The 229796-nt window shown below is 61.6% G+C and carries 213 protein-coding genes, 2 tRNA genes, 3 rRNA genes, 1 other RNA gene and 2 pseudogenes (2 of these 221 running past the window's edge); 92 read left to right on the top strand and 129 right to left on the bottom strand.

Annotated elements, in window-relative coordinates; genetic code table 11:
• Positions 1–24: the final stretch of an alkene reductase gene (locus tag D8767_RS05805; protein ID WP_016713606.1), read on the top strand. 1026 nt of this gene lie to the left of the window's left edge; only the last 24 of its 1050 coding nucleotides appear in the window; its start codon lies off the left edge, out of view; its stop codon occupies positions 22–24.
• A gap of 67 nt (positions 25–91) precedes the next feature.
• Here D8767_RS05805 and D8767_RS05800 read toward each other — a convergent pair whose 3' ends face one another.
• The 3 genes from D8767_RS05800 to D8767_RS05790 all read right to left on the bottom strand — a co-directional run bounded on the left by D8767_RS05800 (position 92) and on the right by D8767_RS05790 (position 2984).
• Positions 92–961, bottom strand: a complete 870-nt coding sequence (locus D8767_RS05800) for a hypothetical protein (RefSeq protein WP_016713605.1) — start codon at positions 959–961, stop codon at positions 92–94.
• Positions 962–1048: 87 nt separating this feature from the next.
• On the bottom strand, positions 1049–2044 hold the full coding sequence (locus D8767_RS05795; RefSeq protein WP_016713604.1) for an NAD(P)-dependent oxidoreductase: 996 nt from the start codon (positions 2042–2044) through the stop codon (positions 1049–1051).
• Between the two features lie 49 nt (positions 2045–2093).
• On the bottom strand, positions 2094–2984 hold the full coding sequence (locus tag D8767_RS05790) for a LysR family transcriptional regulator ArgP (protein ID WP_016713603.1): 891 nt from the start codon (positions 2982–2984) through the stop codon (positions 2094–2096).
• Positions 2985–3084: 100 nt separating this feature from the next.
• Between D8767_RS05790 and D8767_RS05785 the strand changes: the two genes are divergently transcribed.
• The 12 genes from D8767_RS05785 (at position 3085) to D8767_RS05730 (ending at position 20501) form a co-directional block, all read left to right on the top strand.
• On the top strand, positions 3085–3684 hold the full coding sequence (locus D8767_RS05785) for a LysE/ArgO family amino acid transporter (RefSeq protein ID WP_016713602.1): 600 nt from the start codon (positions 3085–3087) through the stop codon (positions 3682–3684).
• Positions 3685–4190: 506 nt separating this feature from the next.
• On the top strand, positions 4191–4787 hold the full coding sequence (locus tag D8767_RS05780) for a superoxide dismutase (RefSeq protein ID WP_012274023.1): 597 nt from the start codon (positions 4191–4193) through the stop codon (positions 4785–4787).
• A 259-nt stretch (positions 4788–5046) separates the two neighbouring features.
• Positions 5047–7101 carry a bifunctional diguanylate cyclase/phosphodiesterase gene (locus D8767_RS05775; RefSeq protein ID WP_016713601.1) on the top strand — a complete coding sequence of 685 codons (2055 nt, stop codon included), beginning with the start codon at positions 5047–5049 and terminating at the stop codon, positions 7099–7101.
• A 157-nt stretch (positions 7102–7258) separates the two neighbouring features.
• The gene (locus tag D8767_RS05770) at positions 7259–8596 is read left to right on the top strand and encodes an imelysin family protein (protein WP_122048286.1); all 1338 of its coding nucleotides are present in this window, start codon (positions 7259–7261) and stop codon (positions 8594–8596) included.
• 162 nt (positions 8597–8758) lie between these two features.
• Positions 8759–10186, top strand: coding sequence for a di-heme oxidoredictase family protein (locus tag D8767_RS05765; RefSeq protein ID WP_016713599.1), 1428 nt, complete (start codon positions 8759–8761; stop codon positions 10184–10186).
• A gap of 20 nt (positions 10187–10206) precedes the next feature.
• On the top strand, positions 10207–11271 hold the full coding sequence (locus D8767_RS05760; protein ID WP_016713598.1) for an imelysin family protein: 1065 nt from the start codon (positions 10207–10209) through the stop codon (positions 11269–11271).
• Between the two features lie 2 nt (positions 11272–11273).
• A complete protein-coding gene (locus D8767_RS05755; RefSeq protein ID WP_016713597.1) occupies positions 11274–12371 on the top strand; it encodes a DUF1513 domain-containing protein in 1098 nt (365 codons plus the stop codon).
• 232 nt (positions 12372–12603) lie between these two features.
• Positions 12604–13752, top strand: a complete 1149-nt coding sequence (locus D8767_RS05750) for an efflux RND transporter periplasmic adaptor subunit (RefSeq protein WP_016713596.1) — start codon at positions 12604–12606, stop codon at positions 13750–13752.
• A gap of 10 nt (positions 13753–13762) precedes the next feature.
• A complete protein-coding gene (locus D8767_RS05745; protein ID WP_016713595.1) occupies positions 13763–16807 on the top strand; it encodes a multidrug efflux RND transporter permease subunit in 3045 nt (1014 codons plus the stop codon).
• A 520-nt stretch (positions 16808–17327) separates the two neighbouring features.
• Positions 17328–18371 (top strand): SagB family peptide dehydrogenase, encoded by a 1044-nt coding sequence (locus tag D8767_RS05740; RefSeq protein WP_016713594.1) that lies wholly within the window; start codon positions 17328–17330, stop codon positions 18369–18371.
• A gap of 22 nt (positions 18372–18393) precedes the next feature.
• Positions 18394–19320, top strand: coding sequence for a diiron oxygenase (locus tag D8767_RS05735; RefSeq protein WP_080578104.1), 927 nt, complete (start codon positions 18394–18396; stop codon positions 19318–19320).
• Positions 19317–20501, top strand: a complete 1185-nt coding sequence (locus D8767_RS05730) for a Bcr/CflA family efflux MFS transporter (RefSeq protein WP_016713592.1) — start codon at positions 19317–19319, stop codon at positions 20499–20501. Before D8767_RS05735 ends, D8767_RS05730 begins: the two co-directional genes overlap by 4 nt.
• Positions 20502–20581: 80 nt before the next feature.
• On the opposite strand, the gene D8767_RS05725 is transcribed toward D8767_RS05730, so the two are convergent.
• The 5 genes from D8767_RS05725 to colR form a co-directional block, all read right to left on the bottom strand.
• On the bottom strand, positions 20582–20812 hold the full coding sequence (locus tag D8767_RS05725; RefSeq protein ID WP_016713591.1) for a hypothetical protein: 231 nt from the start codon (positions 20810–20812) through the stop codon (positions 20582–20584).
• On the bottom strand, positions 20812–21510 hold the full coding sequence (locus D8767_RS05720; protein WP_016713590.1) for a lipopolysaccharide kinase InaA family protein: 699 nt from the start codon (positions 21508–21510) through the stop codon (positions 20812–20814). Before D8767_RS05720 ends, D8767_RS05725 begins: the two co-directional genes overlap by 1 nt.
• A gap of 6 nt (positions 21511–21516) precedes the next feature.
• Positions 21517–22197 (bottom strand): class I SAM-dependent methyltransferase, encoded by a 681-nt coding sequence (locus D8767_RS05715; protein WP_016713589.1) that lies wholly within the window; start codon positions 22195–22197, stop codon positions 21517–21519.
• Positions 22198–22305: 108 nt separating this feature from the next.
• Positions 22306–23616, bottom strand: coding sequence for a HAMP domain-containing sensor histidine kinase (locus D8767_RS05710; protein ID WP_016713588.1), 1311 nt, complete (start codon positions 23614–23616; stop codon positions 22306–22308).
• Positions 23606–24289: a two-component system response regulator ColR gene (gene colR, locus D8767_RS05705; protein ID WP_003255215.1), complete on the bottom strand. Its 684-nt coding sequence runs from the start codon at positions 24287–24289 to the stop codon at positions 23606–23608. Before colR ends, D8767_RS05710 begins: the two co-directional genes overlap by 11 nt.
• Positions 24290–24472: 183 nt before the next feature.
• Here colR and D8767_RS05700 point away from each other — a divergent pair, with 183 nt between their 5' ends.
• Positions 24473–25201 (top strand): phosphatase PAP2 family protein, encoded by a 729-nt coding sequence (locus D8767_RS05700; RefSeq protein WP_016713587.1) that lies wholly within the window; start codon positions 24473–24475, stop codon positions 25199–25201.
• 101 nt (positions 25202–25302) lie between these two features.
• Here the strand turns inward: D8767_RS05700 and groL are convergent, their stop codons facing one another.
• The 5 genes from groL to D8767_RS05675 all read right to left on the bottom strand — a co-directional run bounded on the left by groL (position 25303) and on the right by D8767_RS05675 (position 29891).
• A complete protein-coding gene (gene groL, locus D8767_RS05695) occupies positions 25303–26943 on the bottom strand; it encodes a chaperonin GroEL (protein WP_016713585.1) in 1641 nt (546 codons plus the stop codon).
• A 48-nt stretch (positions 26944–26991) separates the two neighbouring features.
• Positions 26992–27285, bottom strand: a complete 294-nt coding sequence (locus D8767_RS05690) for a co-chaperone GroES (RefSeq protein WP_003260750.1) — start codon at positions 27283–27285, stop codon at positions 26992–26994.
• A gap of 242 nt (positions 27286–27527) precedes the next feature.
• Entirely contained in the window at positions 27528–27989 is a 462-nt protein-coding gene (locus tag D8767_RS05685) for an FxsA family protein (protein ID WP_016713584.1), read from the bottom strand.
• A 67-nt stretch (positions 27990–28056) separates the two neighbouring features.
• On the bottom strand, positions 28057–28788 hold the full coding sequence (locus D8767_RS05680; protein ID WP_016713583.1) for a HugZ family protein: 732 nt from the start codon (positions 28786–28788) through the stop codon (positions 28057–28059).
• 92 nt (positions 28789–28880) lie between these two features.
• Positions 28881–29891, bottom strand: coding sequence for a DUF481 domain-containing protein (locus D8767_RS05675; RefSeq protein ID WP_016713582.1), 1011 nt, complete (start codon positions 29889–29891; stop codon positions 28881–28883).
• A 152-nt stretch (positions 29892–30043) separates the two neighbouring features.
• Between D8767_RS05675 and D8767_RS05670 the strand changes: the two genes are divergently transcribed.
• Positions 30044–30397 (top strand): MGMT family protein, encoded by a 354-nt coding sequence (locus tag D8767_RS05670; RefSeq protein WP_016713581.1) that lies wholly within the window; start codon positions 30044–30046, stop codon positions 30395–30397.
• A 43-nt stretch (positions 30398–30440) separates the two neighbouring features.
• On the top strand, positions 30441–31988 hold the full coding sequence (locus D8767_RS05665) for an AmpG family muropeptide MFS transporter (RefSeq protein ID WP_016713580.1): 1548 nt from the start codon (positions 30441–30443) through the stop codon (positions 31986–31988).
• Between the two features lie 114 nt (positions 31989–32102).
• Here D8767_RS05665 and D8767_RS05660 read toward each other — a convergent pair whose 3' ends face one another.
• The 3 genes from D8767_RS05660 to D8767_RS05650 all read right to left on the bottom strand — a co-directional run bounded on the left by D8767_RS05660 (position 32103) and on the right by D8767_RS05650 (position 34896).
• Entirely contained in the window at positions 32103–33347 is a 1245-nt protein-coding gene (locus tag D8767_RS05660) for an MFS transporter (protein WP_016713579.1), read from the bottom strand.
• A 111-nt stretch (positions 33348–33458) separates the two neighbouring features.
• Complete coding sequence (locus D8767_RS05655; RefSeq protein WP_016713578.1) at positions 33459–34298, bottom strand: mechanosensitive ion channel family protein; 840 nt, start codon at positions 34296–34298, stop codon at positions 33459–33461.
• Between the two features lie 112 nt (positions 34299–34410).
• Positions 34411–34896, bottom strand: a complete 486-nt coding sequence (locus tag D8767_RS05650) for a YajQ family cyclic di-GMP-binding protein (RefSeq protein WP_016713577.1) — start codon at positions 34894–34896, stop codon at positions 34411–34413.
• Between the two features lie 100 nt (positions 34897–34996).
• On the opposite strand from D8767_RS05650, the gene D8767_RS05645 reads away from it, so the two are divergent.
• The 3 genes from D8767_RS05645 to D8767_RS05635 are packed head-to-tail and all read left to right on the top strand — an operon-like array spanning position 34997 to position 38544.
• A complete protein-coding gene (locus D8767_RS05645; protein WP_016713576.1) occupies positions 34997–35914 on the top strand; it encodes a putative 2-dehydropantoate 2-reductase in 918 nt (305 codons plus the stop codon).
• A 37-nt stretch (positions 35915–35951) separates the two neighbouring features.
• Positions 35952–37976: an ATP-binding protein gene (locus tag D8767_RS05640; protein WP_016713575.1), complete on the top strand. Its 2025-nt coding sequence runs from the start codon at positions 35952–35954 to the stop codon at positions 37974–37976.
• Position 37977: 1 nt separating this feature from the next.
• Positions 37978–38544 (top strand): cob(I)yrinic acid a,c-diamide adenosyltransferase, encoded by a 567-nt coding sequence (locus tag D8767_RS05635; protein WP_028698607.1) that lies wholly within the window; start codon positions 37978–37980, stop codon positions 38542–38544.
• Between the two features lie 39 nt (positions 38545–38583).
• Here D8767_RS05635 and D8767_RS05630 read toward each other — a convergent pair whose 3' ends face one another.
• The 4 genes from D8767_RS05630 to secA form a co-directional block, all read right to left on the bottom strand.
• Complete coding sequence (locus D8767_RS05630; RefSeq protein ID WP_016713572.1) at positions 38584–39528, bottom strand: Nudix family hydrolase; 945 nt, start codon at positions 39526–39528, stop codon at positions 38584–38586.
• Positions 39525–40157, bottom strand: coding sequence for a glutathione S-transferase family protein (locus D8767_RS05625; protein ID WP_016713571.1), 633 nt, complete (start codon positions 40155–40157; stop codon positions 39525–39527). Before D8767_RS05625 ends, D8767_RS05630 begins: the two co-directional genes overlap by 4 nt.
• Positions 40158–40296: 139 nt before the next feature.
• Positions 40297–41514: a bifunctional glutamate N-acetyltransferase/amino-acid acetyltransferase ArgJ gene (gene argJ, locus D8767_RS05620; RefSeq protein WP_016713570.1), complete on the bottom strand. Its 1218-nt coding sequence runs from the start codon at positions 41512–41514 to the stop codon at positions 40297–40299.
• A gap of 87 nt (positions 41515–41601) precedes the next feature.
• A complete protein-coding gene (gene secA / locus D8767_RS05615; RefSeq protein WP_016713569.1) occupies positions 41602–44337 on the bottom strand; it encodes a preprotein translocase subunit SecA in 2736 nt (911 codons plus the stop codon).
• Positions 44338–44639: 302 nt separating this feature from the next.
• Here secA and D8767_RS05605 point away from each other — a divergent pair, with 302 nt between their 5' ends.
• Positions 44640–45095 (top strand): DUF721 domain-containing protein, encoded by a 456-nt coding sequence (locus D8767_RS05605; protein WP_016713568.1) that lies wholly within the window; start codon positions 44640–44642, stop codon positions 45093–45095.
• Between the two features lie 53 nt (positions 45096–45148).
• Here D8767_RS05605 and lpxC read toward each other — a convergent pair whose 3' ends face one another.
• The 18 genes from lpxC to rsmI form a co-directional block, all read right to left on the bottom strand.
• Positions 45149–46060, bottom strand: coding sequence for a UDP-3-O-acyl-N-acetylglucosamine deacetylase (gene lpxC / locus D8767_RS05600; RefSeq protein WP_016713567.1), 912 nt, complete (start codon positions 46058–46060; stop codon positions 45149–45151).
• Between the two features lie 112 nt (positions 46061–46172).
• On the bottom strand, positions 46173–47369 hold the full coding sequence (ftsZ, locus tag D8767_RS05595) for a cell division protein FtsZ (RefSeq protein ID WP_003251871.1): 1197 nt from the start codon (positions 47367–47369) through the stop codon (positions 46173–46175).
• 55 nt (positions 47370–47424) lie between these two features.
• Positions 47425–48687, bottom strand: a complete 1263-nt coding sequence (gene ftsA / locus D8767_RS05590) for a cell division protein FtsA (protein ID WP_016713566.1) — start codon at positions 48685–48687, stop codon at positions 47425–47427.
• A 14-nt stretch (positions 48688–48701) separates the two neighbouring features.
• Positions 48702–49571, bottom strand: coding sequence for a cell division protein FtsQ/DivIB (locus D8767_RS05585; RefSeq protein WP_012274056.1), 870 nt, complete (start codon positions 49569–49571; stop codon positions 48702–48704).
• Between the two features lie 5 nt (positions 49572–49576).
• Positions 49577–50533 (bottom strand): D-alanine--D-alanine ligase, encoded by a 957-nt coding sequence (locus D8767_RS05580; RefSeq protein WP_016713565.1) that lies wholly within the window; start codon positions 50531–50533, stop codon positions 49577–49579.
• Positions 50530–51978: a UDP-N-acetylmuramate--L-alanine ligase gene (murC, locus tag D8767_RS05575; RefSeq protein WP_016713564.1), complete on the bottom strand. Its 1449-nt coding sequence runs from the start codon at positions 51976–51978 to the stop codon at positions 50530–50532. Before murC ends, D8767_RS05580 begins: the two co-directional genes overlap by 4 nt.
• Entirely contained in the window at positions 51971–53050 is a 1080-nt protein-coding gene (gene murG / locus D8767_RS05570; protein WP_016713563.1) for an undecaprenyldiphospho-muramoylpentapeptide beta-N-acetylglucosaminyltransferase, read from the bottom strand. Before murG ends, murC begins: the two co-directional genes overlap by 8 nt.
• Positions 53040–54254, bottom strand: coding sequence for a putative lipid II flippase FtsW (gene ftsW / locus D8767_RS05565; RefSeq protein WP_016713562.1), 1215 nt, complete (start codon positions 54252–54254; stop codon positions 53040–53042). Before ftsW ends, murG begins: the two co-directional genes overlap by 11 nt.
• Positions 54251–55597 (bottom strand): UDP-N-acetylmuramoyl-L-alanine--D-glutamate ligase, encoded by a 1347-nt coding sequence (gene murD / locus D8767_RS05560; RefSeq protein WP_029380276.1) that lies wholly within the window; start codon positions 55595–55597, stop codon positions 54251–54253. The genes ftsW and murD overlap by 4 nt, the downstream gene beginning before the upstream one ends.
• 6 nt (positions 55598–55603) lie before the next feature.
• Positions 55604–56686, bottom strand: coding sequence for a phospho-N-acetylmuramoyl-pentapeptide-transferase (gene mraY / locus D8767_RS05555; RefSeq protein WP_016713560.1), 1083 nt, complete (start codon positions 56684–56686; stop codon positions 55604–55606).
• A complete protein-coding gene (gene murF / locus D8767_RS05550) occupies positions 56686–58053 on the bottom strand; it encodes a UDP-N-acetylmuramoyl-tripeptide--D-alanyl-D-alanine ligase (RefSeq protein ID WP_016713559.1) in 1368 nt (455 codons plus the stop codon). The genes mraY and murF overlap by 1 nt, the downstream gene beginning before the upstream one ends.
• Positions 58046–59536: a UDP-N-acetylmuramoyl-L-alanyl-D-glutamate--2,6-diaminopimelate ligase gene (locus D8767_RS05545; protein WP_016713558.1), complete on the bottom strand. Its 1491-nt coding sequence runs from the start codon at positions 59534–59536 to the stop codon at positions 58046–58048. Before D8767_RS05545 ends, murF begins: the two co-directional genes overlap by 8 nt.
• Positions 59533–61281 (bottom strand): penicillin-binding protein 2, encoded by a 1749-nt coding sequence (locus D8767_RS05540; protein ID WP_161775512.1) that lies wholly within the window; start codon positions 61279–61281, stop codon positions 59533–59535. Before D8767_RS05540 ends, D8767_RS05545 begins: the two co-directional genes overlap by 4 nt.
• Complete coding sequence (gene ftsL / locus D8767_RS05535) at positions 61281–61574, bottom strand: cell division protein FtsL (protein ID WP_016713556.1); 294 nt, start codon at positions 61572–61574, stop codon at positions 61281–61283. The genes D8767_RS05540 and ftsL overlap by 1 nt, the downstream gene beginning before the upstream one ends.
• The gene (rsmH, locus tag D8767_RS05530) at positions 61571–62518 is read right to left on the bottom strand and encodes a 16S rRNA (cytosine(1402)-N(4))-methyltransferase RsmH (protein ID WP_016713555.1); all 948 of its coding nucleotides are present in this window, start codon (positions 62516–62518) and stop codon (positions 61571–61573) included. Before rsmH ends, ftsL begins: the two co-directional genes overlap by 4 nt.
• Positions 62515–62970 (bottom strand): division/cell wall cluster transcriptional repressor MraZ, encoded by a 456-nt coding sequence (gene mraZ / locus D8767_RS05525; protein ID WP_004575120.1) that lies wholly within the window; start codon positions 62968–62970, stop codon positions 62515–62517. Before mraZ ends, rsmH begins: the two co-directional genes overlap by 4 nt.
• Positions 62971–63278: 308 nt before the next feature.
• An RNA gene (gene rnpB / locus D8767_RS05520) (RNase P RNA component class A) lies at positions 63279–63654 on the bottom strand.
• 67 nt (positions 63655–63721) lie between these two features.
• The gene (rsmI, locus tag D8767_RS05515) at positions 63722–64597 is read right to left on the bottom strand and encodes a 16S rRNA (cytidine(1402)-2'-O)-methyltransferase (RefSeq protein ID WP_016713554.1); all 876 of its coding nucleotides are present in this window, start codon (positions 64595–64597) and stop codon (positions 63722–63724) included.
• A gap of 186 nt (positions 64598–64783) precedes the next feature.
• On the opposite strand from rsmI, the gene D8767_RS05510 reads away from it, so the two are divergent.
• The 5 genes from D8767_RS05510 (at position 64784) to D8767_RS05490 (ending at position 68529) form a co-directional block, all read left to right on the top strand.
• Positions 64784–66601 (top strand): penicillin-binding protein activator, encoded by a 1818-nt coding sequence (locus tag D8767_RS05510; RefSeq protein ID WP_016713553.1) that lies wholly within the window; start codon positions 64784–64786, stop codon positions 66599–66601.
• Positions 66601–66972: a YraN family protein gene (locus D8767_RS05505; protein WP_019098045.1), complete on the top strand. Its 372-nt coding sequence runs from the start codon at positions 66601–66603 to the stop codon at positions 66970–66972. Before D8767_RS05510 ends, D8767_RS05505 begins: the two co-directional genes overlap by 1 nt.
• A gap of 86 nt (positions 66973–67058) precedes the next feature.
• Positions 67059–67652: a phosphoheptose isomerase gene (locus D8767_RS05500; protein ID WP_016713550.1), complete on the top strand. Its 594-nt coding sequence runs from the start codon at positions 67059–67061 to the stop codon at positions 67650–67652.
• Positions 67649–68227, top strand: a complete 579-nt coding sequence (locus D8767_RS05495) for a BON domain-containing protein (RefSeq protein ID WP_016713549.1) — start codon at positions 67649–67651, stop codon at positions 68225–68227. Before D8767_RS05500 ends, D8767_RS05495 begins: the two co-directional genes overlap by 4 nt.
• An 83-nt stretch (positions 68228–68310) precedes the next feature.
• On the top strand, positions 68311–68529 hold the full coding sequence (locus tag D8767_RS05490) for a YgdI/YgdR family lipoprotein (RefSeq protein WP_016713548.1): 219 nt from the start codon (positions 68311–68313) through the stop codon (positions 68527–68529).
• Positions 68530–68579: 50 nt separating this feature from the next.
• Here the strand turns inward: D8767_RS05490 and D8767_RS05485 are convergent, their stop codons facing one another.
• The 7 genes from D8767_RS05485 to rplM all read right to left on the bottom strand — a co-directional run bounded on the left by D8767_RS05485 (position 68580) and on the right by rplM (position 73444).
• Entirely contained in the window at positions 68580–69008 is a 429-nt protein-coding gene (locus tag D8767_RS05485; protein ID WP_016713547.1) for a ClpXP protease specificity-enhancing factor, read from the bottom strand.
• 10 nt (positions 69009–69018) lie between these two features.
• Entirely contained in the window at positions 69019–69642 is a 624-nt protein-coding gene (locus tag D8767_RS05480) for a glutathione S-transferase N-terminal domain-containing protein (protein ID WP_016713546.1), read from the bottom strand.
• A gap of 120 nt (positions 69643–69762) precedes the next feature.
• Entirely contained in the window at positions 69763–70542 is a 780-nt protein-coding gene (locus tag D8767_RS05475) for a cytochrome c1 (RefSeq protein WP_016713545.1), read from the bottom strand.
• Positions 70542–71753 carry a cytochrome bc complex cytochrome b subunit gene (locus D8767_RS05470; protein WP_003251825.1) on the bottom strand — a complete coding sequence of 404 codons (1212 nt, stop codon included), beginning with the start codon at positions 71751–71753 and terminating at the stop codon, positions 70542–70544. The genes D8767_RS05475 and D8767_RS05470 overlap by 1 nt, the downstream gene beginning before the upstream one ends.
• Positions 71753–72346 carry a ubiquinol-cytochrome c reductase iron-sulfur subunit gene (gene petA / locus D8767_RS05465; protein WP_003251823.1) on the bottom strand — a complete coding sequence of 198 codons (594 nt, stop codon included), beginning with the start codon at positions 72344–72346 and terminating at the stop codon, positions 71753–71755. Before petA ends, D8767_RS05470 begins: the two co-directional genes overlap by 1 nt.
• A gap of 262 nt (positions 72347–72608) precedes the next feature.
• On the bottom strand, positions 72609–73001 hold the full coding sequence (gene rpsI / locus D8767_RS05460; protein ID WP_003260797.1) for a 30S ribosomal protein S9: 393 nt from the start codon (positions 72999–73001) through the stop codon (positions 72609–72611).
• Positions 73002–73015: 14 nt separating this feature from the next.
• Positions 73016–73444 (bottom strand): 50S ribosomal protein L13, encoded by a 429-nt coding sequence (gene rplM, locus D8767_RS05455; protein WP_003251819.1) that lies wholly within the window; start codon positions 73442–73444, stop codon positions 73016–73018.
• Between the two features lie 257 nt (positions 73445–73701).
• Here rplM and D8767_RS05450 point away from each other — a divergent pair, with 257 nt between their 5' ends.
• Positions 73702–74742 (top strand): NADP(H)-dependent aldo-keto reductase, encoded by a 1041-nt coding sequence (locus D8767_RS05450; RefSeq protein ID WP_016713544.1) that lies wholly within the window; start codon positions 73702–73704, stop codon positions 74740–74742.
• A 210-nt stretch (positions 74743–74952) separates the two neighbouring features.
• Positions 74953–75873: a GlxA family transcriptional regulator gene (locus D8767_RS05445; RefSeq protein ID WP_174442268.1), complete on the top strand. Its 921-nt coding sequence runs from the start codon at positions 74953–74955 to the stop codon at positions 75871–75873.
• Positions 75874–75906: 33 nt separating this feature from the next.
• Here D8767_RS05445 and zapE read toward each other — a convergent pair whose 3' ends face one another.
• The 3 genes from zapE to D8767_RS05430 form a co-directional block, all read right to left on the bottom strand.
• Positions 75907–77001: a cell division protein ZapE gene (zapE, locus tag D8767_RS05440; protein WP_016713542.1), complete on the bottom strand. Its 1095-nt coding sequence runs from the start codon at positions 76999–77001 to the stop codon at positions 75907–75909.
• 164 nt (positions 77002–77165) lie between these two features.
• Positions 77166–78515 carry a tryptophan--tRNA ligase gene (locus D8767_RS05435; RefSeq protein WP_016713541.1) on the bottom strand — a complete coding sequence of 450 codons (1350 nt, stop codon included), beginning with the start codon at positions 78513–78515 and terminating at the stop codon, positions 77166–77168.
• 25 nt (positions 78516–78540) lie between these two features.
• On the bottom strand, positions 78541–79176 hold the full coding sequence (locus tag D8767_RS05430; protein ID WP_016713540.1) for an alpha/beta hydrolase: 636 nt from the start codon (positions 79174–79176) through the stop codon (positions 78541–78543).
• A 135-nt stretch (positions 79177–79311) separates the two neighbouring features.
• Here D8767_RS05430 and D8767_RS05425 point away from each other — a divergent pair, with 135 nt between their 5' ends.
• A complete protein-coding gene (locus tag D8767_RS05425) occupies positions 79312–79749 on the top strand; it encodes a YhcB family protein (RefSeq protein ID WP_016713539.1) in 438 nt (145 codons plus the stop codon).
• Between the two features lie 47 nt (positions 79750–79796).
• Here D8767_RS05425 and D8767_RS05420 read toward each other — a convergent pair whose 3' ends face one another.
• Positions 79797–80993 (bottom strand): methionine gamma-lyase, encoded by a 1197-nt coding sequence (locus D8767_RS05420; RefSeq protein WP_016713538.1) that lies wholly within the window; start codon positions 80991–80993, stop codon positions 79797–79799.
• 128 nt (positions 80994–81121) lie between these two features.
• Here D8767_RS05420 and D8767_RS05415 point away from each other — a divergent pair, with 128 nt between their 5' ends.
• The gene (locus D8767_RS05415) at positions 81122–81601 is read left to right on the top strand and encodes an Lrp/AsnC family transcriptional regulator (RefSeq protein ID WP_016498026.1); all 480 of its coding nucleotides are present in this window, start codon (positions 81122–81124) and stop codon (positions 81599–81601) included.
• A 579-nt stretch (positions 81602–82180) separates the two neighbouring features.
• On the opposite strand, the gene cysN is transcribed toward D8767_RS05415, so the two are convergent.
• The 3 genes from cysN to D8767_RS05395 all read right to left on the bottom strand — a co-directional run bounded on the left by cysN (position 82181) and on the right by D8767_RS05395 (position 85969).
• Entirely contained in the window at positions 82181–84082 is a 1902-nt protein-coding gene (cysN, locus tag D8767_RS05405) for a sulfate adenylyltransferase subunit CysN (protein ID WP_016713536.1), read from the bottom strand.
• Positions 84083–84097: 15 nt separating this feature from the next.
• The gene (cysD, locus tag D8767_RS05400) at positions 84098–85015 is read right to left on the bottom strand and encodes a sulfate adenylyltransferase subunit CysD (protein WP_013974136.1); all 918 of its coding nucleotides are present in this window, start codon (positions 85013–85015) and stop codon (positions 84098–84100) included.
• 195 nt (positions 85016–85210) lie between these two features.
• Positions 85211–85969, bottom strand: coding sequence for a Nif3-like dinuclear metal center hexameric protein (locus D8767_RS05395; protein ID WP_016713535.1), 759 nt, complete (start codon positions 85967–85969; stop codon positions 85211–85213).
• Between the two features lie 157 nt (positions 85970–86126).
• On the opposite strand from D8767_RS05395, the gene algW reads away from it, so the two are divergent.
• Positions 86127–87287, top strand: coding sequence for a Do family serine endopeptidase AlgW (gene algW / locus D8767_RS05390; RefSeq protein ID WP_016713534.1), 1161 nt, complete (start codon positions 86127–86129; stop codon positions 87285–87287).
• 31 nt (positions 87288–87318) lie between these two features.
• On the opposite strand, the gene D8767_RS05385 is transcribed toward algW, so the two are convergent.
• The 4 genes from D8767_RS05385 to D8767_RS05370 all read right to left on the bottom strand — a co-directional run bounded on the left by D8767_RS05385 (position 87319) and on the right by D8767_RS05370 (position 91476).
• Positions 87319–88083, bottom strand: a complete 765-nt coding sequence (locus tag D8767_RS05385) for an amino acid ABC transporter ATP-binding protein (protein WP_003251792.1) — start codon at positions 88081–88083, stop codon at positions 87319–87321.
• Positions 88084–88093: 10 nt separating this feature from the next.
• Positions 88094–89191, bottom strand: a complete 1098-nt coding sequence (locus tag D8767_RS05380; protein ID WP_016713533.1) for an amino acid ABC transporter permease — start codon at positions 89189–89191, stop codon at positions 88094–88096.
• Positions 89192–89201: 10 nt separating this feature from the next.
• Complete coding sequence (locus tag D8767_RS05375) at positions 89202–90380, bottom strand: amino acid ABC transporter permease (protein ID WP_016713532.1); 1179 nt, start codon at positions 90378–90380, stop codon at positions 89202–89204.
• Positions 90381–90447: 67 nt separating this feature from the next.
• Positions 90448–91476 carry an amino acid ABC transporter substrate-binding protein gene (locus D8767_RS05370; protein WP_016713531.1) on the bottom strand — a complete coding sequence of 343 codons (1029 nt, stop codon included), beginning with the start codon at positions 91474–91476 and terminating at the stop codon, positions 90448–90450.
• 332 nt (positions 91477–91808) lie between these two features.
• Between D8767_RS05370 and D8767_RS05365 the strand changes: the two genes are divergently transcribed.
• Both D8767_RS05365 and rhlB read left to right on the top strand, forming a co-directional pair.
• A complete protein-coding gene (locus D8767_RS05365; protein WP_016713530.1) occupies positions 91809–92465 on the top strand; it encodes an alpha/beta hydrolase in 657 nt (218 codons plus the stop codon).
• Positions 92466–92566: 101 nt separating this feature from the next.
• Complete coding sequence (gene rhlB, locus D8767_RS05360) at positions 92567–94030, top strand: ATP-dependent RNA helicase RhlB (protein WP_016713529.1); 1464 nt, start codon at positions 92567–92569, stop codon at positions 94028–94030.
• 128 nt (positions 94031–94158) lie between these two features.
• Here the strand turns inward: rhlB and moaE are convergent, their stop codons facing one another.
• From moaE to D8767_RS05330, 5 genes are all read right to left on the bottom strand, one after another.
• Positions 94159–94605 (bottom strand): molybdopterin synthase catalytic subunit MoaE, encoded by a 447-nt coding sequence (moaE, locus tag D8767_RS05350; RefSeq protein WP_016713528.1) that lies wholly within the window; start codon positions 94603–94605, stop codon positions 94159–94161.
• A 2-nt stretch (positions 94606–94607) separates the two neighbouring features.
• Positions 94608–94853, bottom strand: a complete 246-nt coding sequence (moaD, locus tag D8767_RS05345) for a molybdopterin converting factor subunit 1 (protein ID WP_016713527.1) — start codon at positions 94851–94853, stop codon at positions 94608–94610.
• Entirely contained in the window at positions 94853–95323 is a 471-nt protein-coding gene (moaC, locus tag D8767_RS05340) for a cyclic pyranopterin monophosphate synthase MoaC (RefSeq protein WP_003251775.1), read from the bottom strand. Before moaC ends, moaD begins: the two co-directional genes overlap by 1 nt.
• Positions 95324–95429: 106 nt before the next feature.
• Positions 95430–96824: a PhoH family protein gene (locus tag D8767_RS05335; protein ID WP_012274097.1), complete on the bottom strand. Its 1395-nt coding sequence runs from the start codon at positions 96822–96824 to the stop codon at positions 95430–95432.
• A gap of 272 nt (positions 96825–97096) precedes the next feature.
• Positions 97097–98233, bottom strand: a complete 1137-nt coding sequence (locus D8767_RS05330) for a polysaccharide deacetylase family protein (protein WP_016713526.1) — start codon at positions 98231–98233, stop codon at positions 97097–97099.
• 138 nt (positions 98234–98371) lie between these two features.
• On the opposite strand from D8767_RS05330, the gene yaaA reads away from it, so the two are divergent.
• The 13 genes from yaaA (at position 98372) to D8767_RS05265 (ending at position 116305) form a co-directional block, all read left to right on the top strand.
• Positions 98372–99151, top strand: a complete 780-nt coding sequence (gene yaaA, locus D8767_RS05325) for a peroxide stress protein YaaA (protein ID WP_016713525.1) — start codon at positions 98372–98374, stop codon at positions 99149–99151.
• 1045 nt (positions 99152–100196) lie between these two features.
• The gene (locus D8767_RS05320; RefSeq protein ID WP_016713524.1) at positions 100197–101513 is read left to right on the top strand and encodes a nucleotide sugar dehydrogenase; all 1317 of its coding nucleotides are present in this window, start codon (positions 100197–100199) and stop codon (positions 101511–101513) included.
• A 74-nt stretch (positions 101514–101587) separates the two neighbouring features.
• Entirely contained in the window at positions 101588–103069 is a 1482-nt protein-coding gene (locus D8767_RS05315) for a glycosyltransferase family 2 protein (protein ID WP_033724073.1), read from the top strand.
• A gap of 37 nt (positions 103070–103106) precedes the next feature.
• Positions 103107–104273, top strand: coding sequence for an alginate biosynthesis protein Alg44 (locus D8767_RS05310; RefSeq protein ID WP_016713522.1), 1167 nt, complete (start codon positions 103107–103109; stop codon positions 104271–104273).
• Between the two features lie 12 nt (positions 104274–104285).
• Entirely contained in the window at positions 104286–105713 is a 1428-nt protein-coding gene (gene algK, locus D8767_RS05305) for an alginate biosynthesis TPR repeat lipoprotein AlgK (RefSeq protein WP_016713521.1), read from the top strand.
• Positions 105710–107188, top strand: coding sequence for an alginate export family protein (locus D8767_RS05300; RefSeq protein WP_016713520.1), 1479 nt, complete (start codon positions 105710–105712; stop codon positions 107186–107188). Before algK ends, D8767_RS05300 begins: the two co-directional genes overlap by 4 nt.
• A 16-nt stretch (positions 107189–107204) precedes the next feature.
• On the top strand, positions 107205–108764 hold the full coding sequence (gene algG, locus D8767_RS05295; RefSeq protein ID WP_016713519.1) for a mannuronan 5-epimerase AlgG: 1560 nt from the start codon (positions 107205–107207) through the stop codon (positions 108762–108764).
• Positions 108765–108777: 13 nt separating this feature from the next.
• Complete coding sequence (locus D8767_RS05290) at positions 108778–110220, top strand: alginate O-acetyltransferase (RefSeq protein ID WP_016713518.1); 1443 nt, start codon at positions 108778–108780, stop codon at positions 110218–110220.
• An 8-nt stretch (positions 110221–110228) separates the two neighbouring features.
• The gene (locus tag D8767_RS05285) at positions 110229–111332 is read left to right on the top strand and encodes a mannuronate-specific alginate lyase (protein ID WP_016713517.1); all 1104 of its coding nucleotides are present in this window, start codon (positions 110229–110231) and stop codon (positions 111330–111332) included.
• 189 nt (positions 111333–111521) lie between these two features.
• Positions 111522–112979 (top strand): MBOAT family protein, encoded by a 1458-nt coding sequence (locus tag D8767_RS05280; RefSeq protein ID WP_016713516.1) that lies wholly within the window; start codon positions 111522–111524, stop codon positions 112977–112979.
• 10 nt (positions 112980–112989) lie between these two features.
• The gene (locus tag D8767_RS05275) at positions 112990–114147 is read left to right on the top strand and encodes an alginate O-acetyltransferase (protein ID WP_016713515.1); all 1158 of its coding nucleotides are present in this window, start codon (positions 112990–112992) and stop codon (positions 114145–114147) included.
• A gap of 20 nt (positions 114148–114167) precedes the next feature.
• A complete protein-coding gene (locus D8767_RS05270; protein WP_016713514.1) occupies positions 114168–114815 on the top strand; it encodes an alginate O-acetyltransferase AlgF in 648 nt (215 codons plus the stop codon).
• A 35-nt stretch (positions 114816–114850) separates the two neighbouring features.
• Complete coding sequence (locus tag D8767_RS05265) at positions 114851–116305, top strand: mannose-1-phosphate guanylyltransferase/mannose-6-phosphate isomerase (RefSeq protein ID WP_028698625.1); 1455 nt, start codon at positions 114851–114853, stop codon at positions 116303–116305.
• Positions 116306–116369: 64 nt separating this feature from the next.
• Here D8767_RS05265 and D8767_RS05260 read toward each other — a convergent pair whose 3' ends face one another.
• Positions 116370–117155, bottom strand: a complete 786-nt coding sequence (locus tag D8767_RS05260) for a hypothetical protein (RefSeq protein ID WP_016713512.1) — start codon at positions 117153–117155, stop codon at positions 116370–116372.
• A gap of 223 nt (positions 117156–117378) precedes the next feature.
• On the opposite strand from D8767_RS05260, the gene D8767_RS05255 reads away from it, so the two are divergent.
• A complete protein-coding gene (locus D8767_RS05255) occupies positions 117379–117843 on the top strand; it encodes a hypothetical protein (RefSeq protein WP_016713511.1) in 465 nt (154 codons plus the stop codon).
• Positions 117844–117858: 15 nt separating this feature from the next.
• Positions 117859–118683, top strand: a complete 825-nt coding sequence (locus D8767_RS05250; protein ID WP_016713510.1) for an SDR family oxidoreductase — start codon at positions 117859–117861, stop codon at positions 118681–118683.
• Positions 118684–118812: 129 nt separating this feature from the next.
• Here the strand turns inward: D8767_RS05250 and D8767_RS05245 are convergent, their stop codons facing one another.
• The 4 genes from D8767_RS05245 to D8767_RS05230 form a co-directional block, all read right to left on the bottom strand.
• The gene (locus D8767_RS05245; protein ID WP_016713509.1) at positions 118813–120264 is read right to left on the bottom strand and encodes an efflux transporter outer membrane subunit; all 1452 of its coding nucleotides are present in this window, start codon (positions 120262–120264) and stop codon (positions 118813–118815) included.
• Positions 120261–121322 carry an HlyD family secretion protein gene (locus D8767_RS05240; RefSeq protein WP_016713508.1) on the bottom strand — a complete coding sequence of 354 codons (1062 nt, stop codon included), beginning with the start codon at positions 121320–121322 and terminating at the stop codon, positions 120261–120263. Before D8767_RS05240 ends, D8767_RS05245 begins: the two co-directional genes overlap by 4 nt.
• Before the next feature lie 28 nt (positions 121323–121350).
• Positions 121351–122892, bottom strand: a complete 1542-nt coding sequence (locus D8767_RS05235; protein WP_016713507.1) for an MFS transporter — start codon at positions 122890–122892, stop codon at positions 121351–121353.
• Between the two features lie 116 nt (positions 122893–123008).
• Entirely contained in the window at positions 123009–123914 is a 906-nt protein-coding gene (locus tag D8767_RS05230; RefSeq protein WP_016713506.1) for a LysR family transcriptional regulator, read from the bottom strand.
• Positions 123915–124184: 270 nt separating this feature from the next.
• On the opposite strand from D8767_RS05230, the gene D8767_RS05225 reads away from it, so the two are divergent.
• The 3 genes from D8767_RS05225 to D8767_RS05215 all read left to right on the top strand — a co-directional run bounded on the left by D8767_RS05225 (position 124185) and on the right by D8767_RS05215 (position 125515).
• Positions 124185–124631 (top strand): universal stress protein, encoded by a 447-nt coding sequence (locus tag D8767_RS05225; RefSeq protein ID WP_016713505.1) that lies wholly within the window; start codon positions 124185–124187, stop codon positions 124629–124631.
• A gap of 93 nt (positions 124632–124724) precedes the next feature.
• Entirely contained in the window at positions 124725–125051 is a 327-nt protein-coding gene (locus D8767_RS05220) for a type II toxin-antitoxin system PrlF family antitoxin (RefSeq protein ID WP_016713504.1), read from the top strand.
• Positions 125048–125515 (top strand): type II toxin-antitoxin system YhaV family toxin, encoded by a 468-nt coding sequence (locus D8767_RS05215; RefSeq protein WP_016713503.1) that lies wholly within the window; start codon positions 125048–125050, stop codon positions 125513–125515. Before D8767_RS05220 ends, D8767_RS05215 begins: the two co-directional genes overlap by 4 nt.
• Before the next feature lie 45 nt (positions 125516–125560).
• Here D8767_RS05215 and D8767_RS05210 read toward each other — a convergent pair whose 3' ends face one another.
• The 4 genes from D8767_RS05210 to D8767_RS05195 are packed head-to-tail and all read right to left on the bottom strand — an operon-like array spanning position 125561 to position 130325.
• On the bottom strand, positions 125561–126421 hold the full coding sequence (locus tag D8767_RS05210) for an HlyD family secretion protein (protein WP_121757793.1): 861 nt from the start codon (positions 126419–126421) through the stop codon (positions 125561–125563).
• A gap of 10 nt (positions 126422–126431) precedes the next feature.
• Positions 126432–126632 carry a DUF1656 domain-containing protein gene (locus D8767_RS05205; RefSeq protein ID WP_009685040.1) on the bottom strand — a complete coding sequence of 67 codons (201 nt, stop codon included), beginning with the start codon at positions 126630–126632 and terminating at the stop codon, positions 126432–126434.
• On the bottom strand, positions 126622–128799 hold the full coding sequence (locus tag D8767_RS05200) for an FUSC family protein (protein WP_016713501.1): 2178 nt from the start codon (positions 128797–128799) through the stop codon (positions 126622–126624). The genes D8767_RS05205 and D8767_RS05200 overlap by 11 nt, the downstream gene beginning before the upstream one ends.
• Positions 128796–130325, bottom strand: a complete 1530-nt coding sequence (locus tag D8767_RS05195; RefSeq protein ID WP_016713500.1) for an efflux transporter outer membrane subunit — start codon at positions 130323–130325, stop codon at positions 128796–128798. The genes D8767_RS05200 and D8767_RS05195 overlap by 4 nt, the downstream gene beginning before the upstream one ends.
• A 191-nt stretch (positions 130326–130516) precedes the next feature.
• On the opposite strand from D8767_RS05195, the gene D8767_RS05190 reads away from it, so the two are divergent.
• Together D8767_RS05190 and D8767_RS05185 are read left to right on the top strand one after the other, a co-directional pair.
• Positions 130517–131464: a LysR family transcriptional regulator gene (locus tag D8767_RS05190; protein ID WP_016713499.1), complete on the top strand. Its 948-nt coding sequence runs from the start codon at positions 130517–130519 to the stop codon at positions 131462–131464.
• A 78-nt stretch (positions 131465–131542) separates the two neighbouring features.
• Entirely contained in the window at positions 131543–132517 is a 975-nt protein-coding gene (locus tag D8767_RS05185; protein ID WP_016713498.1) for a D-glycerate dehydrogenase, read from the top strand.
• Positions 132518–132589: 72 nt separating this feature from the next.
• Here D8767_RS05185 and D8767_RS05180 read toward each other — a convergent pair whose 3' ends face one another.
• The gene (locus D8767_RS05180; protein WP_016713497.1) at positions 132590–133492 is read right to left on the bottom strand and encodes a DMT family transporter; all 903 of its coding nucleotides are present in this window, start codon (positions 133490–133492) and stop codon (positions 132590–132592) included.
• A 185-nt stretch (positions 133493–133677) separates the two neighbouring features.
• On the opposite strand from D8767_RS05180, the gene D8767_RS05175 reads away from it, so the two are divergent.
• Entirely contained in the window at positions 133678–134553 is an 876-nt protein-coding gene (locus D8767_RS05175) for an AraC family transcriptional regulator (RefSeq protein WP_016713496.1), read from the top strand.
• A gap of 90 nt (positions 134554–134643) precedes the next feature.
• On the opposite strand, the gene D8767_RS05170 is transcribed toward D8767_RS05175, so the two are convergent.
• The 6 genes from D8767_RS05170 to D8767_RS05145 all read right to left on the bottom strand — a co-directional run bounded on the left by D8767_RS05170 (position 134644) and on the right by D8767_RS05145 (position 140930).
• On the bottom strand, positions 134644–137034 hold the full coding sequence (locus D8767_RS05170) for a TonB-dependent siderophore receptor (protein ID WP_028698632.1): 2391 nt from the start codon (positions 137032–137034) through the stop codon (positions 134644–134646).
• Positions 137035–137170: 136 nt separating this feature from the next.
• On the bottom strand, positions 137171–138151 hold the full coding sequence (locus D8767_RS05165; RefSeq protein ID WP_016713494.1) for a FecR family protein: 981 nt from the start codon (positions 138149–138151) through the stop codon (positions 137171–137173).
• Positions 138148–138723, bottom strand: coding sequence for an RNA polymerase sigma factor (locus tag D8767_RS05160; RefSeq protein ID WP_029380275.1), 576 nt, complete (start codon positions 138721–138723; stop codon positions 138148–138150). Before D8767_RS05160 ends, D8767_RS05165 begins: the two co-directional genes overlap by 4 nt.
• 4 nt (positions 138724–138727) lie before the next feature.
• Positions 138728–139054, bottom strand: a complete 327-nt coding sequence (locus D8767_RS05155) for a DUF3325 domain-containing protein (RefSeq protein WP_016713492.1) — start codon at positions 139052–139054, stop codon at positions 138728–138730.
• Positions 139054–140628 (bottom strand): PepSY domain-containing protein, encoded by a 1575-nt coding sequence (locus tag D8767_RS05150; protein WP_016713491.1) that lies wholly within the window; start codon positions 140626–140628, stop codon positions 139054–139056. Before D8767_RS05150 ends, D8767_RS05155 begins: the two co-directional genes overlap by 1 nt.
• Positions 140625–140930 (bottom strand): DUF3649 domain-containing protein, encoded by a 306-nt coding sequence (locus D8767_RS05145; protein WP_016713490.1) that lies wholly within the window; start codon positions 140928–140930, stop codon positions 140625–140627. Before D8767_RS05145 ends, D8767_RS05150 begins: the two co-directional genes overlap by 4 nt.
• Before the next feature lie 328 nt (positions 140931–141258).
• Here D8767_RS05145 and D8767_RS05140 point away from each other — a divergent pair, with 328 nt between their 5' ends.
• Together D8767_RS05140 and D8767_RS05135 are read left to right on the top strand one after the other, a co-directional pair.
• Entirely contained in the window at positions 141259–141606 is a 348-nt protein-coding gene (locus tag D8767_RS05140) for an HPF/RaiA family ribosome-associated protein (RefSeq protein WP_016713489.1), read from the top strand.
• Between the two features lie 121 nt (positions 141607–141727).
• Positions 141728–142018, top strand: a complete 291-nt coding sequence (locus tag D8767_RS05135; RefSeq protein WP_016713488.1) for a DUF3509 domain-containing protein — start codon at positions 141728–141730, stop codon at positions 142016–142018.
• A gap of 3 nt (positions 142019–142021) precedes the next feature.
• Here the strand turns inward: D8767_RS05135 and D8767_RS05130 are convergent, their stop codons facing one another.
• Positions 142022–142492, bottom strand: a complete 471-nt coding sequence (locus tag D8767_RS05130) for a phosphate-starvation-inducible protein PsiE (RefSeq protein ID WP_016713487.1) — start codon at positions 142490–142492, stop codon at positions 142022–142024.
• 222 nt (positions 142493–142714) lie between these two features.
• Here D8767_RS05130 and D8767_RS05125 point away from each other — a divergent pair, with 222 nt between their 5' ends.
• Positions 142715–142978: a YebG family protein gene (locus D8767_RS05125; protein WP_016713486.1), complete on the top strand. Its 264-nt coding sequence runs from the start codon at positions 142715–142717 to the stop codon at positions 142976–142978.
• A gap of 62 nt (positions 142979–143040) precedes the next feature.
• Here D8767_RS05125 and D8767_RS05120 read toward each other — a convergent pair whose 3' ends face one another.
• Positions 143041–144060 carry a Glu/Leu/Phe/Val dehydrogenase dimerization domain-containing protein gene (locus D8767_RS05120; protein WP_025753991.1) on the bottom strand — a complete coding sequence of 340 codons (1020 nt, stop codon included), beginning with the start codon at positions 144058–144060 and terminating at the stop codon, positions 143041–143043.
• Positions 144061–144183: 123 nt separating this feature from the next.
• Between D8767_RS05120 and D8767_RS05115 the strand changes: the two genes are divergently transcribed.
• Positions 144184–144990 (top strand): SirB1 family protein, encoded by an 807-nt coding sequence (locus D8767_RS05115; protein WP_016713484.1) that lies wholly within the window; start codon positions 144184–144186, stop codon positions 144988–144990.
• On the opposite strand, the gene maiA is transcribed toward D8767_RS05115, so the two are convergent.
• Genes maiA through hmgA form a run of 3 tightly spaced genes read right to left on the bottom strand, consistent with a single transcriptional unit; the run spans position 144984 to position 148226 of the window.
• The gene (gene maiA / locus D8767_RS05110; protein WP_016713483.1) at positions 144984–145616 is read right to left on the bottom strand and encodes a maleylacetoacetate isomerase; all 633 of its coding nucleotides are present in this window, start codon (positions 145614–145616) and stop codon (positions 144984–144986) included. The genes D8767_RS05115 and maiA overlap by 7 nt on opposite strands.
• 12 nt (positions 145617–145628) lie before the next feature.
• Positions 145629–146921 carry a fumarylacetoacetase gene (gene fahA, locus D8767_RS05105; protein ID WP_016713482.1) on the bottom strand — a complete coding sequence of 431 codons (1293 nt, stop codon included), beginning with the start codon at positions 146919–146921 and terminating at the stop codon, positions 145629–145631.
• A 3-nt stretch (positions 146922–146924) separates the two neighbouring features.
• Positions 146925–148226, bottom strand: a complete 1302-nt coding sequence (hmgA, locus tag D8767_RS05100) for a homogentisate 1,2-dioxygenase (RefSeq protein WP_016713481.1) — start codon at positions 148224–148226, stop codon at positions 146925–146927.
• A 174-nt stretch (positions 148227–148400) separates the two neighbouring features.
• On the opposite strand from hmgA, the gene D8767_RS05095 reads away from it, so the two are divergent.
• Positions 148401–149183, top strand: a complete 783-nt coding sequence (locus D8767_RS05095) for an IclR family transcriptional regulator (RefSeq protein ID WP_016713480.1) — start codon at positions 148401–148403, stop codon at positions 149181–149183.
• A gap of 272 nt (positions 149184–149455) precedes the next feature.
• On the opposite strand, the gene D8767_RS05090 is transcribed toward D8767_RS05095, so the two are convergent.
• From D8767_RS05090 to D8767_RS05075, 4 genes are all read right to left on the bottom strand, one after another.
• A complete protein-coding gene (locus D8767_RS05090) occupies positions 149456–150367 on the bottom strand; it encodes an SDR family oxidoreductase (RefSeq protein ID WP_016713479.1) in 912 nt (303 codons plus the stop codon).
• Between the two features lie 114 nt (positions 150368–150481).
• Entirely contained in the window at positions 150482–151387 is a 906-nt protein-coding gene (locus tag D8767_RS05085; RefSeq protein ID WP_016713478.1) for an alpha/beta fold hydrolase, read from the bottom strand.
• Positions 151388–151563: 176 nt separating this feature from the next.
• Entirely contained in the window at positions 151564–152250 is a 687-nt protein-coding gene (locus D8767_RS05080) for an LrgB family protein (RefSeq protein ID WP_016713477.1), read from the bottom strand.
• Complete coding sequence (locus D8767_RS05075) at positions 152240–152626, bottom strand: CidA/LrgA family protein (RefSeq protein ID WP_016713476.1); 387 nt, start codon at positions 152624–152626, stop codon at positions 152240–152242. Before D8767_RS05075 ends, D8767_RS05080 begins: the two co-directional genes overlap by 11 nt.
• Positions 152627–152724: 98 nt before the next feature.
• Between D8767_RS05075 and D8767_RS05070 the strand changes: the two genes are divergently transcribed.
• Positions 152725–153606: a LysR family transcriptional regulator gene (locus D8767_RS05070; RefSeq protein ID WP_016713475.1), complete on the top strand. Its 882-nt coding sequence runs from the start codon at positions 152725–152727 to the stop codon at positions 153604–153606.
• A 25-nt stretch (positions 153607–153631) separates the two neighbouring features.
• Here the strand turns inward: D8767_RS05070 and D8767_RS05065 are convergent, their stop codons facing one another.
• Positions 153632–154087: a flavodoxin gene (locus D8767_RS05065; RefSeq protein WP_016713474.1), complete on the bottom strand. Its 456-nt coding sequence runs from the start codon at positions 154085–154087 to the stop codon at positions 153632–153634.
• Between the two features lie 116 nt (positions 154088–154203).
• On the opposite strand from D8767_RS05065, the gene D8767_RS05060 reads away from it, so the two are divergent.
• Positions 154204–154632: a PAS domain S-box protein gene (locus tag D8767_RS05060; RefSeq protein WP_016713473.1), complete on the top strand. Its 429-nt coding sequence runs from the start codon at positions 154204–154206 to the stop codon at positions 154630–154632.
• Between the two features lie 59 nt (positions 154633–154691).
• On the top strand, positions 154692–155297 hold the full coding sequence (locus D8767_RS05055) for a hypothetical protein (protein WP_016713472.1): 606 nt from the start codon (positions 154692–154694) through the stop codon (positions 155295–155297).
• Here D8767_RS05055 and D8767_RS05050 read toward each other — a convergent pair.
• Positions 155282–156217: a MerR family transcriptional regulator gene (locus D8767_RS05050; RefSeq protein ID WP_016713471.1), complete on the bottom strand. Its 936-nt coding sequence runs from the start codon at positions 156215–156217 to the stop codon at positions 155282–155284. The two genes, D8767_RS05055 and D8767_RS05050, sit on opposite strands and share 16 nt — an antisense overlap.
• Positions 156218–156435: 218 nt before the next feature.
• Between D8767_RS05050 and D8767_RS05045 the strand changes: the two genes are divergently transcribed.
• The 4 genes from D8767_RS05045 (at position 156436) to D8767_RS05030 (ending at position 158406) form a co-directional block, all read left to right on the top strand.
• Positions 156436–156996, top strand: coding sequence for an antibiotic biosynthesis monooxygenase (locus tag D8767_RS05045; protein ID WP_016713470.1), 561 nt, complete (start codon positions 156436–156438; stop codon positions 156994–156996).
• Positions 156997–157073: 77 nt separating this feature from the next.
• Positions 157074–157766 (top strand): dihydromonapterin reductase, encoded by a 693-nt coding sequence (gene folM / locus D8767_RS05040; RefSeq protein ID WP_028698644.1) that lies wholly within the window; start codon positions 157074–157076, stop codon positions 157764–157766.
• A 9-nt stretch (positions 157767–157775) separates the two neighbouring features.
• Positions 157776–158072 carry a DUF1244 domain-containing protein gene (locus tag D8767_RS05035; protein WP_012274156.1) on the top strand — a complete coding sequence of 99 codons (297 nt, stop codon included), beginning with the start codon at positions 157776–157778 and terminating at the stop codon, positions 158070–158072.
• Positions 158065–158406, top strand: coding sequence for a HopJ type III effector protein (locus tag D8767_RS05030; protein ID WP_016713469.1), 342 nt, complete (start codon positions 158065–158067; stop codon positions 158404–158406). Before D8767_RS05035 ends, D8767_RS05030 begins: the two co-directional genes overlap by 8 nt.
• Before the next feature lie 46 nt (positions 158407–158452).
• Here D8767_RS05030 and D8767_RS05025 read toward each other — a convergent pair whose 3' ends face one another.
• The 4 genes from D8767_RS05025 to D8767_RS05010 all read right to left on the bottom strand — a co-directional run bounded on the left by D8767_RS05025 (position 158453) and on the right by D8767_RS05010 (position 161725).
• Complete coding sequence (locus D8767_RS05025; protein WP_016713468.1) at positions 158453–159361, bottom strand: alpha/beta fold hydrolase; 909 nt, start codon at positions 159359–159361, stop codon at positions 158453–158455.
• 105 nt (positions 159362–159466) lie between these two features.
• On the bottom strand, positions 159467–160678 hold the full coding sequence (gene fabV / locus D8767_RS05020; RefSeq protein WP_016713467.1) for an enoyl-ACP reductase FabV: 1212 nt from the start codon (positions 160676–160678) through the stop codon (positions 159467–159469).
• 250 nt (positions 160679–160928) lie between these two features.
• On the bottom strand, positions 160929–161462 hold the full coding sequence (locus tag D8767_RS05015) for a cytochrome b/b6 domain-containing protein (RefSeq protein WP_016713465.1): 534 nt from the start codon (positions 161460–161462) through the stop codon (positions 160929–160931).
• Positions 161459–161725, bottom strand: a complete 267-nt coding sequence (locus D8767_RS05010) for a PepSY domain-containing protein (RefSeq protein WP_016713464.1) — start codon at positions 161723–161725, stop codon at positions 161459–161461. Before D8767_RS05010 ends, D8767_RS05015 begins: the two co-directional genes overlap by 4 nt.
• Positions 161726–161900: 175 nt before the next feature.
• Here D8767_RS05010 and D8767_RS05005 point away from each other — a divergent pair, with 175 nt between their 5' ends.
• Complete coding sequence (locus D8767_RS05005) at positions 161901–163079, top strand: acetyl-CoA C-acetyltransferase (RefSeq protein ID WP_016713463.1); 1179 nt, start codon at positions 161901–161903, stop codon at positions 163077–163079.
• Positions 163080–163184: 105 nt separating this feature from the next.
• Here D8767_RS05005 and D8767_RS05000 read toward each other — a convergent pair whose 3' ends face one another.
• On the bottom strand, positions 163185–164009 hold the full coding sequence (locus D8767_RS05000; RefSeq protein WP_016713462.1) for a 5-methyltetrahydropteroyltriglutamate--homocysteine methyltransferase: 825 nt from the start codon (positions 164007–164009) through the stop codon (positions 163185–163187).
• A 208-nt stretch (positions 164010–164217) separates the two neighbouring features.
• Here D8767_RS05000 and D8767_RS04995 point away from each other — a divergent pair, with 208 nt between their 5' ends.
• Positions 164218–165705 carry a methylenetetrahydrofolate reductase C-terminal domain-containing protein gene (locus tag D8767_RS04995; protein WP_016713461.1) on the top strand — a complete coding sequence of 496 codons (1488 nt, stop codon included), beginning with the start codon at positions 164218–164220 and terminating at the stop codon, positions 165703–165705.
• On the opposite strand, the gene yjiA is transcribed toward D8767_RS04995, so the two are convergent.
• The 3 genes from yjiA to D8767_RS04980 all read right to left on the bottom strand — a co-directional run bounded on the left by yjiA (position 165665) and on the right by D8767_RS04980 (position 169001).
• Positions 165665–166642, bottom strand: a complete 978-nt coding sequence (gene yjiA / locus D8767_RS04990; protein ID WP_122048285.1) for a GTPase — start codon at positions 166640–166642, stop codon at positions 165665–165667. The two genes, D8767_RS04995 and yjiA, sit on opposite strands and share 41 nt — an antisense overlap.
• A gap of 77 nt (positions 166643–166719) precedes the next feature.
• On the bottom strand, positions 166720–166917 hold the full coding sequence (locus D8767_RS04985) for a YbdD/YjiX family protein (RefSeq protein WP_016713459.1): 198 nt from the start codon (positions 166915–166917) through the stop codon (positions 166720–166722).
• A 17-nt stretch (positions 166918–166934) separates the two neighbouring features.
• Positions 166935–169001: a carbon starvation CstA family protein gene (locus tag D8767_RS04980; protein ID WP_016713458.1), complete on the bottom strand. Its 2067-nt coding sequence runs from the start codon at positions 168999–169001 to the stop codon at positions 166935–166937.
• A 177-nt stretch (positions 169002–169178) separates the two neighbouring features.
• On the opposite strand from D8767_RS04980, the gene D8767_RS04975 reads away from it, so the two are divergent.
• Positions 169179–169544 (top strand): PilZ domain-containing protein, encoded by a 366-nt coding sequence (locus D8767_RS04975; RefSeq protein WP_016713457.1) that lies wholly within the window; start codon positions 169179–169181, stop codon positions 169542–169544.
• Between the two features lie 263 nt (positions 169545–169807).
• Positions 169808–171325, top strand: coding sequence for a nucleobase:cation symporter-2 family protein (locus D8767_RS04970; RefSeq protein WP_016713456.1), 1518 nt, complete (start codon positions 169808–169810; stop codon positions 171323–171325).
• Between the two features lie 95 nt (positions 171326–171420).
• Here D8767_RS04970 and radA read toward each other — a convergent pair whose 3' ends face one another.
• The gene (gene radA / locus D8767_RS04965) at positions 171421–172791 is read right to left on the bottom strand and encodes a DNA repair protein RadA (RefSeq protein ID WP_012274175.1); all 1371 of its coding nucleotides are present in this window, start codon (positions 172789–172791) and stop codon (positions 171421–171423) included.
• 176 nt (positions 172792–172967) lie between these two features.
• Here radA and mscL point away from each other — a divergent pair, with 176 nt between their 5' ends.
• A complete protein-coding gene (gene mscL / locus D8767_RS04960; protein ID WP_028699863.1) occupies positions 172968–173387 on the top strand; it encodes a large-conductance mechanosensitive channel protein MscL in 420 nt (139 codons plus the stop codon).
• 33 nt (positions 173388–173420) lie between these two features.
• Here mscL and D8767_RS04955 read toward each other — a convergent pair whose 3' ends face one another.
• Positions 173421–174197: a ferredoxin--NADP reductase gene (locus tag D8767_RS04955; protein ID WP_028699862.1), complete on the bottom strand. Its 777-nt coding sequence runs from the start codon at positions 174195–174197 to the stop codon at positions 173421–173423.
• A 214-nt stretch (positions 174198–174411) separates the two neighbouring features.
• On the opposite strand from D8767_RS04955, the gene D8767_RS04950 reads away from it, so the two are divergent.
• Together D8767_RS04950 and D8767_RS04945 are read left to right on the top strand one after the other, a co-directional pair.
• Positions 174412–175119: an autoinducer binding domain-containing protein gene (locus D8767_RS04950; protein WP_016713453.1), complete on the top strand. Its 708-nt coding sequence runs from the start codon at positions 174412–174414 to the stop codon at positions 175117–175119.
• An 84-nt stretch (positions 175120–175203) separates the two neighbouring features.
• Entirely contained in the window at positions 175204–176328 is a 1125-nt protein-coding gene (locus D8767_RS04945; protein ID WP_016713452.1) for a methyltransferase, read from the top strand.
• Positions 176329–176359: 31 nt separating this feature from the next.
• Here the strand turns inward: D8767_RS04945 and D8767_RS04940 are convergent, their stop codons facing one another.
• The 3 genes from D8767_RS04940 to D8767_RS04930 are packed head-to-tail and all read right to left on the bottom strand — an operon-like array spanning position 176360 to position 178972.
• On the bottom strand, positions 176360–176515 hold the full coding sequence (locus D8767_RS04940; protein ID WP_016713451.1) for a DUF2474 domain-containing protein: 156 nt from the start codon (positions 176513–176515) through the stop codon (positions 176360–176362).
• Between the two features lie 9 nt (positions 176516–176524).
• Positions 176525–177532, bottom strand: a complete 1008-nt coding sequence (gene cydB, locus D8767_RS04935) for a cytochrome d ubiquinol oxidase subunit II (RefSeq protein WP_016713450.1) — start codon at positions 177530–177532, stop codon at positions 176525–176527.
• Between the two features lie 3 nt (positions 177533–177535).
• Complete coding sequence (locus tag D8767_RS04930; protein ID WP_016713449.1) at positions 177536–178972, bottom strand: cytochrome ubiquinol oxidase subunit I; 1437 nt, start codon at positions 178970–178972, stop codon at positions 177536–177538.
• Positions 178973–179317: 345 nt separating this feature from the next.
• On the opposite strand from D8767_RS04930, the gene D8767_RS04925 reads away from it, so the two are divergent.
• The 5 genes from D8767_RS04925 to D8767_RS04905 all read left to right on the top strand — a co-directional run bounded on the left by D8767_RS04925 (position 179318) and on the right by D8767_RS04905 (position 184634).
• Positions 179318–180538, top strand: coding sequence for an MFS transporter (locus D8767_RS04925; protein WP_016713448.1), 1221 nt, complete (start codon positions 179318–179320; stop codon positions 180536–180538).
• Positions 180539–180755: 217 nt separating this feature from the next.
• A complete protein-coding gene (locus D8767_RS04920; protein ID WP_016713447.1) occupies positions 180756–182051 on the top strand; it encodes an NCS2 family permease in 1296 nt (431 codons plus the stop codon).
• Positions 182048–183133, top strand: coding sequence for a tRNA (uridine(54)-C5)-methyltransferase TrmA (trmA, locus tag D8767_RS04915; protein WP_016713446.1), 1086 nt, complete (start codon positions 182048–182050; stop codon positions 183131–183133). Before D8767_RS04920 ends, trmA begins: the two co-directional genes overlap by 4 nt.
• A gap of 57 nt (positions 183134–183190) precedes the next feature.
• Positions 183191–184096: a LysR family transcriptional regulator gene (locus D8767_RS04910; RefSeq protein ID WP_016713445.1), complete on the top strand. Its 906-nt coding sequence runs from the start codon at positions 183191–183193 to the stop codon at positions 184094–184096.
• A 103-nt stretch (positions 184097–184199) separates the two neighbouring features.
• A complete protein-coding gene (locus tag D8767_RS04905) occupies positions 184200–184634 on the top strand; it encodes a cupin domain-containing protein (protein ID WP_016713444.1) in 435 nt (144 codons plus the stop codon).
• A gap of 34 nt (positions 184635–184668) precedes the next feature.
• Here the strand turns inward: D8767_RS04905 and pcaG are convergent, their stop codons facing one another.
• Positions 184669–185274 carry a protocatechuate 3,4-dioxygenase subunit alpha gene (gene pcaG / locus D8767_RS04900; RefSeq protein ID WP_016713443.1) on the bottom strand — a complete coding sequence of 202 codons (606 nt, stop codon included), beginning with the start codon at positions 185272–185274 and terminating at the stop codon, positions 184669–184671.
• 10 nt (positions 185275–185284) lie between these two features.
• Positions 185285–186004, bottom strand: coding sequence for a protocatechuate 3,4-dioxygenase subunit beta (gene pcaH / locus D8767_RS04895; RefSeq protein ID WP_009682255.1), 720 nt, complete (start codon positions 186002–186004; stop codon positions 185285–185287).
• Between the two features lie 200 nt (positions 186005–186204).
• On the opposite strand from pcaH, the gene D8767_RS04890 reads away from it, so the two are divergent.
• Complete coding sequence (locus D8767_RS04890) at positions 186205–187098, top strand: neutral zinc metallopeptidase (protein WP_016713442.1); 894 nt, start codon at positions 186205–186207, stop codon at positions 187096–187098.
• 168 nt (positions 187099–187266) lie between these two features.
• Positions 187267–189192: pseudogene (locus D8767_RS04885) on the top strand (methyl-accepting chemotaxis protein); the annotation flags it as partial.
• Positions 189193–189310: 118 nt separating this feature from the next.
• Here D8767_RS04885 and ggt read toward each other — a convergent pair.
• The 3 genes from ggt to D8767_RS04870 form a co-directional block, all read right to left on the bottom strand.
• Positions 189311–190978 carry a gamma-glutamyltransferase gene (gene ggt / locus D8767_RS04880; protein WP_016713440.1) on the bottom strand — a complete coding sequence of 556 codons (1668 nt, stop codon included), beginning with the start codon at positions 190976–190978 and terminating at the stop codon, positions 189311–189313.
• A 117-nt stretch (positions 190979–191095) separates the two neighbouring features.
• Complete coding sequence (locus D8767_RS04875) at positions 191096–191992, bottom strand: LysR family transcriptional regulator (protein WP_028699858.1); 897 nt, start codon at positions 191990–191992, stop codon at positions 191096–191098.
• A gap of 30 nt (positions 191993–192022) precedes the next feature.
• Positions 192023–192613 (bottom strand): NAD(P)H-dependent oxidoreductase, encoded by a 591-nt coding sequence (locus D8767_RS04870; protein ID WP_029380273.1) that lies wholly within the window; start codon positions 192611–192613, stop codon positions 192023–192025.
• Positions 192614–192775: 162 nt separating this feature from the next.
• On the opposite strand from D8767_RS04870, the gene D8767_RS04865 reads away from it, so the two are divergent.
• Complete coding sequence (locus tag D8767_RS04865; RefSeq protein WP_016713437.1) at positions 192776–193090, top strand: putative quinol monooxygenase; 315 nt, start codon at positions 192776–192778, stop codon at positions 193088–193090.
• Here the strand turns inward: D8767_RS04865 and D8767_RS04860 are convergent.
• Positions 193080–193844, bottom strand: a complete 765-nt coding sequence (locus tag D8767_RS04860) for a sulfite exporter TauE/SafE family protein (RefSeq protein WP_063977313.1) — start codon at positions 193842–193844, stop codon at positions 193080–193082. The two genes, D8767_RS04865 and D8767_RS04860, sit on opposite strands and share 11 nt — an antisense overlap.
• Positions 193845–193982: 138 nt before the next feature.
• Between D8767_RS04860 and D8767_RS04855 the strand changes: the two genes are divergently transcribed.
• From D8767_RS04855 to D8767_RS04830, 6 genes are read left to right on the top strand one after another with little or no spacing between them, the layout of a single operon-like run.
• Positions 193983–194594, top strand: a complete 612-nt coding sequence (locus tag D8767_RS04855; RefSeq protein WP_016713435.1) for a CDP-alcohol phosphatidyltransferase family protein — start codon at positions 193983–193985, stop codon at positions 194592–194594.
• Positions 194595–194618: 24 nt separating this feature from the next.
• Complete coding sequence (locus D8767_RS04850) at positions 194619–196373, top strand: bifunctional alpha/beta hydrolase/class I SAM-dependent methyltransferase (RefSeq protein ID WP_016713434.1); 1755 nt, start codon at positions 194619–194621, stop codon at positions 196371–196373.
• Positions 196374–197687: a phosphatase PAP2/dual specificity phosphatase family protein gene (locus D8767_RS04845; RefSeq protein ID WP_016713433.1), complete on the top strand. Its 1314-nt coding sequence runs from the start codon at positions 196374–196376 to the stop codon at positions 197685–197687.
• Positions 197684–198115 (top strand): hypothetical protein, encoded by a 432-nt coding sequence (locus D8767_RS04840; RefSeq protein ID WP_016713432.1) that lies wholly within the window; start codon positions 197684–197686, stop codon positions 198113–198115. Before D8767_RS04845 ends, D8767_RS04840 begins: the two co-directional genes overlap by 4 nt.
• A gap of 10 nt (positions 198116–198125) precedes the next feature.
• Positions 198126–198749 carry a lysophospholipid acyltransferase family protein gene (locus D8767_RS04835; protein ID WP_016713431.1) on the top strand — a complete coding sequence of 208 codons (624 nt, stop codon included), beginning with the start codon at positions 198126–198128 and terminating at the stop codon, positions 198747–198749.
• 1 nt (position 198750) lies between these two features.
• Positions 198751–199683, top strand: coding sequence for a phosphatidate cytidylyltransferase (locus D8767_RS04830; RefSeq protein WP_016713430.1), 933 nt, complete (start codon positions 198751–198753; stop codon positions 199681–199683).
• A 92-nt stretch (positions 199684–199775) separates the two neighbouring features.
• Here D8767_RS04830 and D8767_RS04825 read toward each other — a convergent pair whose 3' ends face one another.
• Positions 199776–200051: a metal/formaldehyde-sensitive transcriptional repressor gene (locus tag D8767_RS04825; RefSeq protein WP_016713429.1), complete on the bottom strand. Its 276-nt coding sequence runs from the start codon at positions 200049–200051 to the stop codon at positions 199776–199778.
• A gap of 70 nt (positions 200052–200121) precedes the next feature.
• Between D8767_RS04825 and dmeF the strand changes: the two genes are divergently transcribed.
• Positions 200122–201057 carry a CDF family Co(II)/Ni(II) efflux transporter DmeF gene (dmeF, locus tag D8767_RS04820; protein ID WP_016713428.1) on the top strand — a complete coding sequence of 312 codons (936 nt, stop codon included), beginning with the start codon at positions 200122–200124 and terminating at the stop codon, positions 201055–201057.
• Between the two features lie 96 nt (positions 201058–201153).
• Entirely contained in the window at positions 201154–201498 is a 345-nt protein-coding gene (locus tag D8767_RS04815) for a cupin domain-containing protein (protein ID WP_003258412.1), read from the top strand.
• 89 nt (positions 201499–201587) lie between these two features.
• On the opposite strand, the gene mmsB is transcribed toward D8767_RS04815, so the two are convergent.
• The gene (gene mmsB / locus D8767_RS04810; protein WP_016713427.1) at positions 201588–202475 is read right to left on the bottom strand and encodes a 3-hydroxyisobutyrate dehydrogenase; all 888 of its coding nucleotides are present in this window, start codon (positions 202473–202475) and stop codon (positions 201588–201590) included.
• A 9-nt stretch (positions 202476–202484) separates the two neighbouring features.
• Positions 202485–204011 carry a CoA-acylating methylmalonate-semialdehyde dehydrogenase gene (locus D8767_RS04805; RefSeq protein ID WP_016713426.1) on the bottom strand — a complete coding sequence of 509 codons (1527 nt, stop codon included), beginning with the start codon at positions 204009–204011 and terminating at the stop codon, positions 202485–202487.
• A gap of 132 nt (positions 204012–204143) precedes the next feature.
• Here D8767_RS04805 and D8767_RS04800 point away from each other — a divergent pair, with 132 nt between their 5' ends.
• The 3 genes from D8767_RS04800 to D8767_RS04790 all read left to right on the top strand — a co-directional run bounded on the left by D8767_RS04800 (position 204144) and on the right by D8767_RS04790 (position 207204).
• Complete coding sequence (locus D8767_RS04800) at positions 204144–205088, top strand: LysR family transcriptional regulator (protein WP_105947044.1); 945 nt, start codon at positions 204144–204146, stop codon at positions 205086–205088.
• Between the two features lie 712 nt (positions 205089–205800).
• On the top strand, positions 205801–206982 hold the full coding sequence (locus tag D8767_RS04795) for a reverse transcriptase family protein (RefSeq protein WP_121757794.1): 1182 nt from the start codon (positions 205801–205803) through the stop codon (positions 206980–206982).
• 3 nt (positions 206983–206985) lie between these two features.
• Entirely contained in the window at positions 206986–207204 is a 219-nt protein-coding gene (locus tag D8767_RS04790; protein WP_103469457.1) for a retron Se72 family effector protein, read from the top strand.
• A 155-nt stretch (positions 207205–207359) separates the two neighbouring features.
• On the opposite strand, the gene D8767_RS04785 is transcribed toward D8767_RS04790, so the two are convergent.
• From D8767_RS04785 to D8767_RS04760, 8 genes are all read right to left on the bottom strand, one after another.
• The gene (locus D8767_RS04785; RefSeq protein WP_121757795.1) at positions 207360–207563 is read right to left on the bottom strand and encodes a hypothetical protein; all 204 of its coding nucleotides are present in this window, start codon (positions 207561–207563) and stop codon (positions 207360–207362) included.
• Positions 207564–207892: 329 nt separating this feature from the next.
• A complete protein-coding gene (locus D8767_RS04780; protein ID WP_103469459.1) occupies positions 207893–208621 on the bottom strand; it encodes a recombinase family protein in 729 nt (242 codons plus the stop codon).
• A gap of 781 nt (positions 208622–209402) precedes the next feature.
• Positions 209403–210254 carry a hypothetical protein gene (locus tag D8767_RS28640; RefSeq protein WP_162998286.1) on the bottom strand — a complete coding sequence of 284 codons (852 nt, stop codon included), beginning with the start codon at positions 210252–210254 and terminating at the stop codon, positions 209403–209405.
• A 568-nt stretch (positions 210255–210822) separates the two neighbouring features.
• Complete coding sequence (locus tag D8767_RS04770; RefSeq protein WP_121757797.1) at positions 210823–211299, bottom strand: hypothetical protein; 477 nt, start codon at positions 211297–211299, stop codon at positions 210823–210825.
• Positions 211300–211303: 4 nt separating this feature from the next.
• A complete protein-coding gene (locus tag D8767_RS28635) occupies positions 211304–211522 on the bottom strand; it encodes a hypothetical protein (protein ID WP_162998287.1) in 219 nt (72 codons plus the stop codon).
• Positions 211512–211667 (bottom strand): hypothetical protein, encoded by a 156-nt coding sequence (locus D8767_RS28630; RefSeq protein ID WP_162998288.1) that lies wholly within the window; start codon positions 211665–211667, stop codon positions 211512–211514. Before D8767_RS28630 ends, D8767_RS28635 begins: the two co-directional genes overlap by 11 nt.
• A 648-nt stretch (positions 211668–212315) precedes the next feature.
• Positions 212316–212690, bottom strand: a complete 375-nt coding sequence (locus D8767_RS04765) for a hypothetical protein (protein ID WP_121757798.1) — start codon at positions 212688–212690, stop codon at positions 212316–212318.
• 57 nt (positions 212691–212747) lie between these two features.
• Positions 212748–213803, bottom strand: coding sequence for a tyrosine-type recombinase/integrase (locus tag D8767_RS04760; protein ID WP_232859912.1), 1056 nt, complete (start codon positions 213801–213803; stop codon positions 212748–212750).
• A 343-nt stretch (positions 213804–214146) separates the two neighbouring features.
• Between D8767_RS04760 and D8767_RS04755 the strand changes: the two are divergent.
• Positions 214147–214284, top strand: a pseudogene (locus D8767_RS04755) (LysR family transcriptional regulator); the annotation flags it as partial.
• A gap of 30 nt (positions 214285–214314) precedes the next feature.
• Here the strand turns inward: D8767_RS04755 and D8767_RS04750 are convergent.
• The 11 genes from D8767_RS04750 to D8767_RS04700 form a co-directional block, all read right to left on the bottom strand.
• Positions 214315–214806, bottom strand: coding sequence for an OmpA family protein (locus tag D8767_RS04750; RefSeq protein WP_016713424.1), 492 nt, complete (start codon positions 214804–214806; stop codon positions 214315–214317).
• 4 nt (positions 214807–214810) lie between these two features.
• Positions 214811–216082, bottom strand: a complete 1272-nt coding sequence (locus D8767_RS04745) for a diguanylate cyclase domain-containing protein (protein WP_016713423.1) — start codon at positions 216080–216082, stop codon at positions 214811–214813.
• The gene (locus D8767_RS04740) at positions 216079–216645 is read right to left on the bottom strand and encodes a YfiR family protein (protein WP_016713422.1); all 567 of its coding nucleotides are present in this window, start codon (positions 216643–216645) and stop codon (positions 216079–216081) included. The genes D8767_RS04745 and D8767_RS04740 overlap by 4 nt, the downstream gene beginning before the upstream one ends.
• A gap of 100 nt (positions 216646–216745) precedes the next feature.
• Complete coding sequence (recD, locus tag D8767_RS04735) at positions 216746–218821, bottom strand: exodeoxyribonuclease V subunit alpha (protein ID WP_028699848.1); 2076 nt, start codon at positions 218819–218821, stop codon at positions 216746–216748.
• On the bottom strand, positions 218818–222492 hold the full coding sequence (gene recB / locus D8767_RS04730; RefSeq protein WP_121757801.1) for an exodeoxyribonuclease V subunit beta: 3675 nt from the start codon (positions 222490–222492) through the stop codon (positions 218818–218820). Before recB ends, recD begins: the two co-directional genes overlap by 4 nt.
• Positions 222489–225968: an exodeoxyribonuclease V subunit gamma gene (recC, locus tag D8767_RS04725; RefSeq protein WP_028699846.1), complete on the bottom strand. Its 3480-nt coding sequence runs from the start codon at positions 225966–225968 to the stop codon at positions 222489–222491. The genes recB and recC overlap by 4 nt, the downstream gene beginning before the upstream one ends.
• 150 nt (positions 225969–226118) lie before the next feature.
• Positions 226119–226234: ribosomal RNA gene (rrf, locus tag D8767_RS04720) — 5S ribosomal RNA — on the bottom strand.
• Between the two features lie 133 nt (positions 226235–226367).
• Positions 226368–229260 (bottom strand): 23S ribosomal RNA (locus tag D8767_RS04715).
• Between the two features lie 243 nt (positions 229261–229503).
• Positions 229504–229579: transfer RNA gene (locus D8767_RS04710), tRNA-Ala, on the bottom strand.
• 24 nt (positions 229580–229603) lie between these two features.
• Positions 229604–229680: transfer RNA gene (locus tag D8767_RS04705), tRNA-Ile, on the bottom strand.
• 85 nt (positions 229681–229765) lie between these two features.
• Positions 229766–229796: ribosomal RNA gene (locus tag D8767_RS04700) — 16S ribosomal RNA — on the bottom strand; it runs 1506 nt beyond the window's last position.
• The 16S, 23S and 5S rRNA genes sit together here with 2 tRNA genes alongside, the layout of an rRNA operon.

Genomic DNA, 229796 nt, shown 5'->3' with positions numbered 1-229796 from the left:
TACATCGATTACCCTCGGTTGTAATCGAGATTGCCGGGGCCGCTTTGCGGCCTTGTGCCGCGAATGGAGGGCAACGCCCTCCCCTGCGGTGTCACTGCCGGGCGTTGATCTGCTGTTGCAGGTTCTGAATCTGACTCTGCAAGGTATTCAGGTTCCGGGTCATCTGAGCTCGGAAGGCATCGAACTCCTGCACCGAAGCACCACCGGACGCCGCCGCAGCCGGGCGGTTGTCGATCTGGCTCTTGAGCACCAGCATGTCCTGCTCCAGGCCTTGAATGGCAGCGCTTGGGTTCCCCTGCTTCTTCAGCGCCGCTATATCGCTGCCCAGGCTCTTGAGCTGCCCGTCCAGCTTGCCGCCATCCACCTGCGCGGCCTTCAGCGCGGCAACCTGCTCGTTCAACCCCTTGAGCTGGGCATCCAGCTTGCCCCCATCCACCTGGCCCGAACGCAGCGCGGCCAGTTCGCCATTCACCAGCTTCAACTGCGCCTGCAACTGGCTTTGCAGCTCGGTCACAGCCTTCTGCTGTTCACGGGTATCGGCCAGCACCTGCTCCAGGCGTTTGCCCAGGTCACCGGTCTGCCCGGCCACACCTTTCTGCAACTGACGCAGTTGAAGCTTCAATGCCTCGCTGCTGGTGGTAGCGCCAGACTCGCTGGCATCCACCTTGCCGCTGATCGCCTGCAGGCGCCCGGCCGCTTCTTCACTGATGCGGGCAAAACTTTCCTGGGTCGCCACCAGTTGCTGCTCCATCAACGAGATCTGCTGGAAGCTCCACCAACCCAGGCCTACCAAGGCGATGAACGAAGCACCGAGCAACGCCCACAACGGCGCCGTGCTTGGCCCGCGCGCGGCCTTCTGGCGGCTGCGCACGACGTGCGCCGGCATCAGTTCGTCATCATCAACGGTGCCCGCCCGCAAGGTAGGCACGTCATCGTAGTCATCGTGAGCATGGTTACGCATGGATACATTCAACCGCGGTAGTCGCAAAGAGGCACGAGTATAAACCGCCAGCGCGGCGCATTGATGACCATTGTCAGCCCTGCGGCTTCACTGCCCCGGCGGCAGGTGCTTCCACCAGCCACAGAATTCATCCAGCGCTGTCCACAGGCTGACCTTGGGCTGGTAGTCCAGATACTGCCGGGCGCGGCTGATATCCAGGGTGAAATCGCGGCTCATCACCTGCATCCCCAGGCGCGACAAGGTCGGTTGCGGACGCCCTGGCCACAGCATGCAGGCCGCCTCGTTCAGCGCGGCCAGGCTGTAGGCCAGGCCGTAGGAACGGTAGCGGGTAACCTGCGGCAGCTGCATCTGGCGCATCACGTAGTTGACTACATCCCATAGCGGCAGCGGCTGGCCGTTGCTGATGTTATAGGCCTGGCCCAGCGCCCTATCGTCGGCGAACAAGGCGCTGAGCAGCGCCTCGTTAAGGTTGTGCACACTGGTGAAGTCAACTTTGTTCAGGCCATTGCCGATGATTGCCACGCGGCCTTTGCGCTGCATCTGCATCAGCTTCGGGAAAATGCTGGCATCACCGGCGCCCGTGACGAAGCGCGGGCGCAGCGCCAGCACTTCCAGGCCAAACTCCTGCGCGCCGAATACTTTCTGCTCGGCCAGGTGCTTGGTTTGCCCGTAGTGGTCGTGGAAGCGGCGCGGTACCTGGTCTTCACGGACATCCAGGCGCGAACGGCCATTGAAATAGATCGACGGCGACGACAGGTGCACCAGGCGCCTTACATGCTCCTTTAGGCAGCCCTCGACCACGTTCTCGGTAACCACCACGTTGCCTTGATAGAAGTCCTGGTAGCGCCCCCAGTTGCCCACCGCGCCAGCGCAGTGCACCACGGCCTCGACGCCCTGGCACAAGCGACGGGCCAGCTCGGCATCGCTCAGGTCGCCAGGGATGAACTGGGCGCCGCGCTTGACCAGGTGCTCGACCCCTTCGGCGCGGCGGCCGCTGACCCGCACGTCCAGGCCCTGCTCCAGGGCAAAGCGCGCAAAGCGCCCGCCGATGAAGCCGCTCGCGCCGGTGACCAGAATTCGCATGTAAGACTCCGTCTTGCCAGATTTCAGATGCAACTGACGCCAGCCGTGGCTACAAGGGCACCAGCCATTGCCGTGCGGTGTACCGCAGGTGGTCGGTCAGTTGCGCGAGCAATTGCCCGCCATTGCGCCAATGATGCCAGTACAGCGGCACATCGATAGGGGTATCGCGGCAGATTTCCACCAACTGCCCGCTGGCCAGTTGCTCCCGGGCCTGCAATTCGGGCACCAGCCCCCAGCCCAGGCCGGCCTCGGTCATGCGCAGGAAGCCTTCGGAGGACGGGCACAGGTGATGCAGAAAACCGTCCTCGATGCCCAGCGATGCCAGGTAGCGATGCTGCAGGAAGTCGTCCGGGCCGTACACGATCGCCGGGGTACGGGCCAGGCGGCTGGCGACAAAACCCTTGGGAAAATGCCGCACCATGAACCCGGGGCTAGCCAGTGCCCGGTAGCGCATGGCGCCCAGTGGCTGGCTGCGTGCCCCCGCTACCGGGCGCTCACTGCCACACAGGCAGGCCGCCACTTCGCCGGCACGCATACGTTTGAGGCCCACTTCCTGGTCTTCTACCACCAAGTCGGTCAAAACGTTCTGCTGTGCGCAGAAATCCCCCACCGCGCCGGCCCACCAAGTGGCCAGGCTGTCGGCGTTGAGGGCGATACGCAGGCGCTCCGGCATACCCTCTTCGTCCAGCGCCGGCACCTGGCGCTGCAAGTCACGTTCAAGCAGGCGCACCTGCTGCACATGGTTGAGCAACTGGCGGCCTACCTCGGTCGGGCCAGGCGGCGTGGCACGCACCAGCACTGGCTGGCCGACCCGTGCCTCCAGCAGCTTGATGCGCTGGGAAATGGCCGACTGCGACAAGCCCAGCACTTGCGCCCCACGCTCGAACCCCCCCTGTTCGATCACCGCCGCGAGGGCGGCCAGCAGCTTGTAGTCGAACATCGATTTCTCTAATGCCTTATCAGCTTTATTTGTTTTTCTTATACAGCGCCGGTCATCACAATAGCCAGCATCTTTTATGACCTTTCTGGAGAGCCCCACCATGTGGCAAAGCTATCTCAACGGCATGCTGGTGGCCTTCGGCCTGATCATGGCCATCGGCGCACAGAACGCCTTTGTCCTCGCCCAGAGCCTGCGCCGGGAACATCACTTGCCCGTGGCGGCGCTGTGCATCGTCTGTGACGCCATACTGGTGGCTGCCGGTGTGTTTGGCCTGGCCACGGTACTGGCGCACAACCCAACCTTGCTGGCGGTCGCGCGCTGGGGCGGCGCGGTGTTCCTGATCTGGTACGGCGCCAAGGCACTGCGCAGCGCCTGCTCCAGGCAGAGCCTGCAGCACCAGGAAGGCCAAGGCATGCGCTCACGCCGCGCAGTGCTGCTAAGCGCCCTGGCAGTGACGCTGCTGAACCCACACGTGTACCTCGACACGGTGTTGCTGATCGGCTCGCTGGGCGCCCAGCAGACCGCCCCCGGTGCCTACGTGGCGGGCGCGGCCAGTGCTTCGCTGCTGTGGTTCTCCACCCTGGCCATCGGCGCAGCCTGGCTGGCACCGTGGCTGGCCCGCCCGGCAACCTGGCGCATGCTCGACCTGATGGTGGCGGTGATGATGTTCGCGGTGGCGGCGCAGTTGATCTTCAACTGACCCTGGGCTTGTCACAACATTTCTAGCGCCTGGCAGATCGAGCGCCGCCCGCGCGGCGCTTCGCGGGGCAAGCCCGCTCCCACATTTGTTGCAACGTGGCCATGCCTGTGAGGCCATGGTTGGCAGCCTTGTTGGCATGACTGGATTTCGAGATGGGCATTGATGCCGCCCCACCTGCCTCAAGACCGGCACCAAGGCAGGCAACCATTGCCTGACAGGTTCGGCACGTTGCAACAAATGTGGGAGCGGGCTTGCCCCGCGAAGCGCCGCGCGGGCGGCGCTCAATCTGCCAGGCGCCACAAGGGGTAAGCCGAACACCACCGGTCGGCACACCCCAACCGCTCTGGAACCTCTATTCCCTATGTTTGTTGCGTGGTTATGCGCCGGGGCTGGTGCTATGATCGGGCCCTTGCGTCGCAAAGAGTACAAACTCGCCGACGTACATAGGGCCGCCCGTGATCGGCCCTGCGCAAACCGCGAACTAGACCTGAATCAGGAGATCCACCATGGCTTTTGAATTGCCGCCGCTGCCGTACGCCCACGATGCCCTGCAGCCGCACATCTCCAAGGAAACCCTGGAGTTTCACCACGACAAGCACCACAACACCTATGTCGTGAACCTGAACAACCTGGTCCCAGGCACCGAATTCGAAGGCAAGACCCTGGAAGAGATCGTCAAGACCTCTTCGGGCGGCATCTTCAACAACGCCGCTCAAGTCTGGAACCACACCTTCTACTGGAACTGCCTGGCGCCTAACGCCGGTGGCCAACCGACCGGTGCCCTGGCTGACGCCATCAACGCCGCTTTCGGTTCCTTCGACAAGTTCAAGGAAGAGTTCACCAAGACTTCGGTTGGCACCTTCGGTTCCGGCTGGGGCTGGCTGGTGAAGAAAGCTGACGGTTCCCTGGCCCTGGCCAGCACCATCGGCGCCGGTTGCCCGCTGACCAGCGGCGACACCCCGCTGCTGACCTGCGACGTCTGGGAACACGCCTACTACATCGACTACCGCAACCTGCGTCCGAAGTACGTCGAGGCGTTCTGGAACCTGGTCAACTGGGCCTTCGTTGCCGAACAGTTCGAAGGCAAGACCTTCAAGGCCTGAGTCATTCAGACCTGAACATGAAGACCCGGCCCTGTGCCGGGTTTTTTTATGCCAATACCGGCCTCCCGCGCCCACGAAAGCCAACACGGTTTTGCTTGCTCAGCCCGCATAGCGCGCTAACATCAAACCTCTGGAAGATTGACACAGCGCATTCAAGTTGCGGGGTCAGGCAACCGATAAACTGCTCATGATCGGCCGATAGTGTATCGTCATCGTTGATGGCAAAATGATGCCATGCGCATGGATTAAGGAAACCCCATTGAAGCTGGAATTGCGGAACAGCTTGTCGGTCAAGTTGCTCAGGGTCGTGCTGCTGTCGGCGCTGGCAGTCGGCGTGGTGCTCAGCTGTGCGCAAATCGTCTACGACACCTACAAGACCCGCCAGGCCGTTAACAACGATGCCCAGCGCATCCTCGACATGTTCCGTGACCCTTCCACCCAGGCGGTGTACAGCCTCGACCGCGAAATGGGCATGCAGGTGATGGAAGGCCTGTTCCAGGACGAATCGGTGCGTATGGCCTCCATTGGGCACCCCAACGAAACCATGCTAGCCGAAAAGTCGCGCCCGCTGCAGGACATGTCCATGCGCTGGCTGACCGATCTTATCCTCGGCCAGGAACGCACCTACACCACACAACTGGTCGGCCGTGGCCCTTACAGCGAATACTACGGCGACCTCAGCATCACCCTCGACACGTCGTCCTACGGCGAAGATTTCCTGATCAACGCGGTAATCATCTTCATTTCCGGCGTGTTGCGGGCCTTGGCCATGGGCCTGGTGCTGTACCTGGTATACCACTGGCTGCTGACCAAGCCGCTGTCCAAGATCATCGAGCACCTCACTCAGATCAACCCCGACCGCCCCAGTCAACACCAGATACCGCTGCTCAAGGGCCACGAGAAGAACGAACTGGGCCTGTGGGTCAACACCGCCAACCAGTTGCTGGCCTCGATCGAGCGCAACACCCACCTGCGTCACGAGGCCGAAAACAGCCTGCAACGCATGGCCCAGTACGATTTCCTCACCGGCCTGCCCAACCGCCAGCAACTGCAGCAGCAACTGGACAAGATCCTCGTCGACGGCGGTCGCCTGCAGCACCGTGTGGCAGTGTTGTGCGTGGGTCTCGACGACTTCAAGGGCATCAACGAGCAATTCAGCTACCAGGTGGGCGACCAGTTGCTGCTGGCCCTGGCTGACCGCCTGCGCGCCCACAGTGGCCGGCTGGGTGCCCTGGCGCGACTGGGCGGTGACCAGTTTGCCCTGGTGCAAGCCAATATCGAGCAGCCCTACGAGGCAGCCGAACTGGCGCAAAGCATCCTCGACGACCTGGAAGTGCCGTTCGACCTCGACCACCACCAGCAGATCCGCCTGCGCGCCACCATCGGCATTACCCTGTTCCCCGAAGACGGCGACAGCACCGAGAAACTGCTGCAAAAAGCCGAACAGACCATGACCTTGGCCAAGGCCCGTTCGCGCAACCGCTACCAGTTCTATATCGCCAGCGTCGACAGCGAGATGCGCCGCCGCCGCGAGCTGGAAAAAGACCTGCGCGAAGCCCTGCAACGCAACCAGCTGTACCTGGTTTATCAGCCACAAATCAGCTACCGCGACCACCGCGTGGTCGGCGTGGAGGCGCTGCTGCGCTGGCAGCACCCGGAGCTGGGGATGGTGCCGCCAGACCAGTTCATCCCGTTGGCCGAGCAAAACGGCAGCATCATCAGCATCGGCGAATGGGTACTGGACCAAGCCTGCCGGCAACTGCGCGAATGGCACGACCAGGGCTTCAGCGAGCTGCGCATGGCGGTCAACCTGTCGACCGTACAGCTGCACCACAGCGAGCTGCCACGGGTGGTCAACAACCTGCTGCAGGCTTATCGCCTGCCGCCGCGCAGCCTGGAGCTGGAAGTCACCGAAACCGGCCTGATGGAAGACATCAGCACCGCTGCCCAGCATCTGCTGAGCCTGCGCCGTTCCGGGGCACTGATTGCCATCGACGACTTCGGCACCGGCTATTCGTCGCTCAGTTACCTGAAATCGCTGCCGCTGGACAAGATCAAGATCGACAAGAGCTTCGTCCAGGACCTGCTCGACGACGATGACGACGCCACCATCGTTCGCGCCATCATCCAGCTGGGCAAGAGCCTGGGCATGCAGGTGATCGCCGAAGGCGTGGAAACCGCCGAGCAGGAAACCTACATCGTTGCCCAGGGCTGCCACGAGGGCCAGGGCTACCACTACAGCAAGCCGCTGTCGGCCCGCGAGCTGACCAGTTTCCTGAAGCAGGCGCAGCGTCACCAAGTTTCGATGTTCTGAGCACGCCTGCCCGGTTACACGCCTTTACCGCCATTTACATGAATTGCACGCCGCCTCTTTACAGCAAATGCAAATCTTTCGCATGATGTTGCGGTTTCGCGTGCCACGGCGCACGGTCCACCCCTTGGTCCAACCACACGACGCAGGAAAACCAACAATGATTCGAATGCCTCTGGCCTCCGCCAGTCTGCTGGCCATTGCCATCGCTCTCGCCGGCTGCGGTGAAGGCAAGGGCGACAAAGCCGCCGCGCCGCAAGCCCAGGCACCTGCTGTCGCCAGCACCACCGCTGCCGCGCCCGGGGCTGTCGACGAAGCCGCCGGCAAAGCCGTGGTCAAGCATTACGCCGAAATGGTTCATGCTGTGTACAGCGACTCGCTGAGCACCGCCAAAACCCTGCAGACCGCAGTGGACGCGTTCCTGGCCAAGCCCAACGACGAAACCCTGAAGGCTGCCAAGCAAGCCTGGTTCGCCGCGCGCGTTCCGTACCTGCAGTCCGAAGCCTTCCGCTTCGGCAACACCATCATCGACGACTGGGAAGGCCAGGTGAACGCCTGGCCCCTGGACGAAGGCCTGATCGACTATGTCGACAAGAGCTACGAGCATGCCCTGGGCAACCCGGCCGCCGGCGCCAACATCATCGCCAACACCGAGATCCAGGTGGGCGAGGAGAAGGTCGACGTCAAGGACATTACCCCAGAGAAACTGGCAAGCCTGAACGAACTGGCTGGCTCCGAGGCCAACGTTGCCACGGGCTATCACGCCATCGAATTCCTGCTCTGGGGCCAGGACCTGAACGGCACCGGCCCAGGCGCTGGCAACCGCCCGGCATCCGACTACCTGGAAGGCCAGGGCGCCACCGGTGGCCACAACGAGCGCCGCCGTGCCTACCTGAAAGCCGTTACCCAGCTGCTGGTTACCGACCTTGAAGAAATGGTCGGCAACTGGGCGCCGAACGTCGCCGACAACTACCGCGCCAAGCTGGAAGCGGAGCCTGTCAACGACGGCCTGCGCAAGATGCTGTTCGGCATGGGCAGCCTGTCGCTGGGCGAACTGGCGGGCGAGCGCATGAAGGTTTCGCTGGAAGCCAACTCGCCGGAAGACGAGCAGGACTGCTTCAGCGACAACACCCACTACTCGCACTTCTACGACGCCAAGGGTATCCGCAACGTCTACCTGGGCGAGTACATCCGCCCGGACGGTACCAAGGTGACCGGCCCAAGCCTGTCGTCGCTGGTAGCCAAGGTCGACCCGGCCGCCGACGCCACCCTCAAGGCCGACCTGGAAGCCACCGAAGCCAAGATCCAGGTAATGGTCGACCACGCCCTCAAAGGCGAGCACTACGACCAGCTGATCGCGGCCGACAACGCTGCCGGCAACCAGATCGTGCGTGACGCGATCGCCGCACTGGTCAAGCAGACCGGTGCAATCGAGCAGGCGGCTGGCAAGCTGGGTATTGCCAACCTGAACCCGGACACTGCAGATCACGAATTCTGATCTTGCGGTAGCGGTTCTGAAAAGAGGCGTCCTTCGGGTCGCCTTTTTTGCTTATGGCCCTCTGACACCGATTTCATCCAGCAATTGCAAATTGCTCTTATTCAAACACCCCCACTTTGCTAAGCTTGCACGCCGGTTTTTCGTCCACGCCCAGGATTTTGCATGTCCTCGTCGCTGTCCCGACTCTCCCCGCTGATGCTGGTCCTCGCCCTCTCTGCCTGTGACGACGCCCCGCGTTTCACCCAGGCCGAACCCGGCGAAGCATTGTCGGGCGGCAAGGCAACCGTGCAGCGGACTGACCGCAACGCCTACTCCCTGCCCTCGGCCAACCTCGCAGCCGAACGTCGCGTGGACTTCGCCGTGGGCAACAGTTTCTTCCGCAACCCCTGGGTGATCGCCCCTTCCACCACCACCGCCCGCGACGGCTTGGGCCCGCTGTTCAACACCAACGCCTGCCAGAACTGCCATGTGCGCGATGGCCGCGGCCACCCGCCAGAGCCGGGCAATAGCAACGCGGTGGGCATGTTGGTGCGCCTGTCGATCCCCGACCAGCCCTATCTGGCCAAGGTCATCGAGCGCCTGGGCGTGGTGCCTGAGCCGGTGTACGGCACTCAGCTGCAGGACATGGCCATCCCCGGTGTGGCGCCGGAAGGCAAGGTACGGGTGAGTTACACCCGCGAAACCGTGTCGTTCAAGGACGGCCATCAGGTCGAACTGCGCAAGCCGACCCTGCAGATCAGCCAGCTCGGCTACGGCGTCATGCACCCCGACACGCGCTTTTCGGCGCGGGTGGCGCCACCAATGATCGGCCTGGGCCTGCTCGAAGCCATCCCCGAAACCGACTTGCTGGCCAACGAAGACCCCGATGACCGCAACCACGACGGCATCCGCGGGCGAGCCAACCGCGTGTGGGACGACGCCCTGGGCAAGACCGTGGTCGGGCGCTTCGGCTGGAAAGCCGGGCAGCCCAACGTCAACCAGCAGAACGTGCACGCCTTTGCCGGCGACATGGGCCTGACCAGCACCCTGCAGCCCAAAGACGATTGCACCCCGGCACAAACCGACTGCCTCGCCGCGCCCAATGGCGACGGTGCCAATGGCGAAAAGGAAGTCAGCGACAACATCCTGCGCCTGGTCACCTTCTACACCCGCAACCTGGCGGTGCCGGCCCGCCGCGACGTCGGCTCGCCGCAGGTGCTGGCAGGCAAGAACCTGTTCTACCAGGCCGGCTGCCAGGGTTGCCATACACCGCAGTTCACCACCGCCGCCGATGCTGCCGAGCCAGAGTTGGCAAACCAGGTCATCCGCCCCTACAGCGACCTGCTGCTACACGACATGGGCCCAGGCCTGGCCGATGAGCGCACCGAGTTCGCCGCCAACGGCCAGGACTGGCGTACCCCGCCCCTGTGGGGCATCGGCCTGAGCGAAACGGTCAGCGGCCACAGCCAGTTCCTGCACGACGGTCGCGCCCGTAACCTGCTGGAAGCCGTGCTCTGGCACGGGGGCGAAGCCGAGGCGGCACGCAACTTCGTACTCACGTTCAATGCCGAGCAACGCACTGCGCTGCTGGCGTTCCTGAATTCACTTTAAAACGCGCTAAGGAGCCGGGCATGTTCCGACCCAAACTGTTGTTCACCAGCCTCGCTGCACTCGCCCTCGGCGCCTGCTCGCCGCAGGACCCGCAAGCCGTCACCTCCGCTGCCATCGCCAAGCAGGTCATCCTGCCCACTTACAGCCGCTGGGTCGAAGCCGACCGCACGCTGGCCGCCAGCGCCCTGGCCTACTGCGAAGGCAAGGAAGACCTGGAAAAGGCCCGTGCCGACTTCCTCAAGGCGCAAAAGGCCTGGGCCGAGCTGCAACCGCTGCTGGTCGGCCCACTGGCCGAAGGCAACCGCGCCTGGCAGGTACAGTTCTGGCCCGACAAGAAGAACCTGGTCGGCCGCCAGGTCGAGCAGCTGGTCAACGGCGACAAGCCGGTAGACGTCGCTTCCCTGGGCAAGGCCAGCGTGGTGGTACGCGGCCTGTCGGCCTACGAGTACATCCTGTTCGACAGCAAGCCGGACATTGCCACTGCCGAGCAGAAAGCCCGCTACTGCCCGCTGCTGGTGGCCATTGGTGAACACCAGAAGGTACTGGCCGAGGATATCCTCAAGAGCTGGAACAGCACCGACGGCATGCTGTCGCAGATGACCAAGTTCCCCAACCAGCGCTACGCCGACTCCCACGAGGCGATCGCCGACCTGCTGCGCTCCCAGGTCACCGCCCTGGATACTCTGAAGAAGAAGCTGGGTGCGCCGATGGGCCGCCAGAGCAAGGGCATCCCGCAGCCGTTGCAGGCCGAAGCCTGGCGCAGCCACTCCTCGCTCAAGAGCCTGGAAGCCACCCTCAAGGCGGCCGAGACCGTCTGGGTCGGGGTCGACAACCAGGGCCTGCGCGGCTTGCTGTCCAGCGATCAGAAAGCGCTGGCGGACAAGATCGACGCCGCCTACGCTACCTCGCTCAAACTGCTGGCCGACAACCAGAAGTCGCTGGGCGAGCTGCTGGCGGACGACGCTGGCCAGCAAACCCTGAACCAGATCTACGACAGCCTCAACGCTGTCCATCGCCTGCACGAAGGCGACCTGGCCAAGGCGTTGAACATTCAGCTGGGCTTCAATGCCAACGACGGTGACTGATCATGCTGCGACGCCAGGCCCTCAAACTCGGTAGCGTTTTGCTCAGTGCCCTGACCTTGGGCGGCTGGAGCCTGTTCCGCAACAAAGGCAGCGAACCCCTGCTGCTTTCGGCGCGTGACGATGGCGACGGCAAGCACTATGCCGTGGGTTTCCGCCTGGACGGCACCCAGGTGTTCAGCACCCAGGTCGCCCAGCGTTGCCACGCCATCATCCACCACCCCGAGCAGCCGATCGCCCTGTTCGTCGCCCGCCGCCCCGGTACCGAAAGCTACTTGGTCGACTTGCGCGACGGGCGCCTGCTGCAAACCGTGACCTCGCAGCCGAACCGGCACTTCTACGGCCACGCCGTGGTGCACAAAGGGGGTGAATGGCTGTATGCCACCGAGAACGATACTACCGACCCTGGGCGTGGCGTGCTGGGCGTGTACCGTTTTGAGGGCGAACGCCTGGTACACACCGGCGAGATCCCGACCCATGGCATCGGACCGCACGAGGTCGCCTGGTTGCCCGACGGCGAGACGCTGATCGTGGCCAACGGCGGCATTCGTACCGAAGCCGAAAGCCGGGTGGAGATGAACCTCAATGCCATGGAACCGAGCCTTGTGCTGATGCAGCGCGACGGCACATTGCTGAGTAAGGAAACCCTGGCCCAGCAGATGAACAGCGTGCGTCACCTGGCAGTGGGCAGCGATGGCACCATCGCCGCCTGCCAGCAGTTCATGGGTGATGCCGATGAAACGGCCGAGCTGTTGGCGATCAAGCGCCCGGGCGAGCCGTTCAAGGCCTTCCCGGTGCCGGAGCGGCAGTTGCAGGCCATGGCCCAGTACACCGCCAGTGTCGCGATCCACAGCGAGCTGCGGCTGGTGGCGCTGACTGCGCCACGGGCCAACCGGTTGTTTGTCTGGGACCTGGACACGGGTGCGGTGCGGTTGGATGCACCGATGCCCGATTGCGCTGGGGTTGGCGCGGTGAAGGATGGATTTGTCGTTACCTCCGGGCAGGGCCGTTGCCGGTTCTACGATTGCCGCAAGGCCGAACTGGTCGGGCAGCCGATGAACCTGCCGTCCGGTTTCTGGGACAACCACCTGCATCTCGTCTGATTTTTCTGCGGCCTTCACTGGCCTCTTCGCGGGCAAGCCCGCTCCCACAGGGACCGTACAATCCGCTGACTACGCGGTTTCTGTGAGAGAGGGCTTGCCCGCGAAGAGGCCAGTGAAGGCATTTCACGCCCCTCCCCCCAAAAACAGTCAATACTTCCCCCATCCACACGTGGGCAGGATCGCCCGTTGTCGTGTCTAAACGAATAACAACCGAATCCAAGGAACCGGACTTATGCTACGCCGCCGCATGCTCATCATGTTGGCCGTGGTTCTGCTGATGGTGCTGGCCCTGGGGGGCTACAAGGCGTTCTCGATCTACCAGCAGATCCAGGTGTTCACTGCCCCCAAGCCGCCCATCACCGTTGCGGCAGCCTTGGCCGAACAGCGCCAGTGGCAAGCGCGCCTACCCGCCGTGGGCAGCCTCAAGGCACTGCAGGGTGTGGAGCTGAGCCTGGAGGTGGAAGGCATCGTCAAAGCCCTGCACTTCGACTCGGGGCAGCAGGTCAAAGCCGGCCAGTTACTGCTGCAACTCAACGATGACCAGGAAACCGCCCTGCTTGGCACCGCCCAGGCCGACCTGGGCCTGGCCAAGGTCGATTTCGGCCGCGGCATCCAGCTGGTCGGCGACTCGGCCATCTCGCGCGGCGAGTTCGACCGCCTTACCACTCAGTACCGCCGCAACCAGGCGGTGGTCGAGCAACTCAAGGCGCAGAAGATCAAAAAAAGCATCAACGCCCCGTTCAGCGGCACCATCGGCATCCGCCAGGTGGACATCGGCCAGTACCTGGCCGCCGGCACGGTGATTGCCACCCTGCAGGACACATCCAGCCTGTACGTCGACTTCAACGTACCGGAACAGGCCCTGCCGCAGTTGAGCCTGGGCCAGCAGGTGCTGGTGCAGGTAGCCGCCTACCCCGGCCAGACCTTCACCGCCAGCCTCAGCGCCATCAACCCCAAGGTCGAGGAAACCACGCGCAACCTACTGGTGCGCGCCACCCTGGCCAACCCCGACGGCAAACTGCTGCCGGGCATGTTCGCCAGCCTGTTGGTGCTGCTGCCTAACCCACAGCCACAAGTGGTGGTGCCGGAAAGCGCCATTACCTACACCCTGTATGGCAACTCGGTTTACGTCGCCACGCCGAAGAAGGACAAGGACGGCAAGCAGGAAAACGACGACAAGGGCCAACCCCTGCTAGTCGCTGAACAACGCACCGTACAGACCGGCGAGCGCCGCGACGGCGTGGTGGTGGTCAGCAAGGGCCTGCAAGCCGGGGAGCAGGTGGTTACCGCCGGGCAACTCAAGCTCACCCCGGGCGCCGCGATCCGCATCGGCCAGGACAAAGCCCTCAAGCCCGAACAGGGCGCGCCGGGCAAGGACTGAGGAGGCAGGCATGGCGTTCACCGACCCGTTCATCCGCCGCCCGGTGCTGGCCAGTGTGGTCAGCCTGTTGATCCTGCTGCTGGGTTTCCAGGCCTGGAACAAGCTGCAGATCCGCCAGTACCCACAAATGGAAAACGCCCTGATCACGGTGACTACCGCCTACCCCGGGGCCAACGCCGAAACCATCCAGGGCTACATCACTCAGCCGTTGCAGCAGAGCCTGGCCAGTGCCGAAGGCATCGACTACATGACCTCGGTGAGCCGGCAGAACTTCTCGATCATTTCCATCTACGCGCGCATCGGCGCCGACAGCGACCGGTTGTTCACCGAGCTGCTGGCCAAGGCCAACGAAGTGCGCAACAAACTGCCACAGGACTCCGAAGACCCGGTACTCAGCAAGGAAGCCGCCGACGCATCGGCGCTGATGTACGTCAGTTTCTACAGCAAGGAGATGAGCAACCCGCAGATCACCGACTACCTGTCGCGGGTCATCCAGCCCAAGCTGGCCACCCTGCCGGGCATGGCCGAAGCGGAGATCCTCGGCAACCAGGTGTTTGCCATGCGCCTGTGGCTGGACCCGGTGAAACTGGCCGGTTTCGGCCTGTCGGCCACCGATGTGACCAACGCCGTGCGCCGCTACAACTTCCTCTCCGCTGCCGGCGAGGTAAAGGGCGAATACGTGGTCACCAGCATCAACGCCAGCACCGAGTTGAAGTCGGCCGAGGCGTTCGCCGCCCTGCCGGTCAAGACCAACGGTGATAGCCGCGTGCTCCTGGGCGATGTGGCGCGGGTCGAGATGGGTGCGGAAAACTACGACACGGTCAGCTCGTTCGACGGCACCCCGTCGGTGTACATCGGTATCAAGGCCACCCCCGCTGCCAACCCGCTGGACGTGATCAAGGAAGTGCGACGCATCATGCCCGAGCTGGAGAGCCAGTTACCTTCGGCGTTGAAGGTATCGATTGCCTACGACGCCACGCTGTTCATCCAGGCCTCGATCGACGAAGTGATCAAGACACTTGGCGAGGCGGTGCTGATCGTCATCGTGGTGGTGTTCCTGTTCCTCGGTGCCTTGCGGTCGGTGTTGATCCCGGTGGTGACCATTCCGCTTTCGATGATCGGCGTGCTGTTCTTCATGCAGATGATGGGTTACTCGCTCAACCTGCTGACCCTGCTGGCCATGGTGCTGGCCATCGGCCTGGTGGTGGACGACGCCATTGTCGTGGTGGAAAACATCCACCGGCACATGGACGAAGGCAAATCGCCATTCGATGCGGCCCTTGAGGGCGCCCGCGAAATCGCCCTGCCGGTGGTGTCGATGACCATCACCCTGGCTGCCGTGTATGCACCGATCGGCTTCCTCACAGGGCTTACCGGGGCCTTGTTCAAGGAGTTCGCCCTGACCTTGGCCGGGGCGGTCATCATCTCTGGCATCGTCGCTCTCACCCTGTCGCCGATGATGTGCGCCCTGCTGCTTCGCCAGGAGCAGAACCCCAGTGGCCTGGCCCACCGCCTGGACGTGCTGTTCGAACGCCTGAAGGTGCGCTACCAGCGCCTGCTGCATGCCACCCTCGACAGCCGCCCGGTGGTGCTGGTGTTTGCCGTGATCATCCTGTGCCTGATCCCGGTGCTGCTCACGTTCACCCAGAACGAACTCGCCCCCAACGAGGACCAGGGGGTGATTTTCATGATGAGCAGCTCGCCGCAGCCGGCCAACCTCGATTACCTCAACGCCTACACCGACGAATTTACCCCCTTGTTCAAGGCCTTCCCCGAGTACTACTCATCGTTCCAGATCAACGGGTTCAACGGCGTGCAAACCGGCATCGGCGGCTTCCTGCTCAAACCCTGGGACGAACGCGAGCGCACGCAGATGGAGCTGTTGCCGCTGGTGCAGGCCAAACTTGAGGAAATCGGCGGCTTGCAGATCTTCGGTTTCAACCTGCCCTCCCTGCCCGGCACCGGCGAGGGCCTGCCGTTCCAGTTCGTGATCAACACCGCTGGCGACTATCCGGCACTGTTGGACGTAGCGCAGCGCATCAAGGCCCGCGCGCAGGCATCCGGCAAGTTCGCGTTCCTCGACATCGACCTGGCCTTCGACAAGCCCGAAGTGGTGGTGGACATCGACAGGGCCAAGGCCGCGCAGATGGGGGTATCGATGGACACCCTCGGCGGCACCCTGGCCACCCTGCTGGGCGAGGCGGAAATCAACCGCTTCACCCTCGAAGGCCGCAGCTACAAGGTGATTGCCCAGGTCGAACGGCCGTACCGCGACAACCCCGGCTGGCTGAACAACTACTACGTGAAGAATGACCAGGGTCAGATGCTGCCGCTGTCGACCCTGATCACCCTCACCGACCGCGCCCGCCCGCGCCAGCTCAACCAGTTCCAGCAGCTGAACTCGGCGATCATCCAGGGCGTGCCCATGGTCAGCCTGGGCGAAGCGCTGAAAACCGTGCAGGACATCGCCCGCGAAGAGGCCCCGGAAGGCTTCGCCTTCGACTATGCCGGCGTGGCACGCCAGTACGTGCAGGAAGGCAGCGCACTGTGGGTCACCTTTGGCCTGGCGCTGGCAATTATCTTCCTGGTGTTGGCTGCACAGTTCGAGAGTTTCCGCGACCCGCTGGTGATTCTGGTAACGGTGCCGTTGTCGATCTGCGGGGCGCTGCTGCCGCTGTTCCTGGGTATTTCGAGCATGAACATCTACACCCAGGTCGGGCTGGTGACCTTGATCGGGCTGATCAGCAAGCACGGCATCCTGATCGTCGAATTCGCCAACCAGTTGCGTGCGGAGCGCGGCTTGAGCGTGCGTGAGGCCATCGAGGAAGCGGCGGCCATTCGACTGCGGCCAGTGCTGATGACCACGGCGGCGATGGTGTTCGGCATGGTGCCGCTGATTCTGGCGACCGGTGCGGGGGCGGTGAGCCGTTTTGACATCGGTACGGTGATTGCCACCGGGATGTCGATTGGCACGCTGTTTACCCTGTTTGTGCTGCCTTGTATCTACACCTTGTTGGCGCACAAGGCGGTGGCAAAGCAGCCTGCGGCAGCCTGATCCGTCCTCTTCGCGGGCTCGCCCGCGAAGAGGCCGAAAAGCCAGATACAAAATCCCCAATAGAAAAGCGCAGCTCCGCAACACAATCTAAAAATTACCGCTCCCAGGCTCTCACATCATCCATTCACGCCTGATCTTGCTGGTTATCAGTGATAAGACAGAGCAATTCCTGCATCTAATTCGCATGATAACAGCCAGCATGGAGATGCTAGAGCACCCGCATTCTAGACGCCTTACAGAGAAACAAATCCGCGCCTTAAAGTGGTCATGGTAAAAACTCCTACAACTCCATCAGAATTTTCGCCACCCTCTTCGACTTGTACATCTTGGACTTACCGCTATTATCAAAAACGTCGCAATGACGCGACACCAAAATGGAGAGAACAATATGAAAACAATTAAGATGGAATGCACCAAATTGGCGAACATGGCGCACTTGGTCAAAAAAACCAAATAAGCCTTAACCCATGAATACTGAAGAGCAGTGCCGGCCTGCCCTTCAGTTGTTAAAGGAGGGAGCATGATAAGTAAAAATTGCTTCTTTATCGCCATGAATAACTCCCTGATTTGCTGGGATTTCAAAAACCACAAGCAGTACGAGTTATCCAGAGACCACGCAGACCGGTTAATCCATCTCATTTACGAGAAAGATCACAAAGAGTTAAATGACGACCTAACCGCCGACCTGAAACGCTGCAAAGTTTTCATGGACGATGCTGACGACAATTCTGACTGGGGCTGGGATGTACTCTCAAGAATATTCCATTACGGAACTAAAGACATCCCTATAGAAAATCACCCTTCAAGCGAGGAGGAGTGGGCACTGCAGTACCTTGAACACTGCAACTCCGTACTAAACAAGAATATACAGCCTGACAATACCCGCACCAGCGAAAGCGGCATTTCACTGCCTATACCAAGAAGTACATTTGCAGTTGACGAGGCATTCAAAAACCGAGCAACCGTTAGAGACTTCCAGCGAATACCGATTTCCTTAGCTGATCTTGCCGAAATTCTACACCATACCTTAGGCTTTATTGGAAGCAGAACCATTAATTACGTCAAAGAGGAAGAAAATGAATACTCAAGACGCCGCGCCACCCCCTCAGTAGGCGGGCTGAACGCTACTGAAGGCTATGTATATGTAAACAACGTAGACAGCCTGGAAGCCGGAATTTATTACTACGACCCACGGCGACATGAGCTTCATTGGCGAAGCCCACTGCCTTGTGCCCTGGGTGATTTATTATCGGGCCAGCACTTCGCCAATGGCATACCCGCTGGATTGTTCTTGAGCTCCAGATTCGACAAATTGTGGTGGAAATACGAGCATTCGCGCGCCTATCGAATGGCACTAATTGAAGTTGGTCATGCCGCACAGACCTTCCAACTCGCCGCAACCGACAGGGGCATGAATACTTGGCTCACCGGTGCATTAAACGAAACGAGCATCGAGCCTCTACTCATGTTCGACAACCCAAGTGAACACGTCCTTTTTTTCGTCGCATGTGGCTATAGCAACGGAAATGCGACACCTCGTTCCTTAAGGGCTCTGATATCGTAAAGTACTGGCGCGAGACACACGCATGGAAAAAATTACAACCCGTAGCAGTACTGTATTTAAAAGCTGGCACATCACGAGTGCTGTACGCTCGCGCCCTTATGCCTACCATTTTTCCGTAGAAGATTTTACACAGTCCGAACCCGACCTGTGGTTTCCTAGGGCGTTAAGTCCAGCGTTGGCCCATGAATCAGCCAAACAGCTTTCAAAAAAAGATTTGCTAGTACTGCACGCCTACCACCTCATCCACTTCATGGACTACACGACACGACTTGAAATGGGTCACATCAATGAAACCGTGCAATGCATCATTACTGGCGACTTAAAACATTTCTTTGATAAAGACGTGCAACTTAATGCTTTAAAACTTTATGCTGACGAGGCGTATCACGCGCTTTTTTCTAGAGAAATTGCGGACCAAGTAGCGAACCACTTTTGCCTTGAGCGAATAAATTCTGCGCGCATTAATAGCCTTGATCAATTATTACAAAATAGCCCCCAAGCGCTCAACGGGATTACCCGCTTTTGCATCGCCTTTGTTTCTGAAACAATAATAACCAACGAACTGTACAATTTAACTCGCGATTCACTTGTCACGCCTGTAGCAAACATGCTGATTGATCACCTTCATGATGAAGGGCGCCATGCCATTTTTTTCTCAGACTGTTTCGCACAACTCTGGCATCAGCTATCAATCTCTCAGAAGGATTATCTAGTTCCTACTTTACTGAAAGCGCTCCTCGCTTTTTGCCAACCCGACGAGCCATTCTTACAGTCAATTTTCAAAAAGCACCCATCCATTGCGAAAGTCATTATCAACGACATAACATCCAACTGGAAGCTTCGAATACCCGCAATTTCCAAAATAACGCTTCAGGCAATTAAACGCACCAAGCTACTTAAAGATGAGCGCTATGCGATTCAATTCAGGGCAGCAGGACTGCCAGCATGAACCAGGCCAAAACCTTAAAAAGCACCATTCTTCGCCCATTGCTACTGATTCTTTTATGCCTGCTAGGCGTTTTCCCTCTGGACGTCATTCTCCCTTCATTCCCAGCGCTTGCAGAAGCCTTTCAAGTACAACCAAAGCAAATAGCTTACTCCGTAAGTTTCTTCGCCTTTGGCGTAGCGGTGGCGCAGTTGGTGATTGGCCCCCTGTCAGATCGAATTGGTCGTAATCGGTTGCTACTCGGTGGATTGGCTGTATCCATTGCCGGGGCTACCGGCTGCCTACTTTCATCTGACTATGAGACCTTTATGGCATTCCGGTTGCTACAGGCCGCCGGTTGTGGAAGTCTGGTTCTGGGCCAGGCGCTGATACAGGACCTCTATAGCGGCAAGCAGCGCAACACCATGCGCATCGTAATAACAAGTGCAAGTGGTTTATTCATATCAATTTCACCCATCGCGGGCGCTGCGCTCCAACAATTATTCGGCTGGGAAGGCAGCTTTACGGCTTTTATTTTAATCGCTACTTTTGTCATATTTCTTACCTGGGCACTATTGCATGAAACGCCTGCGTTATACAGCAGTAATGCGGGCATTCGAAGCTATCTTCCCATGCTGCGTGACACGCTCTATATAGCCTATTCCCTGCAGGCCACTTTCGCGTTCGCCTGCCATTTTGCCTTCATCGTCATTGCACCATTGGTACTGATGGATCAACTTGGCCTCACGCCGTATCAGTTTTCCGTTGTATTCATCGCCTATGGGCTGGCGTATGTCGTCGGTGGTGCAACCGCGACCTTCTTGAACAATCGCGTCAGTGTGCAGGGTCAAATCTGCACGGGATTCCTGCTTATAGGTACCGCAGGGGTCACTTTATTGATTTGGCAGTGGGCAGCAGGGCTATCGGTAGCAGGCCTCATGATACCGATGATTTTATGCACGGCAGGAACAACGATGGTACGACCCGCCTCGACTTCGCAGGCGTTGGCCCGTTATCCGCAGCAGGCAGGGGCAGCAGCGTCCTTCAGTACTACATTGCTATTTGCCGGCGGTGGACTTGCAGGCACTTTGGTCGCGTCAGCCGAACACCTGCTTCCAATGAGCTTAGGAATTCTCTTCTTGAGCAGCGCGCTTAGCGGTTACCTGCTGCTTATGCTCAAGGCCAATAGCATGCAGCATTGCTGACTTCTGCCGGAAAGGCAGACACAAAAAAGCCGGAGGCCCCGCAATCGCGAGGCCTCTGGCTTTTCTAGCTAACGCAGGGTTCAACCAAATGGCCGCAACCCTTGACGCAGGCCGAACAGGATCAGCAACAGGTCCTGATCCGGCGCGACCTGTGCCTGCTGCGGTTTCGCTTCCCGCGGCAGTGCACACTGGTCGGCCATCTCAGCCTTGCTGAACACAGTAGGCCTCGGCTCTTCCCAGGCAGCCACCGCCACGGTGGTCACCGCCAGGCCAGCTACCAGGAACAAAGCTCGAGCTATTTCTAGTTTCATTACTCTAACCCTTTGACAGCGCTGCCAAACGCCATCTTGTAAAAGTAGAGCAGCGTTTGCCATTCGGCGTCATTGATCGACGAATGGCGGCGCAGCTGGCGCAGGTCGTTACCTGCCGCACGCTGGCAGCTGATGCGCCGCCGGCACTTTTCCAGGTCCAGCAGTGCGACTTCGACCCGCGCTTGCTCGCCTTCGCCGATCACCTTGATGAATACGTGCTTGCCATATAGGCAGCCGTGCTGCCAGTGCCCCAGGTGCATGCGCGCCAGGTTGTCCGCCAGGTCCTTGAGCATGCGCTCATGCACCACCTGCGGGTAACGCTCGCGGGCACCTTCGGCATGCCAGGTGTCGAGTTCGACAAATCCGTCCAGCGCTTCGCTCACCAGCAGCGCACGCCATTGGTGGTCGGCATCGCGTTCGGCGCCGCAAAAGACGATGCGCGGGACGCGAACGCCCAGTTGCTCGAAGCTGTTCAGTGCATCGAGCTCACGCAATACGGTTGGTCGCCCAAAAGGGTGCATCAGGCTGCGGTAGATATGCCCGACCTGGCGCTTGGCATACAGCAGCTTGCCATTGGCATCGTTGAGGCGTTGCACGCCACTCTCGCCGCCGCGGCGCTGGTTAGGCTCCTCGACCCACTCGCCCTGCTGGCGCCAGTAAAAATCGAACCGCGACTCCCCTTTCTGGGCTACAGCCATCAAACACTACCCCTTACGCAATACGTAGACCCGCCACATGGCATAGAACGGCAGGAAGTCGAGGCGTTCCTGGATTCTGAAGCCGGCGGCCCTGAATTCTTCTTCGACCGTTTCGGCTGGTAACACGAAACGGTTCTGGTAATTGTCCTGCTCGGCCTTGGCACTACGGCGTTGCTCCAGTTTTTTCCGGCGCCAGGCCTTGAAGTTGCCATCGACCCACAACGACAGAATCACACTATCACGGCTAACCCTTTGAAATTCCGAAAGTATGGTCTTTCTGTGCGCCGATTCGCCAATGTGGTGGAACAGGCGCATGCAGAAGATGCTGTCCACCGAATTATCCGGCAGGTCAATGGCGAACGCTGAAGTTTGCAAGGGGCGTACCCGCGCTACCACGTCTGGCGGTTGCGCGGCACAGGCTGTCTCGATCATCGCTTCGGAGTTGTCGGCACCGATGATCACCCGGTTGGGCTTTTCTGCCAGCAGTGGCCAGAAACGGCCGGCACCGCACGGCAGGTCCAGTACCAGGCCGGGCTCGCCGGCCAATGCCAGGGCGCGACGCGCCAGCTGCTCATCTCGCTTGTGGGAGAGGCGACGCGCCAGGCCATCCTGGTGCTTGAGAAAGTACTCACGGGCGTGGTCTTTGTCGTACTTCTCGGAAAATTCAAGCTTGATGGGGCTACGCATTGGGCATCTCCTGACTCCAGTGCCACTCACCTTAGGTAAGCAAGCGTTGGAATCAGGTCATGCCAATGTGAAAAAAATGTTGCGCGCCCTTTAACCTGTTACAACAGATTACTCGGCCATGGCGTCCGGGCCGCCTTGGGCCTTGGTGTTGCTCAGGTCCACATGGAAGCGGCAACCATGCGGCAGGGTCGATGTGAGGGTGACATGCCAGCCTTGGTCGTCGCAAATTCGTTGCACCAGCGATAGACCCAGGCCCAAGCCTTCGCCACGCCGCTCGTCACCACGAACGAACGGCTTGAACATCGCCTCACGCTGCTCTTCGGGGATGCCCACGCCACTGTCCTCCACACTGAAACCGTTGGCCTCCAGGCTCAGCCGGATGTAGCCGCTGTCGGTGTAGTGGGCAGCATTGCGCAACAGGTTACCCATCACCGACTGCAGGAAGGTAGCGTTGTACAGCACCGGGCTGGCGCTGACGCGGCCATCGAAATACAGGGTCAGGCCCTTCTGCTCGATGGTATCGCGCCACACACCGATAAGTTCGTCGGCCACTTCGCGCAAGGTCGCCCGCGACGCCACCGCGCCTTCGTCTCGTTGGGCCCGGGCCAGCATGAGGAAGGTCTTGACCAGTTCGCGCATCTCTTCCGTGGCACGCGCCACGCGCTCTACCTGGCTACGCGCGCGGGCGTCGAGGTTGGGGTTCTCCATCAGCAGCTCGCAGGAGGTGGCCAGCACCATCAACGGTGTGCGCAACTCATGGCTGACGTCACTGGTGAACAGCCGTTCACGGGTCAGCGCATCGCGTAAACGGCCCAGGGTATCGTCGAAGGCCACTGCCAGCTGGCCGACCTCGTCCGCCGCGTAGTCCGGTGCCAGTGGCGGGGCCAGGCCCAGCAGTTGATCGCGATGACGCACCTGGCGCGCCAGGCGGATCACCGGTGCCATTACCCGGCGCGCCACCAGCCAGCCGAGGATCACCGCCAGTACCAGGCTGAGTACAAAGCCCACCACCACCACCGCGAACAGCACGCGCTCGCGTTCTTCGAAGTCGCTCTGGTCCTGCAACAGCACGTAACGGCGGCCATCGACGATCTCGACCATGGCGTGGTATGACAGCTGGTCGCGGAATACTTCGTGGAAACCACGGTCAAGGTGGCGCAAGTCCTTGGGCAGTTCGAAGTCGTCACGCCCGCCACTGAAGTAGAACAGCTGGTCGGGGCGCGGCCGGTGGCTCCAGTCGCTGACGCTGTCCATGCGCAGCAGGCGCTGCAGGTCGCCACCCAGCACAGAGGAAATCAGCCGTTCTTCAACCAGGTGCACGGTGGCGACGATACCGAAGGCGAAAGCCCCGGCCACCAGCGCGCTCATCAGGGCAAAGGCGATGATGATGCGCTGGGCAAGGCTTTGCTTAAACTCCATCGCGGCCCTCGGCGAGGCGATAGCCGACGCCATGGACGGTATGCAGCAAGGGTTTTTCGAACGGCTTGTCGATCACCTGGCGCAGCTGGTGTACATGGCTGCGCAGGCTGTCGCTGTCGGGGCAATCGTCGCCCCACAGGGCTTCTTCCAGTACTTCGCGGCGCAATACGTGCGGGCTTTTCTGCATCAGCACGGCCAACAGCTTGAGGCCCACCGGGTTGAGCTTGAGCAGGCGGCCCTGGCGGGTAACTTCCAGGGTGTCGAGGTCGTAACTGAGGTCGGCCACCTGCAAGGTGCGGCGTCCTCCGCCCTGGGCACGGCGCAGCACTGCTTCGATGCGCGCCGCCAGCTCAGACAGGGCGAACGGTTTGAGCAGGTAGTCGTCGGCCCCGGAGCGGAAGCCTTGCAAGCGGTCATCCAGCTGGTCGCGGGCGGTGAGCATGATCACCGGTGTATCGCGGCGGGCGTCTTCGCGCAGGCGCTTGCACAGGGTGTAGCCATCGATGCCGGGCAGCATGATGTCGAGCACGATCAGGTCGTAGTGTTCGGTGGCGGCCAGGTGCAGGCCGGACAGGCCATCCTGGGCGCAGTCGACGGTGTAGCCCTTCATGCCCAGGTAGTCGGCCAGATTGGCCAGAATATCGCGGTTGTCTTCAACCAAAAGAATGCGCATCGGTTTCTCCTGTGCGGCGCTTCTCGCAGTGGTGCGCGGCAGGCGCAGCTTAAGGCCTATGCTTGCACGGTGCCAGCCCCGAGGAAAATTCACCCCACTTGACGGTTTTTTCACTGATCCTTCACGGACACAGGATAGCGGGCAGCCGACAATGCCCGATCTTTTTCGTGCCCTGGAGCCACCATGCAGCAACGAACCCGCCCTCGCCCGATCAATTTCTGGCTGTATCTGGGCATCCCCCTGGCGACCGCGCTGGCCTTGATTCTGCTGGAGCTGACGTCAGTCGACATGGACGTGGCCAACCTGTTTTTCGACCCCGCTGCCGGGCAGTTCATCGGCCGCCACAGCTATTGGCTGGAAAACATCCTGCACGACCGGGTCAAGCAGGTGGTGATCTTGCTGGGGGTGATCTCGCTGCTCACCTTTGCTGCCAGTTTCTTCTGGAAGCGCCTGTTCGGCTGGCGCCGCGAGCTGGGCTGCCTGGTGCTGGCACTGGGCCTGTCCACGGCGTTTGTCACGCCGTTGAAGAAGGTGACCCAGGTACAGTGCCCGTGGAGCCTGACCCAGTTTGGCGGCACGGAAACCTACAGCAAGTTGCTGGAACCGCGGCCTGCTACCGACAAGCCTGGCCTGTGCTGGCCCGGTGGGCATGCGGCGACCGGGTTCTGCCTGTTCGGCCTGTTCTTCATGCTGCGTGATCGCAAACCACGGCTGGCGCGGGCGGCATTTGTGGTGGCTTTACTGGCTGGTTCGGTACTCGGCGTAGGGAGGATGATGCAGGGGGCGCACTTTCTGTCGCATAACGTGTGGACGGCGGTGTTTTGCTGGTTGATCGGGTTGGGATCGTATTACCTGGTTCTGTATCGGCGTGGGGCGGTGGAAGCGCCAGCTGTCGAACGTAGCGTCGCCTGACATTGGGGCCGCTTTGCGGCCCCAATGGGCCCAACAGGAAAAAGAAAAGCCCCGGTTCTCGCGAACCGGGGCTTTTTCATGGTGCAGGGGGTAAGGCTGGCTTACATCATGCCGCCCATGCCACCCATGCCGCCCATGTCAGGCATGCCAGCAGCTGGCTTGTCTTCTGGCAGGTCGGCAACCATGGCTTCGGTGGTGATCATCAGACCGCCGATCGAAGCAGCAGCTTGCAGGGCCGAACGGGTGACCTTGGCTGGGTCCAGGATACCCATCTCGATCATGTCGCCGTATTCGCCGGTAGCAGCGTTGTAGCCGAAGTTGCCCGAACCTTGCTTGACCTTGTCGGCCACAACGCTTGGCTCGTCGCCGGCGTTGGCAGTGATCTGGCGCAGCGGGGATTCAACAGCACGACGCAGCAGGGCGATACCGACGTTCTGGTCTTCGTTGTCGCCTTTCAGGTCGGCAATGGCCGCCAGGGCGCGAACCAGGGCAACACCACCGCCAGGCACCACGCCTTCTTCAACGGCTGCACGGGTAGCGTGCAGGGCGTCTTCAACGCGGGCTTTCTTCTCTTTCATTTCAACTTCGGTGCCAGCACCGACCTTGATCACGGCAACACCGCCAGCCAGCTTGGCCAGACGCTCTTGCAGCTTCTCACGGTCGTAGTCCGACGAGGTTTCTTCGATCTGGGCACGGATCTGCTTGACGCGTGCTTCGATCTCGGTGTCGGCGCCAGCGCCGTCGATGATGGTGGTGTTTTCCTTGGACAGGATCACGCGCTTGGCGTTACCCAGGTGCTCCAGGGTAGCGGTTTCCAGGGACAGGCCGATTTCTTCGGAGATGACCTGGCCGCCAGTCAGGACAGCGATGTCCTGCAGCATGGCCTTGCGACGGTCGCCAAAGCCTGGGGCCTTGACCGCAGCAACCTTGACGATGCCGCGCATGTTGTTGACTACCAGGGTAGCCAGCGCTTCGCCTTCAACGTCTTCGGCAACGATCAGCAGTGGGCGGCCGGCCTTGGCAACGGCTTCCAGAACTGGCAGCAGCTCACGGATGTTGGAGATCTTCTTGTCGACCAGCAGCAGCAGCGGGCCTTCCAGCTCGGCAACCATGGTGTCCGGCTTGTTGACGAAGTATGGCGACAGGTAGCCACGGTCGAACTGCATGCCTTCTACGACGGACAGTTCGTTTTCCAGGCCCGAGCCTTCTTCAACGGTGATCACGCCTTCTTTACCGACTTTTTCCATGGCTTCGGCGATGATTTCACCGATGGAGTTGTCGGAGTTGGCGGAGATGGTACCCACCTGGGCGATGGCCTTGGAGTCGGCGCATGGCTTGGACAGGTTCTTCAGCTCGGCAACGACGGCAGCAGTGGCCTTGTCGATACCGCGCTTCAGGTCCATCGGGTTCATGCCGGCAGCGACGGCTTTCAGGCCTTCGTTGACGATGGCCTGAGCCAGAACGGTAGCGGTGGTGGTGCCGTCACCGGCAGCATCGTTGGCCTTGGAAGCAACTTCCTTGACCAGCTGGGCGCCCATGTTTTCGAAGGCGTCTTTCAGCTCGATTTCTTTGGCGACGGAAACGCCGTCCTTGGTGATGGTTGGCGCGCCGAAGCTCTTGGCCAATACCACGTTACGGCCTTTCGGGCCCAGGGTCGCTTTTACCGCGTCAGCCAGAACGTTGACACCAACCAGCATTTTCTTACGAGCGGAATCGCCGAATTTTACGTCTTTAGCAGCCATGATCGTTTAATCCTTGGAATTCTTTGGAGTAACGGGAAGTCGGGGAAATCAGCCTTCGATAACGGCGAGGATTTCGTTCTCGGCCATGACCAGCAGGTCTTCGCCATCGACTTTCACGGTGTTGCTGCCCGAGTAAGGGCCGAAAACTACTTTGTCACCCACTTTCACGGCCAGCGCGCGAACTTCGCCGTTGTCCAGGATGCGACCGGTGCCGACGGCAACGACTTCGCCGCGGTTTGGTTTTTCAGCGGCCGAACCCGGCAGGACGATACCGCCAGCGGTTTTCGATTCTTCTTCGCTGCGACGGATAACGACGCGGTCATGCAGAGGACGAAGCTTCATTGTCGATCTCTCCCAATTTGTGGTTTTCATCGGCCGGTGTCGACACCGGCGGGTTGATGCTGTCCGGCGTTGCCGGGAGGTGGCCCGCATTGGGCGAACCACCTGAGTCATGTCTGGCGTTGCCACCAGAAACCTTGCGGTGACCACATACATGAGGCCGCCATAATCAATTACAAGGCTTGATAAACAAAAAATTTCTTGAGGCTGAAAAACACCGGGGCCGCGTGTGCGGCCCCGGGGGTTTACTTGTCTCGGCGCTCGTACTCGCCTTCAATCACGTTCGGGCGGTGCCCCCCCTCACGCGGCTGCGTCTGGAACGGGTCGTCCTGAAACGCACGCTGGCGCATCGCCTGGGCTTCGGCACGCTCGCGCATCTTGCGCGCGGCCAAATGGCGGGTGAACGGCAACAGGCACAGCAGGCCCAGCACGTCGCTGATGAAGCCTGGCAACAGCAGCAGGCCGCCACCGACGGCCAGCATCAGGCCCTGGAACATGTCCTCGGCGGGCAGCTCGCCACGCTGCAGGCTTTCACGGGCACGCAGTGCGGTGGCCAGGCCGGCCACGCGCATTACCAGCACACCCAGGGCGGAGCCGGCGATGATCAGCAGCAGCGCCGGGAAGAACCCGATGGCCGCGCTGACCTTCACGAAGATGAACAGCTCCAGCACGGGAAACAGCAGAAGCAACAGTAGAAAAGCACGCATCAAAGCAATCCTCGTTGGAAGACAACCTTCCTGTAAGACCTACAAATGGATGCGTGTGCTCGGTTTTTCAACCCTCAACCTCTGTCGCAACCGGCCAGTGGTCGGCGCGCGCCAGCAAAACAAGGGCCTCGCGGACTTGTGTCGGCGTGTTGCAAATACTGGGGAAAGGCAACCAGTGCACCGCCTGGCCAATGCGCAGGTGCATGCCTTCGCTGTCTACCCCCACCATTTGCGCCGGTGTATGACGCGGCAAGTCGGTCAGCTCCACGTAGTGGGCGATGGCATTGGCGTGATCGCTGTTCATGTGCTCGACCATGCTCGCCTCGGCCTTGCCGGCGAACGGGTTGGCCAAGGTTACCTGGTCGAGCCAGTGGATCGCGCCAAAACCGCCAATGTAGCGATGGCGCACTGGCTGCAAGACCCAGAAGTCGAAATCGTGAGCCTTGTGATAGTTGGCAGCGTCCGGGAAATAGCGGTAGTAGCGTTCGGCAGCCGCCTCGACAGCCGCTGCGTCGACCAGCTTGTGCGCCTCGGCCATCACGGTCAGGCGCCCCACGGCCTGCACATCTTCGGCCTCGCGCTCCCCCACCAGTAGCGAGCACTTGGGATCTTTCTGCAGGTTGTGGGTGTGTTGGGCGATGCGGCTGATGAGGATCAATGGATGGCCGTGGGCGTCCAGGCAGTACGGCACGACCGAGCCGAAAGGGAAACCGGGCATCGACTTGGAATGGGTCGAGAGCACGCCGCGGTATTCCTTGAGCAGCAGTTCCCGGGCGGGGCGGAGGGCGTTGGTACTCACTTGGGGATGGCTCCTGGCAGCGGACTGGATAGGGACAAGATAAGCATTATCAGTTCCAGTGCCAATGGGGCCGCTTTGCGGCCCCCAAAAACCTACCAGGTCACGCCGAAGCCCGCGGTATAGCGGGTCTTGTCCAGGTCACTGTCGCGCGTGCCGGTGATGATGTCCTTCTCCGCCTTGAGGTTGAGCGAGGCCCACTCGGTAACTTTGTAGCGCAAGCCAACCTCGGCATCCAGCGAGTAATCGGCCACGCCCCCCAGCGGCTTGGCAAACTCGCCGTTGGTGAACAGTTGCACGTTCTTGCCGATCAGGTAGCGGGTGTAGTCCCACTTCACCGCCGCTGAGTAGAAGTTGTCCTTGGCGCCGTCCTGGTATTCGAAGTCGGTGCGGTTGATCAACGAACCCAGCGAGAATGCGCCCAGCTCGTCGTCCCAGAACTGGTAACCCGGGCCGGTACCGACCGTGCGCTGGCGAGCCAGGTCTTCGATACGGTCTCGCTTGTATTCCGCTCGGCCCTGCCAGAACCACTTCTCGGTCATGAAGCGGTCCAGCGCGTACTCGGCGCTCCAGTTGTCGGTGGTGGTGACATCGTCCTTGGTTTCGCGGTTGTACTCACCTTCGGCGTTGTGCCGCCAGCGGCCATGGCGGGCGGTAGTCTTGAAGCCGACATCGTAATCGTCGGTGTCGTTCTCGGCGCGCTTGTAGTCCAGGGCCACGTCCACGTTGCCTTTCCACACGAAGTCTTCGACCAGCGGCCTGGGCTTCATGATCTGCTCGATGCTGGCCAGCTCCACGGTCTTGGGCGCTTCGCCATTGGCCAAAGTGACTTTGCCAGGCTCGGCCGCTTTCAGCGACTTGGCCTTTTCCCCCGTGTAGGCGTCCTGCTTGACCAGCATCTCCTGGTCACTCTCCAGGGTCTGGACCTCTTTCCAGTCCAGCGCGATGGACCCGCCATAGGGGGTTTCCAGCAGCAGCTTGCCGCCGTCGAACACTTTGATCTTGCCGCTGAGCCGGTCACCGTTCTTCATCCACACGGTGTCGGCGAACACCGGGGCGGCGCACAAGGAAGCAGCTAGCAAGCACAACAGGGATCTAGAATACATAAGCGGACTACGGGTTCGATTTGACGAAAAAAGCCGGGCATTATCCAGATACCGACAACCAGAGCAAGGACAGACCGAGCGTATGCCGTTGAGTTCAACTCTCATTTGCCGGACCACCTGTCCGGTTTCATCTACAGCCCAAGGGGGGCGTGATGTCTGATGGATATGAGGCTGCGCTCGAATCCGCCGAGGGCCGACGAACGGCGCTATATTCAGTACTGGGCCAGGTGCCTTCCGGCAAGGTGGTGAGCTATGGCCAACTGGCCGAGCTGGCGGGCCTTGGCCGTGCCGCGCGTTGGGTCGGGCGCACCCTCGGGCAGCTGCCTGCGGACACCCGCCTGCCCTGGCACCGGGTGCTCGGCGCAGGTGGCAGGCTGAGCCTGGCATTGGGTACCCCGTCGGGTGATGAACAGCGGGCGCGTTTACGCGCGGAAGGTGTGAATGTAACCAACAATCGGGTGGATATGACGCGCCATGGCTGGCGCCCAATGGAGCACAGCGGTTAGAGTGCGCGCTTTGTTTTCGCAAACTTGAGGCAGATGTTGGCCCATGCCCCGTAAAACCTGGCGCGCTGCGCTTGCTGCCTATGCCAGCCCGTCAACCTTGGTACTTTTGCTGCTCGGCTTTGCCGCCGGTCTGCCCTACATGCTGGTGTTCTCCACCCTGTCCGTGTGGTTGCGTGAAGCCGGTGTTGCCCGCGAGACCATCGGCTACGCCAGCCTGATCGGCCTGGCCTACGCCTTCAAGTGGGTGTGGTCGCCGCTGCTCGACCAATGGCGCCTGCCCCTGTTGGGTGGCCTGGGTCGGCGTCGTTCGTGGCTGCTGTTGTCGCAAGCGCTCGTGGTCATCGGCCTGGTCGGCATGAGCCTGTGCGACCCGCAACAGCACCTGTCGTGGCTGATCGCCATGGCCGTGCTGGTGGCCTTCGCATCGGCGACCCAGGACATTGCTGTCGACGCCTACCGCCTGGAAATCGCTGACGATCAACGCCAGGCCGCGCTGGCTGCCAGTTACATGGCTGGCTACCGGGTGGCCGCCCTGCTCGCCACGGCCGGCGCCCTGTTCTTTGCCGAGTGGTTCGGCTCCACCGGTTTCAGCTACCTGCACAAGGCCTGGGCCGGCACCTATGTGATGTTCGGGGTCATGATGCTGCCCGCCCTGTTCACGACCCTGGTGATGCGCGAACCGCCGGTGCCCTTGCGCACCCAGCTGTCGGCAGCGCGCTACGGCTTGGTGCACCAGATGGCCTCGGTGTTCGTGCTGATCATCCTGCTGGTGTCGGTACCGGCCAGCTTCACCCAGATGTTCAATACCGGCTGGTCCAGCGTCATTTCCGGTGATGCCACACCGCTTGACCTGCTGCTGGAAGACCGCGCGTTCCTGCGCCTGATCCTCTACGTACTGCTGACCTGGGCGTGCTTGTCGAGCCTTGGCCGTCGCGGCCTGGCCCCGGTGCTGACGCCAGTCAACGACTTCATCACACGCTACCGCTGGCAGGCGCTGCTGCTGCTCGGCCTGATCGCCACCTATCGCATGTCGGACACGGTCATGGGTGTGATGGCCAACGTGTTCTACATCGACATGGGCTTCACCAAGGACCAGATCGCCAGCGTCAGCAAGATCTTCGGCCTGATCATGACCTTGGTCGGCGCCGGGGTTGGCGGGCTGCTGATCGTGCGCTTTGGCATCATGCCGATCCTGTTCATCGGCGGCGTAGCTTCGGCCGGCACCAACATCCTGTTCCTGATGCTGGCCGACATGGGCCCGAACCTGGAAATGCTGGTGGTGACCATCTCGCTGGACAACTTCAGCTCCGGCATGGCCACTTCGGCCTTCGTTGCCTACCTGTCGAGCCTGACCAACCTGAAGTTCTCAGCGACCCAGTACGCGCTGCTTAGCTCGATCATGCTGTTGTTGCCAAGGTTGATCGGCGGGTATTCAGGGGTGATGGTGGAGAAGTTCGGCTACCACGACTTCTTCCTGATTACCGCTTTGCTGGGTGTGCCTACGCTGATCCTGATTGCCCTGCAGTGGCGGCAGGAGGCTGGACGGGGAACGCCGGTGGCAGAGGAAGGATCAGCGGCCGAGCGGCCCTGAGAGACTGCTACAACCTGTACTGGCCTCATCGCGAGCAAGCTCGCTCCTACAAGGCCTATGGTGATCCTGTAGGAGCGAGCTTGCTCGCGAAAAGGCCAGACCAGGCACTATGGATTACTGAGCCACAGCCCCTTCCCCAGGCCGCCCGCCTACGACAAACCAAAGCGGCCACAGCGCCAGTGCCCCCGCCACACCCGCCGCCAAGGCAAAGTGCAACAAGCTGGCTCCGGCGCCAATCATCGCCAGCACTGCCCCGCCCAAGCCCAGCAAGGCAATGGTGATCATCCCCAGCATGGCCGACACCAGGCCCTTGCTCTGTTCGCTGGAGAACAGCGTCATGCGGTACAGCACTGCGTTGGCTACACCCAACCCAAGTGCGTACAGCGACATGCCCGCCACCACGCTGGTCACGCTCGGCCAGTACCAGGTCGCCAGCACCATCAGGCTCAGGCCGGCCAGGTAGGGCCACAGTGCACCACGCACCAGGGCCGGCAGCGGGTAGCGGTCAGCGATGCGGTTGATGATCAGGTTGCCCAGGATCAGCCCGCCAAATACCGGCAGCTGCCACAAGGCGTATTCCATTGTGCTCAGCCCCTCATCGTGAATCAGCAGCACCGGCGACAGGCCGATCCAGCCGATCAGTGGCAAACCAACCAGGCCCAGGGCAGCGCTGCCGGCAACGAAGCGGCGATTGCTCAGTAACTGGCCGTAGCCTGCCAGCAGTGGCAACAGATGAATTGGTGTAAACGCCAGGCGTGAACCATCACGGCGCTCCACGCCCAGCGTTTCCGGCATCAACCGGTACAACAGCACCCAAGCCAGCACCGCGCCGATGGCAAAGGCCACGAACAGCCAGCGCCAATCCAGCCACTGCAGCAGCAAGGTGCCCACCAGCGGCCCGAGCAACGGCGACAGCAAGGCGATGTTGGCCAGCAGGGCCATCATGCGCACCGCATCAGCTTCGCTGAACGCTTCATTCAAGGCCGGGTAGCTGACCGTGACCACGAAGCCCAGGCCAATGCCCTGCAACAGGCGCAGCAGGTTGAACAGGCCAATGTCGTGGACCCAGAACGTGGCCAGGCAGGCCAGGCCGAAGAACGCGCAGCCAGCCAGCAACAGCGGGCGCCGGCCATAACGGTCGGCCAGCGGGCCGATCAGCCATTGCAGCACCACGCCCCCCAGCAGGTACAGGTTAAGGGCATGGGGGATGTATTCGGGGCTGGCGTTCAGGTCGCCCACCACCACCGGCATGGCCGGCATGACCGCGTCGCTGGCCAGGTAGGTCAGCAGCTCGAACAGGGCAAGGGTGAGGCCGAACAACAAGGCGCGCAGGGGGGTGATGTAAAGCAGTGGTTTCATGATGGCGTATCGGGTGTGGCAGGAGGGGTCAGGCTATATGCCAGAAATGGCGGGATATTGCTGTGAACAAGTGTAAAAACCGGGGCCTTGCGCCCCGGTTTCAATGCGGTGTTACTGCGTTGCAGTCTCCTGCACCACGCGAATCACCCGCTGCGGGAACGGAATATCGATCCCTTCAGCCTTCAACCGGTCACGCGCATGCTCGTTGAGCATGAACATCACATCCCAGTAATCGGCGGTCTTGACCCACAGGCGCAACGACACGGTGATCGAGCTGTCGCCCAGGGTGGAAATCACCGCCTGCGGTGCCGGGTCGGACAACACGCGGGGGTCCTGCGCCAGCTCCAGCAACACGTTGCGGGCCTTTTGCAGGTCGGCCTCGTAGTCCACGCCCACATCGAACACCACCTTGCGCGTCGGCTGGCGGTTGGTGTTGGTGATGATGCCGTTGGACAGGCTGCCGTTGGGCATGATCACTGTCTTGTTGTCACCGGTGCGCAGCACGGTGTGGAAGATCTGGATGCTGTCGACCGTACCGGCCACACCCTGCGCCTCGATCCAGTCACCGATGCGGAACGGGCGGAACATCAGGATCAACACCCCACCCGCGAAGTTTGCCAGGCTACCCTGCAGTGCCAGGCCGATCGCCAGGCCTGCGGCACCGATAGCCGCGACGAACGAGGTGGTCTCGATGCCGATCATCGACGCCACGCTGACGAACAGCAGCACCTTCAGCACAATGTTCGACAAAGTGCTGATAAACCCTTGCAGGGCCGCATCGGCGCGCAACCCGGCCAGCTTGCCCAGACGCGTGCTGACCCGGTTGATCAGCCACCAGCCAATGGCCAGTGTCAGCAGCGCCAACAGCAGGCGGCTGCCGTATTGCATGATCAACGGGATCCACGTCTGGGACTGGCGGACGAGCTGATCGACTTCAGCGTTCAAATCCATATTCATCTCCTGATGCCTGAAGGCATGTACACGGTAAAACCGGCCGAAACCGCAACACGGCCATGGAACCGATGGACATCATTTGGCCATCGGGGTTCCGGGCATTACCTGCTCAGTCGCGGAAGTTGTTGAACTGCAGCGGCATGTCGAATTCCTTGGTGCGCAGCAGGGCGATGGCTTCCTGCAGGTCATCACGCTTCTTGCCGGTCACGCGCACTTGCTCGCCCTGGATGGCGGCCTGCACTTTCAGCTTGCCATCCTTGATGGTGGCGACGATCTTCTTGGCCAGGTCCTTGTCGATGCCTTCGCGGAACTTGGCTTCCTGCTTCTTTTCCTTGCCGGAGGCGTACGGGTCTTTGGTTTCCAGGCATTTCACGTCGATCTTGCGCTTGACCAGTGCCAGGCGCAGGATTTCCAGCATGGCTTCGAGCTGGAACTCTTCTTCGGCGGTGAGCATCACGGTCTGCTCTTTGTCCTTGAACTCGAAGGTGCCCTTGCCCTTGAGGTCGTAGCGGCGATCCAGGTCCTTGATGGCGTTGTCGACCGCGTTCTGCACTTCGTGCTTGTCCAGTTCCGATACCACGTCGAACGAAGGCATGGTTGTTCTCCCAAAATAAAAGCGCGCTCAGGCTGACGATGGAGCGCGCTGGGTTTGACGGTTAAAATGCGGGCTCATTATAACGGGTTGCGAAACGCATATGAGCAGCACCTGGCATATTCTCGGCGCCGGCAGCCTAGGCAGCCTGTGGGCCTGCCGCCTGGCGCGCGCAGGCAAGGCTGTGCGCCTGATCCTGCGGGACGGTCAACGGCTGCAGGCCTACCAGCAAGCCGGCGGCCTGACCTTGGTCGAACAGGACCAGCCCCACCACTACGCCATTCCTGCCGAAACCGCGCAGGCGCAAGGCCCCATCCACCGCCTGCTGGTGGCTTGCAAGGCCTACGATGCCGCCCCGGCCATTGCCGGTGTGGCACACCGGCTGGCCGAGGGTGCCGAAGTGGTGTTGCTGCAGAACGGCCTGGGCAGCCAGGACGACGTGACCGACCTGGTGCCCCATGCACGCAGCATCTTCGCGTCCAGTACCGAAGGGGCGTTCCGCGAAGGCGACTGGCAGGTACGCTTTGCCGGCCACGGTTTCAACTGGCTGGGTGACCCGCGCAACCCGACCATCCCCGCCTGGTTCGATGACCTGCATGACGCAGGCATCCCCGCTGAATGGACCGTGGACATCCTCACCCGTCTGTGGCGCAAACTGGCGCTCAACTGCGCCATCAACCCGCTGACCGTGCTATACGACTGCCAGAACGGTGGGCTGCTGGGGCACCTGGGCGAAGTTGACGCGTTGTGTACCGAACTGGCCGAATTGCTGCGCCGCTGCGGCCAACCGCAAGCAGCAGTCGAGCTGGATGAAGAAGTGCAACGGGTGATCCTCGCCACCGCAGCCAACTACTCTTCCATGTACCAGGACGTACGCGCTGGCCGACGCACCGAGGTACATTACCTGCTCGGCCATGCCTGCCGCGCAGCCGGGCGCCATGGCCTGCAATTGCCGCAGCTTGAACACTTGCGGCAGCGCCTGGTCGATAACTTGCGCACACGTGGCTTGCCCTGCGACTGATGCGGCCCTTCAACCGGATACGGACATTGCCTAGCCCATGACCTTGCGCCAACGCCTGGAAAACCTCCCGGTCGGGCAGAAGCTGCTGGCGGCCCTGCTGGTATTGCTGGTGACCATCCTGCTGGTGGCCAACCTCACCTTCATCAGTGCCGCCTACTGGATCACCCAGGAGAGCATGGCCCCGCAGGCGCTGCAGACTATCGGGCGGCTGGTGGCCAACCCGCAGCTTGCCGCCCGCGCGGGTGACAGCGCAGAAACCGCCAACGCCCTGCTCAAGGAGCTGGACAGCTACACGCCATTGCGTGCGGCCGCCGTCTACGGTGGCGATGGCCGCATGCTGGCGCAATTGCAGCATGGCGATCCGCTAACCCTGCCCAAGCGCTTTCGCAACATCGACGGCTGGCGCCTGATGGAGTTTCGCAGCACCCAGCTGATCCGCATCCCGCGCGACGCCAACCCGCCGGCGCACCTGCTGCTGGTGGCCAGCAGCGAGCTGCCCACCGCCTTCTACACCGGCACCCTCAGCGCCAGCCTGGGCATTCTGGTGTTCAGTATCCTGCTGTGGATCGTCATCGCCCGGCAGATAAAACGCCTGATCACCCAGCCGATCAACCAGCTTGAAGAGCTCAGCCGCCAGGTCACCCGCGAAGAAAGCTACGCCCTGCGCGCCCGGCGCGGCAACGACGATGAAATCGGCAGCCTGGCTGATGCCTTCAACACCATGCTGTCACGCATCGAAGCCCGCGAGCAGCAGCTCAAGCGCGCCCGCGACGAGTTCCAGGATGCCTATGACCAGGCCCAGGGCCTGGCCGAGGAAACCCGCCACACCAACCGCAAGCTGGAGCTGGAAGTACAGGTACGCAGCAAGATCGAGAAAAAGCTCACGGGTTTCCAGAACTACCTCAACAGCATCATCGACTCGATGCCCTCGGCGCTGATCGCCCTTGACGAACAGCTTTACGTGACCCAGTGGAACCACGAAGCCACGGTACTCTCCGGCACACCACTGGACGAAGCGCTGAACCAACCGGTATTCATCGCTTTCGAGCCGCTCAAGCCATTCCTTCCGCAACTGAAGGAAACGGTCGAGAAGCACCGGGTGGCAAAGATCGAGCGGGTCACCTGGCCCAAGGGCGACGACCTTCGCCACTACGCCCTGACCTTCTACCCGCTGACCGGCGGCGGCGGGCGCGGCGTGGTGATCCGCATCGACGACATCACCCAGCGGCTGTCGCTGGAGGAGATGATGGTGCAGTCGGAGAAAATGCTTTCAGTCGGTGGCCTGGCTGCCGGCATGGCCCACGAAATCAACAACCCACTGGGTGCCATCCTGCACAACGTGCAGAACATCCGCCGGCGCCTTTCACCAGAGCTGCCGCGCAACCAGGAACAGGCCGAAGAGCTGGGTATCGACCTGTCAACGGTCAACCGTTACCTGGCCAGCCGCGAAGTGCCGCAATTGCTGGACGGTATTCAGCAGGCCGGCGCGCGGGCTGCCAAGATCGTCACGCACATGCTCAGTTTCAGCCGCCGCAGCAACCGCCAGCTGGTGCCGTGCGAGCTGCCGGCCCTGATCGACCAGGCGGTGGAAATTGCCAGCAACGACTTCGACCTCACCATCGGTTTCGACTTCAAGGGCCAAGCCATCGTGCGCCAGTTCGACCCCACACTGGGCCCGGTGCCCTGCACGGCCAACGAACTGGAGCAGGTACTGCTCAACCTGCTGAAAAACGCAGCCCAGGCCATCCACCTGCGCCCTCAGCCGAGTGAACCCGGGCGTATAACCCTGCGCACGCGGCTGAACCCACCCTGGGCGGAAATTCAAGTCGAGGACAACGGCGTCGGTATGCCCGAAGCAGTGCGCAAGCGCACCTTCGAGCCGTTTTTCACCACCAAGGAAATTGGCCAGGGCACCGGGTTGGGCCTGTCGGTCTCGTACTTCATCATCACCAATAACCACAAGGGGCAGATGGAAGTGCAGTCCACGCCCGGCCAGGGCACCTGCTTTACCCTGCGCCTGCCCCTCGGCCAGCCGGCGGCGCCGGCCAATACGGAGAAGTGACATGGGCTACCGCCTGTCGAAGATCTACACCCGCACCGGCGACAAGGGCGAAACCGGCCTGGGCGACGGTCGCCGGGTACCCAAGGACCACCCGCGGATCGAGGCGATTGGCGAGGTGGACAGCCTGAACAGCCAGTTGGGCGTGCTACTGGCGGGGTTGGCCGAGCAAGGGCTGGATGAGGTGAGCACCGTGCTCGCGCCGTGTCAGCACCGCTTGTTCGACCTTGGGGGGGAGCTGGCAATGCCGAGTTACCAGGCGCTGAACCTGGCGGAGGTTGAGCGGCTGGAGGCGGCTATCGATGTGTGGAATGAAGAGCTGGGGCCGTTGAAGAACTTCATACTGCCCAGTGGTTCGGCGCTGGTGGCACAGGCGCATGTGTGCCGCTGTTTGGCGCGTAGCGCTGAACGGCGCTGTCAGCAGTTGAATGCAGTTGAGCCGTTGGAGGGGGTTGGGCTGGCGTATATCAACCGGCTTTCGGATCTGCTGTTTGTGGCGGCGCGGATCATTGGCCGGCGGCAGGGCATTGCAGAGGTGCTGTGGCAGCCTGCTGATAAGCCTCAAGGCTGATATTGCCGGGGCTGCTTTGCAGCCCCTCTCAAAGGCGACTCAGATTTCAGGCCAGAACGCTCGGATGCCGGCCACACCTTGTGCCCCGACATCCCAGGCCTGCTCGCGCTCACCCGGCCCTACCCCACCCAGCAGGTAGACCGGCTTGTTGAACCCGGCAATCAACCGCTGCGCATCATCCCACCCCAGCGGTACCGCCTCAGGGTGAGTCTGGGTCGCCTGCACCGGAGACAAGGTGACAAAGTCCACGCCCATCTGCTCCGCCAGCGCCAGTTCCTCAGCGCTGTGGCACGACGCTGCCAGCCAACGCTCCTTGGGGAACGGCCGGCCCTTGGCCGCGTACTTGCGCAACTGCGCCGCCGTCAGGTGCCAACCCGCCGAGGGGAAGTCACCCAGCCACTCCAGCGGCCCCTTGAGCATCAGCTGTGCCTTGCCCGCACACAGCCCGACCGCATCCACCGCCACATCGCGGTATTTGGGGTCGTACATGTCCGGGGCACGCAGCTGGATCAGCCGAATACCACTGGCCACCGCCTTCTGGATGCCCTTGAGCATCTGCGGCACTTCCAGGCCATCCGGGGTAATCAGGTATTGGTCCGGCAGGCGCGCAGCGGCAACGATCGGCTTGTTGGCCTCCGGGAATTCGTACTGCGGCAAGTCGCGCGGGGCCACCCATTCCAACGGCTGCCCCTCGGCGCCATGGGGTTCGCCGGTGAACGCGTCGACCTCGCGCACGTCCAGCAGCACCTGTTTGTCCGGGTAATCATGGCTGACCTTGATCAGCGCACGCGAACGGGTGACCTCGATGCCCAGTTCCTCGCGCAGCTCACGGGCCAGCGCCACTTCCACGCTTTCGCCCGCTTCTACCTTGCCACCGGGAAACTCCCACAGGCCGCCCTGGTGCTGGGTATCCGCCCGGCGTGCGATCAGAATACGGCCGTCATCGCCACGAATGACAGCAGCTACTACATGAATCCGTTTCACCCTTCACGCTCCGCCAGGCCAGCCTGCTGCCAAGCCTTGAAGGCTGGCCACTGATAAATGGTCTCGATGTAGGCGGCCGCCTCTGCTGGCACTGCCACGCGGTAGGTGCGCAGACGCACGGCCACCGGGGCGAAGAAGGCATCGGCCAGGCTCGGCTTGCCGAACAGGAACGGGCCGTTGTCCTTGGCCACCACGCGGCATTCGGACCACAGCGCGACGATACGGTCGATGTCGACTTGCACGTCCAGTGGCACTTCGTCCAAGGCACTGTCACACGACAAGTCGAACGGCATGGCGCCGCGCAGGGCAAAGAAGCCGCTGTGCATCTGCGCGCAGGCAGAACGGGCCTGGGCACGGGCAGCGACATCGGCAGGCCAAAGCTGCGCGTCAGGGTGCTGTTCGTTGAGGTATTCGCCAATCGCCAGGGAGTCGGCGATCACACCGTGCTCGGTCTTGAGCAGCGGTACCTTGCCAGTGGCGGAGAATGCGAGGATGCGCTGACGGGTGTCAGGCTGGTTGAGTTTGATCAGGGTTTCTTCGTAGGGCACGCCAGCCAACTCGAGGGCCAGGGCGCCACGCAGCGACCAGGAGGAATACAGCTTGTCGCCGATGATCAGGTGATAGCTCATGGTTCGGCTCCATTGTTATGGAATTTTGGGGCTGCTTTTCAGCCCTTTCGCGGCACGAGGCCGCTCCTACAAAAGCGCGCGCGGTCCCTGTAGGGGCGGCCTCGTGCCGCGAAAGGGCCGCAACGCGGCCCCAATTGCATCAAGTACGGTATTCGGCGTTGATCTTCACGTATTCGTGGGACAGGTCGGTGGTCCAGATGGTTTCGCTGCACGCACCACGGCCCAGCTCGATACGAATGGTGATCTCTTCCTGGGCCATCACTGCCGAACCTTGCGCTTCGGTGTAGCTTGGGCTGCGGCCGCCTTGGCTGGCGATGCACACGCTGTCCAGGTACACGTCGATCAGGCTTACATCCAGCTCCGGCACGCCCGCACGGCCAACAGCCGCGAGGATACGGCCCCAGTTCGGGTCGGAGGCGAACAGTGCAGTCTTGATCAGCGGCGAGTGGGCCACGGCGTAGCCGACGTCCAGGCATTCCTGGTGATTGCCACCGCCGTTAACCTGTACGGTCACGAACTTGGTGGCACCTTCGCCGTCACGAACGATGGCCTGGGCCACTTCCATGCACACTTCGAACACCGCTTTTTTCAGCGCTTCGAACAGCGCGCCGCTGGCTTCGGTGACTTCCGGCAGGTTGGCCTTGCCGGTGGCGATCAGCATGCAGCAATCGTTGGTCGAGGTGTCGCCGTCGATGGTGATGCGGTTGAACGACTTGTTGGCGCCGTCCAGCATCAGGTCCTTGAGCACCGCCGGGGCAACCTTGGCGTCGGTGGCGATGTAGCCGAGCATGGTGGCCATGTTCGGGCGGATCATGCCTGCGCCTTTGCTGATGCCGGTGACGGTTACGGTTACGCCGTCGTGCTGGAACTGGCGGCTGGCGCCCTTGGGCAGGGTGTCGGTGGTCATGATGCCGGTAGCGGCTTCAGCCCAGTGGTTTTCCGACAGGTTGTCGAGGGCGGCCTGCAGTGCACCTTCGATCTTCTCGACCGGCAGTGGCTCACCGATCACGCCGGTGGAGAACGGCAGTACCGACTCGGCCGGCACGCCAGCCAATTCGGCCAGCTTGGCGCATGTACGCTCGGCAGCCACCAGGCCTGGCGCGCCGGTACCGGCGTTGGCATTACCGGTATTGGTCAGCAGGTAACGCACGGTGCCCTGTACACGCTGCTTGGACAGGATCACCGGCGCTGCGCAGAAGGCGTTGAGGGTGAACACGCCGGCCACGCTGGAGCCTTCGGCACAGCGCATCACTACCACGTCCTTGCGCCCAGGGCGCTTGATGCCGGCAGAAGCGATGCCGAGTTCAAAACCCGGAACCGGGTGCAGGGTGGGCAAAGGACCAAGACCAACAGCCATTAGAGCGCTCCTAGAAAACGGTGAATATGGAAAAAGGGGGCCGCAATGCGGCCCCCAGGGTTGTCACGATACAGCAATCAGGTCAGATCACTCGATCTGGCCATGGCAATGCTTGAACTTCTTGCCCGAACCACACCAGCACGGCTCGTTGCGGCCCAGCTTTTGGTCGTTGCGCACCGGCGCCGAGGCTACCGCCACTTCGGCACCTTCTTCGCTCAGTTGTTCGCTTTCCAGGCCCGGCGCAGCGGCATGCTGGAACTGCATGCGGCTGGCCAGTTCCTCGGCCTCGCGGCGCAGACGGGCTTCTTCCTCGGCCGGGTCTTCGCGGCGAACCTGAACGTGCGACAGCACGCGGATGGTGTCGCGCTTGATCGACTCGAGCAGCTCCTGGAACAGGGTGAACGACTCGCGCTTGTATTCCTGCTTCGGGTTCTTCTGCGCATAGCCACGCAGGTGAATACCGTGACGCAGGTGGTCCATGGTCGACAGGTGGTCTTTCCACAGGTCGTCCAGCACGCGCAGCAGGATCTGCTTCTCGAAGGTACGCAGGGCGTCGATACCGGCCTGGTCTTCCTTCTCGGTGTAGGCCGTGGTGATTTCGTTAAGCAGCTTCTCGCGCAGGGTCTCTTCGTAGAGGTGATCGTCCTCGTCGAGCCACTGCTGGATCGGCAACTTCATGGCGAAATCGCTGGCCAGCGACGCTTCCAGGCCGGCCACGTCCCACTGCTCGGGCAGCGACTGCGGCGGGATGTGCTGGCTGATGGTAGCGTCCAGCACTTCCTTGCGGAATTCGACGATGGTGTCGCCGATGTTTTCGGCGGCCAGCAGGCTGTTGCGCATGTGGTAGATCACCTTGCGCTGCTCGTTGGCCACGTCATCGTATTCGAGCAATTGCTTACGGATGTCGAAGTTGCGGCCTTCGACCTTGCGCTGGGCCTTCTCGATGGCATTGGTAACCATGCGGTGCTCGATGGCCTCGCCCGACTGCATGCCCAGTGCCTTCATGAAGTTCTTCACCCGGTCAGAGGCGAAGATACGCATCAGGCTGTCTTCCAGCGACAGGTAGAAGCGGCTGGAACCCGGGTCGCCCTGACGGCCGGAACGGCCCCGCAGCTGGTTGTCGATACGGCGCGATTCGTGGCGTTCGGAGGCGATCACATGCAAGCCACCGGCTTCGATCACCTGCTGGTGACGCTTCTGCCAGTCGGCCTTGATCTGCGCGATCTGCTCAGCGGTCGGGTTTTCCAGGGCGGCCACTTCGGCTTCCCAGTTACCACCCAACAGGATGTCGGTACCACGGCCGGCCATGTTGGTGGCGATGGTCAGCGCACCCGGGGCACCGGCTTGCGCGATGATCTCGGCTTCCTTCTCGTGGTACTTGGCGTTCAGTACCTTGTGGTCGATGCCTTCTTTCTTGAGCAGGTTCGACATGTGCTCGGAGGTTTCGATGGTCGCGGTACCCACCAGGATCGGCCGGCCCTGCTTCATGCTTTCCTTGATGTCAGCGATGATCGCAGCGTATTTCTCGTCGGCGGTCAGGTACACCAGGTCGTTGAAGTCCTTACGCGCCAGTGGTTTGTTCGGCGGAATGACCATCACGTTGAGGGCGTAGATCGACTGGAACTCGAACGCTTCGGTGTCAGCGGTACCGGTCATGCCGGACAGCTTGGTGTACAGGCGGAAGTAGTTCTGGAACGTGGTCGAAGCCAGGGTCTGGCTCTCGGCCTGGATATTCAGGTTCTCTTTGGCTTCGATGGCCTGGTGCAGGCCTTCGGACAGGCGACGACCCGGCATGGTACGACCGGTGTGTTCGTCGATCAGCAGTACCTGGCCGTCCTGGACGATGTACTCGACGTTGCGGTGGAACAGCTTGTGCGCGCGCAGGCCAGCGTAGACGTGGGTCAGCAGACCCAGGTTGTGCGCGGAGTACAGGCTCTCGCCCTCGGCCAGCAGGCCGGCCTGGGTGAGCATTTCCTCGATGTACTGGTGACCGGCTTCGTTCAGCTCGACCTGACGGCTCTTCTCGTCGATGGTGAAGTGGCCTTCCTGGGTAACCTGGCCTTCCACTTCCTCGATGTGCTGGGTCAGGCGCGGGATCAGGCGGTTGATCTCGATGTACAGCTTGGAGCTGTCTTCGGCCTGGCCGGAGATGATCAACGGGGTGCGCGCTTCGTCGATGAGGATGGAGTCGACTTCGTCGATCACGGCGAAGTTCAGTTCACGCTGGAACTTCTCGTCCTGGCTGAACGCCATGTTGTCGCGCAGGTAGTCGAAACCGAATTCGTTGTTGGTGCCGTAGGTGATGTCGGACGCATAGGCCGCGCGCTTTTCTTCCGGCGGCTGGAACGCCGAGACGATTCCGACCGACAGGCCGAGGAATTCGTACAGCGGGCGCATCCAGTTGGCGTCACGGCGGGCCAAGTAGTCGTTGACGGTGACCACGTGCACGCCCTTGCCGGACAGTGCGTTGAGGTACACGGCCAGGGTACCGACCAAGGTCTTGCCTTCACCGGTGCGCATTTCTGCGATCATACCCTCGTGCAGGGTCATGCCGCCGATCAGCTGCACGTCGAAGTGGCGCATGCCCATCACGCGTTTGCCGGCCTCACGGGCTACGGCGAAGGCTTCAGGCAGCAATTGGTCCAATGTCTCGCCTTTGGCCAAACGCTCCTTGAACTCTGCGGTCTTGCCCCGCAGCTGTTCGTCGGAGAGGGCCACCATCTTCTCTTCGAAGGCATTGACGATACTCACCGTCTTGAGCATGCGTTTCACTTCACGCTCGTTCTTGCTTCCAAAAAGTTTCTTTAACAAAGGCGCAAACATATCGGCAGGATCTTCCACACGTAGGGATGGAGGGCGGCCCCATGAGTCGCCCGTGCAGCCCTGAGGCCGCATGCGAACGAGCATTCTACCCGGAAACGATGGTGAGGAAAGTGGTGGATTTCCACGATGCTATTACAGCGTTTTGGCAGGGGCTTGTCTTAGATAGGGGCATTTTCCCTGAGTTCAAGGCTTGGCAACATGAAAGGTATCGAGAATTAGTCTTATCTTCTGCTGCCCGAGAAGAGGCCGGTTAAGGCTTTAGAGGTGTTAAACTGCTGACCACGTAACCTCATGCATACCCCATGGCCTACAAACCCTCCCCCGCCCAGCCACCTTCCGCCCTGCTCCGCCAGGTGCGCCCGCTGCGCCTGCTGCTGAACCAGGCCGAGCGCCTGGAGCACCTGCAGCGCCTGCTGGAAAGCCAGCTGCAACCGGCCGCCCGAGAACACTGCCATGTCGCGTCCTGGCGCGATGGCACCTTGCTGTTGGTGGTTACCGACGGCCATTGGGCAACCCGCCTGCGCTACCAGCAGAAGCGCCTGCTGGCGGCATTGCAGGCCATGGAAGCCTTCGGCAACCTGCGGCGCATCCTGTACAAGGTGCAGCCGCCGCTGGTGCCGGCCAAGCGCGGCGGGCATGCTGCCGAACTCTCGAACAGCGCCGCCGAGAGCCTGCGCGACACAGCCGAGGGCATCACCGACCCCAAGCTACGTGCAGCACTGGAACGGTTGGCCGCCCACGCCAACGGCAAGGCATAAAAAAGGCCACCCGAAGGTGGCCTTGATTACAACACTAGAGAGAGTGTTCGAACTTACACGGCCGCAACAGGGCGCATGTACGAGATCGGTGCCGTGCTGGCATCTTCGAACGTAACCACTTCCCAGGCATCGGTTTCGGCAATCAGTTTGCGCAGCAGCTGGTTGTTCAGCGCGTGGCCGGACTTGTAGCCCTTGAACTCGCCGATCAGGCTGTTGCCCAGCAGATAGAGGTCGCCAATGGCGTCGAGGATCTTGTGCTTGACGAATTCGTCATCGGAACGAAGGCCGTCTTCGTTAAGCACACCCGTTTCGTCGACGACGATGGCGTTCTCGACACTGCCGCCCAGCGCAAGGTTGTGCTTGCGCAGGTACTCGATGTCACGCATGAAACCGAAAGTGCGGGCGCGGCTGACTTCCTTCACGAACGAGGTGCTGGAAAAGTCGACGACTGCACTCTGGGTCTGGCCCTTGAGGACCGGGTGATCGAAGTCGATCTCGAAGCTCACTTTGAACCCTTCGAAAGGCAGGAACGTGGCGCGCTTGTCGCCCTCTTCCACGGTTACCTCACGCAGGATACGGATGAACTTCTTGGCTGCGTCCTGTTCTTCCAGGCCGGCAGACTGAATCAGGAATACAAAAGGACCGGCGCTGCCATCCATGATCGGCACTTCCGAGGCGGAGAGCTCGACGTAGGCGTTATCGATGCCCAGGCCCGCCATGGCGGAGAGCAGGTGCTCGACCGTATCGACCTTGACGTCACCGTTGACCAGCGTCGTCGACATGGTTGTCTCGCCGACGTTGGCCGCACGCGCAGGGATTTCGACCACAGGGTCGAGGTCGGCGCGGCGGAAGACGATGCCGGTGTCAACAGGTGCAGGCTTGAGGGTCAGGTAAACCTTCTCCCCGGAGTGCAGACCGACACCTGTGGCACGGATGGTATTCTTCAGGGTGCGTTGTTTAATCATGGCATTGGCCGCTTCAGCGCAAATTGCGAACAGGTATCAACAAAGGCTGGGGATGATAACAGACCCAACCTTTGATGAATACCAATCACCTTTATACCCCTGATAAATTCCATTAATCAGCCTGACGACGCAGGAAAGCCGGGATATCGAGGTAGTCCAGGTCGTCCTGAGGGTTCAGTTTAGCGGCTGCGGCAGCACCTGCATGGGCCTGGTTGCGCATCACGGTCGGGCGCTCCAGGTCACGGTAGTTGACCGCTGGCTGCTCCTGACGAACCGGTGCAGGGTTGGATGCTTCGTACGCCTGCTGAGCGGTCTGCAGGGTGTTGTCCACCACTTTGACCGGCTTCTCGATGCGCGCGCCCAGGCCAGTGGCCACAACGGTCACGTGCAGTTCGTCGCGCATGTCCGGGTCGATCACGGTGCCAACCTTGACCATGGCGTGGTCAGAGGCGAAGGCTTCGATGATGCTACCCACGTCGGAGTACTCACCCAGCGACAGATCCGGGCCTGCGGTGATGTTCACCAGGATGCCGCGGGCGCCCTGCAGGTTGACGTCTTCCAGCAGCGGGTTGCGGATGGCAGCCTCGGTGGCTTCACGCGCACGGTTCGGGCCGCTGGCGCAGCCAGTACCCATCATGGCCATGCCCATTTCGCCCATCACGGTGCGCACGTCAGCGAAGTCGACGTTGATCATGCCCGGACGCTTGATGATATCGGAGATACCGCGCACGGCACCGGCCAGAACATCGTCAGCCTTGGCGAAGGCCGACAGCAGGCTGGCATCCTTGCCCAGGATGGTCAGCAGCTTCTCGTTGGGGATGGTGATCAACGAGTCGACGCTTTCGGCCAGCATGCGGATGCCTTCATCGGCGATCTGCATACGTTTGCGGCCCTCGAACGGGAACGGACGGGTCACCACGGCTACCGTGAGGATGCCCATTTCCTTGGCCACTTCGGCAATGATCGGCGCTGCACCGGTACCGGTACCGCCACCCATGCCAGTGGTGATGAACACCATGTTGGTGCCCTGCAGCACTTCAGCGATGCGCTCACGGTCTTCCAGCGCGGCCTGACGGCCGACTTCCGGATTGGCACCGGCACCCAGGCCCTTGGTCACGCCAGTGCCCAATTGCAGGATGGTACGCGCACCGATGTTTTTCAGCGCTTGAGCATCGGTGTTGGCGCAAATGAATTCCACGCCTTCGATGCTGCTCTTGACCATGTGGTTGACGGCGTTGCCGCCACCACCACCAACGCCGATCACCTTGATGACCGGGCTTTGCGGGACGTTGTCTACGAGCTCGAACATTTTCCCTCTCCTTACAGTTCTCTAGTTGTTGCGCCTACCACTACTGCTTTGAAACTTAGAAGTTGCCCTGGACCCACTTCTTGAAGCGCTCAAGTACTGGGGCCTTCGGTTCATCGCCATAGCTGTTGTTGCTGCTGTTGCTGTTACCGGTCAGGACCATGTCCTCGGACTGCTTCAGCAGACCGTAGGTGAGCAGGCCCACGCCGGTGGAATAGATCGGGTTGCGCACCACGTCGCTCAGCCCCCGAACGCTGTGCGGTACGCCCAGGCGTACCGGCATGTGGAAGATTTCCTCGGCCAGTTCCACGGCACCTTCCATCTTCGCGGTGCCGCCGGTGAGGACGATGCCGGCCGGCACCAGGTCCTCGTAGCCGCTGCGGCGCAGCTCGGCCTGAATCAGGGTGAAGAGCTCGTCGTAACGTGGCTCCACCACCTCGGCCAGGGCCTGGCGCGACAGCTCGCGCGGTGGGCGGTCGCCCACGCTCGGCACCTTGATGGTCTCGCCGGCACCGGCCAGTTTGGCCAGGGCGCAGGCGTAGCGGATCTTGATTTCTTCGGCGTACTGGGTCGGGGTACGCAGGGCCATGGCGATGTCGTTGGTCACCTGGTCACCGGCAATCGGGATGACTGCGGTGTGACGGATGGCGCCTTCGGTGAAGATGGCGATGTCGGTGGTGCCACCACCGATGTCCACCAGGCACACGCCCAGCTCTTTTTCATCGTCGGTCAGCACCGAGTACGCCGAGGCCAGCTGCTCGAGGATGATGTCGTCGATTTCCAGACCACAGCGGCGTACGCACTTCTCGATGTTCTGCGCCGCATTCACTGCGCAGGTGACCACGTGAACCTTGGCTTCCAGACGCACGCCCGACATACCCAGTGGCTCGCGCACGCCTTCCTGGTTATCGATCACGTAGTCCTGCGGCAGGGTGTGCAGCACACGCTGGTCGGCCGGAATGGCCACGGCCTGGGCGGCGTCGAGTACACGCTCCAGGTCGGCCAGACTGACCTCGCGGTCGCGGATGGCGACGATGCCGTGGGAGTTCAGGCTGCGGATGTGGTTGCCGGCCACGCCAACGAAGGCCGAGTGGATACGGCAGCCGGCCATCAGCTGCGCTTCTTCCACCGCGCGCTGGATCGACTGCACGGTGGACTCGATATTCACCACCACGCCTTTCTTCAGGCCACGGGACGGATGGGTACCGATCCCGACGATTTCCAGGGTGCCGTCTTCGCCCACTTCGCCCACCAGCGCCACCACCTTGGAGGTGCCAATGTCCAGCCCGACGATCATTTTGCCGCTATGCGCGTTTGCCATGGTCCTGCCTCTCTCTAATTCTTCGCAACGGCGGGTTGGGCCGTCGTCGGTGCAATCGGTTCCCGCCAGCCAACGGCAAGTCCGTTGGAGTAACGCAGATCAATGCGGGCGATAGTGGTGATCTGGTCTTTGAGTGTCTTGTCGTAAATGGCAATGAAACGGCGCATCTTCTCCACCAAATGGTCGCGCCCCAGCAGCAGCTCGATGCCTGGCCCCGCGCTGCTCGCGCCAGTGGTCAGGAACCAGCTGCCTCGCTCGCGCAGCTCCAGGCGAGCGATGGAAAAGCCCAGGGGGCGCAGCATCTGGCTCAATACCTGATACTGCTGCATGACTTGTTGCTGAGCACGTTGCGGCCCGGCCAGTTGCGGCAGGTGCTCGTAGTTGGCCAGTTCACGCGGGGTAAAGGCCTGGCCCTGGTTGTTGAGCAAGGCTTCGTCCCCCCAGCGTGCCACCGGCAGCTGCTCTTCCAGGCGGATCACCACCTCGTCGGGCCACACCCGGCGCACTTCGGCGTGGGCGATCCATGGCATCTGTTCGAGTTCCGCACGCATCGCCGGCAGGTCGACGCTGAAGAAACTCGCCGCCACGTAGGGCGCGATACGCTGCTGCACCGATTGCTGGCTGATGTAGCTGAGGTCACCCTGCACATCGATCTTGGTGATCGGCCGGTCGGCATAGGGCATCAGGCGAATGGCACCCTCATAAGCCCCAAAGCCGGCCGCCACCAGCAGCACCGGCCACAGCAGGCGTTTGAGGCCGCCCAGGCTTGGACGCGGCAGGCGCGCCGATACGGGCTCGTCGGCCACCAGCCGGCTGGCACCACGCGGCACCGGCTTACTACGGCCGGTAACGGGTTGCTGCTGACGTATCATCGCGCCTTGCATGGTTATTAACCTCGCGTCGCCACGCTTTCAGCCAGGATTGCCAGCACCAGTTGCTGGAAGTCCAGGCCAGCCGCGCGGGCCGCCATGGGCACCAGGCTATGATCAGTCATGCCGGGTGCGGTGTTGACTTCGAGCAGCCAGAACCGGCCCTGCTCGTCCTGCATCACGTCCAGACGCCCCCAGCCTTCGATGCCGATGGCATCGCAGGCGCGTGCGGTCAGGTCGATCAGTTCCTGTTCCTTGACACTGTCCAGGCCGCACGGGATGCGGTACTGGGTATCGTTGGCGATGTACTTGGCTTCGTAGTCGTAGAACACATGCGGCGTACCCAGGGCGATCGGCGGCAGCACCTGACCGCGCAAGACTGCGATGGTGAACTCCGGGCCGTGGATCCACTGCTCCACCAATACCTGGGAATCGTATTTGGCGGCGTCCTGCCAGGCAGCGACCAGTTCCTGGGCGCTGTTCACCTTGGCCATGCCGATGCTAGAGCCTTCATGGGCGGGTTTGACGATAAGCGGGAAGCCCAGTTCCGTACTGGCCTGCAAACAATCGCTTTCACTCGCCAACACGGCGTGGCGCGGGGTGGGAATACCCAGGCTCTGCCACACCTGCTTGGTGCGCAGTTTGTCCATGGCCAACGCAGAAGCAAGGATACCGCTGCCGGTGTAGGGAATACCCAGGCATTCCAGCAGCCCTTGCATGCTGCCGTCTTCACCGCCACGGCCGTGGAGGATGATGAAGGCGCGGTCGATCTTCTCGCTTTGCAGGCGGTCGAGCAGGTCGTCACCCACATCGATGGCGACCACGTCGACACCGGCAGTGGTCAGGGCATCGATCACCGCAGCGCCGGACTTCAGCGAGACTTCACGCTCGGCGCTCTTGCCACCGTACAGCACGGCGACACGGCCGAACGCCTTGACGTCCAGGGTCGAGTGCAGCTTTTCGTAGGCGCTGGTCATTTCGACTTCTCCTGCTTGGCGCCAGCGAACAGCGGGCTTTTCATCAATTGCGGGGCCAGGCCGCCGACATCACCGGCACCCTGGCAGATCAGGATGTCACCAGCACGCAGCAGTGGTTTCACCAACGGTGCCAGCTCGGCGCCACGTTCGATGTAGATCGGGTCCAGCTTGCCGCGCTGGCGGATGCTGTGGCACAGCTGGCGGCTGTCGGCACCAGGGATCGGCTCTTCGCCGGCCGGGTAGACCTCCATCAGCAGTAGCACGTTGGCATCGCCCAGCACCTGGACGAAATCGTCGTACAGGTCGCGGGTGCGGCTGTAGCGGTGCGGCTGGTAGACGATCACCAGGCGGCGGCTTGGCCAGCCCCCCCGCACGGCCTTGATCACCGCCGCCACTTCGGTCGGGTGGTGGCCGTAGTCGTCGACCAGCATCACGCTGCCGCCTTCGACCGGCAGTTCGCCATACACCTGGAAGCGTCGGCCGACACCCTGGAAGCCGGACAGCCCCTGGATGATGGCCTCGTCGGTGATGCCTTCGTCAGTGGCGATGGCAATGGTGGCCAGGGCATTGAGCACGTTGTGGTTGCCGGGCATGTTCACCGACACCTCAAGTGGCTCGCGGTCGCGACGCAGCACGGTGAAGTGCGTTTGCATGCCCTGCTGGCGCACGTTGATGGCGCGGATGTCGGCCTCTTCGCTGAAGCCATAGGTCACGGTCGGGCGCTTCACCTGCGGCAGGATCTCGCGCACCACCGGGTCGTCCAGGCACATCACGGCCAAGCCGTAGAACGGCAGGTTGTGCAGGAACTCGACGAAGGTTTTCTTCAGCTTGTTGAAGTCACCCTCATAGGTCGCCATGTGGTCGGCGTCGATGTTGGTGACCACGGCCACCATGGGCTGCAGGTGCAAGAAGCTGGCATCGCTTTCATCCGCTTCGGCGATCAGGTAGCGGCTGGTGCCCAACTGGGCATTGGTACCGGCAGCGGTCAGGCGGCCACCGATGACGAAGGTCGGGTCCAGGCCGCCGGCCGCGAAAACCGAGGCCAGCAGGCTGGTGGTGGTGGTCTTGCCATGGGTACCGGCCACGGCCACGCCATGGCGATAGCGCATCAGCTCGGCGAGCATCTCGGCGCGCGGCACTACCGGAATGCGGCGCTCCAGGGCAGTGGCCACTTCCGGGTTGGCCGGGTTGATGGCGCTGGACACCACCAGCACATCGGCGGTGGCAGCGTTTTCGGCGCGGTGGCCGACGAAGATCTCGGCACCGAACGATTCCAGGCGCTCAGTCACCGGCGAGGCTTTCAGGTCGGAACCGGACACTTCATAGCCCAGGTTCAGCAACACTTCGGCAATACCGCACATGCCCACGCCGCCGATACCGACGAAGTGGATACGGCGGATACGGCCCATCTTCGGCTGGGGCATGGCTTTCTGGCTCTCAACCATGGGCCACCTCCAGGCAGATATCGACCACGGTGCTGGTTGCAGCAGGTTTGGCCAGGCGCCGTGCGGTGCCTGCCATGACGTTGAGTTTTTCGGGTTGCATCAGCACCTCGTTCAGGCGTTCAGCGAGCTGCGCTGCGCCAGTTGTCGCTTGTGGCATCAGGAAGGCAGCGCCTTCTCGGGCCAGATATTGGGCGTTGTGGGTCTGGTGATCGTCGATGGCGTGGGGCAAAGGCACCAGCATCGAGGGCAGGCCTGCTGCCGCCAGCTCGCTGACGGTCAGGGCACCGGCCCGGCACACCACCATGTCGGCCCAGCCATAGGCTTGGGCCATGTCCTTGATAAAGGGCTCTACCTGAGCCTCGACGCCCGCCTCGTGATAACGCTCGGCGGTAATCGGCGCGTGTTGCTTGCCGGCCTGGTGGAACACCTCTGGCCGCAGGGTGGCGGGCACTTCGGACAGGGCCTTAGGCAACAATTTGTTCAATGGTTCCGCACCCAGGCTGCCACCGAGCACCAACAGGCGTGCACGGCGCTCGGCCAAGGGGGCGCGTTGCGCATCCATGAACAACTCCGGGCGCACCGGGTTGCCGGTGGTACGACGCTTGTCGCTGGCCTCGAAGGTATTCGGGAAAGCTTCGCAGACCCGCGCCGAGAGCGGCACCAGCAGCCGATTGGCGGTACCTGCACGCGCGTTCTGTTCGTGGATCACCAGCGGCACGCCACACAACCGCGCGGCCACACCGCCGGGGCCGGTCACGTAGCCACCAAAGCCCAGTACGCATACCGGCTTGATCTGGCGAATGATGCGCCGAGCCTGCAGCACGGCCTTGACCAGGGTGAACGGCGCCTTGAGCAGCGACAGTTTGCTTTTGCCGCGCAGGCCGCTGACCTGAATCAGGTGCAGTGGCAAGCCAGCCTGTGGCACCAGCTCGTTTTCAATGCCACGCGGGGTGCCCAGCCAGTGCACGCTGTAACCGCGCGCCTGGAACTCCCGCGCACAGGCCAGGGCCGGGAACACGTGGCCCCCGGTGCCGCCAGCCATGATCAGTACGTTCTTGCCGTCAGCGGCCATGACTGGTCTCCTCGGCAAAATCGCTTTCGCTGAATTCGTGTTCCTCGCTGCCCAGGTGCGTACGGCTTTCCCACTCGATGCGCAGCAACAAGCCCACGCAGGCGCAGCAGATCACCAGCGAGCTGCCCCCGTAACTGAGGAACGGCAGGGTCAGGCCTTTGGTCGGCAGCAGGCCGACGTTAACGCCGATGTTGATCAGGAACTGGCCAATCCACAGGAACGCCAGGCCAAAGGCCACATACGCAGCAAAGAACTGCTTGGCTTTTTCGGCCCACAGGCCGATGTACAGGGCTCGCACGGTCACGAACACGAACAGTGCGATAGTGACCAGCGAACCGACAACGCCCAGTTCCTCGGCCAATACCGAGAACACGAAGTCGGTGTGCGCTTCGGGCAGGTAAAACTGCTTCTGCACGCTGTTGCCCAGGCCAACGCCCAGCCACTCGCCACGGCCGAAGGCAATCAGCGCCTGGGTCAACTGGTAGCCCGAGCCGAACTGGTCGGACCACGGGTCGGTAAAGGTGATAAGCCGCGCCATCCGGTACGGCTGTGCCTGTACCAGTACGAACACCGCCAGCACCGCCAACACCACCATCAGACTGAAACGGAACAGCCCCACCCCGCCCAGGAACAGCATGGCCGCTGCGGCGCCCATCATTACCACGGTGGCGCCGAAGTCCGGCTCCATCAGCAGCAAGGCAGCCATGGGCAGCAGCACGATGAACGGTTTGAAGAAGCCCATCCAGGTCTCGCGTACCTCGGTTTGCCGACGTACCAGGTAACCGGCCAGGTAGACGACCACGAACACCTTGGCGATTTCCGAAGGCTGCACGTTGAAAAAGCTGAAACCGATCCAGCGCATCGAACCGTTCACCTCACGGCCGATACCCGGCACCAGCACCAGCACCAGCAGGCCGAAGGCGCCCAGCAGCATCAAAAAGCCCATGCGCTGCCAGGTGGCGATCGGCACCAGCATGGTCGCGCCACAGGCCACCAGGCCCAGGAACACGTACACCAGGTGACGGAACATGTGATAAAGCGGGTTGCCCGACTGCACCGCAGCCACTTCCGACGACGCCGAGGTGATCATCACCAGGCCCAGGCCCAGCAAGGCCAGGCAACCGGCCAGCATCGGGAAGTCCAGGTCGATGCCGCGGCCGCTGATCAGCGGTGACGGGTAGGGCTTGAAGATGCCGAAGATCATGCAAGGCCTCCCGCTGCCTGGGCGAACAGGCGCCCGCGTTCTTCGAAGTTCTTGAACATGTCGAGGCTGGCACATGCGGGCGACAGCAGCACGGCATCGCCGGCCTGAGCCAGTTCGGCACACTGTTGCACGGCGTCATCGAGGGTCTTGACCCGTACCAGTGGCACGTCATCACCCAGGGCCTCGGCCAGGCGCTCGGCATCACGGCCAAGCAGTACCACGGCCCGGCAGAAGCGCTTGACCGGCTCACGCAAGGCCGTGAACTCGGCACCTTTGCCGTCGCCACCGGCGATCAGGACCAGTTTGCCTTCGATATCGGCACCCAGGCCTTCGATGGCGGCCAAGGCTGCACCGACGTTGGTGGCCTTGGAATCGTCGTACCAGTTCACGCCATTGCGCTCACGCACCCACTGGCAGCGATGGGCCAGGCCACCGAACTCGCGCAGCGCTTCTAGCATGGGTTCGAAGGGCAGGCCTGCAGCATGCCCCAAGGCCAACGCCGCCAAGGCATTGCTTTGGTTGTGCGCACCACGAATCTTCAGTTCACGCGCTGGCATCAGCGCCTGGAACTCGAATGCCAGGTATTTCTCGCCATCCACTTCGCGCAGGCCGAAGGCCTTGAAGTCCGGCGGGTTGAGACCGAAGGTCCAGCACGGGCGGCCTTCCACCGGCAGCGGCCGGCTCAGGGCGTCCTGGCGGTTGACCACAACCTGCTTCGCGCCGCGGAAAATCCGGTGCTTGGCCAGGTGGTAGGCCGGCAGGCCGCTGTAGCGGTCCATATGGTCTTCGCTGATGTTCAGCACGGTGGCCACTTCGGCGTTGAGCTGGTCGGTGGTTTCCAACTGGAAGCTGGACAGTTCCAGCACGTACAGCTCGACGTCATCGGCCAGCAGGTCCAGCGCCGGGGTACCGAGGTTGCCACCCACCGCTACACGCTTGCCCGCCTTGGCGGCCATTTCGCCGACCAGGGTAGTGACAGTGCTCTTGGCGTTGGAGCCACTGATGGCAATGATCGGCGCTTTGGCGTTGCGGGCGAACAGTTCGATGTCACCGGACAGTTTCACACCACGCGCAGCAGCCTGCTGCAGGGCTGGCGTGGCCAGGGCCAGGCCAGGGCTTACGTACAGTTCGTTGGCGCGGCACAGGAAGTCCACGTCCAGCTCACCACAGCGCACTTCCACCTGCGGGTAATCACGGCGCAGGGTGTCCAGTTCCGGCGGTTGCTCGCGGGTGTCGGCGACCGCAAAGGCAATGCCCCGGTTCGCCAGGAAGCGAACCAGGGACATGCCGCTCTTGCCGAGGCCGACAACGATGCGGAATTGGTCGGAAGCGATCAAAGACACGCTCATCTACCTCAGCTTCAGGGTTGCAAGGCCAATCAGCACCAGAATCACGGTGATGATCCAGAAGCGGACGATCACCCGTGGCTCTGGCCAGCCCTTGAGTTCAAAGTGGTGGTGGATCGGCGCCATGCGGAACACGCGCTTGCCGGTCAGCTTGAAGGAGGCGACCTGGATCACCACCGACAAGGTTTCCATGACGAAGATGCCGCCCATGATGAACAAGACGATTTCCTGGCGAACGATGACCGCGATAGTGCCCAGCGCCGCGCCCAGTGCCAGCGCACCGACGTCACCCATGAACACTTGCGCCGGGTAGGTGTTGAACCACAGGAAGCCCAGGCCCGCACCGATCAGCGCGCCGCAGAACACGATGAGTTCACCCGAGCCCGGCACGTAAGGGATCAGCAGGTATTCGGCGAACTTCACGTTACCCGACAGGTAGCAGAAGATGCCCAGGGCGCCGCCGACCATCACCGTCGGCATGATTGCCAGGCCGTCGAGGCCGTCGGTGAGGTTGACCGCGTTGCTGGAGCCGACGATGACGAAGTAGGTCAGCACCACGAAGCCGATGCCCAGCGGGATGGTGACGTCCTTGATGAACGGCAGGATCAACGTCGTCTCGACGCTGGTCGGCGCGGTCTTGTACAGGAACACGGCCGCAGCCAGACCGAACACCGACTGCCAGAAGTACTTCCAGCGGCTTGGCAGGCCACGCGAGTTCTTTTCGATCACCTTGCGGTAGTCGTCGACCCAACCGATGGCACCGAACGCCAGGGTCACGATCAGCACCACCCACACGTAGCGGTTGGACAGATCAGCCCACAGCAGCGTGCTGATGGCGATGGCCGACAGGATCAATGCGCCACCCATGGTCGGGGTGCCGGACTTGGACAGGTGCGATTGCGGGCCGTCGTTACGCACGGCCTGGCCGATCTGACGAATTTGCAGGGTACGGATCATCCACGGCCCCAGCCACAGCGCCAGGGACAACGCGGTCAGTACACCAAGAATCCCGCGCAGGGACAGGTACTGGAAGACCGCGAAGCCTTTGTGGAACTGTTGCAGATACTCGGCCAACAGCAGCAGCATTAATGTTTCTCCCCGCTGGCACCGCACAATGCCGCCACGACGTTTTCCATCGCAGCGCTGCGCGAGCCCTTGATCAAGATAGTGGTGTCGCTGGCACTTTCGGCGCTAACGGCGTCGATCAGCTCAGCTTGAGTAGCGAAATGACGACCATTGGCGCCGAACGCCTTGACCGCATATGTCATGTTGGAACCCACTGCGTATAGGGCATCGACCTTGCCACGCGCGTAGTCCCCCACCTGACGGTGGCCTTCTTCCGCCCATTGCCCCAGTTCGCCGATATCTCCAAGCACCAGGACGGTGCGCCCGGAAAAGCCGGCGAGTATATCAATGGCCGCGCACATGGAGGTGGGATTTGCGTTGTAACTGTCGTCAATTACCCGCACACCGTTCGGCGCGATCTGCGCGACGGTGCGGCCCTTGACCGGTTGTACCGCAGCCAGGCCGGCGGCGATGCCGCTAAGGCTCAGACCAACGGCATGGGCGGCAGCCGCAGCGGCCAAGGCATTGCTGACGTTGTGGGTACCCAGCAGGTTCAGCTGCACCGGCACGCTGCCATCAGGCCCATGCAGGGTGAACGACGGGCAGCCCCGGGCATCACGACCAATATGACTGGCATGGAAGTCTGCCTGCGGGTTATCCAGTGCAAAGGTGAAAATGCGGTGCTTGCCGGCACGCTTGCGCCAGATGTCGAACGCCTTGTCAGACAGGTTGAGGATGGCAGTACCGCCCTCGCCCAGGCCTTCGAGAATCTCGCCCTTGGCTTCAACGATCTTTTCCGGCCCGCCGAACTCGCCAACGTGGGCGGTACCGGCATTGTTGATGATGACCACCTGAGGCTTCGTCAGGCCGACGGTGTAGCGGATTTCACCAATGCGCGAGGCGCCCAGCTCGATCACCGCCGCGCTGTGCTCAGGGGCGATCTCCAGCAGGGTCAGCGGCGCGCCGAGGTCGTTGTTCAGGTTGCCACGGGTGGCGTGTACAAGGCCACGGGTACGCAGGATGCTGGCGAGCATCTCCTTGACGGTGGTCTTGCCGCTGGAACCGGTAATGGCAACAACAGGCTTGTCGAAAGCGGCACGGTTCAAGGCACCGAGTTGACCGAGCGCTACCCGGCAATCCTTGACCAGCAATTGCGGCAGATCGACACCGGCCACTTCACGCTCGACCAGGGCAGCGACCGCGCCTTTGGCCTTCACATCGGCCAGGTAGTCATGACCATCGAAACGCGGACCTGCCAAGGCGACGAACAGTTGCCCGGCGCTGACGCTGCGGCTGTCGATGCTGACACCGTTGAAGGTGGCGTCGCCACCGATTTGTTGACCACTCAGTGCTGTGGTCAGCTGGCTGAGTGACAGCGGCTTAAGCATGTGGAGCCTCCCAGGCTGCAAGTGCCTTCTCGGCTTCGGTCAGGTCGGAGAAGTCATGGCGCTGGCCATTGATCTCCTGATAATCCTCGTGCCCTTTGCCGGCCAGCACGATCACGTCGTTGGCAGCAGCGGTGGCAATCAGGTGCGCGATGGCTTCACCACGGCCTGCGACGAACTCGACCTCGGCAGGCTTGGCGAAACCGGGGCGGATGTCGTCGAAAATGCGCAGCGGGTCTTCGGTACGCGGGTTGTCATCGGTGACCAGTACGCGGTCGGCCAGGCGCTCGGCCACTTCGGCCATCAGCGGGCGCTTGCCGCGATCACGGTCGCCACCGCAGCCGAACAGGCACAGCAGCTTGCCGTGGGCGTGCGGGCGCAGGGCTTCGAGCACTTTCTCGAGGGCGTCCGGGGTGTGCGCGTAGTCGACCACCACCAGCGGCTTGTCGCCGCCACCCAGGCGCTGCATGCGGCCTACCGGCCCTTGCAGTTGCGGGGTGACCTTGAGGATTTCGTCCAGCGCATAGTCCAGCGCCAACAGGGTCGCCACGGCGGCGAGCATGTTGCTCAGGTTGAAGCGGCCCAGCAACTGGCTGCGCAGGGTACGTTCGCCCTGGGCGGTGACCAGGGTGGCGCGCACGCCATCGTCATTGAACACGGCTTCGCGGCAGAACAGCGAAGCCTCCGGGTTCTCCAGGCTGTAGCTGAGCAACCGGGTCTCGATATGGTCGAGACTCGGGCGACGGGCAAAATCGGCGGCCAGGCGACGGCCGAAATTGTCATCCAGGTTGACCACCTGGCAGCGCAGGCTCGGCCAGGCGAACAGTTTGGCCTTGGCGGCCTCATAGGCCTCCATGCTGCCGTGGTAGTCCAGGTGGTCGCGGGACAGGTTGGTCATGACCGCGATGTCGAATTCCAGCGCGGCGACCCGGCCCTGCTCCAGAGCATGGGAGGAAACCTCCATGGCCACGGCCTTTGCGCCACCTTTCTTGAGGTCGTTGAGGGTCGACTGTACGGCGATCGGGTCGGGCGTGGTCAGGCGGCCGCTCTGCAGCTCACCGTAGAACCCGGTCCCCAGGGTGCCAATCAGGCCACAGCGCTGGCCGAGCAGGTCGAGCGCCTGGGCCACCAGTTGGGTAACGCTGGTCTTTCCGTTGGTGCCGGTCACCCCCACCAGGTTCAACTGGCGGCTGGGCTCGCCATAGAAGCGCCCGGCAATATCCGACAACTGAGCGATCAGGCCTTTGACCGGAATCAGCGGCACATCGGTCAGCGGCAGCACGTTGGCGCCCTGCTCTTCGTAGGCCACGGCAGCGGCGCCACGGGCCAGGGCATCGGCAATATGCTCACGACCATCTACCTTGGCGCCCGGCACGGCCAGGAACAGGTCACCCGGGCGTACATTGCGGCTGTCCAGGGTCAGCTCACGAATCAGCGGGTCACGGCTGGCGTGGGCGAAAAGTTTGCTCAATGGCATTGTCATCATCCACGCCCTCCCTTGGCGGCTGCTGCGTTGACTTGCGATTGCACGGCGGGTGCCGCTGGCGCTGGTGGCGGCAGGTTATCCGGCGGCACGTTCATCAGGCGCAGGGTGCCGGACATGACCTTGCTGAATACCGGCGCAGAAACCAGGCCACCGAAGTAGCCGCCTTTACCCGGCTCGTCGATGACTACAACGATGGCGTAGCGCGGGTCGCTCATCGGACCGAAGCCGGCGAACAGCGAGCGGTAGGCGTTTTCGGTGTAGCCCTTGGAACCCACGGTGGCCTTACGCGCGGTACCGGACTTGCCGGCCACGTGATAGAACGGCACCTGGGCGCGGAACACGCCACGCGGCGCTTCGATCACCTGCTGCAGCATGCCCTGAACGGTTTCGGCGGTTTCCTTTGGAATGGCCTGCACAGCGTCCGGCGCCTTATCGACCTTGAGGATCGACAGCGGCACCATCTTGCCGTCGTTGGCCAGCGCCGCGTAGGCATGCACCAGTTGCAGGGCGGTCACCGACACGCCATAGCCATAGGACAAGGTTGCGGTCTCGGCCTTGCGCCACTCGCGGTGGTTAGGCAGGTTACCGACGCGCTCACCCGGGAAGCCAAGGCCGGTGTACTGACCCAGGCCGACCTGGGACATGACGCGGTAGATAGCCTCACCGCCAATATCGAAGGCGATCTTGCTCATGCCGACGTTACTGGAGTTGATCAGGATGCCGGTCAGGTCGAGGATCGGGCCTTCACTGCGCGACACGTCCTTGATGGTGTAGCGGCCGATCTGCAGGCTGCCCGGGTACACCTCGACCTTGTCGGTCGGTTTCCAGCGGCCGCTCTGCAGCGCCGCACTCATGGAGATCGGCTTGACCGTGGAGCCCGGCTCGAACACGTCGATGATCGCCCGGTTACGCATGGCGGCCGGGAACATGCTGCGGCGGTTGTTGGGGTTGTAGGTCGGCTGGTTGACCATGGCCAGGACCTCACCGGTCTTGACGTCCATGATCACCAGGCTGCCGGCCTTGGCGTCCTGTTCGGCAATGGCGTTGCGCAGTTCGCGGGTGGCCAGGTACTGCAGGCGCAGGTCTATCGACAACGCCAAGGTCTTACCGGCCTTGGCGTTCTTGGTTACCTGGATGTCTTTGATCAGCCTGCCGCGCCGGTCCTTGATCACCTGGCGCTTGCCGGGCACGCCGGCCAGCCACTCGTCGTAGGCCAACTCGACACCTTCGCGACCATGGTCGTCGAGGTCGGTGAAGCCGACCATGTGCGCAGTGACATCACCGGCCGGGTAGAAGCGACGGAATTCTTCCAGGCCGTACACACCGGGCACTTTCAGGTCGAGCACATGTTGGCCCTGCTCAGGGGTCAGGCCGCGGACCAGGTAGATGAATTCCTTGTTGGCTTGCTGGGTCAGGCGCTCGGTCAACTGCTGCGGGTTTTGCCCAAGCGCTGCGGCCAACTGCGGCCAGCGGTCTTTGGACGCCTGCATTTCCTTGGGGTTTGCCCACAGGGTGGTAACCGGGGTGCTCACGGCCAGCGGTTCACCGTTGCGGTCAGTAATCAGGCCACGGTGCGCCGGAATAGGGATATGACGCAGGCTACGCGCGTCGCCCTGCCCCTTGAGGAAGTCACGGTCAACGACCTGCAAATCGATGATGCGCCAGCAAATGGCACCGACCATGATGGCCAGCAGGCCGATCACCACGCGGAAGCGCCACGGGTAGAGTGCGCCTTCGAGTTTCATCATGGCGCCACCATCCGTACTTCGTCAGCCGAAGGTACGCGCATATTCAACTGCTCGGAAGCCAGGTTCTCGATACGGCTGGCAGCAGTCCAGGTGCTCTGTTCAAGAATCAGACGCCCCCACTCGGCCTGGGCCTTGTCACGCTCGTTCAGCTCACCGTACAAGGTGTTGAGCAACTGACGGTTCCAGTGCGCGCTGTAGGACACGGCGATAGCCGAAACCAGCACGGCAACGAACAGCAGAAGCATCAGGAAGCTTCCGCCTGGCAAGGGTTTGGCAAACAGCCTGCTCACCGCAGCTTCTCCGCCACGCGCATCACGGCGCTACGCGACCGTGGGTTGGCCTTGAGCTCGGCTTCGGAGGCGAACTGGGCCTTGCCGATAAGCTTGATTTTCGGCTCGAAGGCCTTGTGCTGTACCGGCAGGTTGCGCGGCAGGTTGTCGGCCTCGCCCTTGACCAGCTTGCGCATGAACAGCTTGACGATACGGTCTTCCAGCGAGTGGAAGCTGATCACCGCCAGGCGGCCACCGACTTCGAGGGCATCGAGCGCGGCCTCAAGACCGGCTTCCAGATCACCCAGTTCGTTGTTGACGTGAATGCGAAGGCCCTGGAAGGCACGGGTAGCCGGGTTCTTGCCTTTTTCCCAGGCAGGGTTGGCCACCTTGAGTACTTCCGCCAGGTCGGCGGTACGGGTGAAAGGCTCCTTTTCACGGCGCTCGACCACGGCACGCGCCATGCGGCCGGCGAAGCGCTCTTCACCGTACTCCTTGAAGACGCGGGCAATTTCTTCCATCGGCGCGGTGGCGATGAACTCGGCGGCGCTGATGCCCTGGGCCGGGTTCATGCGCATGTCCAGCGGGCCGTCATTGAGGAAGCTGAAACCACGCTCGGGGTCATCCAGTTGCGGCGACGACACACCAAGGTCCAGCAACACGCCGCTGACCTTGCCGTGCAGGCCGCGCTCGGCCACTTCCGCGCCCAGCTCGGCAAAGCTGCGCTGCACAATGACAAAGCGGCCGTCTTCGGCCGCCAGCGCTTGCCCTGTGGCAATCGCCTGTGGATCTTTATCGAAGCCCAGCAGCCGCCCTTGCGGCCCGAGCTTGCTGAGAATCAGCCGGCTGTGTCCGCCACGGCCAAAGGTGCCGTCCAGATAGCAACCGTCGGCGCGCAGGGCCAATGCCTCGACAGCTTCGTCGAGCAGGACGGTAATGTGGTTGAAGCCGCTATCTATGGTCACAGGATCAGGTCACGCAATTCGTCGGGCATGGCGCCCGGTTGTTGAATAGCTGCAAGGTCGGCTGCCGAAACCGCGTTCCAGGCATCTTCATCCCACAGCTGGAATTTGTTCAGCTGCCCCACCAGCATCGCCTTCTTGTCGAGCTTGGCGTACTCACGCAGGCGGGGCGGCACCAGGAAACGGCCACTGCCATCGAGCTCCAGGTCAACCGCATTACCGATCAGCAAACGCTGCAGGCGACGGTTTTCCTCACGCAACGACGGCAAGGCACGCAACTTGGCTTCTATCTGTTCCCACTCATCGAGGGGATAAACACACAAGCAGGGGTCCACGGCGTCGATGGTCACGATCAGTTGACCATTGCAACGCGAATCGAGCTCGTCACGGTACCGGCTCGGCATGGCGAGACGACCCTTGGCATCGAGGCTGACGGCGTTGGCTCCGCGGAACACGGCTGCGATTCCCCACAATGTTAGCTTTTTTGTGTCAGAAAACCCACTTCATCCCACTTTCTGCCACTTGCGCACACTATAGGAATCCGCCCGCAGCACCGTCAAGGCACGTTCATAAGGAAAAGCCTTACAGGACCGAGATTTAGCGCGTTAAGAGAAGGTGGAAGCACTACCAAGGAGAAAAAAAGACGAGAAAAATCAAACCCACGCAAGCGAATGGAGTTCGAAGTTAAAGTGATTTATCAAGAGTAAGATTTTTTCGGTATTACCAGAGAGGATCTGCTATCGAATGAAGCAGAGAAGGAAAGGTGGAGAGTCGATCTGTAAGCCGGGTTTTGTCGAGGACAGTCATTCCTCTACGACGGCCATCACTGGACGCCTCTAGCAACCTACCCGGTTCCGACGCGGGCCACGCCTGATGGAACCCTATTTGGTCTTGCTCCGAGTGGGGTTTACCTAGCCACGCACTGTTGCCAGCCGTGCGGTGCGCTCTTACCGCACCTTTTCACCCTTACCGGCACCGAAGTGCTTAGGCGGTTATTTTCTGTGGCACTTTCCGTAGGCTCACGCCTCCCAGGCGTTACCTGGCACTCTGCCCTATGGAGCCCGGACTTTCCTCCCCCTGCTGCTCACACAACAAAAAGTTGCGGAACAAAAACAGGCAGCGACTGTCCGATCGACTCTCCGCCGACAAGGTTACCGGCACGCGCGATCAAGAACAAGCAATACCGGCATTTATATCAATTTGCCACTATTCAGCTTTCTGTTTTTCAAGGGCAAGTTGATACAACAGGTTCTTGCGCACCCCGGTAATTTCAGCCGCAAGTGCAGCCGCCCGCTTTAGCGGCAACTCGGCCAACAACAGGTCGAGCACCCGCTGGGCCTCGGCACTGATGGCCTGCTCGCCCTCCGGCGCACTCCAGCCACCCACCAATACCACGCACTCACCGCGCTGCTGGTTGCTGTCGCCGGCCACGAAGGCACGCAACTCAGCCAGCGGCAGGCCCTTGAGGGTCTCGAACGTCTTGGTCAGTTCGCGCGCCAGCAATGCCGGGCGGTCACCACCAAAAACCGCCTCCATGTCTTCAAGGCACTCCAGGATTCGGTGCGGGGCTTCATAGAAGATCAGCGTGCGCGGCTCTTCCTTTACCTGCTCCAGGCGTGCCCGGCGCCCCGCCTGCTTGGCTGGTAGGAACCCCTCGAAGATGAAGCGATCCGACGGCAAGCCGGCCGCCGACAGCGCAGCGATCAAAGCACAGGCACCCGGCACCGGCACCACATTCACCCCAGCGGCCCGCGCCTGGCGCACCAAGTGGTAGCCGGGGTCGGAAATCAGCGGGGTGCCGGCATCAGAGACCAATGCCACGTTCTCGCCAGCCAGCAGCTTGGTGAGGAAACGCCCGCCTTCGTCGCGCTCGTTGTGCTCATGACAGGCCGCCAGTGGCGTGTCGATGCCAAAGTGCTGCAACAGCCGGACCGAATGGCGGGTGTCCTCGGCGGCGATCAGCGCCACGTCCGCCAGCACCTTCAACGCCCGGGCGCTCATGTCATCGAGGTTGCCGATAGGGGTTGCCACCACATACAGCGTCCCCACCGTGGATTTCGAAGCCCCTGCCACATCAGTCACTGCGCACACCTGTCATTCGGATCAAAGGCGCCATTGTAGCCCGAGCGCCTGCAACAGGGCGCAAAGAACTTCACCAGCGACCGGCGGCAAGCCACCTATAGTGAAGGATCGACACGGCGACATCGCGCCCCGGCCAGTGCTTGGGTACAATTGCCGGCCAACTTGATCGAGTAACAGGACCTTTACATGATCGCTTGCCTGCGGCTGCTCACAGCCCTCTGCCTCGCTGCCCTGCTGGCAGCCTGCGCCAGCTCGCCCTCATCCAGCCTGGGCGAACTGCCACGCACCCCGGATGCCAGCATCGAGCAACTGCTCGAAAAGGCCGCTTCCAGCAAGTCTGCGGAAGACGCCGCCCTGCTGCGCCTGAGCGCAGCCGACCTGGCCTACAAGCAGAAGGATTTCCCACGCGCCGCACGCATCCTCGAGCAAGTGCCGCTGGACACGCTCAAGCCGGCCCAGCAAGTGTTCGCCAGCACCCTCGCTGCCGAACTGGCCATGAGCCGCAACCAACCCAAGGCCGCCCTGACAGCACTGGCTCACCCTAGCCTGCAGCGCGTCACCGAGCTTCCGGCAGAGCAGCAAGCACGCACCTACAGCGTGCACGCCGCCGCCCTCGAAGCCGACGGCCAGGCCCTGGCTGCTGCGCAACAGCGTGTACTGCTGACCCCGCTGCTCAGCGGCCAGGCCGCCAGTGCCAACAACGATGCCATCTGGGCACTGGTCGCCTCGCTGCCGGCAGAGCAACTGCAGCAGCCAGCCAACGACCAGACGCTGAGCGGCTGGACCAGCCTGGCCTTCGCCGTGAAAAGCGCCGGCACCCTGGAGCAGCAGCAAGCGGCTATCGAAGCCTGGGTCAAACAGCACCCGGACCACCCGGCAGCCCTGCAACTGCCGCAGGCACTGACCAAGCTCAAGGAACTGGCCAGCCAGCCGCTGACCAAAATTGCCCTACTGCTGCCGCAGGAAGGCCCGCTGGCCGGTGTTGCCCGCGCGTTGCGCGACGGCTTCATGGCCGCCCACTTCCAGGCCCAGCAGGCCGGCCAGCCAGCGCCTGCAGTGCAGGTGTTCGACAGCTCGCGCATCGGCTCGCTCGATGATTTCTATCGCCAGGCCCAGGCCGCTGGCGTGCAACTGGTCATCGGCCCGCTGGAAAAACCGCTGGTGAAGCAACTGGCCGCCAAACCTCAGCTGCCCATTACCACTCTGGCCCTGAACTACGCTGACGCCGGTCAGAAGGCGCCGCCGCAGCTGTTCCAGTTCGGCCTGGCTGCCGAAGACGAGGCCCGCGAAGTTGCCCGCCGCGCACGCGCAGACGGCATGGTTCGCGCCGTGGCCCTGGTACCGAGTGGCGAATGGGGTGACCGCGTACTGGCCGCCTTCCGCCAGGACTGGGAAGGCAATGGCGGCACCCTGCTCGCCGCCGAGCGCATCGCCCAACCCGTCGCCCTGGCCCAGCAAATTGCCGACCTGTTCCAGCTGCGCCAGAGCGAGGGCCGCGCCAAGAGCCTGCAAAGCACGGTAGGCGGTAGCATCGCAGCACAACCGTCGCGCCGTCAGGACATCGACTTCATCTTCCTCGCCTCGACCCCACAGCAGGCACAGCAGATCAAGCCGACCCTGAACTTCCAGTACGCCGGTGACGTGCCTGTCTACGCTACCTCGAACCTGTACAGCGCCAGCGGCGACGTCAACCAGTACAATGACATGAACGGCATTCGCTTCTGCGAAACGCCATGGTTGCTCGACACCAGCAACAGCCTGCGCCAGCAAGTCGTGCAACAGTGGCCGCAAGCCGCTGGCAGCCTGGGCCGCCTGTATGCCATGGGCGTTGATGCCTACAGCCTGGCGCCGCGCCTGGGCCAGCTGAAAGCACTGCCGGACAACCGCGTCATGGGCCTTTCGGGCAGCCTGAGCATCAACGCCAACCAACGCGTCGAGCGCCAGCTGCCATGGGCCGAATTTGCCGGCGGCCAGATCAAGCGCCTGCCTGACACCCCGCGCTGATGGCCGCAGCATCACCAACCCGCGCCGGGCAAGCGGCAGAAAACCAGGCCCTTGAGTACCTTCAGGGGCAAGGTCTGCAACTGCTGGCGCGCAACTGGCGGTGCAAAGGCGGTGAGCTTGATCTGGTCATGCTTGACGCCGATACAGTAGTATTCGTCGAAGTCCGCTACCGGTTGCACGCGGGCTTCGGAGGCGCCCTCGACAGTATCGACGGGCGCAAGCAGAAACGGCTGGTGCTTGCCGCCACCCTGTTCCTGCAGAAGGAGCCCCATTGGGGCAACCACCCCTGCCGCTTCGACGTAGTCGCCCTGCAGGGCAGCCACCATGCAGGCAGACCGCTTCAATGGCTGAAAAACGCCTTCGAATGCTGAACCCACTTCGTTTTTTTTGCTCTATGTATCGCGGGCCGGTCGTTGTTGCGCGTAGCAAAGGCCACCGCCCTACTTAAGGTCACCCGATGGACATGCAATCCCGAATTCGCCGGCTGTTCCAGGCCAGCATCGATACCAAGCAACAGGCAATGGACATCCTGGCACCGCACATCGAGCAGGCCAGCCTGGTCATGGTCAATGCGCTGCTCAACGAGGGCAAGATGCTCGCCTGCGGCAACGGCGGATCGGCTGGCGATGCCCAGCACTTTTCCTCCGAGCTGCTCAACCGCTTCGAACGTGAACGCCCGAGCCTGCCTGCCATCGCGCTGACCACCGACAGCTCGACCCTGACCTCGATCGCCAACGACTACAGCTACAACGAAGTCTTTTCCAAGCAGATCCGCGCCTTGGGCCAGCCCGGCGACGTTCTGCTGGCGATCTCCACCAGCGGCAACTCGGCCAACGTGATCCAGGCGATCCAGGCCGCACATGACCGCGAAATGATTGTCGTAGCATTGACTGGCCGCGACGGCGGCGGCATGGCTTCGCTGCTGCTGCCCGAGGACGTGGAAATCCGCGTACCTTCCGCCGTTACCGCGCGCATCCAGGAAGTCCACCTGCTGGCGATCCACTGCCTGTGCGACCTGATCGACAGCCAACTGTTCGGGAGTGAAGAATGACCCCAATGCGCCTCGGCCTGATGGCCCTGACCCTGTGCCTGAGCGTCACCGGTTGCAGCTCGGTACTTACCTCTACACGCAATTCGCCGATCGAGGACGATCGCGGCACGCGCACCATCGGCAGTAAGATCGACGACTCGCTGATCGAGACCAAGGCCGCCGTGAACATTTCCAAGGCCAGCCCTGACCTGGACAAAGGCTCGCACATCGTTGTCAGCAGCTACAACGGCATCGTCCTGCTGGCCGGACAAACCCCGCGCGCCGACCTCAAGAGCCTTGCCGAGCAAACCGCCGGCCAGGTGCAGCGGGTCAAGAAAGTGCACAACGAACTGCAGGTGATGCAGCCCTCCTCCATCCTGGCACGCAACAACGACGCCTGGCTGACCACCAAGATCAAGACCCAGATGCTGACTGACAATGCCGTGCCCAGCTCGCGCATCAAGGTGATTACCGAAAACGGTATCGTCTACTTGCTCGGCCTGGTAACCCAGCAGGAGGCCAACTCGGCCACTGCCGTGGTACAGGGCGTGTCGGGCGTGCAGAAGATCGTCAAGCTGTTCGAATACATCGACTGATTCACGGTTTGCCGGAGCCGGCCCGTTACCGCCGGCTCGGGCAGACACAACACTTGTCTTTTCAGATACCCAGGAAACACCGCATGAAAACGTTTCTGCTGCCTGCCCTGTTGATCGGCACCTTCGCCACCCTGGCCGGCTGCTCCACCCCAAGCCTGATTACCCTCAACGATGGCCGTGAAATCCAGGCTGTCGATGCACCGAAGTTCGACCGCGACGCCGGTTTCTACGAATTCCAGCAACTCGATGGCAAGCGCACCCGCATCAACAAGGACCAGGTACGCACCATCAGCGACCTGTAATCCCGCGTTGCAACAAAGAAAAAGGCGATCCGGTTGGATCGCCTTTTTTGTTACTTGACCACTTTCAGGCTCGGTCGGCCACTTGGGCGTGGCGGCTGCCCACCCCCCTCTGGCGGCCCGTCGTCGTCCGGCTGCACGTCATCGTCTTCCAGCTCGTCGCCATCCATTGGCGACTCCAGCTCGAAGACCATGCCCTGGCCATTTTCGCGGGCATAGATACCCAGAATGGCGCCAACCGGCACGAACAGCGAGTGGGCCACTCCACTGAAACGGCCCTCGAAGCTGACCGCTTCGTTGTCCATGTGCAGGTGGCGCACGGCACTTGGCGAGATATTCAGGACAATCTGGCCATCACTGGCGAAACCATCCGGCACCTGAACTTTCGGGAATTCGGCATTGACCAGCATATGGGGCGTGCAATCGTTGTCGACGATCCACTCGTACAGTGCTCGAACCAGATAGGGGCGACTGGAGTTCATCAACGGCTCCTTAAAGCTTGCGCATTTCACGTTCTACGGAGGACAGGCTCGCCTGGAAAGGCTCGCGGGCGAACTGACGCTCCATGTAATCCAGCAGCGGCTTGGCTTGCCGCGGCAACTCGATACCCAACACCGGCAAACGCCAGAGTATGGGCAGTAGACAGCAATCGACCAGGCTTTGCTCATCGCTCATGAAACAGGCGAATTCATTGAACAGCGGCGAAACGCCGGTCAGGCTTTCGCGCAAGGCCTTGCGCGCTTCGGTTCTGGCAGCCTCACTGCTGCGTGAATCGAGCACGGTATCGGCCAGGGCACACCAGTCGCGCTGAATGCGGTGCATCAGCAAGCGGCTGTTGCCGCGCGCAACCGGGTATACCGGCATCAGCGGCGGGTGCGGGTAACGCTCCTCCAGGTATTCCATCACCACGGTCGACTCATACAACGCCAGGTCACGGTCGACCAGGGTCGGCACGCTGCCGTAAGGGTTCACCTCGACCAGCTTGGGCGGCAGGCGGGCGGGGTCGACATCGATGACCTGTACGGTGACGCCCTTCTCGGCTAGCACCAGGCGTACCCGATGAGAATAGTGATCAGCGGGGTCGGAATAGCAGGCTAACCTGTTGGTTGCGCCCATGTAGCGGCTCCTCGCACGGGATGCTTATGCAACTGTAAATGAAAACGCGCCCGGGGCTCCCCCCGGCATTTCTGCTAGGGGCGCCCCGGGCGCGTTCAACAACCAGAAACTACTGCGTGATCAGTGCACGTCCTTCCAGTATTCACGCTTGAGCAAGTAGGCGAATACGAAGAAGAAAGCCAGGTACAGCAACACATAGGTACCGATGCGCTGGCTTTCCAGTTTGACCGGGTTGGCCGAATAGGCCAGGAAGGTCACCAGGTTCTTGACCTTCTCGTCGAACTGCTCAGTCGTCAGGGTACCGGATTTCGGCGTAATGGTCAGCTGGTCGCAGGCTTCATGGGTGATCGGGCTACCGGTCAATGGGTCGAACTGCTTCTTGCCATCGGTTACGGTCTGCACCTGCTTGCAACCAATCACCTGATTGCCTTGCAGGCCGACCAGCACGTTGGGCATGCCAACGTTCGGGAACACCTTGTTGTTCACCCCGTAAGGCCGCGACGGGTCCTCATAGAAGCTACGCAGGTAGGTGTACAGCCAGTCGGTACCGCGCACCCGAGCCACCAGCGTCAGGTCGGGCGGCGCGGCGCCAAACCAGGTCTTGGCGTCACTGGGCTTCATGCCGATCTGCATGTGGTCACCAATCTTGGCACCGGTGAACACCAGCTTCTCCAGCATCAGTTCGTGAGGGATGCCGAGGTCATCGGCCACACGCTCGTAACGCTGGAACTTGGCACTGTGGCAACCCATGCAATAGTTGGCAAAGGTGCGCGCACCGTCCTGCATGGCGGCCTTGTCGGTCAGGTCGATATCGACCTTGTCCAGCTCCAGGCCGGGTTCGGCAGCGAACGAAAAGGCAGGCATCACTGCCAGCAAAAATACTGCAATCAACTTTTTCATCAGCCAGTCACCCTTTCCGGAACCGGTTTGGTCTTCTCGAGCCTTGTGTAGAACGGCATCAGCAGGAAGTAGGCGAAGTACAACACCGTGCATACCTGCGACAGCAAGGTGCGCCCAGGTGTCGGCGCCAGTACGCCCAGCACGCCGAGAATGACGAAGGCCACGCAGAACACCAGCAGGAAGACCTTGCTGATCCAGCCCTTGTAACGCATGGAACGCACCGGGCTGCGGTCGAGCCAGGGCAGCACGAACAGCACGGCGATGGCCGCACCCATGGCGATGACGCCCATCAGCTTGTCAGGTACCGCACGCAAAATGGCGTAGAACGGTGTGAAGTACCACACAGGCGCAATGTGCTCAGGCGTCTTGAAGGCGTTGGCCTGCTCGAAGTTCGGTTTCTCCAGGAAGTAACCGCCCATTTCAGGGAAGAAGAACACCACCGCGCAGAACACGAACAGGAACACCACCACGCCAACAATGTCCTTGACGGTGTAGTACGGGTGGAACGGGATGCCGTCCAGCGGAATGCCGTTTTCGTCCTTTTTCTTCTTGATGTCGACGCCATCGGGGTTGTTCGAACCCACTTCGTGCAGGGCAAGGATGTGCAGCACCACCAGGCCGAGGATGACGATGGGCAGTGCGACCACATGCAGGGCGAAGAAGCGGTTCAGGGTGATACCCGAGATGAGGTAGTCGCCACGGATCCACTGAGTGAGGTCGTCGCCAATCACCGGAATGGCGCCAAACAGCGAGATGATCACCTGGGCACCCCAGTACGACATCTGCCCCCACGGCAGCAGGTAGCCCATGAAGGCTTCAGCCATCAGCGCCAGATAGATCAGCATACCGAACAGCCAGACCAGTTCGCGTGGCTTCTGGTAGGAGCCGTACAGCAGGCCACGGAACATGTGCAGGTAGACCACGATGAAGAACGCCGACGCACCGGTGGAGTGCAAATAGCGCAGGATCCAGCCGTATTCCACGTCACGCATGATGTACTCGACCGAGGCGAATGCCTCTTCCGCCGAGGGCGTAAAGCTCATGGTCAGCCATACGCCGGTGACGATCTGGTTGACCAGCACCAGCAGCGCCAGGGAGCCGAAGAAGTACAGGAAGTTGAAGTTCTTGGGCGCGTAATACTTGCTCAGATGGTCTTCCCACATCTTGGTGGCGGGGAAGCGAGCATCAATCCAGTCCATGAACTTGCTCATCATGCGTTCTCCTGGTCGACGCCGATGACGATGATCTCGTCCGACTCGTAAGAGTGCGGTGGCACTGGCAGGTTGAGAGGTGCCGGCTGCGACTTGTAGACGCGACCAGCGAGGTCGTAGTGAGAGCCGTGGCACGGGCAGAAGTAGCCCCCTACCCACTTTGGACCGAGATCAGCAGGCGCCACTTCCGGGCGGAAGGTGGGCGAACAACCCAGGTGCGTGCACAGGCCGACGAGAATGAGGATTTCCGGCTTGATCGAGCGAACCTCAGGGTCGACGTAGGCCGGCTGCACCGAGGCCTTGGACTCTGGATCAGAAAGGTCGCCGGTGATTTTTTTCAGGTTACCGAGGATTTCCTCCGTTCGCCGCACAATGAACACCGGCTGGCCACGCCACTCGGCCACCATCTGCTGCCCGGCCTCGACCTTGGCGATATTGACCTTCACCGGTGCACCCGCGGCTTTCGCCTTGGCACTGGGAAACCATGACCCCACGAACGGTACCGCAGCCCCCACTGCTCCCGCTGCCCCGACCACGGATGTCGCGGCTACGAGGAAGCGGCGCCGGCCTGCGTTGACGCCGTCATTGCTCATTCAGTCCTCTCCCATCAGCTTGCTTGGCCTGTTGAACCAGGCTTGTACTTAGGTTGTGTCAATGGCACTAAAAATTGGCCGCCATGGTAAGAAACAAATCCACACACTGACAAGGTGATTACCCCGCAAGAGGCGACAACCCGCGTTTTGCTTGATCTGCGTCTATGCGACAAGCGGCCACTGACATGCTGACAGGTTAGTTCAAGCCAAAAAAAAAGCCCGGTTCCAAGGAACCGGGCTTTTCTCGACTGCCGAAGCGGTATTAACGCTTGGAGTACTGAGGACGCTTACGCGCTTTACGCAGACCCACTTTCTTACGCTCGACTTCACGAGCATCGCGGGTGACGTAGCCAGCACGACGCAGAGCGCCACGCAGGGTTTCGTCGTATTCCATCAGAGCGCGGGTGATACCGTGACGGATCGCACCGGCCTGACCGCTGACACCACCACCGGAAACGGTGACGTAGATGTCGAACTTCTCAACGGTTTCGGTCAGCTCGAGTGGCTGGCGAACAACCATGCGAGCGGTTTCGCGACCGAAGAACACGTCCAGAGAACGGTTGTTGATGGAAATGTTACCAGTACCCGGACGCAGGAATACGCGAGCGGTTGCGGTCTTGCGACGGCCAGTGCCGTAGTTTTGAGTCGCCGACATAATGAACCTTCCCGTTAGATCTTCAGTTCTTGAGGCTGCTGAGCAGTGTGTGGGTGAGCAGCACCCGCGTACACTTTCAGCTTGCGGTACATGTCGCGACCCAGCGGGTTCTTAGGCAGCATGCCTTTGACCGCGGTTTCGATAACACGCTCTGGGGCCTTGGCGATCAACTTCTCGAAGTTGATTTCCTTGATACCGCCCGGGAAACCGGAGTGGGAGTAGTACATTTTGTCGGAAGACTTGGCACCAGTCACACGAACCTGCTCGGCGTTGATAACGACGATGTAGTCGCCGGTGTCAACGTGAGGGGTGTATTCTGGTTTGTGTTTGCCACGCAGACGGGTAGCGATTTCGGTAGCCAGACGACCCAGGGTCTGGCCAGCGGCGTCAACTACGAACCACTCGCGCTTTACTGTTTCCGGTTTAGCAGTAAAAGTTTTCATTCTCTAAAGCCTCAGAGGCCGCCCAGCGAAAAATAGACGGCGAATCTTACTGGATAGTGCACAGCTTGCCAAGGGCAAGCGCGCAGCCGAACGCTGACGCTTTTGGGGGCTCGGGTCGGGCACGCCAATGTTCGACGGGGTTCTTCCTGCGTGGTGGTGCATCACTTCCGCCACACGGAGAGGGGCCGAATTATCCAGATTGCGCGAAAAATTTCAACCTGCTTTGATGGGCTTCTTTGCCAAGGAGTGTCTACCTGATGGAATACCGCCAGCTCGGCCGTACCGACCTCAACGTCAGCGCCCTGTGCCTGGGCACCATGACCTGGGGCGAACAGAACGTTCAGGCCGAAGCCTTCGAACAGATCGCCCGGGCCAAGGCCGCCGGGGTCAACTTCATCGACACCGCCGAGATGTACCCGGTGCCGCCCCGCCCGGAAACCTACGCAGCCACCGAGCGCATCATCGGCAACTGGTTCCGTGAGCAAGGCGACCGTGACGACTGGGTGCTGGCCAGCAAGGTCGCAGGCCCCGGCAACGGCATCAGCCACATTCGCGACGGCCAGCTCAAACACAACCGTCAGCACATCGTCGCAGCACTGGACGAGAGCCTGAAGCGCCTGCAGACCGACCGCATCGACTTGTACCAGTTGCACTGGCCGGAGCGCAGCACCAACTTCTTCGGCAAGCTGGGCTACCAGCACCTGCCACAGGACCACTTCACCCCGCTGGAAGAAACCCTCGAAGTACTCGACGAACAGGTGCGTGCGGGCAAGATCCGCCACGTCGGCCTGTCCAACGAAACACCGTGGGGCACCATGAAGTTTCTGCAACTGGCCGAAAGCCGTGGCTGGCCACGGGCGGTATCGATCCAGAACCCTTACAACCTGCTCAACCGCAGTTTCGAGGTGGGCCTGGCGGAAGTGGCCATCCGTGAGCAGTGCGGCCTGCTGGCCTACTCGCCGCTGGCCTTCGGCATGCTCTCGGGCAAATACGAGAACGGTGCACGGCCGGAGAATGCCCGCCTGACCCTCTTCAGCCGCTTTGCCCGCTATTCCAACCCGCAGACCGTGGCGGCCTGCAGCCGCTACGTGCAACTGGCCCGCGAGCATGGCCTGGACCCGGCGCAGATGGCCCTGGCATTCGTGACCCGGCAGCCTTTCGTGACCAGCAACATCATTGGCGCGACCAGCCTCGCGCAACTGGAGAGCAACCTGGCCAGCATTGAGTTGAACCTGAGCGACGAGCTGCTGGCAGGGATCGAGGCGATTCACCAGGAGCAGCCCAACCCTGCGCCTTGAGCAATCCTGTAACGCTCTCTTCGCGGGTAACCCCGCGAAGAGGCCGCGCGCTGTACCGGGGTAGACACCATCGCCAAAAAATAAGACGATCCAGCCGGTGATTGACCACTCTACCCTATAAGAACAATGACAATGATGTTTACCCAACCCTCCGCGTCGCTGCGGCGCGTCAGCATCCTGGCCATTGACAAGGTGTTCGCTTCGACCTTGATGCAAGCCAAGGATTTCTTCCACCTCGCCAGCCTGCGCTACAGCAAGCAGCTGGGCCTGGGCCTGCAGCCCATGTTCGAAATCCGCCTGGTGAGCCCCGACGGCCAGCCTGTGGACAGTTTCAGCAATGTGCAGCTACCGGTCGACGGTGGCCTGGACGATGCCGACGTGATCATCCTCCCGGCCTACTGGGACGACTTCGACAACCTGCTGCAACGCTACCCACAGGTACTACCGTGGCTGCGCGACCAGCATGCGCGCGGCGCGGTGCTGTGCGCCGAGGCCAGTGGTGTGTTCTGGCTGGCCGAGTCCGGCCTGCTCGATGGCAAGGAGGCGACCACCTACTGGCGCTTCTTCAACAGCTTTGCCGAGCGCTTTCCGAAGATCCGGCTGAACCAGGACAAGCACCTGACCGACGCCGACAATATCTATTGCGCGGGCGGCGCTACCTCGGCCTGCGACCTGTACATCTACCTGATCGAACGCTTCTGCGGCGCCAACGTGGCCCGCGCCGTGGCCCGCGACATCCTCTACGAAGTCCAGCGCAACTACACCCCGGGGCGTATGGGCTTTGGCGGGCAGAAGCTGCACCAGGACCTGATCATCCTGCAGATCCAGCACTGGCTGGAAGAGCACTTCGCCGACAAGTTCCGCTTCGAGGATGTGGCCCGCAACCACGGCATGAGCATCCGCAACTTCATGCGCCGCTTCCAGGGTGCGACGGGCGACAAGCCGCTGCACTACCTGCAACGGCTACGGATCGAGACAGCCAAGGGGTTGTTGTCGAGTACACGCAAGAGCATCAAGACCATCAGCTATGAGGTCGGTTATGACGATGCCAGTTTCTTTGCGCGGCTGTTCCGTCAGCACACCGAGTTGTCGCCGAACCAATACCGGCAGCAGTTCATGCAAGAGGCTTGAGACCAATGGGGCCGCGTTGCGGCCCCAGCAATCTTATGGCTTGTGTGCGCGCGACAGGAATTCGTGCGACTGCATCTCCAGCAACCGGCTCAGGGTGCGCTGGAACTCGAAGCTCAGACGCCCACCGGTATACAGGTCCTTCAGCTCGACCTCGGCCGAAATGATCAGCTTGACGTTACGGTCGTAGAACTCGTCCACCATGTTGATGAAACGGCGGGCGATGTCGTCGGTGGTAACGCCCATCTGCTCCACGTTGCTCAGCAGTACGGCATGGAAAATCTTGCCCAGCTCGATGTAGTCGTTCTGGCTACGCGGCCCGTCGCACAGGGCGCGGAAGTCGAACCAGGCAACGTCATCGCAAGTACGCAGCGCATTGATCGGGCGGTTCTCGATCATCAACACGTCGTTCTCGACCGCCTGGGTGCATTCAGGGGTCAGTGCCTTGAAGCTGGCGCGCATGCTCTGGTGCGCCGCATCGTTGAGCGGGAAGTGGAACAGCTCGGCCTGCTCCAGGTGACGCAGGCGGTAGTCGACGCCGCTGTCGACGTTCACCACGTCGGTGTACTGCTTGATCATGGCGATGGCCGGCAGGAAGCGCGCACGTTGCAGGCCGTCCTTGTACAGGCCGTCCGGCACGATGTTGGAGGTAGCCACCAGCGACACGCCGTTCTTGAACAGCTCTTCCATCAAGGTGCCGAGGATCATGGCGTCGGTAATGTCCGACACGAAGAATTCGTCGAAGCAAATTACCTTGGCTTCTTCGCTGAAACGCTTGGCAATGATGGTCAGCGGGTTCTTCTCGCCCTTGAGGGTTTTCATTTCCTCGTGCACACGCTTCATGAAGCGGTGGAAGTGCGTACGCATCTTCTGCTTGAACGGCAGCGCTTCGTAGAAGGTATCGACCAGATAGGTCTTGCCTCGCCCTACCCCACCCCAGAAGTACAGGCCCTTGACCGGGGCCTGCTCCTTCTTGCCGAACAGCTTGCCGAACACGCCCGGCTTGTTGTTCTGCGCGTGCACCAGGTCGTCGTACAGGCGCTGCAGGTGACGCACCGCAGTTTCCTGCGCCGCGTCATGGAAGAAGTCGGGACGTTTCAGATCTGCTTGATAGCGTTCTAAGGGAGTCATGATTCGTTAGCGAGGCAACAAAAAACGGGCCGTCACTGTAGCGACAGGCCCGCTTAATGGCAATGAGACTTGCGTCAATATGCCTCATCCAGTACAGCTTTGCGCTGGATGGCACCGGCGTTGCCGGTGTTCGCGAGTAAACTCGCTCCTACAAGTGAAATGCCTCAGTCCTGCTGGGGGGCCAGGGCATCACGCAGGCTTTGAATGGCCGCATCACGGGCCTCGGCGCTGTCGAACTGCGGCCCGTCGGCAACTTGCTCACCGTTCAGCCACAACCCGAAGCCCAGGCCTTCGACACGCACATCGGCCTCGCCACCTTGCTGCAGTTGCTTGCTCACGGCACCAGCGCTCTTGCCATCGGCGAAGCTGCGCGACAGCAGCAGTTGCTCACCGTCGGCGGCCAGCAGGCGGAAGCGGAAGCTGCCATCTTCATCACGGAAGCTGACGAAACGCGCGCTCTTGGCGGCTTTCTTCTTCACTTCGGTATTGGCCTGCACGCCACTGCGGAACGAACGCAGGCCTACGGACTCGCGCAGTTGTTCGAGGAATGGCGTGGCGATCTTGCGGGCCTTGGCAGCGCCGGCCAGCAGGATGTCTTCCAGGTCCGCCGGGCGGGCGATCAACTGGTGATAGTACTCGCGTTTTTCGGCCAACTGGCCGTCGAGCAGCTGGAACAGGCGTTGCTTGGCCTCGCCCCAGCCCAGGCCCTGCAACAGCTCTTCGCGGAACTCGGCGCATTGCGCTGGCGTCGAGAAGGCCTGGAACAGGGTGAACAGGTGCGAATTGTCCGGGTCTTTCGCTTCGCCTGGGGCGCGCGAGTCGGTGACGATGCGCGAGATGGCGTCTTTCATATCCTTGGCGCTAGTGAACAACGGGATGGTGTTGTCATAGCTCTTGGACATCTTGCGCCCATCCAGGCCCGGCAGGGTTGCCACGCTTTCCTCGATCACCGCTTCCGGCAGGGCGAAGAAGTCCTTGCCCTGGCCGAACAGGTGGTTGAAGCGCTGGCCGATGTCACGGGCCATTTCCACGTGCTGGATCTGGTCGCGACCGACCGGCACCTTGTTGGCGTTGAACATCAGGATGTCGGCAGCCATCAGCACCGGGTAGCTGAACAGGCCCATGGTGACGCCAGCGTCCGGGTCTTCGCCGGCCTCGACGTTCTTGTCCACCGAGGCCTTGTAGGCATGGGCACGGTTCAGCAGGCCCTTGGCAGCAACGCAGGTCAACAGCCAGGTCAGCTCGGGGATTTCCGGGATGTCGGACTGGCGGTAGAAGGTCACTTTGTCCGGGTCCAGGCCACCGGCCAGCCAGGTCGCGGCGATTTCCAGGCGCGAACGCTGGATGCGCAGCGGGTCGTCGCACTTGATCAGGGCATGGTAGTCGGCCAGGAAGTAGAACGAGTCGACACCGGGCTGCTGGCTGGCACGGATCGCCGGGCGGATGGCGCCGGCGTAGTTGCCCAGGTGCGGAGTGCCGGTGGTGGTGATACCGGTAAGAATGCGCGTGGTCATGGGTGTTCGCTTATTCAGGCTTGGCTCAGTTCGAAAGGCGCGGCAGCAGCAGATCCTTCAGATCGGTCAGCTTGCCATGGAAGAAGTGTCCGCATTCTGCCACTTTCAGCAGCTCATGGGGGCGCGACAGGCTGTCGGACCATTCGTAAACCAGCTGCGGCGCAACGACTTCGTCGGCATCCGGCTGCACCACGGTGATCGGGCAGCGCTGCGGCAGCGGGAATTCGGCCGTCAGGCGCATGACTGCCGGGGCGATCATGAACAGGTGCTGCAACTCGGTGCCTGCAGCCTCCAGGCGGCCGGCCAGGCTGGTGGCGACAAAGCCGCCGAACGAGAAACCCATCAGCACCAGCGGCAGGCCCAGGTGCTTTTCGCGCAGCCAGGCCGCAGCAGCCTCGGCATCGGCCACTTCGCCTGCGCCCATGTCATGGCTGCCGGCGCTTTGGCCAACGCCACGGTAATTGAAACGCAGAGTGACGTAACCGGCATCGCGGGCGGTGCGCTGCAGGGTCGAGACCACCTTGTTGAGCATGGTGCCGCCCTGGACCGGGTTGGGGTGGCAGATCAGCACCGCGCCACGGGCATCGGCCACATCGAGGTACAAGGCTTCCAGCTGGCCGCTGGGGCCATCGATGAACAAGGGGGTTTCGCGGACAAGCAAGGCACTACTCCGTGACCTCGGGAGGGGTCGATTCGTCTAGGTGAGGAATTCTGTTCTGATTTGCGATCGCTCGCGGTATACAGCGCAGGTCTGAGCCGTTAACGTAAAGCAAAGCCGTTTATAGAGGAAGGACTCGTGGAACTCTCGCTCCTTGTTTGGTTGTTGCCAACCCTGGCCCTGGTCATCGGCGTGGTAGTCGGTTTCGTCGTCGCTCGCCTGCTGCCCAATGCCGCGCCGAGCAGCACCCAGCGTCAGCTGGATGACATCCAGAAGCGTTTCGACAGCTACCAGAACGAAGTGGTCACCCACTTCAACAGCACCGCCGTGCTGGTCAAGAAACTGACCCAAAGCTACCAGGACGTGCAGGATCACCTGGCCGAAGGCGCCAACAGCCTGGCCCTGGATGAAGTCACTCGCCAACGCCTGCTGGCTGCACTGCACTCCGAAGCGCCGCAAGGCCCACGTGACCGCCTGACCCCGCCGAAAGACACCGCCGAAGTGCCACGCGACTATGCGCCGAAAGCGCCGAACTCGCCGGGAATGCTGGATGAGAGCTACGGGCTCAAGCGTTAATCCGCTGAGCATGAAAAAGGCCTCGCAAGAGGCCTTTTTCGGTTTACCTATTTGCAAGCCTGCAATGCCTGCTCGACATCCGCCAATAGATCCTCCACATCCTCCAGACCCACCGACAACCTCACCAACCCCTCCGATATCCCGTGATGTGCCCGCTCTTGCGGCGTGTAACTGGAGTGCGTCATGCTCGCCGGGTGCTGTGCCAACGACTCGGCATCCCCCAGGCTCACCGCCCGTGCAAACAGCTGTAGCGCATTCATGAAGCGCCGCCCTGCCTCGATACCGCCCTTGAGCTCGAAAGCGATCATGCCGCCCGGCAAACGCATCTGGCGTTGCGCCAGCTCGTACTGGGCAAACGTCGGCAACCCCGGGTAGTGAATCAGCTCCACCTGCGGCTGCCGAGCCAGAAACTCCGCCACCTGCTGGGCATTGGCGCAATGTCGGTCCATGCGCAGAGCCAAGGTCTTGATCCCGCGCATCAGCAGCGCTGCGTCGTGGGGTGACAGGACCGCCCCGGTCATATCCTTCAACCCTTCCAGGCGGATACGGTCAATCAGCGCCTTGCGTCCCACCACCAGGCCGGCAGTGATATCACCGTGGCCACTGAGGTACTTGGTCGCCGAATGCACCACCAGGTCCGCTCCCAGCTCCAGCGGCCGCTGCAGGTAGGGCGTGCAGTAGGTGTTGTCGACCACCACATGTACATCATGCCCGCGCACCGCCTCGGCCACCACGGCGATATCCACCAGTTGCATGTTGGGGTTGGCCGGCGTTTCGAAGTAGATCATTCGTGTTTTGCTGTTGATCGCCGACTTCAGGGCCTTGGCATCGTTCAGGTCGACATGGCGGATTTTCACGCCGAATTCGCCAATGCCATGGTGCAGGAAGGCGAAGGTGCAGCCGTACAGCGTGCGCCCGACGATCAGCTCGTCACCAGGCCGCAGCAGGGTCCAGATCGTCGAGGTAATGGCCCCCATGCCCGACGCCAATGCCAACCCCGCCTCACCGCCCTCCAGTGAAGCCATGCGTTGTTCCAGCAGTGCCAGGGTGGGGTTGGAGATGCGGCTGTAGAAATGCCCCGCCTCCTCCCCAGCGAAGCACGCAGCGCCGTATTCGACCGTGGGGAAGGCATAGGTAGCGGTCTGGTACACCGGCGGCACCAACGCACCACCATGGGAAAGCGGGTCGTAGCCATGGTGAATGGCCCGCGTGGAAAAACCGGTGTTGTTATGGGAGTCGCGCATGGCAACATGCCTCTTGTGGTTTGCTATAAGCTTATGCCACCGAGCTGCCCGATTTTTTCCAAAGTAGCCCACGCATCTGCGTGCATGCTGGAACAAAAACAATAAATAACGGACCAGGAGGGCAAAACATGCCTTCAAGCCTCGACCGCACCGACCGCGCCCTGCTTGCCGCCCTGCAGGACAACGCCCGCCTAACCGTCGCCGAACTTGCCGACCAGGTGGCACTGACCACCTCACCCTGCTGGCGACGGGTCAAGCTGCTGGAAGACAACGGCTACATCACCGGCTACCAGGCCATCCTCTCGCCCAAGTCGCTGGGGTTTGGCGTGACTGCGTTCGTCAGCATCATGATGGACTCGCACACCAAGGACATGGCGCTGGCGTTCGAGCAGCGGCTGATGGAAATTCCCGAAATCGTGGCCTGCCACAACATCTCCGGGCGCTATGACTTTTTGCTGGAAATCCTGGCAAGGGACCTGGAGTCGTTCGGGGAATTTACTCGGGAAGTGCTGCAGCGGTTGCCGGGGGTGAAGGAGATCTATTCGAGTTTTTCCTACAAGGCGGTGAAGGAAAGACGGGTGATACCTGTGTCGGAAAAACATATCTGAGACAGATTTTTCCGAATACCGAGAAGCTTCCTGCCGATTGACAGGCCGCAGCTGACATGCAGCGAATTCGGCATACGTAAAGCTGGCCCATGTAGTGACTTGGAGAACCTACATGGCACGGGACAACACGTATTATCTCGATGAGGCGCTATATATAAGCGCACAAGCGCCCACAGCGGCAGAACTGAGGCTGATTGGTGGAGGGGGCGGCGGGCCTGGTGCAGGCGGCTGGGGGCTGAGCGATGGTCCTCCTCGCGGCACCAGCCCAACCAAACAAGATGTTGCTCGGGTTATTTCCACACGCAGGGTACTGACTGAGGAATATCAGATAGTCGAGAAAGACAGAAAGCTCGTCCCCAGGGACGACTCCATGGCCAGCCTTGAGGCTAGCGAAGAACCTTTGTGAACAGCGGTGCATGGCACCGGCTTTGCCGGTGTTCGCGGCTAAAGCCGCTCCTACACTGATTGTGAAAACTTTCAGATTGTCAGCATGGCAGTTGCTCTTACAGGCACCGCACAAACCAGGATTACGCGCATAAAAAAACCCGCCGAAGCGGGTTTTTTATTGCAGGCCAGCGCTTAGATCGCGCCACGCTGACGCAGCACGTCCAGCACCAGCTTCACGCCTTCATCCACGCTGGTGGACTGGGTGTCGATCACCAGGTCAGCATCCAGCGGCACATCGAACGGGAAGCTTTCACCCGGGATGTTGTCGCCACCGGCCGCGTACAGGCCTTGCGGGTCACGCTCGCGGCAAGCCAGCGGCGAAGCCTGAACGTAGACGGTTACCAGACGGTCTTTGCCGATCAAGGCCTTGGCCTGTTCACGGCCTTCGGCGTCCGGGGCCACGAACGCGGCCAGGGTCAATAGGCCGGCTTCGTTGAACTGGCGCGCCACATGGGCGGCGCGGCGCCAGTTCTCGGTGCGGCCGGCGCGGTCTTGCGGCAGGCCCTTGTTCAGGTCGTGGCGCAGGTTCTGGCCGTCGAGCACGTACACCGCACGGCCCATGTCGAACAGCTTGCGCTCCACGGCATAGGCCAGGGTGCTCTTGCCAGCGCCGGACAGGCCGCTGAACAGCACGGTGGCTGGCTGCTGACCGAAGCGCAGTGCACGCTCTTCAGTCGACACGTGAGCCTGCTTGCCATGCTGGCCGGTGCTGCCGTGTGGCAGTACTGGCGGGGCGATGATCATGCCGGCGCCAACGGTGCCGTTGGTCAGGCGGTCGATGACGATGAACGCACCGGTTGTGCGGTTGCTGTCGTAACCGTCCAGGGCGATCGAAGCGTCCAGGGCCACCTTGACGCGGCCGATCTCGTTCAGTTGCAGTGCGCTGGCAGCGCCCTGCTCAAGGGTATTCACATCGACCTTGTGGGTGATGCTGGCAATCGAGCCCGGCACGTAGCTGGTGGCGCGCTTGATGTCGTACTTCTTGCCCGGCAGCATTGGCTCTTCAGCCATCCACACCAGCATGGCGTCGAACTGGTCGGTCACCGGCGGTACGTTGTCGGCGTGTACCAGCAGGTCGCCACGGGAGATGTCGATCTCGTCTTCCATGGTGAGCGTAACGGCCTGGCCTGGGCCAGCGTTTTCCAGTTCACCCTCATAGGTGACGATGGACTTGACGCGGCTGCTCTTGCCCGACGGCAGCACGACGATTTCGTCGCCCTTGTGTACCACGCCGCTGGCGATGGTACCGGCGAAGCCGCGGAAGTTCAGGTTCGGGCGGTTCACGTACTGCACCGGGAAGCGCAGGTCGGTGAAGTTGCGGTCGGCCGACACTTCGACGGTTTCGAGGATTTCCATCAGCGTAGGGCCGGCGTACCACGGCGAACGCTCGCTGTGGTTGACCACGTTGTCGCCCTTGAGCGCCGACATCGGCACGAAGTGCAGGCTGCTCGGGGTCAGGTTGATGGCGTCGGCAAACTTCAGGTAATCCGCCTTGATCGACTCGAAGACGTCCTGATCGAAGCCTTTGAGGTCCATCTTGTTGACCGCGACCACGATGTGCTTGATGCCCAGCAACGAAGCAATGTAGCTGTGGCGGCGGGTCTGGGTCTGCACGCCGTAGCGGGCATCGACCAGGATGATCGCCAGGTCGCAGGTGGACGCACCGGTGGCCATGTTGCGGGTGTACTGCTCGTGGCCCGGGGTGTCGGCGATGATGAACTTGCGCTTGGCGGTGGAGAAGTAGCGGTAGGCGACATCGATGGTGATGCCCTGCTCGCGCTCGGCCTGCAGGCCGTCTACCAGCAGTGCCAGGTCGACTTCTTCGCCGGTGGTGCCGACTTTCTTCGAATCACGGGTGATGGCCTCGAGGTGGTCCTCGTAGATCATCTTCGAGTCGTGCAGCAGGCGCCCGATCAGGGTGCTCTTGCCGTCGTCAACGTTGCCGCAGGTCAGGAAGCGCAGCAGTTCCTTGCGCTCGTGCTGGGCCAGGTAGGCGAGGATGTCCTCGCTGATCAGATCAGATTGGTGCGACATGGAGTAACCCTGAAATTAGAAGTAGCCTTGGCGTTTCTTGTCTTCCATGGAACCGGCGCCATCGTGGTCGATGACACGGCCCTGGCGCTCGGACGTACGGGTCAGGAGCATTTCCTGAATGATGTCCGTCAGGGTCTCGGCTTCCGACTCGACAGCACCCGTCAACGGGTAGCAACCGAGGGTACGGAAACGCACCTTCTTCTTGACGATGCGCGCTTTCTCTTCATCGGTGAGATGCTCAAGGATGCGCTCGTCGTCGATCATGATCAGGGTGCCGTTCTTCTCGATCACTTCGCGCTCAGCGGCGAAGTACAGCGGCACGATCGGGATGCCTTCGAGGTAGATGTACTGCCAGATGTCCAGCTCGGTCCAGTTCGACAGCGGGAAGACGCGGATCGACTCGCCCTTGTTGACCTTGCCGTTGTACACGTTCCACAGCTCGGGGCGCTGGTTTTTCGGGTCCCAGCGGTGCTTGCTGTCCCGGAACGAATATACACGCTCCTTGGCCCGCGACTTCTCTTCGTCGCGGCGCGCGCCACCGAAGGCGGCGTCGAAACCATGCTTGTCCAGTGCCTGCTTCAGGCCCTGGGTTTTCATGATGTCGGTGTGCTTGGAGCTGCCATGGGTGAACGGGTTGATGCCCTGCGCCACACCTTCGGGGTTGACGTGGGTGATCAGCTCCAGGCCCATTTCCTCGACCATTTTGTCGCGGAAGCTGTACATCTCCTGGAATTTCCACTGGGTGTCGACGTGCATCACCGGGAACGGCAGCTTGCCTGGGAAGAAGGCCTTGCGCGCCAGGTGCAGCATCACGGCGGAATCCTTGCCGATCGAGTACAGCATCACCGGGTTATCGAACTCGGCGGCCACCTCGCGGATAATGTGGATGCTCTCCGCCTCCAGCTGTTTCAAGTGCGTCAGTTTGTCGACCATGGCTACTCACGAAAAACGATCTTATGGACGGCCTGCGGGCCGTGTTCGAGCGAGCCACTTTATCACAGCGGCTTCTTCTATTTAGGAGCCGGGCTAGATCGAAAAGGTCTAACGATATGACTGGGGGTTTGGGCTGAAACGGGGGCCGCCCTGCGGCCCTTCGCGGGCATGCCCGCGAAGAAGGCAACACCGATCTCAGATGGGGTTCGGGCAGTCGATGAACAGGTGCTCCACGGCAAACCGCCGCGCCAGGTAATCACCCAACGCCTGCACGCCATATCGCTCGGTGGCATGGTGCCCGGCCGCGATGAAGCTGACGCCGTTCTCGCGTGCACTGTGGTAGGTCTGCTCGGATGCCTCACCCGTCAGGTACAGGTCCACTCCGGCCGCAATCGCCGTTTCGATGTAACCCTGCCCGCCACCGGTGCACCAGCCGACCCGACGGATCATCTGCTCCCCTTCCACCAACAACGGCTCACGCCCCAGCACTTCCTGCACCCGTCGGGCAAAATCGCGCGCGGTCATCGGCTCGACCAGCGAGCCGACCAGTCCCACCACCTTGGGGTTTTCCGGGTCCAGCGGCCCTTCGACGGTGATGTCCAGTTGCCGTGCCAGCTGCACGTTGTTGCCGACGTCCGGGTGCACATCCAGCGGCAGGTGAAAGGCCAGCAGGCTGATATCGTTGTTCAGCAGGGTCTTCAGCCGACGCTGACGAATGCCTGTGATGCACGGGTTCTCACCCTTCCAGAAGTAACCATGGTGCACCAGTACCAGGTCGGCCTCGGCCTCGACTGCGGCATCCAGCAACGCCTGGCTGGCGGTAACACCGCTGACGATGCGGCTGACCTGTGGCCGGCCTTCGACCTGCAGGCCATTGGGGCAATAATCCTGGATCTTCGCGCTGCCCAAGTAGCGTTCGGCTTCCTCGACCAGGGTGTTGAGAGCGACGGCCATGAAAATCTCCTCGAAAACTGCGCTTTTCTCGGGCGCAACGCCCGTATAATGCCGGCCATTATGGGCCGTCGCCGGCACTGGGGGAACCGGTGTATGATCGCGCGCGCTCATGCCCCACTGCGCGGCCAATGGCCCCTGCTCTTTCCAGGATTCGTTCATGTTCAAGGCGTTTCGTTACTTTGGCTGGCCCCTGCTCACCGGCGTGCTGATCGCCATGCTGATCATCCAGCGCTTCCCGGAATGGGTCGGCCTGCCCAGCCAGGACGTCAACCTGCAACAGGCGCCGCAAACCACTCGCATCATGCAGGGCCCGGTGTCTTACGCCGACGCGGTGACGCTGGCCGCGCCTGCGGTGGTCAACCTGTACACCACCAAAGTGGTGAACAAAAGCGCCCACCCATTGTTCGAAGACCCACAGTTCCGCCGCTTCTTCGGCGACAACCTGCCCAAGCAGCGCCGCTGGGAGTCGAGCCTGGGCTCGGCAGTGATCATGAGCCCCGAGGGCTACCTGCTGACCAATAACCATGTCACCAGCGGGGCCGACCAGATCGTCGTGGCCTTGAAGGATGGCCGCGAAACCCTGGCCCGAGTGATCGGCAGCGACCCGGAAACCGACCTGGCAGTGCTGAAGATCGACCTGAAGAACCTGCCGGCCATCACCATCGGCCGCTCCGACACCATTCACATCGGCGATGTGTCGCTGGCCATCGGTAACCCGTTCGGCGTCGGCCAAACCGTCACCATGGGTATCATCAGTGCCACCGGCCGCAACCAGCTGGGCCTGAACAACTACGAAGACTTCATCCAGACCGACGCCGCAATCAACCCGGGTAACTCGGGGGGCGCCTTGGTCGATGCCAATGGCAACCTGATCGGCATCAATACCGCGATTTTCTCGAAGTCGGGCGGTTCGCAGGGCATCGGCTTCGCCATCCCGGTGAAACTGGCGCTGGAGGTGATGAAGTCGATCGTCGAGCATGGCCAGGTGATCCGTGGCTGGCTGGGCATCGAAGTACAGCCGCTGAGCCAGGAGCTGGCCGAGTCGTTCGGCATGAAGGACCGCCCGGGTATCGTGGTGGCGGGCATCTTCCGCGAAGGGCCGGCGGCCAAGGCCGGGCTGCAACTGGGTGATGTGATTCTGAGCATCAACGGCGAACCGGCCGGCGACGGGCGCAAGTCGATGAACCAGGTGGCGCGGATCAAGCCTAACGAGAAGATCACCATCGAGGTGATGCGCAATGGGCATCAGTTGAAGCTGATTGCCGAGGTGGGGCTGCGGCCGCCGCCGGCACCGGCTGCCACGCAAGAAGAGAAGTAAAAAATGGGGCCGCTTAGCGGCCCCATTTGCATCAGTGCAGGATCTGGCTGAGGAACAACTTGGTCCGGTCACTGCGCGGCCGGTCGAAGAAGTCATCCGGCGCCGCCTGCTCCACGATCTCCCCCTTGTCCATGAAGATCACCCGGTTCGCCACGGTGCGGGCAAAGCCCATTTCGTGGGTTACACAGAGCATGGTCATGCCATCCTCGGCCAGGCCCACCATGGTATCGAGCACTTCCTTGACCATTTCCGGGTCCAGCGCCGAGGTCGGTTCGTCGAACAGCATGATCTTCGGCTTCATGCACAGCGCACGGGCAATCGCCACACGCTGCTGCTGGCCACCGGACAACTGCCCCGGGTACTTGTGCGCCTGCTCTGGAATGCGCACGCGCTCCAGGTAGTGCATGGCAATTTCCTCAGCCTTGCGCCGGGGCATCTTGCGCACCCACATTGGCGCCAGGGTGCAGTTTTCCAGAATGCTCAGGTGCGGGAACAGGTTGAAGTGCTGGAACACCATGCCCACCTCGCGGCGGATGGCCTCGATCTGCTTGAGGTCGTTGGTCAGTTCCACGCCATCCACCACGATGCGCCCCTGCTGGTGTTCTTCCAGGCGGTTGAGGCAACGGATGGTGGTGGACTTGCCCGAGCCGGACGGCCCGCACAGTACGATACGCTCGCCCTGGCGCACGTTCAGGTTGATGTCCTTGAGCACATGGAACTGGCCATACCACTTGTTCACACCCTGCATCTGGATGATGCCTTCGGGGCCAGCAGGCTGCTTGATCGCTTCACTCATTTCGAAACTCCTAACGCTTGTGGCCAGTGTCCAGCTTGCGCTCCAGGTGCATGGAGTAGCGGGACATACCGAAACAGAAAATCCAGAACACCAGGGCGGCAAACACATAGCCCTCGGTGGCCATGCCCAGCCAGGCCGGGTCGGCGGCGGCTTGCTTGACGCTGTTCAGCAGGTCGAACAGACCGATGATGATCACCAGGCTGGTGTCCTTGAACAGGGCAATGAAGGTGTTGACGATGCCGGGAATAACCAGCTTGAGCGCCTGCGGCAGAATCACCAGGCCCATCGCGCGCCAGTAGCCCAGGCCCATGGCCGCAGCGGCTTCGTACTGGCCCTTGGGAATGGCTTGCAGGCCCCCGCGTACCACTTCGGCGATGTACGCCGACTGGAACAGGATCACGCCGATCATCGCCCGCAGCAGCTTGTCGAAGCTCATGCCTTCAGGCAGAAACAGCGGCAGCATCACCGACGACATGAACAGCACGGTGATCAACGGCACCCCGCGCCAGAACTCGATGAAGGTCACGCACACCACCTTCACGGCCGGCATCCGCGAACGCCGGCCCAGGGCCAGCAGGATGCCCAGCGGCAAGGCGCCAACGATACCCACGGTGGCGATCACCAAGGTCAGCATCAGCCCGCCCCACTGGCTTGTAGCCACGGTTTCCAGCCCAAGCACGCCGCCATGCAGCAGGGTGTAGGCCAGGATCGGGTACAGCACCAGGAACCCCAAGCCATAGAAGGCCTTGCGCGGGAAGCGCTTGATGAACAGCGGTGCAGCGCCGAGCACGGCAAGCCACACGGTCAGGTCCACGCGCCAGCGCAACTCAGCCGGGTAATAGCCGTACATGAACTGGCCGAAGCGCTGCTGCACGAACACCCAGCAGGCGCCTTCCTTGGTGCAGTCGGCGCGGGTGGTGCCGACCCAGTTGGCGTCGATCAACGCCCACTGGATAAGCGGCGGCACGATCAACCACACCAGGTAGATGGCAAACAGGGTCAGCAGCGTGTTGAGCCAGCTGGAAAACAGATTGGCACGCATCCATGCGAGCACGCCGACGGTTTTCACCGGTGGCGGCATGTCGGGTTTGAAAACATGGGCATTCACGGGCGTATCCTCACCGCTCGATCAGCGCAATGCGCTTGTTGTACCAGTTCATCAGCAGCGAAATGCTGATGCTGATGGCGAGATAGACACTCATGGTGATCGCAATCACCTCGATGGCCTGGCCGGTCTGGTTGAGCACGGTACCGGCGAACAGCGAGACCATCTCCGGGTAGCCGATACCGGCCGCCAGCGACGAGTTCTTCGCCAGGTTCAGGTATTGGCTGGTCAGCGGCGGAATGATCACCCGCAGTGCCTGGGGGATGATCACCTTGCGCAGGGTCGGCCCCTCGCGCAGGCCCAACGAGCGTGAGGCTTCGGTCTGGCCGTGGCTGACCGAACGGATGCCGGAACGCACGATTTCGGCGATGAAGGCGGCCGTATAGATCGTCAGGGCCAGGGTCAGCGCCAGCAGCTCGGGGATCAATACCCAGCCACCGACGAAGTTGAAGCCTTTCAGTTGCGGCACTTCCCAGGTCACCGGGCTGCCGAACAGCAGCACGCTCAGGCCCGGAATGGCGACGAACAACGCCAGCCCCACCCAGAACTTGTGAAACGGCACGCCGGTCTCGTCGAAGCGCTTGTTGGCGTAACGCACCATCACCACGATCGCCACCACCGCCACGGTCAAGGCAACGACGAACGGCCAGAAGCCGTCGGCCATCGAAGCGCCGGGCATGTTCAGGCCACGGTTACTGATAAAGAAGGTGTCGTCGATGTTGATGCTGCCCCGCGGTCCCGGCAGGGTCAGAAACACGGCGAAGTACCAGAACAGGATCTGCAACAACGGCGGAATGTTGCGGAAGGTTTCCACATACACGGTCGCCAGCTTGTTGATCATCCAGTTAGGCGACAACCGCGCCACACCGATGATGAAGCCCAGGATCGTCGCCAGAATGACACCGATGAAGGTCACCAGCAGGGTATTGAGCAGGCCGATGACGAACACCCGCGCATAGCTGTCGGATTCCACATAGGGAATCAGGTGCTGGGCGATGCCGAAGCCGGCACTGCGGTCGAGAAAGTCGAAGCCCGAGGTAATCCCCCGGTGTTGCAGGTTGGTTTGCGTGTTGTGGAACAGGTACCAGCCCAGGCCGACCACGAAAACGATCGTGAGGATCTGGAACAGCCACGCGCGCACACGCGGATCGTTAAGGGACAAGCCCTTGGGTGCGCCGATTTGATTTTGCATGAAATGCCCCGGACAGTAGGGATTCGAACAGCCTGCGGCGGCGGGATGCCGCCGCAGGGTGCAGCCATCAGCGCACAGGTGGCGCGTACTGGATGCCGCCGTTGTTCCACAGGGCGTTCATGCCACGGTCGATCTTCAGGTCGGTGCTCTGGCCCAGGTTCTTCTCGAACACTTCGCCGTAGTTGCCGACTTGCTTCACGATTTGCACTACCCAGTCTTTGGGCAGCTTGAGGTCCTTGCCGTACTCACCGTCCGCGCCCAGCAGGCGGGCGACGTCCGGGTTCTTGGTGGCCTTGGCTTCGGCCTCGACATTCTTCGAGGTGATGCCCGCCTCTTCGGCGTTGAGCATGGCGAACAGGGTCCACTTGACGATGCTGAACCACTCCTCGTCGCCTTTACGCACCACCGGGCCCAGCGGTTCCTTGGAGATGGTCTCCGGCAGCACCACGTACTCGGTCGGCGCGGCCAGCTTGGAGCGCTGGGCGAACAGCTGCGACTTGTCCGAGGTCAGCACGTCGCAACGGCCCGACTCCAGCGACTTGGCGCTTTCGTCCGAGGTGTCGAAGGTGATCGGCGTGTACTTGAGGTTATTGGCGCGGAAGAAGTCCGACACGTTCAGCTCGGTGGTGGTACCGGCCTGGATACAGATGGTCGCGCCATCGAGCTCCTTGGCGCTGGAAACACCCAGCTTCTTGTTGACCAAAAAGCCTACGCCGTCATAGTAGGTAACACCGGCAAACACCAGGCCCATGCCGGCATCGCGCGAGCTGGTCCAGGTGGTGTTGCGCGACAGCACGTCCACTTCGCCCGACTGCAGGGCGGTGAAGCGTTCCTTGGCGTTGAGCTGGCTGAACTTGACCTTGGTCGCATCGCCGAACACGGCGGCGGCCACGGCGCGGCACACATCGGCGTCGATACCGACGATCTTGCCCTGCGCATCAGGGACCGAGAAGCCCGGAAGACCGTCGCTCACGCCACACTGGACGAAGCCCTTCTTCTTTACCGCATCGAGGGTGGCGCCAGCCTGGGCGTTGCTCACGGCGCCCAGCGCGGCGGCAGCGGTCAGGACTGCCAGGGTGGTTTTCAACATCTTCATTCACAACCTCCAAATCGCTCTTGTTGTATCGAGCCGGAATTGCACCGCACCCTTTTGAGGCGTATCCGACCCGTATTGGCTTGTTATTGGGTCAATTGGCGCAATGGGCTGTTCTATGACAGCCTTCGCGTGCAAAGGGTGTTACCGTCACGGCCTGCCCTTTGCATCACAGGTTGAATTGCAAAGCGCGTACCAAAATTCGCGGCTGTAGCGTTTAAGCGCTCGTCAAGTAGGGAAAGTTGTATCGTTGCGACATTCTTTTTCCGACAATCATTTCTAGTGCCTTCTTTTCACGCACGCCATAACAAGACCCGCACACTTTCGGAGCAGTCATGACCAACCCGCTGATTCTCGAACCGCAGAAAACCGCTGATGCCTGTGTGATCTGGTTGCACGGTCTGGGTGCAGACCGTTACGACTTCCTACCTGTGGCCGAATTCATGCAGGAGCGCCTGCTCAGCACCCGCTTCATCATGCCCCAGGCCCCAACCCGCCCGGTGACCATCAATGGCGGCTACGCCATGCCCAGCTGGTACGACATCAAGGCCATGACCCCGGCCCGCGCCATTGACGAAGCGCAGCTGGAGGAATCGGCCGAACAGGTGATTGCCCTGATCAAGGCCGAGCGGGCCAAAGGCATCAACCTGTCGCGTATCTTCCTGGCCGGTTTCTCCCAGGGTGGCGCGGTGGTGCTGCACACTGCCTATATAAAGTGGCAAGAAGCACTGGGCGGGGTGATTGCCCTGTCCACCTATGCCCCCACCTTCAACGACCAGCACCAGTTGAGTGCGTGCCAGCAACGCACCCCTGCTCTGTGCCTGCACGGCGTGCACGACCCAGTGGTGATCCCGTCCATGGGCCGCACCGCCTTCGAGTACCTGAATACCTGGGGCGTGGCCGCCCGCTGGCACGAGTACCCGATGGAGCACGAGGTGGTGGTCGAGGAGCTGAACGACATCCACGAATGGCTGGCCAAGCAACTGCAATAAGCCAGCACCGCCTGTAGTTGTAGGGCTATTCCACTACGCCGCGCCCGGTTCTTGCTTTACACTGCCCGGCGTACATTCCTTAACCAGTTGATGAGACGATCGTGCTCAAGGCACTCAAGAAAATATTCGGCAAGGGAGACGCCGCGCCACAGGCCGCCGCTCCTGCTGCCAGTGTGACGCCGCCTGCGCCCGCCCCTGCTGCAGAGGCCCGGCCCGCGCCCAAACCGGCCGCTCCACGCGCCAAACCTGCCCCAAAGGCCGAACAGCCCACCGCCGCTACGCCAGCCGCCGACACCTCGGCCAAGGAAAAACCGCGTCGCGAGCGCAAGCCCAAGCCGCAGGCCAGCCTGTGGAAACCGGAAGACTTCGTGGTCGAGCCGCAGGAAGGCAAAACCCGCTTCCACGACTTCAAGCTGTCCAACGAGCTGATGCACGCCATCCACGACCTGGGCTTCCCGTACTGCACGCCGATCCAGGCGCAGGTGCTGGGTTACACCCTGCGTGGCCAGGACGCCATTGGCCGGGCGCAGACCGGTACCGGCAAAACCGCTGCGTTCCTGATTTCGATCATTTCCCAGCTGCAGCAGACGCCGCCGCCCAAAGAGCGTTACATGGGTGAACCGCGCGCGCTGATCATCGCGCCCACCCGCGAGCTGGTGGTGCAAATCGCCAAGGACGCCATCGCCCTGACCAAGTACACCGGTCTGAACGTGATGAGCTTCGTCGGCGGTATGGACTTCGACAAGCAGCTCAAGGCCCTGGAAGCGCGCCACTGCGACATCCTGGTCGCCACCCCGGGTCGCCTGCTGGACTTCAACCAGCGCGGCGAAGTGCACCTGGACATGGTCGAGGTGATGGTGCTGGACGAAGCCGACCGCATGCTCGACATGGGCTTCATCCCGCAGGTACGCCAGATCATTCGCCAGACGCCGCCGAAAAGCGAGCGCCAGACCCTGCTGTTCTCGGCCACCTTCACCGACGACGTGATGAACCTGGCCAAGCAGTGGACCACCAATCCGGCCATCGTCGAGATCGAGCCGGAGAACGTGGCCAGCGAAACGGTCGAGCAGCACGTGTATGCCGTGGCCGGCAGCGACAAGTACAAGCTGCTGTACAACCTGGTGACCCAGAACAAATGGGAACGGGTGATGGTGTTTGCCAACCGCAAGGACGAAGTGCGGCGCATCGAGGAAAAACTGGTGCGCGACGGCATCAATGCCGCCCAGCTGTCGGGCGACGTGCCGCAGCACAAGCGCATTCGTACCCTGGAAAACTTCCGCGAAGGGCGCATTACCGTGCTGGTGGCGACTGATGTGGCGGGGCGCGGCATTCACATCGATGGCATCAGCCACGTGATCAACTTCACCCTGCCGGAAGACCCGGATGACTACGTGCACCGCATTGGCCGCACAGGCCGCGCGGGGACCAGCGGCGTGTCTATCAGCTTTGCCGGGGAGGATGACTCCTACCAGCTGCCGGCGATCGAAGAACTGCTGGGGCGCAAGATCAAGTGTGAGATGCCGCCGGATGAGCTGCTGAAGCCGGTGCCGCGCAAGCACCATTAACCTGTGCCGGCCTCTTCGCGGGTAAACCCGCTCCCACAGGTACTGCGCTGTCCTCAGGTCATGCGCAGTCCCGGTAGGAGCGGGTTTACCCGCGAACCGGGGCAAAGCCCCGGCCATCAATATCCTATCTACCAGCGCCCCGCCGCATCCTGGTCACTCTGCTTCCCTTCCACCCACCTTGGCCCTTCCTGGGTATTCTCCTTCTTCCAGAACGGCGCCCGGGTCTTCAGGTAGTCCATGATGAAGTTGCAGGCATCGAACGCCGCCTGCCGATGGGCACTGGCCACCCCCACGAACACAATCGGCTCGCCCGGCTCCAGCGCCCCTATGCGGTGCAGCACCTCCACCTTGAGCAACGGCCAGCGCTGCTCGGCCTCCACCACGATCTTGGCCAAGGCCTTTTCGGTCATCCCGGGATAGTGCTCCAGGAACATCCCTGCCACTTCGCGACCGTCGTTGAAATCCCGCACGTAGCCGACAAACCCGACCACCGCACCCACGCCGACATTGGCCGCATGCATGGCATTGACCTCGGCCCCGGGGTCGAACGCACCGTCCTGCACTCGCACCGCCATGCTCAGCCTCCGGTCACCGGCGGGAAGAACGCCACTTCATCGCCCTCTTCCAGCGGCTCATCGAGCCTGCACAGCTCTTCGTTGCGCGCACACATCACGTTTTGCTCAGCCAGCAGCGCATACTTCCCACCCTTGGCCACCAACGCCTTACGCACATCGTCGAGCACATTGAACGCACCTTCCACGCGCTCGGCATCCACGCCCAGCTGTTCGCGGTAACGGGCGAAGTACATCACCTTGACCTTCATCATGCCTCCACCTTGTAGTGCCCGCTCTTGCCACCGAGCTTTTCCAGCAGACGCACCTGCTCGATGACCATGCCCTTGTCCACCGCCTTGCACATGTCATAGATCGTCAGCGCGGCAACGCTGGCAGCAGTCAACGCTTCCATCTCCACGCCGGTCTGCCCGGCCAGCTTGCAGCGGGCGACGATACGCACCGCGTCCTGCCCTTCGGCACTGAGTTCGACCTTGACGCTGGTCAGCATCAGCGGGTGGCACAGCGGAATGAGGTCGCTGGTCTTCTTCGCCGCCTGGATACCGGCAATACGCGCCACGGCGAACACATCACCCTTGGGGTGTTCACCATCGACGATCATCTGCAAGGTCTGCGGCAACATGCGCACCCGCGCCTCGGCGGTAGCCTCGCGCTCGGTCACGGCCTTTTCAGTGACGTCGACCATGTTGGCCCGCCCCTGGGAATCAAGATGTGTCAGCACTGCTCTGCTCCTGTGAAGGGAACAGCCAGTGTAAACCTGTGGGTCAGGTTTGAGCAGTGGGTTCAAGCGCGAAGAGGCCGGGCGGCGAACCGCCCGGCGGTGAGGGTTACAGATGCGACTCGGCGTACTCGGCCAGCACCGAACGTGGCACACCCTGCAGGGTGATGTGCACGCCATGGGGGAAGTCCTTGAAGCGCTCGGTCAGGTAGGTCAGGCCCGAGCTGGTCGCGGACAGGTAGGGGGTGTCGATCTGCGCCAGGTTGCCCAGGCAGACCACTTTGGAACCGGACCCTGCACGGGTGATGATGGTTTTCATCTGGTGCGGCGTGAGGTTCTGGCACTCATCGATCAAGATCAGGCTCTGCTGGAAACTACGGCCACGAATGTAATTCAGCGACTTGAACTGCAGCGGCACGCGTTCGAGGATGTACTCCACACTGCCATGGGTACTTTCGTCATCCATGTGCAAGGCTTCGAGGTTGTCGGTGATGGCACCCAGCCAAGGCTCCATCTTCTCGGCCTCGGTGCCCGGCAGGAAGCCGATTTCCTGGTCCAGCCCCTGCACGCTGCGGGTGGCGATGATGCGCCGATAGCGCTTGCTGACCATGGTCTGCTCGATGGCCGCGGCCAGGGCCAGAATGGTCTTGCCGGAACCGGCGGCACCGGTGAGGTTGACCAGGTGGATGTCCGGGTCAAGCAGGGCGAACAGCGCCAGGCTCTGATGGATATCGCGAGGCTTCAGGCCCCAGGCTTCCTGGTGCAGCAGCGGCTCCTGGTGCAGGTCGAGCAATAGCAGCTCGTCGTTGCGGATACCCTTGATCCAGCCGACGAAGCCCTGCTCATCGATGATGAACTCGTTGATGTGCACCGCCGGCAGGTTGTCGATCATCTGCACCCGATGCCAGGTGCGGCCGCGCTCCTGTCGGGTGTCGACTTTGCTGACGCGGTCCCAGAACGAGCCGGTAACCGAATGGTAGCCCTTGGACAGCAAGGACACGTCATCGACCAGCTGGTCCGTGCTGTAGTCCTCGGCCGCAATGCCACAAGCGCGCGCCTTCAGGCGCATGTTGATGTCTTTGGTGACCAGCACCACGTCCAGGTCGGTGCGCCGGCTGCGTACGTCGAGCAGGGTGTTGATGATGATGTTGTCGTTGAGGTTTTCCGGCAGCAACTTGCTCGGTTCGTTGCGCGGGCTCATCAGGATCGACAGGAAGCCCTTGGGCCCACTCTTGTTACGCTGGATCGGTACGCCCTGCTCGACATCGCTGGGCGAAGCGTCACCAAGGGTCTGGTCGATCAGGCGGATGGCCTGGCGGCATTCCGCGGCGATGGTCTGTTTGCCAGTCTTGAGTTTGTCGAGTTCCTCCAGCACCGTCATCGGGATGGCGACGTGGTGCTCCTCGAAGTTGAGTAACGCGTTGGGGTCGTGAATCAGGACGTTGGTATCGAGCACATAGAGGATTGGCTTGCTGGAGGAAGGGTTGCGTCCTTGGTCATCCATACTCGGTCACCTTATGTCGAAGCCATACGGCGCGGTCTGTTGCGCCGCAAAGTGACTGCCGCTCTCCCCGTATCCGCGTTGTTACGGGCGGGAAGCGAACCTGCCTAGGTGGGCCTGGATGACGCCACCTGTGCTGCAGGAATCGGCTGTCTGGTTTCTTCATACCGCAAAAACCATGACCGAAAAAAGCATTTTTACGTCTTTTTGAAGTTTATTTTTCCGATTGACGAAGAGGCCTTGGCGGCGAGGCCAGAGGGGGCTACGCTCAGAAGTCATACCCCTTGTTCGCTATATCCATATTCCCGGCAATCTTCCCAGCCAATCCCGCTTTGGGCGGTATTGCGCAGCAACCATTCCACCGCCGGCTGGGCCTTGGGCAGGCTGTCGTGGAACTGGATCACCCCTTTGCGCCACAACAGCATCAAGGTCAGCACCCGCTGCGCCGAGGCCTCGGCGCTCAAAGCGCCATCGTCCTGGGCATCGATATCCCACAGCGATACCCGCAACTGCTGGCTAGCCATGAAGGCCTCGCCATCGGCACGACGTTGACCATAAGGCGGGCGGAACAGCGGTACATACTGGCCCGGCAGGTCGGCCTGAATCCGCGCCTGGCTGCGGCGCAGCGAATCCTGCCAGCCTGTCCATTGCGCGTGTGAGCGGTATTCCCAACCCTGGAGGCCCACGCACTGCCCGCTATAGAGCTGGCGCAAGGCATTCGCCGGTCCGGCATCGCGGCGCTGTTGCAGGCGGTTTCCGAGCACGAAGAACGTGCCCTTCAGCTTTTGCCGGCGCAGATAATCCGCCAGTAAGTCGGTACTACCACCGTCAGGTCCGGGCCCACCGACAAAGGTCAGCAGGAACATGCGGTCGTTCAGCTCATCACCATTGCGCTCGCGCGAAGACAGCCGCTCGACCTCACTGCTGGTCTGCGGCAGCAATGCTGCCTTGCGCAGCTGTTCGTCCAGGTAGCGCACATGGAACTGATGGCTCGGTTCGATCCAACCGGCATAGAACGTGCCGACATCAGCAGCGAACGTTGCCGCCTGAGTACGTAAATCCGCCATGGAAGTTACCGGATAGCAAAACGATGCATCCTGCTCGCAACTGCGCTGAGCCTGTTGATAACCTTCCGATAACCGCTGCCACATGCGCGCCCGCACCTGGCGCACCTTCTGCAGATTGATCTGCCGCAACCCCAGCCGTGCCGCCAGCGCCGCATCGTCCAGCAATTCGCTCTCATGCAGCACCTGGGCGAACGAAAGAATCTCGGCCCGCGAGGCCACATCGAACAGCGCGGGGCTATCCAGCTGTTCGGGCCACAGGCTGCGGTCCAGGCTGACCTGGGGTGAAGGGGCGGCTTGCACGGCATAGCTCAACAGAGCAGCCAGCAAGGCAAAGGCGATGCGCACGGTGGAAGGCTCCGCAACGGCAAAACGCGAACTATAGCGCCTGCACCGCCCCATGGTCTGTGACTATCGTCGCCATAGTTTGGACTTGCACCGCCCACCCCGTAGAATCCACGGCCAACGATGCCAGGAGCCGACCCGATGCTGACGGTGATTTCCCCCGCCAAGACCCTCGATTACGACACCAAGCCTGTGACCGAGCGTTTCACCCTGCCCCAGTACCTGGACGACTCTCAGGAACTGATCCAGCAGCTGCGCGAACTGTCGCCAGCGCAGATCAGCGAACTGATGCACCTGTCCGACAAGCTGGCCGGCCTTAACGCCGCCCGCTTCGGCAGCTGGACCCCGGACTTCACCCCGGCCAATGCCAAGCAGGCGCTGCTGGCGTTCAAGGGTGACGTATACACCGGCCTCGACGCCGAGGGCCTGGGTGAAGACGACTTCAGCTATGCGCAAAACCACCTGCGCATGCTCTCGGGCCTCTACGGCCTGCTGCGCCCGCTCGACCTGATGCAGCCCTACCGCCTGGAAATGGGCACCAAGCTGGCCAACGCCCGCGGCAAGGACCTGTACGCCTTCTGGGGCACACGCATCAGCGAATGGCTGAACCAGGCCCTGGCCGAGCAGGGTGATGACGTGCTGCTGAACCTGGCCAGCAACGAGTACTTCAGTGCGGTGAAACGCAGCGCATTGAAGGCCCGGGTGATCAACGTCGACTTCAAGGACCTGAAGAACGGCCAGTACAAGATCATCAGCTTCTACGCCAAGAAAGCCCGCGGCATGATGAGCCGCTTTGTTATCCAGCAACGCATCAGCGACCCGGAGCAGCTCAAGCAGTTTGATGTGCAGGGGTACTACTACAGTGCCGAGCAGTCCAAGGCTGATCATCTGGTGTTTTTGCGCGATCACCCGGGCGATTGATCCGGCATTTGCGCAGCTCTTGAGATCGAGCGCCGCCCGCGCGGCGCTTCGCGGGGCAAGCCCGCTCCCACATTTGTTGCAACGTGCCGAACCTGACAGGCCATGGTTGTCCGCCTTGTTCGGCTGGCTGGATTTCTGAGTTGGCATTGCTGCAGCCCCACTTGTCTCAAACCTTGCGCCAAGGCCGGCAACGCCTCTTCCACAGGCGTGGCCACGTTGCAACAAATGTGGGAGCGGGCTTGCCCCGCGAAGCGCCGCGCGGGCGGCGCTCGATCTCATAGGCGAAGCCCCTCTCAAGACATGCCCCTGCGCTCCCCTCGAATGCTCTACCAACCACCCTCAATAAACATATTTTTGACGCCAAAAAACCACCACACCTGCCCTTATCGCAAAACGCCATAAGACCACTCATAGCTTTTTTGACGTTTTTTGAAAAAATTTTTCGATGCTGGCATAAAAACATCTAGCAACAGTTTCGTCCTTTATACACGGGGACCAAACACTTGTGTGCTATCAAATTGAAACTGTCCGCCACTGAAAAAATATTTAGAAATCTTTCATTCGGGCGAAACCCACTCCGGAACTTCTCCTGCGACCTGCCGCTCATAGTGCCGTAACGCATTTCCTGCCTCCGGGTTGTGAGAGATGACTTACAGATGAAACGGGCAGGTATCCACTACCTGCCTTGATAACTTCGACAGGTATCACGGAAACCCCGGAACCCTGTCCATGCAGGAGAGAAGCGTCCCTTAAAAATCGTCCTAGTGGTTGATTTCAAAGGATTTTTCCACTTGAAAAAACAAGCACAGCAAGGCGCCAAGTAGCGCATTGCAATAAAGACGGCTGCATTTCAGGGCACGTTTTTTAATTGATGGCTTTTTACTGCCAACTTTGAGTGCATAACTTTTTGCGCTCCGGATTTATTTTGCCTGCGCTCGGCGAAGTGTGCATTCGCCATGGATCCGTGCGCCCGAAAACTGTTGTTAATCAACCCGGCCGGCACTTCTGGTAAGCGTCGGCGTGATAAACACATGAGGTGATAGCGATGCGTATCAGCATCTTTGGTTTGGGTTATGTGGGTGCAGTCTGTGCAGGCTGCCTGACGGCGCGAGGCCATGAAGTGATCGGTGTGGACGTGTCCAGCACCAAGATCGACCTGATCAACCAGGGCAAGTCGCCCATCGTCGAACCTGGCCTGGAAGCACTGCTGCAACAGGGCATCGCCAATGGCCGCCTGCGCGGTACCACTGACTTCGCCGAAGCCATCCGTGCCAGCGACGTGTCGATGATTTGCGTGGGTACCCCCAGCAAGAAAAACGGCGACCTGGGCCTGGAGTACATCGAGTCGGTGTGCCGCGAAATCGGCTACGTGCTGCGTGACACCACCCGCCGCCATACCATCGTGGTGCGCAGCACCGTGCTGCCAGGCACCGTCAAGAATGTGGTCATTCCGATTCTCGAAGACTGCTCGGGCAAAAAGGCCGGCGTCGACTTCGGCGTGGCGGTCAACCCGGAATTCCTGCGTGAAAGCACCGCGATCAAGGACTACGACCAGCCACCAATGACCGTCATCGGCGAACTGGACAGCGCCAGCGGCGACATCCTGCAGGCCCTGTACGAAGAACTCGACGCCCCGGTGATCCGCAAGCCGATCGAAGTGGCCGAGATGATCAAGTACACCTGCAACGTGTGGCACGCCACCAAGGTCACCTTCGCCAACGAAATCGGCAACATCGCCAAGGCCGTCGGTGTGGATGGCCGTGAAGTGATGGACGTGGTCTGCCAGGACACCGTACTGAACCTCTCCCAGTACTACATGCGCCCTGGCTTCGCCTTCGGCGGCTCGTGCCTGCCCAAGGACGTGCGCGCCCTCACCTACCGTGCCGCCAGCCTCGACGTACGCGCACCGCTGCTCGACTCGCTGATGCGCAGCAACGAATCGCAGGTGCAGAACGCCTTCGAACTGATCGAAGCCCACGACAAGCGCAAGGTCGCCCTGCTGGGCCTGAGCTTCAAAGCCGGCACCGACGACCTGCGCGAAAGCCCGCTGGTAGAGCTGGCCGAGCGCCTGATCGGCAAGGGCTACCAGCTGGACATCTACGACGAGAACGTCCAGTACGCCCGCGTACACGGTGCCAACAAGGACTACATCGAGTCGAAGATCCCGCACGTGTCGTCGCTGCTCAACGCCGACTTCCAGCAGGTGATCGACAACGCCGACATCATCGTGCTCGGGAACCGTGACGAGCAGTTCCGTGCGCTGGCCCAACAAGCGCCAGCCGGCAAGCAGGTGATCGATCTGGTCGGCTTCATGAGCAAGCCGACCTGCACCACCAGCCGCACTGAAGGCATCTGCTGGTAAGTGCCTGGCCGGGCAGCGGAAGCCTCCCCACTTCCGCTGCCCACTCTCCCCCGAATTTTCGACGGATGCTGAACATGCAAAGGCTCCAGACCGTGCTGTTGCAGTGCGCCGGGTGGCTGCTCTACATGAGCCTGCTCATGCTGATCGCCCTGGCCCTGCCAGCCGATATCTTCGACTCGCAGTCGAAGCACTTCATCTTCCTGGTCGGCGCAGTCGGCATCTGGCGCTATTCCATGGGCGCCACCCATTTCATCCGCGGCATGATCTTCCTCTACGGCGTGTACCCGTACCTGCGCCGCAAAGTGCAGAAGATGGGCGATGCCACCGACCCGTCGCATGTGTACCTGATGGTGACCAGCTTTCGCATCGAAGCCCTGACCACCGCCCAGGTGTACAGCTCGGTGATCCGCGAGGCGATCAACTGCGGCTTCCCCACCACCGTGGTTTGCTCGCTGGTGGAAATGTCGGATGAACTGCTGGTGAAAAGCCTGTGGGCCAAATACAACCCGCCAGCCCATGTGAAGCTGGACATCGTGCGCATTGCCGGCACCGGCAAGCGCGATGGCCTGGCCTACGGCTTCCGCGCCATCTCGCGCATGCTGCCGGACGAAAACGCCGTGGTGGCGGTGATCGACGGCGACACCGTGCTGGCCGATGGCGTGGTCCGCAAGACCGTGCCGTGGTTCAAGCTGTTCCCCAACGTCGGCGGCCTGACCACCAACGAGTTCTGCGAAGTACGCGGCGGCTACATCATGAGCGAGTGGCACAAGCTGCGCTTCGCCCAGCGCCACATCAACATGTGCTCCATGGCGCTGAGCAAGCGCGTGCTGACCATGACCGGGCGCATGTCGATGTTCCGCGCCAGCGTGGTGACCAACCCTGAGTTCATTGCCGACGTCGAAAGCGACTCGCTGATGCACTGGCGCCTGGGCCGCTTCAAGTTCCTCACCGGTGACGACAAGTCCAGCTGGTTCAGCCTCATGCGTCTGGGCTACGACACCTTCTACGTGCCGGACGCCGCCATCAACACGGTCGAGCACCCGCCGGAGAAAAGTTTCTTCAAGGCGAGCCGCAAGCTGATGTACCGCTGGTACGGCAATAACCTGCGGCAGAACTCCCGTGCGCTGGGCCTGGGCCTTGGCCGCCTCGGGCTGTTCACCAGCATCGTGCTGTTCGACCAGCGCGTGTCGATGTGGACCAGCCTGCTGGGGCTGACCGTGGCGGTGATCGCCAGCCTCAAGTTCGGCCTGGCCTTCCTGCTGGTGTACCTGCTGTGGATCGGCATCACCCGCCTGATCCTCACCGTCATGCTGCTGTGCTCCGGCCACAACGTGGGCCCGGCCTACCCGCTGATTCTCTATTACAACCAGATCATCGGCGCGCTGATGAAGATCTACGTGTTCTTCCGCCTCGACAAGCAGTCGTGGACGCGTCAGCCCACTGCCCTCAAGCGTGACCTCGCCAGCTTTCAACAATGGTTCAACACCTGGTCCTCGCGGACCATGACCTTCTCGGCGGCCAGCATCTTCGTTGCTGTGCTGTTCATGGTCGTGTGAGCCCAACCCGGATCGGATCTAACAGGAACAAACCACCATGAATACCGCCGTGAACGTCAATGTCGTGCATGAGTCCGAAGCCCAGCGCCAACACGCCCGGGTGCGCATTCCCGCCAAGCTGCGTTTCCTGGACGCCCAGCGCCAAACCCACGAAGTGAAGGTCGACGACCTTTCTGCCGGCGGCCTGAGCTTCCACACCAAGCAGCCACTGTCGGTGGGCGATGTACTGCGCGGGCGCCTGCAGTTCGTGGTCGACAACCTGGGCCTGTCGATCGACATCGAGTTCCAGGTGCGCTCGTACAACCCGAGCAGCGGCCGTACCGGTGCCCAGTTCCAGAACCTTGAACCCCGCGACATCGCCACGCTGCGGCACATCATCACCAGCCACCTGTCCGGTGAGCTGATCAGCATCGGCGACGTGCTCAGCACCCTGCAACGTGACAACTTCACCAAGGCGCGTAAGCAAAAAGACGGCGGCTCCGGCCTGAGCGCATTCGGCCGGTTCAAGGCAGTCACCGTCACCCTCGGGGTATTCGTGGTCGGCGTCGCGGCTTTCGGCTTTGTCGCCAAGTCGTTGTACGGCATGTATTTCGTCAGCCATGCCGAAGCCGGTGTGGTCGCGGTACCGACCACCACCATCACCATGCCACGCGACGGCACCGTGAGCAGCCTGGTCGAGGGCGGTGGGCAGATCGCCAAGGGCGCGCCATTGGCCAGCTTCACCACGAGCATGCTGGACATGCTCAAGGGCAATCTGGACGACTCGCAGCTGGAGCCGGCGAAGATCGAAGAGCTGTTCGGCAAGCAGCTGTCCGGCACCCTAACCAGCCCCTGCGATTGCGTGGTCGCCCGCCAACTGGTGGACGACGGCCAGTATGCCGCCAAAGGCCAGCCGATTTTCCAGCTGATCCCGCGCACCACCACGCCCATGGTCGAAGCCCGCTTCAGCTACCGCCAGTTCGACGAGGTCAAGCCAGGCACCCGGGTCAACTTCCAGGTGGCCGGAGAAGACGAAGTGCGCACCGGCCAGATCGTCAGCAGCGCCAGCCTCAACAGCGACGACCTCGCCTCCGACATTCGCGTGCAGATCAAGCCTGACAGCGGCCTGCCCGCCGAACTGGCCGGCCGCCCGGCTGCGGTCAACAGCGACCGTGGCCCATCGCTGAACTGGCTGATCGACAAAGCCGTGGCCCGTGGGCTGTAAGAGGATCACAGCATGATTCCCTACAAGAAGAGCGCAAGCCTGGGCCTGTGTGCCCTGGCTGCCGCCATCACCTTGGCCGGCTGTGCCGGCCTGCCCGACCAGCGCCTGGCCAACGAAGCCATGAAACGCGGTGACACCGCCTTGGCCGAGCGCAACTACAAGGCCCTGGCCGACCTGGGCTACAGCGAAGCGCAAGTGGGCCTGGCCGACATCAAGGTGGCCACCCGCGACCCGTCGCAAATCAAGGAAGCCGAGGCCACCTACCGCGCCGCAGCTGCCACGTCGCCCCGTGCCCAGGCACGCCTTGGTCGCCTGCTGGTGGCCAAGCCCGACAGCACCCAGGCCGAACGCGAAGAAGCCGAAACCCTGCTCAAGCAAGCGGCCCGTCAAGGCGAAAGCAATACCCTGATCCCGCTGGCGATGCTCTACCTCAGCTACCCGCAGAGCTTCCCCAAGGTCAACGCACAACAGCAGATCGACCAATGGCGCGCCGCCGGCAACCCGGAAGCAGGCTTGGCCCAGGTGCTGCTGTACCGCACCCAGGGCACCTACGACCAGCACCTGGGCGAGGTGGAGAACATCTGCAAGGCCGCCCTGAACACCACCGACATCTGCTACGTCGAATTGGCCACCGTATACCAGAAGCGTGGCCAGGCCGACCAGCAGGCCGACCTGCTCGCGCAGCTCAAAGCCGCCTACGCCCGTGGCGCAGTGCCGGCCACCCGGGTCGACAGCGTTGCCCGTGTGCTGGCTGACCGCAGCCTGGGCCAGACCGACGAGAAAACCGCCAAGGACCTGCTTGAGCAGGTGGCCCCGACGAACCCGGCGTCCTGGGTCAGCCTGGCGCAACTGGTGTACGACTTCCCCGAACTGGGCGACACCGACCAGTTGCTGGCCTACATCGACAAGGGCCGCGAAGCCGAACAGCCTCGCGCCGAACTGCTGCTGGGCCGCCTGTACTACGAAGGCAAGACCCTGCCAGCCGACGCCAAAAAGGCCGAGCAGCACCTGCAGGCTGCCGCCGACGCAGGCGAGATCAGCGCCCATTACTACCTGGGCCAGCTGTACCGCCGTGGCTACTTGGGCAACGTCGAGCCGCAGAAAGCCGTCGACCACCTGCTGACCGCCGCCCGTGGCGGGCAGAACAGCGCCGACTATGCCCTGGCCCAGCTGTTCAGCGAAGGCCACGGCATCCGCCCGCAACCGGGCAACGCCTGGGTGTTCGCCCAGCTGTCGCAGGTCAACCCGACGCCGCAATCGAGCGAACTCTTGCAGCAACTCGACCAGCAACTCACGCCTGACCAACGTAGCCAGGCCCAGCAACTGCTGGCGCAAGAGAAGCAGGCACGCGGCAGCATGGCCCAGGGCGCGAACAGCACCCTGGCACTCGAAGCCCTGCAAGACGACGAAAAAGAAGTAGACGGTGAGGACTCGCTATGACGCTCAATCCCTTCGTGAAAGCTGGCATCGGCCTGAGCTTCGCCCTGCTGTGGTCCTGCCCGACCCTGGCGGAAATGACCGCTGAGAAAAACTTTGGCCTGGACGTGAAAATCACCGGCCAGTCGGAAGACGACCGCGACCTGGGCACCCGCCCTGGCGGCGACGTCAACGGCCTGGGCCTGGACCTGCGCCCGTGGGTATACGGCGAGCGCGGCAACTGGAGCGCCTACGCCATGGGCCAGGCTGTCGCCGCCACCGACACCATCGAAACCGACACCCTGCGCCAGAACGACGACGGCACCACCACCGACACCGGTGACGACAGCCGCCAGCCAGACAAAAGCTACCTGGCCATGCGCGAGTTCTGGGTGGGCTACAGCGGCCTCACCGCTTACCCCGGCGAGCAACTGCGCCTCGGTCGCCAGCGCCTGCGCAGCGACGATGGCATGTGGCGCGACACCAACATCGAAGCACTGAACTGGACCTTCGACACCACCCTGCTCAAGGCCGACCTGGGCGTGGCCCAGCGCTTCAGCGAATACCGCACCGACCTCACCGAGCTGGCCCCGGAAGACAAGGACCGCACCCACATCTACGGCAACGTTGCCACACAGTGGACCCCTGGCCACTGGGTAGGCGTGCGCGCCCATCACACCCACGACAGCGGCAGCCTGAAAAAACCGGGTGAAACCGTCGACGCACTGGACAAGACCCGCACCGGCGACCTGACCTGGCTGGGCCTGGAAGCCAACAGCGACGCCTACAACTGGCGCAACGACCACACCGTCAACTACTGGGGCAGCGTCACCTGGCTGACCGGTGACCGCGACACTCTCAGCAGCCAGGCCGTCGGCGACGAGCAGGTTGCCACTGGCAAGCAGAGCGGCGACGTCAACGCCTGGGCCACCGACCTCGGCATCCGCCTGCGCCTGGACCCGCAATGGCAGGTCGGTGCGGCCTATGCCCGTGGCAGCGGCGGCGGTGGCGACGACGGTTCGAACAACTTCGAGCAAACCGGCCTTGAGAGCAACCGCTCCAACTTCACCGGCACCCGCTCGCGCGTGCACCGCTTCGGTGAGGCATTCCGTGGCGAGCTGGGCAACCTGCAGGCCGCCACCCTGTTCGCCTCCTGGCAGCTGCGCGACGACTACGACGCCAGCCTGATCTACCACAAGTTCTGGCGTGTCGACGGCAACCAGAACATCGGCTCCAGCGGCATCAATGCCGCCGTCGACGACAACGGCGTCAGCCGCCAGCTGGTCGACGGTGAAAAAGACCTTGGCCAGGAAATGGACGTGGTTGTGACCAAGTACTTCAAGCAAGGCCTGCTGCCAGCCTCCATGAGCCAGGCCATCGACGAACCGTCCGCCCTGGTGCGCCTGCGCGCCGGTGTGTTCAAGCCGGGCGACGCCTATGGCAAGGAAGCGGACTCGTACATGCACCGCGCCTTCGTCGACGTGATCTGGCGATTCTGAGGCCGGGAGAAACCTGATGAACCTTCACCCGCACTTACGTCACAGCCTGTTGGCCAGCGCCTTGCTGCTGGCCAGCGGCCTGGTCGCCGCCGCAGAACCCCAGGTGATTGCCAAGGAACTGCAGCAGGCCAAGACCTATACCGTGGCCAGCGCGCCAATCGAGCCGCTGCAGATGGACCCGCCAAAGCTGCCCGACCTGACCGGCTTCACCGCCGAGGCGGTGCAGAAGAAGATCGACCGCAGCCACAAGGGCAAGGTCAGCCTGCGCCGCATGTTCCAGGAGGACACCCTCAAGGAGTTCGTCGGCGGCGACAACAAGGCGGCCGAGTGGGTGCAACGCCAGCACGGTATACCCCAGGCGATTTTCGTCGATGACGGCCATGTCGATCTGGTGGAGCTGAGCAAGAAGGTGCCCAAGCAGTACCTCAGCGAAGTCGAGCCGGGCGTGTACCTGGCGCGCCTGCCAATTGTGGTCGGGCAAAAGGGCATCCTCGAGATCGACGGCAAGGTCAAGCAGTTGCGCCTGTCCCAGGAGGGCGGTTCGTTCCTGGTCAACGACGGCAAGCTGTTCGTCACCGACACCCAGGTGACCGGCTGGCGCGAGAAGGACAACGGCCCGGCGACCTTCCGCTCGCCCAAGGAATTCCGCCCGTTCCTGCTGTCGTGGGGCGGTACCGAGACCTACATCGTCAATACGAAGATGGCCAGCTTCGGCTACGCCAAGTCCAAATCGTACGGTGTGAGCATCTCGCAGTACACGCCGAACATGGCCAAGCGCATGGGCCGACCGGAACCCACCGGCTGGATCATCGGCTCTGAGTTCAGCGACATGTGGTACGGCTTCTATTGCTACGAAACCCAGGACTTCGTGGTGAAGGACAGCACCTACCGCGACAACATCGTCTACGGCATCGACCCGCACGACCGCTCGCACCGCCTGATCATCGCCGGCAACACGGTGTACGGCACCAAGAAGAAGCACGGCATCATCGTTTCGCGTGAGGTGAACGACAGCTGGATCATCAACAACAAGAGCTACGACAACAAGCTCTCGGGTGTGGTGATCGACCGTAACAGCGTCAACAACCTGATCGCCTACAACGAGATCTACCGCAACCACACCGACGGCATCACCCTGTACGAAAGCGGCGACAACCTGATCTGGGGCAACAAGCTGATCAACAACCGCCGCCACGGCATCCGCGTGCGTAACAGCGTGAACATCCGCCTGTACGAAAACATCGCCATGGCCAACGGCCTGGTGGGCGTGTACGGCCACATCAAAGACCTGTCCGACACCGACCGCGATATCGCCCTGGACCCGTTCGACACCAAGGTGTCGCTGATCCTGGTGGGCGGTGAGCTGACGGCCAACGGCTCCGGCCCGCTGTCGATCGACTCGCCGCTGTCGGTCGAGCTGTACAAGGTTTCGATGCTCGCCCCGCGCAAGGCCAGCGGTATCAGCCTCAACGGCATCCTGGGCGAACGCCAGGACGAAATCCTCGACCTGCTGGTACGCCAGCAAAAGGCTGTGCTGATCGACCCGGTCGAACGCCAGACCGAAATGATCGATTAAGGAAGCCCAGACCATGACCCCACACCTGATGAAACTGCTGGGCCTGTCCGCCGCCCTTCTGGCGATCAGCCAGGGCGTGCGCGCCGACGACGTGAAGGCCCCCACCTTCACCGCCGAGCCGTGCTGCCAGCTGTGCCCTGAAGCGCATGACGCCAGCCGCTACACCACCCGTTACCAGCAAAACTTCACCACGCTGGTGCAGGCCAAAGGGGACTGGCTTTTCCGTACCCGCGAAGACCTGCGCACCGAGTTCAACACCACCCCGGCCGGCTACAAACGCCTGCAGCAGGTGCACGACGCGTTCAAGAAGCGCGGCGTGGAACTGGTGGTGGTCTACCAGCCGACCCGTGGCCTGGTGAACCGCAACATGCTCAACCCGGCCGAGAAAGCTGCCTTCGATTACCAGAAGGCGCTGGGCAACTACCAGGCCATGCTCAAGCGCTTTGCAAGCATGGGCTACAACGTGCCCGACCTGTCGCCGCTGACCAACGAACAGCTGGCCGCCGCCGACCAGGGCAAGGACTTCTACTTCCGTGGCGACCAGCACTGGACACCTTACGGCGCCGAGCGCGCGGCCAAGATCGTGGCCGACACCGTGCACCACATGCCGGCCTTCGAAGGCATCCCGCGCAAGGAATTCGAAACGAAAAAATCCGGGCGCATGGGCAAGACCGGCACCCTGCACAACGTCGCCGGCCAGCTCTGCGGCACCAGCTATGCAGTGCAGTACATGGACCAGTTCGCTACCGAGCCGAAAGGCTCCAGCGGCGGTGGCGACGACCTGTTCGGTGACAGTGGCAACGCGCAGATCACCCTGGTCGGCACCAGCCACAGTGGCAAGAACTACAACTTCTCGGGCTTCCTCGAACAGTACATCGGTGCCGACGTGCTCAACGTCGCCTTCCCCGGCGGAGGCCTGGAAGGTTCGATGATCCAGTACCTGGGCAGCGAGGAATTCCAGAAGAACCCGCCGAAGATCCTGATCTGGGAGTTCTCCCCGCTGTACCGCCTGGACCAGGAAACCATCTGGCGGCAAATCCTCGGCCTGCTCGACAACGGCTGCGACGACCGCCCGGCGCTAATGAGCGCCAGCACCACCCTCAAGCCCGGCAAGAACGAGCTGATGGTCAACGGCAAGGGCGGCGTGATCAAAGACCTGATCAACCGCAACCTGCAGATGGACGTGAAGTTCGAAGACCCGTCGGTGAAGGTATTGCAGGCCACCCTGTGGTACCTCAACGGCCGCCACGAAGACATCAAGCTGGAAAAACCGGAAACCTCCGACACCGACGGCCGCTTTGTCTTCCAGATGCGTGAAGACGAGGACTGGGCCAGCCAGAGCCTGCTGGCCTTCGAGGTGCAAGGCCCGGAAAGCGGCACCCAGAAAGTCGAAGCCAAGCTCTGCAAACGCAACAACTTCGCCGTGCCCGCGCAAACCGCGCAGGCCGGCCAGTGAGGCGACCCATGACCACCTTCAAGCGAATCTTCCGCCCCGCCCTGCTCGCGCTGGCCCTGTTCGGGGGGGCCGCGCACGCCGCGCTGGTACCCCCCCAGGGGTACTACGAGGGGATCGAAAAGCTCAAGACCGGCGACGGTAACTTCCGCTGCGAAGCAACGCCCAAGCCGTACACCGGTGCGCTGCAGTTCCGCAGCAAGTACGAAGGTTCGGACAGTGCCCGGGCAACCCTCAACGAGGATTCAGAGCAGGCCTTCCGCGATTCCACCAAGGACATCACCACCCTGGAGCGTGGCGTGGCCAAGATGGTCAACCAGTACATGCGCGACGGACGCCCGGCACAACTCGACTGCGCCCTGACCTGGTTGGGCACCTGGGCGCGTGCCGATGCGCTGATGTCCACCGACTACAACCACACCGGCAAATCCATGCGCAAATGGGCGTTGGGCAGCATGAGTGGTTCTTGGCTGCGCCTGAAGTTCTCCAACTCGCAGCCGCTGGCCGCGCACCAGGCCGAGGCCGAGCTGATCGAAAAATGGTTCGCCCGCCTTGCAGAGCAAACCGTGCGCGATTGGAGCAACCTGCCGCTGGCGAAGATCAACAACCACAGCTACTGGGCCGCCTGGTCAGTCATGGCCACCTCGGTGGCGACCAACCGCCGCGACCTGTTCGACTGGGCCGTGAAGGAATACAAGATCGGCGCCAACCAGGTCGACGAGCAGGGCTTCTTGCCCAACGAGATCAAGCGCAAGCAGCGCGCCCTGGCCTACCACAACTACGCCCTGCCACCGCTGGCGATGATCGCCAGCTTTGCCAAGGCCAACGGTGTGGACCTGCGCAGCGAAAACAACTTTGCCCTGCAGCGCCTGGGGGAAGGCGTGCTGTACGGCGCTCGCGATCCTAAGCACTTCGCGGAACGCGCAGGCGAAAAGCAAGACATGAAAGACCTCAAGGTCGACAGCAAGTACGCCTGGCTCGAACCGTGGTGCGCGCTGTACCAGTGCGTGGGTGACACGCTCGAACGCAAGCACGGCATGCAGCCATTCGACAGTTTCAGGCTCGGCGGCAACCTGACCCGGGTCTATGACCCGAGCGCAGACACCAAGAAGTAACGCAAAACCCTGTAGGAGCTGGCTTGCCTGCGATGGGCCGCGAAGCGGACCCGACAATGGCTGGGCAAGACTTCGCCTTGCATCGCAGGCAAGCCAGCTCCTACAGGGATCTAGGTAGCCCCCCACATTTGTGTGGGGGGTTTGGGGGGCGCTGTGCCCCGGATGCTGTGAACAAAAAGGAGAACCGGGATGGTCTTCTCGTCCAACGTGTTCCTGTTCCTGTTCTTGCCGATCTTCCTCGGCCTGTACTACTTGAGCGGGCAACGCTATCGCAACCTGCTACTGCTGGTCGCCAGCTACATCTTCTATGCCTGGTGGCGGGTGGACTTCCTGGCCCTATTCGCCGGGGTCACCCTGTGGAACTACTGGATCGGCCTTAAAGTCGGAGCCGCCGGCGTGCGCACCAAGCCGGCCCAGCGCTGGCTGCTGCTGGGCGTGGGCGTCGACCTGGCAATCCTTGGCTACTTCAAGTACGCCAACTTCGGTGTCGAAAGCCTGAACGCGATCATCAGCTCGTTCGGCCTGGAGCCGTTCATCCTCACCCACGTGCTGCTGCCGATCGGTATCTCGTTCTACATCTTCGAGTCGATCAGCTACATCATCGACGTGTACCGTGGCGACACCCCGGCTACCCGCAACCTCATCGACTTTGCAGCGTTCGTGGCGATCTTCCCGCACCTGATCGCCGGCCCCGTGTTGCGCTTCAAGGACCTGGTCGACCAGTTCAACAACCGCACCCACACCCTGGACAAGTTCTCCGAAGGTTGCACCCGCTTCATGCAGGGCTTCATCAAGAAAGTGTTCATTGCCGACACCCTGGCGGTGGTGGCCGACCACTGCTTCGCCCTGCAAAACCCGACCACGGGCGACGCCTGGCTGGGCGCGCTGGCCTACACCGCGCAGCTGTACTTCGACTTCAGCGGCTACAGCGACATGGCCATCGGCCTGGGCCTGATGATGGGCTTCCGCTTCATGGAGAACTTCAAGCAGCCCTACATCAGCCAGTCGATCACGGAGTTCTGGCGGCGCTGGCACATCAGCCTGTCGACCTGGCTGCGCGACTACCTGTACATCACCTTGGGCGGTAACCGCAAAGGCACCTTCAACACTTACCGCAACCTGTTCCTGACCATGCTGTTGGGCGGCCTGTGGCACGGCGCCAACTTCACCTACATCATCTGGGGTGCCTGGCACGGCATGTGGCTGGCCATTGAGCGTGCGCTGGGCATCGACACCAACCCGCAGCGCTTCAACCCGGTGAAATGGGCCTTCACCTTCCTGCTGGTGGTGGTCGGCTGGGTGATCTTCCGCGCCGAAAACCTGCACGTGGCCGGCCGCATGTACGGCGCCATGTTCAGCTTTGGCGACTGGCAGCTGTCGGAACTCAACCGTGCCCAACTGACCGGCCTGCAAGTGGCCACCCTGGTGATCGCCTACCTCACCCTGGCGTTCTTCGGCCTGCGCGACTTCTACCGCAATGCCAAGCCTTCGCCCAAGGCGACCCCGGTGCAGGTCAACACTGACGGCTCGATCGGCCTGGACTGGACCCGGGTGATGACCCGCGCCCTGGTGCTGCTGCTGTTCGTGGCCTCGATCCTCAAGCTCTCGGCGCAAAGCTACTCGCCGTTCCTGTACTTCCAGTTCTGAGGCCGATGACATGAACCGTACTTTACGCATCACGTATTCACTGTCGTTCCTCGGCTTGCTGGTGGGCATGGGCGTGTGGTCCACCGGTGGCCTGCAAAGCTTCCAGCGTACCGAGCAGATGACCGTGCTCAACGGCAAGCTGGCCAAGGCCGCCGAAACCCACTACGACGAGCAGTTCCCGATCAAGCGCCTTGGCACCAACCTCTGGGCCGCGCTGGACTTCAAGCTGTTCAACGAAGGCCGCCCCGGTGTGGTGCTGGGCCGCGACCAGTGGCTGTTCAGCGACGAAGAGTTCAAGCCCACCGCCGGTGCCGAGCAACTGATGCAGGAAAACCTGGCGCTGATCCGCGGCGTACGCGACACCTTGCAGCAGCACGGCAGCCAGCTGGTGCTGGCCATCGTGCCAGCCAAGGCGCGTATCTATTCGGAATACCTGGGCAAGGAGCAACCGGCCAGCCTGCACGACGACCTGTACAACCAGTTCCATGCTCAGGTGCGCCAGGCCAACGTGTTCGCCCCCGACCTGCAAGCGGCCATGGAACAAGCCAAGGCCCGTGGCCAGGTTTTCCTGCGCACCGACACCCACTGGACGCCGATGGGCGCCGAAGTGGCAGCGCAGGCGCTGGCTGAAGCCGTAAGCCGACAGAACCTGCTCAACGGCGACCCGCAAACCTTCGTGACCGAAGCCGGCAGCACTGCGCCCTACAAAGGCGACCTGACCAACTTCCTGCCGCTCGACCCGCTGTTCAGCAACCTGCTGCCAACCCCGGACAACCTGCAACAACGCACCACCCGCCCGGCAGAAGCAGCGGCTGACGGCGACGACGCGCTATTTGCCAACAACGAGATCCCGGTAGCGCTGGTGGGCACCAGCTACAGCGCCAACCCGCACTGGAACTTCCTTGGTGCGCTGCAACAAGCGCTGCGCAGCGACGTGGCCAACTACGCCGAAGACGGCCATGGCCCGCTGCTGCCAATGCTCAAGTACCTGCAAAGCGACGCCTTCAAGAACGCCGCACCCCAGGTGGTGGTGTGGGAGTTCCCCGAACGTTATCTGCCCATGAAAAACGACTTGAGCAGCTTCGACCCGCAGTGGATCGCGCAGCTGAAGAACACCCGTAAATCCGAAGAAAACCTGGCCTTGTCGTCCACCCGGACGAACCACTGAACGATAGAGAGGAAATGCACATGACTACCAAGACTTCCATTGCCAAAGCCCTCACCCTCGCGGCCGGCCTTTCCCTTGCTTCGATGCAGGCCTTCGCCGGTGCCGACGCCGCCCTGTATGGCCCAAGCGCGCCGAAAGGTTCGACCTTCGTGCGCCTGTACAACGCCGCCAGCGCACCCGCTGCCGCTTCGGTCGGCAACACCCAGATCAAACAGGTAGGCGCTCAGGCCAGCAGCGACTTCAGCTTCCTGCCAGGCGGCGACTACACCGCCCAGGTCGGCGGCAAGAGCGTGCCGGTGAAGCTGGCCTCGGACAAGTACTACACCCTGGTCAACAGCAGCAGCGGCAACCCGCAACTGATCGAAGAACCGCCGTTCAAGAACAAGCAGAAAGCCCTGGTGCGCGTGCAGAACCTGAGCGACCAGCAGCTGACCCTGAAAACCGCCGATGGCAAGACCGAAGTGGTCAAGCCGGTGGCCGCCAACGGCCGTGGCGAACGTGAAATCAACCCGGTGAAGGTCAACCTGGCGTTGTTCCAAGGCGACAAGAAAGTGGGCGACGTGAAACCCGTCGCCCTGGAGCGCGGCGAAGCCGCAGTGCTGTACGTAACGGGTTCCGGCAACGCCTTGTCGCCGGTGTGGGTAACTCGCCCCGTGGCTAGCAACTGATCCCTCTGCCTATTAACGACTATTGGAGAAACATGATGATCCCGGTAATTCTTTCTGGTGGTAGCGGTTCGCGTCTGTGGCCTCTGTCGCGCAAGCAGTTCCCTAAACAGTTCCTGGCCCTGACCGGTGAACACACCCTGTTCCAGCAAACCATCGAGCGCCTGGTGTTCGAAGGCATGGACACACCGATCGTGGTCTGCAACAAGGACCACAAGTTCATCGTCCAGGAGCAACTGGCTGCCCTGAAGCTGGAAACCCAAGGCATCCTGATGGAGCCGTTCGGCCGCAACACCGCGCCGGCCGTGGCCATGGCCGCCATGAAGCTGGTCAACGAAGGCCGTGACGAGCTGATGCTGGTACTGCCTGCCGACCATGTGATCGATGACCAGAAAGCCCTGCAACGCGCACTGGCGCTGGCCACCGTGGCCGCCGAGCGTGGCGAGATGGTGCTGTTCGGCGTGCCGGCGACCAAGCCGGAAACCGGCTACGGCTACATCCGCTCCAGCCAGGACGCCCTGCTGCCCGAAGGTGTGGCGCGGGTTGCCCAGTTTGTTGAAAAGCCCGACGAGAAACGCGCCGCCGAGTTCGTCCAGGCCGGTGGCTACTTCTGGAACAGCGGCATGTTCCTGTTCCGCGCCAGCCGCTTCCTCGAAGAGCTGAAAAAGCACGACGGCGACATCTATGACACCTGCGTGCTGGCCCTGGAGCGCAGCCAGGAGGACGGCGATGTGCTGAGCATCGACGAAGCCACCTTCGCCTGCTGCCCGGACAACTCCATCGACTACGCGGTGATGGAAAAAACCCAACGCGCCTGCGTGGTGCCGATGTCGGCCGGCTGGAGCGACGTGGGCTGCTGGTCGTCACTGTGGGAAGTGCATGAAAAGGACGAGGATGGCAACGTCACCAAAGGCGACGTGGTGGTGCAGGACAGCCGCAACTGCATGATCCATGGCAACGGCAAGCTGGTGTCGGTGATCGGCCTGGAAAACATCGTGGTGGTCGAGACCAAGGACGCCATGATGATTGCCCACAAGGACAAGGTCCAGGGCGTGAAGCAGATGGTCAAGACCCTTGACGAACAGGGCCGCACGGAAACCCAGAACCACCTGGAAGTGTATCGCCCGTGGGGCTCGTACGACTCGGTGGACATGGGCGGCCGCTTCCAGGTCAAGCACATCACCGTCAAGCCGGGCGCCAGCCTGTCGCTGCAGATGCACCACCACCGTGCCGAGCACTGGATCGTGGTGTCGGGTACTGCCGAGGTGACGTGTGACGAGAACGTGTTCCTGCTGACCGAGAACCAGTCGACGTACATTCCGATTGCCTCGATCCACCGCCTGCGCAACCCGGGCAAGATCCCGCTGGAGATCATCGAGGTGCAGTCCGGTAGCTACCTGGGCGAGGATGACATCGAGCGCTTTGAGGATGTTTATGGGCGGACATCGACGCCGGTCGAGCGTGGGGTTTCGGTGAAGACCATCGCCCAGTAAAGAAACAGGCTTGAGACAAAAGCCCCGTTACCTTTTCAGGTACGGGGCTTTTCACTGCCCATGATTACTTGGGGCGCCAATCGATTTCGAGATGCCCATCACTCACCTTGTAATCAGTCCCGTTATGCGTGAAGGAATAACTGAAATCGAAGGACAGTCGGGCATTCTCTTCAGACCTGAAATCCGTGATGATCATGTCTCGGGTCGCAATCAAGCCTTGATTGACCGCCGCGAAAGCGTACCCGTGCCCTTGACTATCGATATTCAAGTAAGTGCCTAGCGATGACAGTCCTCCCTTCAGGTCTTTTTGCTGGGTAACCAAAATACTGCGCCGCCCTGCATTACTGGCTCGCACATTGAAGTTATCGGCGACAAAACCGGCGTTATCCGAAAGCGCAGGGCTGATACATGCCGACGCAGCGACTACCGGGTGGTTATTCTGTAGCGCAACGCAGGGGCTAATGGTGAAAGCACCCTCAGTTACCTCAAACGCTTGGCCATTTTCATCCTCCCCCTTGAACGTGAACTTCGCCGAGATCGCACCAGTTGCTTGCACTTCAGTGATGACAAGCTTTCCGCTCTTTGCAGGCCCTTTACCTTGGATGCCAAGAAACGCCCTTATCTTGCCCTGACCTTCAGGCTCGATGGGGAAACTGCCCACACCGATTGCTTCAGGAAAACCGATATAGATAAAGGGTTCGTCATTCAATGCCCTGTCGTCGATCGCGAGAATGCCAAAGCCTGGTTGATAATCAATGGCGCTGGCTTCGAATGTTGTGCCCGATGACAATGTAGCCTGCATCGTTCCAGTGAAGGCCCATTGTTTGGCATCCGTGTGTATCGCGTTCATTTCCCTATCTCCAGTAAAGATTGAAGTATTGTCAAACTACCCAGGCAGTGGGCAGCTGACTGCTGCAAACAAGGCTACTGCGAGAACAGGCACGTCGGTACTGACAGAAATACCAGGTAGATAGCATGTAAAGCCCTGCAGCAACCCGGGCCATTACTGTCCTTCAAGCGCGGTCCATTTACCGCTACGATGGCTGAACCTGCATACTTGAGGTCACCGACTCATGTTGATCGGCGCTGCTCTGATCCTTACCTGGCTGGTATTGCTTCTGCGCTATCCAGCCAAGGCCCTGCCCGTCTCCATGGCCGCCGTCTGCGGCCTGGGCCTGGTGGCCCTGATGGTGTTTTGGCAGGACAGCCGCGAAGCCTTGCAGCTGGCGCGCCTGGACCTGCGCCTGAGCTATGCCCCCGAACACTGCCCCGCCGACCGTGCCCTGCAGGTGCGCATGAAGAACGGCAACGATGCCCCGCTGACCGAACTGCGGTGGCGAGTGGCAGCGTACGCGCCGGGCGATACCGTCAATCTGGCGGAGAACAGCTACAACGCTCCGCGCTATCGTGGCCCGGGTGAACTGCAGCCAGGTGCCGAGTGGAAGGACTGCTTGCCGTTGCCGCCGCTGCGCTCCGGTTACCGGCCACAGACCCTGGAGTTTCGCGCTGAACATCTGCAAGGCAACTTTGCCAATTAATCGAAGGCTATCTACATGCCCACCGTCCTGATCACTGGTTGTTCCAGCGGCATCGGCCGCGCCCTGGCCGACGCCTTCCGCGATGCCGGCCATGAAGTCTGGGCCACGGCCCGCAAGCCCGAGGATGTCGAACAGCTGGCCGCCGCCGGCTTCACTGCACGACAACTGGACGTCAACGATGGCGAAGCGCTCAAGCGCCTGGCCGATGAGCTGGAGGCGCAGCACGGGCGCCTTGACATGCTGGTCAACAACGCCGGCTACGGCGCCATGGGCCCGCTGCTCGACGGCGGCGTCGATGCCCTGAGCCAGCAGTTCGAGACCAACGTGTTCGCCGTGGTCGGCGTCACCCGCGCACTGTTCCCGCTGTTGCGTCGCGCACGCGGGCTGGTGGTGAACATCGGCAGTGTCTCGGGCGTGCTGGTCACGCCATTCGCTGGCGCGTACTGCGCGTCCAAGGCCGCCGTACATGCCCTGAGCGATGCCCTGCGCCTGGAGCTGGCCCCCTTCGGTATCCAGGTGATGGAAGTGCAACCCGGGGCGATTGCCTCGCAATTCGCCAGCAATGCCCAGCGCCAGGCCGACCAGGTGCTGGCGGCGGACTCTGCGTGGTGGCCGTTGCGTGAGCATGTACAGGCACGGGCGCGGGCTTCGCAGGACAAGCCGACTTCGGCGGCGGTGTTTGCCCAAGGCGTACTGGCGGCCGTTGGCAAGTCACCCGTACCCGCAGTGGTGCGGTTGGGGAATGGCAGTACGGCGCTGCCGTTGATGGCCCGGTTGCTGCCGCGGCGGGTGCTGGATTGGGCGTTGCGCAAGCGGTTTGGGCTGCTGCGCCCGCTTTGATTTTTCTGTTGCCAGTACCGGCCCTATCGCCGGCAAGCCAGCTCCCACAGGATCCCATCAGGCCCTAGGCCTGCGCTGTACCTGTGGGAGCTGGCTTGCCGGCGATGGGCCGCACAGAGGCCCCGCTTTTTATGCTTTCTTCACCGGCTGCTCATCAAACGCCTGCCAGCCACCCCCCAGGGCCTTGTACAATCCCACCAGCGCCTGGGACACCGCCGCCGAGCTGTCGATCCACTGCTCCTCACTGGCCAGCAATGCCCCCTGCACCGTCAGCACATTGAGAAAGTCCACCGCCCCTTCCACATACTGGCGCTGGGCGGTTTCCAGGGCGATGCGGTTCTGCCTCACAGCCTCGGCCAAGTGGTCACGGCGCAACTGGCTGGCGTTGTACAGGCGAAGCACATCGTCGATCTCATGCCAGGCACCCAGCACCACCTTGCGGTAGTTCAGCGCCGCTTCCTGCTGCTGCGCCTCGCGCAGTTCCAGGGTGCCCTTGAGCCGGCCACCCTCGAAGATCGGCAACGACAACTGTGGCCCGAAGGCAAAGCGGCGCGAATCCCAGCCGCCGAAATCAGACAACTGCATGGCCTGGAAACCGACGCTGCCCGACAAGCGGATGCTCGGATAGAAATCAGCCTTGGCCACGCCAATGCTGGCCGTAGCGGCATGCAGGCGTGATTCGGCCTGGCGGATGTCCGGGCGACGCTCGGCCAATTCGGATGGCAGGCCGATGGCAAACTTCTGCTGCGGCGCGGGTAATTCGCCGCCTTGCAGCAACTCGGCCTGCAGGCTACGCGGTGGTTCTGCGGCAAGCAGGCTGAGGGCGTTGATCAGGTCATCACGCCGGGCTTCGAGGCTTGGCAGGCGAGCCTCGATCGACGCCACCTGGGCACTGGCCTGAGCCACGTCGAGCCGAGTGGCAACCCCTTCGGCCTGACGGTCTTCGGACAATTTCAGGCTGTGTCGGGCAACCTTGAGGTTGTCCTGTGTCACATCAATCGTGTGCTGCACCGCTCGCAGCTGGATGTAGTTACCGGCGGTTTCCGACAGCAGGGCCAGCAGCACCCCGCGGCGGTCGTTCTCGGCCACTTCGACCGTGGCATCGGCAGCCTCGACCTGGCGCCGCACGCGCCCCCACAAGTCCAGCTCCCAACCGGCCACCAGGTCGCCTTGCCAAAGGTTGTACGCCTCTTTACCCGCTTTACCGGAAGGGTCGCTCAAGCCTTCGGCGCTGTTACGAGCGCGGCTGTAACCGGCGTTGGTGTCTACTGATGGCACCTCATCGGCGGCCACGGTGCGGCGCAAGGCACGGCTTTGCAGCAAGCGGGCGCTGGCCATCTGTAAGTCGAGGTTGCGCTCGGCAACGCGCTGGATCAACGCGCTGAGCTGTCCGTCATGAAAGGTTTCCCACCAGCGCAGCTCCAGCGGTTCGGCTTGCGGCTGGCTGGATGCTGCCTGGCCTTGAAGTGGCGCCCACTGTTGCGGTGCCTGGCTGTCGGGGCGCAGGAAGTCCGGGCCCATCGTGCAACCGGCCATCAACACGGCCAGCACCAAGGGGCTCAAGCGTAATGCAGGTTTCATCGTGCACTTACCTCTTTGCCATCCAGCTTGTCGCCACGGGTATCGATGGTCGCCTCCACCGACATGCCCACCCGCAAGCGGGCGAGCAACGGCTGCCCGTCATCGAACACGATCTTCACCGGGATGCGCTGCACAACCTTGGTGAAGTTGCCGGTGGCGTTGTCTGGCTTGACCGCAGCGAAGGTCAAGCCGGTAGCCGGCGCGATACTCTCTACGTGGCCTTGCAGCTTTTCACCGGAGAAGGTGTCAACGCTGATACTCACCGGCTGCCCCGGCTGCACATGGGTCAGCTGGGTTTCCTGGAAGTTGCCGACCACATAGGCCTGCTGCAACGGCACCACCGATAACAGGCGTGCGCCGGGATTGACGTAGGCGCCCACGCGCAGGGCGCGCTCGCCGACCATGCCGTCCACCGGCGCCGTGATGCGCGTGTAGGACAGGTCGAGCTGTGCCTTTTCCACGCCTGCTTCAGCGCGCTTGAGCTGGCCATCGGCGCTGGCCACCTGGGCAGTAAGGATATCCACCTGCTTGCGCGCCGCCACCAGCGCCGCCTGGGCATTGGCCAGGCGAGCGCGGGCCTGGTCGACGCCGCTGCGTGCCTGCTGGGCATTCTGCACGGTACCGGCGCCCTGCTCGGCCAGGCGGCTATAACGGTTGACTTCATGGTCGGCGAACGCTGTTTCGGCCTGGGCCGCTTTCACCGCCGCCTCGGCCTGGGCAATCAATGCTGCCTGGCGCTCGAGCGTGGCGCGGGCATCGGCACTTTGCGCCTGAGCCACCAGCAACTGGGCCTGAGCGGCATCCAGGGCGGCCTGGTAGTCACGGGCGTCGATGGTCGCCAGCAACTGGCCTGCCGTGACCTGCTGGTTATCTTCTACCAGCACGTCCTTGATGAAGCCTGCAACCTTGGGCGCAACTACGGTGTAGTCGGCAATGACGTAGGCATCGTTGGTGCTCTGGCGGTGGTCGCTGCCGAACATCCAGGGGCCGACAATGCCAGCCAGAACGGCCACGGCCAGTGCCGAGCCAATGAACAGGGTTTTGCGGTTGTTAGTCATTTCAGCGGTTCTCGAATTCATCCAGGGTTCAGGCCACCGCACGCGGCGGGTAGACCCGGGTAGGCACGAAAGGAATCAGGCAGATCAGGGCCACGGCGATGCCAGCCATGACCAGGTAGAGGTCGGCAGAGGTCAGCACCAGCGCCTGGTCGTGAATACGCCGGGCCAGGCCCGCAGCGCTGTCGTCGACCAGCGGGGCGTTGCCCAGGCTGTCCACCAGGTGATTGGAATGGAAGTGTCGGCGCAGGGTGCCAAGTGCATCCAGCAGGCCACCCGCGATGACTGCAGCCAGGCCTTTGACAGTGTTGAACCAACTGGAGGCGAACGGGCCTTCCTGTGGGGTCATCCCGTTGGTGGACAGCATCAGCAGTGGCAGCACCGCCATGGGCTGGCCAAACACCTGCAACAGGTAGAACGGGTAGAAGTCGCCACGGATCCACTCGCTGGTCAGCAGGCTGCTGCCGACGCACGACACCGCCAGCATCGCCAGGCCGATGCCCAGCACCCAGCGGCAGTCCACTGCGCGGATGTTGCACAGGGCTGCCGTCAGCGGGAGAGCGACCAGTTGCGGCATCGCCACCAGCATCATCAGCGGGCTGGTCTGTGCCGGGCGGTAGCCCTGGATCTGCGCCAGGTAGGCCGACGGGATACTGCCCACGCCCGACAGCACGATCAGCACGCCGGCCAAGGTCACCAAGGCGAAACTCAGGTTGCGCCGCTGCAGCATGCGCAACTGGAAAAACGGCAGCGGCTCGGACCACTCGTTGAACATGAACAGCACCAATAGCAGCAGGCCACCACCCAGCAGCCAGCAGATCAGCGGCGAATCGAACCAGCCCCAACGGTCACCCAGCGACAGGCCTAGCACGATGCAACTGATGGCGGGCAGGCCCAGCAACACACCGCGCCAGTCGAACTGCTTGAAACGCTCCAGACGCAGCGGGTCTTGCGGCAGGCCCCAACCCACGCAGACGATGGCCAGCGCCGACGGCAGGATGATCTGCCAGAAGGCCCATTGCCAACCGACGTACTCGGTCCACAGCCCCGCGAGCGGCGTGCCAAGGTTGGGGCCGAACGTGGCAGTCAGTGCATAGCAGGCCAGGCCATAGACCTTGATGCCCGGCGGCAGAAAGCGCAGTGCCACGCTCATCAGCATCGGCGGCAAGGCACCCGAGGCAAAGCCCTGGAGTATACGCAGCAGCATCAGGCTATGCAGGTTGGGGGCGAACGGTTGCAGCAAGCCAAGCACGGCGAACAGGCCAATGGCGCTCATGGTGAAGCGCCGCAGTGAGAAGGTGGTGGCCAGCCACGGCGCAAAGGCCATGGCCGAGACCGACGCGGCGCTGTACACCGCCAGCAGCCAGGCGCCTTCATCGGCACCTATGCCCATGGCACCGCGGATATCGGCCAGGGAAATCTTGGTGACTGACTCGTTCAGGCCCGCGCACAGCACGGCCAGCAATACACCAAACAGCCCCACCACCACCTGCACGCCGAACGCCGTCTGCGCAGGTGCAGCCGGCGCGGGGGCGGCTGCCAACGCCGCAGAGGGTGCGGTCAGGGAACTCATGAAATTACATCTCCAGCAACAATTTCGAGGCTGGAGCAAGTTTAAGAAGGTCGAATGCTGACGAAAACTGACTTGTTGGCAGCTTTATATTGCGTCAGGCGCAATCGTCAGCAGCATCACGGATCAATACTGCCGCATGCTTTCAACGTCTGTCGTAGCCAACGATGCGCGGGATCGTTGTCGAACCGCGGGTGCCATGCCTGCTTCACATTGACCTTTTCCAACGGCACCGGGATCTCGAACGAGCGCAGTGGCAACTTCAGGCGCTGCACGCTGTTGAGGATATTGGCCGGTATCGGCAGTATCAGGTCTGAATCGGGCAACGAAAACATGGCCGAGTGGAAGCTGGTGGTGATCAGCGCTACCCGCCGCTCCACCTTGTGGTTGGCCAGCGCCACATCGATTGGCCCATTGGCGCGACCACGCCGGGATACGCTGATCTGCGGGTAGGCGGCGAAGCGCTCAGGAGTGATAGGGGCGTCGAAGATCGGATGCCCTACGCGCGCCAGGCCCACGAAATAGGTGTTGAACAGGCTCTGCACCTTGATTTCCGGGCCCAGTTCGACGGCCGAGCTGATGATCAGGTCGATGTGCCCATTGCGCAGCACCGCATCATCGTCGCCACTGCCCTCCGGGACGAACCGCAACACCGTACGCGGTGCCTGGGCCAGCATCATGCGCAGCAGTTGGGCGCCGTACAGGGCGATGAACAAATCGTTGGTGCGGATATTGAAGGCACGGTCCAGGTTAACCAGATCGACACCGTCTCGGCTGCGGAACACCTGCCCGGCCTGCTCCACCAGCCCATGCACCTGCTCGCGCAGGGCCAGCGCCCGTGGCGTCGGTACCAGGCCACGGCCGGCACGCACCAGGATCGGGTCGCCCAGGGCATCACGGATACGCCCAAGGGTCCGGCTCATCGCTGCCGGGCTCAGGTTCATGCGCTGTGCTGCCCCGACCACGCTGCCCTCGTCGAGCAGGGCATCGAGGGCGACAAGCAGGTTCATGTCCGGGAGTTGCATGGCCGTTTTCCGTGGCAGCTGTGGGGATGGCGATGGTAGCAGGTTGGTGGATTGCACCAGACGCAATGCGCTCGTGCGTGGAGGGGCATTTATTCCGGAAGTGGATTGGGCCAAAAATATTGCATGGCAGGTTCGGCCCATTCGCGGGTAAACCCGCTCCCACAGAGACTGCGCGGATTTCGAAAACTGTGGTGTACCTGTGGGAGCGGGTTTACCCGCGAAAGGGCCCGGACAGGCAACCGTTCAGCCAGCCTTGTACAAGGATCCCCAATGCCCACCCCCGTCCTGATCGCCATCGACGCCTCCCCCGCTTCCAGCGCCCTGCTCACCCTCGCCCGCCGCTACTGCCGCCCCGGCGAACACGAACTGCACGTATTGCTGGCCATCGACTCCACCTTCGCCGTCCACGAACAACCCGCCCCCTATACAACCGAAGAGCTGGAGGAATACCCCGCCGCCTGCGAGGAACAGCAACATGCCGACCACGCCGTCGCCCAGGCCGTGCGCGAGTTGCAGCAAGCCGGCTTCGCCAGCCAGGGCTGCATGGTGGCCGGGCAACCGGTCGAAGTGATCGTGGCCAAGGCGCAGGAGCTGAACTGCGAGCTGATCATCATGGGCCACCGTCACCTGTCGCGGCTGGGGCGGATGCTGGATCCGTCGATCAGCGCGAAGGTGATTGACCGGGTGAAGGTTCCGGTGTTGGTGGGAGTAGCCTGACCGCCCATCAGAGGGGTAATGCACTTGCATTGACCAAGCAATGCATTCGCATTACCTTGGAATGCATAGCTTCCCCTCAAAAGGACATTGCCCATGGCAACCACTCTCGACGTCGAGTCCACACTGACCGATCGCTATCAGACCACTGTTCCCGAAACAGTACGGCGCGCCTTGGGCTTGAAAAAACGTGACAAGATCCATTACTCGATTCGCCCTGACGGTGAGGTGATACTCACCCGTGCAGAAGCAACCGAGAGCGATCCAGTACTGGGCAAATTTCTGGATTTCCTGGCACACGATATCGCCACCAACCCTCAACGGCTGCAGGTTGTCGATGCTGACCTCATCGCGCGTCTCGACAAGCTTGTCGGCGACGCAGAGGTCGACCTGGATCAATCTCTGTCGGCGGATGATGAATGAGTGATGCGAGCAGGAAGCCTCTGGTTATTCATGGATGGACTGTAATTGCCCACCCGCTGTTCCTGGCCAAACTGGAGGCACTCAGCGCTCAAGTGCAGGCTCAGATGCACAAGGACCCAACGGGTTACACGCGCAGAAATGCCTATAAAAGGCTGGCGGCCATCAAGCGACTGGCCTTCGATGTAATCCCTCAAGACCCGACCAAACCTGAGTACCGGCAGGGGGCCACACTGGGTGGTGACCACAAGCACTGGTTCAGGGCAAAGTTCTTCCAGCAGTACCGGTTGTTCTTCCGCTATCACACCCCCAGCAGGATCATTGTGCTGGCCTGGGTCAATGACGAGTCGAGCAAGCGGGCCTACGAAAGTAGCGACGATGCTTACAAGGTCTTTCAGAAGATGCTGCATACCGGCCACCCGCCGGACGATTGGGAGCAGCTACTGCGAGAAGCTGCAGCCGAATGAGCCGACTGGCTCCCATGATGCGTGAGACCGGTATGGTTCCGAGGGTCACCCCTCGCTCGGCTTCACCACCACCGTACAGGTCGTCCCCGCCGCCAGCAAAAACCCTTCCGGCACTTCATCAATGTGAATCCGCACCGGCACGCGCTGCGCCAATCGCACCCAGTTGAAGGTCGGGTTCACGTCGGCGATCAGCTCGCGGCTTTGCGGGTTGTCGCGGTCGTAGATGCCGCGGGCGATGCTCTCTACATGGCCCTTGATGCGCTCGCCGCTCATCATCTGCAGCTCGGCCTGGTCGCCCACTTTCACGTGTGGCAACTTGGTCTCCTCGAAGAACCCGTACACCCAGAACGAGTTCTCGTCGACCACCGCCATCACCGCTTCACCGATACGCGCATAGTCGCCCTTGTGGATATTCAGGTTGGTCACATAACCGTCCACCGTGGCCACGATGTGGGTGCGCTTGAGGTTCAGTTCGGCGGCAGCCAGTTCAGCCAGAGCCTGCTGGTAATCGGCCTGGGCGGAGTTGGCGATGTTGCTGGCGTCGTCGCGGTTTTCCTTGGAGATCACCAGGTTGTCCATGTCGGCCCGACGCTTGGCATTGACCTTGCGCATTTCCCAGGTCGCCTTGCGCGAGGCGACCAGAGCCTTGGCCTGGTCGACTGCCAATTGGTAGTGCTCGGGGTCGATCTGGATCAGCAGGTCGCCCTTCTTCACCCGCTGGTTGTCCTTGACCGGGACGTCCACCACGTAGCCGGGCACGTCGGCGGCGACGTTGATGATGTCGGCACGTACGCGGCCGTCGCGGGTCCAGGGCGTGGTCATGTAGTGCAGCCACAACTGGCGACCGATGGCCACGGCAGCGACCAGCACCAGCAGGGTGGCGATCAGGCTGAAGAACTTTTTCATTGAAGGATTCTCACCAGTAGACAGTAAGCGCCATGGCGCCGAACAGGCAGACGAACAGGCTCAGACGCAGCAGCGCCGGGTGCCAGAAAAAGCGGTAGCCATCATGGCTGGCGATGAACCGGTCCAGGCCCCAGGCCAGGCCCAGGGCGAACAGGAACATCAAGGTCATGGTGGGCATGTACACGCCATGGAAGGCGATTTCACGGGGCATGGTGCAGTCCTTTCGCCGGTGCCAGTGGCGATTGTGGGTCAAGCAGGGAAGAACGGATGAAATGCAGATAGCTTTGCGCACGGCGCAGCACCGAGGTATCGAAGTGCCGGGCGAATGGCTCGTCGGTGGCTTGCACGCGAGCGATGGCGTGGTCCACCGCCACCAGTGCGCGTTCGTGGTTGCTGGCGCTGGGCTGCAAGAACAGCCTTGCCAGTGCGCGGCCCATCACGCGGATGGCCTGGCGCCACGGTTGTGACTCGGCGTAGGCCGGGTGCACCGGCGCACGGGCCTGCTCTTTGCGCAGCTCGATGACGGCGTGACCGATTTCCAGCACGGTGAACATCCACCCCATCAGCTGGCTTTGCACCTGCGGCTTGCCGGCCGCCAGACCGTAGGCCTGGTGCAACAGGTCGCGGGTGCGGCTTTCAAAGGCCGACCCAAGGCCGCGCAGGCGGCCGCTGATGGCGAACAGCACTTGCTCACGCAGTTCCTGCTCCAGCCGGCTCCACAGCCAGCGGCTGTTGGGCGGCAGGATGATCGCGCCAGCAGCAGCGCAGACGAACATGCCGATGACCATGCCGATGTAGTCGTTGATGAACGTGTAAGGGTCATACACCGTCAGGTTGTTCGGCACCGAACCGATGGCGAAGAACACCAGCAGGCCCAGGCCATAACCGGCGTAAGCCGGGCGCGAGGCAAGGAACGCGCCGAGTACGAACACCGGCGCCAGCACCATGCACAGCAGCGGGAAACCGTCGATCCAGGGGAACACGAAGAAGGTTTCGAAGAAGCCGACAAACGCGCCGATAGCCGTGCCGCAAGCCATCTGGAACGACATGCGTTTGGGGTTGGGCGAAGCCGCCGAAAGGCCCACGGTGACGGTGGCGATCAAGGTCATCATGGCGCCGCTGGGCCAGTCGCTGAGCAGCCAGTAACTGCCCAGCAGCAACAGCACCGCCGAGGCACGCACACCGGCGGCCAGCGACACCAGCCAGCTGGTCTGCGCCACATAGGGCTCATCCCACTGTTCACGCTCGTGCCTGTGCGCCGCCAACGAAGCGTGGGTTTCGGCATAACTGAACATTTCGTCGACAAAGCGGTACAGCAGCTCGAACGCCGTATGGAAGTCGAGCAGGTCGGCCTCGCTGGGTTCGGTCGCCAGGTACTCGGCTCGCAGCCCGCGCACCTGGGCTTGCAGGCCTTCTTTGTAGGCGGCCAGCTCCAGGGTCAGGCGCAGTGCATCGGCATCGGTCAACGCCCGGCCCACGTAGGGCTGTAACAGCTCCACCAAGGTGTTCAGGCCCGGTTCGATGGCACTGACGATCTGCAGGGGGCCACGAGCACGCAGGCGTTCGAGCAAACGGTGCAGGGCATTGAAACGTGTGGTGATGGCCATGAATTCGCTGTTCATGCGCACCAGCCGGCCACTGCGGCGGCGCATGTGCGGGTCTTCGAAGGCAGTGACGTTGCGCAGGCTCTCAAGGCCCACGGCCTCGGCGACGAAGCGCACGTTGCTGCTTTCGAAACGGTCTTTCTGGCTGTCACCGCGCAGGGCTTCCACCACCACCCCGGCGAATACGCCAAAGCGCTGATACAGGGCGTTGCGCATGGCGGCACTGGCCGACTGCGGCAGGATCGCGGCACTGACGAAGGTCGATACCAGAATGCCCAAGGCAATTTCCAGCACCCGCCATACCGCTGCCATGAACGCCTGATCGGGGTGCTGCAGCACCGGCAGGCCGATCATCGCTGCCGTGTAGCCGGCCAGCACGAAGCCATAGGCGCGGAAGGTGCGGTAGCGCATGGCGCCGGCCGAGCACAGGCCCACCCACAAGGCCAGGCTGGGCAGGAACAGCTCGGTGTTCTGCGGGAAGATGGCGATCAGCGCCACCATCATCGCCGAGCCGGCCAGGGTGCCGAGCACTCGGTAGAAGCTCTTGGCGAACACATGCCCGCTTTGCGGCTGCATGACGATGAACACGGTGATCATGGCCGTGCGCGGTTGCGGCAGCTCCAGGCGCATGGCCAGCCACAGGGTGATGAAGGCGGCAGCCAGCACCTTGAAGATGTACACCCAGGTCACACCGTCGGTGCGCGCCCAGGCAAAGAAGCCCCGGCGCCATTCCAGGCTTTGCAGCCAGCGCACGGGCAAACTGGAAGTGCTCATTCGGCGTTATCCGGCTTCTTGTCGAAAATGGCCAGGGTAGCCGGGGTTTTCGGCGCAGCCTGGCGTTCCTCCTTCGGCACATCCTGACCGGCCTGCAGGCCACCGCCCAACGCGGTGACCAGCTCGGCATGGGCGATCAGGCGGGCGGCCTGCACCTGCTGTTGCACTTGCTGCTGGCGGAACAGCAAAGTCTGCGCATTGAGCACGTTCAGGTAATCGGTAAGACCCCGCTGGAAGGCGACCATGGCGATGTCGTAGGTTTTCTGCGCAGCAGCAACGGATTCGGCAGCGAAATGCGACTGTTCTTTCATCGACTCGCGGCGGATCAGCTGGTCGGAGATGTTCTTGAGCGCGCCAACCACGGTCTGGTTGTAACGCGCCACGGCCACGTCATACCCCGCCGAGGCCACGCCCAGTTGCGAGCGCAGGCGGCCACCGTCGAAGATCGGCAGGCTGATGGCCGGGCCGACGTTGTAGTTGAACTTGCGCCCGGTGAGGAACTCCAGCGGGCCACCGCCGGTGGCCATGAAGCCCAGGCTGCCGACCAGGTCGACGTTGGGGAAGAAGCCGGCATGAGCAACGTCGATGCCACGCGCCTGCGCGGCCACCTGCCAGCGGCTGGCAACCACGTCAGGGCGCTGGCCGACCAGTTGGGCAGGCAGGTTGGAGGGCAGTTTCAGTGGTGCAGCCAGGGCCAGGGTCGGGCGCTGCAACTGTGCGCCCTCCCCCGGCCCCTTGCCGGCCAAGGCAGCCAGCTGGTTGCGGGTCAGGGCGATTTCTTCGTTCAGGCTGTCGAGCTGGCGGTGGGTTTCCGGCAGCGGCGCTTCGGCCTGGCTGACTTCGAAATGGGTGCCGATGCCCGCGTCCAGGCGGCGCTTGGCCAAGGCCAGGATCTGCTCTTGCTGCTCCAGTTCGGCCTTGACGATGTCGCGCTGGGCAAAGTGCAGGCTCAGCTGGATATAGGCACGCACCACGTTGTTCTGCAGTTCCAGCTGCGCCTGGCGGGCTTCGGCCACGCTCATGTGCGCCTGATCCACCGCCTGCTCGCTGGCATTGCGTTCGCGGCCCCACAGGTCGAGGGCGTAGCTGAAACCGAAGGCGGCATTGTTGTCCCAGGTGTTGGCGCCAGACAGCGCGCCAGGGCCGTAGAACTGGTCTTCAGGCCAGTTGTGGCGCTTGAGCGTGGCCTGGCCATTGACCTGCAGTTTTTCTGCCGACTCGACCACACCCGCCATGGCCTTGGCTTCGCGCACCCGCGCGGCGGCCATGGCCAGGCTTGGGCTGCCGGCCACGGCCAGGGCCACCCAGCGGTCCAGCTGGGGGTCGCCATAGGCGTGCCACCACTGCTGGTCGGGCCAGTGGGCATCGGTCGCGGCTTCGCGTATGGCCGCGTCGGTGGTCAGTGTATTGGCTTGCAGCGTCTTGCTTTGCGGGGCGATGCCCCAGGTTCCGATACAGCCACTCAAGGTGAGGGCAAGGGCACAGGCACTGAACGCATTGAGCGTTCTGATGATGCGACGGGGCACAGCTGCGATTTCCCGAGGAAGAGGTGAAGGGGCCGGGCAATTCTAGGGGGCGGCAGCACTGGCGATAAGCGCAGATTCCTGCGAATCTTTGTTACCAAAACAGCGATAATCCGCCTTTGGTCGAAGGCAAATTTTCAGCTTTTCATCGTTACTTCGTGACACAATTTTGTCCTCTACATCGAGAGTGACCCATGGACACCCTGCAAAACATGCGTGCTTTCAGTTGCGTCGCCCAGCTTGGCAGCTTCACCGCTGCCGCCGCGCAACTGGATACGACCACCGCGAACGTGTCGCGGGCGGTCTCCAACCTGGAAGCCCATCTGCAAACAAGGCTGCTCAACCGTACCACCCGCCGCATTGCGTTGACCGAGGCCGGCAAGCGCTACCTGATGCGTTGCGAACAGATTCTTACCTATGTGGAAGAAGCCGAGGCCGAGGCCAGCGACGCCCATGCGCGCCCCGCAGGGCAGCTGAAGGTGCACTCGATGACCGGGGTGGGCCAGCACTTCGTGGTCGATGCCATCGCCCGCTACCGCGAATCGCACCCGGACGTGACCTTCGACCTGACCATGGCCAACCGCGTGCCCGACCTGCTGGACGAAGGCTATGACGTGTCCATCGTGCTGGCCACCGAACTGCCCGACTCGGGGTTCGTGTCCCAACGCCTGGGCATCACCTACAGCATCGTCTGCGCTTCGCCCGGCTACATCGCCCGCCACGGCAGCGCGCAAAAGCCGGCAGACCTGCTCAAGCACGCCTGCCTGCGCATGGTCAGCCCGGTGATCCCGCTGGAGAAGTGGCTGTTCGACGGGCCGGAAGGCCAGGAAATGGTCAACATCACCAGCTCGCCGTTCATGGTGAACACCGCCGATGCCATGAAGACCGCGATCCGCAGCGGCATGGGCGTGGGCGTGCTGCCCATCTACTCGGCCATCGACGGCCTGCGTGATGGCAGCCTGGTACGGGTGCTGCCCGAGTACCGCCTGCAGGAGCTGAACCTGTACGCCATCTACCCGTCGCGGCAGTACCTGGATGCCAAGATCAAGACCTGGGTCGAGTACTTGCGCAATTCCCTGCCGGAGATTCTCGCCGCCCATGAGGCGGACCTGAAAACCCATCAGGTGCTGATCGCCAACTAAAAAGCTGCTGCATGGCGGGGGTGGACAATGGTAGGTTGCTAATCAATGTCCACCACCGCCTTGCAGAGAAGTTGCCCGATGAAAAAGACCGTCCTGGCCTTCAGCCGTATCACCCCGGCCATGGCCGAGCGCCTGCAGCAAGACTTCAACGTGATTTTGCCGAACCCCAAGCTCGGTGACATCAATGCCCAGTTCAACGAAGCCCTGCCCGAGGCCCATGGCCTGATCGGGGTTGGCCGCAAGCTAGGCCGTGCCCAGCTTGAAGGCGCAGGCAAGCTGGAGGTGGTGTCCAGCGTGTCGGTCGGCTACGACAACTACGACCTGGACTACTTCAACGAACGCGGCATCGCCCTGACCAACACCCCCGACGTGCTCACCGAAAGCACCGCCGACCTGGGCTTCTCGCTGATCATGGGCTGCGCCCGCCGTACCGCCGAACTGGATGCCTGGACCAAGGCCGGCAACTGGCAGGCCACCGTGGGCCCGGCGCACTTTGGCAGCGATGTACATGGCAAGACGCTGGGTATCGTCGGCATGGGCAACATCGGCGCCGCCGTTGCCCGCCGTGGTCGCTTTGGCTTCAACATGTCGGTCATTTATTCGGGCAACAGCCGCAAGAGCGTGCTGGAGCAAGAACTGGGGGCACAGTTCCGCAGCCTGGAGCAGTTGCTGGCAGAAGCGGACTTCGTCGTGATCGTGGTGCCGTTGTCCGAGGCCACCCGCCAGTTGATCGGTGCGCGAGAGCTGAAGCTGATGAAGCCAAGCGCCTTCCTGATCAACATCGCGCGCGGGCCGGTGGTGGACGAAGCGGCGCTGATCGAAGCGCTGCAGAACGGCACTATTCGTGGCGCCGGGCTGGATGTGTACGAGAAGGAGCCACTGAGCGATTCGCCATTGTTCAAGCTGCCGAACGCCCTGACCCTGCCGCACATTGGTTCGGCCACTGCCGAAACCCGCGAGGCCATGGCCAACCGGGCGATGGACAACCTGCGCGCGGCACTGCTGGGTGAGCGGCCGCGGGATCTGGTGAATCCACAGGTGTGGAAAGGCTGATAGTCATATTTTGCCTGCACCGGCCCTTTCGCGGGCGAGCCCGCGAAAGGGCCGGTGCAGGCAGCACATTACCTATTTGACCACCACCATCCCCTCGGGCACCTTGGCCTTGGGCTTGCGAAACACCAGCACATTCCCCGCCATCACCGCCACCAGCCCCAACAAGGCCGGCGCCGTCCACTGATACCCCTCGGCCACCGCCGACACATTCAACGCCACCAACGGGAACAGCACCGTGCAATAGGCCGCCCGCTCCGGCCCCATGCGCCCGACCAGAGTCAGGTAGGCAGTAAAGGCAATCACCGACCCCGGCACCACCAGGTACAACAACGAGCCGATGTAGCGCACATTCCACTCCATGCTGAACGGCACGCCGCTGACCACACAGAACACCGCTAGCATCGCCGCCCCGTAGACCATGCCCCAGGCGTTGGTAGTCATGGGTTTGAGCCCGGCCTTCTGTTGCATGCTCGATAGCATGTTACCCGCCGAGAAGCACAGCGTGCCGAGCAAGGCCAGGCCGAGGCCGTACAAGGTCTCGCGGCTGGCGGTGTGGTGTGACAGCTCGGGCCAGAACAGCAGCCCCAGCCCGAGCAGGCCCAAGGCTCCGCCGCCAAACACATTGCTGGCGATCTTCTGGCCGAAGAAGATCCGTGCATTGAGCGCATTCCACAGGGTAGCGGTGGAAAACACCACGGCGATCAAGCCACTGGCGACCCACTGGCTGGCACTGAGGAAACAGATGAAATTGACGCAAAACAGGCACAGGCCCTGAGCCAGGCAGATCTGGTGGCCACGGCGGTTCATGGGTTGCAGGCGGCGGGTGAGCAGCAGGAAGGCGAACAGGATCAGCCCGGCCAGGGCGAAGCGGTAAACGATCGAGACCGGGATCGCGACCACACCCAGCTGGAGCTTCAGGGCGATCCAGGTGGTGCCCCAGATCAGGACGGTGAGCAGGTACAGTGACAGGTTCATGGCGGTGGTTCCTTGGGCCTTTCAAGATCGGTGCCCGGCGCTTCGCGGGCAAGCCCGCTCCCACAGGGATCGCCAGTGTTCTTCCGATCAGCGTTTGCCTGCTTGCACAAACTTGCGCTTTTCTTGCCCTGGTGGATGTCACTCGACCACAGCCGCAGTAGGATGGCTGGCAAGAGGATTCGCCCATGACCCCACTCACGCAGCTGCAAGTGTTCAACGCCATGCACGCCTCGCCCCACGCCCGGCTGGAGCTGAGCGCGCACCTGGGCGATGGGCTGGCGGCGGCGTTGTGGAGCAACCGGGACGATGCCCGCGATTATCAGGCACCGACCCATCACACCCTGTCGTGCTACATCGCCGACGGCACCGGCACCTTCCGCCGCCAGCGCCCGGCCGAAAAGGGCGCGCCGGGCAAGCTGTGCGTGATGCCAGCCGGGCAGGAATCGAACTGGGTGGTCAATGGTGCAATCCGCCTGGCACACCTGTATGTCAGCGAGGCGCAATTCGCCTTGGGTTGCGTGCGCCTACTCGACCGGGAGCCGCGTGAACTGCAATTACAGGAAGCGACCTTTCTCGACGACCCGCAACAGGCCGCGCGCTTTCGCCAACTGATCACCCTGGACTGGGACGAGTCCGGCGAGCGCCTGCTGGCCAGCAGCCTGGCGCACGAGATTGTCGACCATGCATTGCTCAGCCAGGTCGGGCTGCGCCAGGGCCTGCGCCTGAAAGGTGGGTTGGCGCCGAACCTGCGCCGGCAAATGGTCGAGTACATCGAGGCGCACCTGGACCAGCCGATTACCCTGGGTGAACTGGCCCTGCGCTGCAACCTGTCCGAATACCACTTCGCGCGCATGTTCCGCACCAGTTTCGGGCTACCGCCGCACCAGTACTTGCTGGCCCGGCGGCTGAACAGGGCCCGCCAGCTGTTGCGGCTGGGGGAAATTCCGCTGGGGGAAATTGCCTTGATGTGCGGGTTTGCCAGTGCCAGCCATTTCAGCAACCGGTTCCGCCAGGCGCTGGGCGCAACACCTGGCGAGTACCGTTCGGCCATTCGCGGCTAAAGCCGCTCCCACAGGTAAAGCGTTGCGCTTGAGGCGGGCGCGCTCCCTGTAGGAGCGGCTTTAGCCGCGAAGAGGCCGGTACAGGCTGGCTCAAAACTCGAAAGTGCTGGACAGGCTCACCTGCCGCGCATCCCCGATTGCCACAAAGTACTGGTTCACCGCCGAGCTGTAGTAGACCTTGTCGAACAGGTTCTTCACGTTCAGTTGCAAGCGCACGTTGTGCTCATCCAGCTTGGTCTCGTAGCTGGCGAACGCATCGGCCACGGTGTAGGACGGCAGGTCGAAGGTGTTGGTCGAGTTGCCCGCGCGCTCACCCACATAACGCGCACCTGCGCCCATCCGCAGCTTGTCGCCCCCGAACAGGCTGCCGAAGTCGTACACGGCCGACAACGAACCGCTGTGCTTGGCCACGTTCTGCAGGCGGTTGCCTTGCAGGTCCGGGTCCTTGGTGACCTTGGCGTCCGTGTAGGCGTAGCTGCCTATAAGGCTCCAGTGCTCGCTCAGCTGCCCCGTCAGATCGAGCTCCACGCCACGCGAGCTGACCTCGCCGGCGTTGCTGTACACCGTCTCTTTCGTGGTGGCATCAAAGTTGGAAACCAGCACATTGCGCTTGGTGATGTCGAACAGCGCCAGGGTACCGGTCAGGCGACCGGGCATGTCTAGCTTGGCGCCCAGCTCCCACGACTTGCCTTCCTCGGGTGCAACCGACGAGTCCAGCACCACGCCGCCCGTCAGCGGTGCAATGCTGGAGTTGGGCTTGAACGACTCGCTGTAGCTGCCATAGAACGACAGCTGGTCATCGACCTTGTAGACGATGCCGGCATGCGGCACCCAGGCTTGGCCGCTGTTATCGGTATTGGCCGTGAACGGACGGCCACGGCCTGCGTACTGGTCGAATTGCTGGAATCGGGCACCGGCCACCAGGATCCAGTGGTCGTCCAGGTGCAGCGCATCCTGCACGAACAGTGCATCGGTGCGCAGCTTGTCGGTCTGGTCACTGTCACTGGCTCTTACTGTGGTGCCCTCCACCTCCTGGCCGTAGACCGGGTTCACATAGCTGAACGTGGATTGCGCAGTCTGGCGGATCAGATCACCGCGAAAGATCTTGCGGTCTTCATGGTCGACGCCGAACAGCAGGTCGTGTTGCATACCGGCCAACTCCACGTTGCCCGCCAGGCTCAAGGTGGCGAACTGGTCACGGCTCATGGCGTTGTGGGTGCCGTCGATGCTGCGAGTCAGTGTGCCTTTGGCTTCGTTGACCCCGGTCACCCGCACCTGGCTGGCATCATAAGTCTCGCGGTTGAAGCTGTAGCCAAAGTGCAGCTTCCAGTCATCGGCCAGTTGGTGGTCGACTTCCAGGCGGTACAGGTCAGACCGCCCTTCCATGTCGTTGAACGGCTCGTCCAGGCGCCGCGTGGCGGGGATGTTCAGCGGATGGCCGTTGTTGCCGAACGCGGTGCCGCGGTCGAAGGGCGAGAGAAACTCGCGGTGCTCGTACGCCAGCACCACCTGGGTGTCTTCGCCCAGCCAGGCCAGCGACGGCGCTACCAATGACTCGCGGTGTACGCCGTAGTTGCGCCAGTAGTCCTCATCCTCGTGGTCGACGATCAGGCGGTAGGCGAAGTTGCTGTCGCCCAGCGCGCCGGTGCTGTCGAACCCGCCGCCACTGCCGTTCTTGCCGCTGCCGTAGGTGGAGCCACGGACGGTCAGGGCGTTGTACTGCTGCAACTGCGGGCGCTTGCTGACCACGTTGATCACCCCACCCGGGTCCTGGATGCCATACAGCAGCGAAGCCGGGCCCTTGAGCACTTCGACCCGCTCGGTACTGGCGTTGAGGTTGCGGCCCTGCACGATGGGCATGCCGTCGCGCATGATCGAGCCGTCGCGGTTGTCGCCAAAACCGCGTTTCATCACCGTGTCGGAGGTGCCGCCAAAGTTGTTGCCCTGGGTGATGCCACTGACGTTGTAAAGGGCATCGTCGAGGTTGCGCGGAGCCTGGTCGCGGATGACCTGGGCCGGTACCACGTTGATGGCCTGGGGAATGTCCTGGTTCGGGCCTTGTCCGCGCATGATCGAGGCGGTGGTCGGCGGTTGATAGCTGTACACGTCCATTTGCGAGGTCACGGTGGTGGCCTGCAGGTTGAGGGCGCCGGAGGTGTCTGCGGTTTCGAGGGTCAGCGTACGTGCGTCGACGCGGCGCCAGGCCAACCCGGTGCTGCCCAGCAGCTGTTGCAGGGCCTGTTCGGCGCTGAATCGGCCGTTCAGTGCCGGCGCCTGCACGCCCGGTAGTTCCAAGGTGTAGACCACGCTCTGGCCAGTGGTGCGGCTGAAGGCGTTGAGCGCCTGGGCCAGGGGCTGGGCCGGCTGGGCGAAGGCATAGGTCTGCTGTTGCTCGGCGGCACTGGCCAGGGGAGCAACAGCAACGGCCGGGAGCATGGCAAGGCCGAACCAGAGAGGGACGCAACGCGGAGAGAACTTCATGGACGCTGACCTGTGAGAGGGTGATGACTGCGAATGAATCGCACTTCCACTCATTACACGGATGCCACGTCCTGTTACCTCACCCGCTTTTTGAAAAATATTTTGCCTGTGCCCGCGAAGAGGCCAGTACAGGCAACTACCGAATCAGGGTCAACCGCCCCAGCACGGTCTGCCGCGAAAAGCCCATCACCTTGCCCAGCGAATCCAGCGCCAGCAACGGTTCGCCCACCGGGAAACTGCCGCTGACCTTGCGCTGTCCCAGTTCACCATCCAGCAACAGGATGCGCCCTGGGTAATAGCGCCCAATATCTTCAACCACCTGCGCCAGCGGTACCTGGTAATAATTCAGCCAACCCTGGCGCCAGGCCAGGCGGTTGTCACTGTCCACCGTCAGGGTGTCGCCTACCCTGCCTGCGCTGTAGTTCACCTGCTGGTTGGCAGTCAGTTCACGTGCCAACGTGCCCTGCGCAGGGCTAACCCCCACACGCCCGCTGCGCACCGTCACCTGGGCGCCCTCGCCCTGCTCGCGCACTTCAAACTGGGTACCCAGCACCCGTACCTCGCCACCGGCAGCTTCCACCAGGAACGGCTCGCCGGTATGCGTCACCTGGAAAAACGCTGCGCCATGCAGCAACCGCACACGGCGCTCCCCCTTGGCGAAATCGACCGCAATGGCGCTACCGGCATCCAGCGTGACCTGCGACTGGTCAGCCAAGGTCACTTGGCGAATCTGCCCGGCACTGCTGTAGTCAGCCTGCAGGTCCTGCAACCAGTACCCCGGGTGCCAGCCACCGGCAACACCCACGGCCAGCACCAGGCAGGCCGCCATCGCCATCGCCGTCACACGCCTCCACGGACCACGGGCCGGCGGCCTGGCCATGGCATCGAGGTAACGTTGCAGGGCTTGCTGTTCTTCGTTGGCCAACCGCTGCGCCGGGCCGGCGCTTTTCTGCCACAACAGCTGAGCCTGTTCATAGGCGGCGCGGTGAACAGGGTCGGCCAGTAGCCAGCGCTTGAACGCCGCCCCTTCGGCTTGCGCGGGCTGCTCGTTGATGCGGCTGAGCCACTGCAGGGCGGCCTGGGATTGCGCCTCGGTGATGGGGGGCATGCTGCTCATCGACGGGCGCTCCCTGGCCGGCGTGGAGTGGGAGCGGGCTCGGCAACACTGGCCTTGCACGCTTCAAGGGCGCGCATCATATGCTTTTCCACGGCGCTCTGGGACAGTTGCATGGCCTTGACGATTTCGCCGTACTTGCAGCCGTGAATACGGTTGAGCAAAAAAATTTGCCGGGTGCGCTCGGGCAACGCACGCAAGGCGGCTTCGATGCGTTGCAGGTCGTGGTCCACTTCCAGGGCCTGCTCTGGCGCCTGGGCCGTGGCCACTTCGTCCACCGGCAACGCGGCTTCGGCCACGCGTTCGCGGCTGCCTTCACTGCGCAGGTGGTCGATGGCGAGATTACCTGCGCATCGCAGCAAGTAGGTGTCCAGCGCCTCGACCTTCACTTCGGGGCGCCGCCAGAAGCGCAGAAATAGCTCCTGAACCAGGTCCGATGCCGTGGCGCGGCAGCCGACCCGTCGGCTGACCAGGGCTTCCATGCGTGCCCGCTGGGCCTGGAACACCTGGACGAAACGTGCACGCCCGCCGGCACTGTCGGCGTCGGGTTCGATGATGTCCCTCTGCTCGCTCACGGCTTCACACAGCAAACACGGCCAGCAACGGGCCGAGCACCACGCTGGCTGCGGCCAGGCCCAGCAGCAGGCGCGGCTGGTAAGGCAGGCCGAACACCCAGAGGGTTACCCCGGCCATCATCACCGCCATCCACTCCACCAGGCCGTAGGCCCAGCCACGCAAGTGCACGCTGAGGACCAGCGACAACAGCAGCAACAGCCATCCAGCACTGCGCAACAGCCGCAATTGCCCAGGGCGCGGCTTGCGCCCGAGCAGGTCGCTGAAGTGTTTTTCCATGGCCAGGCACAGGGCGACAAAACCTGCGAATGCGAGCAGTGCGTTACCCAGCATCAACTCACCTCCGCCGTTTCAGTGCCCGGCTTTTTTACTGCGCGTGGGCGCTTGGCAACCGGCTTGGGGCTGCGCAGCATCTTGCCGGCCAGCCAGGCCAGGAACAGCCCGGTGGCCAGGGCAGTCAGGTCGAAGCCGGCCATGGCCCAGTCACCCTCCAGCAGCGAATGGTTCAGCCCGCGGTGGGTACTCAGGCCGTTGAGCAGCGGCAGCAAGGCAAAGGCCAGCGCACCCAACGCAAGTTGCTCGCCCCAGGCCCTGCGCCCGCTGCGTAGTACCGCATGCACCAGCGACAGGCCCCAGGCGATGAAGAAGGCATTGACCTCCCAGTCGCCCCGGCCTTCGACGCCTATCGGGACCAGGCGGTTGGCCCAGAAGAAACCTGCCACCGCCAGCAGCAAGCCGCTCATGCTGGCGGTATTGAGTACCTCGACCAGGCGCAACTCACCCGGTATGCGCTCGCTCTTGGCGTGCTTGAGCTGGCGCTTGCCCAACCACATCACCAGCCCGGTGCCGATCACCGCAGTACCGGCCACACCGAAGAAGAAGTACAGCCAGCGCAACCAAGGGCCGGCGAAGTTACCCATGTGCAGCCCGGCGAAACTGAAGGCGGTCATCATTGCCCCGCTCTCTGGCTTGCCCTGGCTCAGCAGCTCGCCACTGGCGCCATCGAAGGTCCAGTTGGCGCTGCGCCGATAAGCCACATGGTCGGCAGACGATTGCGTGAAGGTGACGCGGGCATTGCTGTCGCCCGGGTTCTGCACCTGGATGTTGCCAATACGCGCGCCGGGTTGCAGTGCCTGCACCTGGGCATACAGGCTGGGCAACGGCACCAGCGGTGCAGCCACGTGGGCCGCCTTGGGCGCATCGTCGCGGCCGAACAGGTCGTTGAAGTACTTGTCGGTGTCATTGCCATAGCTGGCCATGATGCCAGCCGGCATCACCATGTACATGAACAGCACCAGGCTGCTGTAGCTGATCATCAGGTGAAATGGCAGCACCAGCACACCGATCGCGTTGTGCCCGTCCAGCCAGGAGCGTTGGCCCTTGCCGGGGCGGAAGGTGAAGAACTCCTTGAAGATCTTCTTGTGGGTGATGATGCCGGTGACCAGCCCCAACAGCATGATGAACGCGCAGAAGGTCGACAGCCATCGGCCGAACGGGTAAGGCATTTGTAGCTGGAAGTGGAAGCGGTAGAAGAACTCGCCACCGCGGCTGTCGCGCGCTTCAACCGGCTGACCGGTCTGGGTATCGAGGGTTTTACTCACGAACCCGCGTGGCCCGCCATTGGGGTCGCGGTAGCCCACGCTCAAGGCAGCCTCGCGCGCGTTGGGCATGCGAATGAACCAGGTGCCAGAATGCCCGGCATTGTCCTGCAGGTAACGTTGGGCCACACCCAGGCTGTTGAGCGGATCCAGAGCATGGCTGCGCACTTCGGGCTGCGCCCAGTGGGTGATTTCTTCCTTGAAATACGACAGCGTGCCGGTGAGGAAGATGGCGAACAACAGCCAGCCGAAGATCAGGCCGGTCCAGGTGTGCAGCCAGGCCATCGCCTGGCGAAAGCCTTCTTTCATGGGTTTTTCATCCAGTAGGCGACGCCGCTGATCATGCCCAACAACAGGCTTGGCGCCAGTACGCCCAGCCAGGCACGCCAGGCGTTGCGGCAAGCGAAGCACCAGATGAACGCCAGCAGGTAGAAGACGAACGACAGCAACAGGCCGGTGAGGGTGGCATCGACCTTGGGCAACGGCGCCACCAATGCAATACAGACGCTGGCCATCGACGCCAGCAAGTAGCCGCCCAGCAGCGCGGCCAGGCTGCGTGAGGCAACGCCCAGCCGGTAACTGAGCGGGAGACCGGCGGTTTTGCGCGTCATGGCGAAGGTCCGGGCATTTTCGGGGGTGAAATACTAATGATTTCAATTCTCATAAGCAAAGCCTGCTGCTACTTCGCCCTGTGAACGCCTCGTTTTCCCCGCAAGTGGCCGAGCAGGCCGTGCACTGGGCAGACGTCGGTGGAGTTCTGACCTGTAGCAAATGGGGGGCCGCTTTGTAGCCCCCTTTTGCAACAAGAAATTTATTTTCAGAAAGGGCTTGAATTCATCCCGCAGTTGCCTGACCTTAGAGTCAAGAGGCGCAGAAATTCCAAGGGTCTCAAGGGCCTAGGCGCGCCTCCATGCGAGCAAGCTGAATAAGGATTGAATCATGCAAATCCAGGTCAACAGCAGCAATCATTTCGAAGGCAACGCCCGGCTCGATCAGTGGGTCCGCAGCACACTGCAGAACTCGCTGGAACGTTACGAAGAAGACCTCACCCGCATCGAGGTTCACCTGCGCGACGAAAACGGCGCCAAGCCCGGACCGCATGACAAACGCTGCCAGATGGAGGCTCGCCCAAAAGGCCACCAACCGATTTCCGTGACCCACACCGCCACTTCGCTGGACCAGGCAGTCGACGGTGCCGCCACCAAGCTCACCCACGCGCTGGAACACTTCTACGGCAAGTTGCGCAGCAAGCGCGGCGCCCTGGAGCTGAGTGATCCAGACGCCTGATCGGCAATGCAAAACGCCCGGCTTGAAGCCGGGCGTTTTTGTTTGTAGCGATCAATGGCACTGAACCAACCCGCCGCGTTGCCAGTCAACCTCTGCACTCATTCACTGCAGAAGCACGACCATGAACAACCCGTTCGAAAAAATCAGTGCTGCATTCGCCCCCGAATACCGGGTCAACCTGAGCATCACAAACCTTGACGGCAGCATCATGCTGACCCTGTCCGACGACGCCGGCGTGGTCGCCAAGCGCCTCATCACCCAGGCCCAGCGCAACGACCCGGCGCGCCTGCAACGGGTGATCGACAGCATTCGCCTGGGCCTGGCCATCGAATTCAGCCAGAACCCCATGCAAGTGCTGGCCGCGCTGACCCGCGACGCCCGTCACGCGCCGCGCCACGTCGTTGCCAACTGAGGGCTACTTGCCCTCCTCCACTTCCTTGCCGTTGGCATCCAGCACCTTGGTCGAGGGGTAGCGATACGAAGCGTAGCGCACCACCAGAATCGAGAACGCCAACAACAGGATGCCGCCGCACAGGTACAGCAGCCCCTCGTCCGGCGCCTTGTGGTGCGAGACATCGCCGATCAGCAGGCGGGTCAGCGCGGTAATGGCCACGTACAGCAGGAAGCGGATCGGCATGTGGTTGGTCTTGAAGTAAATGCCGACCATGGCCCCCAGCTCCAGGTAGATGAACAGCAGCAGGATGTCATCGACACTGACCCCGCCCTTGCCGAGCATGTCCAGGAAGGTGACCACCGCCGCATAGGCGGTAATCGCGCCAATGCCGAACAGCGCCAGGTAATGGAAGGCCTCGACACACAGGTTGCCCAGCGAGTCGGCCGAACCATGCAGGCCTTTGCGTAGCTTGTCTGCCCATTTGATGTTCACGATGTTCCATTCCCCGATACGTCTTTAAGGATGATGCGTCACCGGTGTGACGCTTGTGCCATGCAGTTAAAGGGCCAGGCCCTTGGCTTGGAAGGCGTCCGATTGCCGCAAGGCACGTGTGGGCAGGCTGAAGAATCAGGTTGCGCGATGATGGCAATGCCATTACTGTATGCGCATACAGTAAACTGCAACGCAACCAGCAAAAAGGCATAGAGGTGATGAATGGCCGTCGAAGTGGTGTACCGCAGCAGCCGCGACCCGGAGCGCTTGTTCATGGATAAGGCCGAAGCAGACCGTCACGACAAGATGCTCGAACTGGCCGAGCGCCTGGCCGAAGTGCTGCACAAGGCGGTGCCGTCGCTGACTGAGCAGCAGGTTGAGGAAGCCGGTATCTACATGGCCAAGAACCGCGATGTGTTTGCCCGGGCGTTCAAGAGCCAGCCGGATGCGTTGGCCGAGTTGCTGGAAGATGGTGCTGCCGAGTGAGATCGGCGGTGCCTGCTTCGCGGGCAAGCCCGCGAAGAGGCCAGTAACGCCAGCATCAGCATTCAGCCGTAGAGCAACCGCTCCGCCAGCATCTGCGCCACCCGCGCCGGCGAGCGCTTCTCCGCCTGGGCATGGCCGAACACTTCGGTCAGCCGTGACGGTATCCGCGCCAGGTGCGCGGTGATAGTGCCCAAGTCCTCGCCACGATGAGTCAGCGCCACGTAGATCAACCCACCGGCATTGATCACGTAATCAGGCGCATACAATATCCCGCGCGACTCCAGCTGGTCGGCCACCTGCAAGGTGGTCAGCTGGTTGTTCGCCGCCCCCGCCACCGCCGCGCAACGCAACTGCATCACGCTTTGCCCGTTCAGCACCGGCCCCACGCCGCAAGGGGCGAAGATGTCGCAAGGGGTGCTGATCAACGCATCGTTGGTTACAGGCTTGGCATCGAACTGCTCCATCGCCAGCCGCACACGTCCTGGGTCCAGGTCGCTGACCAGCAACTCCGCGCCCACTGCATGCAGTTGCTCCGCCAACGCAAAACCGACATTGCCCAAGCCCTGCACCGCCACTCGCAGGCCTCTGAGGTCATCACTGCCCAGCCGGAACGAGGTGGTGGCGCGAATACCCGCGAACACCCCCATCGCCGCATGTGGCGAGGGATCACCCGATGCGGTGGTACTGGTCACATGGGGTGTGCTCTGAGCAATGCAGTCCATGTCCAGGGTCGAGGTGCCGCTGTCCACGGCGATGATGAAGCGTCCATGCAAGGTATCGATGAAGCGGCCAAAGGCCTCGAACAGTGCGGCGCGGTTTTCCACATGCGGGTTGCGCATGATCACCGCCTTGCCACCACCCAGTGGCAAGCCCGCCAACGCCGCCTTGTAGCTCATGCCCTGGGCCAGGCGAATGGCATCGGTCATGGCGCTTTCGTCATCGGCATAAGGCAGGTACCGGCACCCGCCCATGGCCGGGCCCAGTTGCTCACTGTGGATCGCCACAACCGCTTTCAGACCCGTAGGCGGGTCGTTGAACAGGTGCAAGGACTGGGTACGGGTGCTTTGCATCAGAGCGAACATCGACAGGCCCCCCATGAGGTGCTCCCTCCAGTATAGGCACCGCCCTGAAGCTGGTGCCGCCGCCGGACCACTGGACGAAACCCCGCGCCACGGCTAATACTCAAGCGTGTGTGGAGAAGCCCCATGAAGCCACGTCAAGCCTGCCTGGCCTGCCTGGAACGCGAGCCTGTCGCCCTGCTGGAAGCCGCATTGTGGATTGCCGCCGAGCACGACCGGAGTGTCGAGCCCGCAGCCAGCCTTGCCGTGCTGCAAGACCTGCAGCGCGATATCAGCACCCACCTGCCGATGCTGCCACTGTGCGAACTGGCCCAGCCGCTGCTGCGCCAGCTCAATGCGCTGGGCTTCCAGCAGGATGAGTACCACCCCCTGCGCCCGCAGGCGGCGATGATGGACAAAGTGCTGCAACGCCGCCGTGGCCAACCGCTGACCCTGGCCATACTCGCCCTGGAACTGGCCGAACGCCTGTCCATTCCGCTGGAGGGTGTGGGCTTTCCTGGCCATTTCCTGCTGCGTGTACCGGGTGCCGACCACCTGCTCGATCCCTGCGGTGGCCGGCGCCTGTACCCCAACGATTGCCGTGAGCTGCTGGCCCGCCAGTTCGGGCCGCATGTTGCGCTGACGGCCGAGCACATGCGCAGTGGCACCCCGCTGCAGATGCTGCAACGCCTGTCACGCAACCTGCGCCAGCTGCACATCAGCAACGACAACCACCTGGCGGCGTTGATCGATGCCGAACGGGTCATGCAGTTGGGGCCGGTGCAGGTCAGTGACTACATGACCCGCGCCTCGTTGTACCAGCACCTGGATTGCCCACAGGCCGAGCGCTTCGACCTGGAGCATGCGCTGCTACTGACTGAAGATCCGGCCCAGCGCCTGAAGCTGTCCGAACGCATCGGCAAGCTTCCGGCGGCGAACCGTTCGCTTCACTGAGCCGGGCTGTCCGGCTGCTGGGCGGGGTGGGCCTGGGTGAACGCCGGATGCCCGGCGGCCATTGCGGCAACCCGCAGGATACGCGGGAAGCTGCTCAGGTCGATGTTGAAGCGTTCGGCGGCATACAGCTGCGGGATCAGGTACACATCCGCCAGCCCCGGTCGATCACCGAAACAAAAGCCTTGATCACCAATCAGTTGCTCCACTGCCGCTAACCCCTGGCTGATCCAGTGGCCGATCCATTGATTGACCTGCCCCTCGTCCTGCCCGGCCTGGCGCAGCCGGTTGAGCACGCTCACGTTGTGCAGCGGGTGGATGTCGCAGCCAATGATTGCCGCTACACCACGCACCCTGGCACGCGCCTCGGCCGTGGCCGGCAGCAACGCGGGCTGTGGATAAACCTCTTCCAGGTACTCGATGATTGCCGGTGACTGCACCAGCAATTCACCGTCATCGGTGCGCAAGGCCGGTACGCGGCCCTGCGGGTTAATGGCGACATAGTCCGCCCCACGCTGCTCACCCTGCAACAGGTTGACCGGCAGGGACTGGTAAGCCAGCCCCTTCAGTGCCAGGGCAATGCGCACCCGGTAGGACGAGGTGGAACGGTAATAGGTGTACAGCTCCATGCCCGCCCCTCCTCAGTTGGCCGCGATGACCGTACCACGGCATTCGCCGAAGCCGATGCTGGCCACGCCGTCGCGCGTGCAGCGGGCACGCAGGATGATTTCGTCACCGTCTTCGAGGAACTTGCGCACCTCGCCGCTGGCCAGTTCCACCGGCAGCTTGCCGCCCTCGGTGATCTCCAGCAGGCTGCCGAACGACCCTGGCGTGGCCCCCGACAAGGTGCCCGAACCGAACAGGTCGCCTGGTTGCAGCTGGCAGCCGTTGACGCTGTGGTGCGCCACCAGCTGCGCCACGGTCCAGTACATGCTGCGGGTGTTGCTCAGGGTCAGGCGGTGTGGAGCAACGCCCTGCTCACGCATGCGCTGGGTCAGCAGCAGCACTTCAAGCTCGATATCGTAGGCACCGGCGGCCTGGTCGCGCTTGTCCAGCAGGTACGACAGTGGCTGCGGGTCGCCTTCCGGGCGCGCCGGCTGGGCGCAGCGGAACGGCTCCAGCGCCTCGGCAGTGACCACCCAGGGGGAAATGGTGGTGATGAAGCTCTTGGACAGGAACGGTCCCAGTGGCTGGTATTCCCAGGCCTGGATATCGCGCGCCGACCAGTCGTTGAGCAGGCACAAGCCGGCCACGTGCTCGGCGGCGTCGCCTACCGGGATCGCCTGGCCCATGTCATTGCCCTGGCCAATCCAGATGCCCAGCTCCAGTTCGTAGTCCAGGCGTGCGCAAGGGCCGAAGCTCGGCTCGGTGTGCCCGGCCGGCAAGGTCTGGCCTTTGGGCCGGCGCACATCGGTGCCCGATGGGCGGATGGTGGAGGCGCGGCCGTGATAACCGATCGGCACGTACTTGTAGTTGGGCAGCAGCGGATTATCGGGGCGGAACAGCTTGCCCACGTTCTTGGCGTGCTCGATGCCGACGTAGAAGTCGGTGTAGTCACCGATCTGCGCGGGCACATGCAGTTGGCAGTCGCTGGCCGGGATCAGCGCCGGCTTCAACGCCGACTGGTGTTCGCTGTGCTCGCCAAGCAGGGCCTGCAAACGCTCGCGCAGCGCCACACGGGCGCTGCGGCCCAAGGCGAAGAATGCGTTCAGCGCGCCACCGCGGGTGGCTTCGACGGCAGCCTTGGCAGCACCGTCGAACAGGCCGGCGGCCAGCACCGCTTCCAGGTCGAGGATCGCGTCACCGATAGCCACGCCACAGCGTTTGGCTTCACCCGGCCGGCTGAAAATACCCATCGGCAGGTTCTGCAGCGGAAAGTCGCTGTGCCCGTTGGCGTGCTCGACCCAGCTACGGGCATTGGCAGTGTGGTTCATGGGTTATCTCCGGTTCGGGTTGAAGGTGCTCGGCAAGGTGGCCCAGCAACTATCGTAGTCGGCCTGCAATTGCGGGCATTCAAGGGCTTGCTGGCTCGGGCGCAGCACTTGGCTGGTCTCGAACATGAAAGCCATGGTGTTGTCGATCTTGTGCGGCGCCAGGTCGGCGGCAATGGCCTTTTCGCAGGTTTCGGCGTCGGGGCCATGGGCGCTCATCACCCCGTGCAATGAGGCGCCACCCGGCAGGAAGCCTTCGGCCTTGGCATCGTAGGCACCGTTGATCAGGCCCATGAACTCGTTCATCAGGTTGCGGTGGAACCATGGCGGACGGAAGGTGTTCTCGGCCACCATCCAGCGTGGCGGGAAGATCACGAAGTCCATGTTGGCCAGGCCATGTACGCTGGTCGGCGAAGTCAGCACGGTGAAGATCGACGGGTCCGGGTGGTCGAAGCTGACGGTACCGATGGTGTTGAAGCGGCGCAGGTCGTATTTGTAAGGCACGTTGCTGCCGTGCCAGGCCACCACATCCAGCGGCGAATGTTGCAGTTCGCAAGCCCAGTGCTCGCCCAGGAACTTCTGCACCAGTTGCACTGGCCCTTCGGCCTCTTCGTAGTGCGCCACCGGAGTGAGAAAGTCACGCGGGTTGGCCAGGCCATTGCTGCCGATCGGGCCCAGGTCCGGGATGCGCAGCGGCGACCCATGGTTTTCGGCGATGTAGCCGCGGGCCTGGCCATCGAGCAGTTCGACACGGAACTTCATGCCGCGTGGAATCACCGCGATCTCCAGCGGTTCAACTTCCATCACGCCCAGTTCGGTGGCAATGCGCAGGCGGCCCATTTCCGGCACCAGCAGCAGTTCACCGTCGGCGTTGAAGAAAACACGCTCCATGGAACGGTTGACGCGGTAGATGTAGATACTCACACCGGCCGGTTTTTCCGCCGCCGCGTTGGCCACCATCGGCAGCCAGCCCTCGATGAAGTCGGTCGGTTCGGCAGGGATCGGCTGCGGGCTCCAGCGCAGGCGGTTGGGGTTGATCCCACCCAACGGCCCGCTCAACGGCTGGCGCGCCAGGCGCTCGAAACGTGGGTGCAGTGCAGACGGGCGAATACGATAAAGCCAGGTACGGCGTAGCTCACTGCGGGCCATGGTGAACGCCGTGCCCGAGAGCAATTCGGCATACAGCCCATAGGGCGCCTTCTGCGGCGAGTTCTGCCCGACCGGCAAAGCCCCTGGCAGTGCTTCGCTGGCAAATTCGTTGCCGAAGCCGCTGAGGTAGCGAAGGTCGGGTGAGGTGTCGCGATTCATCGATGCCTCCGGGCTCTGGCCGAGCCGTTGCGGGCAGCTGGCTGCTGGCCCGGTGTGGGGTGGCAGCGCGTCTGCATTGTTTTTATCGTAATCAGATTACGAATAACGTAATTTGCCCCGCGCTTGGCGTCAAGCTATAAAGGCCCGACTTGAAGAATCCGGAAGCAGATGCCCATGACCAAAGCCAGCTCCCCCGCCGACAACGGCAAGCAGAAAGTCCGCTCGGCGGAGGTCGGCACCGACATCCTGAAGGCGCTTGCAGAGCTGTCCCCTTCCACATCGCTGTCACGCCTGGCGGAACATGTGCAAATGCCGGCGAGCAAGGTGCACCGTTACCTGCAGGCGTTGATTGCCAGTGGTTTTGCGGAGCAGGACAGCGCCACCAACCACTACGGTTTGGGGCGCGAAGCATTGCGGGTGGGGTTGGCGGCGCTGGGCAGCATCGATGTGTTGAAGATTGCCGCCCTGCCGCTGTCGCAATTGCGCGATGAACTGAACGAGAGCTGCTTCATTGCCGTGTGGGGTAACCAGGGCGCGACCGTGGTCAGCATTGAACCGGCAGTGCGCGCGGTCACCGTGGTCACACAAATCGGCTCGGTGCTACCGCTGCTTACATCCTCTACCGGCCTGGTGTTCGCCGCCTATCTGCCCGAGCGCGAGACCGTGGACTTGCGCGACCGCGAGCTGGCCGCCCTGCAACACACTGCAGAGGACTACCAGGCAGTCTTGGCCGGCATTCGCGACCGTGGGTTGCACCATGTGCACGGCCTGCTGATGCCAGGTGTGGATGCGTTGTCGGCACCGGTGTTCAATGCCTTGGGGCAGGTTGTGGCCGTGATGACCGTGGTCGGGCCAACGTCGATTTTTCATGCCGACGAACATGGGCCGGCGGCGCAACGGCTGCTGGCGGCTGCGCGAGAGACCAGCTGGCGTATGGGCTATTCACCGGCCGCGTGAGCGCCTGCAGCACTATTGCCCGATACGTAAAGGTGAATGTCATAAGCAGCTATTTTTCCCACAGGATCAAGCGCTTATTCTTAACTCACTGGCCGGCATGAAGGGCTCTTCCCCCCGCCTTTCAGGCCTGCGAGGTTCACCGACGTAGATTTTGAAGCTCCTTGATCTAACGTCTCGATTGGCCGCTGTGGCTTGCAGCGGCCTTTTTTTTACCCCGAAAAACCTGCGCTCTCGCTGGCTGATGCGCTCCCACAAAGTGCCCAGCAAGCGCTCTAGAGTGGGTACTTCTGCAGGTTCGCCATCATCTGCTGCAGCGCCTGCAAGCTGTCCTGCGGGTGCACGGCCCCGTCAAAGTCGCCAATCCGTGCCCAGTTTTCCGCCACCTGCTCCGGGGTAAAGCCTTCGCGCGGATCAAAGCCTACCCCCAGGCTGCGCTCCCAGCGCACTTTGCCCACCCAGCCGCCACCCACCTCGAACAATTCGCCCGTACCCTGGCACTGCTCACTGCCCAGGTACACCACCAGCGGGCTGACCAGTTCCGGCTTGAGCCGCTCGAAGACCTGAGGCGGGATCAGCCCTTCGGTCATGCGGGTGCCGCCGGTAGGGGCGATGGCGTTCACCAGAATGCCGTGCTTGCGCCCTTCGATTGCCAAAGTGCGGGTCAGCCCATACAAGCCTAGCTTGGCCATGCCGTAGTTGGCCTGGCCGAAGTTGCCGTAGATGCCAGAGGTAGAAGCGGTGAAAATCACCCGCCCCCAGTTCTGTTCGCGCAGGTGTGGCCAGGCGGCGCGGGTGACCTTGAAGGCCCCTTCCACATGCACCTGATAAACCTGCTCCCAGTCGCTGTCGTCCATCTTGTGGAACGTCTTGTCGCGCAGGATGCCGGCATTGTTCACCAGCACATCGACCCGGCCGAAGCTGTCGAGGGCCTGCTCGACGATACGCGCGCCCTGGCTGACCGAGTCATGGTTGGCGATGGCGGTGCCACCGGCGGCGCGGATCTCCTCCACCACCCGGTCGGCAGCCGAGGCGCTGGCACCTTCACCGTGGGTAGAGCCGCCGAGGTCGTTGACCACGACTCTGGCACCCCGCGCGGCGAACAGCAGCGCATGGGCGCGGCCCAGCCCACCGCCGGCTCCAGTGACGATCACCACGCGATCTTGCAGACGGACAGGCTCGCTCATGCTCATGGCTCCAGGCAGGTTCAGGTGGGCCAAGTGTCCGCCGCCAGCGGCAGGCGGACAATCAAGCTCACGCAGGCTGAATGCCTGGCAATAACGCAGGGCGATGAAGCCCGGTCAGGACCACGCCACCTTCTGTGGGTAATAGCTCAGCGGCTGTTCACGAAAAGCCAGGTAGTGGCGCAGGACCTGCACAGGCGCCTCGGTGTGCGGGTAATGGCCGATGCCCTGCAACTGCACGGTATCCGGCTCCGGCACCAGTTGCCGATAACGCTCCAGCATGTGCCCGCCGGAAAGTGGGTCAACCACGCCATTGATGAAGCGCAGGGGTACGCCTTTGCGCTGCATCGCCCCGACCCAGCGTTCGCGATGCAACCTGCGCTCGGGGATATAGCTCACCAGCTTGTGCAGGATGCGCGTGCCCCGGTTGGCGGCGATCAGGCTCCAAAAATCATCCAGGGCACTTTCGCTGGGGTGGGTGCAGGGGCCATAGACCTGGGTCACGTTGCGCACCAGGTCGTCACGCCCGAACGAGCGCCCGACCAGCCAGCCGAACCGGCTAAGCAGCAGTTTCTGGATCAGCAGCATGCGGCAGCTTTCGGGGAACAGCCCACTGTTGAGGAACACGCAGCTGGCTATCTCGGCACGCTGTTCGTGGTGCCGCGCCAGCAGTTCCTGGGCCACGCTGCCGCCGTAGTCATGGGCCAACAGGTGTACCGGCTGGTCGACCTGCAGATGGCCGAGCAAGGCCTGCTGCAGGTCGGCTTGCTCCATCAGGCTGTACGCGTGGTCGACCGGCTTGGCCGAGTCGCCAAAACCGAGCATGTCGCAAGCGATCACCCGAAAGCGTTGGGTCAAAGGCCCCCACAAGTAGTGCCAGTCCCAGCTGGCCGTGGGGAAGCCGTGTAACAGAAGCAGGGGCTCTCCTTGCCCTGCGGTCCAGTAGCGGATGCTCTGGCCCCGGAAGTTGAAGCTTTGTCCCCGGGTACGCCAGACGCACAATGGAATTTCGGCCATAGGCATCAGAAGTAACCCGGTGAAGTGATAAGGACGGGATAGGGCAAGGCTGCGGTCATTGCATGTCACCTCGGCACATACATGTGCTCTCTATGTCGAGGCAAAGTCTAGCCAGCAGCCCACTGGCTGGAACTTGCGTTGCCAGCCAGCTTGATGACTGTGCGAGTCAGTGGCACGAACGGTCAGAGCAACAGGGCCAGCAACGGTGCCGCGAACAGGTTCAGCAAGCCGGTCAGCACCATGACCAGGCCGGCCACGGAGCCTTCCTCGCGGCCTACCTCCTGCGCCCGGCTGACCCCGGCACCATGCGCACCGACACCAAACAGCGCCCCCCGTGCCAGCGGCGTGCGCAACGGCAACCAACGCAGCAGCACGCCGCCGAACATGGCGCCGAGTACACCGGTGAACATCACGAACACCGCTGTCAGCTCTGGTACGCCCCCCAGGTCATGGGCCAACGGCATGGCAAACGGTGTGGTAATCGAACGCGGCACCAGCGACAGGCTGGTCGCGCTGTCCAGCGCCAGCAGGTGCGCCAGCCCCCAGGAACTGGCGATCGAAGCACTGCTGCCGGCGACCATGCCCACCATCAGCGCCGGCCAATGGCGCGCCAGCATCGCCCGCTGCTGCCAGATGGGCACCGCGAAGGCGACGGTCACCGGGCCAAGCACGCTCATCAACCAATGGGTATTGCGCGCATATTCGGCATACGCGGTGTGCAGCGGCACCGCCACCGCCAGCAACAGCACCGGTACCAGGATCAACGGCGACAGCAGGTAGCGCCCGCTGCGCCGGTACAGCCAGCGGCTGCCCAGGTAGGCCAGCAAGGTCAGGGCCAGCCAGAACAGCGGCATGGGTTCAAGGCTCATGGCGCAACCTCCAGCGGCACACCAGTTCTACGGTGAGCGCGGTCACCACCATCACCATCAGCGTGCTCACGGCGATCACCAGCAAGATGCGCCAGCCCTCCTCACGGATCAACGAGCCGTAGTCCAGCAGGCTCATCAACGCCGGAATGAAGAACAGCAGCATCTCGGCCATCAGCCAGCCGGCGCCGAGTTGCAGCATGGCCGGCTTGAGCACACCGGACGCGAACAGTATCAGCAGCAGTGCCAGGCCCATCACACCACCTGGGATCGGCCAACCCAACCAGGTCGCAAGCTGGCCGCCCAGCAGAAACAAGGCACAAAGAATCGCCAGCTCGACAAGCAGGCGCAGGGCTTTTTTCAACAATGCGGGTTTCATGGCAGGGGTTCCTCGACAGGCCCTCATTTTAAGATTTGGCTGCCTAGGCCAGAAGCGAATTGTTAGACTTATCGCCATTCCAGAATGGAATTCAGAGCATGGAATTCAAACAGCTGCGCAGCTTTATCGAAGTGGTCCACCGCGGTGGTTTTACCCAGGCCGCGCAAACCCTGCACATCAGTCAATCGGCCGTGAGCAAGCAGGTGGCGCAACTGGAGCAAGATGTGGGCCAGCCGCTGCTGGAACGCCAGGCCTCCCAGCTGCACCTGACAGCGGCCGGGCGCATTGTGCTGGAGCGCGGCGAAGCCCTGCTGCGCCAACGCCAGGCGCTGCTCAACGAACTGGACGACCTCAGCCAGATGGAGCGCGGCGAACTGCGCCTGGGCTTGCCGATGTTGGGCAGTGACGCCTTGTTCGCCGGGCTTTTTGCCGAATACCGGCGACGTCACCCAAACATCGCGATCCAGTTGCTGGAGGGCGGTAGCCGCAGTGTCGAACAGGCGGTCAAGAGTGGCGAGCTGGAACTGGGTGGTAGCCTGACACCCAGCGATGAAACCTTCGACTACCAGCCGTTCTGCAACGAGCCAATGGATGCCCTGCTGCCGGCGGGGCATCCCTTGGCGAGCCTGGACGGGGTGGACCTGGGGCAACTGGCCGATACACCGTTCCTGTTGTATCAACGCAGTTTCGTGCTCAACGACCGGCTGCTGAAGGCGTGCCAGCAACAGGGCTTTACCCCGAAAGAAGGCGGCCGCAGTGGCCAGGCAGACTTTTTGGCGGCGTTGGTGGCGGCAGGCCAGGGTGTGGTGTTGCTGCCCCGAGTGGTGGCAAAAGCGCTGGAGCGCCCCGGGGTGGTGCGTTTGCCGCTCCGCTCGCCGGGGGATTTGCGCTGGGACATCGCCTTTATCTGGCGGCGTGGGGCCTATCTGTCACGGGCGGCGCAGGCGTGGTTGGCATTGTTGCGCGAACCTCACGCCTGACGCGCTTTTTTATGCGGCCTTAGGGTCAGGCTCTCAGTGCGATTGCCAATTCGGCCAACCATGGCTCGGCATCCGCCTCCGGGGTCACCGTCTCGCTGGCGTCCAGGCGCAGCATCGGCTGCACCTCACGCACACCCAATTCGGCAAACAGCTCGCGCATCTGCTCGCCACCGCCGCAATAGGTATCGCCGTAGCTGGAGTCACCCAGTGCAATCACCGCCCCCGGCAGACCACGCCAGGCCGCAGGCAAGGTATCGCGAAGGGTGCTGTACAGCGGCATGAGGTTGTCCGGCAGTTCGCCCATGCCGGTGGTCGAGGTCACGGCCAGCAAGGCGTCGGGGGCAAAACCTTCAAGATCCTGCTGGGTGGCACGTGCCGCATGCCAGGCCTCCAGGCCCGCTGCTTTGAGCAGCGTTTCAGCGTGACGGGCGACTTCTTCGGCGGTGCCATAGACCGATCCGGAAATAATGGCGACTTTCATCGGGTAGAGGATTCCGAAACTGAGTGAAAACGTAGGATACTAGCATCCAGCGCTGGCAAAAGGCCGCCTCTACCAAAGTCGCCGTCCTCAGCCCCTCTTTGCCCAATGGCCCGAACATGATCAATGCGCAATTGCTGCAATCGATGGTCGATGCGTCCAATGACGGGATCGTGGTTGCCGAACAGGAAGGCGACGACACCATCCTGATCTACGTGAACGCCGCCTTCGAACGCCTGACCGGCTACAGCCGCGATGAAATCCTCTATCAGGATTGCCGCTTTCTGCAGGCTGACGACCGTGACCAGCTTGGCCGCGCACGTATCCGCAGGGCCTTGGCCGAAGGCCGCCCCTGTCGCGAAGTGCTGCGCAACTACCGCAAGGATGGCAGCGCCTTCTGGAACGAGCTGTCGATTACCCCGGTAAGGCATGCCGCTGACCAGCGCACCTACTTCATCGGTATCCAGAAAGACGTCAGCCGCCAGGTCGAACTGGAACGGCAACTGGCGGAACTGTGCGCTCGTCCGAAACCCGACGAACGCGCTTGAACCAAGTACGCCATGCACGGTCAATCCCGATGAAGAAATCGCCACCACCGAGTTCGATCATGCAAGCAGACGTGCTCCTGACCCAGGACGAGCTGGATTTCATCCAGAACATGCAACATTCGCCGCATTTGAACGTGGCCGACTCCATGTCGAGCCTGCTGGTCAATGGCGACCGCCGCATACAGAGCCTGCTTACCCGGCTGGTGGCGAACGAACAGGTTACCTTGCAGGCCCAGTTCAACAACCAACAGATCAGCTTCCCCCTGCAATTGGTAGAAGACGAGTTCCACGCCCTGCACCTGCAACTGGGTTCACCGGAAATCTACGAAGACGGCCCCATGCTGCGCCCTTGGCGCCTGTCGATGGAGCAGCCGAGCGCACTGCTCGATGCCCATGACGAGATCAGCGGTCTGTGGGTACGTGATATTTCCTTCAAAGGTGTGCTGCTGGAAGTCCGTGACCTGCCCTCGCCACCCGCATGCTTCGAACTGCGCTTCGCCCCCGGCGGCATCAGCCCGATCGAACTGCACGGCGTACTGGGCCGGCGTATTGGCCCGGACCTGGCGGCTTATGACCTCAGCCAAAGCCCGCCCGAAGAAATCGAGCGTCTGCGCGACTACATCCTCCAGGCCCACCCCGACCTGCACACTCAGGTATCTAGCTGACCTGCCAGAAACTGCCGCAACCGCTGGCGCATGACACTACCCTGCGCTCCCAGGCAGGCGATAGCACTGCCAGCCAGGCTGGCCTGTGCCACTTCCGCCGCCTCACCGGCCAGTAACAACGGGCAGTCCAATACCGCCGCCAGGCGAGCCAGGTGCCGAGTGAGCTCTGCGGTAAGCGGCTGATGGGAAAACAGCACCAGGGCATCCGGCTTCAGGCGCTCGCAAACCAGCGCCAACTCCTGCAGTGGCTGCCCGTTCGCCAACGGGGTCACACCTGTTTCGTCGCTGCCCAGGATCAAGCTGGTGACCAGCAGCTCGAGCTCATGGCACTGCCCCGGTAATGGCGCCAACAGCACGGTGCGGCTACGCGGCACATGGGCAAGCTGCAAGCGAGCGAAGACCCGACCGCGCAGGAACTGGTCAAAGAACAGCCATTCACTGGCCTGCCCATAGCCGCCCTGGCGGACTGCCATGTCGTGCCACACAGGCATGAACACTTCGCTGAAAACCTGGTCCAGGGTGCTGGCGGCAAACACCTCCTGGAAAAGCAGATCAAGGCCCGCCACGTCGAAACGCTGCACCGCCAGGCGGATCTGGTGCTGCCAGCGTAGCCAAGCGTCCGTCGCATCACCGGCCTGGCCGGCAAGAGCATGGCCACGCGCAAGAATACTGCCCACTTTGCTGATTGCCACACCGCGCTCCAGCCACCCGAGGATACGGCGGATCTCATCGATATCGGCCTGGGAATACAGGCGGTGGCCACTGTCGGTACGGATTGGCTGGATCAGGCCATAACGACGCTCCCAGGCCCGCAGGGTCACAGCGTTGACACCGGTCAGACGGGAAACTTCACGAATTGGAAACAACTCCTGCTGTTCAAAACTCGCATCGATCACTGGATTACGTCCCTGTTCGTTCATCTGCAAGGGGTACCCTGCGTGCGGAAGTTGAACAGGTATTCTACTACGACGGCGCGAGTCGCAGGGTGCAACCGTTTGCCGCCCGGGGTTTGCCGAATATTGCAGATACGCGATAATCCGTGCCCGATTCTTGCATGCACGCCTGTGTTGCCCACCACCCCGGGCCACACAGCCAAAGGGGCCAGCTACCCGCCAGCCCCGTTGCCAGGAGATACACGATGTCTACCCCACCCGTCACCCTGATGGTGTCGCGCCGCGCCGCCCATGGCCGCTACCAGGACTTGCTGGCCTGGTTGCATGAAGGCGAGCAGCTGGCCACCGACTTTCCCGGCTACCTCGGCTCGGGCATCCTTGCGCCGCCCCGCGATGGCGACGAATTCCAGATCATCTTTCGCTTCAGCGACGAGCCCACCCTGCATGCCTGGGAATACTCCGCCTCGCGCCGGGCCTGGTTGCAACGCGGCAACGGCCTGTTCGAACGCCCCAAAGAGGCGCGCGTAAGTGGTATCGACGACTGGTTTGGCACCAACACGGTGCAAAAACCACCCCGTTGGAAACAGGCTGTGGCGATCTGGCTGGCATTCTTCCCGGTCTCGTTGCTGTTCAACCTGCTGTTCGGCCACTGGTTGGCAGCGTTGGACCTGGTGCCCCGGGTACTGCTCAGCACCTTGGCGCTGACACCCGTGATGGTCTACCTGTTCATCCCCCTGTCCACCCGCCTGCTGGCCGGTTGGCTGCATGCCACCCCAACGCCCTCTGGCGCCCTGCGCAGCCGCTGAGGGCAGGCCATACAATAGGGAAACAGTTCGGGTATGCTGGGTGGCAACCAAAGGACAGACAAGTTGACCGCCCGAACATGAACAGCCCCATTCTCGTTACCGGAGCCAGCCAGCGCGTCGGGCTGGCCTTGGCCCTTGAACTGGCACAGGCCGGCCATACGGTGGTCAGTGCCAGCCGCAGTGTCCAGCCACAGACGGCCCACCCGAACATTGTGCAGTTCCAGGCCGACCTGTGCCAGGCGGCCGACCGCCAGGCCCTGATCGATCACCTGCACAGCCATTACGACGGCCTGCGGGCCATCATCCACAATGCCTCGCTGTGGCTGGATGACGGGCTCGACAACCTCGAAACCATGTTCCGCCTGCACGTCGAAGCGCCCTACCACCTCAACCTGGCCCTGGGCGACCTGCTGGCCAAGGTGGACAAGGCCGACATCATCCACATCTGCGACGAAACGTCCTCACGCGGCAGCAAGAGCCACATCGGCTATGCCGCCACCAAGGCCGCGCTGCAGAACATGGTGCTGTCGTTCGCCGAAAAATACGCGCCCAAGGTGCATGTGAACGGTATCCTGCCCGGGCTGCTGATCCTCAAGGAAGGGGGCGATGAAGCCTACCGCCAGCAAACCCTGAAAAAGGCCTTGCTGGAATTCGAACCCGGCGCCGGCCCGCTGATCGAGACCGTCAAGTACCTGCTCGCCAGCCAGTACAGTACCGGCAGCCAGGTGGTCATCAACGGTGGCCGCCACCTGAAAAACCGCATGACTTGAGATAAGCCCATGACCCCACAGCAACAGCTCGAACTCGAAGCCGCCGCGTTCCGGCGCTTGGTCGAACACCTGCAAAAGCGCACCGACGTGCAGAACATCGACCTGATGAACCTGTCCGGTTTCTGCCGCAACTGCCTGTCCAAGTGGTACAAGGCCGCAGCGGACGAGCGCCAGCTCGACTTGAGCCTGGATGACGCCCGCGAAGCGGTGTACGGCATGCCCTACGCCGAGTGGAAAGCCCAACACCAGAAAGAAGCCAGCGCCGAACAACAAGCGGCGTTCGAAAAAGGAAAACCTCGTGACTGATCTGAACACCCTGCGCGCCAGCCTGGCCAGCGGCCAGCATGTATTTGCCGATACCCTGGCGTTCATTGCCGACCACTACAGCTACCAGCCTCAGGCCTTCAACAATGGTGGCGTGGAAAATGCCGCTGGGCAGAACGAAGGTTCGTGCAAGACTTTGGGCCTGGCACTGCTGGAAGGGCTGAGCGACCAGGAAGCGCTGCTGGCCTTTGGCGAGCACTACCGGGATGTGGTTGCCACGCCTGAGGGTAGCGACCATGGCAATATCCGGGCGCTGATCCAGCATGGGCTGGCCGGGGTGAAGTTTGCCGGGCAGCCGCTTTCGCGCAAGGCTTGAGATAGCCGGGGCCGCTTTGCGGCCCTTTCGCGGCGCAAGGCCGCTCCTACAGGGGACCGTGAAACCTGCCCGGGACCTCCGCTGCCAAACGGCCCTGCTGCAACCACTGCAAGGCCACCGGCCACAGGCTTTCGCGAAAGCGGTCATGGAAGAACGCGAAGTGGCCAATTTCCTCGACCGAGATATCCACAGGCGCGATGCGCAGGTGCCGGGCACCCTGTATATAACTCAGCAAACGCTCGGTGGCCGCGACGGTGCCAAAGGGGTCATCGGTCATGCTGATGGCCAGGGTTGCCGCCCGCACCTGGGCGAACGGTAGCGTTTTCAGTTCACGGCCGCTGGGCCGGTGTTCATAACGCGGGGTTCGTGTGGTCCAGTCGTGCACCACGCCAGATGGCGTATCCTCCAGCCAACCCAGTCGCTTGCCGGGGAAGTAACCGAATACCCGAGTCAACAGCGGCATAACCACATGCCATTTTCCAAACAGCTGCCAGCGCTGCTCAGCCGCATAATCGGGCCAATAGGCGAACTGCGCGCCCACCATCACCACCCGGCGCACCCGGCTGGCAGATGGCGCCAGGCCCACTGCGCAGCCGCCGAAACTGTGCCCTACCACATCCACCGGCTGGCCAGGGAAATGCGCGGCAGCATGCGTTAGCATGGCTTCGAAATCGAGCCTGCCCCAGTCGCTCCATGAAGCCTGAAAACCGCGCAACGAAGCTGGGCGGGATTCGCCGATGCCCCGGTAATCGTAGGTCAGCACATCGCAGCCCTGGGCAAACAGGAAGTCGGCAAAACGTGAGTAATAGCGGCAGCGTACCGAAGTGGCAGCGTTGATGATCACCAGCGGGCGCTGGGGGTCTGGTTGGGCGTGGCGCCAGCAGAAACCGCCGAGGCTGTAACCGTCGGCTGCGGGGTGGCGAAAGGCTGTGGCGGGTTGGGTGAGGCTGCTCATGGCGCATTCCCTGTTGTTGTGCGCCAAAACTAGCAAAGATTTTATAGCCTGTACCGGCCCGTTCGCAGGTGAACCCACGAACAGCCCGGTACAGGCTATCGCCGATTACAGCTCGACGCAGTCGAACTTCACATCGGTAGCCACGTCTTCGTCGTAGTTGACGTCAGCACGCTCGAAGCCGAACAGGTTGAGGAACTGCTTCTTGTAACCGGCATAGTCGGTCAGCTCGAACAGGTTCTCGGTGGTCACCTGTGGCCACAGGGCCTTGCAGGCGCTCTGCACGTCGTCACGCAGTTCCCAGTCGTCCAGACGCAGGCGGCCCTTCTCGTCGACTTCGGCCGGCGCACCGTCGGCACGGTACATGCGGTCGCGGTACATGCGGTCCAGCTGGTCCTGGGTGCCTTCGTGAACGCCCTTCTCCTGCATGATCTTGAAGACCATCGACAGGTACAGCGGCATCACCGGGATGGCCGAGCTGGCCTGGGTGACCACCGACTTCAGCACCGCCACGTTGGCGCCCCCCTTGAGTTCACCGGCCAGTTTCTGGTCCAGGCGCAGGGCGGTTTCGTCCAGGTCCTGCTTGGCCTGGCCCAGCGCCCCGTGCCAGTAGATCGGCCAGGTAATGTCACTGCCGATGTAGCTGAAGGCTACGGTACGAGCACCTTCGGCCAGCACGTCGGCGCCCGCCAGGGCGTCGATCCACAGCTGCCAGTCCTGGCCGCCCATGACGGTGACGGTGTCGGCGATTTCCTGCTCGGTGGCCGGCTCGATGCTGGCCTCGATGATAGTGTCCTTGTTAGTGTCGATGGCGGTCGACTTGTACGGCTGGCCAATTGGCTTCAGTGCCGAACGCACCAGTTCACCGGTCTGCGGCAGCTTGCGCACAGGCGAAGCCAGCGAGTAGATGACCAGGTCAACCTTGCCACCCATTTCGTTCTTGATCAGTTCGATGACTTTGGCACGGGCCTCGTCAGAGAAGGCGTCACCGTTGATCGACTTGCTGTACAGGCCCTCGGCCTTGGCAAACTTGTCGAAGGCGGCGGCGTTGTACCAACCAGCAGTGCCGGCCTTGGTTTCGGTGCCTGGTTTTTCGAAGAACACGCCCAGGGTGTCGGCCTTGAAGCCGAACGCTGCGGTAATGCGGGCCGCCAGGCCATAGCCGCTGGAAGCACCGATGACCAGGACCTTCTTCGGGCCATCCTCGCGCACGCCCAACTTGCGGGTGGCTTCGATCTGGTCACGGACGTTGAGCTCGCAGCCCTTCGGGTGAGTCGTGGTGCAGATGAAACCGCGAACCTTAGGATGAATGATGGCCAATGTCTGTACCTCGTCAGGTTTATGCCGGGGAAGCGCCGTTTGAGGCGATTCCGATTGATCAGAGGGTGAGACTACCCCCGCAGGTTATCCGACACATATTACGGGGTGATCATGGGGATGCAAAACCGGGGTTCTTCTATCCCGGCCTCTTCGAGGGTAAATCCGCTCCCACAGAGACCGCGCTGCCCACAAGGTCTGTGCAATTCCTGTGGGAGCGGCTTTAGCCGCGAAGAGGCCGGCACAGGCATACTCAATCGCGGCGCCGACGGCGCCCGGTAATCATCGACCAAGGCAGGTTTTCCCGCAGGCGCACGCTCTCGTAAACGGCCGCCAGCACATGCACGCAAACCAGCAGCAGCACAGCATCGGCCAACCCGCTGTGCAGATCAGTCGGCCAGTCCTCGCCCCACAAGGCATCCACCTCCTGCGACGCCCATCCGGTCAGGACCAGGCCGACAATGCCGGTCAGCATCAGCAACATCACCAAGGCGCCAATCGGCGAATGCCCAAGGCGATGACAAGGCTCCCCCCGCAGCAGCTTGCGGGCATGCCCCGCCAGACGCGACGGGGTTGGCCAGAAGTCAGCCCAGCGCGCGCTACGTGGCCCGACAAAGCCCCACACCAGGCGCAACACCACGCAGGCCAATGCGTAGTAGCCCAGCCACTGGTGCCAGTCGTCACCTTCTTCGTTGAAAAAGTAATCAGCGAAGAACACACCGGCGATCGAGAGATGGCACAGCCGCAGGAGCGGGTCCCACAGCTGCACCGTGCCGTTGCTGTTCAATCGTGGTACTCGGACTTGACCGCCTTGCCGGTCACCGGGTCATGGTAGATCTCGACCTTGCGGCCGTCCTTGTCGAAACCGTAGATCTCGTAGCAGTTGCCCTCGGTCACCTTGAACTTGTTGATCTTGTAGCCCTGTTCCTTGAGCTGCGCCTGGAATTTTTCCTGGTCTTGCCAGGTGCTTTTGTCAGCGGTGGTGCATTGGGTGGCGGCGAATGCTGTGCTGCTGCCGATCAGGATAAACAGGGCTATCAGGATGCGCATGGGAATGAGCTCCATTCAGTTGGGTGAAAACAGCACGGGAAACAGCTTAGTTGGATAGCGCGCCTGGTGCTCATTGATTTGCTTTTCACATCAATCAGAAAGAAAAACAAACTTAACAAATAAGCCAAAGCCACCGATGCTTGGGCATTACGCCCATCGCACGGAGAACAACAACATGAACGACGTGGTCATTGTCGCCGCAACCCGTACCGCCATCGGCAGCTTCCAGGGCGCCCTGGCTACGGTGCCTGCGGTCGACCTCGGTGCCGCCGTGATCAAGCGCCTGCTGGAACAGACCGGGCTGGACCCGGCGCAGGTCGACGAAGTGATCCTTGGCCAGGTACTCACCGCAGGTGCCGGGCAGAACCCGGCGCGCCAGGCCGCGATCAAGGCCGGCCTGCCCTACAGTGTTCCGGCACTGACCCTGAACAAGGTCTGCGGCTCGGGCCTCAAGGCCCTGCACCTGGCGGCCCAGGCCATTCGCTGCGGTGACGCCGAGGTGGTGATTGCCGGCGGCCAGGAAAACATGAGCCTTGCCCCTTACGTGATGCCTTCGGCACGTACCGGCCAGCGCATGGGCCATGGCCAGCTGATCGACAGCATGATCACCGACGGCTTGTGGGATGCCTTCAACGACTACCACATGGGGATCACCGCCGAGAACCTTGTGGACACGTACAGCCTGAGCCGAGAGCAGCAGGACGCCTTTGCCGCAGAATCGCAGCGCAAGGCGGTGACGGCTATCGAGGCCGGGCGTTTCGATGACGAAATCACGCCGATTGTGATGCCGCAGAAAAAGGGTGAGCCCAAAGTGTTTGCGCGCGACGAACAGCCACGCCCGGACACCACCGCTGAATCCCTGGCCAAACTGCGCCCTGCGTTCAAGAAAGACGGCAGCGTCACTGCGGGCAACGCCTCCAGCCTGAATGACGGGGCAGCCGCCGTGCTGCTGATGAGCGCCGCCAAGGCCAAGGCCCTTGGGCTGCCGGTACTGGCGAAGATCGCAGCCTATGCCAGTGCCGGCGTAGACCCTGCAATCATGGGTATCGGGCCGGTTTCCGCGACCCAACGTTGCCTGGAAAAGGCCGGCTGGCAGTTGGCCGAACTGGACCTGATCGAAGCCAACGAAGCGTTTGCCGCACAGGCGCTGGCGGTGGGCAAGGCACTGGAATGGGATGCGGCACGGGTCAACGTGAATGGCGGGGCGATTGCGTTGGGCCACCCGATTGGTGCATCCGGCTGCCGGGTGCTGGTGACCCTGTTGCACGAGATGATCAAGCGGGATGCGAAGAAAGGCCTGGCCACCTTGTGCATTGGCGGTGGGCAAGGGGTGGCGCTGGCGATCGAACGTTGATCACAGCCTGAGTTGAACAGGCCCTTGCTGGCGCCGACCACCAGAACTCTCATCGCATCACTCCCTGTCGATTTGAATCGGAGTACATTCTAGGGGGATTGAGGATCAAGCGGCGATAGCGACCTGTTTCAGCGCGTTATTCAGGGCCCTGACCAGTACAGCCACTTCCTGGCACTTCTGCACAGCCAGGTCCACTGGGCTGTGCAGCAACGCGCAAGATGGCGCCACCCACAGCCGCTCACCCAGACGCTCGTGGGCATCGCGCAGCAGGTCCAAGGTCTTTTCCAGGTCGCACGGCGAAGCATTGCGGCCGTCGACCAGGCCCAGCGACAGCACCTTGTAGGCCGGAAGGCGGTCGAGCATGGCGGTGTACTGGTCGGGCGCCTGCACCAGGTCGATGTGCAAGCCATCGACCGGCAGGTTCGCGGCCAGGCCAAGGTTGCCTTCAAGGCCACCCGCGTAAGTGGCGATCAACTTCTTCAAAGGTGCGCGCTGAAGAATGTTGTAGCCGCGCTCGTAGGCGTTTTTCCAATCTTGCGGCAACTCAAGGGCGAGGATCGGTTCGTCGATCTGCACCCATTCAACGCCCAGGGCAGCCAGGCGGTTGAGAGCTTGGTCATACAGTGGCAGCAGGCTGTCGAGCAGCTCCAGCTTGTCGACATCACCGGCCTTGGCTTTGGCCTGCCACAGGTAGCTCAACGGGCCCAGCAACACCGGCTTGACCGCATGGCCAAGGGCTGTGGCTTGGGCTACTGCCTCGAAAAGCTGTTCCCAGTTCGGGGCAAACTGCTGGTGGTCACCGGCCAACACCTGGCCGTACCAGGCAATGTCGCCGACTGGCAGCAGTTCAATGCCGGCGTCTTTCTGCACCTGCCACAGCTCATGGTCGCAGCCGGTGTGTGGAAAGCCCAGGTTGTGTGCCAGTGCCATGTCTTGTCCCTTCAGCATGCATAAATGATTGAGGGGATTTTCCGGTTCTCGGACCGTTGAGACAAACTCATTAAATTTGAGATGAACTCAAGATTTCTTCATGATCATGTTCATGTCTCAATCAGAGCACCATCCTGCGCATCCGGACATGACCCGGTCCGCCTTGTGCCGCACAATGGCACCCTGACCACACCAGGTACCCGGCCACATGAGCCTGCTGAAAACCGCGCTGCGCGAACAGAATTTCGTCTGCGTGATGGAATTCGTCCCCAAGCCTTCCGCAGAACGCTTCGCCGCCATGGAAGCGATCATGGCCCGTGCGCACCTGTGTGGCTGGCCGATGACCGTGGCCATCGGCGACCGTGTTGGCAGCCCGCTGGACATGTCGCCGCTGGACGCCCTCGCCTCGTTCAGCAACCCGGTGCCTGCCCTGCCGCACTTTTCCGGCAAGGACCGCGAACGCCACCACCTGCTCGCCCAGTTGCAACGCATGGACGCCGACGGCCTCGACCAGCTGTTACTGCTGACCGGCGACCGCCTGCCCGGCCACGAGCCTGGCCAGCGCCCGGTGCGTTATCTGGAGTCGGTCGCCGCCCTGCAAATCGCTCGCCAGGCTTGCCCACACTGGCTGCTGGGCGCTGCACTGAACCCGTTCAAGTACCACGAGGAAGAAGGCGGCGCCCAGTATTTCAAGGCCGAGAAAAAGCTGGCCGCAGGCGCCGACTTCCTCACCCTGCAACTGGGGTTCGATGGGGATAAACACCAGGAAGCCATGCACTGGATGCGCCGCCAGGCCACGCCCAAGCCCATGCTGGCGTGCCTGATGAGCCTTACCCACGGGCGCGCTGCGATGCTCGACCACGTGGCTGGTGTTACCGTCACACCGTCCATGCGCGACATGCTCGAAGCGGAGACCGTGCAGTCCAAGGCCTTTGCCCAGGCACGCAGCGTTGACCGCCTGGCCTTGCAGATCATCGGCGTGAAGCTGATGGGTTACGCCGGCGTACACCTGTCAGGGGTTCACGAACTCAAACAACTGCTGGCCCTTGAGGCCCGCATCGAACACTGGCAAGCCCGGATCCACACCCTGGATCAATGGGCGCCGGCGTGGCGCGCCAGCTGGCAGATGCCCGGCCTGCCGGCAGTCACCTTCCATCCGCCGCAGGCGGGTTGGCGCCAGGGCGAGTCAAGGGTCGATGCTTCGCTCAAAGAAAAAGCGCGCTATCACCTGATGCACGGCATGCATTCATTGCTGTTCAGCCGTCGCAATAGCCTGAGCAAGGCATTTGGCTGGGCGGTGCGCCAGCGGCTGTGGTCCACGCCCGTTGGCGCACAGGTGTTGCACAAGGTGGAGCGCGCAGTGAAACGGCCATTGGTGGGCTGCGACACCTGTGGCCGCTGCCGCCTGGAAGACACGTTGTACATCTGCCCGGAAACATGCCCCAAGGGCCTGGCCAACGGCCCCTGCGGCGGTACCGCACTGAACCGCTGCGAGTTCGGCGACCGTGAATGCATACACAGCATCAAGTACCGCACGGCCAAAGCCGTGCGGCAAACTGCAGTGCTCACAGAGCGCCTGATCCCCTGCATCGAAGTCGAAACCCGCCACCGCAGCTCATGGCCGCAGTGGTTCGCGGCGCAAACGCCGCGCCGGCTCAGCCCGCAGCCAACGCCTCGAAGCCAGCCCGAATCGTAGCCTCGGGCAATTCATCGGCGATGAACACCATCACGCTCTCACGAGCCTCGCCTTCGGCCCACTCGGCGTCCCAGTCAAAGCCGTAGAGCTTGAGCACGCCCTGGAACACCAGCTTGCGGTCCTCGCCGGCAATGTTCAGCACGCCTTTGTAGCGCAACAGCTGCTTGCCGTGGGTTTCCAGCAGTTCGTTCATGAAGTCGCTGAGGCGGTCGATATCCAGCGCGGTTTCCGTGCGCAGCACCAGCGTGGAGATACGGTCCGATATAGCAGGCTTGAGCACCGGGCGCAGGGTGGGTTTCAGGTTCGCACCCAGGTCGGGGTTGAGGTTGAATCCACGCACATCCAGTAGCTCAGCCAGGTCGATGCGACCGTGTTCGACCACTCGGATTGCGGCACGACCATTGATGCGGGCCAGGCGTTCGCGCAGGGCTTCTACCGCAGCCGCCCCGACCAGGTCGGTCTTGCTCAACAGCAAGCGATCGGCAAAGCCGACCTGGGCCTGGGCAATGGTTTGGGTCAGGTGCAGTTCCGCATGAGCCGCGTCTACCAGGGTGATGATGCCGTCGAGGATGTAGCGCTCACGCAGTTCCTCGTCGATGAAAAAGGTTTGCGCCACCGGCGCCGGATCGGCCAGGCCTGTGCATTCGATTACCAGGCGGTCGAAGGCGATTTCGCCTGCGTCCAGGCGTTCAAGCAGCAGGTACAGCGCGCGCGTGAGGTCGCCGTGGATGCTGCAGCATACGCAGCCGTTGGCCAGGGTCATCACCTGCACCGGTTCGTCGCCCAGCAGTTGGCTGTCAATGCCAGCCTCGCTGAACTCGTTTTCGATCACGGCGAGTTTCAGGCCGTGCTCGGCCTTGAGCATGTGCTTGAGCAAGGTGGTCTTGCCGGCACCGAGGAAGCCAGTGAGCACGGTTACGGGAATAGGCGTCTGCACGCAGTAAATCTCCTGAATCTGAAATGACTGTGGGAGCCGGTTACCCAGGCTCCCACAGGTTCACACGTGTCGCAGGCTCAACAGCACTTGGGCCCGGACTTGCCACCGTAACGCGCTTCCTGACGTTCGCGGAAAAATTCCTCGTACGTCATCACCGGCTTGTCCGGGTGCGTCTTCTGCATGTGCTCGACATAGTTGTCGTAGTCGGGCATGCCGACCATCAGGCGGGCTGCCTGCCCCAGGTATTTACCCAGTCGACCCAGGTCGTTGAACATGACTGCATTCCTCTCGATTACGCGTCAGGCAGTGCCTGGAACGGGGTTTCCTTGTCGGTACGCTCCTTGCGGCCCAGGGCGGCATAGCCAACCTTGATGGCGAAGAACAGGATGCTGAACACCACCAGCAGGAACAGAATCGTCAGGCCCGCGTTGGTGTAGGCGTTGAAGATCACATGCTGCATCTGCCCGATGTCCTTGGCCGGGGCCAGTACCTGGCCGGCGTCCAGCGCGGTGCTGTATTTCTTGGCCAGGGCCAGGAAGCCAACTGCCGGGTTCGGGTCGAACAGCTTGATCAGGCCTGCAGCCGTGGTGCAGATCAGCAGCCAGACCGCCGGCACCAGGGTGACCCAGATGTAGCGCTGACGCTTCATCTTGATCAGCACCACGGTACCGAGCATCAGGGCGATACCGGCCAGCATCTGGTTGGAGATGCCGAACAGCGGCCACAGGGTGTTGATGCCGCCCAGCGGGTCGATCACACCTTGGTACAGCAGATAGCCCCAGAGTGCCACGCAACCTGCGGTAGCGAGCAGGTTGGCCCCCCACGATTCGGTGCGTTTGAGGGCCGGCACGAAGCTGCCCAGCAGGTCTTGCAGCATGAAGCGACCGGCACGGGTACCGGCGTCCACCGCGGTGAGGATGAACAGCGCCTCGAACAGGATCGCGAAGTGGTACCAGAAGGCCATGGTGTTCTCACCCGGCAACACCTGGTGCAAGATCTGCGCGATACCGACCGCCAGGGTAGGCGCACCGCCGGCACGGGCCAGGATGGTGTGCTCGCCGATGTCACGGGCGACGGCTTCAAGCTGCTCAGGCGTAATCAGGAAGCCCCAGCTGCTGACCGTCTGCGCCACCGATGCCACGTCTGCACCGACCACGGCGGCCGGGCTGTTCATGGCGAAGTACACACCCGGCTCGATCACCGAAGCGGCGACCATGGCCATGATGGCGACGAACGACTCCATCAGCATACCGCCGTAGCCGATGTAGCGGGCGTTGGTTTCGTTGTCCAGCAGCTTGGGCGTTGTTCCCGAGGAGATCAGCGCATGGAAGCCGGACACCGCACCGCAGGCGATGGTGATGAACAGGAACGGGAACAGGGTGCCCTTCCACACCGGGCCGGTGCCGTCGGTGAACTGGGTCAGCGCCGGCATTTTCAGCTCGGGCGCGATGATCAGGATACCGATGGCCAGGCCAACGATAGTGCCGATCTTGAGGAAGGTGGACAGGTAGTCACGCGGCGCCAGCACCAGCCATACCGGCAGCACGGCGGCAACGAAGCCGTAGCCCACCAGCATCCAGGTGATCTGCACGCCGGTGAAGGTGAAGGCCGGGCCCCACACCGGGTCCGCAGCGATTACACCGCCCAGCCAGATCGAGGCCAGCAGCAATACCACACCGACCACCGAGATTTCGCCGATGCGGCCCGGGCGGATGTAGCGCATGTAGATGCCCATGAACATCGCGATCGGGATGGTGGCCATCACCGTGAACATGCCCCACGGGCTTTCGGCCAGGGCCTTGACCACGATCAGCGCCAGCACCGCCAGGATGATGATCATGATCAGGAAGCAGCCAAACAGGGCAATGGTGCCCGGAATGCGGCCCATCTCCTCGCGCACCATGTCGCCCAGCGAGCGGCCGTTGCGGCGGGTAGACAGGAACAGGACCATGAAGTCCTGCACCGCACCGGCCAGCACCACACCGGCAATCAGCCACAGCGTGCCGGGCAAGTAGCCCATTTGCGCGGCAAGCACCGGGCCGACCAGGGGGCCTGCGCCAGCGATGGCGGCGAAGTGGTGACCGAACAGAATGTGTTTGTTGGTCGGGACGTAGTCCAGGCCGTCGTTGTTGAGCACCGCCGGCGTGGCCCGCCGCGGGTCGAGTTGCATCACCTTAGTGGCGATGAACAGGCTGTAGTAACGGTAGGCAACCAGGTAGATGGCCACTGCCGCGACCACGATCCACAAGGCGTTGATTGCCTCACCGCGACGCAGGGCAACCACACCCAGCGCGCAGGCCCCTATGACTGCCAGCGCCAGCCACGGAATGTGGCGTAGCAGGCTATTATTGTTGTTCATGGTTTGCTTCCAGCTGGTGGATTGGAAAGACCGCCCACCGAGTCTAGGGCCTGTCATCGCGCATTGCCACACTTGCTTTGGTCTAGAGCCTCTGCGGCCAGATTGCGGTACCTGATGCACATACCACGCTAACAATAGTCAGGATGTCACCTTAGGACCTACCCGAGGACCCATGCCATGAGCGATCACGACGAACGCCGCCGCTTCCAGCGTATCCAGTTCGACGCCCCTACCCGGCTGTGCCAGGGCGAACGCTGCTGGGAGGTGAAACTGCTCGACCTGTCCCTCAAAGGGCTGCTGGTCGAATGCCCGCAACCGTGGGATGCCGACCTGACCCAGGACTTCGAAGCGCACATCCTGCTCAACGATGAAGTGACCGAGGTGCAGATGCAGGTCGAGCTGCGCCACGAAGAACCCGATCGCCTGGGCTTCATCTGCCTCTACATCGACGTCGATTCGATGACCCATTTGCACCGTCTTGTGGAATTGAACGTGGCTGACAGCACCGAAATGATGCGTGAGCTGCGCGAACTCATCGAATAATGAAATCTCTTAGCTAGCTAATAGCTTTCCCACCTGATGTTTCCTGTCTACTCAGACAGCTTTAAGCCTGGGTAGCAGAACTTTGTACACACCCCTCTAGCACCGCTTTCAATGAGTTGGTACGCCTTCTGCATTGGGTTTTCGTACACCCTGCGGTCGCTCGTGTACGCGCTCCGATCAAAATATTGTATACAATTCTTGTGGCAATCATTTGTAGGAAATGTCTACAGTAGCGACACAACAATAAACAGAGAGCCTGCTCCATGACTACGTCCCCTAGCACGTCTCCCACCAAGCGCCCCGAGGATGAAAACCTCGGGCTTGGTGCCAACCTGGCCTATGGTCTGCAGCATGTGTTGACCATGTACGGGGGGATCGTCGCGGTACCCCTGATCCTGGGGCAGGCCGCTGGCCTGAACGGTGCCGAAATCGGCATGCTGATCGCGGCCTCGCTGTTTGCCGGTGGCCTGGCCACCCTGCTACAGACCTTGGGGCTGCCGTTTTTCGGCTGCCAGTTGCCGCTGGTGCAGGGCGTGTCGTTCGCCGGTGTGGCGACCATGGGCGCGATCCTCAGCAGCGAGGGTGGCGGTGGCTTGCCGGGCGTGCTTGGCGCGGTCATGGCTGCATCGCTGATCGGCTTTCTGATCACGCCGGTGTTCTCGCGCATCACCAAGTTCTTCCCGCCACTGGTGACCGGTATCGTCATCACCACCATCGGCCTGACCCTGATGCCGGTGGCCGCACGCTGGGTAATGGGGGGCAACAGCGCCTCGCCAGAATTCGGCAGCGTTGCCAACATCGGCCTGGCCGGGCTCACCTTTGCCATCGTGCTGCTGCTGAGCAAGCTGGGCAGCGCGGCCATCTCGCGCCTGTCGATCCTGCTGGCCATGGTGGTCGGCACGCTGATCGCCTGGGCGCTGGGCATGGCCGAATTCAGCAAGGTCACCGAAGGCCCGATGTTTGCCTTCCCTACGCCGTTCCATTTCGGCATGCCGGAATTCCACATCGCCGCGATCCTGTCGATGTGCATCGTGATCATGGTAACCCTGGTGGAAACCTCGGCCGACATCCTTGCCGTGGGTGAGATCATCGATACCAAGGTCGACTCCAAGCGGCTGGGCAATGGCCTGCGCGCCGACATGGCATCGAGCATCCTGGCGCCAATCTTCGGCTCGTTCACCCAGAGCGCGTTCGCCCAGAACGTTGGCCTGGTGGCCGTGACCGGGGTCAAGAGCCGCTATGTGGTAGCTACCGGTGGTGTGATCCTGGTGGTGCTCGGCCTGCTGCCGATCATGGGCCGGGTGATTGCCGCAGTACCTACACCGGTACTGGGCGGCGCGGGCATCGTGCTGTTCGGCACCGTGGCAGCCAGTGGTATTCGCACCCTGTCGAAGGTCAGCTACAAGAATAACGTCAACCTGATCATCGTCGCGGCCTCGCTGGGCTTCGGCATGATCCCGATTGCCGCGCCGACCTTCTACCACCACTTCCCGAACTGGTTCGAGACCATCTTCCACTCGGGCATCAGCTCGGCGGCGATCATGGCCATCTTGCTGAACCTGATCTTCAACCACTTCACCACCGGCAACTCGGAAAACCAGTCGGTGTTCGCTGCGGCCTACGAGCGCACCATCCAGTACTCGGACATTTCTGCGTTGCGTGATGGTGACTACTTCAAGGATGGCAAGCTGTTCGACGCTGAAGGCAATGAGGTACCGATGCTGGAGGTGGATGAGCATGGCAATGAAACCGTCAGGCGGGCGGCGGTTGCCGAGCATTGACTGCTGACTGAGTGGTGAAGTGGAGGGGCCGACGCGCATCGTCGGCCCCTTTTTCGTTTGCCTGTGCCCGCGAAGAGGTCGGTACAGGCTAGTAATTACTCGAACAGTGCATCCAGAGCCTGCTCCAGCCGAGTCACGGCAATCACCTGCAACCCCGCTGGCGGTTCTTTCGGCGCATTGCCCTTGGGCACGATGGCACGCTTGAAACCGTGCTTGGCCGCCTCCTTCAACCGCTCCTGACCGCTGGGCACAGGCCGCACCTCGCCCGACAAGCCAATCTCGCCAAACACCAGCAGCCCATGGGCGAGTGGCCGGTTGCGCAAGCTGGACATCACCGCCGCCAGCAGCGCCAGGTCCGAGGCAGTCTCCAGCACCTTCACCCCGCCCACCACGTTGAGGAACACGTCCTGATCGTGGGTCGGAATCCCGCCGTGGCGGTGCAACACCGCCAACAACATGGCCAGACGGTTCTGGTCCAGGCCCAGGGTCACCCGCCGAGGGTTGGCCAGGTGGCTGTCGTCGACCAGTGCCTGCACCTCGACCAGCATCGGCCGGGTGCCCTCCCAAGTCGCCATGACCACGCTGCCCGGTACTTCCTCCTGGGTGCGGTTGAGGAAAATCGCCGAAGGGTTGGAGACTTCTTTAAGACCACGGTCGGTCATGCCGAACACACCCAGTTCGTTGACCGCGCCAAAGCGGTTCTTCACCGCCCGCAGCAAGCGCAGGCGGCCATCGGACTCACCCTCGAAATACAGCACGGTGTCGACCATGTGCTCCAGTACCCGCGGGCCGGCCAGCGAGCCTTCCTTGGTCACATGGCCGACCAAGAAGATGGCCGTGCCGCTTTGCTTGGCGTAACGCACCAGCAGCGCCGTACTTTCACGCACCTGGGCCACGCCACCGGGCGCTGATTGCAACTGTTCGGTGAAGATGGTCTGGATCGAGTCGATCACCATCACCCGTGGCTTCTCGACACGTGCTGTGGCGATGATGGTCTCGATGCAGGTTTCTGTCATCACCTTGAGCTGGTCCTGGGGCAAGCCCAGGCGCCGTGAGCGCATGGCCACCTGCTGCTGCGATTCCTCACCCGTCACATACAGTGCCGGCATGCCTACGGCGATGTTGCATAACGTCTGCAGCAGAATGGTCGACTTGCCGATGCCGGGGTCGCCACCAATAAGCACCACCGAGCCATCCACCAGGCCTCCTCCCAGCACGCGGTCCAGTTCAGTGCTGCTGGTGGTAAAGCGCGGGATTTCCTCGACGCTGACTTCGGCCAAGGTCTTGATCTGTGCCTGTTGCCCGGTCCAGCCGGCGCGGCCGCTGCTGGGCGCCGCCGCGCCGCCGCTCTCGATCATGGTTTCGACCAGGGTGTTCCAGGCCCCGCATTCGCCACACTGGCCTGCCCATTTGGGGAAGGTCGCGCCGCACTCGGTGCAGCCATACAAGCGCTTGGCCTTGGCCATGGGTGGGGTCTCCTGGAAAAAACCGCCATGATAGCCGAGCCGAACGTGTCTCGAACGCTTCGGGATGCGACAAAACTATTCGTTCCAACTGCAGTCAGTAGGCCTGAACACCACGCATGAAGCGTTTTAGTGGCTTACACTGCGTTAACCTTACCTTTTGTTACAAGGAACCAAACATGGGCATGATCAGTGAGTTCAAGGCCTTCGCGGTCAAAGGCAATGTCGTCGACATGGCGGTGGGTATCATCATCGGCGCGGCCTTCGGCAAGATCGTCTCGTCCTTTGTCGGAGACGTGGTCATGCCGCCACTGGGCCTGTTGATCGGAGGTGTGGACTTCAGCGACCTGGCCATTACCCTGAAGGCTGCCGAAGGTGATATACCGGCGGTGGTGCTGGCGTATGGCAAGTTCATCCAGACCGTGATCGACTTCCTGATCGTGGCCTTTGCCATCTTTATGGGGGTGAAGGCAATCAACCGGCTCAAGCGTGAAGAAGCCGTGGCACCGACTGTTCCGCCAGTGCCAACGGCCGAAGAAACGCTGCTGACCGAGATTCGCGATTTGCTCAAGACACAGAACCAGAACCGGTTGCCTTGAGATAGCCGGGGCTGCTTGGCAGCCCCCTTGGCATTACCAGTAATTCTCTACCGCCACCTGCCCCGGGCGCTTGCTCAGGCTCAGTTGCAGGTCACGCGCCTTCAGCACCTTGCGCGTCTCGTCGATCATCTCCGGGTTGCCACACAGCATCACCCGCGAATGCTCCGGTGACAGCTCCAGCCCTGCGGCCTTCTCCAGCTCGCCATTCTCGATCAGCGTGGTAATACGCTGGTTCAACGCACCCGGGTGCTGCTCACGGGTCACCACCGGAATGAACTGCAACTTGCCAGCAAACTCGGCCAGGTAGTCGCGCTGCTCCAGCCCGGCGATTTCATCCACATAAGCCAGCTCTTTCGCTTCGCGCACCGAGTACACCAACTTAATGCTGTCGAAACGTTCCCAGGCCTCGAAGTCCTGCAGAATCGACATGAATGGCGCAATACCCGTGCCCGTGGCCAACAGCCACAAGTCACGCCCCCCGACAAAGCGGTCGAGGGTGAGGAAACCGAAGGCCTGGCGATCGATCAGCAGGGTGTCGCCTGCACCCAACCGGCTCAGCTCGCTGGTGAATTCACCGCCCGGCACAACGATGGAGAAGAAGTCGAGGTGCTCGTCATGCGGTGCGCTGACCATGGAGTAGGCGCGCCATACCACGCTGCCATCGGCCTTGGTCACGCCCAGGCGGGCAAACTGGCCGGAACGGAAGCGGAACCCCGCATCGCGCGTAACCCGCAGGCTGAAGAGGTTCGGCGTCAACGGCTGAACATCGAGCAGGGTCTGGCGGGTGAATTTTTCGGCGCTTGCGGTCATATCGGGCTCCAGGGTTGGCGAGTGCACAGTGTCGCTTAAAGTGGCCCGGATAAAAACCACCGCTTTGTAGGGCCTCATCAAGGGCGATCGTGCCGAACTCTCAGAAATTCCTGATCGCTATAACAAAAAAATCCCAACAAGGTGGTAGGACTTTTCCTACAATCATCCGGGTACTCAAACGGATTGGATCCTGGCACCCAAGGAGGAGCTTCAAATGCTTCATTGGAGACCCGAACACCTGCATGTGTTCGTCAGCGAGCGACGCCCAAGGAAGTTGTTCGACATCGCTGTGCACTTGGCTCAGGACTTGGGTATGGAATACCTTGGGCTGAACATTCGCATTCAGATCGCCACGCAGACACCCAGGGTTTACCTCTACAGCAATTATCCGGATGAATGGATCGAGCGCTATCAGCGCGACGAGTTCTACAAACAGGACCCCGCCGCAAACGTGAGCCACAGCTCGACGATGCCAGTGCTTTGGACCGAAGAACTGTACCGCGAAGCCCCTCAGTTTCGTGAAGAGGCTTGCCAACATGGCCTGCGTCATGGCTGGACGCAGTCGCTCTACGACTTACAGCACAACGAGAGCCAGATCAGCGTAGCCAGACCCGCCGGCAACATCGACATTACCGAACTCTACGGCAAAGCCGGCAGCGTGCAGTGGCTGTGCCACACCCTTCACGCCGTACTGGGCGAGCACCACCTGAACGCACTGTGCCCCCCCCAACCCAAAATGAGCGATCGGGAACTGGAAGTGCTGAAATGGTCAGCCGCCGGCAAGACCGCTGCCGACGTGGCCTGCATTCTATCGCTGTCGCAAAGCACGGTTAACTTTCATATCCGCAGCGTGATCACCAAAACCAACGCAGCAAACAAAGCCGGTGCCATCGCCATCGCAGCCATGCGTGGCTGGATCTGACCTACAAGGGCAAAGCCCTGTAGAATCGCCTGGCAAAGCCCGGAGCGAACCGCAACGGGCAGTTTCATACCCGAGCCAGACGCCATGCCCCTGTTGACCACCCCCTACGCCGAACTCGACCTGATCCGCCAGCCGGAGCAGGCCAACGACCCGCTGCAGGCTTTCGACGCCGCCGACGAGTACCTGCTTGCGCAACTGCACGAACAGGCTCCCGACGCCAGCTGCCGGGTGCTGGTGCTCAATGACAGCTTCGGTGCCTTGGCCGCCAGCCTGGCGGGCCAGCTGCAGGTAGTCAGCAGTGGCGATTCGCACCTGGCGCATCTGGCCCTGGAAAAGAACCTGGCGCGCAATGGCTTGCCGTTCGACAGCGTGCCGTTCGTACCGGCCAGTGAACACTGGCAAGGCCCGTTCGACCGGGTGCTGGTGCGCGTGCCAAAAACCCTGGCGCTGCTCGAAGAGCAACTGATTCGCCTGCAAGGCCACCTGGCGCCAGGGGCGCAGGTGATTGCCGGGGCAATGATCAAGCACTTGCCGCGCGCGGCCGGTGACCTGATGGAGAAGTACATCGGCCCGGTGCAGGCCTCGCTGGCGCAGAAAAAGGCGCGCTTGCTGACGGCAACGGTGGCCGAACTACCGACCGCCCGCTCGCCCTACCCTAGCCGCTATCGCCTTGAAGCGCCTGCGCTGGAGCTGGTGAACCACGCCAACGTGTTCTGCCGTGAAGGGCTGGATATCGGCACCCGGGCATTCCTGCCGCATCTGCCACGTGACCTGGGCAACGCGAGGGTAGCAGACCTGGGCTGCGGTAATGGCGTGCTGGCGATTGCCAGTGCATTGGCCAACCCGGATGCCCAGTACACGCTGGTCGACGAGTCGTACATGGCAGTGCAATCGGCGCGGGAGAACTGGCAGGCTGCACTGGGTGAACGCCCGGCGACCTTCGTCGCAGCCGATGGGTTGGCCGGGGTGGAGAAGCAGTCGCTGGACGTGGTGCTGTGCAACCCGCCGTTCCACCAGCAGCAGGTGGTGGGGGATTTCCTGGCCTGGCGCATGTTCCAGCAGGCGCGTGAGGCGCTGGTGGTGGGTGGGGCGCTGTACATCGTGGGTAACCGGCACTTGGGCTATCACAGCAAGCTGGCGCGGTTGTTCCGGGGGGTGGAGCAGGTGGCAGCGACGCCAAAGTTCGTCATCCTGAAAGCCCGTAAGTAAAGGCGCCGCTCCCACAGTTCTCCCCGCAACCTCAGTGGGTGGTAAGGCCCGCAGCCCCCATGAACAGCCGCATCACCCACGCCGCCACACCCAACGCCGCCACGCTCATCGCCCAGATCAGCAACAGCCAACCCAGCCGCTGCCACAGCGGTTTCTTCTCTTCCAAGCCATGTTTGCCGGTCATCATGCGGTCCTCCTAGTGATAGCCGTCTTCATGGGTCACCTTGCCGCGGAACACGTAGTAGCTCCAGAAGGTGTACATAAGGATGAACGGCAGGATGAATAACGTGCCCACCAGCATGAAGCCCTGGCTTTGCGGTGGCGCCGCAGCATCCCAGATCGAGATCGACGGCGGGATGATGTTCGGCCACAGGCTGATGCCCAGGCCGCTGTAGCCAAGGAAGATCAGCACCAGGGTGAGCAGGAACGGCGTGTAGTGCGCGTTGCGTGCCACCGCCTTGAGCAACCCGTAGAAGGTCACCAGCACCAGCAGCGGTACCGGCATGAACCAGATCAGGTTAGGCATGCTGAACCAGCGGTCGGCGATCTGTGGATAAGCGATGGGTGTCCACAGGCTGACGATACCGATCACCACCAGCAACACCAGCGCCAGCGGCCGGGCCATGTCGTGCATCTTCTGTTGCAGCGGCCCTTCGGTCTTCATGATCAGCCAGGTACAACCCAACAGCGTGTAGGCCACGATCAGCCCCAAGCCACAGAACAGGCTGAACGGGGTAAGCCAATCGAGGGTGCCACCGGCAAAATGGCGGTCGACCACCTTGAAGCCTTCGAGGAAGGCACCCAGGGCCACACCCTGGAAGAAGGTGGCAACCAGGGACCCCCAGATGAACGCCTTGTCCCAGATGTGGCGCTTGTCGGCCTTGGCCTTGAAGCGGAACTCGAAGGCCACGCCGCGGAAGATCAGCCCGATCAGCATCAGGATCAACGGCAGGTACAGGGCTTCGAGCACCACGGCATAGGCCATCGGGAACGCCCCGAACAGCCCCGCACCACCCAGGATCAACCAGGTTTCGTTGCCGTCCCACACCGGGGCGACGGTGTTCATCATTACATCGCGGTCCTGCTCGCCCTTGACGAAGGGGAAGAGCATGCCGATACCCAGGTCGAAGCCGTCCATCACCACGTACATCATGACGCCGAAGATGATGATCACCGCCCAGATCAGCGGAAGGTCGATACCCATGGCTCAGTCCTCCTTGCTCAGGCTGGCAGTCTTGGCCTCATGGCCATCATCGGCGGCAGACAGCGGCCGCGCCGGCGTACGTTTCTGGCCAGGGCCGCCCGGTGTGTGTTCGTCACCTTCGCCGGTCTGCGGTCCTTTGCGCACCAGGCGCATCATGTAGCCAAGGCCGGTACCGAACAGGGCGAAGTACACCACCACGAACGCCACCAGGGTGAAGCCGAGCTGTGCATAACTGTGGTTGGACACACCATCCGCCGTGCGCATCAGGCCATACACCACCCAGGGCTGGCGCCCAATTTCGGTGGTGAACCAGCCGGCCAGCAAGGCGATCAGCCCGGAAGGCCCCATCCATAGCGCCAGGTACAGGAACGGGCGCGAGGTGTAGAGCGTGCCGCGCTTGCGCAGCCACAGGCTCCACAGGCCGACGAAGATCATCAGCAAGCCAAGCCCGACCATGATGCGGAACGACCAGAAGACGATGGTCGAGTTGGGCCTGTCCTCAGGCGGGAATTCCTTCATCGCCGGCACCTGCTTGTCCAGGCTGTGGGTGAGGATCAGGCTGCCGAGCGCCGGGATTTCCAGTTTGAAGTGCGTCGTTTCGGCCTTCATGTCGGGGATGCCGAACAGAATCAACGGGGTCGGCTCGCCGGGCACGTTCTCCCAGTGGCCTTCGATGGCAGCGATTTTCACCGGCTGGTGCTTGAGCGTGTTCAGGCCATGGAAGTCGCCGATCACTGCCTGGATCGGGGCGACGATCAGCGCCATCCACATGGCCATCGACAGCATCTTGCGCACCGCCGGGTTGTCACGCCCGCGTAGCAGGTGCCAGGCCGCCGAGGCGCCAACGAAGAACGCCGTGGAGACGAACGCAGCAGTGGCCATGTGCATCAGGCGGTAGGGGAACGAGGGGTTGAACACCACCGCAAACCAGTCCACCGGCACCACCCGGCCATCGATGATCTCGTGGCCTTGCGGGGTTTGCATCCAGCTGTTGGAGGCGAGAATCCAGAAGGTGGATACCAGCGTGCCCAGTGCCACCATGCAGGTGGAGAAAAAGTGCAAGCCGCGGCCTACACGGTTCCAGCCGAACAGCATGACGCCGAGGAAGCCCGCTTCGAGGAAGAAGGCAGTCAGCACTTCGTAGGTCAGCAATGGCCCGGTGACGGCGCCGGCGAACTCGGAGAAGCGGCTCCAGTTGGTACCGAACTGGTAGGCCATGACCAGGCCCGAGACCACGCCCATGCCGAAGTTGACGGCGAAAATTTTCGACCAGAAGTGATAGAGGTCACGGTAGACCTGGTTGTGGGTCCGCAGCCAGAGGCCTTCGAGGACTGCCAGGTAGCTCGCCAGGCCAATGGTGATGGCCGGGAACAGGATGTGGAACGACACGGTAAAGGCAAACTGCATTCGGGCGAGCTCTAGGGCCTCTATTCCGAACATGGTGCTTCCTCTTCAGATAATCCGGCGTCCGGGCTTGTGGCCCCAGTCGCCCACTGCCCCCACTGGGTCGAGTACGGCGTGTTGGAATTGTTCTGTTCGATCGCAGGGATTCCGGCCCAAAGGGCCTATTCGTTGAATCTGGAACGATTGATCCAGATCAACGAATGCTAAGAAGCATAGTCCCGAATTGCCCGGCAAGCCGTGTGGTTGATTGCCGCGTGACCGGTTGCCCCACCCTCTTTCATTACGTGTGAAAAAGTGCCGATCCGGGCAAACAGCAACCGTTTGTTACAAACAGATGATACGCTGCGCCCCCCTCTACTGCGCCGAGGCCCCTGGTTTCCGATGTCTGATTCCGCACCGCAGTTGTTACGTCACCACCGCCCTTTCCTGGCGTTCTGGCTGGCCCGCGTGTTTACCGCCAGCGGCTTCCAGATGCTCACGGTGGCCATTGGCTGGCACCTCTATCAATTGACCGGCAACGTGCTGGACCTGGGCCTGGTCGGCCTGGTGGAATTTGCACCACGGGTGCTGTTCATGCTGCACACCGGGCATGTAGCCGACCGCTATGACCGGCGCAAAGTCGCCGCCCTGTGCCAGAGCCTGCAGGGGTTGATCGCCCTGGCGCTAGCGGTGGGCAGCGCGACTGACAACGTCACCCGAGAACTCATTTTCGCCCTCGCCTTCCTGCTGGGTGCCACACGCTCGTTCGAAATGCCGGCGACCCAGGCGCTGTTGCCCAACGTGGTGCCGCCTGGGCTGTTCCCAAGGGCGGTGGCGGCGTCAGCGTCAGCCACCCAATCAGCAACCATCGTGGCGCCAGCAGTGGGCGGCTTCCTGTATGCCTTTGGCAGCATCTGGGTGTATGGCCCCACCGTGGCCCTGTACGCCATCGCCTGCGTGCTCACCCTGAGCCTGCAGGCACGCGGCCAGGTCGTGCAGCGCGGGCGGGCCAGCATCGAATCGCTGCTGGCCGGCATTCGCTTCATCCGCAGCCGGCCTGACATCCTCGGCGCTATCTCGCTGGACCTTTTTGCCGTTCTGCTGGGTGGTGCCACCGCGCTGCTGCCGGTGTTCGCCAAGGACATCCTGCTGACCGGCCCGCTGGGCCTCGGCCTTTTGCGTTCGGCACCGGCAGTGGGCGCATTGCTGATGTCGGTATGGCTGGCGCGCTTCCCGTTCGAACGCAATGTGGGGCGCACCATGTTCACGGCAGTCGGGGTGTTCGGCGTGGCGACCATCGCCTTCGGCCTGTCGACCTCGTTCTGGTTCTCGCTGGCAGTGCTGGTAGTGCTGGGCGCGGCGGACATGATCAGCATGGTGATTCGCGGGGCTTTCGTGCAACTGGAAACGCCGGATGAAATGCGCGGACGGGTGAGCGCGGTGAACGGGTTGTTCATTGGTGCCTCGAACCAGCTCGGTGAGTTCGAATCCGGGGTGACGGCGCACTGGTTTGGCACAGTGCCAGCGGTGGTGATGGGCGGAGTGGGCACGTTGGTGGTGACCGGGGTGTGGATAAGACTGTTCCCAACACTGGCCAAGCGGGATCGGTTGCATAACAACTGAGCGCTAACCTGTGCGGCCTCTTCGCGGGTAAAACCGCGAAGAGGCCGCACAGGCTTGAGAAAATCCCATTCCCAACGGCCATAGGCCCCCGCCGAGCATGCTGGTATCATGCGCGGCTTTTTTCCTCCCCACACAAAACCACGGCAACCGGTACGGTCTGTGCTTTGCTGATGGGGTCGATACATTCATGGCGCCGGGGGCGCCTTGGGGAGCGGGCATGCTGGAAAGGCTGTTTCAACTAAAAGCACACAACACTAATGTGCGCACCGAGATTCTCGCGGGCGTCACCACCTTCCTGGCCATGGCCTACATCCTGTTCGTCAACCCGAGCATCCTCGGCGAGACCGGCATGGACAAAGGCGCGATCTTCGTCGCCACCTGCCTGGCCGCAGCCATTGGCTCGGTGACCATGGGCCTGATCGCCAATTACCCGATCGCCCTGGCGCCGGGCATGGGCCTGAACGCGTTCTTCACCTACACCGTGGTGCTGCACATGGGCCACACCTGGCAAGTGGCGCTGGGTGCGGTGTTCCTGTCGGCGGTGATGTTCTTCCTGCTGTCGATCTTCCGCATCCGCGAATGGATCGTGAACAGCATCCCGCTGCCGCTGCGCTCGGCGATTGCCGCCGGTATCGGGCTGTTCCTGGCGCTGATCGCCCTGCATAATGCTGGCATCGTCGTCGATAACCCGGCTACCCTGGTGGGCCTTGGCGACCTCAAGCAGCCAGCACCGGTCCTCGCTACCCTGGGCTTCTTCCTGATCGTGGGCCTGGAGTCGCTGAAAGTGCGGGGCGCCGTGCTGATCGGCATCCTGGCGGTGACCATCGCCTCGATCGTGATGGGCGTGACGCCGTTCGGCGGCATCGTCTCCATGCCGCCGTCGCTGGCACCGACCTTCCTGCAACTGGACATTGCCGGTGCGCTGGACGTAGGCCTGGTCAGCGTGATCTTCGCCTTCCTGTTCGTCGACCTGTTCGACAACTCCGGCACCCTCATCGGCGTGGCCAAGCGCGCCGGCTTGATGGGCAAGGACGGCCACATGCCAAAAATGGGCCGCGCCCTGATCGCCGACAGCACCGCCGCCATGGCCGGTTCGCTGCTGGGCACCTCGACCACCACCAGCTACATCGAGTCCGCTGCTGGCGTGAGCGCCGGTGGCCGCACTGGCCTAACCGCCATCGTGGTTGCCGTGCTGTTCCTGCTGGCGCTGTTCTTCGCTCCGCTGGCCGGTAGCGTGCCTGCCTTCGCCACCGCCCCGGCGTTGCTGTTCGTCGCGGTGCTGATGGCTTCGGGCCTGGCAGAAATAAACTGGGACGACGTTACCGAAGCCGCACCGGTAGTGGTGACTGCCCTGGCCATGCCGCTGACCTACTCGATCGCCAACGGCATCGCCTTCGGCTTCATTTCCTGGACTGCCGTCAAGCTGATCTCCGGCCGCCACCGCGACCTGAACCCGGCCTTGGTGATCCTTTCCATCCTGTTCGTCATCAAGCTGGGCTGGTTCAACGCATGAGTGCTGCTTTCGACCCCTCCTCCTACGCCACCCAGCTGGATGCCAAGGTGGCCCGGCTGCGCGAGCTGCTGGCGCCCTTCGGCGCGCCGGAGCCTGCTGTTTTCGACTCGCCACGCGAGCACTACCGCCTGCGCGCCGAGTTCCGCCTGTGGCGCGAGGATGGCCAGCGCCACTACGCCATGTTCGCCCCGGGCGAGAAGCACAAGGCGATTCTGATCGAGGATTTCCCCATTGCCAGCCAGCGCATCAATGCGCTGATGCCGCGCCTGAAGGCGGCCTGGCAGGCCAGTGAAGAACTGGGCAACCGCCTGTTCCAGGTAGAATTCCTGACCACCCTGGCCGGCGATGCCATGATCACCCTGTGCTACCACCGCCCGTTGGACGAGGCGTGGGAACTGGCCGCACGGCAACTGGCCGAAGCGCTCGGTGTTAGCGTGATTGGCCGCTCCAAAGGCAAACGCCTGGTGATTGGCCGCGACTACGCGGTGGAAAAACTCGACGTGGCTGGCCGCGTGTTCAGCTATCGCCAGCCGGAAGGCGCGTTCACCCAGCCTAACGGTGCTGTGAACCAGAAGATGCTGAGCTGGGCGTTCGACGCCATCGGCGAGCGTGAAGACGATTTGCTGGAGCTGTACTGCGGCAACGGCAACTTCACCCTGCCGCTGGCTACCCGCGTGCGACAGGTGCTGGCGACCGAAATCAGCAAGACCTCGGTCAATGCCGCGCTGAGCAACCTCGACGAGAACGCTGTGGATAACGTGCGTTTGGTGCGCTTGTCGGCGGAAGAGCTGACCCAGGCGCTGAATGAGGTGCGGCCGTTCCGTCGCCTGGAAGGCATCGACCTGAAGAGCTACGACTTCGGCACCGTGTTCGTCGACCCGCCGCGCGCAGGGATGGACCCGGACACCTGCGAGCTGACCCGGCGCTTCGAGCGGATTCTGTACATCTCCTGCAACCCCGAGACACTGGCGCAGAACATCGCCCAGCTGCAAGATACCCACCGTATCGAACGCTACGCGCTGTTCGACCAGTTCCCGTATACCCATCACATGGAAAGCGGGGTGTTGCTGGTCCGGCGCTGATCCGCTACCCGGAGGGGCCTGCAAGGCTCCACCGGGCGCTTCAGGAGAGCTGTGCCGATGGACCAGTTAAACGCCATGCAGGCCTTTCGCCGGGTCGTCGACCTCGGCAGCTTCAGTGCCGCCGCCAGCCAGGCAGGCCTGTCCCACACCGTGCTGTCACGCCAGGTGAAACAGCTGGAACGCCAGCTGGGCACACAACTGCTCACCCGCACCACCCGCCGCCTGCACCTGACCGAAGCCGGTACGCTCTTCTACCGCCACTGCGTGCAGATCCACGAGCAGATGCAGGCGATGACCCTGGAGTTGTCCGAGCATCAGCTGCAACCCACGGGTACCCTGCGCCTGGGCGTGGCAACGGCGTTTGGCGAGCTTGAACTAGGGCGCTGGCTGCCGGACTTCGTCGAGCGCCACCCGCGCCTGCAGGTCGAGCTCAATTGCAGCGATCGCTTCATCGACCTGCTGGAAGAGGAAATCGATGTTTGCCTTCGGATAACCGATCATCTGCCCGACTCCAGCCTGGTAGCCCGCCTGCTGGCGCACAGCGAGGTGCTGCTGGTAGCAGCGCCACGCTACCTGGAACGCCACGGCACACCGACTTGCCTGGAAACGCTTGTTGAGCATCCCCTGCTCGGCTACAGCAACCTGCCTCACCCACAGCGGCTGCATCTGACCAGCCAGGAGGGTGAACAGCGCAACATCCTGATGCCCCGGCGCCTCAGTGCCAACTCGCCGATGGCCCTGCGCGCGGCTGCCATCGGCGGGCTGGGCATTGCCAGCTTCGACCGTTTCATCGTGCATGACGCCTTGCTGGACGGGCGCCTGGTGCCGGTGCTCAAAGACTGGAAACTGCCACCACGCAACCTGTATGCGGTGTATCCGCAAAGCCGCTACCTGGCACCCAAGGTGAGGGCGCTGCTGGACTATGCACAAACCTACTACGCGCAGCCACGATGGCAGGCGTGATCTGTGCAAAACATGCACAAGTCATGCGCACCGCGAGGCGTATTTGTGCGGAAACTGTTTGGTTAGGCTTCGTTGCACTGTCACTCAACGAAGGAGCTCTACCATGAAAGCTTTGCAGGCGATTATTGCGGGCGTGGCGCTCGCCACCCTGGCCGCTGGCATCAACGCAGCAGAAGACACCGTGTCAGTACCCGATAGCGCAGCACTGAAGTGGCAGGACGTACCCAACACCAACGGCGCAGTCAGCTACGCCAACGTTGAAGGGGATATTTTCGGCAAGGGGCCTTACTCGGCCTATGTGAAATTCAAAAAAGGTACCGACAACGGTCTGCACCAGCACAGCCAGGCACTGCCGACCGTGGTGCTGAAGGGTACTTTCTACGCGGTGATCGATGGCAAACGCACGGAGTTTTCAGCCGGGTCCTACTACAAGCTGCCGGCCGACCTGGTGCATGAAAGCGGATGCACTGCGGCGGGCGATTGCCTGCTGTTCCAGTACCAGGCCGATGCGTTTGACCTGAAGCCCGTGAACAGCTGATAGCCCGGGGCCGCCTTGCGGCCCCAGGTTCCCATCAGAAGTCGAAGAACACCGTTTCGCCTTCCCCCTGAATACGGATATCAAAGCGATACGCCGTTTTCCCGTCCACTTCGCAACGCTTGGCAATCAACGTCTCACGCCGCTGCGGCTGCTCAATCAGGTTCAGCACCGGGCACTTGGCGTTGGCCAAGGCTTCGTCATCGAAGTACACGCGCGTGTGCAGATGAATGTTGATGCCCCGGGCAAACAGGCTGATGTTGATGTGCGGCGCCATCGGCACGCCAGCCGCGTTGTTCACCACGCCCGGCTTGACCGTGTGCAGCGTCCACTCGCCGGCATCGAAGGTGGTGGCGGTGCGACCAAAGCTGTTGAAGGCGTTTTCCAGGTTGTAGGCATCCTGGTATTCGCCATTGGCGTCGGCTTGCCACACTTCCAGGAACGAGTCGCGCACCAGGTGGCCGTTACCGTCATACACCTGGCCGATCAGCAGAATGTGCTCGCCCGGCGCGTCTGGCTTGGCCAGACGGTTCCAGATTTCCTGGTCGCGGGTCGGGTTGCCGGCCGCTTCCAGGGCCAGGCCGATGTGCACGTAGGGGCCGGCGGTCTGCGAAGGGGTTTCCGGCAGCAGTTCGATTGGCATGGCGGGGTCCTCAGCAGTTTTCGAAGTGGGTCTTGCGCTGGCCGCGCAGCACGATGTCGAAGCGGTAGGCCAGGCAGTCCATCGGGTTGGCGTTGCTCATGTCGAGCTTGGCGATCAACTGCTGCACGGCTTGCGGGTTGGCGATCGACTTGACGATCGGGCACATCGGGATCAGCGGGTCACCCTCGAAGTACAGCTGGGTGATCAGCTTGGTCGCAATCGACGGGCCGCTGATGGCGAAGTGGATGTGCGCCGGGCGCCAGTCGTTAGGGCCGTTGCGCCATGGGTACGGGCCTGGCTTGATGGTACGGAAGCTGTAGTAGCCATCACGGTCGGTCAGGCAACGGCCAACGCCACCGAAGTTCGGGTCCAGCGGTGCCAGGTAGCGGTCGTTCTTGTGGCGGTAGCGGCCGCCGGCGTTGGCTTGCCACATCTCCACGAGGGTATTCGGTACAGGCTTGCCGTACTGGTCGACCACACGGCCGGCAACGATGATGCGTTCGCCGATCGGCAGGCCACCGTTGTTGAAGTTCAGCAGCAGGTCATGGTCGTGGGCACCGAAGCCCAGGTGGGAAAAGTCTGGCCCCGTGGTTTCGCTGATCGACTGCGGAATGCTGACCAGTGCCTGGCGCGGCGAGCGGGCAACGGACGTCTTGTAGTCAGGCGTAAGAGCTTTGGGGTGCCAGTTGCGATCACGGATCACGAAGCGGCTGTTGTCCTGTGCGGGCATGCCGGTTTCCTCTCTTGGAATTATGTGAACGCCTGGGCGTGGCAGGCGGACTTGCAGTTTCAGGCATGTCGCGCGCGATGAATATTGAAATCAGCCCTCTCTCACATAACCATTTGGTTATGGTTTAACACCTTGGCCTGACACCTGCCGCTGTCGTGAACTAATCTTTGTCTTCTTGTTTCACGCTCGGGAGAGCACTCATGGAATGGCGAAAAGGCCGACGCAGCGACAACGTGGTCGATGCCCGAGGCGAAGGTGGCGGTGGCGGCGGCATGCGTTTCGGCGGCGGCAAGGGGCTGGGGCTTGGGGCGATCCTGCTGATCGTCGGCATCGGCTGGCTCACCGGGCAGGACCCTTTGCAGATTCTTGGCCAGCTCGCCGGCCAGATGGAACAGCAACAGACGCAGGTTGCACCGAGTGGTGCGGGCGGCAAGGCGCCACCGGCCAATGACCAACAGGCCGAGTTCGTGGCCTCGATCCTGGGCGACACCGAAGACACCTGGAAAGCCCTGTTTGCCGAAGCCGGCAAACAGTACCGCGACCCCAAGCTGGTGCTGTTCAGTGGCCAGGTCAATTCAGCCTGTGGTTTCGCCTCGGCGGCAGTGGGGCCGTTCTATTGCCCGGCAGACCAGCGGGTGTACCTGGACATGTCGTTCTTCCGCGAAATGGAAACCCGCTTTGCTGCCGCTGGCGATTTTGCCCAGGCCTACGTGATCGCTCACGAAATCGGCCACCATGTGCAGACCCTGCTGGGCGTTTCGGCCAAGGTGGATGCCGCGCGCCGCAACGGCCAGCGCATGGAAGGCGACAACGGCCTGCTGGTGCGCCAGGAACTGCAAGCCGACTGCCTGGCCGGCGTGTGGGCCTACCAGGCCCAAAAGCGCCTGAACTGGCTGGAACCGGGTGACGTCGAAGAAGCCTTGAACGCGGCCAATGCCATTGGCGATGACCGCCTGCAACAGCAAGGTCGCGGACGCGTAGTGCCTGACTCGTTCACCCATGGCACTTCGGCGCAGCGGGTGCGCTGGTTCAAGGCCGGGTTTGCCCAAGGCGAGGTGAACAGTTGCGACACCTTCAGTGCGCGTAACCTTTGATACTGATCGGGGCCGCTTTGCAGCCCCAATTTATCCAGTTACAAATCTGCTGAAAAAGCGTTTCAGCTTCCGCAATCATTGCCGATAACCCCTGCACGAATCAGCAGGCATCCAGAACAACAACGCCTGGCGATCGAAGATCAAGAGAGCGAAAACTACTTCTGGAGAGCGTGCATGAACAGCTGGTTCGCCAACATCAGCGTCAACCTCAAACTCGGCCTGGGCTTCGGCCTGGTGCTGGTCCTCACCGGCCTGCTGGCCCTCACCGGCTGGACCAGCCTGGGCAGCCTGATCGACCGCAGCAACTGGATGGGCGACATCGGCCAGCTGAACAAGGACCTCACCGACCTGCGCATTGCGCGCCTGCAGTACATGATCGCCAACGGCGACGATGCCGCCGCCGCCAACACCCAGACCAAACTGGACGCCTTCAGCAAGCAACAGGCTTACCTGGCCAGCACCTTCAAGAGCCCGGAAAACATCAAGCTGCTGAATGAACTGGGCGAAACCATCAGCGCCTACAAGCTGTCGCTGAACAAGATGCGCCAGGGCTACGACGCCACCCGCAATGCGCGTGCGGCGATGGACAGCTCGGCCACCCGCGCCGACCAGGCCATGGATGTGCTCAGCCAGGAAGTCATGGCACGCCCCGAGGCCGACAGCGTACGCCTGGCCCAGTACCAACTGATCAGCAAGGCTCGCCAGCAACTGTTGCAGGTGCGCATCGACGTGCGCGGCTACATTGCCGACAACACCGCCGCCAACGAACAAGCCGCCCTGCGCCAGCTGGACGCAGCGCTGGCCGACATCGACAACCTCAAGCGCCAGCTGCCCGCCGAAGACGCTCGTCTGCAACAGTTCGAGCGCTCGGTGCTGGCCTACCGCGACGCCGTCCGCCAATTCCGCGACGCAGTCGCCGACATCACCACCTCACGCGCCGAAATGACCGTACAGGGCGCCGACATCGTCAAGCGCAGCGATGCGCTGTACCAGATCCAGCTGGAGCGCCGCGACATCGAAAGCACCCAGGCCCGCAGCCTGCAGGCCATCGCCACGTTGCTGGCGCTGTTGGTTGGCGTGCTGGCAGCGGTGCTGATCACCCGCCAGATCACCGGACCGCTGCGTGAAACCCTGGGAGCGGTGGAAAGGATCGCCAGCGGCGACCTTACCCAGCACCTGCGCGTCACCCGCCGCGATGAGTTGGGCGTGTTGCAGCAAGGCATCGCGCGCATGGGCACCACCCTGCGCGAGCTGATCACTGGCATCCGTGATGGCGTCACCCAGATCGCCAGCGCCGCCGAAGAGCTGTCGGCAGTCACCGAACAGACCAGCGCGGGCGCCAACAGCCAGAAGGTCGAGACCGACCAGGTGGCCACCGCCATGCACGAAATGGCCGCCACCGTTCAGGAAGTGGCACGCAACGCCGAGCAGGCCTCGCATGCCGCCACCGGTGCCGACGACGAAGCCCGTGCCGGCGATCGCGTGGTGGGCGAGGCGATTGGCCAGATCGAGCGCCTGGCCGAAGACATGCACCGCTCCACCGAAGCCATGAACCTGCTGCAGCAGGAAAGCCAGAAGATCGGCAGCGTGATGGACGTGATCAAGTCGGTGGCCGAACAGACCAACCTGCTGGCGCTGAACGCAGCGATCGAAGCGGCGCGTGCTGGCGAGGCCGGGCGTGGATTTGCCGTGGTTGCCGACGAAGTGCGCGGCCTGGCGCAGCGCACGCAGAAGTCCACCGAAGAAATCGAAGAGCTGGCTGCCAGCCTGCAACATGGCACCCAGCAAGTGGCGAACGCCATGCAGGGCAGCCGTACCCTCACCGACAGCAGCGTCGAGCTGGCACGCAAGGCCGGGACTTCGCTGGAGAGCATCACCAGCACGGTGTCGAGCATCCAGTCGATGAACCAGCAGATTGCGGCGGCGGCAGAGCAACAGAGCGCGGTGGCTGAAGAGATCAGCCGCAGCATTCTGAATGTGCGTGATGTGTCGGAGCAGACGGCAGCGGCCAGTGACGAGACGGCGGCGTCCAGCGTGGAACTGGCGCGGCTGGGTGGGCAGTTGCAGACGCTGGTCAGCCAGTTCCGCGTCTGACCGACAGAAAGCATTCGCGGGAAAACTCGCTCCCACAGGTACAGCGCAAACTTCGAAGGTTGCGCTGTACCTGTGGGAGCGGGTTTCCCGCGAATGCGTCAGCACTGCCTACAAAGCACTATTTGACGATCATCCCCACCCCACGCCCACGCGGATCCGAAGCGGTCTCAAGCTTCGCCCCATTTACCCGGATCGCCTGGATATCCCCCATCTCCCAGCCCTGATCCTCCAGCACATAACCCATCTTCTTCAACTTGTCAGCCTCCGGCCCGGTCAACGGCGCATAGGCATCAAAGTAGATAGTGTCCTTGGGCAGCAACTGATGGTGCACGCGCTGCGCCGCCACCGCCTTGTCCAGCGGCATGCCGTAGTCGTACAGGTTGTTCATCACCTGGAAGATCGAGGTAAAGATCCGCGAGCCACCCGGGGTACCGATCACCAGCTCGACTTTGCCATCGCGGGTCATCAGGCTAGGGCTCATCGACGACAACATACGCTTGCCCGGTTCGATGGCATTGGCATCGCCACCCACCACACCAAAGGCATTCGCCGCCCCCGGCTTGGCGCTGAAGTCATCCATCTCGTCGTTGAGCAGGAAGCCTGCCCCCTTCACCACCACGCCACTGCCGTAGTCGAGGTTGAGAGTGTAGGTGTTGCTGACCGCGTTGCCCTGCTTGTCGACGATGGAGAAGTGCGTGGTCTGGTGCGGCTCAAGGCCCGGCTTGACCTTGTCGGTTTCGGAAATGGCGTTCGGGTTGACCTGCGCGGCACGCTTGGCCAGGTAGTCCTTGGCCACCAGTTTATCCACAGGTACCTTTGTGAACGCCGGGTCACCGAGGTAGTCGGCACGGTCGGCGAACACACGCTTCTCGATCTCGGCCAACAGGTGGATGTACTGCGCCGAGTTGTGCGCCACCCCTTTGAAGTCCGCCGCACGGTCTTCCTTGATGCCCAGCAGCTGGGCCAGGGCCACACCGCCAGAGCTTGGCGGTGGCGCGGTGTAGACCACATTGCCACGCCAGCTCACGGCCATCGGCTCACGCCATACGGCCTTGTAGTCCTTCAGGTCTTCTTTGGTGATCAGGCCTTGGTCAGCCTGCATCTGCGCCACCAACAGGTCGGCGGTCTTGCCCTGGTAGAACTCGCTCACGCCTTTGTCAGCGATACGTTCCAGTGTCTGGGCCATTTCTGGCTGCTTGAACAGTTCACCGACCTTCATGTTGCCGAAGTAGTCGTTGAAATTGGTCGCCGTCTTGAACATGCCTTGGGCATCGTTGCGGTACTGGTACTGCTTTTCCGCCACCTTGAAGCCGTTTTTCGCATAGCCGATGGCCGGGGTCAGCAGCTCGCTCCAGGGCAGCTTGCCGAACTTCTCGTGGGCCTCCCACAGGCCCATCACGGTGCCGGGCACACCTGCTGCACGCACCCCGACCAGGCTGAGGTTCTCGATGACTTCGCCCTTGTCATCGAGGTACATGTTGCGCGTGGCGGCCTTTGGCGCGACTTCGCGGTAGTCGAGGAAGTAAGGCTTGCCGTCGACGAACAGGGTCATGAACCCGCCACCACCAATGTTACCGGCTTCGGGGTACGTCACTGCCAAGGTGAAGGCAGTGGCCACCGCGGCATCCACCGCGTTACCACCCTTTTTCAGGATATCGGCAGCCACCTGTGCACCATATTGATCGGGGGCCGCCACCGCGCCACCCTCCAGCGTGGCGGCGTAAACCGAGGAACAGCTCAGGATCGCGGCTGCGAGAGCCAGGTACTGGAATGGAACAATACGCATGACACTTCCTTGGTGTTGTTTTTGTTGAGCAGTCAGTAAGGCCGAAGCGGTTCGACTGCGCAATAACACGTAGGAGGTTTCGCCGCCTGCGGACAGGATCTGTCGCGTTCAGGCAACTCAGCAGGCGTACATCGCCAGCTTGCGCTGGATGAAATCGAGGAAGCACTGGATACGCAATGCCAGCTGGGTGTTGCGGTAGTACACCGCGTGAATCGGCTGGCGGTAGCCATTGTTGGCCTCGCTCAGCAGCACCTGCAGGCGCCCGGTGCGAATGTCCTCGTGGGTCATGAAGTGCGACAGACTGACGATGCCCTCGCCGGCCAGCGCCAGCTGGCGCAGGGTCTCGCCACTGGAGGCGATCAGCGCCGGGCGAATGCTCCAACGGTCACCCTGGGCATGGCGCAGTGGCCACTGGTTGAGCGATTCGGGCTGGCTGAAACCCAGCAGACAATGGTTGGCCAGGTCCTCGACCTGCTGCGGTGTACCGTGCTGCTCAAGGTAAGCCGGGCTGGCCAGCACCTGCACCGGGCTGCAACCGAGGTTGCGTGCGTGCAGGCTGGAGTCGGCCAGCTCACCGATGCGGATCGCCACGTCGGTGCTCTGCTCCAGCAGGTCGATGATCAGGTCGTCAGTGTTCAGCTCCAGCTCGATACCCGGGTACTGGCGGCGAAACTCGCCGATCCACGGCAAGATGGCATGCAGCATGAACGGCGCGGCCGCATTGATGCGCAGGCGCCCGGTAGCGGTCTGGCGGTTCATCGACAGGCGCTCTTCCATCTCGTCCATCTGCTCCAGTACCTGCCGCGAACGCTCAAGGAAAAAGCGCCCTTCCTCGGTCAGATCCATACGCCGGGTGGTGCGGTTGACCAAGGTAGTGCCGAGCTTGCCCTCCAGGCGCGACAAGGTACGGCTGACGGCGGACGGGGTCTGGCCCATCTGCTCGGCAGCGGCAGAGATCGAGCCGCAGTCGATGACGGCGACGAACACCTGGAGTTCTTCGGATCGGGTTTTCACATTCGGGCCTGCGGCAGCTAATTGCCTGGATTAGATCGCCTTGCCGAACACCTTGTCCAGATGTGCCCCATAAGCCGCCAGTGCCGCCGGTACATCCGGGCGTTTCATCACATCTACCGCCAGGAAGGTTGGCAGGCCGGTCATGCCGAGGAACTGGTTGGCCTTGTGAAACGGGAAGTACACCGCATCCACACCCTTGCCTTCGAAGAAATCGGCAGGGTCATCGAATGCCTGCTGCGGCGCGTTCCAGGTCAGCGACAGCATGTACTGCTTGCCCTGTACCAAACCACCGCTGCCGTACTTTTGCGAGTGATCCGAACGGGTGCGGCCATCGTTGGCGTAAAGGCTGCCATGGCCAGCGGTGAAGACTTCATCGATGTACTTCTTCACGGTCCAGGGCGCGCCCATCCACCACCCCGGCATTTGATAGATGATGACATCGGCCCAGAGGAACTTCTCCACTTCGGCCTGTACGTCGTAGCCGCCGTCGATGAACGTCTGCTGCACATCGAAACCGGCGCGGTCCAGGTGAGCGATGGCCGCTTCGTGCAAGGTCGCGTTGAGGCGGCCATCGGAGTGAGCGAACTGTTTACCACCATTGAGCAGAAGGATCTTTTTCATGCTGGCCTCCCCGGCCGGGTCAAAATTCATGCCGGCAGGTTAGAGACTCATGGGGGTGGGATACAGCGGTGAAGGGGCAAAATACAATTGACCAGAAGTCACGAATGCGCAGCATATTATTGCCGTAGAATCGGTTCACCTTTAATCACCGAGTACCACCCCATGAGCGAGCAGTTCGCCTTCATCCTCAAAGCCAAGACCCGCCCAGAAATGGCTGACGCCTTCGAAAACCTGTTCCGGCCTTACGTCGAGCCAAGCCGCCAGGAGCCGGGCTGCATCGAGTACCACATGCTGCGTGACCAGCAGGACCCGAGCCTGTTCGTGTTTTTCGAAGTGTGGGCCGACCAGGCTGCGCTGGATGTGCATTCGGCCCTGCCGCACATGGCCGCGTTCTTCGAAAAGCGCATGGATTACCTGGAGCGCGATTTCGATATCCAGCGGGTCGACATGCTCAGCGCCTCAAGCGCTAGCCGTTGATCAGCAAATGGCCGCCCAGTGCAGCCAGGCCGATGAAAAAGCAACGTTTGAACACCAGCGCGCTGATGCGCTGACGCAACCACTGGCCGACCAGCATGCCGAGCAAAGCTGGCGCCAGCATCAGCAGCGAAGCCCCCAACGCCTGGCCACCCAAGGCATCCTGCCCGGCAAGGCCAACGGCCAGCGCCAGGGTCGAAACCGTGAACGACAGGCCCAGGGCCTGGATCAGTTGCTCGCGGCTCAGGCCCAGGCTCTGCAGGTAAGGCACAGCCGGTATCACGAACACCCCGGTTGCCGCCGTGACGACCCCCGTCACCAGCCCACAAACCGGCCCCAGCCAGCGCTCGTGCGCCGCCGCCACTTGCAAACCTGAGCCAATCAGCCCGTACACCGCATACACCAGCAAGGCCGCACCCAGTGCGTGGACGGCCCATGGGCCGCTGTTGATGCCCAACCAGACGCTGCCCAGCAAGGTGCCAATGAAGATGAGTGCCAGCATCGGGCCTAGCCGCACCAGCAAGGCCTGAAGGTGCCCGCCACTTGCCAATTGCCAAAGGTTGGTGAGGGTCGAAGGCACGATCAGCAGCGCAGCAGCCTGCGCCGGTGACATAGCCAGGCCCAGCAGGCCCATGGCGATGGTCGGCATACCCAGGCCGATCACCCCTTTGACGGCGCCGGCCAGCAGGAAGGTCAGCACCACCAGCAGCGAGAGCGCTGGGCCAATGTTCTGGTAGAAAGCGAGCAAGGTAGTCATGGGCCGATAATGGCGTGCGCCGGGCGCGCTGAAAACCCTGGCCTCAACCGATGTGAGCAATTTCTCAGCCACTCACTTGCAGCCAGCAAAATCCTCGGCACACAATCGGCACATCGCACCACTAAAAAGGACTTTCCAGTGGCATCGATCTACCAGCTCAAACCGCGCTTCCAGGCCCTGCTGCGCCCAACCGTCCAGCGCCTGCATGACCGGGGCGTCACCGCCAACCAGGTCACCGTCACCGCCGCCGTGGTATCGATCCTGCTGGGCCTGCTGCTGGCCGCCATGCCCCATGCCACTTGGCTGTTCATCCTGGTGCCAGTGTGGATGCTGCTGCGCATGGCGCTGAACGCCGTCGACGGCATGCTGGCCCGGGAGTTCGGCCAGCAATCCACCCTCGGCGCCTACCTCAACGAACTCTGCGACGTGATCGCCGACGCCGCCCTGTACCTGCCCTTCGCCCTGCTGGCCGGGGTGTCACCGACGTTGGTGGTACTGGTGGTGCTGTGTGCCACCTTCAGCGAGTATGCCGGGGTCATGGGCCCGCTGGCCGGTGCCTCGCGGCGTTATGACGGCCCCATGGGCAAAAGCGACCGCGCCTTTGCCTTCGGCCTGCTGGGCACCGGCGTCGCATTTGGCCTGCTGAACGACAGCTGGATCAATGGTTTGCTGCTGGTCATCCTCGCGCTCTCGCTCTATACCCTCTACAACCGGGTTCGCCAGGGGCTGGCCGAAACCCGCAGAGCCTAAAATCGTCGCAAAAGGACGTTGACCATGCGCCAAGCGCAAGCGCTGCACTTCTCCACCCATGACGGTGTCGAGCTGCACTACCGTCATTGGCCTGCCACCCGCAACGAACACCAGCCACGCAGGGCTGTGGTGATGTTTCACCGTGGCCATGAACACGGCGGGCGTATGGCCCACCTGGCCGATGAACTGGACATGCCAGGCTATGACTTCTTCGCCTGGGATGCGCGCGGCCACGGCCAGTCGCCAGGTGCACGCGGCGACAGCCCGGGATTCGCCACCAGCGTGCGCGACGTGCAAACCTTCATCGAACATATCCAGGCCCACCACGGTATCGCCGAGCAGGACATAGTGGTGCTGGCGCAAAGCGTCGGCGCCGTGCTGATTGCCACCTGGGCCCACGACTACGCGCCCAAGGTGCGCTGCCTGGTGCTGGCCTCGCCGGCATTCAAGGTCAAGCTGTACGTGCCGTTCGCCCGCCCCGGCCTGAAACTGCTCAAGGCCTTGCGCGGCAACTTCTTCGTCAACAGCTACGTCAAACCGCGCCTGCTTACCCACGACCCCGAGCGGGTGATGTCGTACGTGGCCGACCCGCTGATCAGTCGGCCAATCTCGGTGACTATGCTGCTAGGCCTGTACGAAGCCGCCGACCGGGTAGTGGCAGACGCCCAGGCCATTCAGGTACCGACCCAATTGCTGGTCTCCGGGGCCGACTTCGTGGTCGAGCGCCAGCCACAGGAGCGCTTTTTCGAACGGCTGGGCAGTGCCCGCAAGGAAATGCACATACTGCCCGGGTTCTTCCACGACACCTTGGGTGAACGTGATCGGGCCCATGCGCTGAGGCGCATCGAACGGTTTGTCGAACACTGCTTCACCCGCCCCGCCACACAGCCGTCATTGCTGGATGCCGACAAGACCGGCGCCAGCTGCGCCGAGGCCGAGAGCCTGGCCGCACCCTTGCCACGCAATTCGCCCCGCGATCTTTACTGGCGCGCCACCCGCGCGGGCCTGCAGTTGGGCAAGGGGCTGTCCGAAGGCGTGAAGCTGGGCTTCGACACCGGCTTCGACTCGGGCAGCACCCTCGACTACGTGTACCGCAACCAGCCGACCGGCAAGGGTAAACTGGGCCGCCTGATCGACCAGAATTACCTCGACGCCATCGGCTGGCGTGGTATTCGCCAGCGCAAGCTGCACGTCGAGGAATTGCTGCGCCTGGCCATCGCCCACCTGCGTGAACAACAACGGCCCGTGCACATTGTCGATATTGCCGCCGGCCATGGCCGCTACATCCTCGAAGCCCTGCAAGACCTTGAGCGGTTGCCGGATTCGATCCTGCTGCGCGACTACAGCGAACTGAACGTTCAGCAAGGCAGCGCGCTAATCAGAGAAAAGGGCCTGGCCGACATCGCCCGCTTCGTCCAGGGCGATGCTTTCGATCGCCAGAGCCTGGCCACACTTGAACAACCCCCAACGCTGGCCGTGGTTTCAGGGCTGTACGAACTCTTCCCCAGTAACCAGCTGGTGGGCAACTCGTTGGCCGGGCTGGCCGACGCCGTAGAGGATGGCGGCTACCTGGTCTACACCGGCCAGCCGTGGCACCCGCAACTGGAGATGATTGCCCGCGCCCTAACCAGCCATCGGGGTGGCGAGGCTTGGGTGATGCGCCGCCGCAGTCAGGCCGAGATGGACCAGCTGGTTGAGGCAGCGGGCTTCCGCAAGCTGGCCCAGCGTATCGATGAATGGGGCATTTTCAGCGTCAGCCTGGCACAGCGGGTACGCTGAGTGAGCCCGCCACGCGAGCCTGGGCTGATCCGCCGGGGCGTGTTCTGGCTTCTGCTGCTGGGGCCGTTGTTCTTCCTCAGCTATGGGCTGGCGAACCATTACACGGCCGGACGCAGTGATGTCGGCAGCCTGGTGTTCGGCTGGGAGCACGGCATGCCGCTGTGGCCCTGGACGATCATCCCGTACTGGTCGATCGACCTGCTTTACGGGCTGTCCTTCCTGCTGCCGCGCACACGCCAGGAAATGGACCGCCACGCGCTGGCGCTGCTCAGCGCACAGGTGATCAGCGTCTGCTGTTTCCTGCTGTGGCCGCTGCGGTTCACCTTCGAGCGACCGGTACTGGACGGGCTGTTCGGCTGGCTGTTCGATGTATTGATGGGCTTCGACAAACCCTTCAACCAGGCGCCTTCGCTGCACATCGCTTTGCTGGTGATCATCTGGACGATGTTTGCCCGGCATGTACAACGCCAGCCCTGGCGTTGGCTGATGCATGGCTGGATGGTGCTGATCGGGGTGTCGGTGCTGACCACCTGGCAGCATCATTTCATCGATCTACCCACTGGGGCGCTGGCCGGGTTTGCCTGCCTGTGGCTGTGGCCGTATCAAGGGCACCTGCCCTTCCAGGCGGCCCGCCTTGCACGGGATGCCAAGCGTTGGAAGGTCGCCGGTTGTTATGCTGTGGGCGCGCTACTGTGTGCACTCCCTGCCGCTACGCTGGGCGGGGCTTGGTTGTGGTTATGTTGGCCGGCAGTGTCATTGGGGCTGGTGGCGTTGAACTATGCCGTGTTCGGGGCGGATGGTTTTCAGAAGGGTGCCGACGGGCGCTTGTCGAATGCGAGCCGGTGGCTGTTGGCACCCTATTTGGCAGGTGCGTGGCTCAATTCGCGGCTTTGGACGAAGGGCCACCCGCAAGCGGATGAGGTATGCGATGGCGTGTACCTTGGGCGGACTCCAGGACGTGGTGAGGGGGGGCAATTTGCTGCGATTGTCGATTTGTGTGCGGAGCTGCCGTGCACCGTATTGGCAACGCAGGATTACCTGCATTTCCCCACCCTTGACCTGATAGCACCCGACAGCATCCTGCTACAACAAGCCGCCAGCGCTATCGAGCACCTACGCACTCAAGGCCCCGTGCTGGTGTGCTGCGCTTTGGGTTATTCACGCAGCGCCAGCGCCGTGGCGGCCTGGCTGGTGGTGACCGGCCGCTGCGATGACGCCCAGCAGGCAGAATCCCTTATCCGTAAAGCACGCCCCAGCATCGTCCTGCGCAACGCGCATCGCCAGGCTCTCCAGCAACTGGAAGCACAGCCATGAACCTGCGTGTAGTGGCCAGCCTGCTGGGCCGAGGCAAACAGCTGGAGCACCTGTCTGACGGCCTCACCCTGCTGGCCCTGGCCTATGGCCTCGCCCCCTTGCTGAGTCTCCCTCTGACACCGCTGGCCAGCGTGCTGTGCAGCGTGCTGCTGGCGCTCGGCGTGCTGCACAAGTACTGGGCCATCCGCGTGGCGATCGATGCCGAACTGTTTGCCCACCTTGCCAATAGCGTAGACCTGGCGGCAGACACCCAGGCCCTGGACCACGCCCTGTTCGAACTGAAACTCAAACCACAGGCCACCGACGGCCGCGCCTGGCCTGCCCGCAGCCAGGCCGCACTAGGCCTGTTGCGCCGTCAGGCCGTATGCCTAGGCCTGCAGCTCTCGCTAGCCTTGGCTACCCTGCTGACACTGCATTTGAAGGGATAACGAACGCCCCATGCTCGCCAACCTGACCGCCTATGTCATCACCTCCGCCGCCCGCCTGATCACGGGTGCCCGCGCCCTATGGCTGGGTTGTACGCCGCTGCCGGTACAGCGCCTGTACTTCGCCAACCACAGCAGCCACGGTGACTTCGTGCTGCTGTGGGCCTCACTGCCGCAACCTCTGCGCAAGCGTACCCGCCCGGTGGCGGGCGCGGACTACTGGGCCAAACCGGGCATTCGCGACTTTCTCATTCGCAAGGTGTTCAACGGCGTGCTGATTGATCGGCAACGCAGTGAAGGCCAGGGCAGCCCGCTGCAACCGATCCTCGAAGCCGTGGCCCAGGGTGACTCGCTGATCTTCTTCCCGGAGGGCACGCGCAACCTGGGTGATGAACTGCTAATGCCGTTCAGAAGCGGCTTGTACCACCTGGCGGCAGCCAACCCCGACGTCGAACTGGTACCGGTCTGGATCGCCAACCTCAACCGGGTGATGCCCAAGGGCCGCGCCCTTCCGCTGCCCCTACTTTGCACACTGAGCTTTGGCGAACCGTTGCACCTGCACGCTGATGAAAGCAAGCAGGCCTTTCTAGAGCGGGCCAGCCAAGCCCTGCTGAACCTGGCCCCGAAGGATGCCTGACATGGACGACAACACCCTTTCCCTGTTCGGCGGTATCGGCGCCCTGCTGCTGCTCGCCAGCGTGATCGGCCGCCTGCTCAAGTGGCGCGCAGGCCCAGCGCCACACGCGGTAATCGACAACCTCAACGCGCGCATCAACGCCTGGTGGGTGATGGTGCTGGTCATCGGCATCGCTTTCCTGTTCGGCAAGTACGGTGTGATCGTGCTGTTCTACGGCGTGTCGTTCTACGCCCTGCGCGAGTTCATGACCCTTACCCCGACCCGGCGCAGCGACTACCCGGCGTTGGTGGCGGCGTTCTATGTGGCGCTGCCGGTGCAGTACGTGCTCATCGCCATGGACTGGTACGGCCTGTTCAGCATCTTCATCCCGGTGTACGTGTTCCTGCTGCTGCCGATATTGGCCAGCTTTGGCGGCGATACCACACGCTTCCTTGAGCGTGCATCAAAGGTACAGTGGGGGTTGATGATCGCGGTGTACTGCGTGTCATCGGTGCCGGCCTTGATGACGCTGGACATCCCGGGCTACGAGGGGCGCAACCTGCTGCTGATCGCCTGGCTGATCCTGGTGGTGCAGATCAGCGACGTGCTGCAGTACGTATGCGGCAAGCTGTTCGGCAAACACAAGGTGGCACCCACCCTGTCGCCGTCCAAAACCGTCGAAGGCCTGGCCGGCGGCGTGGCACTGGCCACCTTGATAGGCGCCCTGCTGTGCTGGATCACCCCGTTCACCTTCTGGCAGGCTGCACTGATGGCCCTGACCGTGAACACCATGGGCTTCTTCGGCGGGCTGGTGATGTCGGCGATCAAGCGCGACCGTGGGGTGAAGGACTGGGGACACATGATCGAAGGCCATGGCGGCATGCTCGACCGTATGGACTCGGTGTGCTTTGCGGCGCCGGTGTTCTTCCACTTTGTGCGGTATTGGTGGGCGTAGCCACATACCCCTGGGGGGTATAGATCAACTGCCCAACCCAATTTCCAATCGCCTGCACCATCCATGTGGGAGCGGGTTCCGCTCCCGCGAGATTACTTGAGGTAAGACCGCAACAACGTCGCCACCTTGTCCGCCTCATCCTGCCGCTCCTCGGCGCTAAGCCCGTCCGCCACCAGATGTTCGCGGATATGCCCTTCCATCACTTCGGCCATCAGCCCGTTCACCGCGCCGCGCACGGCGGCGATCTGCTGCAGGATCGCCAGGCAGTCCTTGTCCTGCTCCAGCGCCGTCTCAAGCGCGGCCGCCTGGCCCTTGATCTTGCGCACCCGGGCCAGCAGTTGCTTTTTGCTCTTCAGGGTATGTGCCATTGGATTCCACACCATGCTAGGTATACTGGGGTATAGTATATTTCTCGATCGTCCGGGAGCATGATAAACCATGGCGACACAAACCTCAGACCGTTGGCAGCACAGCCATCAGTTCCACACCAGCAACCTGGGCGCCGAGCGCAAGACCCGCCTGGCGGTGTGGCTGACCGCCGTGATGATGGTGGCGGAGATTGCCGGTGGCTGGTTCTTCAACTCCATGGCACTGCTGGCCGACGGCTGGCACATGAGCTCTCACGCTCTGGCCCTTGGCCTGTCGCTACTGGCCTACGCCGCCGCACGGCGCTATGCCGCTGATCGACGCTTTGCCTTCGGTACCTGGAAAATCGAGATTCTCGGTGGTTATTCCAGCGCGCTGCTGTTGCTGGGCGTGGCCGGGCTGATGGTGTTCCAGTCGGTGGAGCGGCTACTGGCACCGGGCCCCATCCATTATGACGAGGCCATCTTCATCGCCGTGGTAGGCCTTGCCGTCAACCTGATTTGTGCCTGGCTACTGCGCGATGACCATCACCATCATGATCATCATGGGCACGACCATCACCATGACCACGGCCATCACCACCACGACCTGAACCTGCGCTCGGCCTACCTGCACGTGATGGCCGATGCCGCCACTTCGGTACTGGCCATCGTTGCCTTGCTGGCCGGCAAGTTCTGGGGCGCCAGCTGGCTCGATCCGGTCATGGGCCTAGTGGGTGCGCTGCTGGTGGCGCTGTGGGCCCGCGGCCTGCTGCGCGATACCGGGCGGGTGCTGCTGGATGCGGAGATGGACGCGCCGGTGGTGGAAGAAATCCGCGAAGTGGTGGCGCAGCTGCCCGTGCCGGCCAGCATCACCGACTTGCATGTATGGCGGGTGGGCAAGGCCCAATACGCCTGCATTCTTGGTTTGGCCACCTCAAGTGCCCTCAGCGCCGACAGCGTGCGCCAGGCCTTGGGTGTGCATGAAGAACTGGCGCACATCACCGTCGAGGTAAACCGCATGGCATAGCGCGACCAGACAGCTGGACGTCGAGCCCAGGCAACTGCGGCTCGGCCGATGGCCCTATGGTGACGAGTCATTCAGCCAGTCACCAGGAGTTGTGCCATGTCCGATTTCATCACCGTCCTGCGCGAAACCTGCCCGACGCCGGTCGTGGACGCCACCAAGTGGAAGCGCATCGGCGGCGATCCGCACACCGTCAACCTCAATGCCTACCTGTCGGCCGACGGCAGCAAGATCATGGGCACCTGGATCTGCACCCCGGGCAAGTTCGAGGTCAACTACGAGAAGTGGGAGTTCTGCCACTTCCTCGATGGCTACTGCATCATCACCCCGGAAGGCGAAGAGCCGAAGCACCTGAAAGCCGGTGACGTGTTCGTCATCGAACCGGGGATGAAAGGCACTTGGGAAGTGGTCGAGACTGTACGCAAGTACTTCGTTTTCGCCTGATAAAAAAATCGCGGGGCAGGTGCCCTTCCCTCTGGTGCGCAGTTACAGAGGGAAGGCCACCTGGCCCGCGATGAAGTCCACCTCGCTCGTCAATCCTTCTTGCGATACCCCTCGACGATGGCCGAGAAGTCCTTGCCCCCTTCGCCGCGCAGGCTCATGGCCTGATACAGCTGCTGGGCCACGGCCCCGAGGATCACCGGCTGGTGTGCCTGGCGTGCCGCTTCGGTGGCCAGCCCCAGGTCCTTGAGCATCAGTTCGGCGCCAAAGCCTCCGGTATAACCGCGCGACGCAGGCGCCGTTTCGATGATGCCCGGCCACGGGTTGTAGGTGTCCGAACTCCAGCAACGCCCGGTCGAGCTGTTGATGATGCCGGCCAGCACCTTGGTGTCGATGCCCAGCGCGTTACCCAAGGCCATGGCCTCGGACACGCCGATCATGGAGATGCCCAGCAGCAGGTTGTTGCAGATCTTGGCGATCTGCCCGGTGCCGACATCACCGCAGTGCACGATGTTGCGGCCCATCTGCTCCAGCACCGGCTTGAGGCTGGCGAACAGCTCGGCGCTGGCACCGACCATGAAGGTCAGGGTGCCTGCTGCCGCGCCGCCGGTGCCACCGGACACCGGCGCATCGCCCATGTCCACGCCCTTGGCCGCTGCGGCCTTGGACACATCGCGGGCGGTCTGCGGGTCGATAGTGCTGCAGTCCACGGTTGGTGTACCGGGGCGAATGCCGGCCAGCACGCCGTCGTCGTTCAGGTACACGCTGCGCACATGGGCCGCCGCCGGCAGCATGGTGATGACCAGCTCGCTGTTGGCCGCCGCGTCCTTGGGCGACGGGCTGATCTGCCCGCCCAGTTCTGCCAGCTCGGCCAGCACGGTTTTGTTCAGGTCGAACAGGTTCAGTTGGTGCCCGGCCTTGATCAGGTTGCGGGCCATGGGCGCGCCCATGTTGCCGAGGCCAATGAATGCAATACGCATGACGTCTCCTTAGCGCAGGCTGATGGTGGTGTTCACACCGTCATTGACACTGTCGTCATCGAACCAGCGGGCGGTAACGGTCTTGGTCTGAGTGTAGAACTGCACCACCTGCTTGCCGTACGGGCCGAGGTCACCGAGCTTGGAGCCACGCGAACCGGTGAAGCTGAAGAACGGTACCGGTACCGGGATCGGGATGTTGATGCCGACCTGGCCGATGTCGATTTCGCTCTGGAACTTGCGGGCTGCGGCGCCGCTTTGGGTGAACAGGCCGGTGCCGTTGCCGAACGGGTTGGCGTTGACCAGGGCGATGGCCTCATCGAGGGTATCGACCTCCAGGGTCACCAGCACCGGGCCGAAGATTTCCTGGGTGTACACCTGCATGTCGGTCTTCACGCCCGAGAACAGGGTTGGGCCGACGAAGTTGCCTTGCTCGTAGCCCGGTACCTTGACGTCACGGCCGTCGAGCTCCAGCTTGGCGCCTTCCTTGATGCCGCTTTCGATCAGGCCCAGCACACGCTCCTTGGCGCGTTTGGAAACTACCGGGCCTACATCGGTACCAGGCTCACAGCCGGCATTGACCTTGAGCTTGCTGGCCGCTTCCTTGATATCCGGCAGCCATTCACGGGCCTTGCCCACCAGCACCGCCACCGAGGTGGCCATGCAGCGCTGGCCCGCCGCGCCGAAAGCAGCACCGACCAGGGCGTTGATGGTTTGCGTGCGGTTGGCATCGGGCAGCACAACGGCGTGATTCTTGGCGCCCATCATCGACTGCACGCGCTTGCCGTGCTGGCTGCCCAGGTTGTACACGTGGGTGCCGACTTCGGTAGAGCCAACGAAGGAAATGGCTTTGATGTCTTGATGGGTGCAAATGGCATCCACCACTTGCTTGCCACCGTGCACCACGTTAAGCACACCGGCCGGTACGCCGGCTTCCAGCGCCAGCTCGACCAGCAGCATGGTCGAGAGAGGGTCCTGTTCGGACGGCTTGAGCACGAACGTGTTGCCGCAGACGATGGCCATGGGGAACATCCACAGCGGGATCATCGCCGGGAAGTTGAACGGGGTGATGCCGGCGCATACACCAATCGGCTGGCGCAGGGTGTAGGTATCGACACCGCCCGCGACGTTCTCGGCGAATTCGCCCATCTGCAGGGTGCCAATGGACGCCGCGTGCTCGACCACTTCCAGCCCGCGGAAGATATCGCCTTCGGCATCAGCCAGGGTTTTGCCCTGCTCTGCGCTGAGCACCTGGGCAATGCGTTTGGTGTGTTCGCGAATCAGCGCCTGCAGCTTTAGCATGATGCGCATGCGTGCGCCAATCGGGGTGTCGCGCCAGGTCTGGAAAGCGCGATGGGCAGCAGCCACGGCAGCGTCGACTTCTTCGACGGTGGCGAACGGCACGCGCGCCAGTACTTCCTGGGTGGCAGGGTTGACGATGTCGCGCCATTCGGTTGTTTTCGACTCGACCCATTGGCCGTCGATCAGCAGCTTGACCTGCTCGACCTTGGTCGGGTTCGGGGATTGCGGTGCGTTCATCTGCGTTCTCCTTGGAATTATTGTCGGGACGAGATCGCCAGCGCCAAGCAAACGCAAGGTGGCGTCCTGAGGCTTGTTTCGAGTATAGATGTGCAAACATCCAACAAGAACGCACAAAAAAACCGGATCAACATGCAAAAAGACCTCACATCCCTGAGTGCCCTCAACTGGGACGACCTGAAGTTTTTCCTTGAAGTGGCCCGCACCCGCAAGGCCAGCAGTGCCGCCAAACGGCTGAGCGTGGACTACACCACGGTGTCGCGGCGCATCAGCTCGCTGGAGGGGGCGCTGGGTACATTGCTGTTCGAAAAATCGCGGACCAACGGCTTTGTCCTCACCGCCGAAGGCCAGCGCCTGCTGGGCTATGCCGAGTCGATCGAAAGCACGCTGCACATGGCCTGCGAGCAGGTGTCCGGGTCGGGCGTGGCGTTGTCGGGGCATGTGCGCATGGGTTGCACGGAGGGCTTCGGCAGCTTCTTCATTACCCCGCAGCTGAGCCACTTCGTTGATGCCTACCCGGCGATTTCGGTGGATATCCTGCCGCTGCCGCACTTCATCAGCCTGTCCAAGCGCGAGGCGGACATCGTCATCGCGCTGGAGCGACCGGAGCATGGGCCTTATGTGTGCTGCAAGCTGTGTGATTACCGCTTGCGGCTATACGCGACGCAGGATTACCTGGACAGCCACGCACCGATTCGTCAGGTGGCGGACTTGGCCAAACATCCCTTTATCAGTTACGTGGATGATTTGGCGTTCAGTTCGGAGCTTTTGTACCTCGCCAACCTGATCCCCGGCGCCACTGCGCACCTGCGCAGTACCAGTGTGATTGCACAGTACACGGCGGCGTTGCAGGGGCGTGGGTTGGCGATATTGCCGTGCTTTCTGGCGGCGCAGGATCCGCGATTGGTGACGGTATTGCCGGAGGAGATCGAGGTGACGCGGCAGTTCTGGATGTATTGCCGGGAGGATTTGAGGAAGTTGAAGCGGATTACCCTGTTGTGGGATTACATCCGGGGGGTGACGGAGGCGAATGCACCGTTGCTGATGGGGGAAACGCGGGAGATGCGGTTTGCTTAGCCTAGATCGACAAGGAGTAAGGGTGCCTCATCCTACCTACCGCATGGATGCGATGGCAACGACTTGTGACAGAGGTTGTGACAGAGGTTGTGACTGAGCACCTAGCCACAGTACCGGCACGCTTACTGGCGATCCTCGCAAGGTCATTTTTAGTAATGTCGTATTGACAGCATCCTTTCTTAATGAATATGCTTCGACCCGCAGGTGTATCCACCTGTTCTGCTCTTTAAAGTCACATTTTCAAGGAAATCGATGCCTTAACTGGCGACCCTCACAAAGGGTCATGACCGGCGCGGCGGTACCCTCTGCTCGCAGGGGAGCGCGTGGTTCGCTATCTAAATGGCGGGCTGCGACCGTTGTCTGGCGTAAATGTTAAGAGTCCACTTGAGCTAATAGTAATATTCCTTGACTGCTTACTCCACTTGGTCTGGCCACAGATGCGAATTTCTCGCTTCTGCATGCTGAGAGGATAAAGCGATGTTTTACATGAAACCTGATGTACCTGTGACTGTTCCAAAAGAGAGCGTTCCCGAAGTGCCTAGAGATAGTCCTTTGTGGAAAAGAGTTGGCTCAAGTGCAGCTTTCAGAATGACCGTTAAGGCTTTCTGGTTCTGGGTTAGGCACGAGTTGTTCTCCTACTTGTCGGAGCTCGATTTGTTCTAACTGACTCTTAATTTTTGCTTTTCTACCACCGCTTGATTAGGTCTGCGACGTGGCAAAGGACAAGCCCTATTACCCCCACGGTCCCATTGGTTCCTTGGCTATCCTAGCCAAGACTTTGGGCGTGCCTCCAAAATTACTTTCTGATCTAGCAAAGAAAGCCTCTAGCTCATACACGCCGTTCGTGATCGAAACAAAAGGCGGTAAGCAGCGAGACGTTTATGAGCCTAAATATGAGCTCAAACGCCTTCAGAAAAGAATAAACTCAAGGCTCTTCGAAAAAATTGAATACCCCACCTACTTACAAGGTGGAGTAAAAGATGAAGCACAGCCGCGAGACTATATAGAAAACAGCAAAATACACGCAGGCTCTAAATTCCTTATAAGCTTGGACATAAGGAATTTTTACGACAACATTCATATTGATAGCGTGCTGTCAATTTTCAAACATCTATTCAAATTTCCAGAAGATGTTAGCACACTCCTTACCAGCTTAGTTACCCGTGAGGGCAAAGTTCCTCAGGGTGCTTGTACCTCTAGCTACATAGCCAATTTGATTTTTCATAACTCCGAATATAGTTATGTAAAGAAATTACGAGACAACGGGTTTTACTATTCCCGCTTGCTAGATGATGTGACCATCTCCGCTGATCGCTTGGTACCACAAGAAGAAGTCACTAAAACTATAAAGTATGTCGCCGGGCTATTCAGCGAGCATGGGCTTCGGCTTCGTGGGAGCAAGACCAAGATAGAGCGAGCAGATGACCTGAAATCAGCTTATGCCGTGACAGGCGTTTGGGTCGGGCATGGAATACCTAAAATCCGTCGCACTGAGCGAGACATGATCAGGCACTCGGTTTACATATGTGAGCAAGAGTATGCCAAGAACTGCTTTTCAGATGAGTATCATGCCCTCTGGAATAAGGTATCCGGGCAAGTTGCAAAACTTACACGCCTAAATCATGCTCAAGCCCCAAAGCTACGACATAGAATGCGAAGTATTTTACCTCTGTATGATAGCAAGGCAACTGCAAGCATTTGGCGAGAAACCGATAAAATGCTTAAAAGACCGAAGAAATCTCATACAAAGATCGGTGTAATTAATGCATATCGCCGCTTGATTTATCAGCTTGGGATTTTAGCAAGAACCGATAAAGGTCTGTCCAGAGCTTTACGCCGACAGTTGCAGTCCAGATTTTCCGGGGTGCCTTCCAAAGCTTTGATGTGGGAGTAAGACATGAGTGACGCTGTAATTGAGCGAGGTACAGTTAGTAGCTACGACACATTTAAAGGTTTTGGCTTCATAAGAAGAGACAAGGGACGAGATGTTTTTTTCTTTTATGATGACGTGACAGAAACCGAGGGCTTAATAGTCGGTGACGTAGTTCGCTTTGAAGTAAAGATCGCTCCGAAAGGACCGAGAGCGTACAAAGTCTCAAAGTTGACTGACGATTAAAAAATCAGCTAGCAATCAGTACGACGCGCTTGAGGGCAGCAGCAATTGTGGATTTCACCCGCTGCTCTAAGCGACAAATATCATCACTCTTATCGCAAGATTACCCACCTCTCCCAATTGATAATGAGCACAGTTCTTAGCAATTTGCTTTCTACTCAATCCCTCAATCGCTCAATCGCTGAGCCGATGGCCCCGGCGTTGGTATCCAGAACCTGCAAGGCCGTCATCACGTTGTCGTGAACGTTGGTGGAGCCGCGTTGGCGTACCCATGTACTGACTTCCTCAATGGCTGCACGAATGGCTATCTGGTTGAGATGAAGTAGTTCAAGCGCATCGGCGATAGTGGTGGCTTTGTCCATGTGTAGGCTCTGTAGGTCTGATGGTGTAAGCGTAAACCGTTTTTCCACGAAATTTAATTCCCCGCAATTTCAAGTCTCGTTTTCGAATCAAACCAGAGTGTTCTAGGGGCTGAAATCCCCGCGTGGTATCGCTTGCGTTCAGCAGCAGAGCCATAAAATGACCGGGGTACGTCTAGGAAAAGTAGAATCCAATGGATGGTTGACGAGTGGTGGCAACACAAACAAGAACGCCCCGCCAAGGCCTATGTAAGGCTCTCAGTGAGGCGTTTGGGTGCATGTCTACCCAACCCTACAGGGTGAGCATGTACGACTCTGTATGAAGCTAGTTCTTATGCCGCCTTTTCGAATGACAGCTTGAGAGCCAGCATCAAGCGACGTACTGCCGTAGGGTTGAACTCGCTACCGCGTGAAGTACGCAAGCCCTTGGCATTCAGGCAATCGGCTACTGCTTGCAACGTGGTGAGTTTGTTGTACAGGCACGACTCTAGGTGCGGACGAACAACAGCGTTCAACGCGGCTGCTTTCGCTACTGCTGCCTTGGTTGCCTTGCCATCCCTACCTGTAGCTTTACCACGCCCCTTCTCAAGTCCATGTGTGCGACGTTCCACCTTAGCCACGGCCTCAGCTTTACCGGCATCAGCATCACGCTGCAAAGCTGCCATTGCATCCTTCGTACGCTGCGCAATGAACTCACGTTCCTGCTCAGCCAGGGCGGCGAACAAGTGCAGTGCGAAGTTATCAGCGTTTGGCATGGTGGCCACCTTCACATCTACACGCTTCATCAAACCAGCAACGTGCTCAACATCTCGACCAACCCTGTCCAGCTTGGCGACCACGAAGTCGGCATTATGTTCTTTGCAGGCTGCAATGGCCTTTGAGCATTCAGGGCGGTCAGCTGGTGCGATGGTGCCGCTAACAGTCTCGACAAACTCAGCAACAACGTTCCAGCCATTCGACTTTGCAGCGGTTGCAATGTATTCACGCTGAGCCTTGATCCCCAAACCGGAGCGTTCCTGTTTACCACTGGAGACTCGAATGTATGCGATAACATTTTTCATTTGAGTTTGTTTCCTGCTTGGCTCGGCTGAGCATCTTCCTGATGGTCCTGATTTTACATTCCAGACCATGAATTGTCAAAGCTAGGTGGAACAACGAAGTATTGTTAAATGCTGAAATATAATTCCTTGACAGACTCATGCTACTCGTGCAGTGCGATCATCGTCAGGCGCTGACCATCACCTACATGGATTGAGATTCTGGAACAACCGGTGATCGAATTTCAGGTTGTTGAAAATCGAATCGACCAGTGACGACATTTGTACAGATGTTATTCAACATGGAATGTTTACCGCTTGAGCGGTGAGCAAGATAGCCTTGTGTTTGGGATGGTTTACCCCATCCTCTTCTCTTAAATGATCTAGGGATAACTATATTCACCGTAGACGGTGAGGCATGATGATCGTCTGGTAACCAGACAAGAAGGCGATCACTGATTGACAATCAGAACATCATCACTCTCATATACTCAGTGATCGCAGGTGAGCCGCAAGGCGAATGCTCTTCAGGAGGGGGACAATCAGTCCACCAAGCTCTTGATCTGCTTCCGTACTTAGTACGGGATATTAGTATCCTTGGCTCAAGCCAAGAGTAACAGTTTCTAGTTTGGGATGGTTTACCCATCCTCTCCTTTCCAATTTCTCAGAGTATCAATGCAGGGTGTACACCCTGAAGGAGGACATATCTCAGGGTGATCTCTCGAGGTCACTCAGCCGTCCCGTCCCAATACTATCTGTCCCATATAGTATAGGTCGCTCAACCTCGGACATTTTCGGACAAGGGTCAGTACGGGACATTCCAAGCGGGTGCAGGCTTCATCGGAATTCTCAAAACTGCATCACTACTGATAGCATCAAGCCATGAATCGTGGCGTGTAGGTTCTGGATAGAACGGTTCCTTATGACGACGCACCTCTATCGTCGGTGCCGGGAGGTCGCTTGTATCGTCAATATGATCAGTATGCTCCTTGGTACGCTTCAACAACATGGCGATAGGTTCACTTCCAGCATTCTTGAGAATCATCTTGGATACATAATCGAACGCTGCTCTGTACTGCTTCTTGTTTGCATGGTCGTCATCATCATGCTCAGCTACAGGAGTGACAGCATGTGCTGTCATGAATTCATTGATACCTTCGTGCAGCAGGTCTGTTACGTTGGTTGCAAGCGCCTCAAGAAATGCTCGGCTCTCGGTTGCAGAATCTAAATTAACCCAATCCATAACAAACAATGCTCGTTCATTTTTTTCTGCGGCTATTTCCAGCACCTTATTCCTAAGGCGATAAATAGTGTTTTTATCATAGTTAGATTTATAGTCGCCATTCTTGGTATCCCAAGTTGATCCGTACGCGCTGTGCAAGGCATTACGCACCTCATAATCCCGTATCCCTTGCGGGCGTACTGCCAATGCATAGACAGCTTCCACTGACTTTGCAAAAGGGGTTGAGGGTTTCTGAGTGACTTTGCTAGGCGCTTTAGAAGAGGCACGAACACGGCCCTTTACAAGCTCTCGAATACGACGCTCTCGCATCCCTGTAGAAACTTTCAATTTATCAATTGACAGTCCTTCTACTTCATAGAGGCGAACTACTTCATTCTCCAGCTCGACCTCATAAGTAGCACCAATATTTGCCATTTCTTAATTCTCCTTTTCAGTTTATTTGCATAGGCAGTTCCTCTCGGTTGTGCCGAATGTGCGTATTTGCGTGTTTATTGAGGCGTGGCACATCATAGAGATACACCAGCAAGCTGCATAGTCTTGACAGCTTATCTAAAAAACAATCAGTTGAAAATTGCTTGTCTAAATATGATTAGCCCAGATAAACCATGAAGCCACGGTTTTCAGCAAGAAATCACCAACACCCCCTGTGCTTCAAAATCAAGCGATTACAGCAACGTTGCATCGCACCCGCCACGCCTCTTTCCTATCTGAGCAGAGAAAACGCCGCAAATCGCTTGGTTGGTGCCTTCCTGCCGCATTGCCCTGGTCAATCTGTTAAAAACATGGGGGAAGTGTGTTAACCGTTGAAAATTACGAAGTTTTTGGCGAAAGCTGCAGGTGTGCTAACAACCTAGATCAATCATCATCAACGTTTATCGACTCATCGCCACTTTTCTTGAAGCACAAAAAAGCTCCACACTGCGGTTAGACAATGTGGAGCGCCTGTTACTTTCATTGTTTTGACCCTAGGTCGAACTGGTGATTACTCAGGGATATTGAGTGGTGCGAAGCAGGCTTGAACCTCAGCTTCAATTTCAGCCAGCTTCTTTGCTTCTGCTAGCTCAGCAGCCTTAGCTTCTTTCTCGTTCCTTGCTTGGATCAACTGCTGACGAAGTAGGCTTTGATAACGTTCACGCTCTGCTTGGAGGTCTGCAATGTATTTTTCCTTTTGTTCGATACGAATATTTGCAATGTCTTCTTCTTGCATCCCCAGCGGTTTGACCATGTACGTCGAATGGTGCAACTCGCCGTGATTCAGACGTTTGCTTGGTGCGATTGTGTAACCCTGATTCGCTTTGTCAATCACAGCTTGAAGGAACTCATGCCCGAGACTTGCACTGACCAGTTCCATGGATTGTTCTGTACCGCGATACACCCTAACCCAATCGGCTACCCTACGTTCATACTCAGCTTCATCATATTGCGGCGGCGTACCACTGATTTTGATTTTCTCTGTCATTTGTTCATTTCCTTTGTTTGTTGTTAATGTGTGCAATTGCTTTGGCAATCAGCTCGACCCTGTAATGTTCCAGGTCAAACGCCGAAGCATCTACAAGTACTGGCGTATGTTTAGTTAACACTGGTTCGCTGGTAACAGCTTTTGTATCTTGCTGCCTACCCTGCCTTTGCCCCCGACTAGAGTTTGCACGCTGAACTCCTTTAATGAATGCATCAACGTTCATAACGGGCACCTGCTACCAAGTATCCAGACAACATTTCGATCATGTCACTACAGCGTTGACCTTCTGCACGGTTTCCTGTGCAGGCGGCGGCTGCACGAAGCGACTTATAATGTTTGATTTGTTTGTAAACTTCGTTGTTGGTCATTGGTGAGATTCCTTCATGGGTTGCAGGCAAGGTGATTGCTCACCAGCTTGTTAATGTAAACATCTATGCTCAGATTGGCGGCATACGCTTTCAAGAACAAATTAGTATGGTTAACAACAGACATACGAAAGGGGATCAGAACTGATTGTTCTTTAAGTACTCGCCACCTTTTTACTCGACATTTGTCTGAGCACACCTTAGCGTGACTTCGTTTCTTGATGAGTGGTGTATGACAGTTTAAGCATGTACGTTCTTCAGACATAGGGTATCCTCCATGTGATTGGATAGTGATTAAATTATTGAAGACAAAAATAAAGCCTCTCGCCACAATGAAGTGAACGAGAGGGTAAGGATAAGATGCACCACCATGGGAGAGGGTCAAGGTGGTAGAAGCAACATAGCCAAGAGTAATCGCGGGACTAATTTGCTTATGGCACGTCGAGGATACGACGTTAAGGACCATTGAAAAAATCTAGGGAAATGGTCAATCTAAAAGTAGGTGATACTTACTTTCTCAATTTACATTATTATACACTTCAAAACCACAATTGTCCATACGTTGCAAGTGTTTTTTTGGACTTTACACCAATTTTTTCCACAAAAAAATATCCCATATCCCTTGAGCACAATACCACTTTCAACATCTTCTCAATCATTTTCACGGCTTTTCTTACGCTGCAAAAGAATTCTAAATGCAATATTCCTTTCTTCATCGCCCACTCCACCTGCACCTTCCTTATAGATCGCCAAAAGCTCTGAGCTAGACAACTTCATATAGTTTTCAACGATCAACTTTCTCCGCTCTGCTGTCATCTTAATACTTGTCGTCGCAGTATCGGCATACGACTGGCCGTTATTCATGACATGAACAGCGACATTAGACAATGTTTTTCCAATCAAGCTGGCAGCAGACGAAATCTTGTTTCTGTTGGTGCCATTAGCAAAGTTATCCCTCACCTCGCCCCAAGCTTTTCCAAGGTCATAATAATATCCAGATTCTTTACCACCATCCTTGCCACTCATAGAACGTCTCCATACCAAACTTTTCTTTGTCACACTTGACGCAAGAGCTACAATAGCTCAGCTGCCGTCAGCGCTGAATAGCTTCTTGAGTAGCTCGGTGATTGTTTCAACCGGCACCCCTGCCCCATAGGTGTCATAAGTAATCGTACCTGAAGCGTGCCCCATGATAGCTTGAGCGTGAATGATAGGAACCCCCTTGGCTTGCATCAACGAAGCCAGAGAATGCCGCAATGAGTGAAATACTAAGCCGCGTTCATACGTATCTCCCAAAGCGGCAGGGATAGCGTGCTGGTTGACCCACTCACCCGACGGCCTGTAACCAATCTGGGCTAGCGATTTGCTCCCACTGCGGCGGATAACATCGACGTACCTTAGGAACGCTGCTAAGTCGAAACCATAGGCACCGTCAGTAAGCGGCACCAGCCGCTCGCTCTGCTTGTTCTTGATAGACTTTCCCTCACCTGCCTCGTTGATGTGAATTGCAACAAGGCCAGACTCCGTTGTCACAACGTCGCCCGTGGTCAACTGGCATATCTCCTTTAGCCGCCCGCCAGTGATAATTCCCAGGCAGAGTAACCATCGTTTCCATGACGCTTCTGGAAGACCGTTCGCATAGTCCATTAGCTTGCGCACCTGCGGTTGGGAGAACGCCTTACGGGTCGATGTAACCCCCTTTGTCAGCTTCAGCTTCTTGTCGTAGGTCTTGCTCAGATGACCGTTCTCGACGGCCCAAGTAAAGACTGCCGAAAGCTTCACGATCAGCTTGTTCACAGTCGAAGGCATCCGACCTTCTGACAAACGCTCTCGGAAATCCACGAGGTCTGCCCTCGTGTGGTGTCTCAAATCCAACCCGTTCAAATGCTCAGAGATGACCTTGTGACAAAGAGTCGTCTCCTTCAAGGTCGTCGGTTTCTGGTCCCCAGCCCGATCAGCCATGTAAAGCTGGGAGAGCACATCGAAGGGCATAGGGGTTGCCGCTGGCTCTGTTGCCGTACTCATCACCTCACCATGCGGTGCGAATACCGGCATCGAGTCAATAGCCACGTTCCGGTAAAAGTCTCCCCAGTGACGGAGTGGATGGCCGTCGTCAGCAGGCACCAGCGTACTGCTCACCAATTGCAACAGATGCTCCCGCAACTCGTTCCATGAAGCGTCAGGACGATCCAAGTGGAACGATTGAAGCGATGCCGTGAGACTTCCAGATGCTTGCATTGCCCATCTGCGATCAGTTGTCTTCAGAGAGACAGACACCGACCTGTTCACGCTGCCGGTCACGCGAAGGCGTAGGTAGTAGATTCCGTGTCGTCGGTAGTGGTACGGACTCGCCAACCGGCACGTTGGCCTCAAGACAAGCGTGCGGTTTGTGACAGCACTTGTGACAGGGTGCTCCTCTTGGACGGTGTTCATGGTGGTTAAGCCCTTGTAATCATTGGGTTAACCCTTTCCCTCTTTGTCGTTCTGGATGTATTGCCGGGAGGATTTGAGGAAGTTGAAGCGGATTACCCTGCTGTGGGATTACATCCGGGGGGTGACCGAGGCGAACGCGCCGTTGTTGATGGGCGAAACGCGGGAGATGAGTTTTGCTCAGGAATGATCAGGGCGCTCTGCGCCCTGATATAACCAGTCAGTAAGACGCCACCACTATGGATACACGCCGGTTTTCGGTACGCCCGGCGCTGGTGCGGTTGTCTGCCACTGGCTGGGTGCTGCCCAGGCCACGGCGCTGTATGTTCTGGGCCTGCATGCCCACCCCGACCAGCGCTTTGGCCACGCTTTGGGCACGGCGCTCGGACAGTTGCTGGTTATACGCCGCCTTGCCCGACGAATCGGCATGCCCGTCCACCCGCACGCCCTGGATGCCAACACCCAGCAGCGCCTTGCCAATGCGCTCGACAATCGCCTGGCTCTGGCCGTTGAGGCTGTCCAGGTCGCTGCCGAACAGCACTCTGCCGGACAGGTCGTAGGCCCAGCCTTCATCGGTGGGGGTAAAGCCTTCGCGCTTGAGTACGGCAATCTGTTCAGGGGTAAGGCCCTTGGGGGGTGCGCTCTGGCAACCGGTCAGCGCCAGCATGGCGAGCAACAAGGCCCAAAGGGGGAAACGTAAAGCGTGCATCACGGGTTCAACTCCTGTTCTTGATTTCACTGGCGGACCGTTCCGTCTGCGCCACTTGCCAATGGCCACGGCGTTTACGCTTGGCCTCGTACATCGCCGCATCGGCGGCATTGAGAAGACTGGCGGGGTCAGCGCCGTCATCCGGGTAATAGGCAATACCGACACTCAGTGAGGTTGCAATGCTGCGGCCGCTGTCCAGCTGCACCGGCAGCTTCATGCTGGCCACGATCTTCTCGGCAATCTGCTCGGCGTCCTTGCGCGACTGCAAAGGTGTCAGCAACACCGCGAACTCGTCACCGCCCAGGCGTGCCACCAGGTCGTGCTCGCGCAGCTGGGCGCGCACGCGGTCGGCCACGCTGATCAGCACTTCGTCGCCCACGGCATGGCCAAGGGTGTCGTTGATCTGCTTGAAGTGGTCGCTGTCGAGGAACAAAAGCGCTAGGTGGTCCCGCTGCCGCGCGGCATTGCGCACACTGCGGTTCAGGCGCCCTTCGAAGAAGGCGCGGTTGGGCAGGCCGGTAAGGCTGTCGTGGCTAGCCTGGTGAGCCAAGGTCTGGTTTTCGTTCTGCAGGTGGCTGTGCCACACCTCCAGTTCGTCCAGCAGGGCATTGAAGTCGTTGCCCAGCTCGTTGAGCTCGGCAATCGGCGCCTCCGGTACGCGCCGGTCGAAGCTGCGCTCGCGGCGGGCGGCGTGGGCGACACTGGCCAGGCCGCGCAGCGGGCGGGTGATATTGCTGAGCAGGCGCCGCGACAGATACTGGGCAGCCAAAGCGCTGAGTATCGTGCAGAACAGGATTCCGGCCAGACCGCTGAGCAGGAACAGCAGCAGGCTACGGCCCTGGCCGACCAGTTCGGTGTGCCCGACTTTTTGTTGCTGGTGCAGGATCGGCAAGTTGACCGGCTCATCCAGCAAGGCCGTGGCCACCTGCACTTCGAGCTTGCCGAGCATGCCCGTATCACCGCGTTGCCAGTGCGCCAGCAGCTCGCCTTCGTTATTGAAGACCTTGGCCTCGGCCACCTCCTCGTTACTGGCGATCAGCGCCAGTGATTCGTTGGCTGCAGCACTGTCATCGAACACCACCGCCGCCTCAACGGTGTAGTTGATCGAGCGGGCGATCAGGTGCAGGTTGTGATTGGCATAGACGCGCAGGGCGAGCACACCCAGCAGCGTAAGCGAAATGCCGGCCAGGCCTACAGCGAGCAAGGCAACGCTGAGGTGGCCACGGCCCAGCACCGAGCGCAGGGTCGGGCGTACGCCCTGCTTGCGGGTCGGCTTCATGGCTGCACCGCCCGGCGCCGCGACAATTGCAGCACGCTGGGGTGGATGCGCACGCCGGAACGCGCCACCGAATCCAGGTTGACTTCAAAGGCCACTTGCTGGTCGCTGACCCGCAGGCAGAACAGGCTGCCGACCGTACAGGGGTCGTTCGCTTCGCTGATGCTCAGAACCGGGTGGCCGCTGATACGCTCGAACAGTTTGTCGCGCTCGCCCTGGTCAAGCTTGCCAATGTAGATGGCATCGCAGGCCTGGGCGACCTGGGTATCCTCTGCCAGCAGCCGCCGCACCTGCAGCGGGCGGCCGGACTCCTGTACATGGCCTTTGATCAGATCATCGGCATACTCGGTGGGGCCGACCAGGCACAGCCGTAAGGGGGAGGGTTCGACCGGCCAGCGGGCATAGCTGAAGATACCCAGTACGACCTGGGTCACGGCCTTGGCGCGTTGCTGGGCCTGGGCGGTGGTTGTGGCGGTATCTGCCCGGGCGCAGCCCATGGAAATGAACAGGGCGGCCAGCAACAGCGAAAGTGCACAGTTTGGCGCTCGCCTCCCGGCCACGTTCATGTGGGAAATCTCTTAGGGTCCTTTCCGGTATCGGCGCAACGATAGCACATAGCCGCTTCCTTGTATGGAAGAGCGGCCAGGTGCATCGGGTTGTATGCCCCTAGACCTGCTCCAGCATCAACCCGGAAATACGCCGTACCTTACGTGCCACCGCTTCTTCGAAAATGCCCTGGCGTGGCTCGACCAGGCTGAAGCAGTGCTTGGCGCGGGTAATGCCGGTGTACACCAGCTCCTTGGTCAGCACCGGGTTGAGCGCATCCGGCAGTACCAGCGCGGTGTGGCTGAACTCCGAGCCCTGGGACTTGTGCACGGTCATGGCGAATACCGTTTCCACTTCGTTAAGCCGGCTCGGCAGGACGAAGCGCACCCCGCCACTGCCATCGTTACGCGGGAAAGCCACGCGCAGCAGCGGCTCGCCTTGCTCATCCGGCAGGCGCAGGGCGATGCCGATGTCACCGTTCATCAGGCCCAGGCCGTAGTCGTTGCGGGTCACCAACACCGGGCGCCCTTCGTACCAGGGCTGCTGGCTGTCGATCAGCCCGGCATTGTGCAGCACCCGCGCCACCCGCTCGTTGAGGCCTTCGACACCCCAGGCGCCGCGACGCACCGCGCAGAGCAACTGGAAGTCCTCGAAGCTGTGCAGCACCTTGCCCGCCCACTGCTCCCATGCCGGGTCGTCAAATGCGGTTTCGAGTGCCGGCCTGTAGCGGCCAAGGGTGCGCAGGTAGCTGCGATAGCCTTGCGGGCCTTCGGCACCACGGTTCAGGCCGTCGAGCAGCAGGCGGTCAAAAGCACGGTCCTGCTCGTGCTTGAGCGCCAGGCTGTGCACATCCTCCGGTGGCGTGGCCAGCAGGTTGCGTGCCGCGTAAGCGTCCTGGCGATTGACCAGCCTGGCCAGTTGACCAATCCCGCTGCCTTCGCCGAAGCGTCGTGAAAAGCGCAGCATTACCACCTGCTGGGCCAGCGGGTTACGCTGCTCATCGCCGGCCTTGAGCCCGCTGCCGGCCAGCGACTCGCCGCTAACCTGCTCCAGCCACGCGGTGGTTGCCGGCGAGTAATAGCCTTCCTCGGCATCCCGGCACAAATCTCCCAGCACCGCGCCGGCCTCGACGGAGGCTAACTGGTCCTTGTCCCCCAGCAGCACCAGGCGTGCCCGTGGCGGCAAGGCATCAAGCAGGTTGGCCATCATTTCCAGGTCGATCATCGACGCCTCGTCGACCACCAGCACGTCCAGCGGCAACGGGTTGCCAGCATGGTGGCGGAAGTGCCGCGAGCCTGGGCGGCTGCCAAGCAGCCGGTGTACGGTGCTGACATCAGTGGGGATTTGCCTGCGGACTTCGGCGCTGACTTGCAGCCGCTCGACTTGCTGGCCAATCGATTCGGTCAGACGCGCAGCAGCCTTGCCGGTCGGTGCGGCCAGGCGTATGCGCAGCGGCCTGCCCAGCTCCACCGCCGGCCCCTGAAGCAAGGCCAGCAGGCGCACGACGGTCGTGGTTTTACCCGTGCCGGGGCCGCCCGTGATGATGCTGAAACCGGCACGGGTGGCCAGCGCACACGCAAGCTTCTGCCAGTCCACCTGTCCTGCTGGCGCCCCGCCCGCGAACAGCTGCGCCAGGCGATCTGACAGGTCGGTCAGCGGCGCTTCGGCTTGGGTCAGGCGCTGGCGCAGGGTATGGTCGATGCGCCGCTCGTAGCGCCAGTAACGGCGCAGGTACAGGCGCTCGCCGCTGAGCACCAGCGGCCGCGCTTGCTGGCCTGGGTTATCGCCGAGTGCCACCAGCGAGCTGGCGGCGATGCGCTGGCGCCAGGCATTCAAGTCGAGGTTGGCCAGCAGCTGCGAGGGTAACAGCAGAGGGCCAGTCAAGGCGTCGCCTTCCGGTGGCAGCGACAGTGCAAAGTCGGGCTCGGCCAGGGTTTGCTGCAAATCGAGGCACACATGGCCATGGCCCAGTTGGTGGCTGGCCAACGCTGCCGCCAGCAACAGCAAGGGGTCACTGCCAGGGGCGCGCTCTTCAAGGAACGACACGAATGCACGGTCCAGGGCACGCAGCCAGCCCCGCTCTACCCAGCGGTCGAGCAGTTGCAGCAGGTCACCGCTGTCATGCTGAGGTGCCAGCGCCAACAGGTGCTCGGCGTGCAGTGGGGTGGGCAAAAGGTCGAGTAGGCTTCGGCTCATGGCGCGACTCCGGCTAACAGGTCCTGCTGTGCGGGCGCGCGCTCGCCACGGAACAGCGCATCCAGGCGTTCAATCAGCTCACGCGGTGGCTTGGCGTGGTACACGCCGTGGCCGCTGCTGCTGGCGCCTCGCAGGAAGATGAACAGGGCGCCACCGACATGGCGGTCGTAATCGTAATCCGGCAGGCGTGCGCGTAGCTGGCGGTGCAAGGCCAGCAGGTACAGCACGTACTGCAGGTCGTAGCGGTGCTCGACGATGGACTTCTCCATGGCCATTGTGTCGTAGGCCTGGATGTCCGGGCCCAGCCAGTTGGACTTGTAGTCGGTCACGTAGTACCGCCCGTCCAGCTCGAACGCCAGGTCGATGAAGCCTTTGAACATGCCGTTGAGCACGGTTGGCTGCGCTGCCGGGCGTGCCAGCCCAGGATGGGTGTGGCGAGCGACCAGGCGGTCGAGTTGTTCGGCGTCGACCTGATGGCTGGCGAACCAGAACTCCATTTCGATCTGGTAATGGCGCAACTGACCGAGCGTTACACTCAGGTCGTTGCCCGGCAACGGCAGCGGCTCGTTCAACAAGCGTTGCAGCCACTGGGTGAGGGTGGGAATCCACCCGGTCCAGTCACGGCGGTTGCATCGCTGGCCAACGATTCGCTCGATCAGCTGCGAGTTGCCGGTGACCTGGCTGAAGCCCTCGCGCCCTGCCCATTCCAGCAGGCCATGGAGGAAGGTGCCCGGGTTCGGCCCCCGTGGAAAGCGGTGGATATCGCCGCTGTCGGGCGGGACCTCGCGCAACACCTGGGCATCGAGCACCTCGTCATCCAGCAATTGCTGGGCCTGCGAGCTGTCGGCGCCGAGGGTCTGGTCGCCGACGCGCAGGGCGCTGTACGACGCGATCCACCAATGCTCGGCTGCTGCGCGGCGAGGCTTGCGTGCAGGCAGCAGCTCACGCTCGGCATGGGGCATGCGATACACCTGCTCATCCGCCTGCGGCAGCCCCGGGCAGGTGATGTGCGGGCACGTCGCCGCCAGCGCCTGCAACCAGCCCGTCAACTGCGTCGATTCGGCCAGAGCAAGGCCGCCCCCCAGCAGGTAGCCAAATGCCGAGCGGTGCAGCTGCGAACGCTTCTGGTTGCCACGCTTGAGGTCGGCAACACCCAGCCAGCAAGCATACTGTGCCCGGGTCAGGGCTACGTAGAGCAGGCGCAGGTCTTCGGCCAGGCGCTCGTCATCGGCGCGCTCGATCTGCTCCTGGTTCGGCGTGAGTGTGAGGTGGGCATTACCGTCGCTGTCATGCCAGGCCAACGGCAGTCGGGTACCGTCGACGGGTTTGCTAATGCAGATGAACGGCAGATAGACCAGGGGATATTCCAGGCCCTTGGACTTGTGGATCGTTACCACCTTGACCAGCTGTTCGTCGCTCTCCAGGCGCAGGATCTGTTCTTCACCGGCCTGCCCGGAACTGGCCAGGTGCTCGGCCAAGTGGCGGATCAACGCCTGCTCACCGTCCAGCTCGCCTGCGGCCTGTTGCAACAGCTCGGCCAGGTGCAGCAGGTTGGTCAGCACCCGCTCGCCATCACTGCGGCGAATCAGCGTGCGCGGCAGATGGAAGTCATGCAGCAGGTGGCGCAACATCGGTAGCACCCCTTGGCGCTGCCAGGTGTCGCGGTAAAGGCGAAAACGCATGACCCAGCCTTCCCAGACCCGCTCGTCCTGGTTCAGCCGGTCCAGTTCGGCCAGCGACAGGCCCAGTGTGAGGCTGGCCAGTGCGGCCTTGAGCAGGCGTTCCGAGTCTGGCTCGGCGCAGGCCTTGAGCCAGGCCAGCAGGTCGTGGGCTTCCTGGGCGGCGAACACCGAGTCCTTGTCGGACAGGTACACGCTGCGCACATCACGCGCGGCCAGCTCGGCGCGGACCATCTGTGCTTCATGGCCATCACGCACCAGGATGGCGATGTCCGAAGGCAGGCAGGGGCGCAATTCGCCCTCGGCATTCTGGAAGCCCGCCGTGCCCTGCTGGCCACCGTTGAGCAAGGCGACGATATGGCTGGCGCAGCTGGCGGCCAGTTGCTGGCGGTAGACGCTGCTGGACACCGGCTCTTCGCTCTCTAGCTGCCAGCATTGCAGGGCTGCGCTGGCTTCACCGCCAATCAGCAGCTGTTCGCCACGGCCCTTGGCATGCACCTCGATGAACGGTAACGGGTTGTCATCGGCCTCGCGGAACAGGAATGCACCCCGCCCCGTTTCACGCGCCTCGGCCTGCAGGAATACCTGGTTGACCGCCGCAACCATGGCTTTGCTGGAGCGGTAGTTGGTGTCCAGGCTGTGCAAGCGGCCGCTGGTGGCGCGCCGCGCAGCAAGGTAGGTGTAAATGTCGGCACCCCGGAAGGCGTAAATCGCCTGCTTGGGGTCACCGATCATGAACAGGCCGGTTTGTGCACGGTTTTCGCTGATATGGTAAATGCGCTCGAAAATACCGTACTGCACCGGGTCGGTGTCTTGGAATTCGTCGATCAGCGCAACCGGAAACTGCTCGCGAATCAGGCTGGCCAGGCGCTCACCGGCCTCGCTGGCCAGGGCGTGCTGCAGGCGCAGGAGCATGTCGTCGAAGCCCATTTCCGCACGGCGGCGCTTCTCCACTTCGAATCGCGCCGATACCCAGCCGGCAGCATGCTCAAGCAACGGCGCATCTGGTTTGTCCAAGGCCTGCAATTGCTGTTGCAGCGTCTGCATGGCGTCGAGGGCCGGGTGGTCGGGCGGTTCGCCCTTCCAGGCTTCAGCCATGCCCGCCGGGGTGAGTCGGGTGAAGCCGGTACCCAGGTCGAGCTCCACCAGATGCTCATCGGCAGCCCAGGCGCAAAGTTTGTCGAACCAAGGTTCGAAGTAACGGGCCTGCATCTTGCGGCCGTCAACCTGCTTGGCGGCCAGTGCATCGCGGCAGATTTGGCGCAGCTCTTCGGCCCACTGCGCCCACGGCGCCTTTAGCCGAGCCAGCTGTTGGTCACGTTGCTGCAGTGACGCCTGGATCAACGCGGCGGGCTCTGGCCCGTCGTGCTGAGCGCGTATGCGGCCAAACAGCGGGCGGATGCGCGGCAGCAAGGCATCGGGGCTCCCCCAGTTGCTGCGGACCCAGGCCAGCGCATCACCGTGCATGCCGTAGCAGAAACGCCGCCAGTAATCGCGCATCACCTGGCCCAGCAGCTCGCTGTGGTCGGTTTCCAGGGTCTGGGTGAACAGGCTGCCACTGTCGAAGGCATGCTCGCGGAGCATGCGCTGGCACCAGCCATGGATGGTCGATACCGCCGCTTCGTCCATCCACTGCACAGCGATTTCCAGGCGGCCGGCACACCGCGGCCAGGCCTCTTGTGGATAATCGTCACGCAGTTGATGCAACAACGGGTCGGCGCCTTCCAGTTCACCACGGAAAAACCGTGCAGCCTCAGCCAGGCGGGCACGAATGCGCTCGCGCAGCTCTTTGGTGGCAGCGTCGGTGAAGGTCACCACGAGGATTTGCGGTGGTAGCAGCTCGCGCTCGAAGCCCTGTTCGCCACCGTGGCCGAGGATCAGGCGCAGGTACAGCGCCGAAATGGTGAAGGTCTTGCCCGTACCGGCGCTGGCCTCGATCAGCTGGCTGCCGTGCAGGGGGAAACTCAGTGCCAAGGGACGGACCTGGGTCATACGCCTTTCTCCGGATTGCCCAAGGTCTGCCAAGGGGCGGTGAATAACGGGCGGTACAAGGTTTCGCACCAGCCTTCGAAGGTTTCGTCAGCGGTGAGTGCGGCAAAGTCACGGAACTGGCGAGCCAGGGCAATGCTTTCACCACGCTCGCCAAAGCTGGTGCGCTCGTCGCCTTCGTAGGCGCGGGCTGCGGCGGCCAGGGCCTTGTCGGCCTCGTCCTGGGCCAACCATGCAAACGCGGTTTTGGCTGCAACGGGCAGAGGCGCATTCATCCCTGCCTGACGGGCCACCAGCAAATCGCCCAACAGTTGCGTGGCCAGCTCGGGCGGCAGCGGTGCAAGCAACAGGGTCAGGTCACTGGCTACCAGTGCACTGTTATAGGGGTAGCCTGCCGCACAGGCGGCCAAGTGCGTGACCCAAGGGGCAATCAGGCGGTGCCACTTGAGGTTGTTGCGCCCGGCACTGATGGTGTTGGGTACGGTGGTGATGCTGAGCAGGCTCTGGTCATCCGCCTGGAACACACGGCCCAGCCAGCCTTCGAGCCGGTGCTGGCCGTGCTCGAAATGCACCGGCAAAGCGCCCTCGACCAGCTGTGGCCAGCGTTGCAGCAACTGCTGGTGACGTTGCAGCAGGTCGGGTAGCGGTTCGATCAGCTCGTGTTGCAGTAGCTCGCCGAAGCCGGCCAGTGGCAACAAACCGCAGGCTTGCAGGCGCCGGGCCTGGGCCTGCAGGGCCTGTTCGGCATTGCCCGGCTCGGCCAGAGCGGCGCCGAGCAGGCTCTCACTGGCACCGTAGCGTTGCAGGGTATCGAGGACAAAGGGTTCTTCGTCCGGGGTCGGCGCCTCCAATGCTTCGAAGTACACCTTCAAACGCTGGCTGAAGAAGTGCCGTACCGGGTGACGCAGGAAGTCATTCAGCTGGGTCAGGCTCAGGGCTTCATCGTCGAAATAAGGTGGCAAGCCTGGGTCGCCCTGCTCTTGCTCTTCGCCTTGCTGGTGCAGCACCTGCCATTCGTGGGCAAAACTGAACAGCGGGCTACCCTTCTGGAAATAGCGGGGGCTGAACGGCTGCAGTGGGTGCTCCAGGGTCAGTGCGTGCAGCAGTTGCTCGCCCGGCTCCGCGGGTTGCCCTTGCTCGGTGCCGGTCAACTGCCAGCCCGCAGCGATGTGATCGCGCAACTGGCCGATCAGTACCGAGGCCGGGCGCTCGCTGTTGTCGCGAATACTGCGCCCGACCCAGCTGACATACAGTTGGTCACGTGCCGACAGCAGCGCTTCGAGCAGCAGGTAACGGTCGTCTTCGCGGCGTGAGCGGTCACCGGGGCGGTAATCGCTGGCCATCAGGTCGAAGTCCAGTGGTTGCTGGGCGCGCGGGTAGTCGCCATCGTTCATGCCCAGCAGGCAGACTACGCGGAACGGGATGGCGCGCATGGGCATGAGGGTGCAGAAGTTGACCGACCCGGCGAGGAAGCGTTGCGACAGCTTGCCCTGGTCGAGGCCTGACAGCCAGGCTTCACGCACCACGGTCAGCGGCAACGGGTCATTCAGCCCAACAGCCTCGCACACTTCAAGCCAGCCATCGCGCAGGTCCTGTAGCTGCATCAGCAGGAATTCGTCGTGCTCATCCTCGGCGAGGAAGAATACCTGCAGCAAGGCGTGCAGGCGCTCCCCCCACTGACTGACAGTGGCAGGCTCGGAAAACGCCTGGCAAGCGACGTCGAGTGCATCGAGCAGTGCGACCAGCGGACCGATCAGTGCTGCGTCCAGGCCTCCGATTTCATCGTAGGGCTCGATGCCATCGCAGGCCTCTCCCACACCTACGGCATAGCCCAGCAGCATGCGCCGCAGGCCGAAGCGCCAACTGTTCTGTTCAAGCCCGGCGGGCAAACCCAGGCTGGCCCGCTGCTCGGCGTTGAGGCCCCAACGAATACCGGCACCCTCGATCCAGCGGTGCAGCGTAGGCAAGTCGTTTTCGCGGATACCGAAGCGGGCACGGACTGCCGGGACGTCCAGCAGGTCGAGCACTTCGCTGACCGCGAAGCGGCTATCCGGCAGTTTGAGCAGGTGTTCAAGGGCAATCAGTAAAGGCTCACGCCCACGCTGGCCTTGGTCGGTGAGCGTGAAGGGGATGTAGCGCGGGTCATTGCGCTGCAACTGGCCGAACACGGCGCGAATATGCGGCGCGTAAGTGTCGATGGCTGGCAGCATGACGATTACGTCACGCGGGCGCAACGTAGGGTCGGCGCTAAAGCGGGCCAGCAGCTGGTCATGGAGAATCTCCACCTCGCGTTGCGGGCTGTGTGCAATGTGGAAGCGGATCGAGCGGTCTTTGCCTGGATCGACTGGTTGCCACAGCTCGCGGGTTTCGGCGAGCGGGCGTAGTTCAAGAATGTCGTCCTGCAACTGGTTGAGCAACGTGGTAGGCGAGCCGTCGCTGAACAGGTCGATGCGCCCATCGCTGAACGCACCCTGGTAGCTGCCCGGGTCGTCATAGCTGTCGAGCAGGTTGATGTAGTCACGGCCCTGTTTGCCCCAGGCGGCCAACAAAGGATGAGCATGCTGGTGCAGCGACTGGTCGTCCAGTTGCAGGGGCATGCCCTGTTTGCGTTGCTGGCGCCTGTACTGGTGGCGCAACAGGTCCTTGTCGGCAACGATGTCGGCCCAGTGGTGGCGGCAGGGGTTGTGCACGCACAGCAATACCTGGCTAAAGCGCGCCAGGCCTGCCAGTGCTTCCAGGGCCTGCGCAGGCAACGAGGAAATGCCAAACACGATCACCCGCGGTGGCAGCCCCGCAGGTGCCTGTTCCAGATTGTTGATGCGCTCGGTGAAGCGCTGATGTACCCCGGCGCGGCTTTGCGCCATGCCCTGCTCACCAACATCCTCCAACAATGCTCGCCACAACTCGGCTTGCCAGCGGTTGCCCGGCGGCAGGGCTTTGCGCTCACCACGGGCAGTATTGAGGATGTGATTGCCAGCAGCCCAGTCCTTGAGCCAGTCGGCGCGGTAAACCTGGTACTGGTCGAACAGGTCGGCCAGCCGCTCGGCAAGCTGGTAGCGCTTGCGCAGGTCGCTGTCGTCATTGAGGAAGCGCTGCAGCGGCTCGAAATGCGGGCGCTCTATCAAGGCTGGCAGCAGGCGCATCAGGCGCCAGGTCAGTGGGGCCTTGTCGAGCAGGGATACTTCGGGAATTTCGTCGTGGCCCAGCACGCTGCGGTACAGCTGCCACATGAAGCTGCCAGGCAGTTGCACATCGATTGCGGCAGCGATGCCGCAGCCACCCAGGTCATTTTCCAGCGGGTCTTCAGCCAGGGCCAGTTTGAGCCATTGGGCGATACCATTGCTTTGGACAAGGGCGATTTCGTTTTCCAAAGGTGCCAAGGGGTAACGGCGCATCCAGCTCACCACCAGGCTGCGTAGGTCATCGAGGCGGTTGCCGTGGACGATCATGAAACCTGGGTTGAGCGTGGTAATAGCCATTGAGCATTCCCTGGAAGGCAGTTGGTTCAGATGCGGAACCATATCACGGGGCGTGGCACGGACCGTGGCACGCTTGGAGACAAATCTTTTCCTGGCCGGAAAAGACAAAACCCCTACCTGCATGCGCAGATAGGGGTTTTGCGAAATTAATCTTGACGATGACCTACTCTCACATGGGGAAACCCCACACTACCATCGGCGATGCATCGTTTCACTACTGAGTTCGGGATGGGATCAGGTGGTTCCAATGCTCTATGGTCGTCAAGAAATTCTGTTGCCAGAATGTTCGTGAACACTCTTGGCCAATTCGGATATGCGATATTTGTGATGTTGCGAACTTTCGGGTCTTTCGTCTTCACCACCACAATTCGGCTTACGCGCAAATTGCTTGGGTGTTATATGGTCAAGCCTCACGGGCAATTAGTATTGGTTAGCTCAACGCCTCACAGCGCTTACACACCCAACCTATCAACGTCGTAGTCTTCGACGGCCCTTTAGGGGATTCAAGATCCCAGTGAGATCTCATCTTGAGGCAAGTTTCCCGCTTAGATGCTTTCAGCGGTTATCTCTTCCGAACATAGCTACCCGGCAATGCCACTGGCGTGACAACCGGAACACCAGAGGTTCGTCCACTCCGGTCCTCTCGTACTAGGAGCAGCCCCTCTCAAATCTCAAACGTCCACGGCAGATAGGGACCGAACTGTCTCACGACGTTCTAAACCCAGCTCGCGTACCACTTTAAATGGCGAACAGCCATACCCTTGGGACCGGCTTCAGCCCCAGGATGTGATGAGCCGACATCGAGGTGCCAAACACCGCCGTCGATATGAACTCTTGGGCGGTATCAGCCTGTTATCCCCGGAGTACCTTTTATCCGTTGAGCGATGGCCCTTCCATACAGAACCACCGGATCACTAAGACCTACTTTCGTACCTGCTCGACGTGTTTGTCTCGCAGTCAAGCGCGCTTTTGCCTTTATACTCTACGACCGATTTCCGACCGGTCTGAGCGCACCTTCGTACTCCTCCGTTACTCTTTGGGAGGAGACCGCCCCAGTCAAACTACCCACCATACACTGTCCTCGATCCGGATAACGGACCTGAGTTAGAACCTCAAAGTTGCCAGGGTGGTATTTCAAGGATGGCTCCATGAGAACTGGCGTCCCCACTTCAAAGCCTCCCACCTATCCTACACAAGCAAATTCAAAGTCCAGTGCAAAGCTATAGTAAAGGTTCACGGGGTCTTTCCGTCTAGCCGCGGATACACTGCATCTTCACAGCGATTTCAATTTCACTGAGTCTCGGGTGGAGACAGCGCCGCCATCGTTACGCCATTCGTGCAGGTCGGAACTTACCCGACAAGGAATTTCGCTACCTTAGGACCGTTATAGTTACGGCCGCCGTTTACCGGGGCTTCGATCAAGAGCTTCGCTTGCGCTAACCCCATCAATTAACCTTCCGGCACCGGGCAGGCGTCACACCCTATACGTCCACTTTCGTGTTTGCAGAGTGCTGTGTTTTTAATAAACAGTCGCAGCGGCCTGGTATCTTCGACCGGCATGAGCTTACGGAGCAAGTCCTTCACCCTCGCCGGCGCACCTTCTCCCGAAGTTACGGTGCCATTTTGCCTAGTTCCTTCACCCGAGTTCTCTCAAGCGCCTTGGTATTCTCTACCTAACCACCTGTGTCGGTTTGGGGTACGGTTCCCAGTTATCTGAAGCTTAGGAGCTTTTCTTGGAAGCATGGTATCAACCACTTCGTCGCCTAAAGGCAACTCGTCATCAGCTCTCGGCCTTGAAATCCCGGATTTGCCTAAGATTTCAGCCTACCACCTTAAACCTGGACAACCAACGCCAGGCTGGCCTAACCTTCTCCGTCCCTCCATCGCAATAACTGGAAGTACAGGAATATTAACCTGTTTTCCATCGACTACGCTTTTCAGCCTCGCCTTAGGGACCGACTAACCCTGCGTCGATTAACGTTGCGCAGGAAACCTTGGTCTTTCGGCGTGCGAGTTTTTCACTCGCATTGTCGTTACTCATGTCAGCATTCGCACTTCTGATACCTCCAGCAAGCTTCTCAACTCACCTTCACAGGCTTACAGAACGCTCCTCTACCGCATCATCATAAGATGATACCCGTAGCTTCGGTGCATGGTTTGAGCCCCGTTACATCTTCCGCGCAGGCCGACTCGACTAGTGAGCTATTACGCTTTCTTTAAAGGGTGGCTGCTTCTAAGCCAACCTCCTAGCTGTCTAAGCCTTCCCACATCGTTTCCCACTTAACCATGACTTTGGGACCTTAGCTGACGGTCTGGGTTGTTTCCCTTTTCACGACGGACGTTAGCACCCGCCGTGTGTCTCCCATGCTCGGCACTTGTAGGTATTCGGAGTTTGCATCGGTTTGGTAAGTCGGGATGACCCCCTAGCCGAAACAGTGCTCTACCCCCTACAGTGATACATGAGGCGCTACCTAAATAGCTTTCGAGGAGAACCAGCTATCTCCGAGCTTGATTAGCCTTTCACTCCGATCCACAGGTCATCCGCTAACTTTTCAACGGTAGTCGGTTCGGTCCTCCAGTCAGTGTTACCTAACCTTCAACCTGCCCATGGATAGATCGCCCGGTTTCGGGTCTATACCCAGCGACTAAACGCCCTATTAAGACTCGCTTTCGCTACGCCTCCCCTATTCGGTTAAGCTCGCCACTGAATATAAGTCGCTGACCCATTATACAAAAGGTACGCAGTCACCTAACAAAGTAGGCTCCCACTGCTTGTACGCATACGGTTTCAGGTTCTATTTCACTCCCCTCTCCGGGGTTCTTTTCGCCTTTCCCTCACGGTACTGGTTCACTATCGGTCAGTCAGTAGTATTTAGCCTTGGAGGATGGTCCCCCCATATTCAGACAAAGTTTCTCGTGCTCCGTCCTACTCGATTTCATTGACAAGAGATTTTCGTGTACGGGGCTATCACCCACTATGGCCGCACTTTCCAGAGCGTTCCACTAATCTCAAATCAACTTAAGGGCTGGTCCCCGTTCGCTCGCCACTACTAAGGGAATCTCGGTTGATTTCTTTTCCTCAGGGTACTTAGATGTTTCAGTTCCCCTGGTTCGCCTCTTGCACCTATGTATTCAGTACAAGATACTCAGCTTATGCTGAGTGGGTTCCCCCATTCAGAGATCTCTGGATCACAGTCTGTTTGCCGACTCCCCAAAGCTTATCGCAGGCTACCACGTCTTTCATCGCCTCTGACTGCCAAGGCATCCACCGTATGCGCTTCTTCACTTGACCATATAACCCCAAGCAATCTGGTTATACTGTGAAGACGACATTCGCCGAAAATTCGCATTTCGCTCATTGCTGAGCAGAACTCACAAATTTTACCTTAGCCTGATTTCCAGCAGTGAAACTGGTCATCAGTCTATATCTATCACATATCCGAATTTTTAAAGAACGATCTGACAAAAGTCAGAAATCAACATTCAAATTGAATGCTCATTTCTAAGTTCTGACAATGAACTGTTACTGCGTAAGTGGTGGAGCCAAGCGGGATCGAACCGCTGACCTCCTGCGTGCAAGGCAGGCGCTCTCCCAGCTGAGCTATGGCCCCGTATTCTACGGCTTAACCATGTAATGGTAGGTCTGGGCAGATTTGAACTGCCGACCTCACCCTTATCAGGGGTGCGCTCTAACCAACTGAGCTACAGACCTATAACAGGGTTGCGTTACAGCATCGTCTTTTACAATGAATCAAGCAATTCGTGTGGGAGCTCATCAGCAGGCTGATGTCGTCGATTAAGGAGGTGATCCAGCCGCAGGTTCCCCTA

This window comes from Pseudomonas sp. LTGT-11-2Z (assembly GCF_003691445.1).
In the GTDB taxonomy this organism is placed as follows: domain Bacteria; phylum Pseudomonadota; class Gammaproteobacteria; order Pseudomonadales; family Pseudomonadaceae; genus Aquipseudomonas; species Aquipseudomonas monteilii.
This window is presented reverse-complemented; position numbering and strand designations above follow the sequence as displayed.

Coding starts and splice junctions, on each gene's coding strand:
- D8767_RS05800 (WP_016713605.1), bottom strand. CDS start 961: ATGCGTAACCATGCTCACGATGACTACGATGACGTGCCTACCTTGCGG.
- D8767_RS05795 (WP_016713604.1), bottom strand. CDS start 2,044: ATGCGAATTCTGGTCACCGGCGCGAGCGGCTTCATCGGCGGGCGCTTT.
- D8767_RS05790 (WP_016713603.1), bottom strand. CDS start 2,984: ATGTTCGACTACAAGCTGCTGGCCGCCCTCGCGGCGGTGATCGAACAG.
- D8767_RS05785 (WP_016713602.1), top strand. CDS start 3,085: ATGTGGCAAAGCTATCTCAACGGCATGCTGGTGGCCTTCGGCCTGATC.
- D8767_RS05780 (WP_012274023.1), top strand. CDS start 4,191: ATGGCTTTTGAATTGCCGCCGCTGCCGTACGCCCACGATGCCCTGCAG.
- D8767_RS05770 (WP_122048286.1), top strand. CDS start 7,259: ATGATTCGAATGCCTCTGGCCTCCGCCAGTCTGCTGGCCATTGCCATC.
- D8767_RS05765 (WP_016713599.1), top strand. CDS start 8,759: ATGTCCTCGTCGCTGTCCCGACTCTCCCCGCTGATGCTGGTCCTCGCC.
- D8767_RS05760 (WP_016713598.1), top strand. CDS start 10,207: ATGTTCCGACCCAAACTGTTGTTCACCAGCCTCGCTGCACTCGCCCTC.
- D8767_RS05755 (WP_016713597.1), top strand. CDS start 11,274: ATGCTGCGACGCCAGGCCCTCAAACTCGGTAGCGTTTTGCTCAGTGCC.
- D8767_RS05750 (WP_016713596.1), top strand. CDS start 12,604: ATGCTACGCCGCCGCATGCTCATCATGTTGGCCGTGGTTCTGCTGATG.
- D8767_RS05745 (WP_016713595.1), top strand. CDS start 13,763: ATGGCGTTCACCGACCCGTTCATCCGCCGCCCGGTGCTGGCCAGTGTG.
- D8767_RS05740 (WP_016713594.1), top strand. CDS start 17,328: ATGATAAGTAAAAATTGCTTCTTTATCGCCATGAATAACTCCCTGATT.
- D8767_RS05735 (WP_080578104.1), top strand. CDS start 18,394: ATGGAAAAAATTACAACCCGTAGCAGTACTGTATTTAAAAGCTGGCAC.
- D8767_RS05730 (WP_016713592.1), top strand. CDS start 19,317: ATGAACCAGGCCAAAACCTTAAAAAGCACCATTCTTCGCCCATTGCTA.
- D8767_RS05725 (WP_016713591.1), bottom strand. CDS start 20,812: ATGAAACTAGAAATAGCTCGAGCTTTGTTCCTGGTAGCTGGCCTGGCG.
- D8767_RS05720 (WP_016713590.1), bottom strand. CDS start 21,510: ATGGCTGTAGCCCAGAAAGGGGAGTCGCGGTTCGATTTTTACTGGCGC.
- D8767_RS05715 (WP_016713589.1), bottom strand. CDS start 22,197: ATGCGTAGCCCCATCAAGCTTGAATTTTCCGAGAAGTACGACAAAGAC.
- D8767_RS05710 (WP_016713588.1), bottom strand. CDS start 23,616: ATGGAGTTTAAGCAAAGCCTTGCCCAGCGCATCATCATCGCCTTTGCC.
- colR (WP_003255215.1), bottom strand. CDS start 24,289: ATGCGCATTCTTTTGGTTGAAGACAACCGCGATATTCTGGCCAATCTG.
- D8767_RS05700 (WP_016713587.1), top strand. CDS start 24,473: ATGCAGCAACGAACCCGCCCTCGCCCGATCAATTTCTGGCTGTATCTG.
- groL (WP_016713585.1), bottom strand. CDS start 26,943: ATGGCTGCTAAAGACGTAAAATTCGGCGATTCCGCTCGTAAGAAAATG.
- D8767_RS05690 (WP_003260750.1), bottom strand. CDS start 27,285: ATGAAGCTTCGTCCTCTGCATGACCGCGTCGTTATCCGTCGCAGCGAA.
- D8767_RS05685 (WP_016713584.1), bottom strand. CDS start 27,989: ATGCGTGCTTTTCTACTGTTGCTTCTGCTGTTTCCCGTGCTGGAGCTG.
- D8767_RS05675 (WP_016713582.1), bottom strand. CDS start 29,891: ATGTATTCTAGATCCCTGTTGTGCTTGCTAGCTGCTTCCTTGTGCGCC.
- D8767_RS05670 (WP_016713581.1), top strand. CDS start 30,044: ATGTCTGATGGATATGAGGCTGCGCTCGAATCCGCCGAGGGCCGACGA.
- D8767_RS05665 (WP_016713580.1), top strand. CDS start 30,441: ATGCCCCGTAAAACCTGGCGCGCTGCGCTTGCTGCCTATGCCAGCCCG.
- D8767_RS05660 (WP_016713579.1), bottom strand. CDS start 33,347: ATGAAACCACTGCTTTACATCACCCCCCTGCGCGCCTTGTTGTTCGGC.
- D8767_RS05655 (WP_016713578.1), bottom strand. CDS start 34,298: ATGGATTTGAACGCTGAAGTCGATCAGCTCGTCCGCCAGTCCCAGACG.
- D8767_RS05650 (WP_016713577.1), bottom strand. CDS start 34,896: ATGCCTTCGTTCGACGTGGTATCGGAACTGGACAAGCACGAAGTGCAG.
- D8767_RS05645 (WP_016713576.1), top strand. CDS start 34,997: ATGAGCAGCACCTGGCATATTCTCGGCGCCGGCAGCCTAGGCAGCCTG.
- D8767_RS05640 (WP_016713575.1), top strand. CDS start 35,952: ATGACCTTGCGCCAACGCCTGGAAAACCTCCCGGTCGGGCAGAAGCTG.
- D8767_RS05635 (WP_028698607.1), top strand. CDS start 37,978: ATGGGCTACCGCCTGTCGAAGATCTACACCCGCACCGGCGACAAGGGC.
- D8767_RS05625 (WP_016713571.1), bottom strand. CDS start 40,157: ATGAGCTATCACCTGATCATCGGCGACAAGCTGTATTCCTCCTGGTCG.
- argJ (WP_016713570.1), bottom strand. CDS start 41,514: ATGGCTGTTGGTCTTGGTCCTTTGCCCACCCTGCACCCGGTTCCGGGT.
- secA (WP_016713569.1), bottom strand. CDS start 44,337: ATGTTTGCGCCTTTGTTAAAGAAACTTTTTGGAAGCAAGAACGAGCGT.
- D8767_RS05605 (WP_016713568.1), top strand. CDS start 44,640: ATGGCCTACAAACCCTCCCCCGCCCAGCCACCTTCCGCCCTGCTCCGC.
- lpxC (WP_016713567.1), bottom strand. CDS start 46,060: ATGATTAAACAACGCACCCTGAAGAATACCATCCGTGCCACAGGTGTC.
- ftsZ (WP_003251871.1), bottom strand. CDS start 47,369: ATGTTCGAGCTCGTAGACAACGTCCCGCAAAGCCCGGTCATCAAGGTG.
- ftsA (WP_016713566.1), bottom strand. CDS start 48,687: ATGGCAAACGCGCATAGCGGCAAAATGATCGTCGGGCTGGACATTGGC.
- D8767_RS05585 (WP_012274056.1), bottom strand. CDS start 49,571: ATGCAAGGCGCGATGATACGTCAGCAGCAACCCGTTACCGGCCGTAGT.
- D8767_RS05580 (WP_016713565.1), bottom strand. CDS start 50,533: ATGACCAGCGCCTACGAAAAGCTGCACTCGACCCTGGACGTCAAGGCG.
- murC (WP_016713564.1), bottom strand. CDS start 51,978: ATGGTTGAGAGCCAGAAAGCCATGCCCCAGCCGAAGATGGGCCGTATC.
- murG (WP_016713563.1), bottom strand. CDS start 53,050: ATGGCCGCTGACGGCAAGAACGTACTGATCATGGCTGGCGGCACCGGG.
- ftsW (WP_016713562.1), bottom strand. CDS start 54,254: ATGATCTTCGGCATCTTCAAGCCCTACCCGTCACCGCTGATCAGCGGC.
- mraY (WP_016713560.1), bottom strand. CDS start 56,686: ATGCTGCTGCTGTTGGCCGAGTATCTGCAACAGTTCCACAAAGGCTTC.
- murF (WP_016713559.1), bottom strand. CDS start 58,053: ATGCTTAAGCCGCTGTCACTCAGCCAGCTGACCACAGCACTGAGTGGT.
- D8767_RS05545 (WP_016713558.1), bottom strand. CDS start 59,536: ATGATGACAATGCCATTGAGCAAACTTTTCGCCCACGCCAGCCGTGAC.
- D8767_RS05540 (WP_161775512.1), bottom strand. CDS start 61,281: ATGAAACTCGAAGGCGCACTCTACCCGTGGCGCTTCCGCGTGGTGATC.
- D8767_RS05510 (WP_016713553.1), top strand. CDS start 64,784: ATGATCGCTTGCCTGCGGCTGCTCACAGCCCTCTGCCTCGCTGCCCTG.
- D8767_RS05505 (WP_019098045.1), top strand. CDS start 66,601: ATGGCCGCAGCATCACCAACCCGCGCCGGGCAAGCGGCAGAAAACCAG.
- D8767_RS05500 (WP_016713550.1), top strand. CDS start 67,059: ATGGACATGCAATCCCGAATTCGCCGGCTGTTCCAGGCCAGCATCGAT.
- D8767_RS05495 (WP_016713549.1), top strand. CDS start 67,649: ATGACCCCAATGCGCCTCGGCCTGATGGCCCTGACCCTGTGCCTGAGC.
- D8767_RS05490 (WP_016713548.1), top strand. CDS start 68,311: ATGAAAACGTTTCTGCTGCCTGCCCTGTTGATCGGCACCTTCGCCACC.
- D8767_RS05485 (WP_016713547.1), bottom strand. CDS start 69,008: ATGAACTCCAGTCGCCCCTATCTGGTTCGAGCACTGTACGAGTGGATC.
- D8767_RS05480 (WP_016713546.1), bottom strand. CDS start 69,642: ATGGGCGCAACCAACAGGTTAGCCTGCTATTCCGACCCCGCTGATCAC.
- D8767_RS05475 (WP_016713545.1), bottom strand. CDS start 70,542: ATGAAAAAGTTGATTGCAGTATTTTTGCTGGCAGTGATGCCTGCCTTT.
- D8767_RS05470 (WP_003251825.1), bottom strand. CDS start 71,753: ATGAGCAAGTTCATGGACTGGATTGATGCTCGCTTCCCCGCCACCAAG.
- petA (WP_003251823.1), bottom strand. CDS start 72,346: ATGAGCAATGACGGCGTCAACGCAGGCCGGCGCCGCTTCCTCGTAGCC.
- rpsI (WP_003260797.1), bottom strand. CDS start 73,001: ATGTCGGCGACTCAAAACTACGGCACTGGCCGTCGCAAGACCGCAACC.
- rplM (WP_003251819.1), bottom strand. CDS start 73,444: ATGAAAACTTTTACTGCTAAACCGGAAACAGTAAAGCGCGAGTGGTTC.
- D8767_RS05450 (WP_016713544.1), top strand. CDS start 73,702: ATGGAATACCGCCAGCTCGGCCGTACCGACCTCAACGTCAGCGCCCTG.
- D8767_RS05445 (WP_174442268.1), top strand. CDS start 74,953: ATGCAAGCCAAGGATTTCTTCCACCTCGCCAGCCTGCGCTACAGCAAG.
- zapE (WP_016713542.1), bottom strand. CDS start 77,001: ATGACTCCCTTAGAACGCTATCAAGCAGATCTGAAACGTCCCGACTTC.
- D8767_RS05435 (WP_016713541.1), bottom strand. CDS start 78,515: ATGACCACGCGCATTCTTACCGGTATCACCACCACCGGCACTCCGCAC.
- D8767_RS05420 (WP_016713538.1), bottom strand. CDS start 80,993: ATGCGCGACTCCCATAACAACACCGGTTTTTCCACGCGGGCCATTCAC.
- D8767_RS05415 (WP_016498026.1), top strand. CDS start 81,122: ATGCCTTCAAGCCTCGACCGCACCGACCGCGCCCTGCTTGCCGCCCTG.
- cysN (WP_016713536.1), bottom strand. CDS start 84,082: ATGTCGCACCAATCTGATCTGATCAGCGAGGACATCCTCGCCTACCTG.
- cysD (WP_013974136.1), bottom strand. CDS start 85,015: ATGGTCGACAAACTGACGCACTTGAAACAGCTGGAGGCGGAGAGCATC.
- D8767_RS05395 (WP_016713535.1), bottom strand. CDS start 85,969: ATGGCCGTCGCTCTCAACACCCTGGTCGAGGAAGCCGAACGCTACTTG.
- algW (WP_016713534.1), top strand. CDS start 86,127: ATGTTCAAGGCGTTTCGTTACTTTGGCTGGCCCCTGCTCACCGGCGTG.
- D8767_RS05385 (WP_003251792.1), bottom strand. CDS start 88,083: ATGAGTGAAGCGATCAAGCAGCCTGCTGGCCCCGAAGGCATCATCCAG.
- D8767_RS05375 (WP_016713532.1), bottom strand. CDS start 90,380: ATGCAAAATCAAATCGGCGCACCCAAGGGCTTGTCCCTTAACGATCCG.
- D8767_RS05370 (WP_016713531.1), bottom strand. CDS start 91,476: ATGAAGATGTTGAAAACCACCCTGGCAGTCCTGACCGCTGCCGCCGCG.
- D8767_RS05365 (WP_016713530.1), top strand. CDS start 91,809: ATGACCAACCCGCTGATTCTCGAACCGCAGAAAACCGCTGATGCCTGT.
- moaE (WP_016713528.1), bottom strand. CDS start 94,605: ATGGCGGTGCGAGTGCAGGACGGTGCGTTCGACCCCGGGGCCGAGGTC.
- moaD (WP_016713527.1), bottom strand. CDS start 94,853: ATGAAGGTCAAGGTGATGTACTTCGCCCGTTACCGCGAACAGCTGGGC.
- D8767_RS05335 (WP_012274097.1), bottom strand. CDS start 96,824: ATGGATGACCAAGGACGCAACCCTTCCTCCAGCAAGCCAATCCTCTAT.
- yaaA (WP_016713525.1), top strand. CDS start 98,372: ATGCTGACGGTGATTTCCCCCGCCAAGACCCTCGATTACGACACCAAG.
- D8767_RS05320 (WP_016713524.1), top strand. CDS start 100,197: ATGCGTATCAGCATCTTTGGTTTGGGTTATGTGGGTGCAGTCTGTGCA.
- D8767_RS05315 (WP_033724073.1), top strand. CDS start 101,588: ATGCAAAGGCTCCAGACCGTGCTGTTGCAGTGCGCCGGGTGGCTGCTC.
- D8767_RS05310 (WP_016713522.1), top strand. CDS start 103,107: ATGAATACCGCCGTGAACGTCAATGTCGTGCATGAGTCCGAAGCCCAG.
- algK (WP_016713521.1), top strand. CDS start 104,286: ATGATTCCCTACAAGAAGAGCGCAAGCCTGGGCCTGTGTGCCCTGGCT.
- D8767_RS05300 (WP_016713520.1), top strand. CDS start 105,710: ATGACGCTCAATCCCTTCGTGAAAGCTGGCATCGGCCTGAGCTTCGCC.
- algG (WP_016713519.1), top strand. CDS start 107,205: ATGAACCTTCACCCGCACTTACGTCACAGCCTGTTGGCCAGCGCCTTG.
- D8767_RS05290 (WP_016713518.1), top strand. CDS start 108,778: ATGACCCCACACCTGATGAAACTGCTGGGCCTGTCCGCCGCCCTTCTG.
- D8767_RS05285 (WP_016713517.1), top strand. CDS start 110,229: ATGACCACCTTCAAGCGAATCTTCCGCCCCGCCCTGCTCGCGCTGGCC.
- D8767_RS05280 (WP_016713516.1), top strand. CDS start 111,522: ATGGTCTTCTCGTCCAACGTGTTCCTGTTCCTGTTCTTGCCGATCTTC.
- D8767_RS05275 (WP_016713515.1), top strand. CDS start 112,990: ATGAACCGTACTTTACGCATCACGTATTCACTGTCGTTCCTCGGCTTG.
- D8767_RS05270 (WP_016713514.1), top strand. CDS start 114,168: ATGACTACCAAGACTTCCATTGCCAAAGCCCTCACCCTCGCGGCCGGC.
- D8767_RS05265 (WP_028698625.1), top strand. CDS start 114,851: ATGATCCCGGTAATTCTTTCTGGTGGTAGCGGTTCGCGTCTGTGGCCT.
- D8767_RS05260 (WP_016713512.1), bottom strand. CDS start 117,155: ATGAACGCGATACACACGGATGCCAAACAATGGGCCTTCACTGGAACG.
- D8767_RS05255 (WP_016713511.1), top strand. CDS start 117,379: ATGTTGATCGGCGCTGCTCTGATCCTTACCTGGCTGGTATTGCTTCTG.
- D8767_RS05250 (WP_016713510.1), top strand. CDS start 117,859: ATGCCCACCGTCCTGATCACTGGTTGTTCCAGCGGCATCGGCCGCGCC.
- D8767_RS05245 (WP_016713509.1), bottom strand. CDS start 120,264: ATGAAACCTGCATTACGCTTGAGCCCCTTGGTGCTGGCCGTGTTGATG.
- D8767_RS05240 (WP_016713508.1), bottom strand. CDS start 121,322: ATGACTAACAACCGCAAAACCCTGTTCATTGGCTCGGCACTGGCCGTG.
- D8767_RS05235 (WP_016713507.1), bottom strand. CDS start 122,892: ATGAGTTCCCTGACCGCACCCTCTGCGGCGTTGGCAGCCGCCCCCGCG.
- D8767_RS05230 (WP_016713506.1), bottom strand. CDS start 123,914: ATGCAACTCCCGGACATGAACCTGCTTGTCGCCCTCGATGCCCTGCTC.
- D8767_RS05225 (WP_016713505.1), top strand. CDS start 124,185: ATGCCCACCCCCGTCCTGATCGCCATCGACGCCTCCCCCGCTTCCAGC.
- D8767_RS05220 (WP_016713504.1), top strand. CDS start 124,725: ATGGCAACCACTCTCGACGTCGAGTCCACACTGACCGATCGCTATCAG.
- D8767_RS05215 (WP_016713503.1), top strand. CDS start 125,048: ATGAGTGATGCGAGCAGGAAGCCTCTGGTTATTCATGGATGGACTGTA.
- D8767_RS05210 (WP_121757793.1), bottom strand. CDS start 126,421: ATGAAAAAGTTCTTCAGCCTGATCGCCACCCTGCTGGTGCTGGTCGCT.
- D8767_RS05205 (WP_009685040.1), bottom strand. CDS start 126,632: ATGCCCCGTGAAATCGCCTTCCATGGCGTGTACATGCCCACCATGACC.
- D8767_RS05200 (WP_016713501.1), bottom strand. CDS start 128,799: ATGAGCACTTCCAGTTTGCCCGTGCGCTGGCTGCAAAGCCTGGAATGG.
- D8767_RS05190 (WP_016713499.1), top strand. CDS start 130,517: ATGGACACCCTGCAAAACATGCGTGCTTTCAGTTGCGTCGCCCAGCTT.
- D8767_RS05185 (WP_016713498.1), top strand. CDS start 131,543: ATGAAAAAGACCGTCCTGGCCTTCAGCCGTATCACCCCGGCCATGGCC.
- D8767_RS05180 (WP_016713497.1), bottom strand. CDS start 133,492: ATGAACCTGTCACTGTACCTGCTCACCGTCCTGATCTGGGGCACCACC.
- D8767_RS05175 (WP_016713496.1), top strand. CDS start 133,678: ATGACCCCACTCACGCAGCTGCAAGTGTTCAACGCCATGCACGCCTCG.
- D8767_RS05170 (WP_028698632.1), bottom strand. CDS start 137,034: ATGAAGTTCTCTCCGCGTTGCGTCCCTCTCTGGTTCGGCCTTGCCATG.
- D8767_RS05165 (WP_016713494.1), bottom strand. CDS start 138,151: ATGAGCAGCATGCCCCCCATCACCGAGGCGCAATCCCAGGCCGCCCTG.
- D8767_RS05155 (WP_016713492.1), bottom strand. CDS start 139,054: ATGCTGGGTAACGCACTGCTCGCATTCGCAGGTTTTGTCGCCCTGTGC.
- D8767_RS05150 (WP_016713491.1), bottom strand. CDS start 140,628: ATGAAAGAAGGCTTTCGCCAGGCGATGGCCTGGCTGCACACCTGGACC.
- D8767_RS05145 (WP_016713490.1), bottom strand. CDS start 140,930: ATGACGCGCAAAACCGCCGGTCTCCCGCTCAGTTACCGGCTGGGCGTT.
- D8767_RS05140 (WP_016713489.1), top strand. CDS start 141,259: ATGCAAATCCAGGTCAACAGCAGCAATCATTTCGAAGGCAACGCCCGG.
- D8767_RS05135 (WP_016713488.1), top strand. CDS start 141,728: ATGAACAACCCGTTCGAAAAAATCAGTGCTGCATTCGCCCCCGAATAC.
- D8767_RS05125 (WP_016713486.1), top strand. CDS start 142,715: ATGGCCGTCGAAGTGGTGTACCGCAGCAGCCGCGACCCGGAGCGCTTG.
- D8767_RS05120 (WP_025753991.1), bottom strand. CDS start 144,060: ATGTTCGCTCTGATGCAAAGCACCCGTACCCAGTCCTTGCACCTGTTC.
- D8767_RS05115 (WP_016713484.1), top strand. CDS start 144,184: ATGAAGCCACGTCAAGCCTGCCTGGCCTGCCTGGAACGCGAGCCTGTC.
- maiA (WP_016713483.1), bottom strand. CDS start 145,616: ATGGAGCTGTACACCTATTACCGTTCCACCTCGTCCTACCGGGTGCGC.
- fahA (WP_016713482.1), bottom strand. CDS start 146,921: ATGAACCACACTGCCAATGCCCGTAGCTGGGTCGAGCACGCCAACGGG.
- hmgA (WP_016713481.1), bottom strand. CDS start 148,226: ATGAATCGCGACACCTCACCCGACCTTCGCTACCTCAGCGGCTTCGGC.
- D8767_RS05095 (WP_016713480.1), top strand. CDS start 148,401: ATGACCAAAGCCAGCTCCCCCGCCGACAACGGCAAGCAGAAAGTCCGC.
- D8767_RS05090 (WP_016713479.1), bottom strand. CDS start 150,367: ATGAGCGAGCCTGTCCGTCTGCAAGATCGCGTGGTGATCGTCACTGGA.
- D8767_RS05085 (WP_016713478.1), bottom strand. CDS start 151,387: ATGCCTATGGCCGAAATTCCATTGTGCGTCTGGCGTACCCGGGGACAA.
- D8767_RS05080 (WP_016713477.1), bottom strand. CDS start 152,250: ATGAGCCTTGAACCCATGCCGCTGTTCTGGCTGGCCCTGACCTTGCTG.
- D8767_RS05075 (WP_016713476.1), bottom strand. CDS start 152,626: ATGAAACCCGCATTGTTGAAAAAAGCCCTGCGCCTGCTTGTCGAGCTG.
- D8767_RS05070 (WP_016713475.1), top strand. CDS start 152,725: ATGGAATTCAAACAGCTGCGCAGCTTTATCGAAGTGGTCCACCGCGGT.
- D8767_RS05065 (WP_016713474.1), bottom strand. CDS start 154,087: ATGAAAGTCGCCATTATTTCCGGATCGGTCTATGGCACCGCCGAAGAA.
- D8767_RS05060 (WP_016713473.1), top strand. CDS start 154,204: ATGATCAATGCGCAATTGCTGCAATCGATGGTCGATGCGTCCAATGAC.
- D8767_RS05055 (WP_016713472.1), top strand. CDS start 154,692: ATGCAAGCAGACGTGCTCCTGACCCAGGACGAGCTGGATTTCATCCAG.
- D8767_RS05050 (WP_016713471.1), bottom strand. CDS start 156,217: ATGAACGAACAGGGACGTAATCCAGTGATCGATGCGAGTTTTGAACAG.
- D8767_RS05045 (WP_016713470.1), top strand. CDS start 156,436: ATGTCTACCCCACCCGTCACCCTGATGGTGTCGCGCCGCGCCGCCCAT.
- folM (WP_028698644.1), top strand. CDS start 157,074: ATGAACAGCCCCATTCTCGTTACCGGAGCCAGCCAGCGCGTCGGGCTG.
- D8767_RS05035 (WP_012274156.1), top strand. CDS start 157,776: ATGACCCCACAGCAACAGCTCGAACTCGAAGCCGCCGCGTTCCGGCGC.
- D8767_RS05025 (WP_016713468.1), bottom strand. CDS start 159,361: ATGAGCAGCCTCACCCAACCCGCCACAGCCTTTCGCCACCCCGCAGCC.
- D8767_RS05010 (WP_016713464.1), bottom strand. CDS start 161,725: ATGCGCATCCTGATAGCCCTGTTTATCCTGATCGGCAGCAGCACAGCA.
- D8767_RS05005 (WP_016713463.1), top strand. CDS start 161,901: ATGAACGACGTGGTCATTGTCGCCGCAACCCGTACCGCCATCGGCAGC.
- D8767_RS05000 (WP_016713462.1), bottom strand. CDS start 164,009: ATGGCACTGGCACACAACCTGGGCTTTCCACACACCGGCTGCGACCAT.
- D8767_RS04995 (WP_016713461.1), top strand. CDS start 164,218: ATGAGCCTGCTGAAAACCGCGCTGCGCGAACAGAATTTCGTCTGCGTG.
- D8767_RS04985 (WP_016713459.1), bottom strand. CDS start 166,917: ATGTTCAACGACCTGGGTCGACTGGGTAAATACCTGGGGCAGGCAGCC.
- D8767_RS04980 (WP_016713458.1), bottom strand. CDS start 169,001: ATGAACAACAATAATAGCCTGCTACGCCACATTCCGTGGCTGGCGCTG.
- D8767_RS04975 (WP_016713457.1), top strand. CDS start 169,179: ATGAGCGATCACGACGAACGCCGCCGCTTCCAGCGTATCCAGTTCGAC.
- D8767_RS04970 (WP_016713456.1), top strand. CDS start 169,808: ATGACTACGTCCCCTAGCACGTCTCCCACCAAGCGCCCCGAGGATGAA.
- radA (WP_012274175.1), bottom strand. CDS start 172,791: ATGGCCAAGGCCAAGCGCTTGTATGGCTGCACCGAGTGCGGCGCGACC.
- mscL (WP_028699863.1), top strand. CDS start 172,968: ATGGGCATGATCAGTGAGTTCAAGGCCTTCGCGGTCAAAGGCAATGTC.
- D8767_RS04955 (WP_028699862.1), bottom strand. CDS start 174,197: ATGACCGCAAGCGCCGAAAAATTCACCCGCCAGACCCTGCTCGATGTT.
- D8767_RS04950 (WP_016713453.1), top strand. CDS start 174,412: ATGCTTCATTGGAGACCCGAACACCTGCATGTGTTCGTCAGCGAGCGA.
- D8767_RS04945 (WP_016713452.1), top strand. CDS start 175,204: ATGCCCCTGTTGACCACCCCCTACGCCGAACTCGACCTGATCCGCCAG.
- D8767_RS04940 (WP_016713451.1), bottom strand. CDS start 176,515: ATGATGACCGGCAAACATGGCTTGGAAGAGAAGAAACCGCTGTGGCAG.
- cydB (WP_016713450.1), bottom strand. CDS start 177,532: ATGGGTATCGACCTTCCGCTGATCTGGGCGGTGATCATCATCTTCGGC.
- D8767_RS04930 (WP_016713449.1), bottom strand. CDS start 178,972: ATGTTCGGAATAGAGGCCCTAGAGCTCGCCCGAATGCAGTTTGCCTTT.
- D8767_RS04925 (WP_016713448.1), top strand. CDS start 179,318: ATGTCTGATTCCGCACCGCAGTTGTTACGTCACCACCGCCCTTTCCTG.
- D8767_RS04920 (WP_016713447.1), top strand. CDS start 180,756: ATGCTGGAAAGGCTGTTTCAACTAAAAGCACACAACACTAATGTGCGC.
- trmA (WP_016713446.1), top strand. CDS start 182,048: ATGAGTGCTGCTTTCGACCCCTCCTCCTACGCCACCCAGCTGGATGCC.
- D8767_RS04910 (WP_016713445.1), top strand. CDS start 183,191: ATGGACCAGTTAAACGCCATGCAGGCCTTTCGCCGGGTCGTCGACCTC.
- D8767_RS04905 (WP_016713444.1), top strand. CDS start 184,200: ATGAAAGCTTTGCAGGCGATTATTGCGGGCGTGGCGCTCGCCACCCTG.
- pcaG (WP_016713443.1), bottom strand. CDS start 185,274: ATGCCAATCGAACTGCTGCCGGAAACCCCTTCGCAGACCGCCGGCCCC.
- pcaH (WP_009682255.1), bottom strand. CDS start 186,004: ATGCCCGCACAGGACAACAGCCGCTTCGTGATCCGTGATCGCAACTGG.
- D8767_RS04890 (WP_016713442.1), top strand. CDS start 186,205: ATGGAATGGCGAAAAGGCCGACGCAGCGACAACGTGGTCGATGCCCGA.
- ggt (WP_016713440.1), bottom strand. CDS start 190,978: ATGCGTATTGTTCCATTCCAGTACCTGGCTCTCGCAGCCGCGATCCTG.
- D8767_RS04870 (WP_029380273.1), bottom strand. CDS start 192,613: ATGAAAAAGATCCTTCTGCTCAATGGTGGTAAACAGTTCGCTCACTCC.
- D8767_RS04865 (WP_016713437.1), top strand. CDS start 192,776: ATGAGCGAGCAGTTCGCCTTCATCCTCAAAGCCAAGACCCGCCCAGAA.
- D8767_RS04860 (WP_063977313.1), bottom strand. CDS start 193,844: ATGACTACCTTGCTCGCTTTCTACCAGAACATTGGCCCAGCGCTCTCG.
- D8767_RS04850 (WP_016713434.1), top strand. CDS start 194,619: ATGCGCCAAGCGCAAGCGCTGCACTTCTCCACCCATGACGGTGTCGAG.
- D8767_RS04840 (WP_016713432.1), top strand. CDS start 197,684: ATGAACCTGCGTGTAGTGGCCAGCCTGCTGGGCCGAGGCAAACAGCTG.
- D8767_RS04835 (WP_016713431.1), top strand. CDS start 198,126: ATGCTCGCCAACCTGACCGCCTATGTCATCACCTCCGCCGCCCGCCTG.
- D8767_RS04830 (WP_016713430.1), top strand. CDS start 198,751: ATGGACGACAACACCCTTTCCCTGTTCGGCGGTATCGGCGCCCTGCTG.
- D8767_RS04825 (WP_016713429.1), bottom strand. CDS start 200,051: ATGGCACATACCCTGAAGAGCAAAAAGCAACTGCTGGCCCGGGTGCGC.
- dmeF (WP_016713428.1), top strand. CDS start 200,122: ATGGCGACACAAACCTCAGACCGTTGGCAGCACAGCCATCAGTTCCAC.
- D8767_RS04815 (WP_003258412.1), top strand. CDS start 201,154: ATGTCCGATTTCATCACCGTCCTGCGCGAAACCTGCCCGACGCCGGTC.
- mmsB (WP_016713427.1), bottom strand. CDS start 202,475: ATGCGTATTGCATTCATTGGCCTCGGCAACATGGGCGCGCCCATGGCC.
- D8767_RS04805 (WP_016713426.1), bottom strand. CDS start 204,011: ATGAACGCACCGCAATCCCCGAACCCGACCAAGGTCGAGCAGGTCAAG.
- D8767_RS04800 (WP_105947044.1), top strand. CDS start 204,144: ATGCAAAAAGACCTCACATCCCTGAGTGCCCTCAACTGGGACGACCTG.
- D8767_RS04790 (WP_103469457.1), top strand. CDS start 206,986: ATGAGTGACGCTGTAATTGAGCGAGGTACAGTTAGTAGCTACGACACA.
- D8767_RS04785 (WP_121757795.1), bottom strand. CDS start 207,563: ATGGACAAAGCCACCACTATCGCCGATGCGCTTGAACTACTTCATCTC.
- D8767_RS04780 (WP_103469459.1), bottom strand. CDS start 208,621: ATGAAAAATGTTATCGCATACATTCGAGTCTCCAGTGGTAAACAGGAA.
- D8767_RS28640 (WP_162998286.1), bottom strand. CDS start 210,254: ATGGCAAATATTGGTGCTACTTATGAGGTCGAGCTGGAGAATGAAGTA.
- D8767_RS04770 (WP_121757797.1), bottom strand. CDS start 211,299: ATGACAGAGAAAATCAAAATCAGTGGTACGCCGCCGCAATATGATGAA.
- D8767_RS28635 (WP_162998287.1), bottom strand. CDS start 211,522: ATGAACGTTGATGCATTCATTAAAGGAGTTCAGCGTGCAAACTCTAGT.
- D8767_RS28630 (WP_162998288.1), bottom strand. CDS start 211,667: ATGACCAACAACGAAGTTTACAAACAAATCAAACATTATAAGTCGCTT.
- D8767_RS04765 (WP_121757798.1), bottom strand. CDS start 212,690: ATGAGTGGCAAGGATGGTGGTAAAGAATCTGGATATTATTATGACCTT.
- D8767_RS04745 (WP_016713423.1), bottom strand. CDS start 216,082: ATGAAGCCGACCCGCAAGCAGGGCGTACGCCCGACCCTGCGCTCGGTG.
- D8767_RS04740 (WP_016713422.1), bottom strand. CDS start 216,645: ATGAACGTGGCCGGGAGGCGAGCGCCAAACTGTGCACTTTCGCTGTTG.
- recD (WP_028699848.1), bottom strand. CDS start 218,821: ATGAGCCGAAGCCTACTCGACCTTTTGCCCACCCCACTGCACGCCGAG.
- recB (WP_121757801.1), bottom strand. CDS start 222,492: ATGACCCAGGTCCGTCCCTTGGCACTGAGTTTCCCCCTGCACGGCAGC.
- recC (WP_028699846.1), bottom strand. CDS start 225,968: ATGGCTATTACCACGCTCAACCCAGGTTTCATGATCGTCCACGGCAAC.